General features: G+C 74.0%; 202 protein-coding genes and 11 pseudogenes (2 of these 213 only partly in view). 102 read left to right on the top strand and 111 right to left on the bottom strand.

The genetic code is table 11. The features are described 5' to 3' along the window. From KPF47_RS24890 to KPF47_RS24820, 15 genes and pseudogenes are all read left to right on the top strand, one after another. Nucleotides 1–7554: the 3' portion of a non-ribosomal peptide synthetase gene (locus KPF47_RS24890; RefSeq protein WP_224391204.1), read on the top strand. 3657 nt of this gene lie to the left of the window's left edge; the window shows 7554 of its 11211 coding nt (coding positions 3658–11211); its start codon lies beyond the left edge, outside the window; it ends in the stop codon at nt 7552–7554. After that, entirely contained in the window at nt 7551–8753 is a 1203-nt protein-coding gene (locus KPF47_RS24885; protein WP_224391203.1) for a condensation domain-containing protein, read from the top strand. The genes KPF47_RS24890 and KPF47_RS24885 overlap by 4 nt, the downstream gene beginning before the upstream one ends. Next, nucleotides 8651–10312, top strand: a pseudogene (locus tag KPF47_RS41100) (amino acid adenylation domain-containing protein); the annotation flags it as partial. The gene KPF47_RS24885 and the pseudogene KPF47_RS41100, both read left to right, overlap by 103 nt. Further along, nucleotides 10251–17246 (top strand): non-ribosomal peptide synthetase, encoded by a 6996-nt coding sequence (locus KPF47_RS24875; protein ID WP_308015480.1) that lies wholly within the window; start codon nt 10251–10253, stop codon nt 17244–17246. The pseudogene KPF47_RS41100 and the gene KPF47_RS24875, both read left to right, overlap by 62 nt. Further along, the gene (locus tag KPF47_RS24870) at nt 17240–18637 is read left to right on the top strand and encodes a condensation domain-containing protein (RefSeq protein WP_308015479.1); all 1398 of its coding nucleotides are present in this window, start codon (nt 17240–17242) and stop codon (nt 18635–18637) included. Before KPF47_RS24875 ends, KPF47_RS24870 begins: the two co-directional genes overlap by 7 nt. Before the next feature lies 1 nt (nt 18638). Continuing rightward, a pseudogene (locus KPF47_RS24865) lies at nt 18639–22247 on the top strand (amino acid adenylation domain-containing protein); the annotation flags it as partial. Nucleotides 22248–22629: 382 nt separating this feature from the next. Beyond that, complete coding sequence (locus KPF47_RS24860; RefSeq protein ID WP_224391318.1) at nt 22630–22851, top strand: MbtH family protein; 222 nt, start codon at nt 22630–22632, stop codon at nt 22849–22851. Then, a complete protein-coding gene (locus tag KPF47_RS24855) occupies nt 22848–23633 on the top strand; it encodes a thioesterase II family protein (protein WP_224391317.1) in 786 nt (261 codons plus the stop codon). Before KPF47_RS24860 ends, KPF47_RS24855 begins: the two co-directional genes overlap by 4 nt. Before the next feature lie 49 nt (nt 23634–23682). Next, nucleotides 23683–24891 (top strand): SAM-dependent methyltransferase, encoded by a 1209-nt coding sequence (locus KPF47_RS24850; RefSeq protein WP_224391202.1) that lies wholly within the window; start codon nt 23683–23685, stop codon nt 24889–24891. Beyond that, entirely contained in the window at nt 24888–26333 is a 1446-nt protein-coding gene (locus tag KPF47_RS24845; RefSeq protein WP_224391201.1) for an acyl-CoA carboxylase subunit beta, read from the top strand. The genes KPF47_RS24850 and KPF47_RS24845 overlap by 4 nt, the downstream gene beginning before the upstream one ends. A gap of 18 nt (nt 26334–26351) precedes the next feature. Then, nucleotides 26352–26603 carry an acetyl-CoA carboxylase biotin carboxyl carrier protein subunit gene (locus KPF47_RS24840; RefSeq protein ID WP_224391200.1) on the top strand — a complete coding sequence of 84 codons (252 nt, stop codon included), beginning with the start codon at nt 26352–26354 and terminating at the stop codon, nt 26601–26603. A 117-nt stretch (nt 26604–26720) separates the two neighbouring features. Beyond that, a complete protein-coding gene (locus KPF47_RS24835; RefSeq protein WP_224391199.1) occupies nt 26721–27392 on the top strand; it encodes a hypothetical protein in 672 nt (223 codons plus the stop codon). A gap of 46 nt (nt 27393–27438) precedes the next feature. Next, on the top strand, nt 27439–28281 hold the full coding sequence (fabI, locus tag KPF47_RS24830; protein WP_224391198.1) for an enoyl-ACP reductase FabI: 843 nt from the start codon (nt 27439–27441) through the stop codon (nt 28279–28281). Then, entirely contained in the window at nt 28278–28781 is a 504-nt protein-coding gene (locus tag KPF47_RS24825; RefSeq protein WP_224391197.1) for a hypothetical protein, read from the top strand. The genes fabI and KPF47_RS24825 overlap by 4 nt, the downstream gene beginning before the upstream one ends. Nucleotides 28782–28881: 100 nt before the next feature. Next, nucleotides 28882–29580, top strand: coding sequence for a response regulator transcription factor (locus KPF47_RS24820; RefSeq protein ID WP_224391196.1), 699 nt, complete (start codon nt 28882–28884; stop codon nt 29578–29580). 51 nt (nt 29581–29631) lie between these two features. Here KPF47_RS24820 and KPF47_RS24815 read toward each other — a convergent pair whose 3' ends face one another. Then, a complete protein-coding gene (locus tag KPF47_RS24815; protein WP_374108864.1) occupies nt 29632–29946 on the bottom strand; it encodes a transposase in 315 nt (104 codons plus the stop codon). Between the two features lie 99 nt (nt 29947–30045). On the opposite strand from KPF47_RS24815, the gene KPF47_RS24810 reads away from it, so the two are divergent. Together KPF47_RS24810 and KPF47_RS24805 are read left to right on the top strand one after the other, a co-directional pair. Further along, nucleotides 30046–30888, top strand: coding sequence for an IS5 family transposase (locus tag KPF47_RS24810; RefSeq protein ID WP_224386276.1), 843 nt, complete (start codon nt 30046–30048; stop codon nt 30886–30888). A gap of 140 nt (nt 30889–31028) precedes the next feature. After that, nucleotides 31029–31871, top strand: coding sequence for an IS5 family transposase (locus KPF47_RS24805; RefSeq protein ID WP_224386276.1), 843 nt, complete (start codon nt 31029–31031; stop codon nt 31869–31871). Between the two features lie 171 nt (nt 31872–32042). On the opposite strand, the gene KPF47_RS24795 is transcribed toward KPF47_RS24805, so the two are convergent. From KPF47_RS24795 to KPF47_RS40435, 3 genes are read right to left on the bottom strand one after another with little or no spacing between them, the layout of a single operon-like run. Continuing rightward, nucleotides 32043–32495 (bottom strand): IS5 family transposase, encoded by a 453-nt coding sequence (locus tag KPF47_RS24795; RefSeq protein WP_374108889.1) that lies wholly within the window; start codon nt 32493–32495, stop codon nt 32043–32045. Nucleotides 32496–32542: 47 nt separating this feature from the next. Continuing rightward, the gene (locus KPF47_RS24790; RefSeq protein ID WP_224391195.1) at nt 32543–33034 is read right to left on the bottom strand and encodes a hypothetical protein; all 492 of its coding nucleotides are present in this window, start codon (nt 33032–33034) and stop codon (nt 32543–32545) included. Further along, nucleotides 33031–33216: a MerR family transcriptional regulator gene (locus KPF47_RS40435; RefSeq protein ID WP_224391194.1), complete on the bottom strand. Its 186-nt coding sequence runs from the start codon at nt 33214–33216 to the stop codon at nt 33031–33033. Before KPF47_RS40435 ends, KPF47_RS24790 begins: the two co-directional genes overlap by 4 nt. Nucleotides 33217–33432: 216 nt before the next feature. On the opposite strand from KPF47_RS40435, the gene KPF47_RS24780 reads away from it, so the two are divergent. The 3 genes from KPF47_RS24780 to KPF47_RS24770 are packed head-to-tail and all read left to right on the top strand — an operon-like array spanning nt 33433 to nt 36764. Continuing rightward, the gene (locus KPF47_RS24780) at nt 33433–34986 is read left to right on the top strand and encodes an alpha/beta hydrolase (RefSeq protein ID WP_224391193.1); all 1554 of its coding nucleotides are present in this window, start codon (nt 33433–33435) and stop codon (nt 34984–34986) included. Beyond that, entirely contained in the window at nt 34967–35758 is a 792-nt protein-coding gene (locus KPF47_RS24775; protein WP_224391192.1) for a DUF1345 domain-containing protein, read from the top strand. Before KPF47_RS24780 ends, KPF47_RS24775 begins: the two co-directional genes overlap by 20 nt. A 22-nt stretch (nt 35759–35780) precedes the next feature. Next, nucleotides 35781–36764, top strand: coding sequence for a chlorophyllase (locus tag KPF47_RS24770; RefSeq protein WP_224391191.1), 984 nt, complete (start codon nt 35781–35783; stop codon nt 36762–36764). Nucleotides 36765–37099: 335 nt separating this feature from the next. Here the strand turns inward: KPF47_RS24770 and KPF47_RS24765 are convergent, their stop codons facing one another. Both KPF47_RS24765 and KPF47_RS41095 read right to left on the bottom strand, forming a co-directional pair. Beyond that, nucleotides 37100–37417, bottom strand: a complete 318-nt coding sequence (locus tag KPF47_RS24765) for a hypothetical protein (protein WP_224391190.1) — start codon at nt 37415–37417, stop codon at nt 37100–37102. A 41-nt stretch (nt 37418–37458) separates the two neighbouring features. Then, nucleotides 37459–37965: pseudogene (locus KPF47_RS41095) on the bottom strand (LLM class flavin-dependent oxidoreductase); the annotation flags it as partial. A gap of 148 nt (nt 37966–38113) precedes the next feature. On the opposite strand from KPF47_RS41095, the gene KPF47_RS24755 reads away from it, so the two are divergent. Then, complete coding sequence (locus KPF47_RS24755; RefSeq protein WP_224391189.1) at nt 38114–38683, top strand: TetR/AcrR family transcriptional regulator; 570 nt, start codon at nt 38114–38116, stop codon at nt 38681–38683. Between the two features lie 265 nt (nt 38684–38948). Then, nucleotides 38949–40085 (top strand): LLM class flavin-dependent oxidoreductase, encoded by a 1137-nt coding sequence (locus KPF47_RS24750; RefSeq protein WP_224391188.1) that lies wholly within the window; start codon nt 38949–38951, stop codon nt 40083–40085. Between the two features lie 45 nt (nt 40086–40130). Here the strand turns inward: KPF47_RS24750 and KPF47_RS24745 are convergent, their stop codons facing one another. The 5 genes from KPF47_RS24745 to KPF47_RS24725 form a co-directional block, all read right to left on the bottom strand. Beyond that, nucleotides 40131–41501, bottom strand: coding sequence for a YdiU family protein (locus KPF47_RS24745; protein ID WP_224391187.1), 1371 nt, complete (start codon nt 41499–41501; stop codon nt 40131–40133). A gap of 275 nt (nt 41502–41776) precedes the next feature. Next, nucleotides 41777–42166 carry a helix-turn-helix domain-containing protein gene (locus KPF47_RS24740; RefSeq protein ID WP_224391186.1) on the bottom strand — a complete coding sequence of 130 codons (390 nt, stop codon included), beginning with the start codon at nt 42164–42166 and terminating at the stop codon, nt 41777–41779. A 56-nt stretch (nt 42167–42222) separates the two neighbouring features. After that, nucleotides 42223–43740: an MFS transporter gene (locus KPF47_RS24735; protein ID WP_224391185.1), complete on the bottom strand. Its 1518-nt coding sequence runs from the start codon at nt 43738–43740 to the stop codon at nt 42223–42225. A 196-nt stretch (nt 43741–43936) separates the two neighbouring features. Beyond that, nucleotides 43937–44659, bottom strand: a complete 723-nt coding sequence (locus KPF47_RS24730; RefSeq protein WP_224391184.1) for a TetR/AcrR family transcriptional regulator — start codon at nt 44657–44659, stop codon at nt 43937–43939. Beyond that, a complete protein-coding gene (locus tag KPF47_RS24725) occupies nt 44656–46131 on the bottom strand; it encodes a carboxylesterase/lipase family protein (protein ID WP_224391183.1) in 1476 nt (491 codons plus the stop codon). The genes KPF47_RS24730 and KPF47_RS24725 overlap by 4 nt, the downstream gene beginning before the upstream one ends. Nucleotides 46132–46299: 168 nt before the next feature. Between KPF47_RS24725 and KPF47_RS24720 the strand changes: the two genes are divergently transcribed. After that, nucleotides 46300–47616 carry an MFS transporter gene (locus KPF47_RS24720; RefSeq protein ID WP_224391182.1) on the top strand — a complete coding sequence of 439 codons (1317 nt, stop codon included), beginning with the start codon at nt 46300–46302 and terminating at the stop codon, nt 47614–47616. A gap of 140 nt (nt 47617–47756) precedes the next feature. Here the strand turns inward: KPF47_RS24720 and KPF47_RS24715 are convergent, their stop codons facing one another. Next, nucleotides 47757–48377, bottom strand: coding sequence for a TetR/AcrR family transcriptional regulator (locus KPF47_RS24715; RefSeq protein WP_224391181.1), 621 nt, complete (start codon nt 48375–48377; stop codon nt 47757–47759). Between the two features lie 122 nt (nt 48378–48499). Between KPF47_RS24715 and KPF47_RS24710 the strand changes: the two genes are divergently transcribed. Beyond that, nucleotides 48500–49639 (top strand): acyl-CoA dehydrogenase family protein, encoded by a 1140-nt coding sequence (locus KPF47_RS24710; RefSeq protein ID WP_224391180.1) that lies wholly within the window; start codon nt 48500–48502, stop codon nt 49637–49639. Between the two features lie 213 nt (nt 49640–49852). Then, nucleotides 49853–51787, top strand: a complete 1935-nt coding sequence (locus KPF47_RS24705) for an AMP-binding protein (protein WP_224391179.1) — start codon at nt 49853–49855, stop codon at nt 51785–51787. A gap of 57 nt (nt 51788–51844) precedes the next feature. On the opposite strand, the gene KPF47_RS24700 is transcribed toward KPF47_RS24705, so the two are convergent. The 9 genes from KPF47_RS24700 to KPF47_RS24660 are packed head-to-tail and all read right to left on the bottom strand — an operon-like array spanning nt 51845 to nt 60650. After that, entirely contained in the window at nt 51845–53035 is a 1191-nt protein-coding gene (locus KPF47_RS24700; RefSeq protein ID WP_224391178.1) for a CaiB/BaiF CoA-transferase family protein, read from the bottom strand. A gap of 29 nt (nt 53036–53064) precedes the next feature. After that, entirely contained in the window at nt 53065–53319 is a 255-nt protein-coding gene (locus KPF47_RS24695; protein ID WP_224391177.1) for a hypothetical protein, read from the bottom strand. Beyond that, nucleotides 53231–54061, bottom strand: coding sequence for a TRAP transporter substrate-binding protein (locus KPF47_RS24690; protein WP_224391176.1), 831 nt, complete (start codon nt 54059–54061; stop codon nt 53231–53233). The genes KPF47_RS24695 and KPF47_RS24690 overlap by 89 nt, the downstream gene beginning before the upstream one ends. An 11-nt stretch (nt 54062–54072) precedes the next feature. Beyond that, the gene (locus KPF47_RS24685) at nt 54073–55362 is read right to left on the bottom strand and encodes a TRAP transporter large permease (protein ID WP_224391175.1); all 1290 of its coding nucleotides are present in this window, start codon (nt 55360–55362) and stop codon (nt 54073–54075) included. 1 nt (nt 55363) lies between these two features. Continuing rightward, nucleotides 55364–55945 carry a TRAP transporter small permease gene (locus KPF47_RS24680; protein ID WP_224391174.1) on the bottom strand — a complete coding sequence of 194 codons (582 nt, stop codon included), beginning with the start codon at nt 55943–55945 and terminating at the stop codon, nt 55364–55366. A 45-nt stretch (nt 55946–55990) separates the two neighbouring features. Beyond that, entirely contained in the window at nt 55991–57313 is a 1323-nt protein-coding gene (locus KPF47_RS24675; RefSeq protein ID WP_224391173.1) for an MFS transporter, read from the bottom strand. A gap of 7 nt (nt 57314–57320) precedes the next feature. Further along, nucleotides 57321–58295, bottom strand: coding sequence for a MaoC family dehydratase N-terminal domain-containing protein (locus tag KPF47_RS24670; protein ID WP_224391172.1), 975 nt, complete (start codon nt 58293–58295; stop codon nt 57321–57323). A 59-nt stretch (nt 58296–58354) separates the two neighbouring features. Then, nucleotides 58355–59392: a hypothetical protein gene (locus tag KPF47_RS24665; RefSeq protein ID WP_224391171.1), complete on the bottom strand. Its 1038-nt coding sequence runs from the start codon at nt 59390–59392 to the stop codon at nt 58355–58357. A gap of 40 nt (nt 59393–59432) precedes the next feature. After that, a complete protein-coding gene (locus KPF47_RS24660) occupies nt 59433–60650 on the bottom strand; it encodes a CaiB/BaiF CoA-transferase family protein (protein ID WP_224391170.1) in 1218 nt (405 codons plus the stop codon). Between the two features lie 207 nt (nt 60651–60857). Between KPF47_RS24660 and KPF47_RS24655 the strand changes: the two genes are divergently transcribed. The 6 genes from KPF47_RS24655 (at nt 60858) to KPF47_RS39120 (ending at nt 67734) form a co-directional block, all read left to right on the top strand. Further along, complete coding sequence (locus KPF47_RS24655; protein WP_224391169.1) at nt 60858–62240, top strand: MFS transporter; 1383 nt, start codon at nt 60858–60860, stop codon at nt 62238–62240. 39 nt (nt 62241–62279) lie between these two features. Beyond that, the gene (locus KPF47_RS24650) at nt 62280–63974 is read left to right on the top strand and encodes a thiamine pyrophosphate-binding protein (RefSeq protein ID WP_224391168.1); all 1695 of its coding nucleotides are present in this window, start codon (nt 62280–62282) and stop codon (nt 63972–63974) included. A gap of 72 nt (nt 63975–64046) precedes the next feature. Then, nucleotides 64047–65249 carry a CaiB/BaiF CoA-transferase family protein gene (locus KPF47_RS24645; protein WP_224391167.1) on the top strand — a complete coding sequence of 401 codons (1203 nt, stop codon included), beginning with the start codon at nt 64047–64049 and terminating at the stop codon, nt 65247–65249. Continuing rightward, entirely contained in the window at nt 65246–66718 is a 1473-nt protein-coding gene (locus tag KPF47_RS24640; RefSeq protein ID WP_224391166.1) for an FGGY-family carbohydrate kinase, read from the top strand. Before KPF47_RS24645 ends, KPF47_RS24640 begins: the two co-directional genes overlap by 4 nt. A 94-nt stretch (nt 66719–66812) precedes the next feature. After that, a complete protein-coding gene (locus tag KPF47_RS40430; protein ID WP_224391165.1) occupies nt 66813–67526 on the top strand; it encodes a GntR family transcriptional regulator in 714 nt (237 codons plus the stop codon). Nucleotides 67527–67611: 85 nt separating this feature from the next. Next, nucleotides 67612–67734 carry a hypothetical protein gene (locus KPF47_RS39120; protein ID WP_255660369.1) on the top strand — a complete coding sequence of 41 codons (123 nt, stop codon included), beginning with the start codon at nt 67612–67614 and terminating at the stop codon, nt 67732–67734. A gap of 149 nt (nt 67735–67883) precedes the next feature. Here the strand turns inward: KPF47_RS39120 and KPF47_RS24630 are convergent, their stop codons facing one another. Then, on the bottom strand, nt 67884–68714 hold the full coding sequence (locus KPF47_RS24630) for an alpha/beta fold hydrolase (protein ID WP_224391164.1): 831 nt from the start codon (nt 68712–68714) through the stop codon (nt 67884–67886). A 90-nt stretch (nt 68715–68804) separates the two neighbouring features. Here KPF47_RS24630 and KPF47_RS24625 point away from each other — a divergent pair, with 90 nt between their 5' ends. Further along, nucleotides 68805–69419 carry a DJ-1/PfpI family protein gene (locus tag KPF47_RS24625; RefSeq protein WP_224391163.1) on the top strand — a complete coding sequence of 205 codons (615 nt, stop codon included), beginning with the start codon at nt 68805–68807 and terminating at the stop codon, nt 69417–69419. Between the two features lie 41 nt (nt 69420–69460). Here KPF47_RS24625 and KPF47_RS24620 read toward each other — a convergent pair whose 3' ends face one another. Together KPF47_RS24620 and KPF47_RS24615 are read right to left on the bottom strand one after the other, a co-directional pair. Then, a complete protein-coding gene (locus tag KPF47_RS24620; protein WP_224391162.1) occupies nt 69461–70636 on the bottom strand; it encodes an FAD-dependent oxidoreductase in 1176 nt (391 codons plus the stop codon). Then, nucleotides 70633–71895, bottom strand: coding sequence for a multidrug effflux MFS transporter (locus KPF47_RS24615; RefSeq protein ID WP_224391161.1), 1263 nt, complete (start codon nt 71893–71895; stop codon nt 70633–70635). The genes KPF47_RS24620 and KPF47_RS24615 overlap by 4 nt, the downstream gene beginning before the upstream one ends. A 287-nt stretch (nt 71896–72182) precedes the next feature. On the opposite strand from KPF47_RS24615, the gene KPF47_RS24610 reads away from it, so the two are divergent. The 9 genes and pseudogenes from KPF47_RS24610 to KPF47_RS24570 form a co-directional block, all read left to right on the top strand. Further along, entirely contained in the window at nt 72183–72971 is a 789-nt protein-coding gene (locus KPF47_RS24610; protein WP_224391160.1) for an SDR family NAD(P)-dependent oxidoreductase, read from the top strand. Between the two features lie 45 nt (nt 72972–73016). Then, nucleotides 73017–73775 (top strand): alpha/beta fold hydrolase, encoded by a 759-nt coding sequence (locus KPF47_RS24605; RefSeq protein ID WP_224391159.1) that lies wholly within the window; start codon nt 73017–73019, stop codon nt 73773–73775. A 196-nt stretch (nt 73776–73971) separates the two neighbouring features. Beyond that, nucleotides 73972–74721 (top strand): DUF2306 domain-containing protein, encoded by a 750-nt coding sequence (locus KPF47_RS24600; protein WP_224391158.1) that lies wholly within the window; start codon nt 73972–73974, stop codon nt 74719–74721. A gap of 60 nt (nt 74722–74781) precedes the next feature. Next, nucleotides 74782–76344 carry an alpha/beta hydrolase gene (locus KPF47_RS24595; protein WP_224391157.1) on the top strand — a complete coding sequence of 521 codons (1563 nt, stop codon included), beginning with the start codon at nt 74782–74784 and terminating at the stop codon, nt 76342–76344. A gap of 58 nt (nt 76345–76402) precedes the next feature. Further along, complete coding sequence (locus KPF47_RS40425; protein ID WP_224391156.1) at nt 76403–77350, top strand: zinc-binding dehydrogenase; 948 nt, start codon at nt 76403–76405, stop codon at nt 77348–77350. A gap of 10 nt (nt 77351–77360) precedes the next feature. Continuing rightward, nucleotides 77361–77981 carry a TetR-like C-terminal domain-containing protein gene (locus KPF47_RS24585; protein ID WP_224391155.1) on the top strand — a complete coding sequence of 207 codons (621 nt, stop codon included), beginning with the start codon at nt 77361–77363 and terminating at the stop codon, nt 77979–77981. 223 nt (nt 77982–78204) lie between these two features. Then, nucleotides 78205–79452, top strand: a complete 1248-nt coding sequence (locus KPF47_RS24580; RefSeq protein WP_224391154.1) for an acyl-CoA dehydrogenase family protein — start codon at nt 78205–78207, stop codon at nt 79450–79452. 150 nt (nt 79453–79602) lie between these two features. After that, complete coding sequence (locus KPF47_RS24575; RefSeq protein ID WP_224391153.1) at nt 79603–80031, top strand: nuclear transport factor 2 family protein; 429 nt, start codon at nt 79603–79605, stop codon at nt 80029–80031. 31 nt (nt 80032–80062) lie between these two features. Continuing rightward, nucleotides 80063–80869: pseudogene (locus tag KPF47_RS24570) on the top strand (mycofactocin-coupled SDR family oxidoreductase); the annotation flags it as partial. A gap of 46 nt (nt 80870–80915) precedes the next feature. On the opposite strand, the gene KPF47_RS24565 reads toward KPF47_RS24570, so the two are convergent. From KPF47_RS24565 to KPF47_RS24530, 9 genes and pseudogenes are all read right to left on the bottom strand, one after another. Beyond that, entirely contained in the window at nt 80916–81491 is a 576-nt protein-coding gene (locus KPF47_RS24565; protein WP_224391152.1) for a TetR/AcrR family transcriptional regulator, read from the bottom strand. A gap of 4 nt (nt 81492–81495) precedes the next feature. Next, nucleotides 81496–82629 carry a CaiB/BaiF CoA-transferase family protein gene (locus KPF47_RS24560; protein WP_224391151.1) on the bottom strand — a complete coding sequence of 378 codons (1134 nt, stop codon included), beginning with the start codon at nt 82627–82629 and terminating at the stop codon, nt 81496–81498. Further along, entirely contained in the window at nt 82626–83105 is a 480-nt protein-coding gene (locus KPF47_RS24555; RefSeq protein ID WP_224391316.1) for an SDR family NAD(P)-dependent oxidoreductase, read from the bottom strand. Before KPF47_RS24555 ends, KPF47_RS24560 begins: the two co-directional genes overlap by 4 nt. Before the next feature lie 7 nt (nt 83106–83112). Then, nucleotides 83113–83352, bottom strand: a pseudogene (locus KPF47_RS41090) (IS110 family transposase); the annotation flags it as partial. Nucleotides 83353–83388: 36 nt separating this feature from the next. Then, nucleotides 83389–83592: pseudogene (locus KPF47_RS41085) on the bottom strand (IS3 family transposase); the annotation flags it as partial. A gap of 19 nt (nt 83593–83611) precedes the next feature. Further along, nucleotides 83612–84286 (bottom strand): annotated as a pseudogene (locus KPF47_RS41080) (IS3 family transposase); the annotation flags it as partial. 2 nt (nt 84287–84288) lie between these two features. After that, nucleotides 84289–84579, bottom strand: coding sequence for a transposase (locus KPF47_RS24540; protein WP_178374588.1), 291 nt, complete (start codon nt 84577–84579; stop codon nt 84289–84291). A 49-nt stretch (nt 84580–84628) separates the two neighbouring features. Further along, a pseudogene (locus tag KPF47_RS24535) lies at nt 84629–85615 on the bottom strand (IS110 family transposase); the annotation flags it as partial. An 89-nt stretch (nt 85616–85704) separates the two neighbouring features. Further along, entirely contained in the window at nt 85705–86151 is a 447-nt protein-coding gene (locus tag KPF47_RS24530; protein ID WP_224391149.1) for an SDR family NAD(P)-dependent oxidoreductase, read from the bottom strand. 73 nt (nt 86152–86224) lie between these two features. On the opposite strand from KPF47_RS24530, the gene KPF47_RS24525 reads away from it, so the two are divergent. Beyond that, nucleotides 86225–87289: an IS630 family transposase gene (locus KPF47_RS24525; RefSeq protein WP_255658826.1), complete on the top strand. Its 1065-nt coding sequence runs from the start codon at nt 86225–86227 to the stop codon at nt 87287–87289. Nucleotides 87290–87367: 78 nt separating this feature from the next. On the opposite strand, the gene KPF47_RS24520 is transcribed toward KPF47_RS24525, so the two are convergent. Further along, the gene (locus tag KPF47_RS24520) at nt 87368–87724 is read right to left on the bottom strand and encodes a transposase (protein WP_374108895.1); all 357 of its coding nucleotides are present in this window, start codon (nt 87722–87724) and stop codon (nt 87368–87370) included. Nucleotides 87725–87823: 99 nt separating this feature from the next. Between KPF47_RS24520 and KPF47_RS24515 the strand changes: the two genes are divergently transcribed. After that, nucleotides 87824–88666 carry an IS5 family transposase gene (locus tag KPF47_RS24515; RefSeq protein WP_224386276.1) on the top strand — a complete coding sequence of 281 codons (843 nt, stop codon included), beginning with the start codon at nt 87824–87826 and terminating at the stop codon, nt 88664–88666. 171 nt (nt 88667–88837) lie between these two features. Here KPF47_RS24515 and KPF47_RS24505 read toward each other — a convergent pair whose 3' ends face one another. Genes KPF47_RS24505 through KPF47_RS24495 form a run of 3 tightly spaced genes read right to left on the bottom strand, consistent with a single transcriptional unit; the run spans nt 88838 to nt 91207 of the window. After that, nucleotides 88838–89290, bottom strand: a complete 453-nt coding sequence (locus KPF47_RS24505; RefSeq protein ID WP_374108888.1) for an IS5 family transposase — start codon at nt 89288–89290, stop codon at nt 88838–88840. 47 nt (nt 89291–89337) lie between these two features. Next, the gene (locus tag KPF47_RS24500) at nt 89338–90153 is read right to left on the bottom strand and encodes an enoyl-CoA hydratase/isomerase family protein (RefSeq protein ID WP_224391148.1); all 816 of its coding nucleotides are present in this window, start codon (nt 90151–90153) and stop codon (nt 89338–89340) included. 4 nt (nt 90154–90157) lie between these two features. Next, nucleotides 90158–91207: a thiolase family protein gene (locus tag KPF47_RS24495; protein ID WP_308015477.1), complete on the bottom strand. Its 1050-nt coding sequence runs from the start codon at nt 91205–91207 to the stop codon at nt 90158–90160. Between the two features lie 303 nt (nt 91208–91510). Here KPF47_RS24495 and KPF47_RS24490 point away from each other — a divergent pair, with 303 nt between their 5' ends. The 6 genes from KPF47_RS24490 (at nt 91511) to KPF47_RS24465 (ending at nt 96910) form a co-directional block, all read left to right on the top strand. Further along, nucleotides 91511–93061: an AMP-binding protein gene (locus KPF47_RS24490; RefSeq protein WP_224391146.1), complete on the top strand. Its 1551-nt coding sequence runs from the start codon at nt 91511–91513 to the stop codon at nt 93059–93061. A 14-nt stretch (nt 93062–93075) separates the two neighbouring features. Then, nucleotides 93076–93516 (top strand): acyl-CoA dehydrogenase family protein, encoded by a 441-nt coding sequence (locus KPF47_RS24485; protein ID WP_224391145.1) that lies wholly within the window; start codon nt 93076–93078, stop codon nt 93514–93516. Between the two features lie 192 nt (nt 93517–93708). Continuing rightward, complete coding sequence (locus KPF47_RS24480) at nt 93709–94227, top strand: acyl-CoA dehydrogenase family protein (RefSeq protein WP_224391144.1); 519 nt, start codon at nt 93709–93711, stop codon at nt 94225–94227. Between the two features lie 14 nt (nt 94228–94241). After that, nucleotides 94242–95096: a helix-turn-helix transcriptional regulator gene (locus tag KPF47_RS24475; protein ID WP_224391143.1), complete on the top strand. Its 855-nt coding sequence runs from the start codon at nt 94242–94244 to the stop codon at nt 95094–95096. Between the two features lie 13 nt (nt 95097–95109). After that, nucleotides 95110–96099 carry an NADPH:quinone reductase gene (locus tag KPF47_RS24470; RefSeq protein WP_224391142.1) on the top strand — a complete coding sequence of 330 codons (990 nt, stop codon included), beginning with the start codon at nt 95110–95112 and terminating at the stop codon, nt 96097–96099. Nucleotides 96100–96253: 154 nt separating this feature from the next. Next, nucleotides 96254–96910: an NADPH-dependent F420 reductase gene (locus KPF47_RS24465; RefSeq protein WP_224391141.1), complete on the top strand. Its 657-nt coding sequence runs from the start codon at nt 96254–96256 to the stop codon at nt 96908–96910. A gap of 87 nt (nt 96911–96997) precedes the next feature. Here KPF47_RS24465 and KPF47_RS24460 read toward each other — a convergent pair whose 3' ends face one another. The 6 genes and pseudogenes from KPF47_RS24460 to KPF47_RS24435 form a co-directional block, all read right to left on the bottom strand. Further along, a complete protein-coding gene (locus KPF47_RS24460) occupies nt 96998–97384 on the bottom strand; it encodes a VOC family protein (RefSeq protein WP_224391140.1) in 387 nt (128 codons plus the stop codon). A gap of 137 nt (nt 97385–97521) precedes the next feature. Continuing rightward, nucleotides 97522–98844: an extracellular solute-binding protein gene (locus tag KPF47_RS24455; RefSeq protein WP_224391139.1), complete on the bottom strand. Its 1323-nt coding sequence runs from the start codon at nt 98842–98844 to the stop codon at nt 97522–97524. Beyond that, the gene (locus KPF47_RS24450) at nt 98841–99611 is read right to left on the bottom strand and encodes a carbohydrate ABC transporter permease (protein WP_224391138.1); all 771 of its coding nucleotides are present in this window, start codon (nt 99609–99611) and stop codon (nt 98841–98843) included. Before KPF47_RS24450 ends, KPF47_RS24455 begins: the two co-directional genes overlap by 4 nt. Then, on the bottom strand, nt 99584–100540 hold the full coding sequence (locus KPF47_RS24445; RefSeq protein ID WP_224391137.1) for a carbohydrate ABC transporter permease: 957 nt from the start codon (nt 100538–100540) through the stop codon (nt 99584–99586). Before KPF47_RS24445 ends, KPF47_RS24450 begins: the two co-directional genes overlap by 28 nt. Then, a pseudogene (locus KPF47_RS24440) lies at nt 100537–101930 on the bottom strand (glutamate decarboxylase). The gene KPF47_RS24445 and the pseudogene KPF47_RS24440 overlap by 4 nt, the downstream one beginning before the upstream one ends. A 139-nt stretch (nt 101931–102069) precedes the next feature. Further along, complete coding sequence (locus tag KPF47_RS24435) at nt 102070–103293, bottom strand: IS701 family transposase (RefSeq protein WP_374108783.1); 1224 nt, start codon at nt 103291–103293, stop codon at nt 102070–102072. A gap of 105 nt (nt 103294–103398) precedes the next feature. On the opposite strand from KPF47_RS24435, the gene KPF47_RS24430 reads away from it, so the two are divergent. Next, complete coding sequence (locus KPF47_RS24430) at nt 103399–103851, top strand: IS5 family transposase (RefSeq protein ID WP_374108888.1); 453 nt, start codon at nt 103399–103401, stop codon at nt 103849–103851. A gap of 171 nt (nt 103852–104022) precedes the next feature. Here KPF47_RS24430 and KPF47_RS24420 read toward each other — a convergent pair whose 3' ends face one another. Further along, complete coding sequence (locus KPF47_RS24420; protein ID WP_224386276.1) at nt 104023–104865, bottom strand: IS5 family transposase; 843 nt, start codon at nt 104863–104865, stop codon at nt 104023–104025. A 99-nt stretch (nt 104866–104964) separates the two neighbouring features. Between KPF47_RS24420 and KPF47_RS24415 the strand changes: the two genes are divergently transcribed. Further along, the gene (locus tag KPF47_RS24415; RefSeq protein ID WP_374108894.1) at nt 104965–105279 is read left to right on the top strand and encodes a transposase; all 315 of its coding nucleotides are present in this window, start codon (nt 104965–104967) and stop codon (nt 105277–105279) included. A gap of 48 nt (nt 105280–105327) precedes the next feature. On the opposite strand, the gene KPF47_RS24410 is transcribed toward KPF47_RS24415, so the two are convergent. Both KPF47_RS24410 and KPF47_RS24405 read right to left on the bottom strand, forming a co-directional pair. After that, a complete protein-coding gene (locus KPF47_RS24410) occupies nt 105328–106713 on the bottom strand; it encodes an acyl-CoA synthetase (protein ID WP_224391136.1) in 1386 nt (461 codons plus the stop codon). A gap of 26 nt (nt 106714–106739) precedes the next feature. Next, the gene (locus KPF47_RS24405) at nt 106740–108023 is read right to left on the bottom strand and encodes an SLC13 family permease (protein ID WP_224391135.1); all 1284 of its coding nucleotides are present in this window, start codon (nt 108021–108023) and stop codon (nt 106740–106742) included. Between the two features lie 117 nt (nt 108024–108140). Between KPF47_RS24405 and KPF47_RS24400 the strand changes: the two genes are divergently transcribed. Next, the gene (locus KPF47_RS24400) at nt 108141–108890 is read left to right on the top strand and encodes an IclR family transcriptional regulator (protein ID WP_224391134.1); all 750 of its coding nucleotides are present in this window, start codon (nt 108141–108143) and stop codon (nt 108888–108890) included. A gap of 134 nt (nt 108891–109024) precedes the next feature. Here the strand turns inward: KPF47_RS24400 and KPF47_RS24395 are convergent, their stop codons facing one another. Then, nucleotides 109025–111832 (bottom strand): aconitate hydratase, encoded by a 2808-nt coding sequence (locus KPF47_RS24395; RefSeq protein ID WP_224391133.1) that lies wholly within the window; start codon nt 111830–111832, stop codon nt 109025–109027. Nucleotides 111833–112160: 328 nt separating this feature from the next. On the opposite strand from KPF47_RS24395, the gene KPF47_RS40420 reads away from it, so the two are divergent. Continuing rightward, complete coding sequence (locus tag KPF47_RS40420) at nt 112161–113528, top strand: NlpC/P60 family protein (protein WP_224391132.1); 1368 nt, start codon at nt 112161–112163, stop codon at nt 113526–113528. On the opposite strand, the gene KPF47_RS24385 is transcribed toward KPF47_RS40420, so the two are convergent. Continuing rightward, entirely contained in the window at nt 113512–114420 is a 909-nt protein-coding gene (locus KPF47_RS24385) for a LysR family transcriptional regulator (RefSeq protein WP_224391131.1), read from the bottom strand. The genes KPF47_RS40420 and KPF47_RS24385 overlap by 17 nt on opposite strands. Nucleotides 114421–114492: 72 nt before the next feature. Between KPF47_RS24385 and KPF47_RS24380 the strand changes: the two genes are divergently transcribed. Continuing rightward, entirely contained in the window at nt 114493–115389 is an 897-nt protein-coding gene (locus KPF47_RS24380; protein WP_224391130.1) for an EamA family transporter, read from the top strand. 174 nt (nt 115390–115563) lie between these two features. Here the strand turns inward: KPF47_RS24380 and KPF47_RS24375 are convergent, their stop codons facing one another. Then, the gene (locus KPF47_RS24375) at nt 115564–116088 is read right to left on the bottom strand and encodes a hypothetical protein (RefSeq protein WP_224391129.1); all 525 of its coding nucleotides are present in this window, start codon (nt 116086–116088) and stop codon (nt 115564–115566) included. A 705-nt stretch (nt 116089–116793) separates the two neighbouring features. Here KPF47_RS24375 and KPF47_RS24370 point away from each other — a divergent pair. Beyond that, entirely contained in the window at nt 116794–118365 is a 1572-nt protein-coding gene (locus tag KPF47_RS24370) for an HNH endonuclease signature motif containing protein (protein ID WP_224391128.1), read from the top strand. Between the two features lie 47 nt (nt 118366–118412). Here the strand turns inward: KPF47_RS24370 and KPF47_RS24365 are convergent, their stop codons facing one another. Beyond that, nucleotides 118413–118811 carry a VOC family protein gene (locus KPF47_RS24365; protein ID WP_224391127.1) on the bottom strand — a complete coding sequence of 133 codons (399 nt, stop codon included), beginning with the start codon at nt 118809–118811 and terminating at the stop codon, nt 118413–118415. Nucleotides 118812–119126: 315 nt separating this feature from the next. On the opposite strand from KPF47_RS24365, the gene KPF47_RS24360 reads away from it, so the two are divergent. After that, nucleotides 119127–120677 carry an ATP-binding cassette domain-containing protein gene (locus tag KPF47_RS24360; protein ID WP_224391126.1) on the top strand — a complete coding sequence of 517 codons (1551 nt, stop codon included), beginning with the start codon at nt 119127–119129 and terminating at the stop codon, nt 120675–120677. A 6-nt stretch (nt 120678–120683) separates the two neighbouring features. Here the strand turns inward: KPF47_RS24360 and KPF47_RS24355 are convergent, their stop codons facing one another. Next, the gene (locus KPF47_RS24355) at nt 120684–121337 is read right to left on the bottom strand and encodes a TetR/AcrR family transcriptional regulator (protein WP_224391125.1); all 654 of its coding nucleotides are present in this window, start codon (nt 121335–121337) and stop codon (nt 120684–120686) included. 107 nt (nt 121338–121444) lie between these two features. On the opposite strand from KPF47_RS24355, the gene KPF47_RS24350 reads away from it, so the two are divergent. Beyond that, nucleotides 121445–122197, top strand: coding sequence for a sulfite exporter TauE/SafE family protein (locus KPF47_RS24350; RefSeq protein WP_224391124.1), 753 nt, complete (start codon nt 121445–121447; stop codon nt 122195–122197). A gap of 40 nt (nt 122198–122237) precedes the next feature. After that, the gene (locus KPF47_RS24345; RefSeq protein WP_224391123.1) at nt 122238–122477 is read left to right on the top strand and encodes a hypothetical protein; all 240 of its coding nucleotides are present in this window, start codon (nt 122238–122240) and stop codon (nt 122475–122477) included. Nucleotides 122478–122530: 53 nt separating this feature from the next. Here the strand turns inward: KPF47_RS24345 and KPF47_RS24340 are convergent, their stop codons facing one another. The 5 genes from KPF47_RS24340 to KPF47_RS24320 form a co-directional block, all read right to left on the bottom strand. Beyond that, on the bottom strand, nt 122531–123907 hold the full coding sequence (locus KPF47_RS24340) for an MFS transporter (RefSeq protein WP_224391122.1): 1377 nt from the start codon (nt 123905–123907) through the stop codon (nt 122531–122533). Between the two features lie 138 nt (nt 123908–124045). Then, nucleotides 124046–124813 (bottom strand): SDR family NAD(P)-dependent oxidoreductase, encoded by a 768-nt coding sequence (locus KPF47_RS24335; RefSeq protein ID WP_224391121.1) that lies wholly within the window; start codon nt 124811–124813, stop codon nt 124046–124048. After that, nucleotides 124810–125784, bottom strand: coding sequence for a 3-hydroxyacyl-CoA dehydrogenase family protein (locus tag KPF47_RS24330; RefSeq protein WP_224391120.1), 975 nt, complete (start codon nt 125782–125784; stop codon nt 124810–124812). The genes KPF47_RS24335 and KPF47_RS24330 overlap by 4 nt, the downstream gene beginning before the upstream one ends. 42 nt (nt 125785–125826) lie before the next feature. After that, the gene (locus KPF47_RS24325; protein ID WP_224391119.1) at nt 125827–126609 is read right to left on the bottom strand and encodes an SDR family oxidoreductase; all 783 of its coding nucleotides are present in this window, start codon (nt 126607–126609) and stop codon (nt 125827–125829) included. Then, nucleotides 126606–127796, bottom strand: coding sequence for a phytanoyl-CoA dioxygenase family protein (locus tag KPF47_RS24320; protein WP_224391118.1), 1191 nt, complete (start codon nt 127794–127796; stop codon nt 126606–126608). Before KPF47_RS24320 ends, KPF47_RS24325 begins: the two co-directional genes overlap by 4 nt. A 272-nt stretch (nt 127797–128068) precedes the next feature. Between KPF47_RS24320 and KPF47_RS24315 the strand changes: the two genes are divergently transcribed. Continuing rightward, nucleotides 128069–128926, top strand: coding sequence for an IS5 family transposase (locus tag KPF47_RS24315; RefSeq protein ID WP_224391117.1), 858 nt, complete (start codon nt 128069–128071; stop codon nt 128924–128926). A 92-nt stretch (nt 128927–129018) separates the two neighbouring features. Continuing rightward, the gene (locus KPF47_RS24310) at nt 129019–129864 is read left to right on the top strand and encodes an IS5 family transposase (RefSeq protein WP_224389824.1); all 846 of its coding nucleotides are present in this window, start codon (nt 129019–129021) and stop codon (nt 129862–129864) included. 31 nt (nt 129865–129895) lie between these two features. On the opposite strand, the gene KPF47_RS24305 is transcribed toward KPF47_RS24310, so the two are convergent. Further along, nucleotides 129896–130489 (bottom strand): plasmid pRiA4b ORF-3 family protein, encoded by a 594-nt coding sequence (locus tag KPF47_RS24305; protein ID WP_224386178.1) that lies wholly within the window; start codon nt 130487–130489, stop codon nt 129896–129898. A 120-nt stretch (nt 130490–130609) separates the two neighbouring features. Between KPF47_RS24305 and KPF47_RS24300 the strand changes: the two genes are divergently transcribed. Then, nucleotides 130610–131620: a LacI family DNA-binding transcriptional regulator gene (locus tag KPF47_RS24300; protein ID WP_224391116.1), complete on the top strand. Its 1011-nt coding sequence runs from the start codon at nt 130610–130612 to the stop codon at nt 131618–131620. A gap of 43 nt (nt 131621–131663) precedes the next feature. On the opposite strand, the gene KPF47_RS24295 is transcribed toward KPF47_RS24300, so the two are convergent. The 4 genes from KPF47_RS24295 to KPF47_RS24280 all read right to left on the bottom strand — a co-directional run bounded on the left by KPF47_RS24295 (nt 131664) and on the right by KPF47_RS24280 (nt 135618). After that, nucleotides 131664–132671, bottom strand: a complete 1008-nt coding sequence (locus tag KPF47_RS24295; RefSeq protein WP_224391315.1) for a Gfo/Idh/MocA family protein — start codon at nt 132669–132671, stop codon at nt 131664–131666. Further along, entirely contained in the window at nt 132671–133486 is an 816-nt protein-coding gene (locus KPF47_RS24290) for an ATP-binding cassette domain-containing protein (RefSeq protein WP_224391115.1), read from the bottom strand. The genes KPF47_RS24295 and KPF47_RS24290 overlap by 1 nt, the downstream gene beginning before the upstream one ends. Nucleotides 133487–133493: 7 nt before the next feature. After that, a complete protein-coding gene (locus KPF47_RS24285) occupies nt 133494–134576 on the bottom strand; it encodes an ABC transporter permease (protein WP_224391114.1) in 1083 nt (360 codons plus the stop codon). A gap of 67 nt (nt 134577–134643) precedes the next feature. Next, the gene (locus tag KPF47_RS24280) at nt 134644–135618 is read right to left on the bottom strand and encodes a substrate-binding domain-containing protein (RefSeq protein ID WP_224391113.1); all 975 of its coding nucleotides are present in this window, start codon (nt 135616–135618) and stop codon (nt 134644–134646) included. A gap of 183 nt (nt 135619–135801) precedes the next feature. Here KPF47_RS24280 and KPF47_RS24275 point away from each other — a divergent pair, with 183 nt between their 5' ends. Next, nucleotides 135802–136563: a GntR family transcriptional regulator gene (locus KPF47_RS24275; protein ID WP_224391112.1), complete on the top strand. Its 762-nt coding sequence runs from the start codon at nt 135802–135804 to the stop codon at nt 136561–136563. A 7-nt stretch (nt 136564–136570) separates the two neighbouring features. Here the strand turns inward: KPF47_RS24275 and KPF47_RS24270 are convergent, their stop codons facing one another. Continuing rightward, nucleotides 136571–137554, bottom strand: coding sequence for a LacI family DNA-binding transcriptional regulator (locus KPF47_RS24270; protein WP_224391111.1), 984 nt, complete (start codon nt 137552–137554; stop codon nt 136571–136573). 201 nt (nt 137555–137755) lie between these two features. Between KPF47_RS24270 and KPF47_RS24265 the strand changes: the two genes are divergently transcribed. Genes KPF47_RS24265 through KPF47_RS24255 form a run of 3 tightly spaced genes read left to right on the top strand, consistent with a single transcriptional unit; the run spans nt 137756 to nt 140606 of the window. Then, nucleotides 137756–138682 (top strand): sugar phosphate isomerase/epimerase, encoded by a 927-nt coding sequence (locus KPF47_RS24265; protein ID WP_224391110.1) that lies wholly within the window; start codon nt 137756–137758, stop codon nt 138680–138682. 44 nt (nt 138683–138726) lie between these two features. Further along, nucleotides 138727–139722, top strand: coding sequence for a Gfo/Idh/MocA family protein (locus KPF47_RS24260; protein ID WP_224391109.1), 996 nt, complete (start codon nt 138727–138729; stop codon nt 139720–139722). Next, nucleotides 139719–140606: a sugar phosphate isomerase/epimerase gene (locus KPF47_RS24255; protein ID WP_224391108.1), complete on the top strand. Its 888-nt coding sequence runs from the start codon at nt 139719–139721 to the stop codon at nt 140604–140606. Before KPF47_RS24260 ends, KPF47_RS24255 begins: the two co-directional genes overlap by 4 nt. Nucleotides 140607–140609: 3 nt before the next feature. Here KPF47_RS24255 and KPF47_RS24250 read toward each other — a convergent pair whose 3' ends face one another. Next, nucleotides 140610–141092: an Lrp/AsnC family transcriptional regulator gene (locus KPF47_RS24250; protein WP_224391107.1), complete on the bottom strand. Its 483-nt coding sequence runs from the start codon at nt 141090–141092 to the stop codon at nt 140610–140612. Between the two features lie 81 nt (nt 141093–141173). Between KPF47_RS24250 and KPF47_RS24245 the strand changes: the two genes are divergently transcribed. The 3 genes from KPF47_RS24245 (at nt 141174) to KPF47_RS39100 (ending at nt 142657) form a co-directional block, all read left to right on the top strand. Continuing rightward, nucleotides 141174–141794, top strand: a complete 621-nt coding sequence (locus tag KPF47_RS24245) for a LysE family translocator (protein WP_224391106.1) — start codon at nt 141174–141176, stop codon at nt 141792–141794. A gap of 30 nt (nt 141795–141824) precedes the next feature. Further along, the gene (locus KPF47_RS24240) at nt 141825–142388 is read left to right on the top strand and encodes a hypothetical protein (RefSeq protein WP_224391105.1); all 564 of its coding nucleotides are present in this window, start codon (nt 141825–141827) and stop codon (nt 142386–142388) included. A gap of 140 nt (nt 142389–142528) precedes the next feature. After that, nucleotides 142529–142657 carry a hypothetical protein gene (locus KPF47_RS39100; RefSeq protein WP_255660358.1) on the top strand — a complete coding sequence of 43 codons (129 nt, stop codon included), beginning with the start codon at nt 142529–142531 and terminating at the stop codon, nt 142655–142657. Between the two features lie 13 nt (nt 142658–142670). On the opposite strand, the gene KPF47_RS24235 is transcribed toward KPF47_RS39100, so the two are convergent. From KPF47_RS24235 to KPF47_RS24220, 4 genes are read right to left on the bottom strand one after another with little or no spacing between them, the layout of a single operon-like run. Beyond that, nucleotides 142671–143471 (bottom strand): glycosyltransferase family 2 protein, encoded by an 801-nt coding sequence (locus KPF47_RS24235; RefSeq protein WP_224391104.1) that lies wholly within the window; start codon nt 143469–143471, stop codon nt 142671–142673. Further along, nucleotides 143468–144526, bottom strand: coding sequence for a glycosyltransferase (locus KPF47_RS24230; RefSeq protein WP_224391103.1), 1059 nt, complete (start codon nt 144524–144526; stop codon nt 143468–143470). The genes KPF47_RS24235 and KPF47_RS24230 overlap by 4 nt, the downstream gene beginning before the upstream one ends. Continuing rightward, the gene (locus tag KPF47_RS24225) at nt 144523–145584 is read right to left on the bottom strand and encodes a glycosyltransferase (protein ID WP_224391102.1); all 1062 of its coding nucleotides are present in this window, start codon (nt 145582–145584) and stop codon (nt 144523–144525) included. Before KPF47_RS24225 ends, KPF47_RS24230 begins: the two co-directional genes overlap by 4 nt. After that, entirely contained in the window at nt 145581–146642 is a 1062-nt protein-coding gene (locus KPF47_RS24220; protein WP_224391101.1) for a WcbI family polysaccharide biosynthesis putative acetyltransferase, read from the bottom strand. Before KPF47_RS24220 ends, KPF47_RS24225 begins: the two co-directional genes overlap by 4 nt. 75 nt (nt 146643–146717) lie before the next feature. On the opposite strand from KPF47_RS24220, the gene KPF47_RS24215 reads away from it, so the two are divergent. The 4 genes from KPF47_RS24215 to KPF47_RS24200 are packed head-to-tail and all read left to right on the top strand — an operon-like array spanning nt 146718 to nt 150986. Continuing rightward, nucleotides 146718–147737 (top strand): glycosyltransferase, encoded by a 1020-nt coding sequence (locus KPF47_RS24215; protein ID WP_224391100.1) that lies wholly within the window; start codon nt 146718–146720, stop codon nt 147735–147737. Next, nucleotides 147734–148693, top strand: a complete 960-nt coding sequence (locus KPF47_RS24210) for a hypothetical protein (protein ID WP_224391099.1) — start codon at nt 147734–147736, stop codon at nt 148691–148693. The genes KPF47_RS24215 and KPF47_RS24210 overlap by 4 nt, the downstream gene beginning before the upstream one ends. Beyond that, entirely contained in the window at nt 148690–149943 is a 1254-nt protein-coding gene (locus tag KPF47_RS24205) for a glycosyltransferase family 2 protein (RefSeq protein WP_224391098.1), read from the top strand. Before KPF47_RS24210 ends, KPF47_RS24205 begins: the two co-directional genes overlap by 4 nt. A 59-nt stretch (nt 149944–150002) precedes the next feature. Continuing rightward, nucleotides 150003–150986 (top strand): hypothetical protein, encoded by a 984-nt coding sequence (locus tag KPF47_RS24200; protein WP_224391097.1) that lies wholly within the window; start codon nt 150003–150005, stop codon nt 150984–150986. A gap of 216 nt (nt 150987–151202) precedes the next feature. Here the strand turns inward: KPF47_RS24200 and KPF47_RS24195 are convergent, their stop codons facing one another. The 5 genes from KPF47_RS24195 to KPF47_RS24175 all read right to left on the bottom strand — a co-directional run bounded on the left by KPF47_RS24195 (nt 151203) and on the right by KPF47_RS24175 (nt 157463). Next, nucleotides 151203–152522, bottom strand: coding sequence for an ABC transporter permease (locus tag KPF47_RS24195; protein ID WP_224391096.1), 1320 nt, complete (start codon nt 152520–152522; stop codon nt 151203–151205). Nucleotides 152523–152976: 454 nt separating this feature from the next. Next, entirely contained in the window at nt 152977–154713 is a 1737-nt protein-coding gene (locus KPF47_RS24190) for a DUF222 domain-containing protein (RefSeq protein ID WP_224391095.1), read from the bottom strand. 315 nt (nt 154714–155028) lie between these two features. Continuing rightward, nucleotides 155029–155994 (bottom strand): heme-dependent oxidative N-demethylase subunit alpha family protein, encoded by a 966-nt coding sequence (locus KPF47_RS24185; protein ID WP_224391094.1) that lies wholly within the window; start codon nt 155992–155994, stop codon nt 155029–155031. After that, entirely contained in the window at nt 155991–156515 is a 525-nt protein-coding gene (locus KPF47_RS40415) for a flavin reductase family protein (protein ID WP_224391093.1), read from the bottom strand. The genes KPF47_RS24185 and KPF47_RS40415 overlap by 4 nt, the downstream gene beginning before the upstream one ends. 411 nt (nt 156516–156926) lie before the next feature. Beyond that, a complete protein-coding gene (locus KPF47_RS24175; RefSeq protein ID WP_224391092.1) occupies nt 156927–157463 on the bottom strand; it encodes a dimethylamine monooxygenase subunit DmmA family protein in 537 nt (178 codons plus the stop codon). Nucleotides 157464–157620: 157 nt separating this feature from the next. Between KPF47_RS24175 and KPF47_RS24170 the strand changes: the two genes are divergently transcribed. The 3 genes from KPF47_RS24170 to KPF47_RS24160 all read left to right on the top strand — a co-directional run bounded on the left by KPF47_RS24170 (nt 157621) and on the right by KPF47_RS24160 (nt 160677). After that, entirely contained in the window at nt 157621–158508 is an 888-nt protein-coding gene (locus tag KPF47_RS24170) for a hypothetical protein (protein WP_224391091.1), read from the top strand. A 54-nt stretch (nt 158509–158562) separates the two neighbouring features. Further along, a complete protein-coding gene (locus KPF47_RS24165; RefSeq protein WP_224391090.1) occupies nt 158563–159225 on the top strand; it encodes an SDR family NAD(P)-dependent oxidoreductase in 663 nt (220 codons plus the stop codon). Nucleotides 159226–159336: 111 nt separating this feature from the next. Continuing rightward, entirely contained in the window at nt 159337–160677 is a 1341-nt protein-coding gene (locus KPF47_RS24160) for an AI-2E family transporter (protein WP_305080467.1), read from the top strand. On the opposite strand, the gene KPF47_RS24155 is transcribed toward KPF47_RS24160, so the two are convergent. Both KPF47_RS24155 and KPF47_RS24150 read right to left on the bottom strand, forming a co-directional pair. Beyond that, complete coding sequence (locus KPF47_RS24155) at nt 160662–163205, bottom strand: HAD-IC family P-type ATPase (protein ID WP_224391089.1); 2544 nt, start codon at nt 163203–163205, stop codon at nt 160662–160664. The two genes, KPF47_RS24160 and KPF47_RS24155, sit on opposite strands and share 16 nt — an antisense overlap. Nucleotides 163206–163286: 81 nt before the next feature. Continuing rightward, nucleotides 163287–164459: an acyl-CoA dehydrogenase family protein gene (locus KPF47_RS24150; protein WP_224391088.1), complete on the bottom strand. Its 1173-nt coding sequence runs from the start codon at nt 164457–164459 to the stop codon at nt 163287–163289. A 126-nt stretch (nt 164460–164585) separates the two neighbouring features. Between KPF47_RS24150 and msrA the strand changes: the two genes are divergently transcribed. After that, nucleotides 164586–165098 carry a peptide-methionine (S)-S-oxide reductase MsrA gene (gene msrA / locus KPF47_RS24145; RefSeq protein ID WP_224391087.1) on the top strand — a complete coding sequence of 171 codons (513 nt, stop codon included), beginning with the start codon at nt 164586–164588 and terminating at the stop codon, nt 165096–165098. Between the two features lie 300 nt (nt 165099–165398). Next, nucleotides 165399–165965, top strand: coding sequence for a hypothetical protein (locus tag KPF47_RS24140; RefSeq protein WP_224391086.1), 567 nt, complete (start codon nt 165399–165401; stop codon nt 165963–165965). A 15-nt stretch (nt 165966–165980) separates the two neighbouring features. On the opposite strand, the gene KPF47_RS24135 is transcribed toward KPF47_RS24140, so the two are convergent. Beyond that, nucleotides 165981–166415, bottom strand: coding sequence for a pyridoxamine 5'-phosphate oxidase family protein (locus KPF47_RS24135; RefSeq protein WP_224391085.1), 435 nt, complete (start codon nt 166413–166415; stop codon nt 165981–165983). A 268-nt stretch (nt 166416–166683) separates the two neighbouring features. Between KPF47_RS24135 and KPF47_RS24130 the strand changes: the two genes are divergently transcribed. Next, a complete protein-coding gene (locus tag KPF47_RS24130) occupies nt 166684–167643 on the top strand; it encodes a LysR family transcriptional regulator (protein WP_224391084.1) in 960 nt (319 codons plus the stop codon). Between the two features lie 71 nt (nt 167644–167714). Here KPF47_RS24130 and KPF47_RS24125 read toward each other — a convergent pair whose 3' ends face one another. Next, on the bottom strand, nt 167715–168779 hold the full coding sequence (locus KPF47_RS24125) for an IS630 family transposase (RefSeq protein WP_255658826.1): 1065 nt from the start codon (nt 168777–168779) through the stop codon (nt 167715–167717). A gap of 74 nt (nt 168780–168853) precedes the next feature. On the opposite strand from KPF47_RS24125, the gene KPF47_RS24120 reads away from it, so the two are divergent. Genes KPF47_RS24120 through KPF47_RS24080 form a run of 9 tightly spaced genes read left to right on the top strand, consistent with a single transcriptional unit; the run spans nt 168854 to nt 177437 of the window. Next, the gene (locus KPF47_RS24120; protein ID WP_224391083.1) at nt 168854–170161 is read left to right on the top strand and encodes an FAD-dependent oxidoreductase; all 1308 of its coding nucleotides are present in this window, start codon (nt 168854–168856) and stop codon (nt 170159–170161) included. A gap of 55 nt (nt 170162–170216) precedes the next feature. Further along, nucleotides 170217–171497: an aconitase X catalytic domain-containing protein gene (locus KPF47_RS24115; RefSeq protein ID WP_224391082.1), complete on the top strand. Its 1281-nt coding sequence runs from the start codon at nt 170217–170219 to the stop codon at nt 171495–171497. Next, nucleotides 171494–171931, top strand: a complete 438-nt coding sequence (locus tag KPF47_RS24110) for an aconitase X swivel domain-containing protein (RefSeq protein WP_224391081.1) — start codon at nt 171494–171496, stop codon at nt 171929–171931. The genes KPF47_RS24115 and KPF47_RS24110 overlap by 4 nt, the downstream gene beginning before the upstream one ends. Continuing rightward, a complete protein-coding gene (locus tag KPF47_RS24105; RefSeq protein ID WP_224391080.1) occupies nt 171928–172368 on the top strand; it encodes a Rieske (2Fe-2S) protein in 441 nt (146 codons plus the stop codon). Before KPF47_RS24110 ends, KPF47_RS24105 begins: the two co-directional genes overlap by 4 nt. Then, nucleotides 172365–173501, top strand: coding sequence for an amidohydrolase family protein (locus KPF47_RS24100; protein WP_224391079.1), 1137 nt, complete (start codon nt 172365–172367; stop codon nt 173499–173501). Before KPF47_RS24105 ends, KPF47_RS24100 begins: the two co-directional genes overlap by 4 nt. Then, complete coding sequence (locus KPF47_RS24095) at nt 173498–174637, top strand: amidohydrolase family protein (RefSeq protein WP_224391078.1); 1140 nt, start codon at nt 173498–173500, stop codon at nt 174635–174637. The genes KPF47_RS24100 and KPF47_RS24095 overlap by 4 nt, the downstream gene beginning before the upstream one ends. Beyond that, nucleotides 174634–175665, top strand: a complete 1032-nt coding sequence (locus KPF47_RS24090; protein WP_224391077.1) for an ABC transporter substrate-binding protein — start codon at nt 174634–174636, stop codon at nt 175663–175665. Before KPF47_RS24095 ends, KPF47_RS24090 begins: the two co-directional genes overlap by 4 nt. Nucleotides 175666–175712: 47 nt before the next feature. After that, the gene (locus tag KPF47_RS24085; protein WP_224391076.1) at nt 175713–176579 is read left to right on the top strand and encodes an ABC transporter ATP-binding protein; all 867 of its coding nucleotides are present in this window, start codon (nt 175713–175715) and stop codon (nt 176577–176579) included. Between the two features lie 3 nt (nt 176580–176582). Then, nucleotides 176583–177437, top strand: coding sequence for an ABC transporter permease (locus KPF47_RS24080; RefSeq protein WP_224391075.1), 855 nt, complete (start codon nt 176583–176585; stop codon nt 177435–177437). 60 nt (nt 177438–177497) lie between these two features. Here the strand turns inward: KPF47_RS24080 and KPF47_RS24075 are convergent, their stop codons facing one another. The 18 genes and pseudogenes from KPF47_RS24075 to KPF47_RS23995 form a co-directional block, all read right to left on the bottom strand. After that, a complete protein-coding gene (locus tag KPF47_RS24075; protein ID WP_224391074.1) occupies nt 177498–178124 on the bottom strand; it encodes a TetR/AcrR family transcriptional regulator in 627 nt (208 codons plus the stop codon). Next, nucleotides 178117–179502: an MFS transporter gene (locus tag KPF47_RS24070; protein WP_374108887.1), complete on the bottom strand. Its 1386-nt coding sequence runs from the start codon at nt 179500–179502 to the stop codon at nt 178117–178119. Before KPF47_RS24070 ends, KPF47_RS24075 begins: the two co-directional genes overlap by 8 nt. Nucleotides 179503–179550: 48 nt before the next feature. Then, nucleotides 179551–180081, bottom strand: a complete 531-nt coding sequence (locus tag KPF47_RS41075; protein WP_374108886.1) for an MFS transporter — start codon at nt 180079–180081, stop codon at nt 179551–179553. A gap of 179 nt (nt 180082–180260) precedes the next feature. Next, nucleotides 180261–181208 carry an acyl-CoA desaturase gene (locus tag KPF47_RS24065; RefSeq protein WP_374108885.1) on the bottom strand — a complete coding sequence of 316 codons (948 nt, stop codon included), beginning with the start codon at nt 181206–181208 and terminating at the stop codon, nt 180261–180263. Between the two features lie 141 nt (nt 181209–181349). Further along, entirely contained in the window at nt 181350–182342 is a 993-nt protein-coding gene (locus KPF47_RS24060; protein ID WP_224391073.1) for a sugar kinase, read from the bottom strand. Between the two features lie 4 nt (nt 182343–182346). Beyond that, the gene (locus KPF47_RS24055) at nt 182347–183252 is read right to left on the bottom strand and encodes a mandelate racemase/muconate lactonizing enzyme family protein (protein WP_224391072.1); all 906 of its coding nucleotides are present in this window, start codon (nt 183250–183252) and stop codon (nt 182347–182349) included. Nucleotides 183253–183337: 85 nt separating this feature from the next. Next, nucleotides 183338–183535 (bottom strand): annotated as a pseudogene (locus tag KPF47_RS41070) (mandelate racemase/muconate lactonizing enzyme family protein); the annotation flags it as partial. 155 nt (nt 183536–183690) lie between these two features. Continuing rightward, complete coding sequence (locus KPF47_RS24045; protein ID WP_224391071.1) at nt 183691–184518, bottom strand: RraA family protein; 828 nt, start codon at nt 184516–184518, stop codon at nt 183691–183693. Nucleotides 184519–184573: 55 nt separating this feature from the next. After that, the gene (locus KPF47_RS24040) at nt 184574–185623 is read right to left on the bottom strand and encodes an oligopeptide/dipeptide ABC transporter ATP-binding protein (RefSeq protein WP_224391070.1); all 1050 of its coding nucleotides are present in this window, start codon (nt 185621–185623) and stop codon (nt 184574–184576) included. Then, the gene (locus KPF47_RS24035) at nt 185620–187647 is read right to left on the bottom strand and encodes a dipeptide/oligopeptide/nickel ABC transporter permease/ATP-binding protein (RefSeq protein ID WP_224391069.1); all 2028 of its coding nucleotides are present in this window, start codon (nt 187645–187647) and stop codon (nt 185620–185622) included. The genes KPF47_RS24040 and KPF47_RS24035 overlap by 4 nt, the downstream gene beginning before the upstream one ends. After that, on the bottom strand, nt 187644–188582 hold the full coding sequence (locus KPF47_RS24030) for an ABC transporter permease (protein WP_224391068.1): 939 nt from the start codon (nt 188580–188582) through the stop codon (nt 187644–187646). The genes KPF47_RS24035 and KPF47_RS24030 overlap by 4 nt, the downstream gene beginning before the upstream one ends. Beyond that, entirely contained in the window at nt 188579–190126 is a 1548-nt protein-coding gene (locus KPF47_RS24025; RefSeq protein ID WP_224391067.1) for an ABC transporter substrate-binding protein, read from the bottom strand. Before KPF47_RS24025 ends, KPF47_RS24030 begins: the two co-directional genes overlap by 4 nt. 66 nt (nt 190127–190192) lie before the next feature. Further along, entirely contained in the window at nt 190193–191047 is an 855-nt protein-coding gene (locus tag KPF47_RS24020; RefSeq protein WP_224391066.1) for a D-isomer specific 2-hydroxyacid dehydrogenase family protein, read from the bottom strand. A gap of 151 nt (nt 191048–191198) precedes the next feature. Further along, the gene (locus KPF47_RS24015; protein WP_224391065.1) at nt 191199–191999 is read right to left on the bottom strand and encodes an IclR family transcriptional regulator; all 801 of its coding nucleotides are present in this window, start codon (nt 191997–191999) and stop codon (nt 191199–191201) included. 163 nt (nt 192000–192162) lie between these two features. Beyond that, a complete protein-coding gene (locus KPF47_RS24010; RefSeq protein WP_224391064.1) occupies nt 192163–193245 on the bottom strand; it encodes an LLM class flavin-dependent oxidoreductase in 1083 nt (360 codons plus the stop codon). Then, the gene (locus KPF47_RS24005) at nt 193246–193887 is read right to left on the bottom strand and encodes an isochorismatase family protein (RefSeq protein WP_224391063.1); all 642 of its coding nucleotides are present in this window, start codon (nt 193885–193887) and stop codon (nt 193246–193248) included. Beyond that, nucleotides 193884–194540 (bottom strand): GntR family transcriptional regulator, encoded by a 657-nt coding sequence (locus tag KPF47_RS24000; protein WP_224391062.1) that lies wholly within the window; start codon nt 194538–194540, stop codon nt 193884–193886. Before KPF47_RS24000 ends, KPF47_RS24005 begins: the two co-directional genes overlap by 4 nt. A gap of 389 nt (nt 194541–194929) precedes the next feature. Further along, entirely contained in the window at nt 194930–196162 is a 1233-nt protein-coding gene (locus KPF47_RS23995) for an IS110 family transposase (protein WP_224389991.1), read from the bottom strand. 224 nt (nt 196163–196386) lie between these two features. Between KPF47_RS23995 and KPF47_RS23990 the strand changes: the two genes are divergently transcribed. The 4 genes from KPF47_RS23990 (at nt 196387) to KPF47_RS23975 (ending at nt 198673) form a co-directional block, all read left to right on the top strand. Then, the gene (locus KPF47_RS23990) at nt 196387–197070 is read left to right on the top strand and encodes an oxaloacetate decarboxylase (protein ID WP_224391061.1); all 684 of its coding nucleotides are present in this window, start codon (nt 196387–196389) and stop codon (nt 197068–197070) included. A gap of 185 nt (nt 197071–197255) precedes the next feature. Further along, complete coding sequence (locus tag KPF47_RS23985) at nt 197256–197456, top strand: hypothetical protein (RefSeq protein ID WP_224391060.1); 201 nt, start codon at nt 197256–197258, stop codon at nt 197454–197456. Further along, a complete protein-coding gene (locus KPF47_RS23980) occupies nt 197453–197890 on the top strand; it encodes a hypothetical protein (protein ID WP_224391059.1) in 438 nt (145 codons plus the stop codon). Before KPF47_RS23985 ends, KPF47_RS23980 begins: the two co-directional genes overlap by 4 nt. A gap of 339 nt (nt 197891–198229) precedes the next feature. Continuing rightward, nucleotides 198230–198673, top strand: coding sequence for a sodium-independent anion transporter (locus KPF47_RS23975; protein ID WP_224391058.1), 444 nt, complete (start codon nt 198230–198232; stop codon nt 198671–198673). A 3-nt stretch (nt 198674–198676) separates the two neighbouring features. Here the strand turns inward: KPF47_RS23975 and alc are convergent, their stop codons facing one another. The 6 genes from alc to KPF47_RS23945 all read right to left on the bottom strand — a co-directional run bounded on the left by alc (nt 198677) and on the right by KPF47_RS23945 (nt 204785). Next, nucleotides 198677–199669, bottom strand: coding sequence for an allantoicase (alc, locus tag KPF47_RS23970; RefSeq protein ID WP_224391057.1), 993 nt, complete (start codon nt 199667–199669; stop codon nt 198677–198679). Next, nucleotides 199666–200847, bottom strand: coding sequence for a glycerate kinase (locus KPF47_RS23965; RefSeq protein WP_224391056.1), 1182 nt, complete (start codon nt 200845–200847; stop codon nt 199666–199668). The genes alc and KPF47_RS23965 overlap by 4 nt, the downstream gene beginning before the upstream one ends. Continuing rightward, nucleotides 200844–202634, bottom strand: a complete 1791-nt coding sequence (gcl, locus tag KPF47_RS23960) for a glyoxylate carboligase (RefSeq protein ID WP_224391055.1) — start codon at nt 202632–202634, stop codon at nt 200844–200846. Before gcl ends, KPF47_RS23965 begins: the two co-directional genes overlap by 4 nt. After that, on the bottom strand, nt 202631–203527 hold the full coding sequence (locus KPF47_RS23955; RefSeq protein WP_224391054.1) for an NAD(P)-dependent oxidoreductase: 897 nt from the start codon (nt 203525–203527) through the stop codon (nt 202631–202633). Before KPF47_RS23955 ends, gcl begins: the two co-directional genes overlap by 4 nt. After that, complete coding sequence (locus KPF47_RS23950; RefSeq protein WP_224391053.1) at nt 203524–204312, bottom strand: hydroxypyruvate isomerase family protein; 789 nt, start codon at nt 204310–204312, stop codon at nt 203524–203526. Before KPF47_RS23950 ends, KPF47_RS23955 begins: the two co-directional genes overlap by 4 nt. A gap of 80 nt (nt 204313–204392) precedes the next feature. After that, nucleotides 204393–204785 (bottom strand): amidase, encoded by a 393-nt coding sequence (locus KPF47_RS23945; protein ID WP_224391052.1) that lies wholly within the window; start codon nt 204783–204785, stop codon nt 204393–204395. 225 nt (nt 204786–205010) lie between these two features. Here KPF47_RS23945 and KPF47_RS23940 point away from each other — a divergent pair, with 225 nt between their 5' ends. The 5 genes and pseudogenes from KPF47_RS23940 to KPF47_RS23920 all read left to right on the top strand — a co-directional run bounded on the left by KPF47_RS23940 (nt 205011) and on the right by KPF47_RS23920 (nt 210737). After that, complete coding sequence (locus KPF47_RS23940; RefSeq protein ID WP_224391051.1) at nt 205011–206549, top strand: NCS1 family nucleobase:cation symporter-1; 1539 nt, start codon at nt 205011–205013, stop codon at nt 206547–206549. Beyond that, nucleotides 206549–207284: pseudogene (locus KPF47_RS23935) on the top strand (aspartate/glutamate racemase family protein). The gene KPF47_RS23940 and the pseudogene KPF47_RS23935 overlap by 1 nt, the downstream one beginning before the upstream one ends. Continuing rightward, the gene (gene allB, locus KPF47_RS23930; RefSeq protein ID WP_224391050.1) at nt 207281–208690 is read left to right on the top strand and encodes an allantoinase AllB; all 1410 of its coding nucleotides are present in this window, start codon (nt 207281–207283) and stop codon (nt 208688–208690) included. The pseudogene KPF47_RS23935 and the gene allB overlap by 4 nt, the downstream one beginning before the upstream one ends. 9 nt (nt 208691–208699) lie before the next feature. Continuing rightward, entirely contained in the window at nt 208700–209533 is an 834-nt protein-coding gene (locus KPF47_RS23925; protein ID WP_224391049.1) for an IclR family transcriptional regulator, read from the top strand. 325 nt (nt 209534–209858) lie between these two features. After that, nucleotides 209859–210737: a type IV toxin-antitoxin system AbiEi family antitoxin domain-containing protein gene (locus KPF47_RS23920; RefSeq protein WP_224391048.1), complete on the top strand. Its 879-nt coding sequence runs from the start codon at nt 209859–209861 to the stop codon at nt 210735–210737. Between the two features lie 45 nt (nt 210738–210782). On the opposite strand, the gene KPF47_RS23915 is transcribed toward KPF47_RS23920, so the two are convergent. Then, nucleotides 210783–212312: a nucleobase:cation symporter-2 family protein gene (locus KPF47_RS23915; RefSeq protein ID WP_224391047.1), complete on the bottom strand. Its 1530-nt coding sequence runs from the start codon at nt 212310–212312 to the stop codon at nt 210783–210785. A gap of 349 nt (nt 212313–212661) precedes the next feature. Between KPF47_RS23915 and KPF47_RS23910 the strand changes: the two genes are divergently transcribed. Beyond that, on the top strand, nt 212662–213909 hold the full coding sequence (locus KPF47_RS23910; protein ID WP_224386790.1) for an IS110 family transposase: 1248 nt from the start codon (nt 212662–212664) through the stop codon (nt 213907–213909). Between the two features lie 37 nt (nt 213910–213946). Here the strand turns inward: KPF47_RS23910 and pucL are convergent, their stop codons facing one another. Genes pucL through uraD form a run of 3 tightly spaced genes read right to left on the bottom strand, consistent with a single transcriptional unit; the run spans nt 213947 to nt 215670 of the window. Then, nucleotides 213947–214861, bottom strand: coding sequence for a factor-independent urate hydroxylase (gene pucL, locus KPF47_RS23905; protein ID WP_224391046.1), 915 nt, complete (start codon nt 214859–214861; stop codon nt 213947–213949). Nucleotides 214862–214864: 3 nt separating this feature from the next. Continuing rightward, nucleotides 214865–215167 carry a hydroxyisourate hydrolase gene (locus KPF47_RS23900; RefSeq protein ID WP_224391045.1) on the bottom strand — a complete coding sequence of 101 codons (303 nt, stop codon included), beginning with the start codon at nt 215165–215167 and terminating at the stop codon, nt 214865–214867. Continuing rightward, nucleotides 215164–215670 carry a 2-oxo-4-hydroxy-4-carboxy-5-ureidoimidazoline decarboxylase gene (gene uraD / locus KPF47_RS23895; RefSeq protein WP_224391044.1) on the bottom strand — a complete coding sequence of 169 codons (507 nt, stop codon included), beginning with the start codon at nt 215668–215670 and terminating at the stop codon, nt 215164–215166. The genes KPF47_RS23900 and uraD overlap by 4 nt, the downstream gene beginning before the upstream one ends. Before the next feature lie 368 nt (nt 215671–216038). On the opposite strand from uraD, the gene KPF47_RS23890 reads away from it, so the two are divergent. Next, nucleotides 216039–217676, top strand: a complete 1638-nt coding sequence (locus KPF47_RS23890) for a cytosine permease (protein WP_224391043.1) — start codon at nt 216039–216041, stop codon at nt 217674–217676. Between the two features lie 60 nt (nt 217677–217736). On the opposite strand, the gene KPF47_RS23885 is transcribed toward KPF47_RS23890, so the two are convergent. The 6 genes from KPF47_RS23885 to KPF47_RS23860 are packed head-to-tail and all read right to left on the bottom strand — an operon-like array spanning nt 217737 to nt 222433. Further along, on the bottom strand, nt 217737–218492 hold the full coding sequence (locus KPF47_RS23885) for an urease accessory protein UreD (RefSeq protein WP_224391042.1): 756 nt from the start codon (nt 218490–218492) through the stop codon (nt 217737–217739). Nucleotide 218493: 1 nt separating this feature from the next. Next, complete coding sequence (ureG, locus tag KPF47_RS23880; RefSeq protein WP_224391041.1) at nt 218494–219222, bottom strand: urease accessory protein UreG; 729 nt, start codon at nt 219220–219222, stop codon at nt 218494–218496. Next, a complete protein-coding gene (locus KPF47_RS23875; RefSeq protein ID WP_224391040.1) occupies nt 219212–220096 on the bottom strand; it encodes an urease accessory protein UreF in 885 nt (294 codons plus the stop codon). Before KPF47_RS23875 ends, ureG begins: the two co-directional genes overlap by 11 nt. Next, nucleotides 220096–221811 (bottom strand): urease subunit alpha, encoded by a 1716-nt coding sequence (locus tag KPF47_RS23870; RefSeq protein WP_224391039.1) that lies wholly within the window; start codon nt 221809–221811, stop codon nt 220096–220098. The genes KPF47_RS23875 and KPF47_RS23870 overlap by 1 nt, the downstream gene beginning before the upstream one ends. Then, nucleotides 221808–222134 carry an urease subunit beta gene (locus KPF47_RS23865; RefSeq protein WP_224391038.1) on the bottom strand — a complete coding sequence of 109 codons (327 nt, stop codon included), beginning with the start codon at nt 222132–222134 and terminating at the stop codon, nt 221808–221810. The genes KPF47_RS23870 and KPF47_RS23865 overlap by 4 nt, the downstream gene beginning before the upstream one ends. Then, a complete protein-coding gene (locus KPF47_RS23860) occupies nt 222131–222433 on the bottom strand; it encodes an urease subunit gamma (RefSeq protein ID WP_224391037.1) in 303 nt (100 codons plus the stop codon). The genes KPF47_RS23865 and KPF47_RS23860 overlap by 4 nt, the downstream gene beginning before the upstream one ends. 235 nt (nt 222434–222668) lie before the next feature. On the opposite strand from KPF47_RS23860, the gene KPF47_RS23855 reads away from it, so the two are divergent. Then, nucleotides 222669–224582, top strand: a complete 1914-nt coding sequence (locus KPF47_RS23855) for a solute carrier family 23 protein (protein WP_224391036.1) — start codon at nt 222669–222671, stop codon at nt 224580–224582. Nucleotides 224583–224612: 30 nt separating this feature from the next. Here the strand turns inward: KPF47_RS23855 and KPF47_RS23850 are convergent, their stop codons facing one another. Next, nucleotides 224613–226166, bottom strand: coding sequence for a PucR family transcriptional regulator ligand-binding domain-containing protein (locus tag KPF47_RS23850; RefSeq protein WP_224391035.1), 1554 nt, complete (start codon nt 226164–226166; stop codon nt 224613–224615). A 92-nt stretch (nt 226167–226258) separates the two neighbouring features. Here KPF47_RS23850 and KPF47_RS23845 point away from each other — a divergent pair, with 92 nt between their 5' ends. The 3 genes in view from KPF47_RS23845 to KPF47_RS23835 are tightly spaced (at most 4 nt apart) and all read left to right on the top strand, a layout consistent with a single transcriptional unit that may run on beyond the window. Continuing rightward, nucleotides 226259–227623 carry an 8-oxoguanine deaminase gene (locus KPF47_RS23845; RefSeq protein WP_224391034.1) on the top strand — a complete coding sequence of 455 codons (1365 nt, stop codon included), beginning with the start codon at nt 226259–226261 and terminating at the stop codon, nt 227621–227623. Nucleotides 227624–227627: 4 nt separating this feature from the next. After that, complete coding sequence (locus KPF47_RS23840; RefSeq protein WP_224391033.1) at nt 227628–228434, top strand: FAD binding domain-containing protein; 807 nt, start codon at nt 227628–227630, stop codon at nt 228432–228434. Then, nucleotides 228431–230686, top strand: the 5' portion of a protein-coding gene (locus tag KPF47_RS23835; RefSeq protein WP_224391032.1) for a molybdopterin-dependent oxidoreductase. It continues 54 nt past the right edge of the window; only the first 2256 of its 2310 coding nucleotides appear in the window; it begins with the start codon at nt 228431–228433; its stop codon lies off the right edge, out of view. The genes KPF47_RS23840 and KPF47_RS23835 overlap by 4 nt, the downstream gene beginning before the upstream one ends.

Here is a 230686-nt window from a genome sequence, read left to right as displayed (position 1 = left end):
GCCGACGGCTGGTCGCTGGCACCGCTGCTGCGCGACCTCGCGGACGCCTACCGGGCCCGCCGCGACGGCCACCCGCCGGCCTGGCCCGGTCCGGCCGTCCAGTACGCCGACCTGGTCGCCGCGGGCCGCGCGCGGCTCGGTGCCCCGGACGACGCCGGGTCCCCGATGGCCGCCCAGCTCGAGTTCTGGCGCAAGGCGCTCCACGACGCGCCGGAGGTGATCGACCTCCCCGCGGACCGGCCCCGCCCGGCCGTGGCGTCGCACCGCGGCTCCCGGGTGCCCTGGTCGCTGCCGACGACCACCGCCGAGGGCATCGCCCGACTGGCCGCCGCACACGGCGCGACCCCGTTCATGGTCCTGCACGCCGCGCTCGCGGCGCTGCTGACCCGGATGGGCGCAGGCACCGACGTCCCGCTCGGCACGATCACCGCGGGCCGCGTCGAGGACGGCGCCGACGACGTCGTCGGGTTCCTCACCAACACCCTGGTGCTGCGGGCCGACACCGGTGGGGACCCGGCGTTCAGCACCCTCCTGCAGCGGGTCCGCGAGGACGACCTGGACGCCTTTGACCACCAGGACCTGCCGTTCGACTCGCTCGTCGAGGTCCTCAACCCGGCACGCACCCTGACCCACCACCCGCTGTTCGGCGTCCTGCTGGTCCTGCAGAACACCCCCGAGCCGGACCTGCGGCTGCCGGGCCTGGACACCGGGCTGGTACCCGTCGACTCCCCGGTGGCGAAGTTCGACCTCTGGTTCGACCTGCGAGAGGGACGCGACGACGCGGGCAGGCCGACCCTGGACGGCGCCATCGAGTTCGCCCACGACCTGTTCGACGAGCAGACCGTCGCCGCACTCGGGCGCAGGCTGGGTGCGGTGCTCGCGGCCGTCGTCGCGGACCCGGGTACCCCGGTGTCGGCGCTCCCGGTCGTCGAGGCCGCCGAGCACGCGCTGCTGGAGCGCATCAACGACACCGCCCGCCCGCGCCCGCGCGGCCTCCCGGTGGACCGGATCCGCACCCAGGCGCGGCTGCGGCCGGACGCGCCCGCGCTGGTGCACGGCGACACCGTCGTGACCTACGCCGAGCTCGCCGACCGGGCCCGCGTGCTCGGCGCGGCGCTGCGCGGGCACGGCGCCGGGCCGGAGCGGGTCGTCGCCGTGTCGATGCGCCCCGGCGTCGACCAGGTCGTCGCGCTGTGCGCGGTCTGGGAGGCGGGCGCGGGCTACCTCCCGCTGCACCCCGACCTGCCCGCCGAACGGGCCCGGTTCCTGCTGCGCGACTCCCGGGCCACCGCTCTGGTCACCGACGAGGCGTCCTCGACGGTGCGCGCCGCGGCGCTCGGCGCGGGACTCGCCCCGCTCGAGCTCGACGACCTCCTCGACCACGACGAGCCGGTGGGGGAGACGGACGTGGCCTCCGGCGACCCGGACCCGGCCGGCCTGGCCTACGTCCTGCACACCTCCGGCTCGACCGGACGCCCCAAGGGCGTCGCGGTGTCCTACGCCGCCGTGGACGACCTGCTGGCCTGGGCGGGCGACCACTTCGGGCCGGAGCTCGAACGGGTCCTGTTCGCGACCCCGCTCGGGTTCGACGTGTCGGTGTTCGAGCTGTTCGCCCCGCTCGCGGCGGGCGGCACGGTGGAGATCGTCGACGACCTCGCGGTGCTCGGAACCCGCGGCGGCTTCCGCGGGAGCCTGGTCAGTGCCGTGCCCTCGGTGCTGTCGGACCTGCTGGACACCGCGCCGGCCGGTGTCGCGCTCGACGTGTCCACGGTCGTCACCGCGGGCGAGGCGCAGCCGCCCGCCCTGGTCCGGCGGCTGCACGCGCTGGCACCCGGCGCCCAGATCGTCAACCTCTACGGGCCGACCGAGGCGACCGTCTACTGCCTCGGGCACCGCACCGCGCCGGGCGCCGACCCGGGCGCCGCGGTGCCCATCGGCACCCCGCTGGACAACACCGCGGTCCGGGTGCTCGACGACCGCCTGCGCCCGGTCCCGCCCGGCGTCCCCGGCGAGCTCTACATCGCCGGACGCGGGCTGGCCCGCGGGTACGTGGGCCGTCCGGGGCTCACCGCGACCCGGTTCGTCGCCGACCCGTTCGGCGGCCCGGGCGAGCGGCTGTACCGCTCGGGCGACCTGGTGCGGGTGACGGCGGGCGGAGACCTGGTGTACCTGGGCCGCCGCGACGACCAGATCAAGATCCGCGGCGTGCGGATCGAGCTCGGCGAGGTCGAGTCCGCGCTGGCCGGGCACCCCGGGGTCGCGGGGGCGGCCGCGTCGGTGTGGCCCGGCTCCGACGGGCAGCCGCGGCTGGTCGGGTACGTCGTGCCCCGGTCCGGCACCGTGCCGCCCACCGCCGCCGACGTCCGCCGCGAGCTCGCCGGGCGGGTCCCGGCGCACCTGGTCCCGGCCGGCGTCGTCGTGCTGGACGCGTTGCCGCGCACCACCACCGGCAAGATCGACCGCGGGGCGCTTCCCGCGCCCACGACGGACGACGCGAGCCCGGTGGGCGCCCCGACCGACCCGCTGGAGGCCGAGGTCGCCGAGGCGATGGCGGAGCTGCTCGGCCGGCCCGTCGGCCGGGACGGTGACTTCTTCGACCTCGGAGGGCACTCGCTGCTGGCCACCCGGCTGCTCGGCAGGCTGCGCGCCCGCACCGGCGCCGACGTCGGGCTGCGGGCGCTGTTCGAGGCGCCGACCCCGGCCGGGATCGCGGCCGCACTCACCGCGGTGCGACCCGGCGGCGGCGCCCCGGTCCCGCTGACCGCCCGTACCGACGACGGCCCGGTGCCGCTGTCGGCGGGGCAGCGGCGGCTCTGGACACTCGACCGGCTCGGTGTGCCCGACGGCGCCTACACCGTGCCGATCGGGATCCGGCTGCGCGGCCGGCTCGACGTCGACGCGCTCGGCGCGGCGCTCGGCGACGTCGTCGCCCGCCACGAGCCGCTGCGCACCCGCTACGCCGACGGGACGCCGTTCCCGCGGCAGGTCGTGGTCGGGGCCGCGGAGGCGGCGCGGGCGGTCGCCGCCGGCACGGTCGTCGAGCCGGTCGCGGCGCAGGACCTCGGCACCCGGCTGGCCGAGGCCGCCGCCCCGCACTTCGACCTCGCCGCGGGTCTCCCGCTGGTCCCGCGCCTGTTGCGGACCGGCCCCGACGAGCACGTCCTGGTGCTCGCGGTGCACCACATCGCCGCCGACGGGGAGTCCCTCGCACCGTTGCTGCGTGACCTGGAGCAGGCGTACCGCTCCCGGGTCGCGGACCCGGACGCGCCCGGCCCGCGGCTGGCCGAGCCCGCCGTGCGCTACACCGACTACACGCTCTGGCAGGCCGACCTGCCGCTGGACGCCGAGCTCGCGCACTGGCGGGACCGGCTGCAGGGGTTGCCCGGGACCTGCACGCTGCCGCAGGCCCGGCCCCGCCCGCACGTCCCCGGCCACGTCGCCGACCGGGTCGACATCGCGCTGGACGCCGACCGGCACGCCGCCCTGCTCGCGCTGGCCCGGCGACACCGCACGACGCTGTTCACGGTCGCCGCCGCCGGCGTCTCCGGTCTGCTGACCAGGCTCGGGGTGGGCACCGACATCGCGATCGGCACGGTCGTCGCCGGGCGCACCGACCCCGCGCTCGACGACCTCGTGGGGTTCTTCGTCAACACCCTGGTGCTGCGGACCGACACCGCGGGCGACCCGACCCTCGACGAGCTCGTCGGACGGTCCCACGAGGTCGTGGTCGACGCGCTGAGCCACCAGCAGGTGCCCTTCGAGCGGCTGGTCGACGAGCTCGCGCCGCAGCGGTCGATGGCCCGGCACCCGCTGTTCCAGGTGATGCTGGTGGTCCAGAACGTCACCGAGCCGGAGCTGGCACTGCCGGGGATCGACGCCGAGGCCGTCGACCTGGGTGTCGGCGCGGCGAAGTTCGACCTCACCATCGAGCTGCACGAACGCCACGACGCGACCGGGGCCCCGGCGGGCATCGACGGCGTGGTCACCCTGTCGCGCGACCTGTTCGACACCGACACCGTGGCCGACGTGCTGGACCACCTGGGACGGCTGCTCGACGCGATGGCCGCCGACGGCGGCTCCCGGCTGTCGGCGGTCGAGCTGCTCTCGGACCGGGAGCGGGCGCTCTCCCTGGCCCCGGCCGCCGTCGGGACCGTCCCGGCGCCGGACACCCTGGTCGACCGGTTCGAGGCCGCCGCGGCCGCCCGGCCGGACGCGGTCGCCGTCACCGACGGCGACCGGGCGCTGAGCTACCGCGAGCTCGACCGGCGCGCCGACGCGCTCGCCGAGCACCTGCGCACCCGGCACGGGGTGGGCCCGGAACACCTGGTGGCGCTGCTCGGCCCGCGCTCCGCGGATCTGGTCGTCGGCCTGCTCGGCGTGCTGAAGGCGGGCGCGGCCTACCTGCCCGTGGATCCGGACCTGCCCCGCGAGCGGATCGCCGTCCTGCTCGGCGACGCGGCCCCGTCGGTCCTGGTCGCGACCGCACCGCCGGGCGACGAGCTGCCGCCCGGCGTGCCGGTGGTCCGGCTCGACACCCTGCCCGACGCACCTCCCGACGCACCGGCCGGCCGGGCGGCCCCGTCCCGGGCCCGTCCCGGGAACGCCGCCTACGTCATCTACACCTCCGGGTCCACCGGGCGGCCCAAGGGCGTCGTCGTCACCCACGCCAACGTCACCCGGCTGTTCGACCGGGCCCGTGACGAGTTCGGCTTCGGGCCCGACGACGTCTGGACGCTGTTCCACTCCTACGCCTTCGACTTCTCGGTGTGGGAGCTGTGGGGGCCGTTGCTGCACGGCGGCCGACTGGTCGTGGTGCCCTACGACGTCAGCCGGTCCCCCGACCGGTTCCTGCGCCTGCTCGCCGACGAACGCGTCACCGTGCTCAACCAGACCCCGTCCGCGTTCGACCAGCTGACCGCCGCCGACGCCGCCGACCCCGCGACGGGGGACCGGCTCGGCCTCCGGGAGGTGATCTTCGGTGGGGAGGCGCTGGATCCGGCCCGGCTGGCCCCGTGGTTCCGCAGGCACGGCGACACCGCGCCCCGCCTGACGAACATGTACGGGATCACCGAGACCACCGTGCACGTCACCCTCCGGCCGCTGGGCGGCCCGGACGCGGCTCCCGGAACGGCCAGCGTGATCGGCACGCCGATCGGTGACCTGCGCGCCGTGGTGCTCGACGACCGGCTCCGGCCGCTGCCGCCCGAGGTCCCGGGCGAGCTCTACGTCAGTGGTCCCGGACTGGCCCGCGGCTACCTGGGCAGGCCGGGACTGTCCGCGACCCGGTTCGTCGCCGACCCGTACGGCGACGGCGGGCGGCTCTACCGCACCGGCGACGTCGCGCGCCGCCGTCGCGACGGCGCGCTGGAGTTCGTCGGCCGGGCCGACCAGCAGGTCAAGGTGCGCGGGTTCCGGATCGAGCCGGGCGAGGTCGAGGCCGCCCTGACCGGCCTCGACGGGGTCTCGGCCGCCGTGGTCGACGCCCGCGGGCTCGCCTCCGGGGAACGCGGCCTGGTCGCGTGGGTGCTCCCCGACCAGGGCCGGCCCGGGGTCCGCCCGGACCCGGCGGCGCTGCGCGCGGAGCTGGCGACCGTGCTGCCGGGGCACATGGTGCCCGCCGTGATCGAGGTCTGGGCCGCGTTCCCGCTGACCCCGAACGGCAAGCTGGACCGCGCCGCGCTCCCCACCCCGGCGGTACGGGCCGGGGACGACGCGACCGGCTCCGCCGCACCGACCGAGCGCGCGGTCGCGACGGCCGTCGCGCAGGTGCTCGGGCTGGGCGCCGTCGGCCTCGACGACGGCTTCTTCGACCTCGGCGGGGACAGCATCGGCGCGATCCGCCTGGTCTCCCGGCTCCGGGAGACCGGCCTGGTCCTGACCCCACGCGAGGTCTTCGAGCTGCGCACCGTGCGGGCGTTGGCCGCGGCCGCCCGCACACCCGGACCGGGGACGGCCGCGCCGACCCTCGACCCGTACGGCGACCTCCCGGCCACCCCGATGATGCGGTGGCTCGGTGACGCGGCCGCCACCCGCGGCTTCCACCAGAGCCGGCTGCTCGTCGCCCCGGCCGGGCTGACGCCCGACGACCTGCGTGCCGCCCTCGCGCGGCTGGCCGATCGGCACCCGGCGCTGCGGCTGCGCCGCACCGGCGACGGCGCCGTCATCGACGCCGACGCCGCTCCGCCGGTGGTGCACCACGTCCTCGCACCGGGCACGGGAGAGCTCGCCGACACGGTGCGGGCCGAGGCCGCCGCGGCGCGCGACCGGCTCGACCCGGACGCCGGGCGGGTGTTCGAGGCCGTGCACGTCGACCGCGGCGCGGACCGGTCCGGCCGGATCGTGCTGGTCGGCCACCACCTGGTCGTCGACGAGGTCTCGTGGCAGATCCTGGTCCCCGACCTGGTCACCGCGTGCCGGGTGGGTGACGGCGGGGGACCGGATGCCGCGCCCGCCGCGCCCCCCGTGTCCTACCGGCACTGGGCGCACGCACTCGCCGCCGCCGCGCAGGAGCCGTACTGGCTCGACCAGAGCGCCCACTGGCAGCAGGTGCTCGACCCCACGGGGTGCAGCGGCAGCGCACTCGACCGGGCGCTGCTCGATCCCGGCCGGGACACCCTGGCCACCGCCAGGACGCACACCGCCGAGCTGCCGCCGGAGGTCACGGCACCGCTGCTGGCCGAGGTGCCCTCGGCGTTCCGGGCCCGGGTGGACGAGGTGCTGCTCGCCGGGCTGGCCATGGCCGTACGCGGCCGCCGTCCCGGATCGGCGGGACCGGTCGTGGTGGACGTCGAGAGCCACGGCCGCGGGGCGAGCGCGCTCGGACTGGACCTCACCGGCACCGTCGGCTGGTTCACCACGCTCCACCCGGTACGGCTGGACCCGCCCGACACCGACATCGCCGAGGTCGAGGCGGGCGGGGCAGCGGGGTCCCGGCTGGTCAAGGGCGTCAAGGAGCAGCTGCGGTCGGTACCGGACGGCGGCCTGGGCCACGGCCTGCTGCGGTGGCTGCGCCAGGACCCGGAGCTGCGGCGGCGCGCGGCGCCCGCGGTGGCGCTGAACTACCTCGGCCGGGCCGGCACCGGCGACCACACCGACACCGACACCGGGGACGGGACGTGCCCCGGCTGGGCGGTCCTGCCCGAGCCGGACGTCGCCGTCGCGGCCCCGGACCTCCCGCTGGCGCACCCACTGGAGATCAACGCCTTCACCGAGGACGGTGCCGCGGGGCCGCGGTTCCGGGTGCACGCGACGGCAGCCGGCCGGCTGCTGGAGGACGAGGAGGTCCAGGCACTGCTCGCCGGCTGGCTGGCCGCGCTGCGCGGCCTGGTCCGGCACGTGACCGACACCGGTGCCGGCGGCCTGACGCCGTCGGACCTGTCCCTCGTCGAGCTGGACCAGGCCACCATCGAGCTCCTCGAGGCCGAGGGCGACGACACCGCCGGCGACCCGGACGGCCTCGGTGATCTCGACGGCTTCGGCGACCTCGGTGCACCCGACGACCCCGGCGACCGCGACGAGCAGGCGCCGACCCCCACCCGGAGGACCCACTCGTGAGCCAGTCCACCACCAGTGCCCGCGCCGGAGGCGGCGTCGAGGACGTCCTGCCGCTGACCCCGCTGCAGGAGGGGTTGCTGTTCCACGCCCTCTACGAGGGCGAGGGCCCGGACGTCTACACCGTCCAGCTGGTCGTGGAGATGACCGGCCCGGTCGACGCGGCGGCGCTGCGCCGGGCCGGGCAGGCGCTGCTCGACCGGCACGCCGCCCTGCGCGTCGGGTTCCGCCACCACGGGCTGGACCGCCCGCTCGCGGTCGTCCGCCGCGACGTGCGGCTGCCGTTCCGCGAGATCGAGCTCGACGGGCCCGACGCGGAACGTCGCTGCACCGACCTCATGGCGGCCCAGCGTCGCGCCCGCTTCGCCATGCACCGGGCCCCGCTGGTGCGGATGCTGCTCGTCCGCACGCCCGGTGGCCGGTCCCGGCTCGTCCTGACCGTGCACCACATCCTGCTCGACGGCTGGTCCTACCCGGTGCTGCTGGAGGAGCTGTTCACCCTCTACGAGGCGGGGCCCGGTGCGCTCGGACCGCCGGTCCCGTTCCGCGAGCACCTCGCGTGGCTCGCCCGCCAGGACACCGATGCCGCGCTGGCCGCCTACGACGCCGTCCTGCACGAGAACCCCGGACCGACGCTGCTCTCCCGGCTCGGCCGCCGCGTCCCGGGAGCGGTCCCGGCCCCGGCGACCGAGACCGTCGAGCTGACCGACGAGGAGACCGCGCGTCTCGACGCCGTGGTCCGCAGGCACGGGTGGACGACGAACACCGCGCTGCGTGCCTGCTGGGCGCTGGTGCTCGGGGTGGCCCTGGGTCGGCGCGACGTCACCTTCGGCGCCACCACCTCCGGCCGTCCGGCCGAGATCCCCGGCGTCGAGCGGATGGTGGGCCTGTTCATCAACACCCTGCCGGTCCGCGTGCGCTGGAGCTGGGGCGAGCCGTTCCACGACCTCGTCGACCGGGTCCAGGCCGAGCAGACCGGCCTGCTGACCCACCAGCACGTCGCGCTGTCCGACGTCCTGGAGCGGGCGGGTACGGGGGAGCTGTTCGACACGAGCACCTGTTCGAGAACTACCCGGTGGACGCCGACTCCGCGCCGCCGATGTCGGACGGGGTCCGGATCGTCGACGTCACGGCCACCGACTCCACGCACTACACGGTCGGCCTGGCCGGCCTGCCCGGCGAGCGCCTCGCCTACCGGCTGACCTATCGCAGCGACGTCCTCGACGGCGCGCTGGTGGCCCGCCTGGCCGGGATGCTGCGCCGCACCCTCGACCGGCTGGCCACCGACCCGGCGGCCCCGCTGGCGCAGATCGACCCGGCGGGCACCGAGGACCGGCCGCGCGAGGTCGTCGACGGCGGGCCCGCCGGGCCGCCCGGCACGGTGACGGCGCTGCTCGCCCGGCAGGCGGCACGCGCCCCACAGGCGCCTGCGGTCCGCCACAGCGACGTCGAGCTCGACGCCGCGACCCTGCACGCGGCCGCGGACGCGCTGGCCGCCCGCCTGGTCGCCGCCGGAGCGGGTCCCGAGGCGCGGGTCGCGGTCGCGCTGCCCCGTGGAGCCACCGCGGTCGTCGCGGTGCTCGCCGTGCTCCGGGCCGGCGCCGCGTTCGTCCCGGTCGACCCGGACGGCCCCGCGCAGCGGGCCGCGACGATCCTCGCCGCGACCGCGCCGGTGCTCACCCTCACCGACGGCGGGTACGAGCCGGGCCCGGCCGCGGGCACCGTGCTCGACGTCTCCGGCGCCGTCGTGCCCGGCGACGCGCCCCCGGCACCCGGCGCGTTCCCCGAGGCGGATCCCGAGCACGCCGCCTACGTGCTGTTCACCTCGGGCTCGACCGGCACCCCGAAGGGCGTCGTCGTGCCGCACCGGGCGCTGGCGCACTACCTGCGCTGGGCCGCGGGTGCCCTGCCCGGTCTCGCGACCGGGGCCCTGCTGCACGGACCGCTGACCGTGGACGGCACCCTGCCCTCGCTGCTCGGCCCGCTCGTGGCCGGTGGCTGTGTGGTCGTGGGCGAGCTGGCCGACGGCGCTGCGGTGCCCGGCGGCCTGCTCAAGATCACCCCGAGCCATCTGCCCCTGCTCGAGGCCCTCGGCCCCGACCGCGACCTCGGAGCGGAGCTGCTGGTCGGCGGCGAGGCGCTGGACGGGTCCGCACTGGCGGACTGGCGGACCGGTCGCCCGCCGGTCCGGGTCGTCGCCGAGTACGGGCCGACCGAGGCCACCGTCGCGGCGACCGCGCTGGAGGTGCCCGGCCCGGACGCCGACGACGGTGCCCCGGTCGGCACCGTCGCGCTGGGCCGGCCGCTCCCCGGGGTCGAGGTCCGGCTGCTCGACCCGGCGCTGCGGGAGGTGCCGCGCGGCATCGTCGGGGAGGTGTACCTGGCCGGGCCGGGACTGGCCCGCGGCTACCACGACCGGCCGGGGCTCACCGCGTCCCGGTTCGTCGCCGACCCGCACGGCGCCCCGGGCCGGCGGCTCTACCGCACCGGCGACCTCGCCCGCTTCGACGAGGGCTGGGCGCTGCGGTTCGTCGGGCGGGCCGACGACCAGGTCAAGATCCGCGGGCACCGGGTCGAGCCGGCCGAGGTCGAGGCCGCGCTGGCCGCGCACCCGCAGGTCGCCGGGGCCGCGGTGCAGGTCCGCGGCACCGGCGCGGACGCCGTCCTGGTCGGCTACGTCGTCGGGCACGGCCCGGCGGGTGGGGCACCCGGGCCCGACCCCGACGCGGTGCTCACCGACCTGGCGGCCGTGCTGCCCCCGCCGATGCGACCCGCGGCGCTGGTCGTGCTCCCCGAGTTGCCCCGCACCGCGGGCGGGAAGATCGACCGCAGGGCACTGCCCGAGCCCCCCCGCGCTCGTCACCCGGTCGGGACGCCGTCCCACCGGCTACGCCGAGCGGGTCATCGCCGGGCTGTTCGCCGATCTCCTCGGTATCGAGGGCCGTGTCGATGGCCGTGTCGAGGACGGTGCCGAGGGTGGTACCGACGGCGGCACCGGTGTCGGCGCCGACGACGACTTCTTCGCGCTCGGCGGACACTCCCTGCTCGCCACCCGACTGGTGTCCCGGATCCGGACCGCGCTGGACGCGGAGCTCCCGGTCCGGGCGGTGTTCGACGCACCGACGGTCGCCGGGCTGGCCCGTGCCGTCGGCGGCGCCGCACCCGGGCGGTACCCGGTGCGTCCCCGCCCACGGCCGCGCCGGGTACCGCTGTCGCTGGCCCAGAAGCGGCTCTGGTTCCTCGAGCAGCTCGGCGAGGACCCGGATGCCTACCTCCTGCCGCTGGCGCTGCGCCTGCGGGCCACGACCCCGGGCACCGCCCCGGACCGCGACACGCTCGCGGCCGCCTGGGCGGACGTCCTGGAGCGCCACGAGGCGCTGCGGACCCGGTTCCCCGCCGAGGACGGCGAGCCCCACCAGGAGGTCCTGGACCCGGACGCCGCGCGCGCCGCGCTGGACGCCGCCCTGGAGGAGGTCGACACCGACGCCGGCGCGCTGCCCGGGACCCTGGCGCGGCTCGCCCGCCGCCCGATCCCGCTCGATCGCGGCCTGCCGCTGCGCCTGACCCTGGTCCGGGTACCGGACGAGGACCCGGTGCTGCTCGTCGTGCTGCACCACATCGTCGCCGACGGCTGGTCCTGGGAACCGCTGCTCGCCGACCTGGGCCGGGCATGGACCCACCACCGCGGCCCGGACCGCGCCGGGCCGGTGTTCGAGAGCCCGCTGCCGGTCCAGTACGCCGACCACGCGCTCTGGCAGCACGAGGTCCTCGGCGGGCAGGGCCACCTCGACGAGCAGACCGCGTTCTGGCTCGCCGAGCTGGCCGACCTCCCCGCCGCGGTGGACCTGCCCACCGACCGCACCCGGGGCAGCCACCCCGGAGCCGGCTCCGTCCGGGTGCCCCTGGAACTGGACGCGGCCACCCACGCCCGGCTCGACGAGGTCGCCCGGACGCACCGGGTCAGTGTCTTCATGGTGCTGCAGGCGTCGCTGGCGGCGCTGCTGACCCGGCACGGCGCGGGCACCGACATCCCGCTCGGGACGGTGACCTCCGGCCGCACCGACCAGGCCGTCGACGACCTCGTCGGCTTCTTCGTCAACACGCTGGTGCTGCGCACCGACACCGGTTCCGACCCGACGTTCGCCGAGCTGCTGTCCCGGGTCCGGCGCACCGACCTCGCCGCGTTCGCCCACCAGGACCTGCCCTTCGAGCGACTGGTCGAGCTGCTGAACCCGCCGCGCGCGCTCGGGCGGCATCCGCTGTTCCAGGTGCTGCTCGCGCTGTCCGACGACACCGGCCCGCAGACGGCGGACTGGGGTGGCCTGCAGGTGCGTGAGGAGCCGGTGGAGCTCACCGCGACCAAGTTCGACCTGCTCGCCGACCTCACCGAGACCCGCGACGACCGCGGCACGCCCACCGGTCTGCGCGGCGTGCTGCACTGCGCGGGCGAGGTGTTCAGCCCGGCCGCCGGGCAGGCGCTCGCCCGGAGGTGGACGGCACTGCTCACCCGGCTCCTCGCCGAGCCGGACGCCCGGATCAGCACGCCGGACCTGCTCACCGACCAGGAGCGGCACCGGCTGCTCGTCGAGGTCAACGCCACCGGCGCGGCCCGGCCGCCGCTCGCGCTGACCGATCTGCTCGCCGAGCGGGTCCGCCGGGACCCGGCGGGGCCGGCGGTCGTCGCGGGGGAGCGGACGCTGTCCGCGGCCGGGCTCGACGCCGCGTCGGCCCGGCTGGCCTCGGCCCTGCAGGCCAGGGGAGTCGGTCCCGAGACCGTGGTCGGACTCGCGCTGGCGCGCGGCCCCGAGCTGATCGTCGCGATCTGGGCGGTGCTGCGCGCGGGCGGCGCCTACCTGCCACTGGACCCGGTCCTGCCCGCCGAGCGCCTCGGCGTCCTGCTCGACGACGCCCGCCCGGCACTGGTCCTCGCCGACGGCACGGGCGCGGCCGTGCTCCCGGCGTCGGCGGCGGTCCCCGTCCTCGACACGGGCACCGTCCTCGACACGGACGGCCCGGGCACCGCCCTTCCCGCCCGGCACCCCGACCAGCTCGCCTACGTCATCTACACCTCCGGGTCCACCGGCCGGCCCAAGGGTGTCGCCGTCAGCGACCGGTCCGTGGTCGACCTGGTCCTGTGGGCGCGCGACCACTTCACCGACGACGAGCGCTCGGCGGTGCTGGCCGCGACCTCGGTCGGGTTCGACGTGTCGGTGTTCGAGCTGTTCGCACCGCTGCTCACCGGCGGCCGGATCGATCTCGTCGACGGGCTCACCGCGCTGTCCGGCGCCGCGCCCCGCCCGGTGTCGATGATCTGCGGGGTGCCGTCGGTGACCGCCGACGTCGTGGACGCGGGCACCCACCTCGCCGCCCGGACCGTCGTCCTGGCCGGGGAGGGTCTGCCGTCGGCGACGTTCGACCGGATCCGGGCCGGGACGACCGCCCGCGAGGTGATCAACCTCTACGGTCCGACCGAGGCGACCGTCTACTGCATCGGCTGGCGCACGACCGCGCAGGCCGGTGAGCTCCCCGGGCCCGCGGCCCCGACGGGGACGCCGCTGGACAACACCGCGGTGTACGTCCTCGACGCGACGCTGTCCCCGGTCCCGCCCGGGGTCATCGGGGAGCTCTACGTCGCCGGGGCCGGGCTCGCCCGGGGCTACCGGGGCGCCACGGGACTCACCGCGTCCCGGTTCGTCGGCGACCCCTTCGGGCCCGCCGGGTCGCGGATGTACCGCACCGGTGACCTGGCCCGTTGGGACACCGAGGGCCTGCTGCACCACGCGGGCCGGGCCGACGACCAGGTGAAGGTCCGCGGCGTGCGGATCGAACCCGCCGAGATCGCCGCCGCGCTGACCACCCACCCCGCGGTGGGCCGGGCCGTCGTCGTGGCCCGCGACGACCGGCGCGGCGACGTCGAGCTCGTCGGGTACCTGGTCCCCGAGGTCGGGACCCCGGTCGGGGAGGTGGACACCGCCGCGGTGCGCGGGCACGTCGCCGCGCTGCTGCCCGCTGCGATGGTCCCCGCCCGGCTCGTCGCGCTGGAGCGCTTCCCGCTGGGCGCCACCGGGAAGCTCGACCTCCGCGCGCTGCCCGAACCCGCGGAGCAGGCCACCGCCGCCGGGCGGGCACCGGCGGGCCCGGTCGAGGAGCGCGTCTGCGCGGTGTTCGCCGAGGTCCTCGGCGGCGGCGAGCCGGGGCCCGACGACGACTTCTTCGCACTCGGTGGGCACTCGCTGCTGGTGATGAAGCTGGTCGGGCGGCTGCGAGACGCCTTCGGCGTGGAGGTGCCGATGCGGACGGTGTTCGCCGCGCCGACCGCGGCCGGGGTCGCCGCCGCCGTCACCGCCGCCCCCGCCGCCCGGCCCGCGATCCGGCCCGGCAGCGGTGGGGACGCGCTCTCCGCGGCCCAGCGACGGCTGTGGTTCCTGGAACAGCTCGACCGGCGCGGCACCGCGCCCGGCACGTACCACGTCCCGATCGCGCTGCGGCTCGACGGCCCGCTGGACACCGCGGCCCTGCGCGCGGCGCTGGCCGACGTGCTGGAGCGGCACCCGGTGCTGCGCACCCGCTACCCGGACTCCGGTGGTACGCCGCGTGCCGTCCTCGTCGACGCCGCCGCGGCCGCCGCGGGGCTCGGGGACCTGCACCCGTACCCGCTGGCCGCCGACCGGGCCGCCGACGAGATCGCCGCCGCCTCCGGCGCCCGGTTCGACCTGGCCACCGGGTCCCCGCTGCGGGTCCGCTGCTGGTCGACCGGCCCCGGGGCGCACCTGTTGCTGATCGTGGTGCACCACATCGCCCTCGACGGCTGGTCGCTGACCCCGCTGCTGGCCGATCTGGGCCGGGCCTACCGGGCCCGGGCCGGTGGCGGCGCGCCGCGCTGGGCCTCGCTGCCGGTCAGCTACGCCGACCACGTGACCTGGACCGCGGAGGTACTGGGCGCCGAGACCGACCCGGACAGCGTCGTCGCCGGGCACCTCGGCTACTGGCGGGACCGCCTCGCCGGGCTTCCCGACGTGCTGGACCTGCCCTGCGACCGGCCCCGCCCGGACCGGGCCGGCCACGCCTCGGACACCGTCCGGTTCGCGATCCCGGCCGAGCTGCACCGTGCCGCCCTCGATGTGTCCCGGGCGCACGGGGCCAGCCTGTTCATGCTCCTGCACGCCACGCTGGCCACGCTGCTGACCCGGCTCGGAGCGGGTACCGACGTGGCGCTGGGCACCGCGGTCGCCGGTCGCGGCGACCCCGCGCTCGACGACGTCGTCGGGCTGTTCGTCAACACCGTCGTCCTGCGTACCGACACCGGGGGCGACCCGGCGTTCGGCGACCTGCTGGAACGGGTCCGCGACGACGACCTGGCCGCGTTCGCCCACCAGGAGATGCCGTTCGACCGGCTCGTCGAGGTGCTGGCCCCGGAGCGCTCGTTGGCCCGGCACCCGCTGTTCACGGTGATGCTGGTCCTGCAGAACACCGCGGTCCCCGACCTCGACCTCGGCCCCGGTCTCACGGTCGCCGAGGCGGACACCGCCGCCGGGCCCGCCAAGTTCGACCTGTCCGTCGAGCTGGCCGAGACCCACGACGACGGCGGTGCGCCCGCCGGACTGGGCGGCAGCGTGGTGTTCGCCGCCGACCTGTTCGACCACGGCACCGTGGAGCGCCTGTGCGCCCGGTGGACGGCGCTGCTGGCCGCGGCCTGCCGGGACCCCCGGCGCACGCTCGGCGAGCTCGAGATCCTGCTGCCCGGCGAGCGCGAGACGATCGCGCGGGCCGCGGCGGGCGCTCCCGCGCCGCAGCCGCCCGGCACCGTCACCGACCGGCTGGCCCGGGTGGCGGCCGCGTCCCCGTCCGCCGTCGCGATCCGCGACGACGACCGCGAGGTCACCTACCGCGAGCTCGTGGAGCGGGCCGGGCGCTGGTCGGCCGCGCTGGCCGCCGCCGGTGTCGGCCCCGAGACCCCGGTCGCGCTGCTCATGTCGCGCTCGGTGGAGCTGGCCACCGCGATGGTCGCGGTCCTCGGCGCGGGTGGCGCCTACGTCCCGCTGCACGAGGCGTACCCGACCGAGCGGTCGAACCTGCTGCTCGAGCGCACCGGCGCCACGGTCCTGATCACCGACCGGGAGCTCCCGCCCGGGTTGCACCGCCCGGCATCGGTCCTCGACCCGTCCGCCCTGGACACCGCGCCCGACGGCGGCGCACGCCGGGACGCCGTCACCCCGGACCGGCTGGCCTGCCTGATGTTCACCTCCGGGTCGACCGGCGAGCCGAAGGGCGTCGCCGTCACCCACGCGAACCTGACCGGCCTGGCCGACGACCGTCTCTACGACGCGCCCTGCCACCGCAGCGTGCTGTGGCACTCCTCGCCCGGCTTCGACGCGGCCAGCTACGAGCTGTGGGTGCCGCTGCTGCGCGGCGGGACCGTCGTCGTCGGCCCGGCGCACGGCCTCGACCTGACGGCCCTGCGCCGCGCCGTGACCGGGCAGGGGGTGCGGGCGCTGTGGCTGACCGCGGGCCTGTTCCGCGTCGTCGCGCACGAGGACCCGGCCGCGCTCGCCGGCCTGGACGAGCTGTGGGTCGGCGGCGACGTGGTGCCCGCCGACGCGGTGGACCGGGTCCGCAGGGCCTGTCCCGGCCTGCGTGTGGTCGACGGCTACGGCCCCACCGAGACGACGGTGTTCGCCTCCCGGGAGCCGATCGACCCGGGCGCGACGGTCGGCCGGACGGTGCCGATCGGGTCGCCGATGGACGGCACCACCGTGCACCTGCTCGACGCCACGCTGCGCCCGGTGCCGCTCGGCGCCCCGGGGGAGATCTACCTCGGCGGTGTCGGCACCGCACGCGGCTACCTGGGCCGGCCGGAGCTGACCGCGGAACGGTTCGTCGCCGACCCGCTGGGCCCGCCGGGGGCGCGGCTCTACCGCACCGGGGACCTCGGCCGCAGGCTCGCCGACGGGCGGGTGGACTTCCTCGGGCGGGTCGACGACCAGGTGAAGCTGCGCGGCTTCCGGGTGGAACCGGGCGAGATCGAGTCCGTCGTCGCGGGCCACCCCGCGGTGGACTCCGCGGTGGTCCTGCTCCGGCGTCCGGCGGTCGGTGCCGCCCGGCTGGTCTGCTACCTGGTCCCCGCCGTCGGGACGACACCGGACCCGGACGCGGTGCGGGCCGCGGCGCAGCGGCAGCTGCCCGACTACATGGTCCCGTCCGAGTTCGTGCCGGTGCCCGCCTGGCCGCTCACCCCGAACGGGAAGGTCGACCGGGCCGCCCTCGCGTCGCTCCCGTCGGCGGTGGGCGACCCGGCGGCGGCCGGGGGCACCGGTGTCGCGGAGCCGCCCGCCGCAGGCGTCGAACAGCAGCTCACCGAGGTCGTGGCCGCGGTGCTCGGGCTCGAACCGGGCGCGGTGGGTCCCGACACCGGGTTCTTCGCGCTCGGCGGGGACAGCATCACCTCCATCCAGCTGGTGGCCAGGGCCCGTGCGGCGGGCTGGGAGCTGAGCCCCCGCGAGGTGTTCGAGCAGCAGAGCGTCCGTGCGCTCGCCACCGTCGCCCGTCCGGTCCCGGGCGCCGACGGCCCCGACCCGGTGGGCGACGGCCCGGCGGGGCCCGGCACACCCGCCCCCGTCCTGCCGCTCCCGCCGATCGCGGCCTGGCTGCTCGAGAGCGGGGGCCGGTCACCGGGTTCCACCAGAGCCGGGTGCTGACGACCCCGCCCGAGCTCACCCGTGAGCACCTGCTCGCGGCCGTCGCCGCGCTGCTGGCCCGGCACGACGCGCTGCGCCTGCGGCTGGAGCGCCCGGGCACCGGGCCGGTACTGCGGGTCCGCCCGCAGGTACCGGCCGAGGAGGTCGTGACCCACGTCCGGGTCGACGACGCCGCGGCCGCGGTCGCCGGTGTGCACGAGGGGGCCCGCTCCGAGCTGGACCCGGACGAGGGGGCGATGCTGCGCGTCGTCTGGTGCGACGCCGGACCGGAGCGCCCGGGCCGGCTCGTGCTGGCCGCGCACCACCTCGCGGTCGACGCGGTGTCGTGGCCGATCCTGGTCGCCGATCTCGTCGCCGCCCACCGTGGGGCCCGCGGCGGGCTCGCCGCGCTGCCCACGCCGCGGACCGGGTACGCCCGGTGGGCGGCGACGCTGGCCGCCGCCGGCGGGGACCCCCGCTGGACGGACCAGCGCGGGTACTGGGCCCGGCTCCTGGAGCACCCCGCCCCGCAGCTGTCGACGGTGCGTCCGGATCCGCGCCGCGACGTGCTCGCCACCGCCCGGACCCGCTCGTTCATCCTGCCCGCCGAGGACACCACGACCCTGGTCCGGGACGCCGCGGGCGCCTACAGCGCCACGGTGCCGGACGTGCTCTGCAGCGCGCTCGCGCTGGCGCTGCGGGAGTGGCTGCGTCGCCGCGGCCGCCCGCTCGACGGCCCGGTCCTGCTCGACCTGGAGGGCCACGGCAGGCACGACGACCTGGTCGGCGGGCTGGACCTCACCGAGACCGTCGGCTGGTTCACCGTGCTGTACCCGGTCGCGATCGACGGGCCCGACGCCCACTGGCCGGACCTCCTCGGGGGCGGAGCCGTGGTCGGTCGGGCGCTGCGCGAGGCGAAGGAGTCGTTGCACGCGGTCCCCGACCACGGGGCCGGGTTCGGGCTGCTGCGCCACGGCCCGCGGCCGGACCCCGGGCTGGTCGCCGCGGACACGCCGCGGCTGGCGCTGAACTACCTCGGCCGGGTCGGCGGGCCGGACCCCGCCCTGCCGGTGGACCGGGTGCCCGCCTGGTCCACCGCCCCGGACGCACCCGGATTCCCCGCCGGGGACCCCGGGCTGCCCTTCGCCCACCCGATCGAGGTGCTGGCCGCGGTCCAGGACGGGCCCGGCGGACCCGTCCTCGCGGTGGACCTGACCTGGCCGTCGGCACTGCTCGACGACGCCGTGGTCGAGGAGCTGGCGACGCTGTGGACCGAGGCGCTGCGGGCGCACGCCACGCACCTGCGCGCCGCCGAGGGCGGGCTGACGCCGTCCGACCTGCGTTCGGTGGCGCTGTCCCAGGACGAGATCGACGCCGTGACCGCCCGGCTGCGTGCCGTGGGAGGGATCTGACATGACCCGACCGATCGCCGACATCCACCGGCTCACCGAGCTGCAGGCCGGGATGCTGTTCCACGCGGCGCAGAACCCCGAGGGCGCCGACCCGTACCTGGTCCAGATCGTCCTGGAGCTCGACGGGCCGGTCGACCCGCACCGCTGGCGGCGCGCGGTGACCGCGCTCGTCGCGCGGCACGGGGTGCTGCGGACCCTGTTCCTGCACGAGGGCCTCGACGAGCCGGTCGCCGCGGTCCGCTCGCACGCCGCTCCGGAGTGGACGGTGCACGACCTGACGGGCGGGCCCGCCGACCGGGCGCGCGACGGCTCCCGCGAGCTCGCGGCCGGCGAGCTCGGCCACCGGTTCCGGCTCGACCGGGACCTCCCGCTGCGGGCGGCGCTGCACCTGCTGCCCGGCCCGGCCGCCCGGCTGGTGCTGACCCTGCACCACATCGTCGTCGACGGGTGGTCGGTGCCCGTGCTGCTGGAGGACCTGGTCGCGTTGCACGCCGCCGACGGCGGCCCGTCCGGGCTGGGTCCGACCCCGGACTTCGCCCGCTACGTCGAATGGCTCGGCGCCCAGGACCGCGAGGCGTCACTGGCGGTGTGGGCGGACGAGCTGGCCGGCGCCGACCCGGTTCTGCTCGGTGGCGGTGCGGGTGTGCCCGCCGCCCGGCCGGACCGTACCGAGCTGGAGTTCGACGGGGTCACCACCGCGGGCTGGCGGGACCTGGCCGCGCGCAGCGCCACCACCCCGGCCACGGTGCTGCAGCTGGCCTGGGGGCTGGCGCTGGCCAGGGCCACCGGCGGTGACGAGGCGCTGTTCGGCACGACCGTGTCCGGGCGCCCCGGTGCCCTGGACCGGGTCGAGCGGGCCGTCGGGCCGTTCATCAGTACGCTGCCCACCCGGGTCGCGACCGGTCCGGCGCTGCGGGTGGGGGACGCGCTGGTCGGGCTCCACCGCAGGCAGACCGCGCTGCTGGACCACCAGCACGTCGGGCTCGGCTCGCTCCAGCGGACCCTCGGCCGCGGCGCCCTGTTCGACACCACCCTGGTGATCGAGAACCTGCCCGGCACCCCGGGCGGGGACGCCGACGCCGGGGCCGACGCCGGAGCGGGTGTCCGCGTCGTCGACGTCGAGGCCCGCGACTCCACCCACTACCCGCTGACCGTGGTGGCGCTGCCCGGCGCCCGGCTGCGGATCCGCCTCGACCACCACCCGGACCTGCTCGACCCGGCGACCGCGGCCCGGCTGGTGACCCTGCTGGGCGGCGCCGTGCGGGCCCTGGCCGCCGCGGACCCGGACACCCGGATCGGGCAGCTGGCCCTGCTCGACGGCGCGACCCGCGATCGGGCCAGGGCGCTGGGGCGCGGTGAGCCGGTCCGGGTCCCGGCCGCCACACTGCCCGACCTGCTCGCCGCCGCCGCGCTGGCCCATCCCGGCGAGGTCGCGGTGCGCTCCGCCGACGGCCGGACCCTCACCTACGACGCGCTGCACGGCCACGCCCGCCGGGTCGCCCGCACGCTGCTGGCCGCGGGCACCGGCCCCGACGACCTCGTCGGGCTGGCGCTGCCCCGCGGGCCGGAGCTGATGGTCGCCCTGGTCGCGGTGCAGCTGGCGGGCGCCGCCTACCTGCCGCTCGACCCTGACGTCCCGCAGGGCCGGCGGGACGCGCTGGTGGAGGACGCGCGGCCCGTCGGTGTGCTCGTCGCACCGGACGACCGCGCCGGGGCGGCGGACGTCCACGGTGTCCCGGCGTTCGTCGTCGACCTCGCCGACCCGCCCGACCCGCGGCCGGTCACCGCCGTCGAACGCGGCGGCGGGCCGCGCGGCGCCGACCTCGCCTACGTCCTGTACACCTCCGGCTCCACCGGCACGCCGAAGGGCGTCGGGGTCAGCCACGACGCCATGGTCAACCGGCTCGCCTGGATGCAGCACGCCTACCCGATCGCCCCGGGCCGGCGGGTCCTGCAGAAGACACCCACGACGTTCGACGTGTCGGTGTGGGAGCTCGTCTGGCCGCTGCTGCAGGGCGCGACGGTGGTCACCGCGGCGCCCGGGGAGCACCGGGACGCCGCCGCGCTGGCCGACCGGATCGTGCACGAGCGGATCGACACCGTGCACTTCGTGCCCACCATGCTGGAGGCATTCCTCGCCGCGCTCACCCCGGAGCGCGCCGCCGGCGTGGCCGGGGTGCTGGACCGGATCGTGTGCAGCGGCGAAGGACTGCCCCCGGCGCTGCGCGACCGCACCCTGGCGGCCCTGCCCGGCGTCGCGCTGCACAACCTCTACGGCCCCACCGAGGCCGCCGTCGACGTGACCGCGGTCGACCTGCCCCGGCCCGCGCCGGGGACCGACGTCCCCATCGGGGGGCCGGTCTGGAACACCGGTCTGCGGGTACTGGACCCGGCGCTGGCCGAGGTCGAGGTGGGCACCGTCGGCGAGCTGTACCTCACCGGGGTCCAGCTGGCCCGCGGCTACCGGGGCAGGCCCGGGCTCACCGCGGGGCGCTTCGTGGCCGATCCGTACGGCACCCCGGGCACCCGGATGTACCGCACCGGGGACCTGGCCTGGTGGGGTCCCGACGGCCTGCTCCGGCACGCGGGCCGCACCGACGACCAGGTCAAGATCCGCGGGCAGCGGGTGGAGCCGGGGGAGACCGAGGCCGCACTGGCCCGCTGCGCCGGGATCGCGGCCGCCGCGGTCCTCGTCGTCACCGACCCCACCGGCGCCCCGGCGCTGGCCGGCTACGTGGTGGGCGAGCCGGGCGCCCCGGACCCGGACCCGGACGCGCTGCGCGCGGCACTCGCCACCCGGCTGCCCGACGCCCAGGTCCCGGCCTCGGTGATCGTCGTCGGGGCGCTGCCGGTCGGTGTGCACGGCAAGCTCGACCGGGCCGCGCTGCCCGCCCCGCAGCAGGTGTCCGGCACCGGACGCGGGGCGCGGACCACCACCGAGGCGGTGATCTGCTCGGTGTTCGCGGGGGTGCTCGGTGCGGCCAGGGTCGGCGCCGACGACGACTTCTTCGCCCTCGGCGGGCACTCCCTGCTCGTACTGCGCGTCGCCGCCGAGCTCACCGCGGCGCTCGGGGTCAGCGTCGACGTGCCCGCGGTGCTCGCCGCGCCGACCCCCGCGGCGCTGGCGGCCCGCCTCGGCGCGGGCACGCACGCCGTCGACCGCGCCGGTGCCCCGGTGAGCCCGCTGGACCCGCGGCTGGTGCTGCGGCCGGGCGGCACGGCGACGCCGCTGTTCTGCGTGCACCCGGGCGCCGGCCTGAGCTGGTGCTACCTGGGGCTGCTGCGCGGCCTCGACCCGGCGATCCCGGTGTGGGGTCTGCAGGCGCCCGAGCTCAGCGCCCCGGAGACGGCCGTCCCCGCCGGCCCGGGCGCGCTCACCACGCGGGCCGCGGACTTCGTCCGGCGGATCCGCGCCGTGCGGCCGCACGGGCCGTACCGGCTGCTGGGCTGGTCGGTCGGCGGCCGGATCGCCCACGAGATGGCGGTGCAGCTGCAGGCCGACGGTGAGGAGGTCGAGCTGCTCGCCGTGCTCGACGCCTACCCGCACACCACGCTGGCGGACGCGGGCGGGTCGTCGGTGCTCGCCGACGCGGGGCTCGCACCGGGCGCGGACCGGAGCACCGCGGTGCAGCTGGTGCGGGCCGAGCTCGGCGACCCCGAGTGGCTCGACGACACCACCGCCCACCGGGTCCTGGACACCTACGTCGCCACGACCGGTGCACTGGTCGACGCCACCCCGGGCGTGCACACCGGACCGATGCTGTTGTTCACCGCCGAGCACCCGCCCGGCGGGGGTACCGGCCCGAGCAGTGGGCGCCCTACGTCACCGGCGAGCTCCGCTGCGTCGCGACCGGGCGCCGGCACGACGAGCTCTCCGCACCCGAGGTACTGGCCCAGGTGGCCACCACGATCAACCGGGTGCTCGCCGAGCGCCCGGCCGCCGGGTCCGGACCCGGCACCACCACACCCACCACTCCGAGGGGGATCCGAGGATGACCAACCCGTTCGACGACGAGAGCGGCACCTTCTTCGTCCTGGTCAACGACGAGAACCAGCACTCGCTCTGGCCCGTGTTCGCCGCGGTGCCGGACGGCTGGCGGATCGTCCACGGCGGACCGGACGGCGCCACGCGTGCGGACTGCCTCGACCACATCGAGCGCAACTGGACCGACCTGCGCCCGCTGAGCCTGATCCGCGCCATGGGCGAGAGGTGACGGCGGCGTCCGCGGGCTCCTGGCTGCGTCCACCGGAGGCCGGGACGGACACCGGCCGGCTGCCGAACCTGGTCTGCCTGCCCTGGGCGGGAGGCTCGGCAGCCTCGTTCCGCCGGTGGCCCGGCGGGCTCGCCGGGCACGCGGTCGTGCACCGCGTGCAGTACCCGGGACGGGAGTCCCGGTTCGGTGAGCCCCCGCTCACCGACCCGGCCGCGATGGCCGAGGAGATCGCCGCGGCCTGCGCGCCGTTGACCGCCGCACCGACGGTGTTGTTCGGGCACAGCATGGGCGCGGCGCTGGCCTTCGAGGCCGCCCTGCGGCTGGAGGAGCGCGGGTGCCCGCCCGCACTGGTCGTCGTGTCGGGGCACCCGGCCCCGGGGCGCTACCGCTCGCGGGGCGTCGCCGCGTCCGACGACGCCGCGCTGCTCGACGAGCTCGACCGGCTCGCGGGCGGTCCGAGCATCCTGCGCACCGTCCCGGAGCTGCGGGAACTGCTGCTACCGGTGGTCCGGGCCGACTTCGCACTGATCGAGTCCTACGCCGGCGCGTCGCCGCCGCGCACCGCCGTCCCGCTGGCGGTGTTCCACGGCGCCGACGATCCCGACGTCGACGCGGACGGGGCCGCGGCCTGGGCGGGATTCACCGCCGGGGGGCGGCTCGCCGAGCTCCGCACCTTCCCGGGCGCCCACTTCTACCTCGACGACGACGAGGCGGGGGTCTGGTCGGCGCTGACCGGTCTCCTGCGCCGCCACCACCGCACCGCACCCCACCCGATCGCCTGAGCCGTCGGTACCGGTGTCCCGCCGACCGCACGGCCCCGCAGGAGGAACGATGACCGGAACCACCGAGCCCCACCCGACCCGCACCGACCCCCGCACCCCGGCCGGACCCGGCCTCGTCCGCCTCGATCTCCCCGGCACCCCGGTCGACGTCCGCGTCGCCGAGGCCGCCGAGGACCCGATCGGCGTCGTCATCGCCTCGCTCGGCGAGTACCCGGTCTACGACGACGCGGCGTACGAGCTCATGGGCCGCGCCGAGGTCCGCAACGGGGCCTACCGCGCGGCCATCGCGGCGGCCGTCCCGGGCCGGACCGTCGTCGACATCGGCACCGGCCGGGAGGCGCTGTGGGCCGTCGAGGCGGCCCGCGCGGGAGCCCGGCACGTGTACGCGATCGAGGAGATGGCGGCGAACGCCGCCGCGGCGCGCGAGACGATCGCCGCGGCGGGCCTGGCCGACCGGATCACGGTGCTGGAGGGGTCCACGTCCTCGGTCGTCCTGCCCGAGCGTGTCGAGATCTGCATCTCCGAGATCATCGGGTGCATCGGCGGCTCGGAGGGTGCCGCCGCGGTGCTCAACAGCGCCCGGGAGCGCTACCTGGTCCCGGACGCCCGCTTCGTGCCGCACCGGTGCGCCACCACGATCGGCGGCGTCGACCTGTCCGGCATCGCCCCGGACGGCATCACCGCCTACGAGCGCGACCACGTCCGCTACCTGGAATCGATCTTCCAGGTGATGGGCGGCCCGTTCGACGTCCGCACCTGCGTGTCCGGCCTGCGGTGCGTCCCCTACCTCACCGACCAGATCCAGGTCGAGGACCTGGACCTGCACCGGGCCCGGGCGGCGACCTACGGCCGGGACTCCGGCACCCTCACCGTCCGCCACGACGGGACGCTGCACGGCCTCGCGCTCGGGGTGCGCCTCTGGGTCGCCGAGGACGCCCCACCGATCGACTCGACCGCGGCGTCCACCAGCTGGTTCCCGGTCTGGGTGCCGGCCACGGACGGCCCGGTCGCCGTGCGCGGCGGCGACCGCGTCGAGGTCGACTTCGCCTGGGCCCCCAGCCCGGACGGGCTCCACCCCGACTACCGGCTGCAGGGCCGGGTGCTCGCCGCCGACGGCACGCCGCGCGCCGTCATCGACTGGGACTCGCCCTACCACGGCGGTGGGTTCCGGGCCGACGCCTTCCACCGCACCCTGTTCCCCGAGCCCGCCGACGCCGGCGGGGACCGGGAGCCGGACGTGCGGGGGGCCGTCCGATGAGCCAGGCCGTCCGGGCCCGTCCCGATCGGGAGCCCGCCGCCGACCCGGCCGATCCGCGTGACCCGGTCGCCCGGCTCGCGCTGCTGGCCGATCCCGGCACGCGGCCGCGCCGGGTGCACGACTGCGACGGGGCGGCGTGGGCCCACCTGCAGGTGCGGGGCGCAGCCTGCGTGGTGTTCGCACTGGACCCCCGGGTCGCGGCCGGGGCGCTCGGCACCGAGGTCTGCGCCGCCGTCGTCGCGGCCTACGACGCCGCCGTCGCGCACCGGGTCCCCGTCGTCGGGATCTGGCACTCCTCGGGCGCCCGGCTGCAGGACGGCGCGCAGAGCCTGCACGCCGTCGCACAGATCTTCGCCGCGATGACGGCGGCGTCCGGGGTGGTCCCGCAGATCTCGCTCGTGGTGGGGCCCGCCGCCGGCGTCGCGGCCTACGGGCCCGCGCTCACCGACGTCGTGGTCGCGACCCCGCAGGCACGGATGTTCGTCACCGGGCCGGACGTCGTCCGCGCCGTGACCGGTGAGGAGATCACCCCTGCCGAGCTCGGGGGCGCGGACGTCCACGCCGCCCGCAGCGGCGTCGTGCACCACTGCGACGACGAGGCCGGGGCGATCGAGGCGGTCCGTGACCTGGTCGCGCTGCTCCGCCCGGCCCGGGCGCCGCGGGACACGGCCGTGCCCACCGGCGTCCGCACCGGGGGCGAGCACCCGCTGTCGGACCTGCTCCCGGCGAGCCCGCGCCGGGCCTACGACATGCGCGGGCTGCTGGCGCGGCTGCTCGACCCCGGCCCGGTCGAGCTGCACCGGGACTGGGCGCCGAACATCGTCACCACCCTCGGCCGGCTGGGCGGGCACCGGGTGGGGGTCGTCGCGAACAACCCGCTGCGCAAGGGCGGCTGCCTGGACGCGCTGGCCGCGGAGAAGGCCGCCCGCTTCGTGCGGATGTGCGACGGCTTCGGGATCCCGCTGCTGGTGCTGGTCGACGTCCCCGGGTACCTGCCGGGCGTCGAGCAGGAGTGGGACGGCGTCGTGCGCCGCTGCGCGAAGCTGCTGCACGCCTTCGCCGAGGCGACGGTCCCGTCGGTGACGGTGGTCCTGCGCAAGGCGTTCGGCGGCGCCTACATCGCGATGAACTGCCGTGGCCTGGGTGCCGACCGGGTGCTCGCCTGGCCGGACGCCGAGATCGCGGTGATGGGCGCGCCCGCTGCGGTCCGCATCCTGCACCGTCGCGAACTGCGTGACCACGCCGACCCCGAGCGGCGGGCCCGCGAGCTGGAGTCCGACCACGTGGCCGCCACCGGCGGGCTGGCGGAGGCGCTGCGGCTCGGCCTGGTCGACGAGATCGTCGAACCGGACCGGACCCGGGCCGCGGTGATCGAGGCGCTGCGCGCGACCCGGGGCGCCCACCCGCCGCGCCGCGGCAGGCACTCGAACATCCCGCTGTGACCCCGGACGGAGAACCGCATGACCGAGAACGCCCTGACCGCCGAGATCCCCGCGGTCGTGCTGGAGCTCCACTGCACGCCGGGTCGTGCCGTCGCCGCGGGGGAGACCGTCGCGCTGCTGGAGTCGATGAAGATGGAGATCCCGGTGCTCGCCCCGCACGAGGGGGTCGTCACCGGGGTCCATGTCGGATGCGGCGACTTCGTGCGGACCGGCACGGCGCTGGTGACGATGGACGTCTCCCGCGCCGGGGCCGGGCGGCCGCCCCGATGAGCGCACCGGGTCGGGGCTGCTCCTCCGAAAGACAGACGACACGGCCCGGGCCGTTCTGCACGCTGGGACGTGGTGGCGGCGACACCGACCCGGTCGCGCGCCGAACGAGGAGGGCTCATGATCCGGCGACCGTCCGCACGAACCGGGAGCCGCGCGGCCCGGGTGGCCGTCGCGGGAGTCGCGGTGCTGGTGCTGAGCGGGTGCGGTCCGCTGCAGGAGGGGCTGGACGCCCTGCCGACCGGTTCGGCCGCCGGATCGGGCGACTCCGCGTCCGGCGAGCCGCCGGGTGCGGAGTCCGGTGCGATGCAGCGCTGGACCGGGGACCTGTGCGAGGCGGTGGGCGAGGTGTCGGCCGTCGCCACCCGGCAGCGGACCTTCGACCCGGCCCGGATACCGGAGCTGCGGCAGGTGCTGGCCGACCAGGTGCGGGAGGTCGAGGGCGCCGTCGCCGGGCTGGGGGAGGACGTCCGGCGGCTCGGACCGCCGCCGGTCGAGGACGGTGCCCGGGTGCTCGACGAGGTCACCGGGATCGTCGAGGACCGACGGGAGTCGCTGGCCAAGTCGGCCGACTTCGTGGCCGAGTCGGACCGGTCCGGGACGATCGGCTACGTCCAGGTCGCGCGGGCCGCCCAGTCCGGCTTCACCGCGGGCCCGATGCTGGCCAGGGCGATCTCGCGGGTGCCGGAGATCGAGGCGTCGTTCGCCGCGGCGCCGCGGTGCCGTGCGATCGACAGCCGCTCCGACGAGGACGCGGGCGGCGGGAGCGCCGAGCCGACCGGCTCGGGCTGACACCCACGGTCGTGTCCGTGGCACACACGAGGAGAGGACGATCAGCGTGACGGCGAACGGGCCGGGCCTGCTGGCCGGGCGGACGATCCTGGTCACCGGGGTCATCACCGAGGCTTCCATCGCATTCCACACCGCACGCGTCGCCCAGGAACAGGGGGCGCGGGTACTGCTCGCCGGGTACGGCCGGATGTCGCTGGTGACCCGGATCGCCCGCAGGCTGCCCGACCCGCCGCCGGTGCTGGAGCTCGACGTGACCGACCGGGCCCAGCTCGACAGCCTGGCCGCGCGCGTCGCGGAGCACACCGATCGGCTGGACGGGGTCGTGCACTCCGTGGCGTACGCGCCGCCCGGGGCGCTGGGCGGCCGCTTCCTGCAGACCACCTGGGAGGAGGCCGCGACCGCGGTCCACGTGTCGGCCTACTCCCTGCAGTCACTGGTGACGGCGCTGCGGCCGCTGCTCTCCGCGGACGCGTCGGTGGTCGGGATGGACTTCGACGCCGCGCAGGCCTGGTACGGCTACGACTGGATGGGCGTCGCGAAGGCCGCCCTCGAGTCGTGCGCCCGCTATCTGGCCTGCTACCTCGGCCCCGACGGGGTCCGGGTGAACCTGGTCGCCGCGGGCCCGCTCGCCACCCTCGCCGCGCGGGAGGTCGGCGGCGAGGACGGGGTGGACGAGTGGGCCCGGCGGGCCCCGCTGGGCTGGGACCGCAACTCCGCGACCCCCGTCGCCCGGGCCGCCGTGGTCCTGCTGTCGCCGTGGCTGGGGGCGACGACCGGAGAGATCCTGCACGTCGACGGCGTCGCGCACGCGGTCGCCGACCGCGCACCCTCCGCGCCCGCCGCCGACCCGGTGCCGGCGGCGGGCGCCGACGTCGCCGCAGCGCCATGACCGGCGGTGCCGCGCCGGCGGGCCCGGCCACCACCGTGGGCCCGGCCGGTGTCGGCGACGACCCGACGGCCCCGGCGCCGGCGGTGCTCACCCCGGCGGCACTCGTGGCCGGGGTCGGGCAGCGGCTCGGCACCAGCGCCGGGCTGACCGTGACCGCCGAGCGGGTCGCCGTCTACCGCGCGGCCAGCGGCGACGAGGACCATCGGGAGACCGGCCTCGTACCGGGTTTCCTGCTGCTGGCGCTGGTCGTACCGCTCTCCGAGACGGTCTTCGACGTCGCGGGTCCCGGCATGGCCGTCAACCACGCGGTCACCGGCGTGCGGTTCCCCGACCTGGTGGCCGTGGGGGAACAGGTCCGGCTGACGGTCGACCTGCTCGCCGCACGGCACCGGCCCCGCGACTGGTTCCAGATCACACTGGGGCTGCGCCTGCACGGCCGGTCCGGCAGGCTCGGGTGCCGGGCCGAGCAGCAGATCCTGTATCCGGGCGTGCCCCGGTGAGCGGGCACCACCCCGCTCCGTCGACGGCCGCGCCCCGTACCGCCGCGTGGCCGGTCGGCGGCGCGGGAGGGCGGCGCCACCCACAGGACGAGGAGGACTCGTGACGGTTCGAGTACTGGTGGTCGACGACATGTCCGCGGTCCGCGTCGGCATCCGGATGATCCTGGACCCGGCCGCGGGGATCGAGGTCGTCGGGGAGGCCGCCGACGGGGCGATGGCGGTGGAGATGGCCCGCCGGCTGGACGTCGACGTGGCGCTGATGGACGTCCGGATGCCGGGCACCGACGGGCTCACCGCCACCCGCATGATCGTCGGCGAGGGACTGTGCGAGGTGCTCATGCTGACCACGTTCGGAATCGACGAGTACGTCATGGCGGCGCTGCGCGCCGGGGCCGCAGGGTTCCTGCTCAAGACGACGCCCGCCGACCGGCTGGTCGAGGCCGTGCACTCGGTGGCCCGCGGGGACGGCGTGCTGTCCCCGGAGGTGACCCGGGAGCTCCTGCGCACGTTCTCCGACTCCTCGGCGATGGTCGGCGCACCCGCCGGGGTCGCGGACCTGACCGGTCGCGAGTGCGAGGTCCTGGCCTGCCTCGGACGCGGGCTCTCCAACGCCGACATCGCGTGCGACCTGTACATCACCGAGACCACGGTGAAGAGCCACGTCTCCCGGGTCATGGCCAAGATCGGTGTCCGCTCGCGGCTCCAGGCGGCGGTCATCGCCCGGCAGATCGCCCCCACCTGCCCGGCCGTGTCCGAGGCCGCGGACCGCGCGGAGCCGGTGCCCGTCCCGCAGGAGTGACCGGGGGGCGGGGCCGCACGCGGGGCGGGGCCGCACGGACAGGCCCCGGGACTAGGGCGTGTCTCCTAAAGTGCGCAACCAGGTGACGATGGCCTTCAGTGCAACTCCGCCGCGGTAGGTCAGGGCGAGTTTGTCGTAGCGGGTCGCGAGGCCGCGCCACTGCTTGACCTCGCAGAACCCGCGTTCGACGACGTTGCGGCCGCGGTAGTCGACCCGGTCGAACGCCGGTGGTCGGCCGCCGCGTGTGCCGCGTCGTTTCCGGTGTCCCTGCTGGTCAGCCGGCTCCGGGATGACCGCGACGATCCGTCGTCCGCGCAGGTGGGCGCGGATGGCGCGTGAGGAGTAGGCCTTAGAGGTCGCGCGGATTGGTCACAGCTTGGCCGCGGTCGAGTGTCTGGGGGCGAGGGCGGGTACGGGCCTGCCGATCATGAAGTTATCTACGCTTCGTGATCGTCTGGAGGCCGCGTGCCCACCCTGCCATCATGGCTGACCGAGCCGTTGTGGGACCAGTTCACCGCGCTGCTGCCTCATCGAGACGAGTTCGATCCCACCCATCCGCTGGGCTGCCATCGCCGCCGGATCGCGGATCGGATCGTGTTCGACAAGCTCCTGCAGGTACTGCGGTTCGGCTGCTCGTATGAGGGCATCGCTGACAGCACCTGCTCGGCGACCACCATCCGCGATCGTCGTGACGAGTGGATCAGGCTCGGGGTCTTCGCCCAGCTGCGTCGGATCGTCCTGGACGCCTACGACCGCATCGTCGGTCTGCTGCTGCACGACATCGCCGTCGATGGCGCCATCACCAAGGCCCCCGGCGGCGGCGAGGTCGCCGGTCCGTCGCCGGTGGACCGGCGCAAACAGGGTATGAAACGTTCGGTGCTCGTCGAGGGATACGGCATCCCGCTGGGCCGAGTCCTGGCCGGAGCCAACCGGCACGACTCCCCGCTACTGGGCCCCACCCTCGACCGCCTCGATGCTCTCGGCCCGCTGCCCGACGACATCACCGTGCACCTCGACGCCGGCTATGACTCCGGCAAGACCCGCGACACGCTGGCCGAACGAGGCCTGCACGGCGAGATCGCGCACAAGGGTGAGAAAGCGCCGATCCAGGCCACCCGCCGCTGGCACGTCGAGCGGACCAACGCTTGGCACAACAGCTTCAACCGGCTGCAGCGCTGCTACGAACGACGAGAAATCGTCGTCGACGCGTTCTTCGACCTCGCCGACACGATCGTCACACTCCGTAGCTTGATTCGGCAGGCCTGGACCACACACCGCTGGAACGCCCGACCTGCACGACGTCCATGATCACCAACCAATCCGCGCGACCTCTTAGAGGTCGCGCGGATTGGTCACAGCTTGGCCGCGGTCGAGTGTCTGGGGGCGAGGGCGGGTACGGGCCTGCCGATCATGAAGTTATCTACGCTTCGTGATCGTCTGGAGGCCGCGTGCCCACCCTGCCATCATGGCTGACCGAGCCGTTGTGGGACCAGTTCACCGCGCTGCTGCCTCATCGAGACGAGTTCGATCCCACCCATCCGCTGGGCTGCCATCGCCGCCGGATCGCGGATCGGATCGTGTTCGACAAGCTCCTGCAGGTACTGCGGTTCGGCTGCTCGTATGAGGGCATCGCTGACAGCACCTGCTCGGCGACCACCATCCGCGATCGTCGTGACGAGTGGATCAGGCTCGGGGTCTTCGCCCAGCTGCGTCGGATCGTCCTGGACGCCTACGACCGCATCGTCGGTCTGCTGCTGCACGACATCGCCGTCGATGGCGCCATCACCAAGGCCCCCGGCGGCGGCGAGGTCGCCGGTCCGTCGCCGGTGGACCGGCGCAAACAGGGTATGAAACGTTCGGTGCTCGTCGAGGGATACGGCATCCCGCTGGGCCGAGTCCTGGCCGGAGCCAACCGGCACGACTCCCCGCTACTGGGCCCCACCCTCGACCGCCTCGATGCTCTCGGCCCGCTGCCCGACGACATCACCGTGCACCTCGACGCCGGCTATGACTCCGGCAAGACCCGCGACACGCTGGCCGAACGAGGCCTGCACGGCGAGATCGCGCACAAGGGTGAGAAAGCGCCGATCCAGGCCACCCGCCGCTGGCACGTCGAGCGGACCAACGCTTGGCACAACAGCTTCAACCGGCTGCAGCGCTGCTACGAACGACGAGAAATCGTCGTCGACGCGTTCTTCGACCTCGCCGACACGATCGTCACACTCCGTAGCTTGATTCGGCAGGCCTGGACCACACACCGCTGGAACGCCCGACCTGCACGACGTCCATGATCACCAACCAATCCGCGCGACCTCTTATCTGCGCGGACCCGCTCGGGTCGGGTCCGCGGTCGGCCCGGACCGACCCGTCCGACGCTCAGATGTGACATCAGGTGCGCGAACATCGGGGCGTCACCGGCCTGGCCAGGGCCGACCAGTACGACCAGCGGGCGGCCGTGTCCGTCAACGAGCTGGTGGATCTTCGTGCCGAGCCCTCCGCGGGAGCGGCCCAAGGCGTGATCGGGCGGCTCGATCAGCAGATTCTTGTAGTTCGATCCGGCCCCCTGTGTCTCGCTGCAGGGTCGCGGCGTGTTGGTGAGCGCGGATGATCGTCGAGTCGACCGACACGGCCCAGTCCACGAGACCGGCGGAGTCGGCATCGGCGAGCAGAGCTGCGAGAACGTGGTCCCAGGTGCCGTCACCGCAGTAGCGGCGGTGGCGTTTCCATAGGGTCTGCCACGGCCCGAACTCGACCGGGACATCACGCCAGGCCCGCCCGCAGCGGAACCGGTAGATGATCCCCTCGATCACTCTGCGGTGATCGGCGAACGGGCGCCCTGGCATCCCGTCCGACGAGGGCAGTAACGGCTCGAGTCGGTCCCACTGGGCATCGGTCAGGACGGCACGGCGCGACACCTACTGATCATCGCGCAGGCCCGACCAGCCGGGTTAGGAGACGCGCCCTAGGACCGGAACCGGCCGAGGCGCCGCTGCGCCCTGCCGAGGACGTCGAGCTGCGCGGCGTTGTACAGGTTGCCGACGGCCTCGTCGACGGTCCGCCGCGCGTGACCGGATCGCGGCAGCGCGTCGTCGCTGAGCCGGATCTGCGCGGCGCGCCCTCCGGCCAGCACCCCGAGATGGTCGGCCACCCCTGCCGCGACGCTCTCGCGCCGGGCCCCGTCCGCGTCGGGGGGCAGGGCGTCGAAGGCCTGGACGGCGGGGCCGGCCCGGTAGGGCGGGAGGAGGTCCAGGTAGGCCTGCAGCGGCTCCGGGGCGAGCACGCGGCTGAGGACCACGACGAGGGCCCGCTCCACCGGCGGCAGCCCCTCGACCCGACGGGCGATCGACAGCGGCACATCGGTCGGGGCGGCCTGGTCGAGCATCGCCACCAGCTCCGAGCGGGTCTGCTGCAGTCGCTCGACGTCACGCGTGACCTCGGCGATCAGGGCACTCACCACCTCGGTGGGCAGCCGGTCAGTCTCCGGATCCGGATCAGCCGGACGAGATGGTCCACCCCGTAGTACTGGTAGCCGTTCGACCGGCGTTCGGGCTCCGGCAGCAGACCGAGTTCGTGGTAGTGCCGGACCGCGCGACGGCTGGTGCCCGCGAGCTCGGCCAGCCGGCTGGGACTCCACACGACGACCTGTCCCTCCTCGGGATGCGTCTCCGGACGGTGCCGGACGGTTCCCACCGGCCACCGGGGGGTGCCCCCGTCCGGCGCGATGCCGTCGTGGGGAGGCACGCCGTCGGATGCGGCGACCACGGTGCGGACACGTGTGTCTTGAGGTGGACGCAACGGCCAGGTGTCTCCTGACTCCGTCACCGTAGCTCAGCCGGATGGAGTACTCCCGTCGTGTCCCGCCTCCCGCGTCTCCGCTCGTTGCTCGCACTCGCCGCCCTGGTGGGTCTCGCCGCGGGCTGTGTCGCCGCACCGGCGACGGGTGCGGACCGGGCCCGGGGCACGCCCCCGGAGCTGAGCCCCTTCTACGGTCAGGAGCTCGCGTTCGGCCCGTGCGCGGACTACGCGATCACCGACAAGGACCGGGCCCTGTTCCCCCACGACGGGCTCGAGTGCGCGCGCCTGCGGGTCCCGCTGGACTACGAGGATCCCGGAGGCCGCACGGCCGAGCTCGGGGTGCTGCGCGTCCCCGCCCGCGGGGAACCGATCGGCTCGCTCGTGGTCAACCCGGGCGGACCGGCATCGCCGGGGATGGCGCACGCCGCGCTGCTCACGACGTTGCCCGGGTACGCGCGGATCGGTGAGCGGTTCGATCTGGTCGGGTTCGACATGCGGGGCACCGGGGCGTCCACCCCCACGGTGGACTGCTTCACCGACGACGAGCGCCGTCAGGACCGGCTCGTCGCGAGCTTCTTCTTCGGCGGGGAGACCTGGAGCGAGGCCGAGACCGCCCGGGTGGCGCGCCGCTGCGCCGACGGCTCCGGCGGGGCCGAGGTCATCGGTCATCTGGGCAGCCGGGACACCGCCCGGGACATGGACGTGCTGCGCGCAGCGCTCGGCGACGACCGGCTGAACTTCCTGGGCGCCAGCTACGGCACCCGGCTCGGTGCCGTCTACGGCGAGATGTTCCCCGAGCGGGTGCGCACCATGGTGCTCGACGGCGGCATCGACCCGAACCTGCGCATCCAGGAGCGGATGGTCCAGCAGTTCGCCGGGTTCCAGCGCTCGTTCGACGCCATGGCCGCCGACTGCGCCACCCGCCGGGGATGTCCGCTCGGGGACGACCCGGCTCGGGCGACGACCCGGTTCCACGAGCTGGTCCGGCCGTTGGTCGACGACCCGGTCTCGGTCGGACCGGAGCGGCGGCTGACCTACCGGGGTGCGGTCGAGGCGGTGCTCTTCAGCCTCTACCAGCAGGAGGCGTGGCCGACGATCACCGATGGGCTGACGGCGCTGTCGGAGGGCCGCGGCGGCCCACTGCTCGCCGCCCGCGACGCCGCCCACGACATCCAGGCCGACGGCAGCTACTCCACCTTCCTGGAGGGGGCCTTCGCCACCCACTGCAACGACCGCGAACGCCAGAGCCCGGAGCAGGAGACCGCGATGCGCGGGCGGATGCTGGCGGCCGCTCCGTTCATGGACGACGGTCGCGGGACCCCGGCCCGCGACGTCTGCGAGGCGTGGCCGTCCGCACCGACCCTGGGCGCCCCCTACGCCACCGACATCCCGGGACTGCCGCGCACGCTCGTCGTGTCGGTCACCGGCGATCCCGCGGCGCCGCACGAGGGCGGGATCGCCCTCGCCGGGACGTTGCGGGCCGCCCTGCTGACCGTGCAGGGCGAGCGGCACGGCGCGGTGCTCGTGGCCGCCAACCCCTGCATCGACGACGCGGTGGCCGACTACCTGATCGATGCGGAGGCACCGGCCGATGCCCGTTGCACCCTCTGACCCCGCGCGCCGGGGCGGCGTTCCGTCACCGGGGCGGGCCGGTGCCCGGTCCGGGGACGACCTCCCGGGCAGCCGCCGCCCGCGGCTGAGCTCCGACACCGCCCGCTACCTCCTCACCAGCATCGTCACCGCCGTCCTGGCCGCCTGCTACGGCGTCGTCGCCGCCGTCGAACCGGCCGGTGTCGGGTCGCTCCGGTTCGTCGTCGTGGTCTACTTCGGCACCTGGTGTGTCCACTCGCTGCTCTACGCGGGCCTCACCTGGGCGGTCCTGCGTCGCGCGGACGGCGCCGAGCTGCGGGAGTGGCTGCGGGAGGACCCGCGGGGACGCCGGCGTCGACGCCGCACCGAGTGGCTCGCCGGCAGCGCGGGACCGCACGCAGCCGTGTGGTTCTGCGCGGCGGCGATCGGTGCGGTCGTCGCCGCCTCCGTCCTGCCGCAGCTGCGTGACGACCCGCTCGTCGTGGTGCTGGCGGTCCTGGTCGTGGCCTCGACGTGGCTGCTGATCACCATCGTCTACGCCGTGCACTACGCCCGCGAGAACGCCCACCGCGGCGGGCTGGAGTTCCGCGGCGTCCTCGACGAGGGCCCGCCGCAGCTGGCCGACTACCTGTACCTCTCGGTGCAGATCGGTACCGCCTACAACGGCGCGGAGGTGACCGTGACCAGCCGCGCGATGCGCCGGACCGCGGGTGTGCACACCGTCGTCGCGTTCGTCTTCAACACCGTGCTCATCGCGCTGCTCGTGTCCCTGCTCGTCGCCGTCGCCCCCTGACCCCCAGTACCGAGAGGTTCTGATGAGCAACCCCGACCCGGTCGTGCACAGCGGGCGGATTCCCGTCGCGGCACCGACGGCGATCCTGTCCTACGGTCCCGTCAGGATCGACCTCCCGCATCGCGTGCGACCGCTCGAGCTCACCGTGTCCGCCCCGGTCACCGGCACCGGTCTGCCGGTGATCGTGTTCTCGCACGGCCACGGTGCGTCGGCGTTCCTGTCCTCGCGCCACGGCTACCGCCCGCTGGTCGACTTCTGGGCGGCGCACGGGTTCGTGGTGGTCCAGCCCACCCACCTGGACGCGGGAATGCTCGGTCTGCGCGACGCCGACGATCCGGACGCGCCGCTGTACTGGCGGTCCCGCACCCGGGACGTCACGGACATCCTCGACCACCTCCCCACCGTGGAGGCCGACGTCCCGGGCCTGGTGGGTCGGATCGACCGGTCCCGGATCGTCGCTGCCGGCCACTCGCTGGGCGGTCACACCACCTGCCTCCTCCTGGGCATGCGCGTCCGCGACCCCGTCGACGGGGCCGAGGTCGACCTGCGGGATCCACGGGTCCGGGCCGGGGTCGTCATGGCCGCCCCCGGCATCGGCGACGACCTGGCGGACTGGGCCGCGACCCACTACCCGGTCCTGCGCCACGCGGACTTCTCGAGGATGCACGCCCCGGCGCTGGTCGTGGCCGGTACCCGCGATCTCGACCCGCACTTCTCCGAACGCCTCGGTTACCGGTCGGACGCCTACACCCACAGCCCGGGTCCGAAGACGCTGCTCAGCGTGACCGACGGGGAGCACATGCTGAGCGGGGTGTCGGGCTTCGACGTCGCCGAGACCACCGACGAGGACCCCGAGCGGGTTGCCGCGGTGCGGGCCCTGGCCTGGGCGTACCTGCGCAGCACGCTGTACCCGGGCGATCCCGCCTGGGACACCGCCGCCCGCGCCCTGCGCAGCCTGACGCCGTCGCTCGCCCGCATCGAGTCGAGACCGCGGACGGCGTCGTGACGCACGACGCCGTCGTGACCGGAACCGGGAGCGGGACTCGACCGGGAGGGCGGCGGTGTCGGTGACCCGACCGTGGAGTGCCGCCCGTGTGCGGTGGTGTCGCCCTCCGTCGCGCAGCGCCATCCGAGGTCCTCGCGTCGCGAACAGTCGGTGGGGTACTGCGGGTTGCCGATCCGGACGCCGCGCCGGGTCGGTGGCGCGGCACGGATGTCGGGGGCGGCTGGGCGCACCGTGCGCCGTGCCCGGTCGGTTGCACGGACCCGACGGCACCGGTGGCCGGGTCGGTGTGCCAGCGGCGGCGCGGTGGTCGGCACGGCCGTGCCTGAGCCGGGCGGTCAGTGTTCCGGGTCGGCGAGCAGCGGGCCCAGCTGTTCGAGCCGGCCGACACCGGCCTCGAAGTCGTCCACGACCGGATCGAGCCGGACGTGGTCGGCACCCGCGTCCTGGTGTGCGCGGACCCGCTGGGCGACGTCGGCCGGGGTGCCGAACGCGACCACGGCCTCGACCACCGCGTCGGCCCCGTCCCGGACGTCCTGCTCGTCGAACCCGAGACGGCGCAGGTTCGCGCCGTACGGGGAGCCCTCTGCGCCGGCCGCCATGGCGACGAACGCCCGGGCCTGCGGCCGTGCGGACTCCCGGTCGGCCCCGAGCACGACCGGCAGCCCGACGGCGAGCAGCCGAGCCGGTGCCGAGCCCGTGCGGTGAACTCCGGTGGCTGGACCGCGGGCAGGGCACCGTCGGCGGCCTCGGCGGCGACGTCCAGCATCCGGGGGCCGTTCGCGGCGAGGACGGTCGGGTAGGAGACGTCCAGCGGCGGGCAGATCGGCTCGGCGACCGTCAGCCGCTCCAGGTAGCGGCGCGCGGTGTCCGCCGGGCTGCGGAACGCGGCGCCCACGGCATCGGCCTGGAACGGGTACCCGATCCCGAACCCGGCCACGAACCGGCCCGGGAACGCCTGGGCCAGGTACGACGCGGCGCCGTGCGCGGTCTGTGGCGGGCGCGCCCACATGTTCAGCACGCCTCCGGCGACGGTCAGCCGCTCGGTCGCGGCCAGGAGGATCGCGATCTGGACGAACGCGTCCTTGCCGCCGACACCCTCGTTCACCCAGATCGACGGGAACCCGGCCCGCTCGAGCCGGGCCGCGGCGGCCCGCTGCGCGTCCAGGGTCGGCTGTGCGGTGAACGGGATGTTGGGGAGCATCGCGCCCCACGGTCCGAGGGACCGTCTCGCCGCCGCGACGGTCGTGCCGTCGGTCATCGTGTCCTCCTCAGGATTGAAACGGCGGAGGCCGCCGTTTCGCTGCGGCTACGATATGGCGGACCCCGCCGTTTCTGCAAGGGAGGACGTCGTGACCGGAGGCAGGCGCGCCGACGCGCGGCGCAACCACGACCGGATCCTCGCCGTGGCCCGGGACGAGGTCGCCGCGCACGGTGCCGCGGCCTCGCTCGAGCAGATCGCCCGGGTGGCCGGCGTCGGCTCGGCCACCGTGCGCCGGCACTTCCCGACCCGCGGCGCCCTGCTCGAGGCGGTGTCGCACGAGCGCGTCGAGGCGCTCGCGGCCTATGCCCGTGAGGCGCTCGACGCGCCGGACCCGACCGTCGCGCTGCTCGCGTGGACCGACGAGCTGGTCGCCTACTGCGTGGTCGCGCGGGGTCTCGCTCCCGCGCTGTCGGGTGCGGACCTCGTACACGGGAACTCGTGCGCGGCCTCGCTCGGCGAGGCCCTCGACCCCCTCCTCGCCCGGGCGGTCCGGGCGGGCGGCGTGACCGCCGACCTGACCGCGCCGGACCTGATCACCGTCGTGGTCGGGATCGTCCTGGCCGTCGAGCACCGACCCGACCCGCGGGCGGAGGCGACCAGGCTCGTCGGGCTGGCGTTCCGGGGGGTGCGGGCGCAGCCGACCGGGGTCGAGGATTGACGGGGGCCGGACCCCGGTACGTAGAGTCGTCCCACGGACCTGCGGGCCTTCCACCCCCGGCCGGTACCCGGCCCGATGACGCCGCCGCGACCCGCCGTCCGCGGCACGGGTGCGCACGCCGGGAGCGATGGGGGAGCGGTGAGGATCGGTTTCGTGGGGTCCCGCAGGAGGCACATCGACCTGCTCCGGGTGGCCGGGGCGAGCTGTCCGGGCCGGGTACGTCCCCGGTCCCGACCCGCTCACCGGTGCCCTCCCGGAGGTCCGCATGTCCCCGCGCCCGCCGCTGTCCGTCCTCGACCTCTCACCGGTGCCGGCCGACGGGGGAGCCGGTGAGGGGCTGCGTCACTCGATCGACCTGGCCCGGGTGGCCGAACGGGCCGGCTACCACCGGTACTGGGTGGCCGAGCACCATCTGAACCCCGGCGTCGCGTCCTCCTCGACGCCGGTGCTGGTCGCCCTCATCGCCGCGGCCACCGAGCGGATCCGGGTCGGGTCCGGGGCGGTCCAGCTGCCGAACACCCCGCCGCTCTCGGTCGCCGAGCAGTTCGGGGCCGTCGGCGCGGTGCACCCCGGGCGGATCGACGTCGGGCTGGGGCGGTTCGACCTGCACAAGTTGCTGACGCTGATCCGGCAGGGCCGGGCGACCCCCGGTGCGGCGCCGCCGCCGGCCCCGCCCGCGAGGGTCGTGGACGGGCTGCTGGTCCCGCCGCCCGCCCGGTTCGTCGGCGACCTGTCGCTGTTCGGGACCTTCGGTGAGCTCCTCGGCTTCAGCGCCGACGACCCCACGCCGGACTACGGGGCCCAGGTGCGGGAGATCCTGTCCTACTTCGCGGGGACCGCGACCCGCGCGGACGGCCGTCCGTTCGCGGTCACCCCCGCTGCGGGCGCCGACGTGCAGGTGCTGGTCCTGGGCGCGAGCGCAGGGACGAGTGCGCAGGTGGCGGGGGAGCTGGGGCTGCCGTTCGCCGCGAACTACCACACCTCGCCGAACGCGACGCTCGACGCGGTGGCGGCCTACCGCGCCGCGTTCCGGCCCGGCCGGATCGCGGCGCCGCACGTGCTCGTCTCCGCCGACGTCGTCGTCGCGGACGACGACGAGCACGCCCGCGAGCTCGCTGCGCCGTACGGGCAGTGGGTGCTCGACATCCGCAGCGGGCGCGGCGCGCAGCCCTACGTCACCCCGCAGGAGGCGCTGGCCCGCGCGTGGACCGAGGAGGAACGGGCGGCGGTGCGGGACCGGGTGGACACCCAGTTCGTCGGGTCACCCGCGACGGTGACCGAGCGCCTGGAGACCCTCGCCCGGGTCACCGGCGCGGACGAGCTGGTCGTCACCACGATCACCACCGACCACGCCGACCGGGTCCGCAGCTACGAGCTGCTCGCGACGGCGTGGACCGCCTGACGGGCGGCGACGGGGGAGTGCGGCGCGCCCCGATCGGCCGCTGGATCAGGTCCCGCAGTAGGTGACGTGGGGGCCCGTGCCGGGCACGGTGAGGTCGGCCAGTCCGGGGCGTTCGACGAACGGGTCGCGGACGGCCGCGAGCAGGCGGTGGAACGGGGCGGGATCGCCCTGCTCGGCCGCCTGCAGCGCGGCGTCGGTGACGTGGTTGCGCGGGATGTAGAGCGGGTTGACCCGGTCCATCGCTGCGGCGACACCGGCGCGGTCGGCCGGGAGCAGGGTCTCGCGGCGGTCGGCCCACGCGTCGAAGGCCGCCCGGTCGAGGAACAGGTCCCGTGCGGTGCCCGCCGCGAGGGCACGGAAGAAGGTCGTGAGGTCGACGCGCTGGGCGTACAGCAGGTCCATCAGGTCCTCGCCCAGCCGAGTGTCCGGGGTGGACAGTCCCAGCTTGGCCGCCATGCCCTCGGCCCGGTACCGCTCGTAGGCGGGCGTGAACTCGTCCAGCAGGTCCTCGACGACGTCGAGCGGGCGCAGGCTCTCGGCGAGGCGCGCGAGGTTCCAGTGCAGGATCCCCGGCTGCGCGCCGTAGGCGTAGCGCCCCGTCGTGTCGAGCGAGCTGAACACGGCTGCCGGGTCGGCGACGTCGACGAAGGCACAGGGACCGTAGTCGATGGTCTCCCCGGAGATCGTCGTGTTGTCGGTGCTCATCACGCCGTGCACGAACCCGACGAGCATCCACCGGGCCACGAGCGCTGCCTGCGCGTCGACCACGGCGCGGAACAGCTCCCGGTAGGGGCGCTCGGCCGAGGCGGCCGAGGGCACGTGCCGGGCGATCGCGTGGTCGGCGAGAGCGCGCAGGGCGCCCGGCTCGGAGGCCGCGGCGTACTGGAAGGTGCCGACCCGCAGGTGGCTCGCCGCGACCCGGGCGAGCACCGCGCCCGGGAGCGGCCGGTCGCGTTCGATCGTCTCGCCGGTCGCGACGACGGCGAGCGCGCGCGTCGTCGGGATGCCGAGAGCATGCATGGCCTCACCGAACAGGTACTCACGCAGCATCGGTCCGACGGCGGCGCGGCCGTCGAGCCCACGGGAGAACGGGGTGGGGCCGACCCCCTTGAGGTGCAGGTCCCGGCCGTCGGGCAGCTCACCGGCCAGCAGGGCCCTCCCGTCGCCCAGCCGGGGCTTGTAGACGCCCCACTGGTGGCCGGCGTAGACCAGGGCGCGGGTGTCCACGCCGTCGCCCACCAGCGTCGACACCGCGACCGGACCGACCCCGAGATCGTCGTTGCGCACGAGTACCCGGGGATCCGGGAACCGCACCGCGGGCCACCGGACCGACAGCGCCGGGACGTCCCGGGCGTAGGTGTGCACGAGCTGCGACCGCTCGCCGGGGCGAGCACGGACCGCGTCGTGGGTGCCCACCGCTCAGCCCGCCGCACCGGGGCGGACGCGCCCCGGTTCGCGGATCAGGCGGTAGCGCTCGCGGCGCGCGACCAGGGCGGCTTGCGGAGCGGGCATCGGACCTCCCCCACGTCGACCGTCTCAGCATCTCTCCGTCGGGTCCGTCGGGTCCGTCGGGCGAGGTGAGTCGCGGCACACCGGGTCGCCACGAACCCGGCAGGGTCCTGCCGTAGGCCGGGTGCCGGTTCCCTCCCGGGCAGGCGCGCCGTCGGACCGGCCACGCCGCCGGCCGTCCGTCAGGCGGTCCGGTCCTGCCCACGGTCGAAGGACCGGCGCGCGTCCTCGATCGCGGCGTGGTGACGCCCGGCCCATCCGGTGAGCGCCCGCAACGCGTCGCACAGCTCCTCGGCGATCGGGCTGAGGGTGTACTCGACCTTCACCGGAACGGTCGGGTGCACGGTACGGACCAGTAGCCCGTCGCGTTCCAGGCCCCGCAGGGTGCGGGTGAGCATCCGGCGGCTGATCCCGCCCAGCTTCCGCTCGAGCTCGGTGAACCGGACAGGGCCTCGGGCCGCAGCGAGCAGGACGCCGATGCTCCACTTGCCGCTGACCTGCTCGACGACCTCGCTCAACGCGCACGCCGCCGTGTCCCGCCACGGGTCCTCGGCGCCGGCTGGGGAAGACATGACCGGGACGGACCTCCAGGGCGGGCGACACGCGTCGCGGTCGACGATATCCCCGGTCATGTCCGCGGGCGACGGGCCGCGGACCCGCCGCCGCGCGGTGGTCCGGCGTTCCCGGTGGCGTCGTGGGCCTGCCCGGCCCCGGGTGACCGCCGGGCCGCGTCCGACATCCCCGGTGTCCGGGCGGGGCCCCGGAGGATCACCGCGGCGAGCCCGGCACCCACGAGGGTGACGGCGGCGGCGCTCCAGGCAGCCGCGCGCAGCCCGGACACGACGGTCGCGGGGTCGGGTGCCGGACCGCGGCCGGTGGTGGCGACCGCCACCAGCGCGGCGAGGCCGACCGCGGAACCGATGTACTGCGAGGTGGACGCCAGCGCCGCGGCGACGCCCTGCTGCGCGGCCGGCACCCCGGTGGACACGGCGACGAACAGCGGGGGGAACGACAGACCGGCGAACGTGCCCCACACCAGCACGGCGGGCAGGGTCGCCCAGTAGGTCGCGCCGACCGACATGCCCAGGGCCATCGCGACCATGGACAGGGCGACCCCGGTCATGCCGACGACGAGGGTGCCCCGGATGCCCAGCCGGCCGAGGACGAACGGGACCAGCACGACCGACGCGGCGACACTGCACAGGCTCAACGGCAGGAACGCCAGTCCGGCGGCGAGCGGTGAGTAGCCCAGCACGTCCTGCAGGTAGGTCGTGAACAGGTAGTAGAGCGTGCCGACCGTGCCCATGAACACGAACACGACGACCACCGCCGCCAGCACGTTCCGGTCGGTGATGATCCGCCGGGGGACCAGCGGGTCCCGGGTGCGGGCCTCGACCAGCACGAAGGCTCCCAGCAGTACCAGCCCCACCAGGAGCGCACCCCCACCGGGAGCGCTCGTCCAGCCGCTTCCGGGGCCGGAGACCAGACCGGACACGACCGACGCGGCGCCCGCGGTGACGAGCAGCGCCCCGGGCAGGTCGAAGCCGCGGGTCCCGCTCGGGACCGGGTCCCCGGCCAGCAGGACCGGCGCCGCCGCCAGCGCGACCGCCATCAGTGGCACGTTCACCAGGAACACAGCCTCCCACCCCACGGCGCTGGTGAGGACACCGCCGCCCAGCGCTCCGACCGCTGCGCCGGAGGCGCCCGCAGCGCCCCACACCGACATCGCCCGGTTGCGCGGTGCCCCCTCGGCGAAATGGGTGGTGATCAGCTTCAGCGTGGAGGGGGTCAGGAGGGCCGCCCCCAGCCCCTGTGCGGCGCGCGCGGCGACCAGCATGGCGGGCCCGGTGGCCAGACCGGCGACCAGGGACGATCCGCCGAACAGCACCGTCCCGGTCAGGAAGACGCGTCGTGCACCCAGCCGGTCCGCGGCCCGGCCCCCGAGGAGCAGGCAACCGCCGAACACGACGGTGTACGCGCTGACCACGGTCTGCAGGGACCGCTCGGAGAACCCGAGCCGACGACCGATCTCGGGAAGCGCCACGAAGACGATGTCGAAGTCGATGGCGGTCATGAACTGGGCGAGGCTGAGCAGGGCCAGTACGGCGGCCGGAGGGGCGGGGGAGAGGCGTCGCGTACGAGACAAGGGATCGTCCTGGTGCACCGTCGGAGTCGGACCGCGGCGGAGCCGCTGCGAACGATCGTCGGCGCCGTGGCGGACGCACGGTAGAAGGCACATCGGTGTGCCCCGGGAACACCGGTGTGACCGTCCAGGCAGATGCCCGTGGACCGGGACCCGATGTGATTCGGCGGACACCTCGGGGCCCGGCCCGCGACGGAGCTCAGCCGACGGCGGAGCCGCCCTCCGGCGGCTGCGGCCGGTCCGGGGAGTCGAGGGTCACCAGGTCCTGCAGGAGCCGTCGCGCGGTCGGGGTGTTGGGCACGACCGCCAGCAACGAGGTGCTCACGGCGTCGTCGGTCGCCGCGGCCAGCGCCCGCTGGGCCCAGCGGGTCCCGGAGCGCAGGTCGGCCATCGCGTCGGTGGTGCCCCCGCTGCGGAGCCAGTCACCCAGGGCCGAGCGGCGCATGCCGTCGATGAGCGCGGCGATCGCCATCGGCTCGAACGTGCGGCTGCCGCTTGGCAGGTGCAGCCGCAGGTGCCGGCGGCTGTGCACCAGGTACCGCTCGTGTTCCAGGATCTCGCGCTCGGCCAGCCGGGGCACCACCCGGGTGAGCCGGTAGCGGCGGAGCACCAGGTCCGGATCGGACAGGAAGCCGGCCAGGGTGTACTCGGTCGCCTCGACGACGTCGCGGACCGGATCGACGCCCCGACCCGGCGCGGCGAGGAACACCCGCGCCCGCTCCCGGCGCTCGGCGTGGTCGGCGAACGGGATCTCGTCCTTGCTCTCGAAGTGCCGGAACACGGTCCGCCGGGACACCCCGGCCGCGGCGGCGATCGCGTCGACGGTCACCTGCTCGTAGCCGTGCTCCAGGAACAGGCCGAGCGCCGTCCGCGCGATGTGCGTGGTGGTGTCGACCGGTTCCGGCTGCGGGGTGCCGGTCATCGCCGTCCGTCCCAGGCGGTGCGGCGTGCCGGGTCGGCGTCGGTGACGACCCGGTCCGCCCCGGCGAAGTCCCGCTCGTGGCGGTGCTCCGGCCCGTAGCCGGGCCAGCCCGGATCACCGGTGCGGATGAAGCCGACCCAGGCGTCGTGCATCTGCCGGGCGAGCTCGCGCGGCCGTTCGTCACCGAGCAGGCCGTGCCAGTCGGGATGGTCGAGGGCGTCGAAGACGAACGGGAGCTCCACCGCGTGCGCCGCGCCCAGACGTCCGCCCAGGGCCGGTGAGTGCCAGCCGAACCGGTAGAGGTGGGCGCGCCCGTGCGCCTGGGCGAGGCGCAGCGCGGGGATCCGGTAGACGGCGTCGGTGAGCACGTCGCAGAGACGGTCGAGATCGCTGCCGGTGCGCGGGTAGGCGCGCAGTCCGCCGCCGAGCCGGTAACGACGGGCGATCAGCCGGGTCGCCAGCCGGGTGGACAGGCCGTTCTCGGCGACGCCGGTCAGGAACAGCCGGGCCTCCTGCAGGTTGTGGCCGATCAGCAGGTCGACCGGGGCGGTGGCCCCGGCCCGGGCGGCGTCGACCGGGCGCCGGGGCAGCACCTCGCCGTCGACGACCGGTTCGAACGGCATCAGGTTGGCGACGACCTCGGCCCAGCCCCGGCGGAACGGCCGTCGCAGGACCTCGGCGGCGAGCCTGCCCTGGGCGGCGACGACCCGGGCCGGCTCGACCGCGGCGACCGCCTCCCGGGTGGCGGGCACACCGAGCAGTGCGGCGAGCCGCACGCCCACCCGGCGCGCACTGTCCGGGCCGAGTGTGTGGTGCCCGGCCCCGGACTGCAGGATCGCCCGGCCGAACAGCCCGCGCGCGGCGGGCATGGCGAGCAGCGCGGCGATGCTCATCGCCCCGGCCGACTCGCCCATCACCGTGACGTTGCCGGGGTCGCCGCCGAACAGCGCGATGTGGTCGCGGACCCAGCGCAGCGCGGCGACCTGGTCCAGCAGCCCGAGGTTCGGGGTGCCCTCGCCGAACCACAGGAAGCCGTCGGCGCCCAGCCGGTAGTTGATCCCGACGTAGACGATCCCGTCCCGCGAGAAGCTCGCGCCGGTGTAGCCGCCCACGGCGGTGGAGCCGGTCACGAAGGCCCCGCCGTGGACGAACACCACCACCGGCGCGGCGCTCGCCCGCTCCGGCGCCCACACGTCGAGGTGCAGGTGGTCCTCGCCGGGGTCGACCGGGTTCGGCAGGAGCGCACCGATCTCCCCCTGGCCGGCCGCCTGCGGTGCGGTCGGCCCGGGCCGGGTCGCATCGCGCACGCCGGTCCAGGGTGACGGCGGCTCGGGCGGACGGAACCGCAGCGCACCGGTCGGTGGGGCGGCGTAGGGCAACGCCCGGTAGACGACGCCGTCGTGGTGCCGGGCCCCTCGCACGGCCCCCTGGGGCAGCTCGACGACGGGTGCGGCCTCGTCCTGCTCCAGCATGCCGCCAGTGTGACACGTCGACACCTTTTGATGACACCGAGTGCCAGTGCTTCTGCCAGCACAATCGGGCGAACTCGCCCTTGTCAGAGGAACGGGCACCGGTCAGACGGACACCCAGTGTCACGTCACTGCCGACACGGTGACACTGAATGTCAGGGGGATCCATCGATGCCGACCGGACTCGCCACACTGCACGCCGTCGCCACCCGGAAGGCGATGTACCGGCTGCTGCCGATCATGGGTATCGCGTACTTCATGTCCTATGTGAACAGGACGAACGTCGCGCTGGCCAAGACCCAGCTCGAGGCCGACGTCGGGATCAGCGCCGCGGCCTACGGGCTCGGGGCCGGGATCTTCTTCCTCAGCTACGCGCTGCTGGAGATCCCGAGCAACATGGTCCTGCACCGGATCGGCGCCCGCGCCTGGATCACCCGGATCGCCGTGACCTGGGGCCTGGTCTCGGCCTCGATGATGTTCGTGCAGGGTGAGCTGTCGTTCTACGTCCTGCGGTTCCTGCTAGGCGCCGCCGAGGCGGGCCTGTATCCGGCGCTGATGTACATGGTGACGCTGTGGTTCGCCCCGCAGCACCGGGTCACGGTGGTCGGGCTCATCTACACCGCTCCCGCCCTGGCGATCATCCTCGGCTCGCCGGCCGGCGGAGCGCTGATGCTGCTCGACGGCGCCGCCGGCCTGCACGGCTGGCAGTGGATGTTCCTGACCGAGGGTCTGGTGACGGTGCTGATCGGTGCGGTCGTCTGGTTCACCCTGCCCAGCCGCCCGCAGGACGCCCGCTGGCTCAGCCGGGCGGAGGCGGACGAGCTCAGCGCCCGGGCCGGCGCGGGCGACGGGCCCTCGCCCGCCCGGCTGCGCGGCAACCTCGGGTACGCCTTCGGACGACCGGTGATCCTGGTGCTGTCCGGGCTCTACTTCCTCAACCAGCTCATCGGCTCCGCGGTGGGGTTCAACGTGCCGTCGCTGATCCAGGCGCTCGGGGTCGACGACCCGCTGCAGATCGGTGTGATCACCGGCGGCCTCGGCGTCGGCGCGCTCGCCGGTGTCCTGTTCTTCCCGTGGCTGCACCGCCGGTACGTGCACGACGACACCGGTCTGATCGTGGTCTGCGCGGTGCTGGCGACGGTGACGCTGACCGGTTACCTGGCGGTGGCGGACCCGGTGTGGCAGATCGTGCTGCTCTACGCGACGAACTTCTTCGTGATCGGCACGCTGCCGCTGTTCTGGTCGGTCGCGATGTCACGGATGTCGGGTCTGATGGCGGCAGTGGGCCTGGCCTTCGTGAACATGATCGGCCTGACCGGCTCGTTCGTCGGGCCGTCGGTGTTCGGTCTGCTCGAGGGGCCGGGCGGGGACTCGGCGGCGTCGTTCCTGTTCGTGCTGGGCGCCTGTGTCGCCGGCATCGCGGTCGCGGTGGCGCTGGCGGTGATGGTGCGTCGCGAGCGGGTCGGCGGGGTGACGCCCGGGCCGTAGTCGTGGCCGGGGGCCGGAACCGGGGTGCCGACCGGCGCCCGACGCGGTGCCGGGGGAGCGGAACCCGGGAGGTGTCCGCGGGGACCGGGGGACCGGTCCGGCACCGGGCCTGCTCGCAGCGGCGGAGCAGTTCCGGTCGGTCACGGGCGGCGTGCTGCGGCGCCGCGGTAGAGCGACTCGGTCAGCGACGCCGCGATGCCCGCGCCCAGCTCCTCGGGGGTCGATCCGCCGTCGGCCCGGTACCACTTGTAGGTCCAGTTGACCGCACCCAGGCACATGTTGACGTAGATCTTGGGCGTCATCCCGTCCAGCAGCGCGCCGGGGTGGCGGTCCAGGTGCTGCTGCAGGGCGTCGGTGAACAGGTTCTCGAACGCCCGGCGACGGTCGAGGACCTCCCCTGCCAGGTGGGCGGGGAGCTCGTGCTCCTCCTCGAAGCACACCTTCAGCAGTGCCTGGTGCCGGCAGGTGTAGGCGACCCGCGAGGCGATCAGGTCCCGGATCGCGTCGAGCGGGGTCGCCGCCGCGGCCACCGTGCGCCGTGCCATGACCAGGCTCTCGTCCAGCACGTCGGAGTAGAGCCGGACGAGCAGCTCCTCCTTGCTGCGGAAGTAGTGGTAGAGGGTCGGCTTCGACAGCCCGACGGCGGCCGCGATCTCGTTCATCGAGGTGGCCCGGAACCCCTGCCGGGAGAAGATCTCCGCCGACTGCGACAGCACCCGGATGCGGCGGGCGTCCGCCTTGCTCAAGGTCGTGTCCGTCATCGGCCCCTCCACCTGCGCCTCGTGCGACCGACGTCCACGGTAGCCGGAGCCGGGGTTGACAGCGGGGCGGCATGCTCGCAGTATTCGCCCGACCGGTCGGTCGAATAAGTGAGGCAGCGCACATGTCGTGGGAGCTCAGCGAGGAGCACGTCGCCTTCCGTGCGACGTGTCGCGACATCACCGATCGCGAGATCCGCCCCCTCGTCGACGAGGTCGAGGAGTCCGGGGTCTTCCCGGCCGAGCTGTGGAAGCGGCTCGGTGACACCGGCCTGCTCGGCTTGACCACGCCGGAGGACCTGGGCGGCTCCGGGGCGGGGTCGCTGGCCGTCGCGGTGCTGGCCGAGGAGCTGGCTCGGGCGAGCGGCGGGATCGCGGTGACCGCCCTGGTCAGCGCCTACATGGCCGCGCCGCACCTGGTCCGGCACGGCACCGCGGAGCAACGGGCCCGATGGGTCCCACCGCTGGTCGCGGGCGAGGCGGTGGCGGCGATCGCGGTGACCGAGCCCGGCACCGGGTCCGACGTCGCCGGGCTCACCAGCACCGCCCGCCGTACCGACGACGGCTGGGTCCTCGACGGGCGGAAGATGTTCATCACCAACGCCGGGCCGGCCGACGTCCTGGTCGTGGCCGCCCGCACCGGGGGCCCGCGTCACTCCGGGATCACGCTGTTCGCGGTCGAGCAGGGCACGCCGGGCCTGTCCACCGGGCGGCCGCTGCGCAAGATGGGGTGGCACTCGTCGGACACCCGTGAGGTGGTCCTGGACGGTGTCGTCGTCGCGGGCGACGCGGTGGTGGGCACGGAGAACCGCGGCTTCCACCAGATCATGGAGGGCTTCCAGCTGGAACGGATCGCGCTGGCCGCGATGGGGCTGGGGCACGCCGCGGAGTGCCTCGACCTGGTCCGGGCGCACGTCCGTGGACGCGAGGCGTTCGGTGCGCCGCTGACCCACCTGCAGACGATCCGGCACCGGATCGCGGCGATGGAGATCGAGCTCGACGCCGCCCGGCTGCTGACGCACCGGGCCGCGGCCCGGCTCGACGCCGGGCACCCCGACGCGGCCACGTCGGTGGCGCGGGCCAAGTACCTCGCCGCGCGCGCGGCCGCCCACGTCGTCGACGACGCCGTCCAGCTGTTCGGCGGGTCCGGGTTCGTCGAGGAGAGTCCGGTGGCCCGGCACTACCGGGACGCGCGGATCCTGCGGATCGGGGGCGGCACCGACGAGGTGCAGCTGGAGATCCTCAGCAAGGCACTGGCGTCATGACCGTCACGGCGCCCCGGTACCGCACCCGTCGCCCGCCGACGTGGCGCCCCGGGAGCGTGTCGTGACCGCCCGCGACCCGGCCCAGCGGGGGGAGGACCGGGCCGGGCGTTACGAGAGGCCGGGGCGGGGCGCGGCCCGCCGGACCCGGTCCCCCGGCCGACGACATCCCGTCGCCGGCCCCGCGTAGACCCCCACTCTGCCGAGAGGACACCGATGTCCGAGAGTGCCGACCCCCTCGCCCAGCTGATCGCCACGCCGCTGCGTCCGCTCCCGCCCCGGTGGACGGTGCCGGACCGGGTGACGGCGCTGGACCACGCCCGCTCGTTCACCACCCCGGACGAGTACTGGGCCTGGGTCGCCGGCCGGCAGCGATGGATGCGCCCCTGGACGACGGTGCGCACGGGCGAGCTGCCCGAGTTCCGCTACTTCGAGGGCGGACTGATCAACGTCGCGGACAACTGCGTCGACCGGTGGGCGGAGGACCCCGCGACCCGGGACCGGCCGGCCGTGATCTGGGAGGGGGAACCCGGTGACACCCGGACCCTGACCTACGCCGAGCTGGCCGACGAGACCACCCGGCTGGCGGCCGGGCTGGCCGGGCTGGGGGTCCGCCGGGGTGATGTCGTCGGCATCTACATGCCGAACCTGGTCGAGGCGTTCACGACCATCCAGGCCTGCAACCGGATCGGCGCGATCTACACGGTGCTGTTCGCCGGGTTCGGCGAGGAGGCGGTGGCGTCCCGGCTGCGGGCCGCGCGGGCGGTGGCCGTCGTGGTGGCCGACGCGAGCTACCGCCGGGGCAGACGGGTGCCGCTGCTGGAGACGCTGCGTGCGGCCCGTGGGCGCGCCCCGTCCGTGCGGGCCACCGTGGTCGTCGACCGGACCGGGGACGCGACATCGCTGGGCGCGGCGGAGCACCGCTACTCCGCCGTCGTCGAGGCGGGTTCCGCCGGCACCCCCGCCGTGCCGCTCGATCCCAACGACCCGTCCTTCCTGATCTTCACCAGCGGCACCGAGTCCACACCGAAGGGTGTGGTGCACAGCGTCGGCGGGTTCCTGCTGGGCACCTGGGCCAACGCGCACTGGCAGGCGGGCTACCAGCCGGGTGACGTCTACTGGGTCGCCGCCGACGTCGGATGGCTCACCTTCCCGATCCAGGCGGTGGTCGGCGGCCTGGCCTGCGGCATGACGATCGCCTGTTTCGAGGGTGCGCTGGACACCCCCACCGAGGCCCGGTTCTACGAGGTCTGCGAGCGGCACCGGGTGACCAAGGTGCTCGCCGCACCGACCCTGGCCCGGATGCTGCGCAAGTTCGGTGACGAGCTCGCCGCCGCGCACCCGCTCGACCTGGCACTGATCACGATGCAGGGCGAGCCGCTGGACGCCGACACCTTCGACTGGACGACGACCACCTTCGACGTCCCGGTGGTCAACGCCTACGGGCAGACCGAGACCGGCTCCACCTGGACCTACCCCGTCCACGGTGTGGAGACGCTCAAGGCGGGCTCGGTGGGGACGGCCGTGCCCGGACACGAATGGGAGGTGGTCGACGACGACGGGGTGCCGGTCCCGGCCGGGGTGAAGGGGAACCTGGTGCTGACCGCGCCGTTCCCGACCCTGGCCCGCACGGTCTGGGACGACCACGATCGCTACCTGCAGACCTACTTCTCCCGGTTCCCCGGCCGCTATGCCACCCACGACGAGGCCGTGCTCGACCACGACGGCCACCTCTGGGTGCTCGGCCGGGCCGACGACGTGATCAACGTGGCGGCCCACCGCATCTCGACCATGGAGATCGAGGCCGTCGTCACCGGCCATCCCGGCGTCGTGGAGGCGGCCGTGATCGGCGTGCCGCACGAGACCAAGGGGACGGTGCCGGTTGTGTTCGTGACGCTCGGACAGCACGCCGACGGCCCGGCGGGCGCCGACGTACCGACCGAGGTCGGCCGCCGGGTGGCGGCCGAGCTGGGCGGCTACGCCCGTCCGGAGCACGTCTACGTCACCCGCGCCATGCCGAAGACCCGGACCGGGAAGATCATGCGACGGCTGCTCCGCGATCTCGTCGTGCACGGCGGGCCGACCGGCGACACGAGCGCGATGGAGGACGCCACCTCGCTCGACGCCGCCGCCGCGGCCATCCGGCGGTGAGCCCCGCACACCTGCCCGGGGCGCGTGGGGCACGACCAGGGTGGACGCCTCGTCCGGTCAGATCGCGCCGCTCGCGCGGAGCGTCGCGATGCGCTCCTCGTCCAGCCCGAGCAGCTCGGCGAGCACCTGACCGGTGTGCTCGCCGACGGCCGGCACACCCCGGCGCAGGCTCGCCGGGGCCTCGCCGAGCTTGACCGGCATCCCGAGCTGGGTGATCGACCCGAGCGTCGAGTGCGCGCCCTCGACGAGCATCCCCCGTGCGGCCAGCTGGGGGAGTGCCGCCGCCTCGTCCACGGTCAGCACCGGCCCGAACCGGATCCGCTGCTCGTCCAGTGCCGCGGAGACGTCCTCGGTGGACAGCTCCCGGGTCCACGCGGTGACCTCGGCCTCGACCGCCTCGATGTCGGCCATCCGTCCGGCCACGTCGCGCCACGCCCCGTCGGCCAGCGACGGCCGGCCCATCGCCGCGCACAGCCGCGGGAACAGCGGGTCGGTCCCGGCGTGCAGGTAGATCCAGCCGTCCCGGGTGGGGAAGGTGTTCGCCGGGCCGCTGAGCGGGTCCCGGGACCCGGTGCGCTCGGCGGGCGCGACCCCGTTCGCTGCGGCCACCGACGTCGTGCCGAGGCAGGAGAACAGCGCGTCGAGCGAGGCGACGTCGACCACCTGGCCGCGCCCGGTGCTCGTGCGGTGGTGCAGCGCGGTGACCGCGCCGAGCGCCCCGTAGACCCCGGTCAGGTGGTCGGCGACGAACGTCCCGGCCGGAAGCGGCGGGTCCTCCGCGCGCCCGGTGCGGCTCATCAGTCCGGACATGGCCTGCGCGATGGCGTCGAACAGTGCCCGCCCGGCCATCGGGCCGTCCTGCCCGAACCCGGACAGCGACACGACGACCAGGCGCGGGTTGAGCTCGGCCAGCCGCTCGTGCGAGAGCCCCATCGCCGCCATCGTCCCGGGCCGGTAGTTCTCGACCAGCACGTCGCAGCGCGCGACCAGGTCGGCGAGCAGCGCGACGCCGTCCGGGTTGCGGGTGTCGACGGTCATCGCCCGCTTGTTGCGGTTGTAGGTCGCGACGTAGAGGCTCTCGCCGTCGAGGAACGGGCCCAGTCCGCGGGCGTCCTCGCCGCCTGGCCGCTCCACTTTGATCACGTCGGCGCCCAGGTCGCCGAGGATCTGCGCACACAGCGGTCCGGCGATGAAGCGGGACAGGTCCAGCACGCGGATCCCGTCGAGCGCTCCGGAAGGTTCTGGCACGAAGGTGTCCTCTCTCGGTACGAAGGGGGTCAGGGTCGGCCGGCGGCGTCGAGGATCTCGACGATGCGCTGTCCGTCCGGGCCGAAGCGCTGGGCGAACTCGGCCGAGGTGGGCGCGACGCGCTCGGCCCAGGCGTCCCGGTCGGTGATCTCGATGATCTCGACGCCCTCGTCCTCGAGCGCCGCGAGTGCATCGTCATTGGCCTGTTCCAGGGCGGCGCGCTGCTCGGCCGAGACCTCGTCGACGGCGGCCTGGACCAGCGGGGTCCAGCGCCTCCCAGGCATCGGAGCCGTAGACGATCGACAGCGGGTGGTAGACGTGCTCGTCGAGCGTCAGGTACGGCGCGACGGAGCCGTAGCCGCCGCTGCTCAGGTCGTCCGGCGATCCCTCGAGCGCGTCGATGGTGCCGGTCTGCAGGCCGGTGAAGGCGTCGCCGAGCGGCATGGACACCCCGCGCGCCCCGAGTCCGTTGGCCATCCGGACGTAGAGGTCGCTGCCCGGGACCCGCAGCTGCTTGCCCTGCACGTCGCCGAGCGAGCGGATCGGGCTGGTCGCGATGAGCGTGCGCGGTCCGTTGTAGAACGTCCCGAGCAGGGTGAATCCCTTGTCGGCGTACATCCGCTCCAGCAGCGGGGTCGCCTCGTCGAAGGCACCGGCCAGCGCGTCCAGGCCGTCGAAGGCGTACCACCGTTCGAACAGCGCGGTCTCCGGGACGAACAGCGCGATCCCGGCGGTCCCGGTGTGCGCCATCTCCAGCGAGCCCTCGCGGACGCCCTCGATGTGGGTCTGCTCGCTGCCCAGCGATCCACTGTGGAACACGTCCATCCGGACGGCGCCGTCGCTGCGCTCCTCGACGAGCTCGGCCATCCGGTCGACGGCCTTCCCGAAGGTCGTGGACGCCGGGTAGATGTTGCCGTAGCGGATCACCACAGGGTCGGTGTCACCGCCTGCCGGGGAGCCGCAGGCGGTGAGCACCAGGCAGATCGCGGCCAGCAGTGCTGCCGGGACGGCGCGTGCGCGTGTCATGGTCGACTCCCTCATCCGCCGACGAGCGACGGGATCGCGGTGGCCAGCCCGGGGAACGCGATCAGCACCGCCAGGCTCAGCAGCAGGGCTCCCCAGAACGGCACGAGCGGCCGGACCATCGCGGTGAGCGGGACCCGGGCGATACCGCCGGCGATGATCAGATACCCGCCGACCGGCGGGGTGACCGCGCCGATCGTGGCGGTCAGCACCACGACGACGCAGAGGTGCAGCGGGTCGAGACCGAGCTCGCCGCCGATCACCGCGACCGGCGCCGCGAACATGATCAGCAGCGGCGTGACGTCGATGAACATCCCGAACAGCAGCAGCGCGAGCACGATCAGCATGAGGACGACCATCGGATGCGTCGAGATGCCCGAGACGGCGCCGAGCAGGGAGTCCTGGAACCGCAACCGGGTCAGCACGTTCGCGAACAGCCCCGATGTAGCGATGATGAACAGGATCGCCGCGCTGGTCCGGGTGGCCCTCGTGACGACCCCGGCGAGCTCGCCCCACCCGCGCAGCCGGCCGAACGCCACCAGACCGAGCACCAGGGCGACGAGCACGGCGACCACGCCGACCTCGGTGGCGGTGGCGAACCCGGTGAGGATCGCGGCCACGATGATCGCCGGGACGAGCGCGGCCGCGAGTCCACCGAGGGCCGCGCCGCCGAGTGCGGCGAGGCTGAACGGCTCGGGATCCTGCTGGTAGCCGCGCCGCCGCGAGGTCAGGTAGGCGACCACCATCATGATCATGCCCATCATCAGCCCGGGCAGGATGCCGGCCAGGAACAGGTTGCCGACGGAGGTGTTGGTCAACGAGCCGTAGACCACGAACAGCACCGACGGCGGGATGATCGGGCCCACCGTCGCGGTGGCCGCGGTGATCGCCGCGGAGTAGGCCCGGCCGTAGCCCTTCTTCTCCATCTCCGGGATCAGCACGCTGCCCAGTGCCGCGGTGTCCGCGGCCCCGGAGCCGGACACCCCGGCCATCATGATCGAGCCGACCGTGTTGACCTGAGCCAGGCTGCCCCTGACGTGCCCGACCAGCGCGAGCGCCAGCCGGATGATCCGCTGGGTCACCCCGGAGGCGTTCATCATCTCGCCGGCGAGGATGAAGAACGGGACGGCCATCAGCGCGTAGCTGTTCATCCCGCCGAAGATCTGGTGCGGGACGAGCGTCAGCGGCACCGCCAGGTCGGCCAGCAGGATCACCGCCAGCGCGGACAGGCCGATGGCCACCGCGACCGGCATGCCGAGGACCAGGGACCCGATGAGGAGCCCGAACAGCAGGAGCATCTCCATCTCAGACCTCCACGGGGTCGTCGGTGGCCACCGGGCCGCGCGGTGCGCGGCCGAGCAGCGCCTCGGTGAACCGGACGACGGTCTCGAACAGCATCAGCACCGCCGACACCACGAGGACCAGGTACGGCACGGCCATCGACAGCCCCAGCTGCGGGCTGTGGCCGGCCTGCTGGAGCAGCACCATCTCGGTGCCGAACCAGGCCAGCACTGCGAACAGGACGGCCGAGAGCACCTGGTTCACCGCGGTCAGTCTCTGGAAGCCGCGGTCGCCCAGCCGGTCGGTGAGCACGGTGACGGCCATCTGCGTGTTCTGCCGCAGCCCCTGCGGCAGTACCAGCAGCACGGCGGCCACCAGGCAGAACGTCGTCAGCTCGGACGCCCACGACATCGAGGGCAGGAGCGGGAGCTTGCGGGCGGCCACCGACAGCGCGGTGACCAGTACCCCGGTCGTGACCAGGGTGACGGCGGCGCCGATCGTGATCCTGTCCAGGACCGGGGTCACCCGGTGGTAGCGGTCGAGCAGGAGGTGGACCGGCCCGGCACGGCCGGGTGGGGCGGAGGTGGCGACGTCGTCGTCGGTCACGGGAACTCCCTGGGTCGGGGTGCGAGCGGGATGGGGGTGGGTGGCTCAGACCGCGCCGCGGTAGGTCTCGCGGGTGCAGGCGACCGTCGCGATGGTGACCACCGCCGACGCCGCGACGTAGACCGCGACCGGCCACAGCGCACCACCGGACCAGATGGTCAGCGCGGCGGCGACCGTCGGGGCGAGCCCGCTGGTGACGACCGAGGCGAGCTGCTGGCCGACCGAGATGCCGGTGTAGCGCACTCTGGTGCTGAACAGCTCGGAGAACAGCGCCGGCTGCACCGCGTAGGTGGAGCCGATGGCGAACACGTAGCCGACGATCATCGCCAGCCACAGCAGCACCATCGAGCCGCTCTCCAGCAACCAGGTGAAGGGGAACGCGAACACCAGGGTGAACACGGCGCCGAACAGGTACACCGGCCGCCGACCCACCCGGTCGGAGAGCAGCCCGAACAGCGGGTACGCGATCGCGATGCAGGCCGCCGCGACCGTCGTCGCCAGCAGGATCGGGGTGCGGGGCAGGTCCAGGTTCCCGGTCGCGTAGGACAGCGCGAAGGTCAGGATGATGTAGGAGAACACGCCCTCGGAGCTGCGCAGGCCGATCGTGGTCAGGACGCTGCGCCACTGCGTGCGGAACACCTCGACGATCGGCAGCGCCACCTGCTTCTGCGCGCGCTTGAGCTTCTCGAACGACGGCGACTCGCTGACCGCCAGCCGGATGTAGAGGCCGACCGCGAGCATCACCGCGCTGAGCAGGAACGGGATCCGCCAGCCCCAGGACAGGAACTGCTCCTCGGGCAGCAGCGTGAACAACGCGAAGATCCCGGTCGCGGCGATCAGCCCGAGCGCGTTGCCGATCTGCGGGAAGGTGCCCCAGAAACCGCGCTGCCTCGGCGGCGCGTGTTCGACGACCATGAGCACGGCGCCGCCCCACTCACCGCCGACGCCGAACCCCTGCACCAGCCGCAGGAACACCAGTAGCACCGGGGCCCAGATCCCGATGGTCTGGTAGGTCGGCAGCAGGCCGATGGCGAAGGTCGCGACGCCCATCACCAGCAGCGTCAGCACCAGCATCGACTTGCGACCGATCCGGTCGCCGTAGTGTCCGATGACCACCGCCCCGAGCGGGCGGGCCAGGAACCCCACGCCGAGCGTCGCGAACGCGGCGAGCGTCCCGATGGCCGGGTCCAGGCCCGGGAAGAAGATCCGGTTGAACACGATCGCCGACGCCGTACCGAAGATGAAGTAGTCGTACCACTCGACCATGGTCCCGACGAGGCTGGCAGCGGCGACCCGGCGGATCGTGCCCGGTCCGGCCCTCTCCCCGGTGTCGGCCGGCGGCCCGGCCGGCTCGGTGGTCCCGGACATCGTGGTCTCAGCCCTCCACGACGGGGGCGTGCGCCCAGCCGACGGCGGTCTTCACACCGGCCTCGTTCTCCACCCAGACCTCGCTCTCAAGGTGCCGGGCGCCGTCGTGGTCGACCGGGCCGAGCACCGCGCCGCGCGCGGTGACCAGGTCGTCGACGTAGAACGGGTGGATGAACTTGACCGAGAGGTGCCCGCCGGTGACGAACGACGGACCGTGGAACGCGGTGCACATCCGGCTCAGGTAGCCGATCTGCTGCATGGCCTGTGCGACGGTCCGGTCCATCCCGACCTTCCGCGCACCGGCGGCGTCGGTGTGGATGTTGGAGAAGCCGCGGCCGCCCCAGGAGAAGACGTACATCTGCTCCTGGGAGATCCGGGTGGCGGCCGGGGCGAGCGGGGTGCGCGCGTCCAGGGCGAACGACGCCCGCCCGGCCGGCTCGAGGTCGAGCGTCTCGCCGGTCACCGGCCGCGCCGGGGCGGGGGCGCGCGAGCCACCGACGACGTCGGCCGCCCGGGTGTGCATGATCTCGGTCCCGCGCCGGGTGACCAGGAGGCGGCCGTCCGCACCCCGCGCCTCGGCCTCCATCACCACGTAGCCCTGGCCGCGACGTTCGTAGGTCTCGACGTACCGGCCCCCGATGGTCACCTTCTCACCGATCCGGATGGGGGAGTGGAACGCGATGTCCTCGTGGGTGTGCAGACCCTCGGCGGTGTTGCCGTCGTAGTTGGCGTAGAAGAGGAACAGCAGCTCGTTGCAGAGCAGCGCCGGGTGTGCTGCCGGTGCGCCGTCGTGGGTGAGTGCGGCGGCCGTCGGATCGTCCTGGGCGAAGACGTAGTTGCGCACCAGCCGGTCGTCGACGGTGATCTCGAACGGCCCGAACTGCTCGCCGATCTCGATGTTCTCGTACAGGGCCGCCTTGGTGCCGGTCCACCACGGGGTCGTGGTGCCGCCGACGGTCGCGGGCTGCTCGGTGGTCGTCATGGGTCCTCCTGTGGGTCGTGGGGCGTGGGTGCTGGTCGTGTCCGGGCCGCGACCACCACTCACCGGTGGGCGGGGGTGGCGGGAAGCTCGGGTTCCGCTCCGGTGGCGCCGGCGGGGACGCCGGCGCTCGTCCAGCCGACGGTGGACAGCCGGCCGTCGGCGCGACGGACCCAGACCTCGGCGGCGATGTCGGCACCGCCGTCACCGGTGGGGGTGACGCCGGTGACGACGCCGCCGACCTCCAGCGGTTCGAAGACCTCCACCGGGGCGACGAACTTGACCCGGAGCCAGCCACCGGTGAGGAAGGACGCACCGAAGAACCGGGTCAGCATCGCGGTGACCAGGCCGCACTGCTGCTGGCCCTGGACGATCGGGATGCGCAGGCCGCCGTCGCGGGCGACGGCGAGGTCGGAGTGCACGTTGCGGACGTACTCCCCGCACCGCGAGAACACCGAGGCCTGCTCCTGGGTGATCGTGAACGCCATCGCGGGCAGCGCCGCGCCGGGTACGACGGAGTCGGTACCGATGTGCGCGACCGGCAGCGTCGGGTCCGCGGTCCCCCCGACCCGGCCGGAGCCGCCGTCGCCGGTCGAGCCGCGGCCCGCGACGTCGCCGGGACGGGTGCGCAGGATCTCGACGCCGCGGTGGCGCAGGATGCTCCGGCCGTCCGGGCCGGTGGCCCCGGCCTCCATCACGACGTAGTCCTGGCCGCGGCGGGTGTAGCTCTGGGTGTAGGTGCCGGAGAGGGTCACCTCGTCGCCCAGGAGCGCGGGGCTGTCGAACCAGAGCTGTTCCTCGGTGTGCAGCCCGACCGTCCGGCTCGCCGCGTAGCGGGTCGTGAACAGCTGGACGAGGTCGTTCGAGAGCAGCCCGGCGTGCGCGACCCGGCCGCCGAACGGGCTGTCGTGCAGGTGCCAGGGGTGGTGGTCGTCCTGGGTGAAGGCGTAACGCTTGATCTTGTGGTCGTCGACGACCAGCGTCACCGGGCCGAGCGCCTCGGGTATCTCGAGGTTCTCGAAGACCGGCTCCTTCAGCCCGGCCTCGGGGTCGATGCCGTCCGCGACCACGCGCGGGTCGGTCAGGTCGCGCCAGATCATGGCGGTGCTCCTCGTTCTCGGTTCGGGGCGGGGGGATCGGTCAGATGGCGCCGGCGTCGGCGAGCGCGCGCATCCGCTCGCCGTCGAAACCCAGCAGACGGCCGTAGACCGCGGCGTTGTCCTCGCCGGCGGTCGGGGGCGCCTTGCGGGCGCGCGCAGGCGTCGCGCCCAGCTTGATCGGCATCCCCGGCAGCGTCAGCGTGCCCAGCTCCGGGTGCTCGACCTCGATCATCATCTCGCGGGCCCTGACCTGTGCCGAGTCGGTCGCCTCGGCGATCGTGGCGACCGGTGACGACGGGATCCCGGCCGCGGCCAGCCGGTCGCAGACCGTCGACGTGGGGTCCCGGCGGGTCCAGCCGCGCACGATGTCCTCGAGGGCGTCGACGTGTGCCAGCCGGTCGGCCTGGCCACGGAACCGGGGGTCCTCGGCGAGCTCGGGGTCGCCCATCGCGGCGGCGAGGCGCGGGAACAGCGCGTCCGTGCCGGCGTGCAGGTAGACGTACCCGTCGGCGGTGGGGAAGGTGTTGGCGGGCACCGTGATCTGGTCCCGGTTCCCGGTGCGCCCACCGGTCTCGCCCAGCATCGCCCAGGCGCTGGGCAGCGTGCCCATGCACGCGAACAGCGCGTCCATGCAGGCGATGTCGACGTGCTGGCCGAGCCCGGTGCGCCCGCGCGCGGCCAGTGCCGTCAACGCCCCGATCACCCCGTGGAAGCCCGCGGTGTGGTCGGCGAGGAAGGCACCGGCCATCGTCGGCCCGCCGTCGGCCTCGCCGGTCATACTCATGAGCCCGGACCCGGCCTGGGCGATCGCGTCGAACAGCGCGCGGTCCCGGTTCGGGTCGGTCTGCCCGTACCCGGAGATGGACACGAGCACGGTCCGCGGGTTGATCTCGTGGATCCGCTCCCACCCGATGCCCATCCTTGCGAGGGTGCCCGGCCGGAAGTTCTCGACCACCACGTCGCTGCACGCGACGAGCTGCTCGAGGATCCCGGGCGCCTCGGGGTGCCGGGTGTCGAGGGTGATCCCGTGCTTGTTCCGGTTGAACATCATCGGGTAGAGGCTGTGTCCCTGGTGGAACGGCCGGTGCCGCCGGCCGTCCTCGCCACCGGGACGTTCGACCTTGACGACCTCGGCGCCCATGTCACCGAGGATCTGGCAGCACAACGGGCCGGCGATGAAGCGGGACAGGTCCAGTACCCGCAGGCCGTCGAGCGCACCGGACTGCTCCGATGCGGGGGACTGGTGGTCCGGTGCCATGGCGACCTCCTCGTCGCAAAAAGCTAGACGTCTACTCAAATCGATTGAGACATGCCGGAAGGCGTCCGTCAAGAGGGGGCTCGGATCGGACCGTCGGCGCACACCTTGACGACAGGGGGGCGGTGTGTTGTGCTCGATGAGTCTAGCGATCTAGACAACGTCGCCGCGGTATCGGCGAGCCCGCCCCCTCACGACAACGGAGTCATCGTGAGCACAACCCCCGCGCCCGCGCGGCCCCCGCAGACCGACGCCGAGCGCACCGCACTCGCCCGCCGTGCCGCCGTCGCCAGCCTCGTCGGGACGGCGATCGAGTGGTACGACTACTTCATCTTCGGCACCGCGTCGGTGCTCGTCTTCGGCGCGTTGTTCTTCCCCAGCGAGGACCCGCTGGCCGGCACCCTGGCGGCGTTCGCGGTCTTCGGTGTCGGGTTCTTCGCCCGCCCGCTGGGCGGCATCGTCTTCGGCCACATCGGTGACCGGCTCGGTCGCAAGGGCGCCCTGGTCACCACGTTGATGATGATGGGGATCGCGACGTTCCTCATGGGCCTGCTCCCCACGACGGCCCAGGTCGGGGTGCTCGCCCCGATCCTGCTGGTGCTCCTGCGCATCGTGCAGGGCTTCGGCGTCGGTGGTGAATGGGGCGGCGCGGCGCTGGTCGCGGTGGAGTACGCCCCCGAGGGCCGGCGCGGTGCCTACGGCAGCGCCCCGCAGATCGGCAACGCGATCGGTCTGGTGGCCGCGACCGGTGTGTTCGGCCTGGTCGCGATGCTGCCCGACGAGCAGCTGTTCAGCTGGGGCTGGCGGATCCCGTTCCTGATCAGCATCGTGCTGGTCGCCGTCGGCCTGTTCATCCGGATGCGGCTGACCGAGACCCCCGCCTTCGTCGCGGCGCAGGAGGCCGCCGCGACCGCGAAGGCCGAGGGTGCGGCCCCGGTGGAGGAGCAGATCCCGCTCCGGCGCCTGCTGCGCCTCGAGCGCCGCCCCCTGCTGATCGCGATGGGGCTGCGGCTCGGGGAGGGCGTCTTCGGCTACGTGCTGCTCACGTTCGTCCTGACCTACGCGGCCAACTACACCGATCTGGACCGTTCCGACGTGCTCTGGGCGAGCTGCATCGCCGCAGGCGTCGCCATCGTCACCTACTACCTCATGGGACGGCTGTCCGACCGGATCGGCCGTCGCCCGGTCTACCTGCTCGGCGCCGGGGTCGCGGCGGTGATGACGTGGCCGATCTTCCTGATCCTGGACACGAACTCGTTCCCCCTGGTCGTGCTCATGATGGTGGTGGCCTACTCGATCGGCATCGGCGCGCTCTACGGGGTGCAGCCCGCGATGTTCTCCGAGCTGTTCAGCACCCGGACCCGCTACACCGGGATCTCGATGGCCGCGCAGCTGCCGAGCATGGTCGTCGGCCTCTGGCCCTACGTGGCCACCTCACTGCTGATCTCGACCGGCGGTGATCCCTGGCCGGTCGTGCTGATCACCATCGCGATGCTCGGTGTCGGGGCCTGGTGCGCGGTCCTGTCCCGGGAGACCCACCGCGACGACATCGTCGACCCCGCCACCGCCGACCGGCCCGCCGGTACCTCCTGAACCCTGCAACCCGCTCTCGTGCTACGGAAGGACATCCCCATGTCGGAGAAGATGACCGGCGGCCAGTTGGTCGTGAAGATGCTCGAGTCGCTGGGGGTCCGGCACGTCTTCGGCGTGGTCGGTGGCCAGACCCTGGCCATCACCGACGCGATCATCGACACCCCCGGCATCGAGATGGTCCACACCCGGCACGAGAACGCGGCCGCGGTGATGGCCGACGCCTACGGGCGTCTCACGGGGACCCCGGCCGTCGCGATCGCGACCACGGGACCCGGGGCGACCAACCTGCTGACCGGTGTCGGCGGCGCGTTCCGCGACTCCAGTCTGGCGATCATCATCACCTGCAACAACCACGGCGAGAACATCCACAAGGACGACGCGCAGAACGCCGACCACGTCAAGATCTTCGAGCCCTTCACCAAGTACAGCCGGCTCGTCGCGCACGCCTCGTCGATCAAGCAGGCGATGGAGGAGTCCTACGTGGTGGCCATGACCGGCAACCCCGGTCCGGTGCACCTGGACTTCGCCCGCGACACCATCGAGAACGTGGTCGACGCCCCGCCCGCGGTGCCCGCCCGGCACCCCTCACGCGACTGGGTCGGCACCCGCCCGGTGCCGGCTCCGGCAGCGATCACCGAGGTCGCCGAGCGGGTCCTGGCCGCCGAGCGCCCGGTGATCTGGGTCGGCAACGGCGGCAACCGGGCCAAGGGCGCCGAGGACGTGCTGGCGCTGGCCGACGCACTGAGCATCCCGGTGATCACCACGTTCAACGGCATGGGCGCCGTCCCGACCGACCACCCGCTGGTGTTCGGGGCACTGTCGCGGATGGGCACCGCGCTGACGAGCCGGGTGCTGGCCGAGTCCGACCTGGTGCTGGCGTTGGGCAACAGCCTCAACGCCGTCTCCACGAAGCGGTGGAAGACCCCGTTGCCGCCGGTCGTCCAGGTCGACGTGGACCCGTCGATGATCGGGCGCTACTACTCCGAGACGACCACCGGGGTCGTGGGCGACCTCGGCGCCTTCTGCACCTCGCTGGTCGAGGCCACCGCGGCCGGCGCGTCGGCGGCGCGGGAGTCGCGGGCCGGATGGGTGTCCGAGCTGCAGGAGGCCGAGAAGGACTGGTGGAGGCTCTCGGAGTCCCGCGAGCCGCAGACCCCGGGGACGGTGTCCCCGGCGGTGGTCGTGCGCGCGCTGCGCGAGGTCACCCCGTCCGAGGCCGTGCTGATCCCGGACGCCGGCAACCCCGGCGTGTGGTCGTTCCTCTGGGAGATGCCGACGCCCTACCGCTACATCAAGCCGGTCGGCTTCGGGAACATGGGCTTCGCACTGCCCGCGGCGATCGCGTCGGTCGCCGACGACCCGGAGCGCCCGGTGCTCGCACTGATCGGCGACGGCTCGCTGGGCATGAGCCTGGGCGAGATCGAGACGCTCGCACGCACCGGCGGCCCGGTCTGCGTCGTCGTGCTCAACGACTCCAGCTACGGCAACATCCGCCAGGAGCAGGAGCTGCACTTCGACGGACGCACCATCGGCGTCGACTTCCACCAGGTCGACTTCGCCGCGGTGGCCGAGGGGATGGGCGTGCCCGGCAGGCGGGCGACGACCGTCGACGAGCTGGTGGACGCGGTGAAGTCGGCGTTCGCCAGCGGACGCCCGGCCGTGGTCGACGTCGTCCTCGACCGGGCCGCGAACGCCTGGACCTACGACGCGTTCCTGCCCCACCGGGCAGGCTGAGCAGCGAGACCCCGCACGAGTCGCCGCCGCCCCGCCGTGGGGCGGCGGCGACCGGCCAGGAGGGAACAGACAGTGGAGTCCGCCCCGCACACCCCCGGTCCGCTCGAGGGCACCCGCGTGCTCGACCTGTCCCGGTTCATCGCCGGACCGAGCTGCGCGCAGATCCTCGCCGACTTCGGCGCCGAGGTCGTGAAGATCGAGCGCCCCGACGGAGAGGACGCCCGCCACCACGAGCCCTACTACGAGGGCGAGAGCGTCTACACGATGCTCTACAACCGCAACAAGTACGGCGCCACGCTCGACACCCGTCACCCCGACGCGCTCGGTGTCCTCGAGCAGCTCATCCGCTGGGCCGACGTCGTCGTGGAGAACTACCGGCCGGGCACCATCGAGAAGATGGGCATCGGGTACGAGCGGATGGCCGAGCTCAAGCCGGACATCATCCTCACCTCGATCTCCGGTTTCGGGCAGACCGGCCCGCTGTCCCGCCGGGCGTTGTTCGACGCGATCGCCCAGGCGTCGTCGGGGCTGATGGACACCACCGGGGACGCGGACGGCCCACCGACCCTGACCGGCACCTACATCGCCGACTACGTCACCGGGTTCCAGGCCGCGCTCGGCACGTTCGCCGCGCTCATGCACCGCGAACGGACCGGAGAGGGACAGCGGGTGGACGTCGCGAGCCTGGACTCGATGTTCGCCACGCTCGGCACCCGGCTGATCAGCTACCTCATGCTCGGCACGGAGATGCCGCGCAGCGGGTCGCGCGACCTGCTGACCGCCCCGGTGAACGTCTACGCCTGCGCCGACGCGCAGATGTACATCCAGGCCGGGACGAACTCGCTGTGGCCGCGGCTCTGCCGCGCCATCGGACGCGACGAGCTCGCCGTCGACGAGCGTTACCGCACGGTGCCCGGCCGGATGCAGCACAGCGCCGACCTGGAGGCGGTCGTCGCCGACTGGGCCCGCGACCGCGGCTCCGAGGAGATCGGCGCGCTGCTGGAGGAAGCAGGCATCCCGTTCGCGAAGGTGGCGACGGTGCCCGAGGTGGCGGACTCCGAGCAGATCGCCGCGCGGGGCATGGTCGTCACCTCCGAGCACCCGAAGCTCGGCACCATCCGGATGCCCGGCAACCCGATCAAGATGGAGAAGTCCCCGCCCACCGTGCGCAAGGCACCGCCGGCCGTCGGCGAGGACAACGAGCACGTCTACCGCACGATCCTCGGGATGGACGACGCCCGGCTGCAGGAGCTGCGCTCGTCCGGAGCGGTATGAGCGGGGGGCGGGTCGTCGCCGTCGACGTCGGGACCTCCGCGGTGCGGGCCGCGGTCGTCGCCGGCGACGGCACCGTCGAGAGCAGCGTCCGGGTCCCGCGCTCCGGCGGCGTCGGTGGGGAGCACTTCGACGCCGAGCAGCTCTGGTCCGATGTGGTCGCGGCGCTGGGCGGGGCGCGCTCGGCCGCACCCGGAGCGGTGGGCGCCCTGGGCATCGCGGGACACATCGGCACGGTCGCGGTCGACCGCGACCTCCGGCCGGTGGGGCCGGCCACCGGGTGGTCCGACTCCCGTGGCGCGGACCTCGTCGCCGGGCTACCCGGTCCGGTCCTCCGCCGGATCCGGGAGACCAGCGGCAGGCCGGTACCCGGGGCCGGTGGGCTGGCGCACGCACTGGACCTGCTCGCCCGCCGGCCGGAGCTGGCGGGACGGGTGCAGGCTCTGCTCTCCCCGAAGGACTTCCTCCTTGCCCGGTGCGTCGGCTCGCTGGTCACCGACGCCGTCCACGCCGCCTACACGCTGCTGTTCGACGTACGGGACCGGGCCTGGGACCTCGATCTGGTCACCGAGCTCGGCCTGCCGGCGCACTGGTGGCCCTCGGTCGCCGCGCCGGCCGACCCGGTCGGTGGGCTCCGGGCGGACGTGGCCGCCGCGACCGGACTCCCGGCCGGTCTGCCGGTCGTGGCCGGCGGGCCGGACGGGTCGGTCGGCATCGGGCTGCTGCTCGGCGGGCGCACCGATCTGATCGCCGACGTCGCCGGGACCACCGACGTGCTGGGTCGGTTGCGCACCGACCCGGAGGCCGGCGGTGCCGGGGTCCTGCTCAACCCGGCGCTGGGCCCGGGCCGCTGGGTCACCGGTGGTCCGACCGGGGTCACCGGGGGAGCGGTGGCACGCTGGCGCGAACTCGTCGGCACGGTGGACGAGGACGTGGTCGACGCCGTCGAGCCCGGCGCCGACGGGCTGACCGTGATTCCGACGTTGTCGGGCGACCGGTTCCCGCGCTGGCGGCCCGCGGCGCGTGGCGCCGTGCTCGGCCAGGGGCCCGACCACGGCCCGGCTCACCTGGTCCGCGCCGCGCGCGAGGGAGCGGCGTTCACCGTGCGGGAGGGCGTCGACCTGCTCGACACCGGAACGGCACCCGGATCGACGGCGGTCGTGCTCGCCGGCGGCGCGGCCCGCTCCGCGGCCGCCGCCCGACTGCGAGCCGACGTGCTCGGGCGGACCGTCCTGGTGTGCGACGACCCGGACGTCACCCTGCTCGGTGCGGCGGCCCTGGCCCGGGCCGGAACGGGGAGCGACCTCGACGAGGCCCTCGACGGGCTGCGCCCGCGCCTGCACCGCATCGATCCCGACCCCGTCCGGGCTGCTCGGTACGGCTCGCTCTACGCGAGCTGGATCGAGGCACGTGAGCGCATCGCGCCCGCACCCCGGCCGGAGCCGGCGGTCACTCCCGGTGGGGGGCGGTGAGGCATGGCCCGGTGCGTGGACGGCCGGCCTGCGGTGGGGGAACCGCTACGCTCGGCCTTCGACGTGATCACGGCGACGGACGGATGAGGGGCACGTGAGCCGAATCCCGCGCTACCAGGTCATCTACGAGGATCTGTCGTCCCAGATCGCCTCCGGTGCGCTGGCGCCCGAGGCGCAGCTCCCCAGCGAGGCCGATCTCGCCGAGCGCTACGGCGTGAGCAGGATGACCGTTCGCCAGGCGGTCCGCCAGCTGCAGGACGAACACCTGCTCGTGCGGCGGAGGGGCGCCGGCACCTTCGTGACCCGACCGAGCGCCCAGCGTCGTCGGCTCAACCGGCTGGGCTCGTTCGCCGACGAGATGGGAGCCGAGGAGCATCGCGTCCGTACCGAGCTGCGGGCTCGGGAGACCACGGCGGTGCCCGAGGAGGCACGTGAGCCGCTCGGTCTCGCGGCGGGGCGCGAGACGATCCGGATCGAGCGGCTGCGCCTCATCGACGACCGCCCGGCCGCACTGCAGATCAGCTGGCTCCCGTACGCGCTGGTACCGCTGTTGGCGCGGGTCGACCTCGCCGGCGGGTCGCTGTACCGGACCATCCGCGACCACTACGGACTCCGGTTGAGCTGGGCCGACATGGAGGTGTCGGCGTCGGCGGCCACCGCCGGGCAGGCGGACGTGCTGGGCGTCCGGCGCGGTGCCCCGTTGATCGCGTCGGTGCGGATCACCCACGACCCGTCGTCGACGGCGGTGGAGTACGCCCGGAGCTGGACTCGTCCGGAGTTCCCGCTGTCGATCCGCCTGGAGGCGTGAGAGTCCGCGACACCGTGGCGTCCACCGGGTCGTCCACGGCTTCGTCGAGGCACGCCAGGGGCCGGGTCGTAGCCTGGCCACCCTGGTGACCACGGGATCGGGCGGTCTCTCCGCGACCGGGCAGGAGCTCGCGGACGCGGTGGCCGAGCTGGTCGCCGCGAGGGTGGCGGACGGTCCCTGCGCGACGACGTCGATGCGGGTGCGGTGAAGACGGCGCAGCACGGCATCGGTGCCGCGCACGCGCGTCCCGGATGGCGCGTCGAGGCCGACGGCGTCGTCACCCTGCTGGTCGACGGTCTCCGTCGGGACCCGGCGCGGCCCTGCGCACGGAGCTCCGGGCGGGCACGAAGCGCCGGCTCACCGCCACGTCTCGGCGACGGCCTCCGCCACCTGCCGTGGCCGGGACAGGAACGGGGAGTGCGAACAGGCCAGCTCGACGGTGCGCGTGGCCGACACCGACACCCGGTCGATGTCGGACACGATCTTCCGCTGGAGGGCGGGCCGCACCAGCCGGTCGTCCGTGCAGACCAGGTAGGTGTGCGGCACGGACCCGAAGCGCTCCCGGGTGACCGAGATCGGTTCGGCGGCGATCCCGACCGGGGCGTCGGTGCCCAGCAGGCTGATCGCCGCCCGCGCTGTCGCGTCCGGTACGTCGGCGTAGAGCGCCGCACGCAGGGACTCGTGCGAGCCCGGGTCACCCGGGTCGATGCGCGAGGCGCCGATCGCGAACGGGTCCGCCCGCAGCAGCGAGGTGCCGAGCTCGCCCGCGTTGAGCTCGCTCGCCACGTCGGCCCCCGCCGGCAGACCGGCGACCGGGGCGAACGCCGCGACGTAGACCAGGTGCGACACCAGCGACGGCGCCATCTCCGCGGCCAGGGTGGCCACGACCCCGCCCATGCTGTGCGCGACGACGACGCTCGGGCCGTCGGCACCCAGCATCCGCAGCTGCCCGACCAGCGCCTCGGCCGCGCTCGTCGCCGTCACGTCCGCCACCCCGGACCGCTCGGCCGCGAACGCGGACGCCTCGAACGGACGCGCCCACCGTGCGGCGGGGGAGACCGCACCGAGGCCCTGGCCCTCCAGGTCCACGGCCACGGCCGGGATCCGCAGCCGGGCGAGCTCGGGTACGACGAGGTTCCAGCTCCAGGTGCCGTGCCAGAATCCCGGGACCAGGACGGTGTACTTCATGGCGATCATTCTCCGGGACGGTCGGGCTGCGGTCGCGTCCGATGTCCCGGGTACGCCGCACCCGCCCGAGACGAGGAGAACGGTGACGCGATGGCACGGTGGACTGTGGGGATCGTCCTGTTCGACGGCTTCGAGCTGCTCGACGTGGTCGGACCGATGGAGTTGCTGAGCAGGCTCCCCGACGAGTTCGAGATCCTGCTGCTCGGGCCGGAGGCGGGCCCGGTGTCCAGCGGGCAGGGTTCGCAGATGGTGGCCGGCCACGGCTACGAGCACGCGCCGACGCCGGGCATCGTCCTCGTCCCCGGGGGCCCCGGGACCCGGAGCCTGGTCGAGGACCAGCGCTTCCTGCAGTGGCTCCGGACCTGGAGCGCCGGGGCGGACCTCGTGACGTCGGTGTGCACCGGGTCGGCGCTGCTCGCCGCGGCCGGGCTGCTCGACGGGTACCGGGCCACGTCGAACAAGCGGGCCTTCACCTGGGTGTCGTCGCTGCGCGACCAGGTCGAGTGGATGCCGCGGGCACGCTGGGTGCAGGACGGCGCGCGCTGGACATCCTCGGGGGTGGCCGCCGGGATGGACATGACGGCGGCCCTGATCGGCGAGCTCCTCGGGCCCGCGGAGGCCGAGCGGGTCGCGTGGGAGATCGAGCTCGAGGTCCGGCAGGACCCCACCTGGGACCCGTTCGCCGTCACCGGCGGCCGGGACTGACCCGCGGCGACCCGCGCGGGTGATCCGAGGACGACCTCCGCTCATCGGGTTCGGGAACTCCTCGTACCGCCCGGACAGGAGGACGGCCGGACGCCCCCGTGGACCACGCGCCGCAGGAGGAGCCGTTCCTGGAACGCCTGTGACGTCCGGGAGTGGCGGAGCGCGCGCCCGGTGGTGGTGAAGACGGTCATCACGGTCCCGATCTCGTGCAGGACGGTTCCCCACCGCCGGTCCCGCGCGGTGTAGCGCCGCCTCCTCCGCCCGCGGACGGTGGCGAGCACGTTGTGCACGAGGAGCTGGGCCCCCCTGTTCCGCGCCGTGGTGCGCAGGGGATCGCTCGCGGCGACGTCGCCCACGGCCCAGATCCCGTCGTGGCCGGGTACCCGCAGCTCCGGGTCGACCCGCACGAAACCGGCGTCGTCGACCATCGACGCCGGCAGCCACTCGGTGTTCGGGCGGGCCCGGCCCACCGCGTACAGGACGAGATCGGCCTGCACCGCCGCCTGTCCGGTGCGGAAGCGGAGCGGACCCGGGGCGAGCCGGCCGGTCTGCCCGGGTGGGAGCTCGGCGCGATGCCCGGGGTGCAGGCCCACTCCGAGTCGTCGCAGTTCTCCCCGACAGTGGTCCCAGACCCTCCCGTGATGGTGGACGAGGGCCCGCTCGCCAGGGAAGTACAGGTCCACCCGCTTCCCGGGGAACGCCTGCGCGAGCTGGGCGGCACTCTCCACGGCGGTCTGTCCGCCGCCGACGACGGCCAGCGAGGGGGCCGCGGCCACGGCGGCGCGGGCGAGTCCGAAGGCGAGGTCGATCTCGGCATCGTCCTGTATCGACGGCGTCCGTCCGAGCCCGTCGCGGACACCGGTGCAGACGACGAGGATGTCGTACCCGTGACGCGTCGTGCTGCCGTCGGCGCGGAGCACCTCGACCTCCCGGGCCCGGGTGTCGACCGCCTCCAGCCGGCCGTGGATCGTGCGGACGTCGTCGAGCCGGCGGAACCGGTGGAAGGCGATGCGGTGGTTCTCCTCCCACCGCGCCGGGCGGGCGAGCCTGACCCCGAGGTGGCGCCCGCTGAGGTATCCGGGCTTCGGACCGACTCCGACGACGTCGAGGAGTCGGCGATGCCGGGCGAGTGCGGCGACGACCTGGATCCCGGTGTCGCCGAGTCCGGCCACGACCACCCGCCGCCGCACGGGCGGGCGTGCCTCCTGGTGCGTCACCGCGGGCCCGCACCGGTGCTCGCATCGGTCGTGGTCCGGGTGGCGGTCCCCTCGCGGAGATCCGGCAGGGTCCACGGCCGCACCACGAGGACCAGTGCCAGCCCGGCCAGCGCGACCGACGCGAACATCGCCGTGCCCATCGCCGTCGCGTCGTTGCCGAGCAGGCCGACCACCGGCGAGGTGGCCGCGCCCAGGCCGAACTGCAGCGCCCCGAGCAGGGCCGCTGCGGTCCCGGCGCCGTCGCCGTGGCGGGCCAGTGCCAGCGCCGGGGCGTTGGGCATCGCGAACCCACCGGCGAGCAGCATCGTCCACACCCCGGCCAGGATCGCGGGCAGGCCGCCGATGCCGGTGGCCGTCACCACCAGCAGGGCGAGCCCGGCGACCACGGCCGCCGCGATGCCGCCGCCCAGTACCTGCCGGGGCTCGAAACGCCGCAGGAGCACCGGGTTCAGCTGGCTGCCGACGACCAGCCAGACCCCTCCGGCACCGAAGAGGAGACCGAACGTCGCCTGGTCGATGCCGAACTGCTCCTGGAAGACGTACGGGCCCCCGGAGACGTAGCTGAAGAGCGCGCCCATCGCGAAACCGGCGACGAGGACCAGGCCGACGAACGTCCGGTCACGCAGGAGCATGCCGTACGCGCGCAGGGTCGGGCCGAGCCGCGCGGAGCGCCGCCGCGACGGGGGCAGGGTCTCGGGGAGGCCGTAGGTGACCACGGCCAGCATGAGCAGGCCGTACGCCGCCAGGAACAGGAAGACCCCGCGCCACGACACCCAGGTGAGCAGCACGGAGCCGAGGGTCGGTGCGAGCACCGGGGCCGCGCCCATGACGAGCATCAGCCGCGAGACCATGCCGACCGCCGCCCGTCCGGTGAACAGGTCGCGCACGATGGCCAGCCCGACCACCGTCCCGGCCGCCGCGCCCGCGCCCTGCAGGACGCGCAGGACGGCGAGCACCTCGATCGTGGGCGCGACGGTGACCAGGGCGGACGCGACCACGTGCAGCGCCACCCCGGCGAGGAGCAACGGGCGGCGGCCGTAGGCGTCGGACAGCGGGCCGATCAGGAGCTGACCGAGCGCGAGTCCGGCCAGGGTGCCGGTCAGCGTGAGCTGGACCGTGGCACCGGTCGCGGCCAGGTCCCGGCCGACCGCCGGGAGCGCCGGTAGGTAGGTGTCGATGGTGAGTGGTCCGAGGGCGATCAGCGCCCCCAGGACGACGGCGAGCCGTACCCGGCTCGGTGTGACGGCGGTGGTGGCCATCGTTCCCTCTCGTGTGATCGCGCGACGAGCGCAGGTGTGGGCGGGGTCGCGCCGGTGCGGGGCCGTGCGGACGGACGACGGACCCGGCACCGCCGGGACGGTCTGCGCGGGCGGCCTCGGGGGAACGCCCGGCACCGCCGTCGAGCGGACCCGTGTGCGACGACGGCCGGTCGCCCGGGGACCTCGTCACGCCCTGGACCGTACACCCGTGTCGTAACTATTGACAGAACCGCGACAGTGTTGTTCTAGTTAAGCCCGTCAGTGAGGCAGCCGAGAAGGAGTTGGTCATGGATCTTCAGCTGAGCGGTAAGCGCGTCCTGGTCACCGGGGCGAGCAGGGGGATGGGCCTCGAGATCGTGCGGGCGTTCCTCGCCGAGGGCGCGTCGGTGACGGCGACCGCGCGCCGGACCTCGCCCGAGCTCGAGGCGACCGGCGCGGGCTTCGTCGCCGCGGACCTGGCCGATGCGGCGGGCCCGGCACGGATGGTGGCGCAGGTGCTCGACCGGGACCCCCGGCTGGACGTGTTGGTGAACAACGCCGGTGGTGGGGCGATGCCTCCCGGGGGGTTCACCGACATCTTCGACGGGAGCGAGGCAGACTGGGACCGGACCTTCGCGCTGAACTTCGAGGCGGCGCTGCGGGTGACCCGGGCCGCGCTCCCGGCCCTGGAGCGGGCCTCGGGCTCGGTGGTCAACATCAGTTCCGACAGCGCGCGGCGGGTCGGGGGTGAGCCCCTGCCCTACCGGGTGGCGAAGGCCGCGCTCAACGCGTTCTCGCGGGGGCTGGCCGAGAAGGCCGCGGACTCCGGGGTGCGGGTGAACGTGGTGTCACCCTCGGCCACACGCACCCCGCTGGTGACCGGGGCGGGCACCTACGCGGCCCACGTCGCCGCCGAGCTGGGGATCGAGCACGAGACCCTGGTGGCGGCGATGCCGAAGCAGAACGGGATGCTCACCCCGGACCTCATCGAGCCCGCCGAGATCGCCAGGGTCGTCCTCGTGCTCGCCTCGCCCGTCGTCCCGAGTGTCATCGGTGCCAACTGGGCCGTGGACGCCGGCGCGCTGAAGGCCGTGTGAGAGCCGTCGGCGCGACGCTCCCGGCTCCGGGCCCGGGGGCATGACATGACCACCACGGTCTTCGTGCACGGTGTGCCGGAGACGTCCGCCATCTGGACCCCCGTGCTCGCCGAGCTCGCCGAGCTCGGTCACCACGACGTCGTCCGGCTCAGTCCTCCTGGTTTCGGCGCCGAGGTCCCGACCGGGTTCGAGGCCACCGTGGACGGCTACCGCGACTGGCTCGCCCGGGAGCTGGCCCGCTTCGACGGCCCGGTCGATCTCGTCGGCCACGACTTCGGCGGTGGGCACACGACCACCGTGGCCATGGACCACCCGGAACTGCTGCGCAGCTGGGTCACCGACGTCCTCGGCGTGTTCGAGCCGGACTACGTCTGGCATCCCCAGGCCCAGATCTGGCAGACACCCGGGGACGGCGAGCACGCCGTCGCACAGCTCGTCGGCGCGCCCGTGGCCGAACGGGCCGCGGCACTGGTCGGTCTCGGGATCCCCGAGCCCATCGCCGGTGAGGTCGCGGCGGGGCAGGACGAGCGGATGGGTGAGGCGATCCTGTCGCTCTACCGGTCCGCCGTCCAGCCCGCCCTCGTCCACCGGGGCAGGAATCTCCCGGCCGCGGCGCCGCACGGCCTGGCCGTGATCGCGACTCACGACCAGGCGGTCGGCAGCGTCGAGCAGCGGCGCCGCGCGGCCGCCCGGGCCGGTGCCCGGACGGTGGTCCTCGACGGGCTGGGCCACTGGTGGATGCTCCAGGACCCGGTCCGCGCCGCCCGCGCGCTCGACGAGTTCTGGTCGTCCCTCCCGGCATGAGACCGGGATCCGTCCGAGGCTCCGTCCGGGGACCGTGGCCGGCACCCGCGGAGCGACGGCGGTCGCCGTGCGCCCGCCACGCGGTCGAGCGGTCCGGCCCCGCCGGTGCGGGCGGCCGACCCGTCCCGCTCACCGTGCCCGCTCTCCGACACCGCCTGCCGGGCCGTCGCGCCCGGCCCCACCCGAGAGGCATGCCGTGACCGCTACCGCCCACCCGCCCGCCTCGCCGCCGGACACCGCCGTGCCCGTCCGTCCGGGACGGCGTCGCTGGTCGTGGACCGTCCTCGCCCTGATCGCGCTGGCAGTGGCCGGCTTCTTCGGGGGCCAGTACGCCGAAGGGCTCGCCGCCGTCGCGGCCCGGACCCCGGACAACGTCAGCGCCGCTTCACACTTCGGCACGCTGCCGGCGCCCATCCGGATCCTGTTCCTCATCCATGTCGGCACCGCCGCCGTCGCTCTCGGCATCGGAGCGCTCCAGTTCTCCTCGGCTCTGCGCAGGCGCAGTCCGCGGGCCCATCGCGTCGTCGGCCGGGTGTACCTGCTCGCGGTCGGGGCGGCGGCCCTCACGGGCCTGCCCACATCGCTCTGGAACTCGCTGGGCATCCGGGGGGTCGTCGGATACGCCCTGCTGGACGTCGCATGGGGCCTGACGGCGTGGCTGGCCTACCGGGCGGCCCGCCGCCGCCGGTTCCGCGAACATCAGGCCTGGGCCATCCGCACCTTCGCCCTGTCCTACGCCGCGGTGACCCTGCGCGCCGGACTCCCGGTGCTGATCGCCCTCCAGCTGCCGTTCGACCCCGGGGGCCTCGTTCCCCGAGCTGTTCGACAACGCCATGCACACGATCGCGCCCTGGCTGGGGTGGCTGATCAACCTCGTCGTCGCCGAATGGATCATCGCCCGGCGCGGGCTCCCCGGCGTCCGCTGGTCCACCTTCCAGCAGGGTGATCCCGGCGCGGCAGCCGTCCGCCCGGCAACCCTGCCGTAGCCGATCCCCCGGGAGACCACGTGACCCGCAACTTCACGACGCTGCCCGCACTCGGGGTGGTGTCGCTGGTGCTCGTCGCCGCCTGCGGCGCGCCGGACGCATCGCGGACGCCGCAGCGGGCGACCGACGGAGTGCCGTCGGCGCTCGCCACCTTCTACGACCAGCGGATCGTGTTCGAACCGTGCGCGTCGTACGCGATGTCGCTCGCGGACGAGAAGCTCTACTCCGACGACCGAACCGACTGCGCACGGGTCCAGGTCCCCCTGGACTACGGCGACCCTGGGGGTTCTCGCGGAGAGGTCGCGCTGCTCCGGGTGAAGGCGCGCGGTGACAGGATCGGATCGTTGCTCGTCAACCCGGGTGGGCCGGGCGGCTCCGGGATGAGCCTCGCGGCGGCGCTCGGACCGGTCTGGCGCGACAGCCCGGTCGGTGAGCGGTTCGACGTGGTCGGTTTCGATCCGCGTGGCGTGGGGGCGTCGACGCCGCGTGTCGCGTGCTACACCGACGCCGAGGCCGACCGGAACGTGCCTCCGACGCCGTACCAGTTCGACGTCGCCGACGAGGGGGCGGCTCGCGAGGTGGCCCGCCGTTGCACGGAGGGCAGCGGCGGAGCGGAAGCGCTGACCAGCGTGGGTAGCAGCAACGTCGTCAAGGACATGGACGTCCTGCGCGCGGTGCTGGGGGACGAACAGCTCTCCTACCTGGGATACAGCTACGGCAGTGAGCTGGGTGCGATGTACGCCCAGGAGTTCGGCGACAACCTGTGGGCACTGGTGATCGACGGTGCCGTCCACCCCGGCAGGACCGAGGCGGAGTTCCGGCTGTCCCAGTTCGCCGCGTGGAGGGCGACGTTCGACGAGTTCGCCGCGACCTGCATGGCCGAGGCGGACTGTCCGCTGGGCACCTATCCGGCCCGCGCCGTCGAGGAGTTCCAGCGGCTCACGCGCCCGTTGCAGGCGCGGCCTGCGCCGACCGCCGACCGCCGGGGCCTGACCTACTCCGATGCCATGTGGGGAACGATCATGTCCCTCTTCCAGCCCGTTCAGCGAGCGCAGCTCGTCGAAGGGCTGACGGAGCTCGCCGCCGGGCGTGGTGACGCGATGCTGGCCCTCCGCGACGCCGCCGCGGGGCGGGGAGCCGACGGCCGCTACGGCGGATCGGCCTCCATGGACGCCAACCTCGCCATCCGCTGCATGGACAACCCGCGACGCACCCCGGAGGACGAGGTCGAGCTGGGCACCCGGGCTCGTGCGGCCGCTCCGTTCCTCGACCCCGGCCGACCGTTGACACAGGCGCACTACGAGTGCGAGGGCTGGCCGGCGCCGCCGAGCCGGCCGTCGCCGTGGCTGGAGGGCCCGCTCGAGCTGTCCTCCACCCTGACCGTGTCGGTCACCCGTGACCCCGGAACCCCGCACGAGGGAGGGATCGTCATGGCCCGGCAGCTGGGCGGGAGCCTGCTGACCGTCGAGGGCGCCCAGCACGGGGTGGCGCTCTACGGAGGCAGTCCCTGTGTCGATGCGGTGGTGTCGGACTTCCTCATCGATCCACGGACGCCGGTCGCGGAGACCCACTGCAGCCTCTGATCCGGCACGGGTGGAGTAACGTTCCGATCCGTATCGGAACGTATGAGGGAGGTACACGGTGCGAGCAGTGGTGGTGCGGGGCTGCGGGAATCCCGCTTCGGTCGCGGTGGTGGACGGGGCCGAGGCCGAGCCGGGCCCGGGGGAGGTGGTGGTCCGCGCGGAGGCAATGGGGGTCGGCTATGTCGACGTGATGGCGTCACGGGGTCTCTACGCCTACTTCCCCGGTCCGGGTTCGTCGCCCGGCCTCGAGGTCGCGGGCGTGGTCGAGTCGACAGGACCCGGTGTTCCGCCGGGCCTCGTGGGGCAACGGGTCCTGGGGCTGCCGGCCTTCGGCGGGCTCGCGGAGGCCGTGGCCGTGAGTGCCGACCGTGTCCTCCCGCTCGACGACGGGATGGAGCCGGACGTCGCCGTGGCGCTCGGGGTCAACGCGCTCGTCGCCGAGATCGGGCTCGGCCGTGCGGGTATCGGGCCCGACGGCCGGGTCCTGGTGCGGGGTGCAGGTGGCGGCATCGGTGCTCTCGCCACCCAGATCGCCGCGGCACACGGTGCCCATGTCACCGCAGTGACGTCCGGTCCGGATCGCGCCCGGGCGCTCCTGGCCTCGGGGGCGACGCGGACGGTCGGTCGCGACGAGGCGCCCGCCCTGGAACGCGACGTCGACATCGTCGTGGACACCGTCGGCGGGCCGGAGCTCGCCGACCACCTCCGCCTGCTGGCCCCGAACGGCCACTACCTGCTGTGCGGGGCGGCCGGCGGGGTACCGAGCGGCGCCGATCTCGAGGTGATCGTGGAGATGTTCCACAGCTCCCCGACGCTGCACGCGTTCAGTCTGAACTCGGTGGGTGCGGCAGACCTGCGGGCGTCGTGGGCGCGGGTGTCGGCGCTCGTCGGCACGGGAAAGGTGACCGGCATCGTCGCGGAGCGGTATCCGCTGGCAGCAGGCCCGGAAGCGCTGCGCGCCGTCGAGCGCGGCGGCGCCTTCGGCAAGGTGGTGCTGCACCCGTGAGGGCGGTCTGATGCCCCGTCCACGGGACGAACGTGTCAGCGCAGCGGTGCTGGCCGCGGTCCGGGACCTGATGGCCGAGAACAGCTACACGCGGCTCACCCTGCAGGGGGTCGCGGACCGGGCCGGGACGACCACGCCGGCCGTCCGTCGGCGGTGGCCCTCGTTGCGTCATCTCGTCGTGGACGCACTCGCCGAGGAGCGTGCAGGGGTGGTCGAGCCCGATACCGGATGCGTGGCGTGTGATCTGACCGCCCACGTCGAGGCGCTGGGGGCGGCACTCGGGGATGCGGACACGGGGCGGGTGCTGCCGGCGCTGGTGGCCGATCTCGCCGACGACCCGGAACTGAGGTCCCGCTTCCTCGAACGGTTCTGGCAGCCGCGGCGCGAGGCATGTCTGGTGAGCCTGCGCGCCGCGGTGGAGCGCGGAGAGGTTCGTCGCGACGTCGATCCGGAGCTCGTGATCGACGCCGTCGCAGGCCCTCTCGTGCTGCGGCATCTCTTCGGACACGCCCCCCTCGGCGGGGGACTGGCGCCGCAGCTCGTGGACCTGCTCCTCGCCGGGCTCGCGACGGGTGGGGGTGCCGGGCACCCGTCCGCCTGTCGAGCGGGTCACGGACGGGCGGCGCCATGACGGGGCACCGCCGACGGGAGCCGCTCCCGGTGTGCGAACCACGCGTCCGGGGCGGGGTCATGGAGAGCACAGTGCTTTGACTAACTGGTAAGTATTTGACAGGGTCGGCCACCGACCGTCGCGCCCTGCCGGGCGACCCCGTCGGTCACGGGGTCGACGAGGTGGGCGTCGCCGGCACCCACCGCTCGACACCGGCCCCGGGGCGACGAAGGAGACACCGACGATGGATTTCGGGCTCGACCCGCGCACCGCCGAGATCCGCCGGGAGCTGCTGGACTTCATGGACCGGCACGTCCGGCCCGCGGAGCAGGTCTTCGCCCGCCAGCTCGGTGAGCTGGCGGACCGCTGGGCGTGGGACTCGGTGCCGGTCCTGTCGGAGCTGCGGGCCGAGGCCCGGCGACGTGGACTGTGGAACCTGTTCCTCCCGGGGGAGCACGGCGGGGGTCTGACCACCCTCCAGTACGCGCCGCTGGCCGAGATCACCGGACGCGTCGGTCAGCTCGCCCCCGCCGCACTGAACTGTGCGGCGCCCGACACCGGGAACATGGAGGTGCTGGCCGAGTTCGGCACCGACGCGCAGCAGCGGCAGTGGCTCGACCCGCTGCTGGCGGGGGAGATCCGGTCGGCGTTCGCGATGACCGAGCCCGACGTGGCGTCGTCGGACGCGACCACCATCTCGACCCGGATCACGCGCGACGGTGACGAGTACGTCGTCGACGGACGCAAGTGGTGGATCACCGGCGCGATGAACCCGAACGCAGCGGTGTTCGTGGTGATGGGCATGACCGACCCGGCGGCGGCGCGGCACCGTCGGCACTCGATGCTCCTCGTCCCCCGGGACACCCCCGGGGTGCGGGTCGTCCGGGGGATGGAGGTCCTGGGATACGACGACCACGAGCACGGCGGGCACGCCGAGCTGACCTTCACCGACGTCCGGGTCCCGGTCGCGAACCTCGTGCAGGGCGAGGGCGACGGCTTCGGTGTCGCGCAGGCGCGGCTGGGGCCGGGGCGCATCCACCACTGCATGCGGGCCATCGGGGTCGCCGAACGGGCGATCGAGGCGATGTGTGCCCGAGCCGACGAGCGGATCGCCTTCGGCCGGCCGCTCGCCGAGCAGGGTGTGGTGCGCGACTGGATCGCCGAGGCCCGGGTGCGGGTCGAGCAGCTACGGCTGCTGGTCCTCAAGACCGCCTGGCTGATGGACACGGTGGGGAACCGGGGCGCCCACACCGAGATCCAGGCGATCAAGATCGCCACCCCGCGCACCGTCCAGTGGATCCTCGACAAGGCGATCCAGGTGCACGGAGCGGGTGGCCTCTCCCAGGACCTGCCACTGGCCGCGTCCTACGCCGCGATCCGGAGCCTGCGGTTCGCCGACGGCCCGGACGAGGTGCACAAGAACGCCCTGGCCCGCGACGAGCTGCGGCGCCAGGCGGTGGCGAGGACGTCGACCCCGTCCCCGGCGGGATGACGTCGCTCGCCAATAGTGTCCACATCGGACTCGGGAGGGAGGGCAGGACCGGACGGTGCCGCCGGACCGCCCCCCGGGTGGAGCGAGAACCGAGAGATCAGCCGGAGGTGCCGTGTGACGTGGCGCCCCCCGAGGAAGAGGAGCACAGACATGACCGACGAGCCGATCCGCACCTTCCTGGACGCCGTGCACAGCGGGGATCCGGAACGGATGCAGGCAGTCCTGGCCGCCGACGTGGTGCTGAACAGCCCGATCCTCGACGAGCCGATCGTGGGGTCCGGACCCGCCACCGCGGTGCTCGGACTGCTGAGCTCGATCATCGACGACCTCACGTTCGGCGAGGTGCTCACCGGTGAGATCCACGTCGCGGTGCATCTGACGGGGACGGTCGACGCGCACCCCATCGAGGCGGTCGACCGCCTGGAGTTCGACCCGGCGGGCCGGGTCCGCACGATGACCGTGCTCGCTCGTCCGCTCGCCGCCGTGGTCGCACTGCAGAACCGCCTCGCCCCCACCCTCGGGGCGCCGGCCCTGGCCCTGGTCCCGGAGGGTGCCGGTGGACCCGGGGCGTCGGTGTGACCGGACGGGAACGACCGGGAGGGGGGCGACGATGAGGCGCCTGGAGGGCAAGGTCGCGCTGGTGACGGGCGCGGCGCGCGGAGTGGGGCGCGGGACCGTCGTGCGCTTCGCGCAGGAGGGTGCCGCAGTCGTCGCCGTCGACTTCTGCGGGTCCTACGACCATGTCCGCTATCCACTGCCGACGGAGGCGGACCTGGACGGGACCGCCGCCCTGGTACGGGCGGCGGGTGGCCGCATCGAGACGGTCGTCGGGGACGTGCGCGACCAGGAGACGACGAACGGTGCCGTGGCCACGGCCCTCGAGAGGTTCGGCGGCCTGACGACGGTGTGCGCGAACGCGGGCATCGGCGGTGAGCGGGCCACGATGTGGGAGGCCGACGAGGAGGTCTTCCGCACGGTCCTGGACGTGAACCTCCTGGGAGTGTGGAAGACGGTCAGGGCGGCGGTGCCCGCACTGATCGAGGCCGGCGGCGGATCGGTCGTGATGACCAGCTCGCTGGCGGGCATCCGCGGGCCGAGCCGGATGTCGGCGTACGTCTCGGCCAAACACGGGGTCGTCGGGATGATGCGCGCCCTCGCCAACGAGGCCGCCGAGCACCACATCCGGTCCAACGCGATCCTTCCGGGCAACACGGACACGCCGCTGCTCAACAACAGCAGCACGTGGCAGCTGTTCCGACCCGACCTGGAGGACCCCTCGGCCGAGGACGTCGGCCCCGTGATGAGGAGCTTCTCGCTCCTGCCGACGCCGTGGGTCGAGGTGGAGGACATCGCCCACGCCGCGCTGTGGTTGGCGAGCGACGAGTCCCGCTTCGTCACCGGCGTCGCCCTCCCGGTCGACGCCGGGCCCGTCGCCGGAGCCGGGTACCGCCGTCGGACCGGAGCTACCGGCCGCGGAACAGCGCTCCGAGCAGCTTCTCGATCTGCTCACCGAGCTGCTCGGGCCGTACCGCACCGGACGGGTCGTACCAGCGGTAGAGGGTCGCCAGCATCGACATCACCAGGTTCGCCGCGATGGTGGTGTCGATGCCTCCCTCCCGCGGGAGGCACTCGTCGAGCAGCAGCCGGAAGTCCTGGGTCCGGTCGTGCGCCCAGGCCCGGAAGGAGGCGCGGCCCTGCTCGGACAGCTCGACCTCCTCGCTGAAGACGATGGCGTAGAAGGTGCGGTTGGCGGAGGCGGCCTCGATGTGCGCGGAGATCATCCCCCGCAGCCGGGTCTCCGGCGGCTCACCGCTCTCGAGGACGAGCTTGAGCCGCCTGCTCAGGTCGCCGGTGACCTCCTCGACCATCAGGTCGAGGAGGTGCTGCTTGCTCCGGGTGTACTTGTAGACCGTCGGCCGGGAGATGCCGGCGGCCTCGGCGATGTCGTCGATGGTGGCGTTGCGGTAGCCCTTGCGCCGGAAGGCCTCGCCGGCCGCCGCGACCAGGGCGGCGGTGTCGGTCGCGCGTTCCCGTGCCATGGGCTCAATACTGCCCGGTCAGTCTCCGGGCGCACACGGCGGCCACCGTCTCCGCGGGCACGCCGGCCTCGCGGAGGACCTCGGCGGTGTGTTCGCCGAGACCCGGCACCCCGCTGCGGGGTCCGTGCGGTGCACCGTCCACCACCAGCGGCTGGCGCAGGAAACGGTCGGCGCCCACCGTCTGCAGGAGCCCACGGATGTGCAGGTGCGGGTCCTCGACCAGGCCTGCCAGATCCTGGACCGCCCCGTAGGCGACCCCGGCCGCGGGGAGCACCCGCTCCCAGTGGGCGAGGGGCTCGGCCGCGATCCGTCCGCCCAGCGTCACCCGGATCTCCTCGGTACGGGCGTCGCGCTCCGGGCCCGGTAGCCCGGCCAGCGACTCCAGCCCCAGCGCGGTGCACAGCGCCCGCCAGAAATGGTCCTCGAACGCGATGGACAGCGAGATCCACCGACCGTCCGCGGTGGCGAACACGCCGTAGCCCGGGTCCCGGCCGAGCCGGTCCGGCGGGAGACCGTTCGCGGTGGGAACGAGCCGGGTGACCACGAACGAGACGAGCGCGTCGAACATCGCCACGTCGTAGTGCCCGCCGCGGCCGGTGTGCACGCGGCCCGCGAGCCCGGTCAGCGCGGAGATCGCGGCGAACAGCCCGGCGGCGACGTCGGCCAGGGCCACCGCGGGGACCGCGGGAGCCCGGGCGTCGAGCAGCCCCGCCATCGCCTGGAAGGACAGGTCGTGCGCGGGCCGGTCCCGGTACGGGCCGTCCTGGCCGAACCCGGAGACCGACACGACCACGAGCTCCGGGTGCTCCCGGGTGAGGGCGGCGGGGGAGATCCCGAGCCGGTCGAGGACCCCGGGCCGGAAACCCTCCACGAGCACGTCGGCCCGGCCGATCAGCGTCCGGCACGCGTCGAGGCCCGCCGCGGTCTTCAGGTCCAGGGCCACGGAGCGTTTGCCCCGGTTCAGGGCCCGGAAGTGCCCGGGGAAGGCGCGGGAGGGGTCCCCGCCCTCGGGCCGCTCGACCTGGACGACGTCCGCACCCAGGTCACCGAGGACCAGGGTGGCGAACGGGCCCGGGTACTGCTCGGCCAGGCTGACCACGCGGTAGCCCTCGAGCGGGCGTGACGTCGGCGCGGTCACGGGGTGATCGCGTATCCGCCGTTGACCGGGTAGGTCTGCCCGGTCACCCACGCCGCGGCGTCGGAGGCGAGGTAGAGCACGGCGTTGGCGGCGTCGCTCGGCTCGCCGAAACGACGGACCACGTAGCCGCGCAGCGCCTTCCTCGCGATCTCGGGATCGGCGATCGCGGACGCGACACCGGGGGTGTTGATCGTCGAGAGGGCCACGCAGTTCACGCCGATGCCGTGGCGCCCGACCGCCTTCGCGAGCCCGCGGCTGAAGCCGGCGGCCCCGGCCTTGGCGCCGCCGTAGACGGCGAGGTTCGGCTCGCCGGTGCGGCCCGCGTCGGAGATCACCGACACGATGCGGCCGTAGCCACGCTCGACCATCCCGGGCAGGACGGCCCGACAGGCGTGCAGGACCCCGTAGAAGTTCGTCGCGATCCAGGGCTCCCAGTCCTTCGGACCCGTCTCCCAGAACGGGGGGGGTGTCTCTATGGGTTCGTCAAGCGGCGGCGAGTTCTGGATCGGGGTTGTTGACCGTGGGCGGGTTGTAGGGGCGGCGGTCGCGGAGCATGGCGTAGATGACGTCGGTGCGGCGTCGGGCGAGGCAGATCAGGGCGGCGTTGTGTCGTTTGCCGGCGGCTCGTTTGCGGTCGTAGTAGGCGCGGCTGGCGGGGTCGGCCAGGGCGGCGAATGCGGACAGGAACAGCGCGGATTTCAGGGCGTGGTTGCCGCGCTGGGATCGGGTTGTGGTTCCCCCGAGATCGTGGAGGGTTCCCTATGCCGCGTCTCGAGTGAGGGCGGCGTTCTCGTAGACGATCGGTGCGAGCCCGGCGGCGGCGCTGTGTCGTCGCCGGTGGTTGTAGAAGCCGTAGCACCAGTCGATAACCACCGCCCGAGCCTTCGCAGTGGTGTCGAAGTCGTTGCGGGACAGCACTTCCCACTCCAGGCTGGAGAAGAACGCCTCCGCCGCGGCGTTGTCGAAACACGACCCGACCCATGGACTGGCGGATGTCCAGGCGGCGACACAACGTGGCGAACGCGCCGGCGGTGTAGGTCGAGCCGCGGTCGGTGTGAAAGATCACCCCTGCGATCCCGTCCGCGCCGCCGCGGGCCGCGACGGCCATCCGGATGGCCTCACACGCCAGCTCGGCGTTGGGGTGCAGCCCGGTGGCCGCGCCGAGCAACCTGCGCGAGTACAGGTCGATCACCGTGGCCAGATACAGCTTCCCGGCCGCGGTGGGGATCTCGGTCATGTCCCCGACCCAGCGGCGGTTCGGCTCGGCGGCGGTGAAGTCGCGGTTCAGCAGGTCCGGGAACTTCGGCGCCGCCTTGTCCTGGCGGGTCAGCCCGTTGCGCCTCCGGATGCGGCGGGCGACCAGGCTCTGTCGGCGCATCGAGTCCGCCACGGTCTTCTCCGACACCTTCCACCCCGCCTCACGTAGGTCCGCGTGCAACCGCGGCGAGCCGTGCAGACGCTCGGCGGCGTCGAACCCGGCCCTCACGGCGGCGTCGAGCGCGCGTCGGCGCTCCTCAGTCGCAGTCAGGCCGCCACCGGGACTGGTGGCGCGACTCAGCCACTTGTACAGCCAGGAGATCGACACGCCGAGCAGCGCGCAGGCCAGCGTGTGCGGCACCCGGTGGAAGGTCCTCTGGTCGGCGATGAAACGTGCCACGCTCACTTCGTCGCCTCCTTGACCCACAGGACCACGGATCGTTTGAGGACATCACGCTCCATCCGCAGCTCGGCGTTCTCCGCCCGCAGCCGCTTGAGCTCGGCGATGTCACCCCGGGAGAGGCCTTCGGTGTCCTCGCGGGCCTCCCGCGCTCGGGCCACCCAGTTGCCCAGTGTGCCCTCGTTGACCCCCAGGTCGCGGGCGATCTGGGCGATCGGCTTGCCGGTCTCCTCGACGATCCGGACCGCACCGTCACGGAACTCCCGGTCGTATCGCTTCCGTACCTCTGGCATCGCCACCCCTTATAGCTGATGCCTCCCCGATCATGGGGGAACCGCAGGTTTCGCCTTTGATCGAGGTGCCGGAGCGGCGGGTGACTGGGGCGAGGCCGGCGTAAGCGGCGAGGTGCCCGGCGGTGGGGAACCCGGAGCCGTCGCCGACGATGGTGAGGATCTTGATGGCGGTCCTGACCCCGAGTCCGGGCATCGAGGTCAGGACCGGTCCAAGAGGGTGGGCCTCCAGGCGGGCTTCGAGCTCGTCGGCGAGCTGGTCGCGTTCGGTGTGGACCTGGCGCAGCTGCCCGGCGACGCCGGTGATGACACGGGCGAACGCGGCCGTGCCGGGAACGGTCAGGCTCTGGGCGTCGAGCGAGGTCAGGATCTGGGCGGGAAGGGTGCGGGCCAGTCGAGGCGACCGGGCCCGCATCGTCTCGGCGATCCCGTCAGCGCCGAGCTCTCGCAGGGCTTGCGGGGTGGGCGCGGCCGCGAGCAGGTCGAGCACGCCACCGCGGTCCAGGCGTGGCCCGAGCAGGCGTTCCAGGGCGGGATGAACATGCAGCAGGGCGTCGCGCAGCCGGTTCGTCAGCCGGGTGCTCTGCCCAGCCAGGTCATCGTCGTAACCGGCGAGCACAGTGAGTTCGGCGAGGGTCTCGTCGTCGGTGCCGACCCGGCGCAGGGTGTGCGGCATCGTCCGGGCGGCCTCGGCGATCACGTGGGCGTCGCGGGCGTCGGTCTTGGCCTGCCCGGGATGCAGGTCGGCGATGCGGCGCATCGCCAGCCCGGGCAGGTAGGCCACCGTGATCCCCAGATCACGAGCGACGGCGATGGCCAGCGCTCCGATCGAGGCGGGCTGGTCGATGACCATCAGCACCGCGCCGTGCTCGGCCAGCCCGGACAGCACGGTGCGCAGCGCCGATTCGTCGTTGGGCAGGGCCTTGTCGTGCACCCGCTTCCCGTTGGTGTCGACCGCGCAGGCGTGGTGTTCGGACTTGCCCACGTCCGGGCCGCAGAACACCGCGAACCCGGTCGGGTGCTGGTCAGGATCGGGCAACCGCCGCTCCCTTCTCGTCGCGGCAGGCCGACCACGAGCACCCGCGCCGGCAGCCACGTTACGAGCAGACCACACGGGTCAGGTCTCTATCAGCGGTCGTTGGCGCCCTCCGGCCACGGCGACAACACCCCCCAGATCATCGGGCGACAGGGGCAGTCAGTCATACCGCGGCCGGCGGCCTGCAAGCCCTCAGCGGGCTTGATCAAGAAGGTAACGGGGGTGTGGTCGAGCGCGTTCTCGGCGGGGCCGGCGTTGCCGGCGTTGTTGACCAGCACGTCGATCGGGCCGAGCCGGCCGGCCCCGTCCGCCACGAGGGCCGTCACCTCGTCGAGGTCGGTGACGTCGCAGCGCAGGCCCACCGCCCGCCCGCCCTGCTCGGTGATCTCGGCGGCGACGGACTCCGCGCGGTCGCGGTGGTAGTCGTTGACGACCACCGCGCCTCCGTGGGCCGCGATGTGCAGGGCGACCTGCCGGCCGACCCCCTGTCCGGCGCCGGTCACCAGGGCGACACGGCCGGTCATGTCCAGGATGTTCATGGCAGTCTCCTAGTGTTGCGGTAACTAGGTTACTTTACTCACGGGCTGGTTTACGGGATCATGAGCTGTGCCGTTGACTGTGACCGTGGACGTTCCGGCCGCCGACCGCGAGGTGTTGGAGTCCTGGCTGCGTTCCTCGTCGGTTTCGGCGGGACTGGCCCGACGGGGCAGGATCGTGTTGCTGGCCGCGGACGGGGTGGCGGTCAAGGACATCGTCACACTGGTCGGGGCGTCGAAGGCGACGGTGATCGGGTGGAAGAAGCGTTACGCCGCTGAGGGGATCGCCGGGCTGGCCGACCGGCCCAAGGCGGGCCGGCCGCCGGTGATCGACGAGGTCGCGGTCGTGCTCGCCACGCTGGAACCGCCGCCTGAGCGGCTCGGAGTCACGCACTGGTCGTCACGGCTGCTCGGTGCCGAGCTCGGGATCTCCCACGTGTGGATCGGCAAGATTTGGCGGCGGTGGGGGCTGCAGCCGTGGAAGTCCGAGACGTTCAAGTTCTCCACCGATCCCGAGCTCGAAGCCAAGGTCCGCGACATCGTCGGGTTGTATCTGAACCCGCCGGACAAGGCCGTCGTGCTCTGCGTCGACGAGAAATCCCAGGTCCAGGCCCTGGACCGGACAGCGCCGATCCTGCCGATCATGCCCGGTATCCCGGAGAAACGGACGCATGACTACGTCCGTCACGGCACCACCACGCTGTTCGCGGCGTTAGAGGTCGCGACCGGGCGGGTCGAGCAGGCGTGCCTGCCGCGGCATCGCCATCAGGAGTTCCTGCGGTTCCTCAAGCAGGTCGCGAAGGCCTACCCGCGGCGCAAGCTGCACCTGGTGGTGGACAACTACGCGACCCACAAGCACCCCGCAGTGAAGGCCTGGCTGGCCCGCAACCCGCGGATCACCCTGCACTTCACCCCGACCTCGGGATCGTGGCTGAACATGGTCGAGGTCTTTTTCGGGGTCATCACCCGCCAGGCCATTCGCCGTGGCAGCTTCGGCAGCGTCAGAGAACTGATCGGCGCGATCGGCCGGTTCATCGACGGCTGGAACGAACGCTGCCACCCGTTCATCTGGACCAAACCCGCAGACCACCTACTCAACCACTGCCGACCCGGTCAAAGAACATCGTTTACGCGACACTAGGGCGTGTCTCCTAAGAGGTCGTTTCAGAACGACTTGTCGAGTTTCCATTGACCCCTCGACGACAGATCAAACGGCAGGTCAGATAGCCGCTTGTCGTCTACAACAGACACGTCGACCTCGTTCTGAAATGACCTCTAAAGTGCGCAACCAGGTGACGATGGCCTTCAGTGCAACTCCGCCGCGGTAGGTCAGGGCGAGTTTGTCGTAGCGGGTCGCGAGGCCGCGCCACTGCTTGACCTCGCAGAACCCGCGTTCGACGACGTTGCGGCCGCGGTAGTCGACCCGGTCGAACGCCGGTGGTCGGCCGCCGCGTGTGCCGCGTCGTTTCCGGTGTCCCTGCTGGTCAGCCGGCTCCGGGATGACCGCGACGATCCGTCGTCTGCGCAGGTGGGCGCGGATGGCGCGTGAGGAGTAGGCCTTAGAGGTCGCGCGGATTGGTCACAGCTTGGCCGCGGTCGAGTGTCTGGGGGCGAGGGCGGGTACGGGCCTGCCGATCATGAAGTTATCTACGCTTCGTGATCGTCTGGAGGCCGCGTGCCCACCCTGCCATCATGGCTGACCGAGCCGTTGTGGGACCAGTTCACCGCGCTGCTGCCTCATCGAGACGAGTTCGATCCCACCCATCCGCTGGGCTGCCATCGCCGCCGGATCGCGGATCGGATCGTGTTCGACAAGCTCCTGCAGGTACTGCGGTTCGGCTGCTCGTATGAGGGCATCGCTGACAGCACCTGCTCGGCGACCACCATCCGCGATCGTCGTGACGAGTGGATCAGGCTCGGGGTCTTCGCCCAGCTGCGTCGGATCGTCCTGGACGCCTACGACCGCATCGTCGGTCTGCTGCTGCACGACATCGCCGTCGATGGCGCCATCACCAAGGCCCCCGGCGGCGGCGAGGTCGCCGGTCCGTCGCCGGTGGACCGGCGCAAACAGGGTATGAAACGTTCGGTGCTCGTCGAGGGATACGGCATCCCGCTGGGCCGAGTCCTGGCCGGAGCCAACCGGCACGACTCCCCGCTACTGGGCCCCACCCTCGACCGCCTCGATGCTCTCGGCCCGCTGCCCGACGACATCACCGTGCACCTCGACGCCGGCTATGACTCCGGCAAGACCCGCGACACGCTGGCCGAACGAGGCCTGCACGGCGAGATCGCGCACAAGGGTGAGAAAGCGCCGATCCAGGCCACCCGCCGCTGGCACGTCGAGCGGACCAACGCTTGGCACAACAGCTTCAACCGGCTGCAGCGCTGCTACGAACGACGAGAAATCGTCGTCGACGCGTTCTTCGACCTCGCCGACACGATCGTCACACTCCGTAGCTTGATTCGGCAGGCCTGGACCACACACCGCTGGAACGCCCGACCTGCACGACGTCCATGATCACCAACCAATCCGCGCGACCTCTTATCTGCGCGGACCCGCTCGGGTCGGGTCCGCGGTCGGCCCGGACCGACCCGTCCGACGCTCAGATGTGACATCAGGTGCGCGAACATCGGGGCGTCACCGGCCTGGCCAGGGCCGACCAGTACGACCAGCGGGCGGCCGTGTCCGTCAACGAGCTGGTGGATCTTCGTGCCGAGCCCTCCGCGGGAGCGGCCCAAGGCGTGATCGGGCGGCTCGATCAGCAGATTCTTGTAGTTCGATCCGGCCCCCTGTGTCTCGCTGCAGGGTCGCGGCGTGTTGGTGAGCGCGGATGATCGTCGAGTCGACCGACACGGCCCAGTCCACGAGACCGGCGGAGTCGGCATCGGCGAGCAGAGCTGCGAGAACCTGGTCCCAGGTGCCGTCACCGCAGTAGCGGCGGTGGCGTTTCCATAGGGTCTGCCACGGCCCGAACTCGACCGGGACATCACGCCAGGCCAGCCCGCAGCGGAACCGGTAGATGATCCCCTCGATCACTCTGCGGTGATCGGCGAACGGGCGCCCTGGCATCCCGTCCGACGAGGGCAGTAACGGCTCGAGTCGGTCCCACTGGGCATCGGTCAGGACGGCACGGCGCGACACCTACTGATCATCGCGCAGGCCCGACCAGCCGGGTTAGGAGACGCGCCCTAGTGGCCGGGGAAATCGGGGGTGCGCTTCTCCGCGAAGGTGGTGATGCCCTCGCGCCAGTCCGCGGAGCGCTCGTGCAGGGCGGACGCCTCGAGCTCGCGCTGGACCGCGACGGGCAACGGGGTGTCGTGGGCGTCGTGGGCCAGCCGCTTCATGGCGGCCAGCCCCACGGGGCTGCGGCTCGCGATCCGGGCGGCCAGGCGGTCGACGGCCCCGACGAGCTCCTCGGGATCCACCACGTCGACCACGAGGTCGGTGCCGAGATAGCGTTCGGCGGGGTGCAGGTCACCGGTGAACATCAGGTGCTTGGCGGTCGCGAGCCCGAGCCGGCGGACCAGCCGGACCGACGCGCCGCCCCCCGGGATCTGCCCGTACACCGCGTGGCCGTCGCCGATCCGCGCGGTGCGGGAGGCGATCACCAGGTCGCAGACCAGGAGCAGCTCGAGGCCCCCGCCGACCGCGATCCCGTTCGCGGCGGCGACGACCGGCGTGGGGAAGGACTCGATGCGGTCGAGGACCGCCCGGACGCGGTGCAGGAAGGCGTTGCCCGCGCTCGCCGCCCCGGGGGGTGCGGGGGCATCCGCCAGCGAGCGCGCGTAGCGCAGGTCCGCGCCCGCGCAGAACGCCGTCCCCGTCGCCGAGAGCACCACGACGCGCACGCCGGGGTCCGCGGCGGCGGCGTCGAGGCCCGCCGTCAGCCCGTCGAGGACGTCCTGGTCGATGCCGTTGAACACCTCCGGCCGGTTGAGCCGGAGCCAGAGCGCGGGTCCGCGGCGTTCCCGCAGTACGGCGGCGTCGGTGAGGGTGGAGGTCATCGGTTCAGTCCTTACTGAGGATCGTGACGACGCACGCCGCGCCCTCGGGATGGGTGTAGCCCCCCGCGTTCTCGGCGAGCCCGACGCGCGCGCCCTGCACCTGCCGGTCCGCGGCCCGCCCGCGGAGCTGCGTGACGAGCTCGACGAGCTGGGCCGCGCCGGTCGCGCCGACCGGGTGCCCCCGTGAGACGAGCCCGCCGCTGGTGTTCACCGGCACCCGGCCACCGAGCCGGGTCGCCCCGGAGTGCAGGAGCTTCGGACCCTCGCCGGGCGGGCAGAGGCCGAGCTTCTCGGTGACGATCAGCTCGTTGGGCGACGCGGCGTCGTGGACCTCGACGACGTCGAGATCGTCGGGGCCGACGGCCGCCTCGGCGTAGGCGGCGTCGATGGTGCGTTGCTCCAGGCCCGGTTCGGCCCCGCCGGGGACCCCGGAGCGCAGCGCCGAGGCCCGGACCCGTACCGCGGCGGAGCGGTCGGCGACGAGGTCGGTCGCCCGCAGGACGAGCGCGGCGGCGCCGTCGGCGATGGGGGAGCACATCAGCATGGTGAGCGGCCCGGCGACGGTGCGGCTGGCGAGGATCTCGTCGACCGAGCGCGCGGTGCGGTACTGCGCCCGGGGGTTGCGCGCCCCGTGCCAGGAGTTCTTCGCCGCGACCTCGGCGAAGTCGGCGGCCGTCGCACCGGACCTGGCCGTGTAGTCCGCGCAGGTCCTGGCGTAGACCTCCATGAAGAACGAGTCGGCGGGGCCGTCCCGGCCGGTGAGCTCGTGGTGGAACTCCTCGATCCGGTCCACGTCCGCCGCGGTGGTGAGGGCGTCGAGCGCGGCGCGGGTGCCCTTGCCGCTCATCTTCTCGGTCCCGACGACGAGCACGGTGCCGTAGGCGCCCGAGCGGATCGCGCACAGCGCGACGTGGACCGCGGTGGAACTGCCGGCGCAGGCGTTCTCGACGTTGACGAGCGGCGTGCCGACGAGGCCGGTCCCGGAGGTCACGACCTGGCCGCGCGTCATCTCCTGCCCGGTGAGCAGGCCCGCGACGGCGTTGGCGTGCACCACCAGGTCCACGTCGGCGGTGCCGAGGCCCGGAGTCGGCCAGCGCCTCGTCGATCGCGGTGGTGCCCAGCTGGCGCAAGGAGGTGTCGGGGAACCTCCCGAACTCGGTGATCCCGACCCCGGTGATGCTGACATCTCGCACGGCGTGCCTTCCGTCCACGGTGACTGGCCGAACCGAGGCTTGCAGAATACTAACTAATAAGTGAATATTACCGCCGACACCGATCCGGAGCGCGCGCCCTCGGCGCAGCGCGGAGAGGGGAGAGCGACGTGGCTCCCGGTTCGACTTCCGAGGCGCCCCATCTGGTGGGCCCCTCCTACAGCGACGTGATCGTCGAGGCGCTGACCCGCTACCCGACCCGGGACGCCTTCGTCCTCGGCGGGCGCCGGACGACCTACGCCGAGCTCGCCGACATGGTCGGCCGTATTCAGCGAGTGCTGGCCGACCACGGGATCCGGCCCGGGCGCGGCGTCGGGGTGCTCAGCCCGAACGCACCCGAGGTCTTCGCGGTGCAGGCGGCGACCTTCCTGACCGGCGCCCGCTACTCGGGCCTGCACGCGCTGGGCTCGGTCGACGACCACGTCCTGCTCTGCGAGGACGCCGAGATCGAGGTCCTCGTCGTGCACCCGGCGTTCGCCGGGACCGCGGCCGAGATCGCCGCCCGGGCCGGGTCGGTGAAGCACGTCCTGGGCATCGGCCCCTCCGAGGCCGGCCCGGACCTGCTCGCGCTGTGCGCCGCGGCCGGCCCCGGTCGCCTGGTCGCCCCCGTCGTCGACGAGGACACGACCGCCTGGCTGCAGTACACCGGCGGGACGACGGGCCGGCCGAAGGGGGCGATGCTGTCGCACCGCGCGCTGGTCCAGGAGGTCCAGACCCTGACCGCGTCCTGGGGGCTCCCCGAGCGCCCGGTCTACCTCGCGTCCTCGCCCATCACCCACGCCGCGGTGCTTCCCGTGGTGCCGGTCCTCGCCCGCGGCGGCACCGTCGTGCTCCAGCAGGGATTCGACCCCGACGCCTGGCTGACCCTGGTCGAACGCGAACGCGTGAACTACGCGTTCCTCGTCCCCACGATGCTCTACACGATGCTGGACAAGGCCGACCCGGCCGCGCGGGACACCTCCTCGCTGGAGACGCTCTGCTACGGGGCGGCGCCGATGACGCCCTCCCGCCTGCTCGAGGCCCACGAGGTGTTCGGGCAGGTCATGATGCAGGTCTACGGCCAGACCGAGTGCATCGGGATGACCACGAGCCTGCGCAAGGACGAGCACGATCCCGTCGGTCGCCCGGATCTGCTCACCTCGTGCGGGCGCGCCGCACTCGGGGTGCGTGTCGAGATCCTCGACGAGGAGGGTGCCCCGGTGTCCGCCGGCGACGTCGGTGAGATCGGCGTCCGGTCCCGGGTGGTGATGAACGGGTACTGGAAGCGGGAGCAGGAGACCTCGGAGGCCCTGCGCGGCGGATGGCTCCGCACCGGGGACATGGCCGTGCGCGACGACGACGGCTTCCTGCACATCGTGGACCGCAAGAAGGACATGATCGTCACCGGCGGGTTCAACGTGTTCCCCCGCGAGGTCGAGGACGTGCTGACCGGTCACGCGGACGTCCGGCAGGCCGCGGTGATCGGGCTCCCGGACGACCGGTGGGGCGAGATGGTGACCGCGTTCGTCGTCGCGCGGCCCGGTGCCGGGGTCGACGCCGGCGAGCTCACCGCGCTGGTGCGCGGCCGCAAGGGCGCGCACCAGGCCCCCAAGCGCGTCGAGTTCGTCCCGGAGCTGCCGACCACGGCCGTCGGGAAGATCGACAAGAAGGCGTTGCGCGCCGCCCACTGGACCGGCCAGGGCCGGAACGTCCACTGATGTCTGGAGACCCCGTGACCCCGTTCGTCCTCGACCAGGACCATCTGCACTTCCGGGACTCGGTGCGTGACCTCGCCCGGCGGGAGTTCCTCGACACCTACCACGCACGTGCGGCGCGCACCGAGTTCCCGCACCAGGAGCTGAAGAGGCTGGCCGAGGCCGGGCTGACGAACCTGACCCTCGACGAGGAGTCGGGCGGTCAGGGTGCCGACCTGCTCGCCCTCGCGATCGCCTGCGAGGAGGTGGGCTACGCCGACCCGAACATGGCCTACATCCTGTTCAGCATGAACAGCCTGGTGTCGTTGCTGGCCGCGCAGGAGTCCGCGGCGATCCGGAGCTGGTCACCGAGGATCGCCGCGGGCGACGCGCTCGGATGCTGGGCGGTGACCGAGCCCGGTACCGGGTCCGACGCCGCGGCGCTCCGGACGAAGGCCGTGCGGGTCGACGGCGGGTAGCTGCTCACGGGCGAGAAGACCTCGGTCACCCAGGCGCCGCACGCCGACGTCGCAGTCGTCCTCGCCCAGACCGACCCCGCCCGCAAGGCCCGGGGGATCGGCTGCTTCCTCGTGGAGTGCGCCGACCCGACGGTCAGCTCGCAGAGCTTCGACGACCCCGGGTTCAAGCCCCTCGGGCGGGGATCGATCACGATGGACGACACGTTCGTCCCGGACGAGCGGGTCCTGGCCGCGCCCGGCCGCGGGTTCGGCCAGGTCATGGCCGAGTTCGACCTGAGCCGTACCCTGATCGCGCTGACCTGCGTCGGCTCGGCCCAGCGCGCACTCGACTCGGCCGCCTCCTACGCGACGCAGCGGACCTCGTTCGGGCGGCCGCTGGCCACGAACCAGGGCGTCTCGTTCCCGATCGCCGAGCACACCACCTACCTGGCCGCCGTCCGGGCGCTGGCCTACCAGACCATCGGCCTGCGGATGGCCGGACAACCGCACACCACCCAGGCCGCGATGCTGAAGTGGTGGGCACCGAGGGTGGCCTTCGCCGCCATCCAGGAGTCGGTCGTGCTCCACGGCCAGGTCGGCTGGTCCGACGAGATGCCGTTGCAGTCCCTGCTGCGCGACGTCTCCGGCTACCAGATCGGGGACGGGACACCGCAGATCCAGAAGATCATCATCGCCCGGGACGTCCTGGGCCGGGACGCCCTGGGGGCCTGAGGTGCGGAGGGGACATGACCGCAGCCGGCAGTGAGGTCGTCACCGTGGGAGCGCGGGAGCGGCGCAGCGCGGCCCGGCGCAAGGAGCTGTCGAGCTTCCTGCGGGCGGCCCGGGAACGCGTCAAGCCTGCGGAACACGGGCTGGCCGTCGGCGCCCGCCGACGCGCGCCGGGGCTCCTCCGGGAGGAGGTCGCCCAGCTCGCCGCCATCAGCTCCAGCTGGTACTCCTGGCTGGAGCAGGGCAGGCACATCCAGGTCTCCGGACAGGTGCTCGCCTCGGTCGCGGACGTCCTGCGGCTCAGCCCGGCGGAACGGGACCACGTCTTCGTCCTCGCCGGGCACACCCCGCCCGGGGCCGCCCAGGCCCGGGGGAGTGCCGACTCGGTCGCGGACCGGGCGCTGCGGCGCATGGTCCACCAGCTCCGGGACGCACCCGCGTACCTCGTCGACGCCCGCTGGGACATCGTGGAGTGGAACGAGGCGGCCACCGTCCTGTTCGGGCTGCCCCTGCACGAGGTGCCCCGGGCGGAGCGCAACGCGCTGCGGTTCGCGCTGCTCGGCACCCACGCCCCGCTCCGCTTCCTGGACCCGGTGGGCAGTGCACACGTCCACGTCGCCCGGTTCCGGGCCGACACCACCGCCCTGATCGGTGAGCCGGAGTTCGAGGAGCAGATCGAGTCGCTGCTGCGCGACAGCAGCCTGTTCCGCCGCCTCTGGCCGCTGCGGGAGGTGCACCGGCGGGGACCGGGCCCGCTCTCCTACCGGCACGACGCTCTCGGGCCCCTGCGGTTCGACTTCGTCCCCACGACGGCCGACCACGGATCCGGCCTACGTCTGCACTCCTTCCTGCCCGTCCGGGCCGACCTGTGAGGACACCTCGAGCATGAGAGCGACCTGGTACGACCGCACCGGCCCGGCGGAGGTCCTGATCCACGGCGAGCTCGACGACCCGGAGCCCGCGCCGGGCGAGGTCCGGGTGCGGGTGCACGCCTCGGGCGTGAACCCCGCCGACGTCAAGCGGCGCCGGGGGTGGGCCGGGCTGCGGATGGACTTCCCCCGGCAGGTGCCGCACGACGACGGTGCCGGCGTCGTCGACGCGGTCGGCCCGGGCGTCGACCCGGGACGCCTCGGCACGCGGGTGTGGCTCCACGACACCAGGGTGGGCAGAGCGGTCGGCACCGCCGCGGAGCTCGTCTGCGTGCCGGGACGCCACGCCGAGCCGCTGCCCGATGCCGTCGGCTTCGTCGAGGGCGCCAGCATCGGCGTCCCGGGCCGGACCGCACACCGCTGCCTGTTCCGCGACGGGCCCATCGCGGGTGCGACCGTCCTGGTCGCCGGGGCCGCGGGCGCCGTCGGCCACGCCGCCGTCCAGCAGGCGGTGGCCGCGGGCGCCACGGTGATCGGCACCGTCGGGCGGGAGGAGAACCGTGGGATCGCCGCGGCCGCGGGCTGTGCGCTGGTGCTGGACCGCCGCCGCGACGACCTCGTCGCCGCGGTCCTCGACGCGACCGACGGTCGCGGGGTGGACCGGATCGTCGAGGTCGACCTGGCCGCGAACATGGAGACCGACGCCCGGTGCGTCGCCGTCAACGGCGCGATCGCCGTCTACGGCACCGACTCCGGGCACAAGCCCGTGGTCCCGGTGTGGCGGCTGATGAACGCGAGCGTGTCCGTGCACTTCGAGCTGCTCTACAACCTGCCCCACGCCGCGCACCGCCGGGCCGCCGACGACCTGAACCGCTGGCTCGTCGAGGGATCGTTCGCCCCGCGCATCGGGCGGCGCTTCCCCGCCGACCAGGTCGCCGCCGCGCACGACGCGGTCGAGTCCGGACAGGGCGACGGGAACGTCGTCGTCGACGTCGTCCCCGGGTGAGCGGCCGGGCCGACGGGAGGGGAGCCGTCCGGGTCCGCGCCGGTGCGGACCCGGCCGCCGCACGTCCCCGTGCCCGGGATGACCGTTCGACGCCCCGTGAGGTCCCGACGCCCGACGGCGGAATCGTCGGAGGTGCCCGCGGGTTGCCCCGGACATGAGAATCGGCATCATCGGTGCAGGACAGATCGGTGGCACGCTCGCCCGGCGGCTCGCCGAGCTCGGACACGAGGTACGGGTCGCGAACTCCCGGGCGCCGGAGACCGTGCCCGACCACGTCACCGCGACGGGCGCGAAGGCCGTCCTGGCGGAGGACGCCGCGGCGGGCGCGGAGCTCGTGATCGTCTCGATCCCGCAGAAGAACACCCCGGACCTCGCCCCGGGCACGGTACCGACCGGGGTACCGGTGATCGAGACCAACAACTACTACCCGCAACAGCGGGACGGCCTGATCCAGGCCATCGAGGACGGCACGCCGGAGAGCGTCTGGGTCGCCGGGCAACTCGGCACCGACTCGGTCTACAAGGTCTTCAACGGCATCTGGTGGAAGCACCTGCTGGAGAAGGGGGTCCCCGCGGGGACCCCGGGCCGGATCGCGCTGCCGGTCGCGGGCGCACCCGGCGCGGACAAGCAGACCGTGTTCGCACTGGTCGACGAGCTCGGCTTCGACCCGGTCGACGGCGGCACACTGGCCGAGTCGTGGCGCCAGCAGCCCGGAACACCGGTCTACGGCAAGGACCACGACGCGGAGCGGGCGACGGCCGCGCTGGCGGGGGCGAGCCCGGAGCGCACCGAGGAGTGGCGCGCGGCCTGACGAGTGCACCCCGGTGCCCGACCCGGTCCCGGCCCGGTGCCGTCACGGCGCCGGGCCGGGCCCTGTCGGCGCCGGGCCGTGGCGACGTCACAGATAGGGCCGGGTGATCATCTCCAGGTAATGGCCGGCCGGGTCGAGGAAGTACACCCCACGACCGCCGTGCCCGTGGTTGATCTCCCCGGGGCGGGTGCGCTGCGGGTCGGCCCAGTGCTCCGCGCCGTCCGCGACGAGCCGGGCGTACGCGCGGTCGAACAGGGCGTCGTCGACGAGGAACGCGTAGTGCTGGGGCGCGATCGCGGGCCCCGCGTCGGGCGGCAGGTCGGCGAACTGGAGGAGGACACCGCCGTCGAGGGCGATGTTCGTGAACGGGCCCCAGGACGGGGCCTGCGCCGCCTCCAGGACGTGCCGGTAGAACGCGGCGGAGGCCTCCCGGTCCCGGGTGGCGATGATCGTGTGGTTGAACGTGCAGGTCATACAGGTCTCCTGAGGACAGGGGGACCACGCGAACGACCTACGGAAGGAGCTGCGCCCGCGGGCCCGTGCGGGACTGGCGAGGACTCCTTCCGGCGGGGCCCATCGGGGGCGCACCCGCGACGGTAGCAGCGCCGGGTTCAGCGCAGCGCCGCGTTGCCGATGTCCTGCGCTGCCCGCAGCCCCCGGCCCACCGGCACCTGTCCGGCGAACAGCTCGTCGAGCGACGGCTCCATCGCCGTGGTGGCGGCCCCGACCTTCGGTCCGACCGGGGCCGGGACGGTCGGCCCGTCCGCGACGAACTCCCGGGTGTCGACGCCCCGGCGCGCCCACTGGTCGAACCAGCCGCGCTGGGCCGCGGTCACCGCGGGGAGGCCCGCGCCGCTGTCACCGACCGGCGCGGCGCCCTCGGGCGAGCCCAGCCAGCGCAGCACCCGCAGGATCTCCGGTCGTCTCGGGCTGTCGGCGTTGCCGGCGGCGACGATGCTCGACACCACGCTGGCCCGGCCCTGCGGTCCCTCGACCATCGGCGCGATCCCCCAGTCGAACGTCGCGCCCTCGGCCACGTTGGCGAGGTTGTAGGTGCCGCTCTGGAACAGCGCCATCCGGCCCTGCAGGAACTGGTCGCGGCTGAAGTCCGGGTTCTGGTTCGTGTCGGCGGCCGAGGGGGCCACCCGCTCGTTGTTGATCATGTTCACCAGGTAGCCGAACGCCTGCTCGCCCGCGGGCGTCGCGAAGTCGAAGGTCTCGTCGGGGGCCTGGAGCCGTCCGCCCGCCGAGCCGAGGAAGTCGAGATAGATCGCCTGCAGGTCGCGGGCGGCGTTGAAGCCGTACCGGCGCACCGTGCCGGGGTCGAAGCCGGGCGTGCCCGCGCTGCGCCCGGCGGCGTCGACGGTCAGCCGCCTCGCCGCGGGGAGCAGGGTGTCGCGCGCGGCGTCGGTCGGGTCCCAGCGCAGCGCAGCCGGGTCGACCCCGGTGGCCCGGACCAGGTCCTTGTTGTAGAACAGGGCGATCCGCCCGTCGGTCAGTGCCGGGACGCCCCACAGGGTGCCGCCGCGGGTGTACTGCGCGGCCGCCGCGTCCACCCAGCCGGCGCGCTGGTCGGCGAGCGCGGCACCGACGTCGATCAGCTTCCCGGCGTCGGCGAACGCCCCGAAGTTCGACGAGTTGACCCAGAAGACGTCGGTCGCGGTGCCGGAGGCGACGTCCAGCGGCAGCGAGGTGAAGTAGTCCTCGAACGGCACCTGCACGAGCTGCACCCGGATGTCCGGGTTGGCCTGCGAGAACGCCGCGAACGAGCGCTCGTAGGCCGCCGCGACCTGGGTGTCCCACAGCCGCAGCGTCACCGTGGTGACCCCGTCCCCGCCGTCTCCGGTGGACTCGTCGAAACGGGACGCCGGTGAGCACGCCGTCAGCAGCAGCACCCCGACCAGCGCCAGGGTGGCCCCGACCCGGCGCCTCACCGGAACCCCGTGATCGTGATCGAGCGGACCACGCTGCGCTGGAACACCAGGAACAGCACGATCAGCGGGACGATCGCGACCGTCGTCGCGGCCATCACGACCGGCCAGTTGCCGTTGTACTGCGTCTGCAGGCCCGCGGTGGCGACCGTCATCACCTGCCAGGTCCGTCCGGAGGTGATCACCAGCGGCCAGAGGAAGTTGTTCCAGTGGGTCACCACCGTGATCACCGCCAGCGTCGTGAGGATGGGCCGGCTCACCGGTACGACGACGTGCCGGAGGATCCCGAGCGTCCCGGCGCCGTCGAGCCGGGCGGCGTCGATCAGGTCCTGCGGGATGGTCCGGAAGTGCTCGCGCAGCAGGAAGATCGCGAACGGCGACCCGAGGACGTAGGGCAGCACCAGCGCCCAGAACGTGTTCCGCAGCCCCACCCCGGTCATCATCAGGTACAGCGGGATCACCGTCACCGCCTGGGGCACCATCAGGGTCCCCAGGAACACCCAGAACAGTGCGTCGCGGCCCGGGAACTCCAGCCGGGCGAAGGCGTAGGCGGCGAGCACCGAGAACAGCAGCTGCCCCACCAGGACGACGACCACGACCTGCGCGGTCACCGCGATCGGGGTCACGAAGTCGTAGTCGCGGCCGAACAGGGTCACGATGTTCTCGGCGGTCGGTGGGGCCGGCGGCGACAGCACCGGCGTCGCCGCGAACTGCCGGGTCGTCTTCAGCGCCGTCGTCACGCTCAGCACGAACGGCGCCAGCGTCGCCACCGCGCCGACGAGCAGCGCGAGCAGCAGGCCGCGTCGACGAGCCTGCCCCGCCTCACGTGTCGAGCTCGTAGGTCGTGCGGCGGGCGAACCACCGCTGCTGGGCCACGGTCACGGCCACCAGGATCACGAACAACACCACCGCCATCACCGCGGCCTGCCCGACCGCACGGTTCTCGAACGCCTCGTAGTAGATCCGCCCGGCGACGACGTCGGTAACACCCCGTGGCCCCCCCGTTGGGGGTGAGGGCGTACACCGAGTCGAACACCTGGAAGCTGGAGATGACCCCGGTGACCAGCACGAAGAACAGGGTGGGCCGCAACAGCGGCAACCGGATCCGCCACAGCAGCTGCCAGGCCGACGCCCCGTCGAGCCGGGCCGCCTCGACGATCGTGTCCGGGATCGCGCGCAGCCCGGCGAGGAAGAACAGGGCGACGTAGCCGACCTGGGTCCACGCGGTCACCGCCGCGACCGACGGCAGCGCCAGCACCGGGTCGGCCAGCCACTCGATGCGCACCCCGAGCAGCGCGTTGAGCGCACCGTCGGTGGGGGACAGGATCCACCGCCACACCACGCCCAGGACCAGCGGCGCGCAGATCCACGGCAGTACGAAGACCACCCGGAACACCGTCGTGCCGGGCAGGCCGCGGTCCAGCAGCAGCGCCGCCGCCAGGCCGAGGACGGTCTGCACCGGGATCACGATGAGCACGAAGAACGCCGTCACCAGCAGCGAGCGGGCGAACCGGCCGTCGGTCGCGACGTCGACGACGTTGTCGAGCCCGGCGAAGCGCAGCGGCCCGACCAGGTCCCACCGGAACAGCGCCAGTCCCAGCACGATCAGCACCGGCGCCAGCAGGAACAGCACCACACCCACCAGGCTGGGTGCGAGCAGCAGGTAGGCCGTGCGGGTGTCCCGCCGGGTGCGGCTCACGTGCCGTGCGCGAAGCCCGCGGCCTCGCTGCCCCGGACGGGTCCGGTCTGGCGGCGCAGCCGCTCCAGCACCCGTGACAGGTCGTCGAGCAGCAGCGCTGCCAGGTCGTGGCTGAACCCGTTGCGCACCACGATCCGCAGCGCCGCCAGGTCCTCCCGATCCTTCGGGAAGGTGTACGCCGGGACCAGCCAGCCGGTCTCGCGCAGCCCCGCCGACACGTCGAACACCGAGAACGGCTCCCCGTCGGCGACGGTGAACGCGAACACCGGCAGCTGCGAGCCGTCGGTGAGCAGCCGGAACGCCCCCGTCGCCTCGATCCGCCGGGCGAGCCCGGTCGCGATCTCCCGGCAGGTGCCCTGCACGCGGGCGAAGCCCTCCCGGCCCAGGCGCAGGAAGGTGTAGTACTGGGCGATCACCTGGCCGCCGGGACGGGAGAAGTTCAGGGCGAACGTCGGCATGTCCCCGCCGAGGTAGTTCACCCGGAAGACCAGGTCCTCGGGCAGCGCGTCGGTGTCGCGCCACACCGCCCACCCGACGCCCGGATGCACCAGCCCGTACTTGTGCCCGGAGGTGTTGATCGAGGCCACCCGTGGCAGCCGGAAGTCCCACTCCAGCTCCGGGTCGCAGAACGGCGCGACCATCGCCCCCGACGCGCCGTCGACGTGGACGGGCACGTCCAGCCCGGTGCGTTCCTGCAGGTCGTCGAGTGCGGCGCACAGCTGCGCGACCGGTTCGTAGCTGCCGTCGAACGTGGACCCCAGGATCGCCACGACGCCGATGGTGTTCTCGTCGCAGAGGGCGACGGCCTCGTCCACGCCCAGGTGCAGCCGGTCACCCTCCATCGGACCAGCCGCGGCTCCACGTCCCAGTAGTTCGCGAACTTGTCCCAGCAGATCTGGACGTTCACGCCCATCACGATGTTCGGCCGGTCGACCGGCTTCCCCTCGGCGCGGCGGCGGTGCTGCCAGCGCCGCTTGAGGGCCAGGCCGCCGAGCATGCAGGCCTCCGACGACCCCGTCGTCGAGCAGCCGATCGCGCGGCCCGGGTCGGGGGCGTGCCACAGGTCGGCGAGCATCCGCACGCACCGCTGCTCCAGGTCGGCGGTCCGCGGGTACTCGTCCTTGTCGATCATGTTCTTGTCGAAGGACTCGGTCATCAGACGCTCGGCCTGCGGCTCGGCCCACGTGGTCACGAACGTGGCCAGGTTCAGCCGGGCGTTGCCGTCGAGCATCAGCTCGTCGTGGACCACCTGGTAGGCGATCTCGGGGTGCAGGCCGGAGTCGGGCATCCGGAACCGGGGGATGTCGACCGGCTCCGCCGCGAACACGGGGTTGACCGGGATCCCGCGGTCGCCACCGCGGTCCTCCGAGGGTGAGTGCGCACCGGGCATGATCTGCAAACTAGTACTCCAGCCGCACTTCGTTAGCTGAGCTGTCTTCGTCGTCGATAGTGGCTTTCGCGGGCTCGGTGTTGGTGGCGACGTCGCCAGGTCGACCAGGCCCAGCACGGCGCCTGGGTGGGAATGTGGATCAGAGGTGCCAGGAGACGTCGGATCTCGGCGAGGGTGAGCGGGATGAGCCCGTGATCAGGTCTTTTGGGGCGATCGCCGCGGTGACCGAGAGGTAGGCGTGGGCGAGAATAGCCAGGGTGACGTGGCGGTACCAGGCGTCGTAACGCCGCACTTGATAGTGGTCGAGCCCGACCTCGTTCTTCGCGGTCTGGAAGCACTCCTCGATCGCCCACCGCGTGCCGGCGACGCGGATGAGGTCGTCGTCGGTGGTGCCGGGCGGGCCGGCGCACAGGTAGTAGGCCAGATCGGGCTCCTCGCCGGCGGAGAGCTGTGTGTCGGTGAGGATCTGACGTCGGACCAGTAGCCATCGGCCCCATCCGGCCGGGGCGTTCTCGGGCGGATACAGCGAGGCCACGGCCCAGTCGTAGAAGCGTTCTCCCTTCACACCCGGACCGGCTGAGCGGCGCTTCCACGCCCGTCCGGGAGCGCGGGCGACCAGGTCGTCGGCCCGTCGTGAGCCGCTGATCTGACAGATGTCGGCGTCCAGGGACAACGGGACGGACTGGCTGCGCGGAACCGCGACGACGTAGCCGATCCGGCGCTGCTCGCACCAGGTGCGGAACTTGTAGTCCTGCCCGTATGCCTCGTCCGCGGTCACCCATCCTGCGGGAACCCCGGCATCGAGGGCACGGCCGAGCATTTCCTTGGCCAGCGTGGCCTTGGTGGCGAACTCGATCTCCTCAGGCACCGCCGCGGCTCGGCAGCGTTCCCGATCACCGGTCCAGGACTTGGGCAGGTAGAGCTCGCGGTCGATCAACGTCCGGCCCTTGCTCGTGGCATAGGCACAGAAGACTCCGAGCTGGCAGTTCTCCACCCGCCCGGCAGTGCCCGAGTACTGGCGCTGCACCCCCGCCGACTTCGTCCCCTTCTTCAGGAACCCGGTCTCATCGACGATCAGCACCCCACCGGACTCGCCGAGGTGCTCGACGACGTAATCCCGCAGGTCATCACGGACACCGTCGACATCCCAGGTCGCGGAGTTGAGCAGCCGCTGCATCCCATCCGGAGTCGTGTCACCGGCGACCTCGGCCAGCGTCCACCCGTTCTTCCCCGCCAACGGCGCCAACAACCCCCGCACATACGCCCGCGCCCGACGCCGCGGTTCCGTCCGGAAGAACCGGCCCGCCACCAGCCCGAACAGCCCATCCAGGCCACCGGCCCACGCCTCGAGATCCTCCTCCACCTGCACAAGATCGAAGCTTAGCGCACATCAACATCACAAACTGCGGCTGGAGTACTAGGGCGCGTCTCCTAACCCGGCTGGTCGGGCCTGCGCGATGATCAGTAGGTGTCGCGCCGTGCCGTCCTGACCGATGCCCAGTGGGACCGACTCGAGCCGTTACTGCCCTCGTCGGACGGGATGCCAGGGCGCCCGTTCGCCGATCACCGCAGAGTGATCGAGGGGATCATCTACCGGTTCCGCTGCGGGCTGGCCTGGCGTGATGTCCCGGTCGAGTTCGGGCCGTGGCAGACCCTATGGAAACGCCACCGCCGCTACTGCGGTGACGGCACCTGGGACCAGGTTCTCGCAGCTCTGCTCGCCGATGCCGACTCCGCCGGTCTCGTGGACTGGGCCGTGTCGGTCGACTCGACGATCATCCGCGCTCACCAACACGCCGCGACCCTGCAGCGAGACACAGGGGGCCGGATCGAACTACAAGAATCTGCTGATCGAGCCGCCCGATCACGCCTTGGGCCGCTCCCGCGGAGGGCTCGGCACGAAGATCCACCAGCTCGTTGACGGACACGGCCGCCCGCTGGTCGTACTGGTCGGCCCTGGCCAGGCCGGTGACGCCCCGATGTTCGCGCACCTGATGTCACATCTGAGCGTCGGACGGGTCGGTCCGGGCCGACCGCGGACCCGACCCGAGCGGGTCCGCGCAGATAAGAGGTCGCGCGGATTGGTTGGTGATCATGGACGTCGTGCAGGTCGGGCGTTCCAGCGGTGTGTGGTCCAGGCCTGCCGAATCAAGCTACGGAGTGTGACGATCGTGTCGGCGAGGTCGAAGAACGCGTCGACGACGATTTCTCGTCGTTCGTAGCAGCGCTGCAGCCGGTTGAAGCTGTTGTGCCAAGCGTTGGTCCGCTCGACGTGCCAGCGGCGGGTGGCCTGGATCGGCGCTTTCTCACCCTTGTGCGCGATCTCGCCGTGCAGGCCTCGTTCGGCCAGCGTGTCGCGGGTCTTGCCGGAGTCATAGCCGGCGTCGAGGTGCACGGTGATGTCGTCGGGCAGCGGGCCGAGAGCATCGAGGCGGTCGAGGGTGGGGCCCAGTAGCGGGGAGTCGTGCCGGTTGGCTCCGGCCAGGACTCGGCCCAGCGGGATGCCGTATCCCTCGACGAGCACCGAACGTTTCATACCCTGTTTGCGCCGGTCCACCGGCGACGGACCGGCGACCTCGCCGCCGCCGGGGGCCTTGGTGATGGCGCCATCGACGGCGATGTCGTGCAGCAGCAGACCGACGATGCGGTCGTAGGCGTCCAGGACGATCCGACGCAGCTGGGCGAAGACCCCGAGCCTGATCCACTCGTCACGACGATCGCGGATGGTGGTCGCCGAGCAGGTGCTGTCAGCGATGCCCTCATACGAGCAGCCGAACCGCAGTACCTGCAGGAGCTTGTCGAACACGATCCGATCCGCGATCCGGCGGCGATGGCAGCCCAGCGGATGGGTGGGATCGAACTCGTCTCGATGAGGCAGCAGCGCGGTGAACTGGTCCCACAACGGCTCGGTCAGCCATGATGGCAGGGTGGGCACGCGGCCTCCAGACGATCACGAAGCGTAGATAACTTCATGATCGGCAGGCCCGTACCCGCCCTCGCCCCCAGACACTCGACCGCGGCCAAGCTGTGACCAATCCGCGCGACCTCTAAGGCCTACTCCTCACGCGCCATCCGCGCCCACCTGCGCGGACGACGGATCGTCGCGGTCATCCCGGAGCCGGCTGACCAGCAGGGACACCGGAAACGACGCGGCACACGCGGCGGCCGACCACCGGCGTTCGACCGGGTCGACTACCGCGGCCGCAACGTCGTCGAACGCGGGTTCTGCGAGGTCAAGCAGTGGCGCGGCCTCGCGACCCGCTACGACGAACTCGCCCTGACCTACCGCGGCGGAGTTGCACTGAAGGCCATCGTCACCTGGTTGCGCACTTTAGGAGACACGCCCTAGGCCCGTCGGAGCGGGAGCGCCCGCGGACGCGCCCGATCCGGGGACGGGTCAGGCGCCCAGCAGCTTCTTCTGGACCTTGCCCATCGCGTTGCGGGGCAGCGCGTCGACGAACACGATCTCGCGGGGCCGCTTGTGCCAGGACAGCTGCTCGGCGACGTGGTCGATCAGCGCCTGCCCGTCGCGCCCGTCACCGACGACGTAGGCCACGATCCGCTGGCCGAGATCGGGGTCGGGGGCACCGACGACGGCGACCTCGGCGACACCCGGGTGGTCGAGCAGGACGGCCTCGATCTCGCCGGAGCCGATCCGGTAGCCGCCGGACTTGATCAGGTCGGTGGACTCGCGGCCGACGATGCGGTGGAACCCGCCCGGGTCGCGCACGGCGAGGTCACCGGTGCGGAACCAGCCGTCACCGGCCCAGCACTCGGCGTTCGCGTCGGGGCGCCCGCGGTAGCCGTCGAACAGCATGGGGCCGCGGACCTCGAGCCGGCCGACGGTCTCGCCGTCGTCGGGGACGGTCGCGGGGGCGTCGTCGGAGGCGGGCAGCAGCCGGGTCTCGGCGCCCGGGACGGGCAGTCCGACCCAGCCGGCGTGCCGCTCCCCGGACGCGTGCGCGGACAGGGTGATCATGGTCTCGGTCATGCCGTAGCGCTCGACCGGGGCCTGTCCGGTCAGGGCGGCGATCCGGTCGAACAGCGAGGCCGGAAGCGGGGCGCTGCCCGAGACGAGCAGCCGGGCCCGGCCCAGGGCGCGGGCGGCGTCGGGCTCGTCGACGATCCGGTTCCAGACCGTGGGGACGCCGAAGTACATCGAGGCGTCGACCGCGGCGTAGCGGGCGGGCTGCGGCTTCTCGGTGTGCACGACCCGCGAGCCGCGGCGCAGCGGGCCGAGCACCCCGAGGATCAGGCCGTGGACGTGGAACAACGGCAGGCCGTGGGCGACGGTGTCCTCGGGGGTCCAGTCCCACACCTCGAACAGGGCGTCGAGTCCGGCGGCGATCGCGGCCCCGGAGAGCTGGGCGCCCTTGGGCCGCCCGGTGGTGCCGGAGGTGTAGAGCAGCATCGCGGTGGCGGCCGGGTCGACCGCGCGCGGGGTGACCGGCCGGGCGCCGGGGACGACGAGCGGCAGGTCGACGCCCTCGGGCCGCGGCCCCGCCCAGGAGGTGGCGCCCGAGTCGGCCAGGACGTGCCCCCGCTCGGCGGGCCCGGAGTCCGGGGGGACCGGGACGACCGGCACCCCGGCCAGGATCGCGCCGGTGACCGCGACGACGGTGTCGGCGGTGGCGGTGGCGTGCACCGCGACCGGGCCGTCGTCGGGGATCCCGGCGGCGAAACGGCCTGCCCGGTCGACGAGCTCGGCACGGGACAGCACGTCGTCGCCGACGGTGACGGCACGCTCGAGGTCCTGGGTGCCGGTGAGCGAGGTGAGGAACAACGTCGGTCTCCTGGTGGTGACGGGGGTCAGACGGCCATGGCGGGCAGCACGAGGGCTCCCACCAGCGCGATCGGGCCGATGACGACCATGGACAGGCCCCAGCGGGTCAGCAGCGCGGTCATCCGGGGTCGTTCCTGCTCGTCGACGGTCGTGGCGACCAGCGTCGCACCGACCGTCGAGAAGGGTGACACGTCCACGATGGACGAGCAGACCCCGAGCGCGCAGATCAGTGCCCAGCCGGGGACACCGCCCTGTGCCACCAACGGGATCGCGAGCGGCACCAGGGCGGCGAGGATGCCGGTGGTCGAGGCGAACGCCGACACCAGCCCGCAGACCGCACAGATGACCAGGGCGGCGAGCAGCGGGACGGTGAGGCTCGCCGCGACGTCGCCCAGCAGGTCGACCGAGCCGATCTCCTGCAGCACCCCGACGTAGGTGATGATGCCGCCGACCAGCAGGACGGTGGACCAGTCGATCTCCTTCAGGGCGCCGCGGCCGCTGTCCGGGTCGATCAGGGTGAGCACCGCGCCGAACGCGAACGCCAGCACCCCGACGTCGGGTTCCCTGCCCAGCACCGCCAGCACGACGACGGCGGCGACCAGGCCGAGCATCGCGACGACGGTGATCCGGTGCGTCGCGTGCATCGGCTCGCGGGCCGGGGCCTGCCCGTCGTCCGGCGCCACCGGCCCGGACCCGCTGCCGGCGGTGACCGGGACGCGGTCGCGGGTGGAGAACATCAGGTACGACGCGGCCAGCAGCACCAGGTTCGCGACGATCGCGACCGCGAACAGGGTCAGCGGGTCGAGCGCGATCCCCGCCGCGGACGCCGTGCCCCAGGTGACGATCCCGAACAGCGACGTCGGCGCGAACCCGCCCGCGGACAGCCCGGTCCCGATCGCCAGCGCCATCAGCATCGGGTCGATCCCGCGCCGGTGGGCCACCGTCATGCCGATCGGCGCCATGACCAGGCCGCCCAGCGGCGAGCCCATCGCCGACACCACACCGGTGAGCACGAAGAAGGTCAGCGGCAGCGCCCCGGTCCGGTCGCCGACGACCACCAGCGCCCGGTCGACGAGCCGGCCGATGGTGCCGTTGGCCTTCGCGATCCCGAAGAAGAACGTGACCCCGACCAGCAGCACCAGGATGTCGACGGGGAACCCGGCGACGATGTCGTCGAGCGGCAGCCCCGCGACGAGCAGCCCCATGCCGGCGGCGGCCGCGAACATGACGATCCCGATGTGGGCCCGCCGTAGCTCGGCGACCACGAAGACCGCCGCGAACACCACCAACGCGATGACCTGCACCGCCATGCCCACCCCCATTGGTACGCGCTTGTCGTGCTGGTCCACCAGGTGGCACAGTGGTGCGACGAGTGGACCGCTCGACGGCGGACACTAGGTCGCCCGAACGAGGGAGGTCAACACCGCATGGCTCCGACGAACAGCGTCGTCTCCGCGGTCCACGTCCTGGAGGCGGTGGGCGAGCACCAGCCCGTCGGGCTCTCCGACCTCACCCGTGTCGTCGGGCTGCCGAAGTCCACGGTGCTGCGGATCCTGCGCACCCTGGCCGAGGTCGGCTGGTGCGTCCCCGACGACGCCGCACGCTGGCGTCTGAGCTACCGCGCGTTCGCCGTCGGCAACCAGGCCCGCGACGCCGGCGGCCTGCGCGAGGTGGCGATCCCGGTGCTGCACGAGCTGCAGCTGGGGACGGGGGAGACCGTGCACCTGGCCGTCCCCGACGGGCGCGAGCTGGTCCTGCTGGAACGGCTCGACACCCGGCACCGGCTGCGCGCGTTCCTGCCGCTGGGCCACCGCATCCCGTTGCACGCCTCGGCGACCGGGCAGGCCTACCTCGCGGCCTGCACGCCGGACGAGGTCGAGACCTACCTCGCCGGGCCGCTGGAGCGCTCGACCCGGCACACCGTCGTCGATCCCGCGCGGCTGCGCGACCGGATCGACGAGGTCCGGGAGCGGGGGTGGTCGGTCAATCCCGAGGGCCTGTCCGACGGCATCGCCGCCGTCGGCGCCCCGCTGCGGGGCCCCGGCGGGCGCCCGGTGGGGGCGCTGTCGGTGTCCGGCCCGACCGTGCGGATGACCGAGGAGGTCTTCGACGACCACGGCCGCGCCGCCGCGGACGCCGCCCGGCGCATCTCCCGCGACCTGGGGGCCCGGCCCTAGCAACGCCCTCCTGCACGGACGACCCTGCACGGATGACCCCGCACGGACGACCCCGCGGCGACGACCCCGCAGCGACGACGGAGCCCGCCCCCTCATCGAGGGGACGGGCTCCGGTGTGGTGGGTACTGCGCGCGTCAGCTCTTCAGCATGCCCCGCAGGACGTACTGCAGGATGCCGCCGTTGCGGTAGTAGTCCGCCTCACCGGGGGTGTCGATGCGGACCGTCGCGTCGAACTCGACGGTCTCCCCGGAGGACTTCGTGGCGGTCACGTGCACCGACTTCGGGGTCTTCCCGTCGTTCAGCGCGGTGATGCCCGCGATGTCGAAGGTCTCGGTGCCGTCGAGCCCGAGGCTCTTCGCCGACTCGCCCTCGGGGAACTGCAGCGGGACGACGCCCATGCCGATCAGGTTCGAGCGGTGGATCCGCTCGAAGGACTCGACGATGACGGCGCGCACGCCCAGCAGCGCGGTGCCCTTGGCCGCCCAGTCGCGGGAGGACCCGGAGCCGTACTCCTTGCCACCGAGGATGACCAGCGGGGTGCCGGCCGAGGCGTAGTTCTGCGCGGCGTCGTAGATGAACGCCTGCGGCGCGCCGTCCTGGGTGAAGTCGCGGGTGTAGCCGCCCGAGACGTCGTCCAGGAGCTGGTTGCGCAGCCGGATGTTCGCGAACGTGCCGCGGATCATCACCTCGTGGTTGCCGCGACGCGAGCCGAAGGAGTTGTAGTCCTTCTTCTCCACACCGTTCTCGTCGAGGTACTGCGCGGCCGGGGTGCCCGGCTTGATCGCACCGGCCGGCGAGATGTGGTCGGTGGTGACCGAGTCGCCCAGCAGCGCGAGCACGCGGGCACCGGAGATGTCGGTGACCGGGTCCGGCTCGCCCTTCATGCCCTCGAAGTACGGGGGCTTGCGGACGTAGGTGGACTTCTGGTCCCACTCGAAGGTCCGGCCCTCGGGGGTCGGCAGCGCGCGCCAGCGGTCGTCGCCGCGGAACACGTCGGAGTAGCTCTTGGTGAACATCTCCGAGGTGATCGAGGAGTCGACGACGGAGTTGACGTCCTCGGTCGAGGGCCAGATGTCGCGCAGGAAGACGTCGTTGCCCTCGGAGTCCTGGCCCAGGGGCTGGGCCTCGAAGTCGAAGTCCATCGTCCCGGCCAGCGCGTAGGCGATGACCAGCGGCGGGGAGGCCAGGTAGTTCATCTTGACGTCGGGGTTGATCCGGCCCTCGAAGTTCCGGTTCCCGGACAGGACCGAGACGACGGTGAGGTCGTTGTCGTTGACCGCGGCCGAGATCTCCTCCGGCAGCGGGCCGGAGTTGCCGATGCAGGTGGTGCAGCCGTAGCCGACCAGGTTGTAGCCGAGCTTGTCGAGGTAGGGCCAGAGACCGGCCTTCTCGTAGTAGTCGGTGACGACCTGGCTGCCCGGGGCCATCGAGGTCTTGACCCACGGCTTGACCGCGAGGCCCTTCTCGACGGCGTTGCGCGCCAGCAGCGCCGCGCCGAGCATGACGCTCGGGTTGGAGGTGTTGGTGCACGAGGTGATCGAGGCGATCACCACGGCGCCGTGGTCGAGCACGAACTCGCCGCGCGAGTCCGACCGCACGGTGACCGGCTTGGACGGCCTGCCCTCGCCGCCGTCCGCGGCGGAGATGACGACCGGGGCGGCGTCGGAGTCGGCGAAGGAGAGCGCCGGGGCGTCGCTGGCCGGGAAGGACTCGTTGGACGACTCGTCGACCCCGGCGAGCGGGCTCGGGGCCACGTCGTCGTCGGTGTAGTCGTGGACGGTCTTGCGGAACGCCGGCTTGGCGTCGGTCAGCTCGATGCGGTCCTGCGGTCGCTTCGGGCCGGCGATCGAGGGGACGACCGTGGAGAGGTCCAGCTCCATCGTCTCGGAGTAGACCGGCTCGTGGTCCGGGTCGTGCCAGAGACCCTGCTCCTTGGCGTAGGTCTCGACCAGCGCGATCTGCTCGGCCGAGCGACCGGTCAGCTTCAGGTAGCGAACGGTCTCCTCGTCGATCGGGAAGATCGCCGCGGTGGAGCCGAACTCCGGGCTCATGTTGCCGATCGTGGCCCGGTTGGCCAGCGGCACCGCGCCGACACCGGCGCCGTAGAACTCGACGAACTTCCCGACGACGCCCTGGCGGCGCAGCATCTCGGTGATGGTGAGGACCACGTCGGTGGCGGTCACGCCGGTCGGGATCTCCCCGGTCAGCTTGAAGCCGAGTACCTGGGGGATGAGCATCGAGACCGGCTGGCCCAGCATCGCGGCCTCGGCCTCGATGCCGCCCACGCCCCAGCCCAGCACGCCCAGGCCGTTGACCATCGTGGTGTGCGAGTCGGTGCCGACCAGGGTGTCGGGGTAGGCCTGCCCGTTGCGGGGCATGACCACCCGAGCCAGGTTCTCGATGTTGACCTGGTGCACGATGCCGGTGCCGGGCGGGACGACCTTGAACTCGTCGAAGGCGCCCTGGCCCCAGCGCAGGAACTGGTAGCGCTCCTTGTTGCGGCCGTACTCGAACTCGATGTTGCGCTCGAACGCGTCGGCGGTCCCGAAGAAGTCGATCATGACCGAGTGGTCGATGACCAGCTCCGCGGGTGCGAGCGGGTTGACCTTCGACGGGTCGCCGCCCATCTCGGTCACGGCCTCGCGCATGGTCGCCAGGTCGACGACGCAGGGGACGCCGGTGAAGTCCTGCATGATCACCCGGGCGGGGGTGAACTGGATCTCGGTGTCCGGGGCCGCCTGCGGGTCCCAGTTCGCCAGGGCGTTGATGTGGTCCGCCGTGACGTTCGCACCGTCCTCGGTGCGGAGCAGGTTCTCGAGCAGGACCTTCAGGCTGAACGGCAGGCGCTTCGAGCCCTCCACCGCGGAGAGCCGGAAGATCTCGTAACCGGTGCCCCCGACGTCGAGCTGTCCTCGGGCGCCGAAGCTGTCGGTGCTGGCCACTTGGTGGTCCTCCCGTGGTGGTGGGCGGTCGCTATGTCCGGTGCGGTGAGCCCGCCCCGCCTCGCGGGGGAGGAGGTGCTCACCTGCGTCGTGCCGGAGTCTCGCGCACCACCGTGTCGGCAGCAGCGCGACCCCTCGTGCTGCAAATAGTACGCCTGTCCTATAAGCCTGGCGAGCCGGGTGTGGCCGGGCTCGCGGCGCCGCAGGACCGAGGGGGTCCCCCGTGCGGTGGACGGGTCCGGTGTGTCGCACGGGGTTCGGGTGACACGAGTGGCACTGTTCCCCGTCGATCCCCGTCGATCCCGCCCGCTCCCCGGAAGGACCCCCCGTGACGCGCCAGCCGTCGGCGACCCTCGTCGTGGTGGCCGTGCTCGTCGCGGTCGCGCTGGCCTCGCCCGGGGTGGGCGTGGCCGCGACCGCCGTCGTGCCCGCCGCCGCGGTGCTCCCGGCCCAGCCGCCGCCCCCGCCGCCACCCAACCCCGGCGACGACGAGCTGGAGCGCAGTCGCCAGTCGGTGCAGGACCGGGCGGCCGAGGTCGGCAGGCTCACCGCCCGCCTCGCCGAGCTCGACGCGCAGGCCGAGCAGCTGCAGATGGAGGTCGCGGGGCGCAACGAGGAGGCTCTCGCCGCCCGCGACACCGCCGACGCCGCGGGTCGGGAGGCCGAGGCCGCCGCGGCCAGGGCCGCCGACGCCCGCGCCGCGACCGAGGCCGCCGGCCGCGCCGTCGACGACGCCCGCACCCGGATCGACGCCTTCGTGGGCGACGTCTACACCCACGGCCTGGACCTCGGCCCGCTCGGGCTGCTGTCGCGGGCGACCGACCCGCAGGACCTGATGGACCGGGCCCGGCTCACCGACGCGCTGAGCGAGGACCAGGCCGCCGTCCTGGAGCAGCTCCAGCAGGCCCGGGTGGCCCAGGCCAACGCCGACTCCCTGGCCCGCGCGGCGCAGGAGGAGGCCGACCGGCGCCGTGCCGACGCCGAGCAGGCGTCCGCGGCGGCCGACTCCGCCGTGGACGAGGCCGTCGCGGCGGCCGACGCCCAGCAGGTGCGGCTCGACGCCGTGCACACCGAACGCGCCGACGTGCAGTCCCGCCTCGACGCCGCGGAGAACGCCGACGCCGGGCTGCGGGCCCAGCGCCAGCGTTACGAGGCGTGGCGGGCCGAGCAGGCCCGGTTGCAGGCCGAGGCCGACCGGCGGGCCCGGGAGGAGGCCGCGTCGCGGGTCGCACAGGAGGCCGGGCCGTCGGAGGGGCCCGCGCCGCGGCGCACCGGGTCGGCGGCGATCGAGACCGTGATCGACCGGGCGATGGCCCAGCTCGGCACCATCTACGCCTGGGGCGGCGGCAACTCCCGCGGACCGACCCGCGGGATCCGCGACGGCGGCGTCGCCGACGCCCACGGCGACTTCCGCAAGGTCGGCTTCGACTGCTCCGGGCTGATGCAGTTCGCCTTCGCCGGGGTCGGTATCAGCCTGCCCCGCTACAGCGGGAACCAGGCGAACGCCGGTCGGCTGGTGCCGATCTCGGACATGCGGCGCGGGGACATGCTGTCCTGGGCCGACGGCGGCCGCACCCACCACATCGCCATCTACCTGGGCGACGGGAAGATGCTCGAGGCCCCCTACTCCGGTGCGAGCGTGCGGGTCACCCCGGTCCGCTACGGCGGCCTGAACAAGGTCACCCGGATGCTCTGACGGCCGCCGCCTCCGCGGTCAGCTCGTCGAGGACCAGTCGCACCGCGGGCCGGGTCACCGCGCCGCGGGTCACGGCCCGCACCAGGCGGGCGGCCCGCACCCCGGCGAGCGGGCGCAGCGCGAGCCGGGCGCCGCCGCGGTGGTCGGTGGAGTGCCGGGGGAGCAGCGCGACGCCGTGGCCGTGCGCGACGAGCTCCTCGGTGACCGAGAAGTCGTTGATCCGCTGCACCACCCGCGGTGCGGTGCCGGTCACCAGCGCGAGCGAGGTGAGCACGTCGTCGACCGGCCAGCCGACGGCGACCGAGATCCAGTCGGCGTCGACGAGATCGGACAGGTGCACCTCGGCGCGGTGGGCCAGCGGGTGGTCCGGGGGCAGGGCGACGTCGAGGGGCTCGCGCAGGAGCGGGTGCACGGTGAGCCGGCCCGTGCGCAGCGGGTCGAGCCGTTCGTCGTGGTGGGTGACGACGATGTCGGCGTCGGCCGCGGCGGCCGGTACCTCCTCGGGGCGCAGGTCGAGGTCGCGGCACGACAGCGCCAGCCCGGGGTGGGCGGACGCCCGGCGCAGCAGCCCGGGCATCAGCAGCCGGGCCGCCGACGGGAAGAACACCACGCGCACCGTGCCCAGCGGCTGCTCCCGCAGGCCCGCGGTGGTCTGTTCCAGCCGGCCCAGCGCGTCGAGCACCTCCTGTGCCCCGTCGACGACGGCCCGCCCGGCCGCGGTGAGCCGCAGCCCGCGCCCGTCCGGCGCGGTCAGTTCCAGGCCCGCCTCCCGGGAGAGCGCCTTGAGCTGCTGGGAGACCGCGGACGGGGTGAAGTTCAGCGCCGCGGCGACGGCGGTGACCGAGCCGCGGTCGGCGAGCTCGCGCAGGATCCGGAGCCGCCGTACATCCATGTAGCAAAGCTACAACATCACTTCAGTTGTTGTCGCTGGTCTGCACGGTCACCGCGCGGCAGCGTGGGCGCCGTGACCGCCAGGGACCGTCTGCTCGCCGTCGTCGTCGCCGTGTTGTGGGGCGCCAACTTCATCGCCATCCACGTCGGGCTCGAGCACTTCCGGCCGCTGTTCCTGGCCGGGCTGCGGATGCTCGTGCTCGCGGTCCCGACGGTGCTGCTCGTGCCGCGGCCACGGGTGCCGCTGCGCTGGCTCGTCGGCTACGGGCTCGGGTTCGGCACCGTGCAGTTCCTCTTCCTGTTCCTGGGGATGTACGCCGGGATGCCGACCGGCCTCGCGTCGCTGGTGCTGCAGGCCTCGGGGCCGTTCACGCTGGTGCTGGGGGCGCTGCTGCTGCGCGAGCGGGTGACGCCGCGGCAGTGGGCCGGCATCGGCGTCGCCGTCGTCGGGCTGGGGTGCATCGCGGTCGTCCGCGCGCAGTCCGCGGCGCTCCTGCCGGTCGTGCTGACGCTGCTGGGCGCGCTCGGCTGGGCGGCCGGGAACCTGTGCAGCCGGCTGGCCCAGCGCGACGGTGACGCGGTGAACCCGCTGCACCTGACGCTGTGGATGACCGTCGTCCCGCCGGTGCCGCTGCTGGCCGCCTCGGCGGTGGTGGAGGGGCCGGGCGCCTGGGGTGACGTCGTCACCACGGTGACCCCCGACGGGGTCGCCGGGCTGCTCGCGCTCGTGTATCTGTCGCTGGTCGCGACGGTGCTCGCCGCCGGGATCTGGACCGGTCTGCTGCGCCGCTACCCGGCCGGGCTCGTGGCGCCGCACTCGCTGCTCGTGCCGGTGGTCGGGATGAGCCTGGCGACGGTGCTGCTGGGGGAGCGGCCGTCGGTGACCGAGCTGGTCGCCGGGGCGGTGGTGGTCGGCGGGGTGCTGGTGGCCTCGGCGCCGGCGCGGCGTCGGGTGGAGGTGACGGTGTGAGGCTGCGCCACACGACGATCGTGGTCGAGAACCACGACGCCGCGGTCACGTCCTTCGTCGACGTGCTCGGCTGCGAGCTGGTCGAGGACCCGCCGCGGGTCGAGTCCTCCGGCACGGTAGCGGTGTTCCGCGACGTCGCCGGAGACCGCTGGGACCTGTTCTCCGGGGTGGGAGTCAGGCACGCCGGCGCCGTCGGTGGTTGCGGCGCCGGCGGCTCGGGGCGAGGAACGCCGCCGCGGTCCCGGCCAGGGCGACGATCCCGAGCGCGACGAGGGCGGTCACGAACGCGCCCGCCGGGACCGTGGTCGCCGGGGGCTCGGGAGGTGTCCCGGGGAGGGCCGCGACCTCGTGGGTGGCGGTGCCTATGTCGTCCTCGTACGGGCTCGTGGAGCCGAGCGGAGGGAACTCGTAGTGGGCACCGTTCGTGAACGACCGGTCGACCGTGGTCGCGGCGTTCGGCTGTGGGGACGAGGAGCCGACGACCTGGACCTCGCGGCCGTCGTCGGTGCGGACCTGTGCGATGCGGCCGTCGGTGGAGGTCGAGCTCACGGTGCCGGTGACGGCGTGCTCCGAGCGGAGTGGCTCGGAGATGCACGAGGCACCGGAGGTCGGGATCGTCGTCTCGCCCGGCCCACCCGGCACGCTCGTCGCGGCGAGGAGTGCCAGGGCGACGAGCAGCGGGACCGTGAGACGGGGCACGTGGCCATCCTCGCGCCCCCGGGGGCCGCGCGCCTCCGCCGTCCAGCCGAGTGGTCGGGTCCCGGGGCGATCGCGGCGACCTCCCGGGTGTGGACCCGGCTGACCACGGGGCGGTAGGTCTCGACGACGGAGCGGGTGGCGGGACGGGGTCGCGGCCGCGGCGTGATGGGCTCGGGCGGCGGGGTGTGAGGCCGAGCGTGATGGGGCTCGCGCCACCGGGGCGTCCACGTCGCGGGCCGGCGTGGAGCGAGGTCGCAGGGAAGGGGGCGACCACGCGGCGACCGCGGTCGCCGCCGTGTCGCACCGCTCCGCGCCGTGTCGCACCGCTCCGCGCCGTGTCGCACCGCTCCGCGCCGTGTCGCACCGCTCCGCGCCGTCTTGCACCGCTCCGCGCCGTCTTGCACCGCTCCGCGCCATGTCGCGCTGGCGGGCGAGTATCCGCGAGCGCCGGAAGCGGGTCCGGCGCGATCCCAGGGCGACGTGAGGTGTTCCGGTCGCGCCCGCTCACGAGTTCGGTCTGCCCTGGTGATGCCGGTGGCGGTGACCGCGTTCGCGGCCCCGGAGTCGTCGATCCGCGGTCGGAGGCGGGCCGGCGATCGCCCCGGCGCTCGGATGCGTCGGACGGCCGGACGGGAGCGCCGAACGACCTGGGAAAGACCAGTTCGGAAGGCTATTATCGAACGTATGATCGAGCAAGGGTTCGTGTTGAACCGTCAGGACAGCGCTGTCGGTGATGTCGACCCCGGTGACGACCCGGCCTGGCTCGAGCACCGGCGCCGCCGCGACGAGGTGGAGGAGGCGACCCGGTGCCCGCACGGTCTCGCACTCGATCTGTGCGGCCAGATGTGCGGCCCCGAGCCTCCGCCCGACCCGTCCGGCGGGATCGACGACGTGGCATGGGAGGCGCTGCGGTGTCTGGTCGCCGGGATCCGGCCCGACCGGATCACCGACCTGCAGCTGCTCGACGTCCTCGAGGGTGCCGAGCACTGGGTGCGCCGCGCGAGTGCCCTGCGGATGCGGTCGGTCGCCGAGATCGCGGAGCGCCACCCGGCCGGGAGCGCCGCGCCAGCGCCGGGCGCGGACTCGCGCGCGGTGCAACCCGTCTCCCGGTGGCTGCCGGATCAGGTCGCGATCGTGCTGCGGGTCCCGCGCGACCACGCCCGGTCGCTGATCGGGCAGGCACAGCGGTTCGCCCGGGTGCTGCCGGAGACCCTGGCCGAGTGGGAGTCGGGGCGGATCGACCAGGGGACGGCCGAGGCGATCGCGTCGTCGACCCTCGTGCTCGACGACGAGCGCGCCCGGCGGGTGCAGGCCGCGGTCCTCCCGGGCGCTCCGGGGGCACACCGCCGGCTGCTGCGGGACCGGCTGCGCCGTCACATCGCCCGGATCGACCCGGACGGCGCCCGGGAGCGCCACGAGCGGGCCCGGTCGGACCGGCGGATGTCGGTCTCCTCGGGCGACGACGGCATGGGCTCCCTGTGGCTGGGCGGCACCGCCGCCCAGGTGGAGGCGTCGTGGCAGTGCGTCGACCGGCTCGCGCGCTCCCTCGACGACCCGTGCGACGACCGCACCCTGGACCAGAAGCGCGTCGACCTGGCCCACCAGCTGCTGCAGGGCACGCTGACGCTCACCGACGTCGGCGCCGTCCGGGGCGCCCTCGGTGCGGACGGGGCGGGTACCGACGAGGACCGCCTGCTCGCCTCGGTCGCGCAGGTGCTCGTCGCGAAGCCGGACCCGGAGGAGGCGGTGGGGCGCCGTCCGCTGATCCAGGTCGTCGTCCCGCTCAGCACGCTGATGGGTGGTGCGGCACCGGCCGAGCTGGTCGGGCACGGCCCGATCCCCGCCGACCTCGCCCGGGCCCTCGCCGCCGGCGGCGTGTGGCAGCGGCTGGTGACCGACCCGCTGTCGGGCACACTGCTCGACGTGGGGCGGACCCGCTACCGCCCGCCGGTCGCGATGGCCGACCACGTCCGGACACGGGACGGCACCTGTCGCGGGCCCGCGTGCAGCCGGCGGGTCCGCGACCTCGACCACCACCGGCCCTGGGCGGCGGGGGACGGGCCGACCAGCGCGGACAACCTGTTCGGGCTGTGCCGGGCCGACCACGCGTTGAAGGACGCGCCGGGCTGGCAGGTGCTCGCCGGCAGCGACGGCTCGCTGACCTGGATCGCACCGTGCGGCCGTCGGGCGACGACGCAGCCGTTCGACCACCTGGTCCTCACCGATCCGCTGCCCCACGTGGCCGACCACGAGGACGAGGCCGTCGCGCCCTTCTGATCACTGTGCCGAACGGGCAGGGTGGGGTCGTGGAGTCCGAGCGCTGCTCAGGCCGACGGGGCGGCGAGCTGCCAGGACACCCCGAAGCGGTCCTCGACCCAGGCGAAGGGCCCGAAGCCGTAGTCGTCGAGCGGCATGAACTCCCGCCCACCGGTGGCGAGGGCCGCCAGCAGGCGCTCCTGCTCCGTGCCGGACCCGCAGTCCACCCACAGGGACACGGCGGGGGAGAAGTCCCACTGGTGCACCGGCGGGCTGTCGCTGCACCGCAGGCGCTGCCCGGCGACGACGAACTCGGCGAGCACCACCGCGGTCGGGTCGTCGGGGCGGTGGGTGACCGAGACGATCTCGCCGTCGTCGAACAGGGACGTCCAGAACTCCATCGCCTCGCTCGCGCTCGGGCCGCGCGGCGGCTGGAACGTCAGGAACGGCAGAGCACGGGCGGGCATCGGTCCTCCTGGGGGCGCGGATGCGGCGTGTCCGAAACCGGACGACGCGCACCCCTGTGCGTGGGTAGGCTGGAACCATGGCACGAGGCATCTGGTCGCAGAAGGTCCGCACCGCCCGCTGACGGCGGCGCCGCTCACCTCCTCCCGTCCCGCGAGGTCGTACCCGCGTCCGCCGTCCCGGTCCCCGCCGGGCGGCGCATCCCCGTGCTGCTCGGCTCCGATTTCGGATGCCGCGGAGCCTCTCGTGCACACCACCCCCGAACCCTCGTCCCTCCCGTCCGCCCCGACGCCGGCGGTGCCGGCGGTGCCGCCCATGTGCGTGCCGAGGACGTCACGGTCACCCGCGGGGCGCACCGCGTCCTCACCGGGGTGACCCTCACCGTCTCCGCCCGTTCGCGGCTCGCCGTGGTCGGCGAGAACGGACGCGGCAAGTCCACGCTGCTGCACGTGCTCGCAGGAGTGCTCGCACCGGACTCCGGCGTCGTGCACCGCACCGGCACCGTCGCGCTGGCCCGCCAGGAGGTGCCCGCCGGTGCCGGCGAGACCGTCGGCACCCTCACCGCGGACTCGCTCGCCGCGCCACGGACGGCGCTGCGCGAGCTCGACGCCGCGACCGCGTCGCTCACCGACGGCGAGCCCGGCGCCGACGACCGGTTCGCCGCCGCCCTGGACGCCGCGACCCGGCTGGACGCCTGGGACGCCGAACGCCGTGTCGACGTCGCCCTGGAGGCGCTCGGCGCCTGCACCGACCGTGACCGCCCACTGGCGACGCTGTCGGTGGGACAGCGCCACCGGGTGCGGTTGGCGTGCCTGCTCGGAGTCCGCCACGACCTCCTGCTCCTCGACGAGCCCACCAACCACCTCGATGCCGGCGGGCTCGGCTTCCTGACCCGCGCCCTGCGGGCGCACCCGGGCGGGCTCGCGGTCGTCAGCCACGACCGGGCCCTGCTGCGCGACGTCGCCGAGGAGTTCTACGACCTCGACCCCGCCCGCGACGGCAGACCCCGGCTCACCGCGGGCGGTTACGAGGGCTGGGTGGCCGCCCGCGACCGTGCCCGTGCGTCCTGGGAGGCCGAGTACGCCGAGCAGCAGGCCGAGCACCGACGCCTCGCCGACGCCGTCGCCTCCGCCAGGGACCGGCTGTCGACCGGCTGGCGCCCGGACAAGGGGACCGGCAAGCACGCCCGCCAGTCCCGGGCCCCGGGCGTGGTGCAGGCCCTGCACCGCCGGCGGGCCGAGCTCGACGCACACCGCGTCGACGTGCCGGTGCCGCCGTCGTCGCTGCGCCGCCCCGACCTCGACGTGCGACCGGGTGCGCCCCAGCTGCGCGCGCACGGGCTCGGTGTGCGGGGGCGGCTGACCGGCCCGGTGGACGTGGTCCTCGACGCGGGTGACCGGTTGCTCGTGACGGGCCCGAACGGGGCCGGGAAGTCGACCCTGCTCGCGGTGCTGGCCGGGGCGCTCGCGGCCGACTCCGGCTCGGTGCGCGCCGCGAACGGCGCCCGGGTCGTCCGGCTGGGCCAGGAGACCACGGTGCCCGATCCGCGACGCCCCGCCCGCGCCGCGCTGGAGGAGGGCGGCCGGGGCGGTACGCACGGCCTGCTCGACGCGACGGCGCTGCGGACGCCGGTGGGGCAGCTGTCGCAGGGGCAGCGCCGTCGGCTCGACCTCGCCGTCGCCCTCGCGGCGGGCCCGACGACGCTGCTGCTCGACGAGCCGACCAACCACCTGTCGGCGCGCCTGGTGGACGAGCTGACCGAGGTCGTGCGGCGGACCCCGGCGGCCGTCGTCGTCGCCACCCACGACCGGCAGCTCCTGCGCGATCTCGCCGACTGGCCGCGGCTCACGCTCGGCCCCGCCGGCTGAACGGGGTCAGAGCCCGCCCTCGACCGCGTCGAGGGTGTGGCGCAGCCCGACCTCGAACAGTGGCTCGCCGCCGCCGGGTCCGCGCGCCACCGCGCCCCCGAGCAGCCGGGACAGCACCGGCAGCCGGTCGGCCCGGCCGGAGCGGTGGACGTCGTCGAGGGTGGGCAGCCGGTCCCCGGCCAGTGCCGCCGACCCACGGACGTAGCCGTGCACCAGGTGCAGCACCTCCACGGCCGCGGACAGCGGGTGCCCGTCCCCGACGACGTGCGCCAGCAGCGCCTCGGCCCACGCACACTCGGCCGGTCCGGTCGCGCGGGGCCCCGCGAGCAGCCCGACCGCCCAGGGGTGCGCGGCCAGTACGTCACGCAGGGCGACCGCCCAGATCTCGCAGCCCAGCCGGAGCCCGCAGCCGGTGAGGTCCGGCGGCTCGCCCAGTGCGGCGTCGACCACCAGGTCCAGCAGCGCGTCCTTGCCGGGGACGTGGCGGTACAGCGACATCGGGGCCGACCCGAGCTCGCGCGCCAGCCGCGGCATCGACAGCGCACCCAGTCCGTCGGCGTCGGCCAGCCGCATCGCCACCGCCACGATCGTGCCGCGGTCCAGGGTGCGGCGCGCCGGCGACGGCGGTGCGGCCCAGCGGGGGTCGTCGACGGCGGTCACGGTGTCGATCATGCCACGCGCTGCGGAGAGCGCCCTACGCACGACGCGTAAGCCCTACGCGTCGCCGCACGCGACGGACGCCGCACAGCGGTTCGTAGGGTGGCCGGATGGAACCGTGGGAGGTCGGGGTCATCGCGCTGGCCGGGCTGTGGGCGGGGCTGATCAACACCGTCGTCGGCTCCGGCACGCTGGTGACCTTCCCGGTGCTGGTCGCGCTGGGCTTCCCGCCGGTCACCGCGACGACGTCGAACGCCATCGGCCTGATCACCGGCTCGGTCACCGGCGCCGTCGGCTACCGGAAGGAGTGGTCCGGGCACGGCCGCAGGCTCGCGAAGTACGGCGTCGCGTCGTTCCTGGGGGCCGTCGTCGGTGCGGGACTGCTGCTGTCGCTGCCGCCGGACGCGTTCGAGACGATCGTGCCGATCCTGGTCGGCACGTCGGTGCTGCTGGTCGCGGTGCAGCCGCTGCTGGCCCGGCGGCTGCGCGAACGGCCCCGCCCCGACCGCAGCGGGTCCCCGGTGCTCTACCTTCTGGTCTTCCTGGTGGGGGTCTACGGAGGCTACTTCACCGCGGCCCAGGGGATCATGCTGGTCGGGGTGATGGGGCTGCTCGTCGCCGACCCGCTGCAGCGGCTCAACGCCTTCAAGAACACCCTCGCCTCGGTCGTGAACATCGTGGCCGGTGCGATCTACACCGTCGTCGCGCCGGTCGACTGGACGGTTGTCGGGATCATCGCGGCCAGCTCGGTCGTCGGCGGCCTGCTCGGGGCGAGGGTGGGCCGTCGGCTCCCGCCCACCGTGCTGCGCACGGTCATCGTGGTGATCGGCGTCGCGGCGATCGTGTTCCTGCTCGTGGAGTGAGCGGGCCCGGACTGTCGGGGGTGCGTGCTCTCCTGGGGCCGTGGACGACGAGCGCGCCGCCGAGCTGGCCGTCGCGCTCGCCGCGCTGGCGGGCCGGGAGATCGGCGCGGACGAGGCGCGGGCCGTCGTCGTCCACACCCGTGCGCTCACCCCGGCGCGCGCCAACGCCGTCTGGGCCCGGCACCGGAGGGCACCGCGGACGGTGTCGCTGCGGGACTACCTGGCGATGACGCTGCGGTTCACCGCCCAGGACCCTCCCCCGTCCGGCGGTGACCGGTGAGCACGCGGACGCGGGTCCCCGGCGTCCGGGCCGCGGCGGGAGGACGGGTGCTCTCAGCGGGTGTCCGGCGGACCGTCGAGCAGCGCGTCGGCCCGGGTGCGGAACAGCGCCGTGCCCCACATCATCGCCGCGGCCAGGAAGGCCAGGATCCCCAGTGAGACCACGCCCCAGGTCCCGGCCTCGGTCGGGACGGCGGAGTTGATCGAGGTCCGCATGATCGGGGCGACGAACCCGCCCAGGTTGCCGATCGAGTTGATCAGACCGATCCCGGTGGCCGCCGCGGCGCCGGTGAGGAACGCGGTCGGGAACGACCAGCTGATCGGGCCGGCGCACAGGAACGCCGAGACCGCCACCGTGATCGCCACGATGCCCAGCAGCGCCTGTCCGTTCGCCCCCGCCCAGGCCGACGCGAGGATCGCGGTCCCGGTGAGCAGGAAGGCGACGGCACCCCAGTGGCGGCGTCGGGACACCGTGTCTGCATGGCGCCCGACGACGTAGCAGCACACCAGCCCGACGGCCCAGGGGATCGCGGTGACGAGCCCGACCTCCCAGCCGACGTCGCGCCCGATCAGGCCCGCGACCTGCTGGGGCAGGTAGAAGGTGGTCCCGTAGACCGCGACCTGCAGGCAGAAGTAGATGAGGGTGAAGTACCAGACCTTGCCGTCGAGCAGCGCCGGGACGATGCCGCGGGGGCCGTCGGCGGCGCGGACGGTGTCCTCGTGCGCCATGACCTCGCGCATCGCGGTCTTCTCCCGCTCGTCGAGCCAGGTCGCCTTCTGCGGCGAGTCGGTCAGCAGGAAGTAAGCGGCGACGCCGGCCAGGACGGCCATCACCCCCTCGACGAAGAACATCACCTGCCAGCCGTGCCACGGGGTGAGGGTGTCGCCGACGCTGATCAGCCCGCCGGACAGCGGCGCGCCGAGCATCTGGCTGAACGGCTGCGCCAGGTAGAAGATCGCGAACATCTGCACGCGCTTCTTGTTCGGGAACCACTGCGACAGGAACATGATCACGCCGGGGAACAGGCCGGCCTCGGTCACGCCGAGCAGGAACCGCAGGACCACGAACATCGTGTCGTTCGTGGTGAACGCGAACGCGCTGGCCACGACACCCCACGTCACCGCGATGCGGGCGAGCCAGAACCGGGCCCCGTAACGGTCGAGCAGCAGGTTGCTGGGGATCTCGAACAGGGCATAGCCGATGAAGAAGATGCCCGCGCCCAGCGCGAAGGCACCCGCGCTGATGCCGCGGTCGACCTGCAGGCCCTCCTCGGCGAAACCGACGTTGGTGCGGTCGAGGAAGGCGACGAAGTAGAGGACGACCAGCATCGGCATGAGCCGGGTGGTCGCCTTGCGGATGCCGGAGGCGAGGTGCGGGCTCTCCAGCAGTTCCTGCGGTGTGCGGGGCCGGTCGGCCGAGGTGTGTTCCACGATCTCCCCCTCGAGTTCGTGTACTGCGGGTCAGAGGATCAGCACGAGGCCGACGACGACGAGCACGACCCCGACGGCGAGGAACGCGATGCGCTGCCACGACCAGCCGGGAAACGGTTCACGGGCCACACGGGCCTCCTAGTGCATGTAGAGGCCGCCGTCGACGTTCAGGGTCTGGCCCGTCACGAAGCCGGAGTCCTCGGAGATGAGGAAGGCCGCGGCGGCGGCGACGTCGCGCGGGGTGCCGATGCGGGTCAGCACACCGTCGGCGGCCATGGCCGCCTTGCGCTCCTCGGACAGCGTGCCGCCCATGATGTCGGTGTCGATCGGGCCCGGCGCGATCACGTTCGCGGTGATCCCGTGCGGTCCCAGCTCGCGCGCGACCGACCGGACGAAGCCCTGGATGCCGGCCTTCGCCGCCGAGTACGGGGTCCGGGAGAAGGTGCCCCCGCCGCGCTGCGCGGAGACCGAGGAGATCCCCACGATCCGGCCGACGCCGTGCGACACCAGGGTCCGCGCGACCCGCTGGGTGACCCAGTGGGTGCCGTCCAGGTTCACCGACACGACCCGGCGCCACTCGTCGGCGTCGAGGTCCAGGTAGGGCACGGGCGAGGCGACCCCGGCGAACGCGACGAGCGCCACGACCTGCGGCAGCCGCGCCTCCAGGGCGTCCACCGCCGCGACGACGGCGTCGCGGTCGGCGACGTCGGCTCCGACCCCGACCGCGCGTACCCCGTACCGGTCGGCGATCCGTGCGGCGGTCGCGGCGGCGGCGTCGCCGTCGATGTCGACCAGCCCGACGTGCCAGCCGCGCTCGGCGAGGTACCCGGCGGTGTAGCGGCCGATCCCGCGCGGGGACCCGGCCCCGGTGAGGAGCACGGTGCGCTCGGTGGGAAAGGTGCTCACGACCGGTCCTCCCCGCCCAGCGGGGCCGGCCCGAGCTCGTCGAGCAGCTGCGCCATCCGGGCGTAGGCCCGGTTGCGGTAGGCGACGAGCTCGGGGACCCGGTCGGCGGGCACGTCGAGGAACCCGCCGCCGGACTTGGTGCCCAGCCTGCCGTTCTCGACGTGCTCGGCCAGGGCCCGCGGGGTCGCGAAGCGCTCCGGCCAGCGTCCCTGCAGGGAGGCGAAACAGAAGGCGTAGACGTCGAGACCCGCCATGTCGGCGATCGCGAACGGGCCGAAGAACGGGAGCCGGAAACCGAAGGTGGTGCGGACGATCGTGTCGACGTCCTCCGCGCTCGCGACGCCCTCGTCCACCAGCTGGGAGGCCTCGGAGAACAGGGCGTACTGCAGCCGGTTGAGCACGAAGCCGTCGGCGTCGGAGATCCGGGCGGGCTGCTTGCCGACGGCCCGCACGAGGTCCTCGACACCGGGCAGGATCGCCGGGTCGGTACCGGCGTGGGCGATGACCTCGACCCCGGGGATGAACGGTGCCGGGTTGGAGAAGTGCACGCCGAGGAAGCGCTCGGGCCGCTGCACCGCCTCGGCGATCCGGCCGATCAGGATGGTGGAGGTGTTCGAGCCGATGACCGCGTCCGGTGCCGCGGCGGCCGAGACCCGCCGCAGCACGTCGTGCTTGACCTCGATCCGCTCCGGCACGGCCTCCTCGACGAAGTCCGCGCCGTCGACGGCGTCCTCGTAGGACGCCGCGGCGCCGACCTGCTCGGCGACCGTGTCCGCGGCGTGGGCGGGGAACAGCCCGTCGGCGGCGAAGGCGTCGGCCTCCCGCACCAGCCGGTCCCGGTCGGCCGCCGCGGTGCCGGCGTCGACGTCGGCGAGCCGGACCCGGGCGCCGGCCAGGGCCAGGACCTGGGCGATCCCACCGCCCATGTAGCCGCTGCCGATCACCGCGACGGTGCGTCCGGAGAGTGTCATGACCGGTCCTCCGGGTGGTTCGTGGTCGGTCGGTCGTGGAGCTCAGTCGTGGGCGCCGACGACCTGCTGGTCCCAGTCCAGGACCGAGCCGGTGACCACGCCGGAGCGGTCCGAGAGCAGGAAGACGACGGCCTCGGCCGCGTCCTGGGCGGAGGCGAGGCGGCCCATCGGGAGCCGGGCGCCGGCGCGCTCGCGCCAGTCGTCGCCCGCGCCGTGGAAGCGGCGCTGGGTGGCGTCCTCGCCCTCGGTGTCGGTCCAGCCGATGGCCAGACCGTTGATCCGGATGCGGTCGAAGCGGTGCGCGTGCGCGGCGTTGCGGATCAGCCCGGCGAGACCGGCCTTGGCCGCGACGTAGGGCGCGAGCACGGGGGCCCCGCCGTGTGCGGCCTCGGACACGATCGCGACGACCGTGCCCGGCGCGCCGCGGTGCACCATGTCGGCGACGGCGGCCTGCATCAGGAAGAACGGGCCGCGCAGGTTGACCGCGACATGGGCGTCGAACAGGTCCGGCGTGGTGTCGAGCAGGGTGCCACGGTCGGTCAGACCGGCCGCGGTGACCAGGCAGTCGACCCGGCCGAACTCCGCGACGGCGGCGTCGACGGCGGCCCGGCAGGCGTGCGGGTCGGCGACGTCGCCGGGCACCGACAGTGCGGGTACGCCCTGCTCCGCGAGCTCGGCCACGAGCGTCGCGCCCGGCTCCGGGCGGCGGCCGGTGACCACGACGCCCGCGGCACCCTCGCGGGCCGCGGTCCGGGCGCAGGCGGCGCCGACCCCGGTCGTGCCGCCGGCGACGAGCACGACCCGGCCGTCGAGCAGCCCGCTCACGACGCCACCCCGCGGCGGCGCGCGACCTGGCCGGCCAGCACGTCGTCGAGCCGCTCCGGGGTCCAGCCCTCGCGGACCGCGCGCAGCAGGACCTCGGCGGGCGAGGGCGGGGCGAGCCCGTCGACCGGCGGGTCGGCGTCGAGGTCGGTGGGGAAGGCATAGCCCTCGGCGGCCGCGGCGACGGCGTTGGCGACCAGGTCGTCGGCGACCCCGGCGGACCGCATCGCGGTGAGCGCGCCGAACACGGCGCGGGCGACGACGCCGCGGTCGACGCTCTCCATCGCCCGGCCGAACGCCGAGGAGACCTGCAGGAGGTTCGCCGTGCGCCGGACGTCGGCGGAGCGGTTGTGCCCGGCGCCGTGCAGCAGCGCGGGGTTGAAGAACACGGCGTCGCCCCGGGACAGCGGCAGCTGCACGTGGTGCTCGGCGAAGTAGGCGCGGAAGTCCTCGCGGTCGGCGACGAGGTAGCCGTGCGGATAGGTCTGCGACCCGGGCAGGTACATCGTCGGTCCGGTCCCGACCGGCATGTCGGTGTGCGCGACGGCGCCCTGCAGGGTCAGCGCGGGGGACAGGCGGTGGACGTGCGCGGGGTAGCGGGCGGCTCCGGCGGCGTCCATGAAGCCGAGGTGGTAGTCGCGGTGCGGGCTCTGCGCGGCCCCGCCCGGGTTCACCACGTTGACCTGGGAGGTGACCTGGTAGCCGGGGCCGAGCCAGGCCTCGCAGACCAGTGCGGTCGCGGGGTTGGCGTAGTAGGCGGTGAACGCGGCGGGTGCGCGGACCGCCAGCTTCTCCAGGGCGTTCCAGATCCGGTCGTTGGCGCCCGCGGTCGCGAAGTGGTCCCCGACGGTCGCGCCGGACGCGCGCTGCTCGGCGACGATCGCCTCGAACTCGGCGGTGACGGGGTCGAGCTCGGTGGCGGCGAAGGCCCCGGACAGCACGACGACGCCCGGCCCGTCGGCCAGCGCCCCGGCGAGCTCGGCCTGCACGGCGCGACGACCGGCCGGGCCGGTGGCGGCCTCGGCGACGAGCGCGGCGGCGTCGTAGACGGGGACGCCCTGGTCGATGTGCCGGGCGCGGGGGAGCGCCGCCGGATCGGCCGGGCGCTCGACGTGGGCCCGGAGGTCCTGGACGCGGGCGTCGGCCGGGTCGAGCCAGGCGGCAGGGGTCGGGGTGACGGTGCGGGTCATACCGCTCTCCTCGGGCTCGGCGGTGAGCTACCGGTCAGCGCCTTAGAGGTCATTTCAGAACGAGGTCGACGTGTCTGTTGTAGACGACAAGCGGCTATCTGACCTGCCGTTTGATCTGTCGTCGAGGGGTCAATGGAAACTCGACAAGTCGTTCTGAAACGACCTCTTAGAGCGTCCGGCAGTAGAGGTGGCCGTGTGTCGGTGTTGGTAGAGACACGGACCTGCAAGTGATCATGGGATTGCTGATGTCCTGATGGTCGCCTGGAGGGTCCGTGCCTCTATTGCCAGAATCGCTGATTGACCCCCTCTGGGTCGAGTTCGCTGCCCTGATCGAGGCAGAGCGGCGCCCGGAGTTCGACCCGGCCCATCCGTGGGGATGTCACCGCCGCCGTATCCCCGACCGCCTGGTGTTCGAGCACGTGCTCGCGGCGTTGGTGCACGGCAGCGGCTACGAACGCATTGCCACCCCCGGCTGCTCGGACCGCACGATCCGCCGCCGTCTCGCCCAGTGGGCCGCCGCTGGCGTCGGGGAGCAGGTCCTTCGGGCCGCGCTGGCCGGCTATGACCAGATGATCGGTCTCGACCTCGACGATCTGTCTGCCGACGGAGCGATCACCAAGGCTCCCTGCGGTGGCGAGGGCGCCGGCTGTAACCCGGTCGACCGGGGCAAACAGGGCACCAAACGCTCCGTGGTCTGCGACGGTGCGGGGATCCCGCTGCACCTGATCAGCGCCCGCGCCAATGACCACGACTCGCCGTTGCTGAAACCGACCCTGATCGGGATCTACGACATGATCGGGCCGCTGCCCGAGCGACCGTGCCTGCACCTGGACCGGGGCTATGACTCAGGCAAGACCCGCGATCTGCTCGAACGACTCGGGTTCGACGCACAGATCGCCACCAAGGGCCGGCCCGCCCCGATCCAGGTCGGTAAGCGGTGGCCGGTCGAGCGCACCCATTCCTGGATGAACGGCTACGGCAAGCTGCGCCGGTTCACCGATCGCCGGAAGATCATCGTCGAGTTCTACCTCGACCTCGCCGCCGCGCTCACCGTGATCCGCCGGCTGATCAACCGTGCCCGCAGCCGCTACCGCTGGACAACCCGACCCACGACCCGTCGACTCCGATAACCATCAATCGCCGGACGCTCTTAAGAGGTCGTTTCAGAAGTCGGCGTGTCGGTCCTGTGTGGATCGGCGCTGGTAGCTGATCATGTCCGGTCGTGGCGCGGCGATCTTGTGTCGAGCGATTGGTGAGCGACGAGCTGTGGGCGCTGGTGGAGCCGCTGCTGCCCAAGCCGCGCAAGCACAAGCGGGGACGGACAGGCCGTCCGCGGGTGCCGGATCGGGCCGCTCTGGCCGGGATCGTGTTCGTGCTCAAGACCGGGATCAGCTGGAACGCGCTGCCCGCCGAGCTCGGCTGTGGGTCCGGAGTGACCTGCTGGCGGCGGCTACGGCAGTGGCAGCAGGCCGGGGTCTGGGCCCAGCTGCACCGGGTGATGCTCGACCGCCTCGCCCAGCAGGGCCTGCTGGACTGGTCGCGGGCGGCGGTGGACAGCGTGAGCGTGCGGGCCAAGCGCCGCGGCGAGGCCACCGGGCCCTCGCCGACCGATCGCGGGAAGGCGGGCAGCAAGTACCACGTGCTCTGCGACCGAGGCGGGCTCCCGCTGCATGCGCTGGTCACCGGGGCGAACGCCCACGACAGTCGGATGCTCGCCCCGCTGCTGGACACCAACCCCGGCGTCCGCGAACGGGCGGGACAGCCGGGGCGTCCGCGACGTCGGCCGGACAAGGTGCACGCCGACAAGGGCTACGACTATCCCCGCTGCCGCCGCTACCTGAGTGGGCGTGGGATCGGGGTGCGGATCGCCCGGCGCGGGATCGAGGACTCCACCCGGCTCGGGCGGGTCCGCTGGGTCGTCGAGTGCACCATGTCCTGGCTGCTGGACTTCCGCCGCCTCGCGCTGCGCTACGACCGCGCCGAATCCACGATCACCGCGCTGTTATCGCTGGCCTGCGCCCTGATCTGCCACCGCCGCCTCACCAAGCCGAAGCCGAAGCCGAAGTGATGGTCGACCCAGCCCTCGCTGAGGCACTCGCCTACGAGGTCGGGGCCAGCGGCCGCCAGGCCAGCCACTCCAAGGCCCGGTCGGCCTCGTCAGGGTCGAAGCGGTGCGGGTCGAACGGCCCGCCCGCCCACTCCAGGCGCTCGGCGCGGTCGGGATGGTCAGGGTCGGCGAGCACGGCCTGGAAGTCCTCATACCCCCCGATCCCGCCGACGTCCTCGGGCGGGCACGCCCCCTGCCCGGCGACGCATCGCGGATAGCACACTCCCGGCTCGACGGCCGCGACCGCCTCGACGGTGATCTCGTGGGCCCAGTTGTCACCGAAGTCGTAGACGTAACCGAACCGGTCACCAGCCTTGACCAGCCGAAACAGCTTCTCTTTCGTCTCGTCGGCGACATCCTGTCCGGGCCAGTCCGGGTCTGGGATCCCGTAGCGGCGCCCGACGATCTCGAACTCGTGCAGATGAGAGTTCGTCCAGCCCATCACTGACTGCACCACCTCGTGTAACACCGCCAAGTCGACCTCGCCCGGCACCTGCACCCGACGCCGGACCGCCGGCACCACCTCGGTCAGGACGATCTCCAACTCGAAAATCTTCGTCTTCTCAGACACACGAGGCGCGACCATCAGCCGATGCTGCCAGCCCCGCCGTCACCGGCAGAACCGGGCCCACCACTTCTGAAACGACGTCTAAAGCGCTTTAAAGCGCTTTAATGCCGGAACGAGTCTGCGGCGCGAGGGGAGGTCATGTCAAGACAAAGTCCAGGAGGGGGGCGTCCGCGGCTGGCCGACGTCGCCGCGCAGGTCGGGTTGTCCCCGGCGTCGGTGTCGCTGGTGCTCCGTGGTGCGCCGGGTCCCAGCCCGGCGACCCGTGCGCGGGTGCTGGCCGCGGCCGAGGCGCTCGGTTACCGGCCCGACCGCGCGGCGAGCATGCTGGCGAGCCGGCGCAGCGGCACCGTCGGCGTCGTGCTCGACATCCGCTCCACCTACCACGCCGAGCTGGTGGAGGAGCTGCTCGCCCTCGCCGGGCGGCACGGCCGCGATCTGCTGCTGGGCGCCCGTTCTCCGGTCCGCGACGAGCGCCGTGCGGTCGAGTCCCTCGTCGACTCCCGCTGCGAGGCGCTGGTGCTGCTCGGCAGCGACGCCCCGGCGGACCGGCTCGCCGAGCTCGGCGCGACGCTGCCGGTGGTGGCGGTCGGGCGGCGGCTGCCCGGTGCCGGGGTCGACGTCGTCCGGGTGCCCGATGACGACGGCGCCGCGGAGCAGACCCGGCACCTGCTCGGCCTGGGGCACCGCGACGTCGTGCACGTCGACGGTGGCGCGGGCTCGATCGCCGCCGAGCGCCGGGACGGCTACCGGGCGGCGATGCGCGCCGCCGGGCTGCCCGAGCGGGTGGTCGCCGGCGGACACGGCGAGGCCGACGGTGCCCGTGCCGCCCGCACCCTGCTGGCGGGGACGTCCCTGCCGACCGCGGTCGCGGTGTTCAACGACCGCTGCGCGGTCGGCCTGCTCGACACCCTGGCCAGGGCCGGGGTCGACGTGCCGGCCACGGTGTCGGTGGCCGGCTACGACGACAGCCCGCTGTCCCGGCTCGCACACGTGGACCTGACCACGATCAGCCAGGACGTCCCGGGCACCGCCGAGCACGTGCTCGACCTGCTGGCCGAGCAGCTCGACGGCGGCCGGGGCACCGCCCGCGAGGTCGTCCTCGCGCCGCGGTTGATCGCGCGCGGCAGCACCGCACGCCCCCGCAGCTGAGCACGGGTGCGTTCCGCGGAACGCGGTCGGCGGTTCCGCGCCCTCAGTGCACGGGTGCCGGCAGGCGCGGGCGCGGCGCCATCCCGGCGGCCGTGTAGACGGCGTCGATCAGCTCCGCGTTGGCGACGGCGTCGTCGAGGTCCAGCGGGAACGGCGTCCCCGCGCGCAGGTGCGCCCGCAGCGCCTCCAGCTGGTAGAGGTAGGTCGGACGGGTGCCGAGGTGCTCGGTGCGGGTCGTGCCGCCGACGGTGACCTCCACCCGGTCGTCGTGGGTGGGCAGCGCGAAGTTGCGGGCCAGGACCTCGCCGCCGTCGCCGATCACGCGGGCCGGCAGGGCGAACCCGTCGGCCTCCATGTCGCAGCGCGCCCGCCCGGTGGCCCCGGAGGGGAACACCAGGTCCGCGGCCAGGCGCGCGTCGACGCCGGGGGTGCGCTGCGTCGCCTCGGCGGCGGTCACCCGGGGCTCTCCGCCGAGCAGCGACCGGCCCAGTGTGCGCTGCACGTGCAGGGCGTAGCAGCCGATGTCCATCACCGCGCCGCCCGCGAGCGCGGCCGACCAGCGCGGGTCGTCGTCGTCGGGGGCGGGCATCTCGAAGGTCGTCTCGACCCGGCGCACGGTGCCGATCTCCCCGGACGCGGCGATCTCCACGAGCCGGCGCAGCACCGGGTGGTGCACGTGGTGGAAACCCTCGACGACGACCACCCCGGCCGCGCGTGCCGCGGCGGCGACCTCGCGGGCCTCCTCGGCGTTGGCGGCGAACGGCTTCTCGCTCAGCACGTGCTTGCCGGCTGCGATCGCGGCCAGGTTCCACGGGCCGTGCAGCGCGTTGGCGAGCGGGTTGTAGACGACCTCCACCCCCGGGTCGGCGAGGACCGCCGCGTAGTCGTCGTGCACCCGCTCGACGCGGTGCTCGGCGGCGAAGGCCTCGGCGCGACGCCGGTCCCGGGCGGCCACGGCGACCAGCCGGTCACCGGTGGCCGCGGCGGGGTCGACGAGCGCCTCGCGGGCGATCCGGGCGGCTCCCAGGATCCCGATGCGCAGTGGCTCCATCACCGCTTCAGCTCGTGGGCGAGCTCGGCGAGCTCCTGGCCGCCCGCCATCTCGGCGGTCAGCTCCTCGAGGGTGACCTCCGAGCGCGTGCGGTCGAGCACCCGGCGGCCGAGCTTCAGGATGATGAAGTGGTCGCCGACCATGTAGGCGTGGTGCGGGTTGTGGGTGATGAACACGACGCCCAGACCCGCCGCGCGGGCGGCGGCGGTGTAGCGGAGCACCACGCCGGACTGCTTGACACCCAGGGCGGCGGTCGGCTCGTCGAGGATCAGCACCCGGGCGCCGAAGTAGACCGCACGGGCGATCGCGACGCACTGACGCTGACCACCGGACAGCGTCCCGATCGGCTGGTTGATGTCCTTGACCTGGATGCCCATCTTGCGGAGCTCGGCGTCGGCGATCTCGCGCATCCCGGCGATGTCGAGCGGCGCGAGGGGGTAGCTGCCCCTGCGCAGCTCGGAGCCGAGGAAGAAGTTGCGCCACACCTCCATCAGCCCCACGACCGCGAGGTCCTGGTAGACCGTCGCGATGCCCAGGTCCAGCGACTGGCGGGGCGAGGAGAACGTGGTGTCACGTCCGTGCACGGTCAGGGTGCCCTCGGAATGCGGGTGCAGCCCGGACATGATCTTGATCAGGGTGGACTTCCCGGCGCCGTTGTCGCCGAGCACGCAGGTGACCTCACCGGCGTGCACGGTCAGGTCGATGCCCTCCAGCGCCCGGATCGCGCCGTAGGCCTTGCCCACCCCGCGCATCCGTACCAGGGGCTCGCCGGCGCGCAGGTCGGCGGCGGCGTTCTCGGCGATCGTGTCGGTCATGTCGGGCTCACTTCCGCGTCGTCGCGTAGTTCTTGATGTAGAGGTTCAGCACGACCGCGAGGAGCAGCATCGCGCCGAGGAAGGCGTAGAACCAGTTCGGGTCGAAGCCCGCGAACACGATGCCCTGGGTGGTCATGCCGAGGATGAGTGCGCCGATCGCGGCGCCGATCGCCGAGCCGAAGCCGCCGGTGAGCAGGCAGCCACCGACGACCGCGGCGACGATGTAGATGAGCTCGTTGCCGACGCCGAGGCCCGACTGCACGGAGCTGAAGTTGAACAGGATGTGCATGCCGAGGATCCACCCGACGAAGCCGACGCCCATGAACAGGCCGATCTTCACCTTCTTCACCGGTACGCCGACGGCGCGGGCGGACGGGGCGTTGCCGCCGACCGCGAAGATCCAGTTGCCGAGCCGGGTGCGGAAGAGGATCCAGGACGCGACCGCGGCCAGCCCCAGCCACCACAGCACGGTGACCTTGACGGTCATGAAGCCGAGCGGGATGTCGGAGGCGAACACCGCGTGAGCGGAGGCGAAACCGTCCAGCTCCGAGGCGTTGTCCGTGGCCACGGTGCCGGTCACGGCCTTGGTGACGCCGATGTTCGCACCACGCAGGACGAAGAACATCGACAGTGTGATCAGGAAGCTGGGGATGCCGGTGGTGACCACCAGCCAGCCGTTGACGAAGCCCACCAGCAGCGCGGCGACCAGGCTGAGGACCACGCCGACCCACATGTTCAACGACAGCTGGTAGGTGACCAGTGCCGCGGTCAGTGCCGAGGTGGTGACCCCGACCCCGGAGGACAGGTCGAACTCGCCGCCGATCATCAGCACGGCCACGCCGACGGCCACGATGCCGATGGTCGACGCGGCGTAGAGCACGGTCGCGAACGAGTCCGGCGTGCGGAACGGCGCGGCGATCGCGAAGAAGAACACGAAGATCACGACGGCGGCGATGATCGTCCCGAACTCGGGGCGGGTGAACAGCCGGGCCGGGATCGACCGGGACTGCGCGGCCGGGGCCGCCGGCTCGGGAACGGGCGGGGGCGGGGTGGACGCGCCGGCCTCGCCGGCGGCGGTGGGTGTGCTCATCAGAGGCTCCTGGTCGAGGCGGGCGACCGGGGGCGGCCGGTGCGGCGGCCGCTCCCGGAGGCGCCGGTCAGCGCTTGTTGGCCTGGGTGTAGGGCAGGATCTGGCCGATGTTGGAGGTGTCGACCAGGGACGGTCCGGTCAGCACCGGCTTGCCACCACCGAGGTCGTTGCCGTTGGACAGGTTCAGCCACAGCGACTCCACGGCCATGTAGCCCTGGACGTAGGGCTGCTGGTCGACCGAGAACAGGATCCTGCCGTCCTGGATGGCCTTGGCCGCGTCCTGGTTCAGGTCGAAGGTCGCGATCTTCGCGGTCGAGCCGGTGCCGTCCTGGGCCTGCATCGCGGCCAGCGCGATGGGGGCGCCGAGCGTCACGATGTCGGTGATCGACCTGTCCTCGGAGAGCTTCGCGTTCAGCGTCTGCTGCACCGAGGGCAGGTCGGCGCCGTTGACCTGGATGTTCTCGGTGTTGGGATAGGCCTTCTTGACACCCTCGCAGCGGGTCTCCAGGGCGACCGAGCCCTGGGCCTGGATCACGCAGAGGACCTTGCCGCCGGGGCTGGTCTGCGCGAGCTTCTGGCCGACGGTCTGCCCGGCCAGGCTCTCGTCGGAGCCGAAGTACATCTTCGCGCCGGCCGCCTTGTACTCGTCGATGCCCTGGTTGAAGGCGACGACGGGGATGCCCGCGTCGGCGGCCTTCTTGGCGACCGGGACGACCGCGTCGGCCGAGGAGAGGGTGACGGCGATGCCGTTCACCTTCGAGTCGATGGCGTTCTGGACCAGCGTGGCCTGCTCCGGTCCCTGTTCGTTGTTCGAGTACTTCAGGTCGATGCCGTGGGTGGCCGCGGCGTCCTCGGCCCCCGCCCGGATCTTGTCCCAGAACGTGTCGCCCGCCTGCTCGTGGGTGATCATCGCGATCGTGTAGCGCTGACCCTGGTCGGCCGCGGCATCGTTCTGCGCACCACCCTGGCTGCTGCAGGCCGTCAGTCCGAGGACCAGCGAGGCTGCGGCCAGTCCGGCGCCGATCTTCCGAATACTCCTCATCGAGCATCTCTCTCTCTCTCTGTGATCGCGACGCGGGTCGACCGGTCGCGGTGGGTGTGGCGGTCCCCTCCGGGCCCCGACGGCGGAGGGTGATGCAGACCACGCATAGATGTACGCTCACCGCACTGTCTCGTCAATGCTTTGTCAGGACAAAGTGAAGACTCGTCAGAAGTGGGGAGTGCGGTGTCCGACCCCGTCGGCGCCCCCGTGGACCGCGGGAGCCCGGTGCCGTTGTACTTCCAGGTCGCCACCAGGCTGCGCGCGATGGTGGAGTCGGGCCAGCTGCCCGCCGGCTCGCGCCTGCCCGGCGAGTCCGAGCTCGTCGGCCGCCTCGGCGCGACCAGGCCGACGCTGCGTCGCGCGGTGTCCTACCTGGTGGAGCAGGGGGTCCTGGCGCGCAAGCGCGGCGCCGGGACGCGTGTGCTGCCGCCTCCGCCGGCGCGGCCCGTCGATCTGACGGGCCTGCACGACGACCTGCTGCGTGCGGGCCGCGCGCCGCGGACGGTGCTGCGCGGGTGCACCACCGGGCCGGTCGACGACGGCGTGGCCCGTGCACTCGGGGTGCCGCCCGGCACCGTGGCGACCCGGATCGAGCGGCTGCGCCTGGCCGACGGCGAGCCGCTCGCGCTGATGACCAACGTGGTGCCGGTGTCGGTGCTGCCCCTGCGGACGGAGGATCTCGTGGCGCACGGGCTCTACGCACTGCTCCGGTCGGCCGGTCACGCTCCGCGTCGGGCCCGGCAGATCGTCGGGGCCCGCGCGGCGACCGCGCAGGAGGCGGCCGCGCTCGGCGAGGCGGCCGGTGCGCCGCTGCTGAGAACGGTCCGCACCGCCTGGGACGAGTCCGGACACGCCGTCGAGCACGGCGTTCACCTCCACCGGCCGGACCGCCACACCATCGAGATCGGCCTGCCGTCCGGTGCGGGGACGCCCGCACCCGGCTGAGCGCCGGTCAGTGCGCCGGGCCGGTGCTGCCCCGCACCACCAGGTGCGGGTCGAGCACCAGGTCCACCGGCTCGGTGGCCGGGTCGTCGAGCCGGGCGCGGACGGCGTCGACCGCGCCGCGCGCCAGTGCGGCCGCGTCCTGGCGGACCGTGGTGAGGTCGACGTGGGCGAGCCGGGACACCCGGTCGTCGTTGTAGCCGGCGACCGACATCCGGCCCGGCACGTCCACCCCGGACCGGCGCAGGGTGTCCAGCAGTCCGACCGCGCACCGGTCGTTCCCGGCGACGACGGCGGTCGGGAGCACCGGTCCGCCCGCACCGCCCGCCAGCAGCCGGTGCGCGGCCGCGATGCCGGCCTCCTCGTCGTAGGCGCCGGGCAGGACGTGCACCTGCCCGCCGAGCCCGGCCGCGGTCATCGCCGCGGTGTAGCCGTCGCGGCGGGCCGCGGCGTTCGCGCCCGGGCCGCCGTCGACGTGGGTGATCCGGCGGTGACCGGCCGCGATCAGGTGCTCGGTGAGGCCCCGCAGTCCTGCCTCGTCGTCGGTGCGGACGCTGTCCACTCCGCGCACCCCGCGCCCGACGACGACGAGCACGGTCCGCTGCGCCAGCGCGGTCAGCTCCGCCTCGGGGGCCTCCGGTCCGAGCAGGACCAGCGCCTCGCAGCGGTGGGCGAGGAGCTCGTCGACGGCGGTCTGCTCGTCGTGGCCGGGGGTGCGGGCGCTGAGCAGCACGCCGTAGCCGTGGTGGCCCGCTTCGGCGTAGACCCCCTCGATCAGCGACGCCTCGAAGGGCTCGCCGACCGTGGTGAGGACGCCGATGGTGCGGCTGCGCCCGCGGGCGAGCAGTCGCGCGGCGCTGTCGGGGGTGTAGCCCAGCTCGTCGGCGGCGGCGAGCACCCGGGCCCGGGTCGCGTCCGAGGCTCCGGGGCGGTCGCGGAACACGATCGACACCAGGGCACGCGAGACGCCCGCACGCTCGGCGACGTCGGACATCGTGGGACGCCGCCGTCGCGGTCCTGTGGCGACGGGGGGATCCAGCTCGGGCACGGGGCCTCCCGTTCGTGCCGCCGCGACACACCTTTGTCTTGACATAGTCGTTGCGGCCCCGGATAGTTGCCGGCCGAGCGTACTAGCGCGCTCTAGTTCCCCGTCGGTGGCGCTCACCGGCGTGTATCGAGGACCGGGAGAGACACCGTGGCCACCCCCTCCAGGATCACCGTCGGATCGGCACCGGACTCGTGGGGCGTGTGGTTCCCGTCCGACCCCGAGCAGACCACCGCGGACCGTTTCCTGCGCGAGGTGTCCGGCGCCGGGTACGACTGGATCGAGCTCGGCCCCTACGGCTTCCTGCCCACCGACCCGTCCGAGCTGGCCGACGCGCTGACCACCCACGGGCTGCGCGTCTCCGCCGGGACCGTGTTCGAGCACCTGCACCGGCCGGACTCCTGGGAGGACGTCTGGAAGCAGGTCACCGACGTCGCCGCGCTGACCTGCGCGGTCGGCGGCGAGCACATCATCGTCATCCCCGAGCCGTGGCGCGACCACAGGACCGGTGGCGTGCTGGAGAGCGCGGAGCTGACCGCCGAGCAGTGGCGCGCGCTCACCACCGGCATGGACGAGCTGGGCCGGCGCATCCTCGACGAGTACGGCCTGCACGTGCAGTTCCACAGCCACGCCGACTCCCACGTCGGGTACCAGCGCGACATCGAGCGGTTCCTCGCCGACACCGACCCCCGGTACGTGAACCTCTGCCTCGACACCGGGCACGTGTCCTACTACCGCGGCGACAACGTCGACCTGATCCGCCGTCACCCCGAGCGGATCGGCTACCTGCACCTCAAGCAGGTCGACCCGGCGGTGCTCGACCAGGTCGAGGCCGAGGACCTCACCTTCCCCGAGGCCGTGCGCCGCGGCGTCATGTGCGAGCCCCCGCGTGGCGTACCCGCGATGGAGCCGCTGCTCGACGCCGTCGCCGAGCTCGGTCGCGACATCCACGCGATCGTCGAGCAGGACATGTACCCCTGTCCGCCGGACGCCCCGCTGCCCATCGCCCGGCGCACCCACACCTACCTCGCCGGCTGCGGGAACCGCGCCGTCGAGATCGGCACCCCGCGGGTCTGAGCCGGCCGGCTCGACCCCGCCCGCACCGAGCAAGGAGGCTCACCATGTCCGAGCTGCGCGTCGCCGTGATCGGCGTCGGCACGATGGGCGCGTTCCACGTGGACTCGCTCGCCCACCGCGTCCGGGGTGCCCGGGTCACCGTCGTCGCCGATGCCGACGCCGACCGCGCCGGCGAGGTCGCCGCGGCGGTCGGCGCCCGGGTCGAGGCGGACCCGCTCGCCGCCGTCGCGGCGGACGACGTCGACGCGGTCGTTCTCGCCAGCCCCGGGTTCGCCCACGAGAAGCAGGTGCTCGCCTGCCTGGAGGCCGGAAGGCCGGTGCTCTGTGAGAAGCCGCTGACGATGGACGAGCCGAGCGCGCTCGCCGTCGTCCGCGCCGAGGCCGCGACCGGCCGCCGGCTGGTCCAGGTCGGGTTCATGCGCCGGTTCGACCGCGAGTACGCCGCGCTGCGGGAGCTGGTGGTCTCCGGTGAGATCGGCGAGGCGCTGATGCTGCACTGCGTGCACCGCAACCCGGCAGTGCCCGAGCACTTCACCTCGGTGTTCGCGATGGCCGACTCGGTGGTGCACGAGGTCGACTGCACCCGTTTCCTGCTGGGCGAGGAGATCACCGCGGTCACCGTGCTGACCCCCCGCGCGAGCTCGGCCTCGCCCGCGGGCAACGCCGACCCGATGCTGGTGCTGTTCGAGACCGCGTCCGGCCGGCTGGTCGACGTCGAGTCGTTCGTCCGCACCGGCGTCGCCTACGAGGTCCGCACCGAGCTCGTCGCCGAGCGTGGCCAGGCCACCATCGGGCTGGACCAGAACCTCGTCCTGCGTTCCGCGGGACGCTGGGGCGGGTCCATCGCGCCGGACTTCGTCGTCCGCTTCGGGCAGGCCTACGACTCCCAGATGCAGGCGTTCGTCGATGCCGCCGCGCAGGGCACGGTGACCGGCCCCGGGGCCTGGGACGGCTATGCCGCCGTCGCCGTCTGCGCCGCCGGTGTCGAGGCCGTCACCACCGGTCGCCGCGTCGAGGTGCGGCTGGGGGAGCGGCCGTGAAGCTCGCGCTCGACCCCCAGATGTTCTACGCGACCCACTCGGTGCTGGAGCTGCCCGACGTGGTCGCGCGGATGGGCTACTCCTGGATGGAGCTCTCGCCCAAGGACGACTTCGTCCCGTTCTTCCGGCACCCGCGGGCCGACGACGCCACCGTCGCGGCGCTGCGCAAGCGGGCCGACGACGCCGGGGTCGGGATCGCCTCGGTGCTGCCGGTGCTGCGCTGGTCCGGGCCCGGTGAGGACGAGCGGCAGGCCGCGGTCCGGGCCTGGAAACGGGCCATCCGGATGACCGTCGACCTCGGCGTGGACGTCATGAACTCGGAGTTCAACGGCCGCCCGGAGTCCCCGGAGCACGCGGAGAGCCAGTTCCTGCGCTCGTTCGAGGAGCTCGCCCCGCTCTTCGAGCGCGAGGGCGTGACGCTGGTGCTCGAGCCGCACCCGGACGACTTCGTCGAGGACGGCCACGCCGCGGTGAACCTGGTCCGCGGGCTCAACGCGGACTGGGTGAGGTTCCTGTACTGCACGCCGCACACCTTCCACCAGGGCAACGACCCGGCGGGCATCATCGGCTCGGCGGGGGACCGGCTCGCCCACGTCCATCTCGCCGACACCCTGGACCACACGGCGTCGAACGGGCTGCGCTACATCGTCAACCCGCCCGGCTCGACCGTCCGCGTGCACCAGCACGCCGAGATCGGTCGCGGCGAGGTCGACTTCGACGCGGTGTTCGCCGCGCTGGCCGGGTCCGGGTTCGACGGAGTGCTGTCCAGCTGCGTGTTCGGCTGGGAGGACGACGCCGCGCAGATCAGCGTGCGGCAGCGCGAGACGATCGCCGCGCTGGTCGAGAAGCACTTCGGTGCCGATCACCGCCCGGCCACCCGGTAGCGCTCACCCGGCCCGGCCGGGGGTGAGCCCGTGCTCCAGCGGCAGCCCCCGGTCGGCGACGACGTCCTTCATCACCAGCGTCGAGGACAGCCGCTGCACCCCCGGCAGGGTGGTGAGCCGCTCGTCGTAGAGCCGCTGGAAGGCGGGCAGATCCCGGGTGATGATGCGCAGCAGGTAGTCCGGGTCCCCGAACAGCCGCTGGGCGGCGACGACCTGCTCGATGGCGTCGACGGCCGACTCGAACGCCTGCACGGTGTCCCGCACGGCCTCGTGCATGGTCACGAACACCAGCGCGTCGAACCCCAGGCCGAGCCGCTGCGCGTCGAGATGGGCGCGGTAGCCCGCGATCGCCCCCGAGGTCTCCAGGGCCCGCAGCCTCCGGTGGCACGGGGACACCGACAGCCGTACCCGGGCGGCGAGCTCGGTGACCGAGAGTCGACCGTCGGCCTGCAGCTCGGCAAGAATCTTCCGATCGATGGCGTCCACGGGAGATAATCTTGCACGACGGGCACCCGGCTGCGGGAACATCGGGAACACCTGTCGGGGCGCCCTGCCTAGCGTCGGGGTATGCCGATCGGAAGCGTGCTGGGGTTCTCCGGCCTGTCCCTGCTGCTGGTGCTGACCCCGGGTGCCGACTGGGCGTACATGATCCGCGCGGGGGTGCGCGGGCGGACCGTGCTGCCGTCGCTGGCGGGGCTGCTCGCCGGTCACCTGGCGCTCGCCGTGCTGGTGGCGGCCGGGGTCGCCGCGGTCGTCGCACGGCGTCCGGAGGTGCTCACCGTGCTCACCGCCGTCGGTGCCGGCTACCTGCTGCTGCTCGGCACGGTGACGCTGCTCCGCCCGGCCGCCCCCGCCGCCCCGTCCGTGGACGCCGGCGGGTCCGGACTCGGTGACCTGGTCCGCGGGGCCGGCGTCAGCGGGCTCAACCCGAAGGCGTTGCTGCTGTTCCTGGCCCTGCTCCCGCAGTTCACCGACGCGGGGGCCCCGGTGCCGGTCGGCGGGCAGATCCTGCTGCTCGGGCTCGTCCACCTGCTGGCCTGCGCGCTGGTCTACACCGGTGTGGGTGTCGGCGCGCGGGTCGTCCTGGCTGCGCGCCCCGCGGCGGGACGCATCGTGTCGCGGGTCGCCGGCGGCGTGATGACGGCTCTCGGAGCCGGTCTGCTGGCGTCCCAGCTGATTACGGTGTAACTGTGTAATCATCCGAGCAGGAGGTGCGCGATGACAGGACGAGGACGCGGACGGGGCGGCTGGCAGCAGGCCGACCTCCCCCCGGCCGAGGACGCCGCGGCGTGGTTCACCGGCCGGCTGCCCGACGGGTGGTTCACCGGGGCGCCCGAGGTGACCGTCGACCGGGACGAGATCGTCGTGGTGGGGGAGCTGCCCCCGCTGGGCGGCGACCACCCCGACACCGACGCCGGGCGGGCGGACACCGCGGCCGCCGAGGCCGGGCGGATCGCGCGGTTCCGTGAGGAGACCCGGGACCGGCGGATCGACATCGCCCGCCAGGCCGAGAGCCGCTACCGGCGCAAGGTCGCCTGGGGCGCCCGGATCGGCGGGACCCGCGAGCTGTTCACGACGATCTCGGTGCCGGTGATGACCCGGCTGCGCCAGCCCGAGCGGGCGGTGCTCGACACCCTCGTCGACGCCGGCGTGGCCCGGTCCCGGTCCGACGCGCTGGCCTGGTCGGTGCGCCTGGTCGGCCGGCACGCCGACGAGTGGCTCAGCGAGCTGCGCGCGGCGATGGGCCGGGTGGAGGAGCTGCGCGCCCGGGGGCCGGAGTGACCCGGGGCTGAGACGGCCGGCCGCGCCGCTCACCCGGACGTCGCGGACGACGCCGCCGTCCGCCGCAGCGGTACGGCCGTCCGTCCGACGGACCGGACCGGTCGCGTGTGACCGGGGTGTCGCCGGGAAACAGCACGGGCATGTCGATCCTCGCGTTCGCACACCGGGCCCCGGCCCGCCGTGCGCGGCCGGGCCGGGTGTCGGACCTGTGCTACTCGTGCATGCGTCCGGTGCAGTTCTGCGCCTGCCCGCCCCGCGCCACCCGCTGAGACCCGGCCGGTCTCACCCGACCCGCAGCACGTCACGCCGCGGGTCGAACCGCACTGCGCCCGCCGCGTGCAGCTCCCGCAGCCACCCGGCCATCGGCCACCACCCCCAGCGGCGGTGGAACAGCCGGGCGTTGGCGACGATCTCGGCGACCCGGGCCGGATCGGTCCGGGCCGGCCGGTGGTGCTGGTGGTACGCGTGCGCGCCGCCCACCCACACCAGGTCCAGCCCGCAGGACAGCGCGAAGTCGGTGTCCTCGCCGCCGTACCCGGCGTAGTCCTCGCAGAACCCGCCGCCGGCCCGCCACGCCTCGGCGGTGACCGCGAAGGACAGCGACCAGAACAGCTCCCGGCGCGGCTCGGGGAGCAGCGCACCGTCGGCCGGGGACGGGCGTGCCGGGTGCGGGTCGGTGTGCCGGTGCAGGTCCCGCTCGGGCAGCACCCCCTCCGGCAGGTAGGTGACGGGTCCGGACAGCAGCGCGTCCGGACGGCGGGCGGCGGCACGCAGGTAGCCGTCGACGAGGCCGCCCCCGGGCAGGCAGTCGACGTCGAGGAAGACCAGCAGCGTCGCGCCGTCCTCGAGCGCGGCCGCCGCCCCCGCGTTGCGCGCCGCGGCGAGGGGCAGCGGGCCCGGCGCGGGCACCGTGAGGACCCGGGTCGGAGGCCCCGTGCCGCCGGTCGCGGGCCGCTCACCCATCCCGACCACGACGTGGTCGACCGGGGGTCCCGCGGCGAGCACCCGGCGCTGGCGGGCGAGATGGTCGGCGCGGCCGCGGACCACGGTCAGCACGGCGACCCGGGTGCCGGGCGGCCTCACGCGGCGATCCCGTCGAGGACCGCGGCGGCGCGTTCCGCCGCCCGACCGTCGGACCAGCGCGACCAGCCCGCGCCGCCACGGGCCAGCGCCTCGTCGAGCACCCCGGGCCACTCGGCCGGGGCCGGCCAGCGGTCGCGGACCGTGGCGAGCCCGGCCGCCCGCAGCACCGCGCCGGTGGCGGCCTGTTCGCCGTGGGGCCGCTCCGCCGGGAGGATCACGGCGGCCCGGCGCGCGGCGGCGATCTCGGCGACGACGTTCTGCCCGGCGTGCCCGACGACCACGTCGGCGTCCTGCAGGGCGGTCCACACCTCGCCCGTCCAGCCCGCGTGGGTGAGGTTGGGCGGGCTGTCGACCGGCGTGCCGGTGAGGCCGCCGGCGACCCGCCACGTCCACTCCGGGGTGGCGCCCGCCGCGGCGGCGAGCGCGCGGGGGTCGGCGCCGCCGTCGCCGCTGCCGGTCAGGACCAGCACCCGCCGCCGGCCGGGGGGAGCGCCGGCGGTGCGGCCGTCGTAGCGGGACAGCCCGCCCAGGTGCACGGTGCGGGCGGCCAGCTCCGGGCGCGCGGGCCGCGGCGGGTCGGCGGGCCACGGCGCGAGCAGGACCTCGGCCAGGTCGTAGGCGGTGCGGTGCGGGCGGTCCAGCCGTTCGCCGGGCTGCGCGACGACGGCGACCGGGATCCCGTGCAGCCGCGCGAGCAGGGCGATCTCCACCGACACGTCGGCGACGAGCAGCCGGGCCGGGCCCGCGGCGAGCAGCGCGGAGACCGCGGCCGTGCGGGTGCGCAGCCCGTCATGTCGGCGGGGGACCCAGTGCAGCGTCCCGCCCGCGGTCACGTCGACCGGCTCGGTGCCGTCGCCGCCCGGGCCGGTGCCACCGGTGTCGAGCGGCAGCTCGTGCCAGCTGCCGGGCCAGCCGGGGGGAGCGGGCCTGCTGCCCACCCCGACCACCGGGGTGCGGCAGTGCGCGGCGATCGCGGCGGCCCGGTGGGCGTGCCCGCTGCCGTGGTGGTGGACGTAGTAGACGATCGTGCCGCGCGTGGCGTCGCCGTCGGTCATGCCGCGGCCAGCGCCCGGTACAGCCGCTCGTAGCCGTCGATCATCACCTCGGCCGAGCAGGTCGCCTCGGCGTGCCGGCGGGCGTCGGTGCGGGAGAGCAGCGACGCCGCGCGGATCGCGTCGGCCAGCCCCTCGACGTCGCCGGGCTCGGCCAGCACGCCGCTGCGCGGGTCGACGATCTCGGGCAGCGCGCCCCGGGCGAACCCGGCGATCGGAGTGCCGCAGGCCAGGGCCTCGGCGACCACCAGACCGTAGGGCTCGTCCCAGCACGGGGACACCACCGCGACGGTCGCGTCCCCGACCAGGCGGGCCAGTGCCCGGTGGTCGAGGTGACCGACGTAGTCGACGCCGTCGCCGAGCAGCGGGGCGACGCAGGAGTCGAAGAACGCCCGGTCCGGGCACGGCCCCGCCAGCCGCAACCCGGTGCCGGCCAGCCGTGCCGCGCGGATGGCCTCCACCGGGCCCTTCTCCGGCACGACCCGGCCCGACCACACCGGGGTCCCACCGCCGGGCCCGTACTCCCAGGCCGCGGTGTCGACACCGTTGCGGACCACCGTCGCCCGGGCACCGGTGGGTGCCCATGCCCGGGCGGTGTGCGCGCTGACCGCGGCGAACCGCAGCCGCCGCGGGTCGCCGAGCCGCACGGCGGACTCCATCCACGGTGTCGGCGGCGTGTGCAGCGTCGTCAGGACCGGCGCGTCCAGGGTGTCGGCCAGCGCGAGGGGCAGGTAGTGCAGCGAGTTGTTGTGCACCACGTCGTAGCGGCCGCGCTCGCGCGAGAGCGCCAGCAGCAGCTCCAGGTAGGAGTGGTGCTCGGCCAGGAACCACTCCGGCGGCATCCCCACGTCGCTGCGGGCGGCCCGCGAGATCGGCGGCAGCACCGCCATCTCCCGCACCCGCAGACCGGGGTCCGAACCGGGCGCGCCGAACACGGTCACCTCGTGCCCGCGGCGACGCAGCCGGGACGCGAGCCCGGCGGTGTGCGCCTCGAGCCCCCCGGGGAACGGTTCACGGATCGGATAGCGGGCCGAGGCGATGAGCGCGATCCGGGCGGTCACAGGGGCAGGGCGGGTGAGGTCATGGGTCGATACGCTCCGAGGCTCGTGGGGCGGAACCGTGCGAGCTGGCGGCTGAACCCGGACGTCCACCGATCATGCGGTGCGCCGCGGAACCCCACAACTCGACCATGGTCGGGGGACCGGCCGCGGACCGGTCGCAGCCCGAGCAACTGCAGGGTCCGGGCGTGCCGGGCCAGTCCGGCGTCCACCCATCCGGGGTGGCTCGCGTACCAGGCGCGCTGCGCGGCGGCGATCTCCTGCTCACCGATCGCCCGGTCGCCGACGCACCAGTGCGGGCGCGGCGCCACGTCCAGACCCAGGGCGTCGACGACGTCCGCGCGCAGTGGTGCCCGGATCCCCCCGAGGAGGGTGCGTCCGGGGTCACACACGGCCCCCGCCATCCCGGCGGCGTCGAGGATCCGGCGGGCGAGCAGCATCAGCACGCCGTTGCCGGGGTGGTTGAGCGTGTGCGCCGCCGCCGCGCCGAAGCCCGCGATCGCGTCGGACACCCCGGTGTCGGTGTCGCGGGCCTCCCGCCGGGCGAGCTCGGCGACGCCGAGCCTGCCCACCTCGCGCAGTGCCTCCGGACCCGGCGGCGGCCCCGGCTCGCGGCCGGCGGCGGCCGCGAGGGCCCGCAGGTCGTGGTAGGGCACACCGGGCGGGACGGCGGCCGGGTCGGACGGGTGGCGCACGATCGCCGACCACGGGTGCAGCGCGGGGTGGCGGATCACCGGCCAGCGCACGACCACCGCCCCCGGCGCCAGCCCGTCGGCGATCTGCGCGGTGCCCAGCGGCAGCTCGCGGTAGCCGTCGCGGACCGGCTGGGACGCCAGCAGCCGGGTCCGGGGCAGCAGCCGGCGCAGGTGGGGCAGGTCGTCGGCGGTGAGCTCGTGCACCGGCGGGATGCGCACCGGGGTGACCGGCAGGTGCTCGGCGGTGGCGAGCAGCACCCGGATCGACTCGGCCTGGCAGTTGCCCCACACCAGCGCGAGCGGGCCCGGCGGTGGTGCCTCGAGGCCGTAGAGGACGCCGTAGTGACGGCGGCGCGGATCGGTCACCCGGTCATCGTGGCCCGCGTGGTTGATCCGCGCCCGGACGGGCATCCCGGTGCATCCGAGGAGAGGAGCCGTCGCGTGCGCGTGGCGTCCGTGCCCACCGCCCATCCCTACGTGGCATCGCTGCACCACCCCGAGGTGGTCCGGCTCCCGGACCCGCCGGTCCCGGGTGCGCCGCAGGGGGTGTGGTGGCCCTCACCCTGGCTCGACGCCGACCACCTGCGTGCCCATGCCGCGGACGTCGACCTGCTGCACGTGCACTTCGGCTTCGACGACCGCACCCCCGACCAGCTGCGCGCGCTCGTCGCGGCGCTGGCGGACACCGGGATCCCGCTGGTGCTGACCGTGCACGACCTGCGCAACCCGCACCACGCCGACCCGGCCCCGCACACCGCGGCCCTCGACGTGCTGGTGCCGGCCGCGGCGGGGCTGGTCACCCTGACCCGCGGGGCCGCCGCGCGGATCCGGGAGCGGTGGGGACGGGACGCGCTGGTGCTGGGACACCCCGCCGTCGTCGGGCCGGAGTGGCTGGGCAGGCCCCGGCCCCTCGTACGGCGGGCGACGGGTTCGTCGTCGGCCTGCACGCCAAGAGCCACCGCACCAACGCCGACCCGGTCGGGGTGGCCCGCGCGCTCGCCGCGACCGCCCCGCGCGGGGTCCGGATCCGGGTCGACGCGCACGACGACGACCGGGGTCGCGCGGTCGCGCACGCCCTGCGCGACGAGCCGCGTCTCGACCTGCGGGTGCACCCCCCCGTTCGACGACGACGCCTTCCACGGCTACCTGCAGGAGCTCGACCTGTCCGTGCTCCCCTACCGGTGGGGGACCCATTCCGGCTGGCTGGAGGCCTGCCACGACCTCGGCACGACCGCGCTGGTCCCCGACGTCGGGCACTTCCGCGAGCAGGCTCCCTGCCTGACCTACGCCCTGGCCGGCGACGGTCCCGACCGTGCCTCGCTCGCGGCGGCGGTCGCCCTGGCGCACCGGACCCGGCCGGTCTGGCGGGCCGACCCCGCCGACCGGCGCCGGCGCCGCGCCGAGGTCGCCGACGCCCACGCCCGCGAGTACCGGCGCGTCCTGGCCGGGGTGCCGGCATGACCGTCACCGTGCGGGTCGTCGCGCCCGGGGCGTCCGGGCACGGCGTGGTCCGGCACGCCGCGGCCGTCGCCGCCGCGGTCGCGGCCGACGGCATCGTCCCGGTCGGGTCCGGGAACGCCGACCTGACCCACGCCCAGTTCACCGACTCGCTGTGGGGCGCGGGGGTCGCCGCGGCCGCCGACGCGTTCGTCGAGCAGGCGCAGGTCCTGCCGCGGCCGCTGGTCGTGACCCTGCACGACCTGCCCGGTGCCGACCCCGACCCGGCCCGCGACGTGCGCCGGTCCGCCGGGTACCGGCGCGTGGTCGCCGTCGCCGACGCCGTCGTGGTGTCCGCGGGGCACGAGGCGGACAAGGCCCGCGCGCTCGGCGCGGCCGACCCGGTGACCGTGCCGCTGCCGTTGCCGGTGGTGGTGCCCGCGGGACAGGCGCCGGCCTGGGCCGGCCGGCCCACACTCGGAGTGCTCGGGTTCGTCTACCCCGGCAAGGGCCACGAGGCCGCGATCGACGCGGCGGCGGCCCACCCCGACCGGCCCGCGGTCGTCGCGGCGGGGGCGGTGTCCGACGGGCACGACGACCTCGCCCGGTCCCTCGCCGGGCACGCCCGCTCGCGCGGGGTGGAGTGGATCCCCACCGGGCACCTGGAACCGGCCGGGCTGGCCGCGGCGGCCGCGGCCGTCACCGTCCCGATGGTGCCGAGCCGCACCGTCAGTGCCAGCGGCTCGTTGCTGGCCTGGCTGGCGCACGGCCGGTACCCGGTGGTCGCGGGGGGTGCCTACGCCCGTGAGGTCGAGGCGGGTGCCCCGGGCGCGGTGGCCCGCTACGACGACGACGCCCGCCGCGACGCCCTCGTCGCGGACGCACTGGCCCGGCCCGCCGCGACCCGGGGCCCGGTACCGGACTGGCCGGACGCCGGTGCCGGGCACGCCGCGCTCTACCGGCGGGTGCTCGACCGGTGAGCGTGCCGGGGAACCGCTGGGACCTGCTGACGCCGCACACCGGGCCGCCGCCGACGGTGGGGGTGGTGGTGTGCCACTACCGCCAGCCCGCGCAGCTGGCCCGCACGATGGCCGCGCTGCACGCGCAGACGCGTCCGCCGGTGGCGGTGGTCGTCGCCGACGACGGCTCCCCGGAGCCACCCGATCCCGCCGGGCTCGCCGGCCCGGTCCCGGTGCGGGTGGTCACCCAGCAGGACCGCGGGTTCCGCGCCGCCGCCGCCCGCAACCGCGGCGCCGCACAGGTCGACGGCGAGGTCCTGGTGTTCCTCGACGCCGACACCGTCCCCGGGCCCGGGTTCCTCGCCGCGCTCACCGCGCGGATCGCGAGCTGCCCGGACGTGCTGGCCGTCGGGCGACGCCGGCACGCCGACCTGTCCGGGTGCGCCCCCGGACAGGACCCGGCCGCCGCACCGCCGCTGCCCGACCCGGCCTGGCTCGCCGACGGCTACCGCCGTACCCGGGACCTGCTCGAGGCCTCCGGCACCGACTGGCAGCTCGTCATCAGCGCCGTGCTGGCGCTGCACCGCAGCCTGTTCGACGATCTCGGCGGCTTCGACGAGCGCTACGTCGGGTACGGCGGCGAGGACTGGGACCTGGCCTACCGGGCCTGGAACAACGGTGCGCTGCTGGTCCACGAGCCGGACGCGGTGGCCTGGCACGACGGCCCCGACTGGGGTGGACGCCCGGAGGACCACGACGCCGTCGGCGGCGGCAAGGACGGCGAGCGCATCCGGATCGCCGCGCTCGTTCCCGACCCGGGCGTGCGCGGCGCGCCGCTGCCCGGCGCCGTGCCCGACGTGCTCGCCACCGTCGGGGACGACGCCCGCGGCTGGGAGCTGGTCACGATCGTCGACGCGGTGCTGAACCAGACCCATCGCGACGTCCGGGTGCAGCTGCCCGGCGGCGACCCGCGGCTCGAGGAGCTCTACCGCGGGGTCGCCGACACCGGTCCGTGGAGTGTCGACCGGCTCCGCCGCGCCCGGGCCCGGCTGCACGTCCGGGCACCGTTGCCGCCCGACGCGCTGGCCCGCGCGATGGACCTGCTCACCGGCCACGACCTCGGCCGCGTCGAGATCGCCGGGCCGGACGGCCGGACCCTCGCCGCGCTCGTCTCCACCCGGGCGGCGGGCCGCGCGCGGCGTCGGCGGGTCGACGACCGTGTGGCCCAGTACCGCGAGGGAGTCGCGACGTTGCGGGCCGGGACGCCGTGAGCCCGGTGCCGTAGACCTACCGAGGACCGGCCGGCCCGGATGGCCCTAACCTCGCCGCCATGACCGCACCTGCTGTCTCCCCGGTCCGCGGGGCCCGCCGCGCCATGATCGTCGCGGTGGTCGCCTCGTTGCTCGTCGCCTCGCTCTGCGGGATCGTCGCCCTGCTCGGTGGTGGCTTCGGTGACCTGCAGGCGCGGATCGTCGCCACCACCCTGGTCGTCGCCGCGTTCGGCACGTCCGCGCTCTGCCACCTCGCGGTCGTCACCCGCGCGGTGCGGGCGCTGGGGTTCGCCGGACTCGCGGCGAGCGTGGTCGCCGCGGCGTCGGCGCTGTGGCTGGTCTGGGCCGACGGCGAGCTGTTCGAGGGAGCCGGCGACGGCTCGGTGCTCAAGACCCTGCTGGTGGCGACGATCGTCGCGATCAGCCTGGCGCACGCGAACCTGCTCCTGCTGCTCGCCGGGCGTCGCGCGACCGTGGTCCGCGTGGGACTGGCGACGACACTGGGCGCGATCGCGGTCGTCGCGACGATGCTGGCACTGCCGGTGCTGACCGACGGCGCCGTCGGGGACAGCGAGTGGTACTGGCGCTGGTTCGGCGTCGCGGGGATCGTCGACGCCCTGGGCACCATCGCGCTGCCCGTGCTGGCCCTGGTGCTGCGGGGCCGCCGGCGGACCGGACCCACACCCTCCGCTGTGCCACCGACCGGCTCCGCCGTGCCACCGACCGGCTCCGCCGTGCCACCGACCGGCTCCGCGTCGGCCGACCAGGACCCCGCGGGGACCGCCGCCCCGGCCCGGGCCGCGTCGCCCTCCGAGCCCGCACCGGCTGGGGCCACGGCGCCCTCCGGCGTGCCCGGCGAGGTGCCCGGTGCCGGTGCCGGTGCCGGTACCGCAGCCGGTGGCGCCGACGCGGAGGCGACGCCGGTCCGCATCGTGCTCGACCTGCCGGCCGACCTCGTCGTGCACCTCGACGCGGCGGCCGGGGGAGAGGCCCGTGACACCACGGCCCTGCGCGTTCTGCGGAACGCCCTCACCGCGCGCTGAGCCCCGCCCGCATCGGCGTTCGGGCGTGACCGCGCCGCCGAACCGCCCACCCACGCGCTCCCGGAGTGGAACGTGCACGACGCGGACGCCGACGCCGATGCTGACGAGCCGCGAGCCCGGTGTCGGGCCCCGTCCGGTCGAGCCCCGCCCCGCTGGCACCGGGGGACGTCCGGCCCGGCCGGCCGCCGAGTCGGCCCCGGGGGGCGACCCGATGCGTCAGCTGCGCGTGTTGCCGTCGGTGGTGTCGTCCCCGTCGGCCCGGTCCAGCCGTGCCCGACGCTCCTGCTCGCGGCGGCTGTACGCGGCCTGGCGGACCGCGCCGTCGTCGGCGAACCCGGAGCCCAGCGCGCCCGCGACGGTGCCCATCGACGTCGACAACCAGGCGATCATGATCCAGTCGTCCGGGCCGGACTCGCGCATGAGCGTCGACGAGAGGTAGTCCGGCGGGATCACCAGGAAGGCCGCGACCAGCGCCAGCACGAACAGCAGCGCGAACATCGCCAGCACCCCGCAGGCGACCGTGATCACCGTCGACAGGTTCGACAGCAGCATCTCCTCGCGCAGCGACCGGTGCCGACGTGACTCCCACAGCCCGTTGTCGAGGATCAGCCACGCGGTCATCCCGACCAGGGCGATCAGCATGACGGTCACCTGCCGGGCGGTCCCGAGCGCGGTCGCCAGCTCCCAGATGTTGGAGTAGAAGATCCCGAACGCCGCTCCGGCCGCCGCCGCGGCGATCGCGGGGGACAGGCTCGGTACCAGCCGCCACGGCCGGTTGGCCCGGACCAGCCCGGCCAGCAGCCGGACCCGGCCGCGCAGTCCGGTCAGGGCCAGCCGGACGTCGACGTCGTCCTCCACCCCGCTGCTGCCGGCATCGGCATCGTCCCCGGCATCGACATCGGCGTCGACATCGACATCGGCGTCGTCCTCGGCGTCCCGGCCCGGGGCGCCGTGGTCCGTGCCTCCGTCGGCACGCCGCCGGGTCCGGTCCGGGTCGGCCGGGTCGTGCGGGCCGCCCCGGACCGGCTCGTCGTCGGTCCCCTGTCGCGGGTCCGGGTCGATCCGGGTCAGCGGCCGCGCATGACCGTCGTCCGGTGCCGTTCCACCCCGGGCACTCGATCGGTCGGCGTCGGGCGCCAGATGCGCGGCCACGAGCCGTACCACCGTGTCGCGGCACCGTCGGTACTGGTTGAGCGCACCGAGAGCGGGCAGGGACACCAGCCCCACCCGGTGCGCGGTCCCCCCGTCGGCGACGACCGGGTCCGCCCCGGAGCGGCGCGGCAGGTCGGTGAGCAGCACGACCACGTCGGCGCCGTCCCGCTCGCGTACCCGGTCGCCGATCTCGAGTGCGGGCAGGGCTCCGCGCTCGTCCAGGACGATGGGCTCGTCGGCGATGCGCACCTCCCAGCGGGTGTCGTCGCGCTTGCCGAGGGCGTCGGGCAGATCGCGGACCAGCCGGTGGGCGAGCTCGGTCGGCAGCCCGGGATCGGCGACGAGGTCGAGCACGGTGGTCGAGGTCGACGGTGCATCGGTCACGGCGCGCGAGGCTAGTGCCTCCCGTCCGTGGTCGGGCGGTGGACGGCCGACGGCGGGTCGGCCGACGAGGACCGGTCGGGCGGCGGGTCGGCCGCGGGGGACAGGTGGGTGGTGGGCCGGCCCACGGACGACGGCCGGAGGAAACAACCGCTCGGAAGACGGCGATGACGACGACGCGATCCCGCCGACCGCAGGCCGGGAGGAGGCCGGGCGGAGGCCGGTGTGACAACGGTGCCGACCCGGGTGGCGGTGACCGCCCGACAGCTGTCGGTGTGTCGGTGTCGTGGCGGTCGTGGCGGGTGCCGACCCTGCGGACGTCGCCGGTCTGCGGGGCGGTGGGTCGCCGCTGCGTTCCGCGGAACGTGTCCGTCGCCGCCTCCGTCGCCGTTGGGAGGGTCGTGTGCCCCCGGGCGGGGGCGACCCGCCGGGGCGGGATGGGCGCCGGTCGGCGGCGTCAGGCAGCGGCCGCCGGAACGGTCCCCGGCGGCAGCAGGGCGTCGAGGACGGGGCCGGGGTCGAGGCGGTCGCCGTACCAGTCGGGGGTCAGGGTCGTGCGATCGATGCGGAGCCGGGCCCGGGTGTTGATCTCCAGGAGCGTCTCCGCGCTGCCGTCGAGCGGGGCGCCGGTGGGGCGGACGACGGTGCCGTCGGGGCGGTGGAAGGTCCACGTCCCTCCGGGCGGGCGGCGGATCGCGTAGCCGTGGTCGTGCACCAGCCGGTGGTGGAAGCTGCAGAGCAGTACGAGGTTGTCGACGTCGGTGGGTCCACCGTGCAGCCAGTGTCGGACGTGGTGGGCGTGCAGGTGACGGGTGTGCGCGCATCCGGGGAACCGGCAGCCCGGTCTGCCCTCGGCGGCGCCCGCGGCACTCAGCGCGGCGATCTGGGCCGGTCCTGCGAGGCGCCGCGACCGCCCCAGGTACAGGCGGTTCGCCACACGGTCGGTGAGCAGGACACGGGCGCGCGCGTCGCAGGCCAGGCGCTCGGCGGTCGGGGCGGGGATCTCGGGGCCGCCGTCGAGGCGGGCGGTACCGGTGGCGGTGTCGACGACGACGGTGACCTGCGTGCGGGGACGGGACACGACCGGCCCGTCGGTGTCGTCGCCGCTCCGGCCGACCAGCTGCAGCAGGGCGTCGGCACGCCGAGCGGCGAGTGTGTCGACGACCGCTCCGGGGGCGTGCTCGGCGGCCTCGCGGGCGCGCTCGTGGGCACCGGTCCCCGGGTCGGGTTCGCGGGGTGGCTGCGCGGCCGAGGGCGCCACGGCGACGACCTGCGACTCGATCGCCGCGATCAGGGCTGCGCCGTCCCCGGGCGTGAGCCGGGCGCGCAGGACGAGTGACCCGTCGCTGTCGTGGTACCAGCTCACCCCACGCCGGGCCGCGGTGTCCGAGGGAGGGACGAGCCGGCGGCGGGCGGCGCGGACGACGGTCTCCACGTGGCTCGCGGTGCCCGTCAGCGCCAGGTCGAGGAGGACCTGGTCCGCCGAGGGAGGCTCCGCGGTCGGCGACGGGACGTCCGTGTCGGGAGTGGATACCCCGGCCGGGTCGCCGGCGGTCGGTCGACCGTCGGCGGTGGCGGTGGCGGTGGGGGCCTCGCCGGACCCACCGGCGGGGGTCGGACGCACCGGGAAGGCGGGTTCCTCGTCGGAGCCGTGCGCCCGGGGGCCCGCGGTCGTCGTCGGCTCCGTCGCGCGGCCATCTCGGAGTGCGGTGCGTGTGCCGTCGTCGCCGGTCGTGGTGCCCTCGCCGGAGCCGGAGCCGGAGCCGGAGCCGGAGCCGGAGAGCGGGGGCGAGGTGGGGCCGGTCGGTGGTGCGGCTGCGGTCCTGAGCCGGGTGATAACGGAGTCCTCGGCTCCGGCGAGGCGGGTGATGGCGCGGACCTTGGAGTACGAGATCCGGCCGGCGGCGAAGGCTTCGGCGATCCGGGGCAGCCGGACCAGTGCGTGCGCGACACGCAGGTGCTCGGTCGCGGTGCGCAGGCTCATCCCGGCCTGCCAGGTGAGCCAGTGGGCGCAGGAGCGGACACCGACACCGCACCAGCCGCCGCGGTCGTCGAACTCGGCGAGCAGGCGCAGGAAGCGGCACTCGGCCGCCGCGATGTGACCGGCGAGGCCGAGCAGCTCGGATTCCAGCTCGTCGAGGCTGAGCGGGGCGTCGGCGGCGGTGGCGCTGGGCGGGTCGATGATCGGGTCCACGGCTCACTCCTGGGTCGAACACATGTTCGTCCCAGTGTTGCCGAGGGGGCCGACAGTTCCGGCCGATCCGCGACGGTCCGAGGTGACGGGACCCGTTCCGCGGAACGCGCGGTCCGGCTCCGCAGCGGGCCGGTGGTGGCGCGGCCGGTGGTGGGTCGGCCGGTGGTGGGCCGGACCGTCCGGTCGATCCGCTGAGCCCTCGGTTCCGACCCACGGGCGGTCCGTCCGTCCGCCCGCTCGTCCGTGCGTGGGTCCGTCGCGTTCCGCGGAACGCGACGCACCGGTGCGCCCGGGGCTCCGGCGGCGAGGTGCGGGTCAGGGCTGCGCGCGCAGCCACCCTGCGGCGGTCGGGGCCAGCAGTCCCAGTTCCTTGTACTCCATGACCTCCGGCGGCAGGGTCTCCAGCACCGACGCGAGGCGGTGCCGCCAGGCGGGGACGCGGGCGACGGTGTCGAGGGGCAGCAGGCGGGTCCCGATCAGGAACAGCACCGCCCCGGTCAGGGGGAGCCGGACCAGGTGCTGCACCTCGGTGCGCAGGTGGATCTGCCGGCCGGGGTCGGTGAGCTCCGGCCGGTCCCGGGTGGGCTGCCACAGCGGGGCGGCGTCGAGCGACAGGTCGCGGCGGGCGTCGGGCTGCAGACCCCAGTTCAGACGGCGGTAGGCCTCGCCGGGGAGCAGACGGAGCAGGAACCGTTCGGCGCGCTCGAAGACCCCGCCGGGCCCGTTGCCCGGGACCGGACCGTGCGGCTCGCGGAAGCTCATACCGGCGTCGAAGCCGAGCGACCAGACCGAGGCGAACGCGACGGCACCGGAGTCGAGCCACAACGCGTCGTCGCGGGCGCCGAGCACGGCCAGGTCCTCGGCGACGAGTCGGGACACCCAGCGCAGCGGGTGCTCGGGCAGGGTGGCGTCGTCACCGAACACGAACTCCCGGTCGGTGCCGGTGGCCGTGTCGCGGAAGCGCCACCCGCCGTCGGTGCCGGGTGTCCGGGTCAGGGTGCAGGTGGCGGGCTGCTCGGCGGCCAGGCGCCCCAGCAGGTACAGGCAGGCGTCCCAGCAGGACGCCCGGGCGTGCGGCGCGGCCACGAACCGGGCGGGCTCGCGGTCCAGCACCGTCGCGCGCTCGTCGGCGACGGCGACGCGGTCGGGGCCGTCGTGCAGGATCCGCGCGCCCCACGAGCCCGCCTCGGTGCGCCGCTCGACCCCGGCCGGTTCGACGTTCGCGCTGATCCGGTAGGTCGGGTGCGGCAGCGGGAACGGGTAGTCGCCGACGCCGGTCACAGGTCCAGCCCCAGGGCCGTCCCGGCGGCACGGGACACGCACAGGGCCATCCGGTCGGCGCGCTCGTCGTCGGTCAGGACCGTGTCGCGATGCTCGACCTCCCCGTCGAGGACGGGTGTCACGCACTCGCCGCAGACCCCCCGCCTGCACATCGCCGGTGCGGCGACGCCGACGCGGTGCACGGCGTCGAGCAGTGTCTCGCGGGCGCCGACCTCGACCGAGCGCCCGCTGCGGTGCAGCACCGCGCGGAACCCGGCTCCGGGACCGGGCTCGGGGACGAAGGCCTCGGCATGGATGCGGGCGTCGATCCAGTGCGCGGCCCGGGCGATCCGGGCCACGGCCGTGATCAGGCCCGCCGGTCCGCAGGTGTGCACGTGGCTCCCGAACGGCGCCGTGGTCAGCAGCCGCCCCAGCGCGGCGTGCGCGTCGGCCCGGCCGGTGACCTCCACGAGCCGGTCCCCGCAGAGCGCGCGCAGGTCGTCGCGGTGGGGCGCGGGTCCCGGCCGGTGCACGGTGAGCACCCGTGAACGGGTTCCCCCAGAACGCGTGCCAGCGGGCGTGCGACAGCACCGCGGTCACGCCGATCCCCCCGGCGACGAGCAGGTGGTGGCGCGCGGTGTCGACCGGCGGGAACGCGTTGCGCGGCGTCGTCGCCACGACCGTGTCACCCGGGGTCAGGCCGTGCACCCACGCCGACCCGCCGCGCGGGTCCGGGCCCCGCGCGACGGAGATGTGCCAGCGCTCGGGTGCCGGGGACGGCGCAGTCAGCGAGTAGGAGTTCCAGCGGCCGGGTGCCCACTCGACCCCGATGTGGCCACCGGGCGGGGCCGCGGGCAGCGGTGGCGCGCCCGGCGCCGCGGTGAGCTCCAGCGACCGCACACCGGGGGCGGCGTCGGTGGTCGCGACGACCCGCAGGTCCAGCGCGGAGGGGATCACGGTGCCTGCTGCGTGGTGGGGGCACCGAGGAACGCCGCGAGGCGCCGCGAGTGGTGCCCGGCGAGGTGCAGCACGAGCCCGCAGCCGGGACAGACGACGGCGTCGCCGATGTCGGCGTGGACGACGGAGCGGTGGTGGCAGTGACCGCAGTGGACGGTCCGGTCCCGGACGGCGTCGCCGGCGTCGGTCGGGACCAGGACGATCTCCTCGTCGAGGGCTCCGCCCCGCAGCGCCGCGGCGCGCACGGCCTGGACCGCGGTCTCGGGACCGGTGACGAGCAGCCGGGTGCCGGTGACCAGCGTCGGGAGCACCCGTTCCAGCAGCGCCGCGGGGTCCCCACCCACCGGCACCCGGACCAGGCGGTCCCCCGGACGCAGGTCCGGGTCCGGCGCGGTCCCGGTGACGACGACCAGGTGCGGTGCACCGGTGCGCACGACCGGGCCGGGGTAGCGCGGCACGGTCGTCGCCTCCGGGCCGACGGGCGCGGACGGTGCGGCGTCGCCGGGACGCGGCGGACGGGCGGGATCGGACATGACGGAGGTGAGGGTACGAGCGTCCGGTGAACGGCGGATGGCGCCCAGCGCGTGCGCCGGTCACCAGTTCTGGTGACACTGTCCGGATCCGGTGACGATCCCGTCGCCGGACGCGATGGAATCCATGACGCGTCCGGACGCCGGAGAGGGGGATGCGATGGACGGCACGCCGTACCGCCCGCGCCACACCCTGCGCGAGACCCCGCCCACGATCGCCGTCCCGGCACAGCGGGGCGCCCCGGCCGCGGAGACCGCGGCGCCGCCGGACCACGGCGGCCACCGCCTGCCCGCGCCGCGCCGGGACACGCCCGCCCCGCCGGTCGTCGTGCCGCGGCCGCGGCCGATCCCACCGGCACCGCAGCACCCGGTCCCGGGCCGGGCGACCGTTCCCGCGCCCCGCCACGCCACCACCCCCGCCCACCGGGCGCCGTCCGGCCCGGTGCCGGTCCCGGTGCGCCCCTGGTTCGCCCCGGCCCCGGTCGTGGTCGAGCCCGCCGGGGAACCGGACGCCGAGGGGCGGCGTCCCGGCTTCCCGAGCACGCTGCTGCCGCGCCGCCGTCGTCCGCTGGCGGTCGGCGCGGGTCTGGCCGCGGGGATCGCCGGGATGCTCGTCGTCTTCGCGGTGGTCGTCGGCGCCGCCGGTGCGGCGGGCCGCGGGATCGACGACGCCGCCACCGCGACGGCCGCCGTCGGGGACTGGCGGGCCGCGGGTGGCCAGGTGCACGTCACCGCGATCACCGGGGCGCTGCGCGACATCGCCCACGCCGGGTCGCAGGGCGGCACCCTCGCACTGGTGGAGGCCTGTCGCGACCTGCGCGACGAGGTCGCCTCCGCCCGGGCCTACCCGCCGATCCCCGACGCCGTCGCCCAGGTGTACTGGCGGGACGGCCTCACCGCAGGCGCCGACGCCGCCCGGCACTGCATCGCGGGTGCGTCCCTGGGCGACCCGGGTCTGCTCGGCGACGCCGCCCGGGAGCTGGGCGGGATGAGCACGCAGCTGGGCGCGGTCGCCGACCGGCTCACCCTGCTGACCGGCGGCGGTTGAGCCGCGGACGCCACGGACCGTGCGCCGGTGGCGGACGGCGCGCATGATCGCGGCATGACCACCATCGTGATCGTCGGTGCCGGACCGGGGCTCGGCGCGGCGGCGGCCCGGCGGTTCGGGCGCGAGGGCTTCGACGTGGCCCTGGTCGGGCGTCGTCGCGCCCGCGTCGAGGCGCTCGCCGCCGAGCTCGCCGACGACGGCGTCGCCACGCACCCGTTCACCGCCGACGCCCGCGACCCCGCCGGCCTCGCCGCGACGCTCGAGCAGGTCGCGGAGACCGTCGGACCGGTCGAGGTGCTCCAGTACAGCCCGGCGCCGCAGAAGGACTTCCTGCGCCCGCTGCTGGAGACCACGCCGGCCGACCTCGTCGGCCCGGTCGAGATGTCGGTGTACGGCCCGGTCGCCGCCGTGCACCAGGTGCTGCCCGGGATGCGCGCACTGGGCCGCGGGACGGTGCTGTTCGTCAACGGCGGCAGCGGGGCCCGCCCGTCGTCGCGGGTGGCGGGCACCTCGATCGCGTTCGCCGGGCTCGGCGCCTTCGCCGCGATGCTGCACGACGAGGTCGCCGGCGAGGCCGTGCACGTGGCCCAGCTGATCGTCCCCGGCGCGATCGAGCCCGGACATCCCCGCAAGGACCCCGCGGTGCTCGCGGAGACCCTCTGGCGGCTGCACCACGAGCGGCCCGCGGGGTTCCGCCACCTCGCCGACGACCTCTGAGCGCCGTCCGGTCGGCCCCCAGGGGTGTGGCGTCGCCGTTGCGGCGGGCACCGCGGGCCCTGCGCCGCTAGGGTTCCCGCCGCAGATCAACCGGTACGAACGGAGTGGGTCATGGATTCGGGGTCGCAACCGGCGGCGCGTGCGCAGGACCGTGGGGCGCGCCGGGACCCGGCGGCGAGCCGCGGCACCGTGATCGGCAACGGTCTGACCTGGCTGGCGGCGTGGAGCCTGCGGGTCGCACTGATCACCGTGGGCCTGGTGATCCTCGGCTACGTCATCGGCATGCTCTGGGTCATCGCGTGGCCGGTGGTGCTCGCGATCCTGCTGGCCACCGTCCTGCGCCCGCCCGCGGCGCTGCTCATCCGGTGGCGGGTGCCGCCCGCCGCGGCCTCGGCGATCGTGCTGCTGGTCGGCATCGCCGCGGTGACCGGGTTGTTCGTCGGCATCGCGCCGTCGATCGCCGGGCAGACCCAGCAGATCACCTCCGGGGTGATCGCGGCGCTCGGCCAGATCCAGCAGTGGATCTCCGGGCCGCCGCTGAACCTCGGCGACGGCCAGATCGGCGACATCGTCACCCAGGTCACCCAGCAGCTGCAGCAGAGCGCGACCGCCATCGCCGGGGGAGTGCTGACCGGGGTGTCCACCGTGGCCTCCGGGCTGATCTCGCTGGTGCTGGCCCTGGTGCTGACGTTCTTCTTCGTCAAGGACGGGCCCCGGTTCCTGCCGTGGCTGACCTCGATCAGCGGGCGCAGCGCCGGCGGGCACATCGCCGAGGTGCTGCGCCGGATGTGGGACGTCCTCGGCGGCTTCATCCGGGTCCAGGCCCTGGTGAGCCTCATCGACGCCGTGTTCATCGGCATCGGCCTGGTGCTGCTGGGGATCCCGCTGGCGCTGCCCCTGGCCGTGCTGACCTTCGTCGGCGGGTTCATCCCGATCGTCGGCGCGGTCGTCGCGGGCTCGCTCGCGGTGCTCATCGCCCTGGTCACGCAGGGCTTCGGCACCGCAGTGGCGGTGGCCGTGCTGGTCGTGGCGGTGCAGCAGATCGAGGGCAACGTCCTGCAGCCCTTCCTACAGGGCCAGAGCCTGAAGCTGCACGGCGCGGTCGTGCTCCTGGCGGTCACCGCGGGCGGGTCGCTCGCCGGGATCGCCGGTGCGTTCCTCGCGGTGCCGGTCGCGGCCGTCGTCGCGGTCCTGCTGCGCTACCTCGGCGAGCAGATCGACCTGCGGGACCGGCGCTTCTCCGGTGTGGACGTCGCCGCCGCGGGGCCTCCGACCTCCGCCACCGTTACCGAGACCGCCACCGGCACCGAGACCGGCACCGGCGGGACCGGGACCGAGACCGCCGGTGGGACCGAGACCGGCGCCGAGACCGGGACCGGGACCGGGACCGGGACGGTGGGTGGCGGCGCCGTACCCGTCCCACCGGACTCCGCCCGTCAGGACGGCGGCTGACCGGCCCGCCCGGGCAGCCGGTCGGTCCCCAGCATCCGGTCCATCACCCGGAACCGGAGCACCAGCCACATCAGGGCGAACCAGCAGACCAGCGCCGGCAGCACCACCAGGAACACCGGGCGCGCCGCGCCGGTCAGCCCGAAGTACGACGACAGCGCCGGGGTCCCGATGACGCCCGCGAAGACCACGGTCAGGCCGAGCACCAGCCAGGCCGGGCGACGATCGGGAACCGTCGCGGTCCACGCGGCGAAGAAGCGGTGCGGCGGTAGCAGGAACAGGATCAGCACGAACGACGCCAGCCCCACGAACGTCGACAATCCGGTCTGCGCGCCGAGCGTCGCGGCCGCACCGGCGAAGTCGGCGTCGGTGCCGTAGGTCAGCCCGGTGTAGCTCTGGAACTGCGCGATCACCTGCGCCGGGGTCCGGCCGCTGGTGAAGCCCTGCAGGATGCCCTGGTAGAGCACCGTGTAGACGACCGTCCCCGCGCCCGCGGTCACCACCGACGCCGGGACCACGAAGCGGGCGAGGTTGCCCAGGAGGTCCGGGTCCGGCTCGGACGGCGTCGCCCACAGCGTCAGGAACAGCGTGGGCACGCCGACGGTCAGCAGCGTCAGCCCGACCTGGGTGGGGGAGTAGGGGAACCCGAGCCCGAGCATGGTCACGGCCATGATCACCAGGCCCTGGGTGGCGACCCGGGTGAGGAACACGTACATCGACACGGCGATGCCGTCGATGATCCGGCGGCCCTCGGCGCGGGCCGGCAGCAGTGCGGCGAACGAGTCGTCGACGAGCACGATGTCGGCGACGTCGCGGGTCACCGCCGAGCCGCTGCGCATCGCGACGCCGACGTGGGCCCGCTTCAGGGCGCGTGCGTCGTTCACGCCGTCACCGAGCATCGCGACGTGCGCACCGCCCCGGCGCAGGCTCGCGACGACCCGCTCCTTCTGCTCCGGGGTGACCCGCCCGAACACCGTGGTCCGGGCGACGAGTGCGTCGAGCGCGGCCCGGTCCCCGGCGGAGTCGTCGAGCTCCTCGATCTCGGACCCGGCGACCGCCTCCCCCACGTCGAGCCCGGCCTTCGCCGCGAGCGCGGCGACGGTGCGCGGGTCGTCGCCCGAGAGCACCTTCACCGCGACCCCGTCGGCGGCGAACCGCTCCAGGGCGTCGGCGACGCCGGGGCGCAGCTCGTCGGACAGCACCACCAGGGCCACCGGGACCAGAGCCGGGAGGAGGGGACGGCCGTCGTCGTCGCGCAGCCCGGCGCCCGCCCGCGTGGCCCGGGCCAGCAGCAGCACCCGCAGCCCGGCGGCGGCGCGCGCCTCCACCCGGTCGGCGACGGCGTCCGGGGCGCCCAGGTGCGGCGCGAGCGCGTCCGGGGCGCCGAGCACGACCGCCTCGCCGCAGGTGGTGACCTGCTCGGACCAGCGCAGCGACGAGGTGAACGCGACCTCGTCGCGCAGCTCCCACGGTGTGCCGGGCAGCGACGCGGCCAGCGCGGCGGAGGTGAGGTTCGGATCGGACACCGTCGCCGCGAACCGCGCGAGCACCGGCACCGGATCCGTCCCGTCGAGCCGGTCGAGCCCGTCCAGGCGCAGCGCTCCGGTGGTCAGGGTGCCGGTCTTGTCGGTGCAGACGACGTCGACGTGGGTGACCGCCTCCACCGCGTTGACCTGCTGTACCAGCGCGCCGCGCCCGGCGAGCCGGGCGGCACCCCGGGTGTAGGCGACGGCGATGAGGAAGAACAGGCCGTAGGGGACCAGCCCGGACAGCACCGCGGTGATCTGAACGACGCGGAGCAGCGAGAACCCCTCCAGGAACGCCTGGGCCAGGATCGCGCCGCTCATCAGGACGACCAGCACCATCGTCAGTCGCACGACGAAGTCGATGCGCCGCTGCAGCGGTGTCGCCTCGGTGGTGTCCGCGCGGGCCTGCAGCGTGAGCCGGCCGGCGTAGCTGTCGGCACCGACGGCGGTCGCACGCTGGCGGGCGGTACCGGCGACGCAGTGGCTGCCCGAGCGCAGCACGTCCCCGGGCGTCGCGACGACCGGGTCGGACTCGCCGGTGAGCAGCGACTCGTCGACCTCGGCCCGCCCGGTGAGCACCGGCCCGTCGACGACGACCTGTTCGCCCGCGCGCACCACCAGCACGTCCCCGACGACGACCGCGACCGCGGGGACCCGCTGCTCCACCCCGTCCCGCACGACGGCGACCTCGGCGGCGTCGAGCAGCTGCAGCCGGTCCAGCTTCCACCTGGCCCGCATCTCCTGCACCGCGCCGACGACGGCGTTGACCAGTCCGAGCCCGACGCTGGTCAGGGCGTCGCCGTAGCGACCCAGCACGAGCAGGACCAGGCCGATCGCGAAGAGGATCGTGTTGTAGGAGGAGAAGACGTTGGTGCGCAGGATCCGGCCGTAGCCGCGCGTCCCCGCGGTCACCGGAGCGTTCGTCCGGCCCGCCCGGCGCGCCGCGGCGACCTGCGACGCGCTCAGCCCGTCATCGGGTCCCGCCTCCACGATGCCGGCCGCCACGCCGTCCCCCTCCGCCGTCGATCCGCTCTGCGAGGATCATGGCAGCCCGACATGTGCGCGGACTGTGCGTGCGTCGGCGGCTCACCAGCGCTGCAGGCCCCCGCGCTTGACGAGCTGGGCGGCGATCACGTTGCGCTGGATCTCGTTGGTGCCCTCGCCGACGATCATCAGGGGGGCGTCGCGGAAGTAGCGCTCGACGTCGAACTCGGTGGAGTAGCCGTAGCCGCCGTGGATGCGCACCGCGTCCAGGGCGACCTCCATCGCGGTCTCGGAGGCGAACAGCTTCGCCATTCCCGCCTCCATGTCGCAGCGTTGCCCGGACTCGTACTTCTGCGCGGCGTGCAGGATCAGCGTGCGCGCCGCGGTGATCTTCGTGGCCATGTCGGCGAGGTGGTTGCCGACCGACTGGTGCTGCCAGATCGGCTTGCCGAAGGACTCCCGGTCCTGGGCGTAGGCCAGGGAGTCCGCCAGTGCCGCGTCGGCGACGCCGAGTGCGCGCGCGGCGACCTGGATCCGGCCGGTCTCCAGTCCCGTCATCATCTGCGCGAAGCCACGTCCCGGCTCCCCGCCGAGCACCGCGTCGGCCGGGACGGCCATGTCGGTGAAGACCAGCTCGCAGGACTCGACGCCCTTGTAGCCCAGCTTGGGCAGGTCCCGGGACACGGTCAGGCCGGGGCCGTGCTCGACGAGGAGCACCGAGATGCCGCGGTGGCGCGGTTCGGCCGCCGGGTCGGTCTTGCACAGCAGCGCGATCAGCCCGGACCGCCGCGAGTTCGTGATCCAGGTCTTGGCCCCGTTGACCACCCAGCCCTCGTCGGTGCGCCGGGCGTGGGTGGTCATCGCCTGCAGGTCCGAGCCGCCGCCGGGCTCGGTCAGCGCCATCGTCGCGCGCAGCTCGCCGGTGGCCATCCGGGGCAGGTACCGGTCCTGCTGCTCGCGGGTACCGAAGGCGACCAGGAGCTTGGCGACGACGGTGTGTCCCCCCATCGCGCCGGCCAGGCTCATCCAGCCGCGGGCCAGCTCGGCGGTGACCAGGGCGTAGCAGGGCATCGACACCGGGGCCTCGCCCCACGGCTCGGGGACCGCGAGCCCGAAGATGCCGAGCTGCTTCATCTGCTCGATCAGCGCCTCGGGATAGGTGTTGCCGTGCTCCAGCTCGCGCACCACCGGCCGCACGTCGCGGTCGACGAAGTCGCGCACCGTGTCCACGACGGCTCGTTCCTCGGTGGTCAGTTCACCCGTGCCCGCTCCCATGTGTGTGAGCATCGATCATCCGGCGGACCGACGCGAGACCTGGCCGACCCGTCGTGCGCGACGGAACATCGGTGGGAGCCGCGTCGTTGTACCGGTCGAGACCCGACACAGGGAGGTTCCAACCTGATGACCGAAACCGCGATCCTCGCCGGCGGGTGCTTCTGGGGTGTCCAGGAGCTGCTCCGCGAGCGCCCGGGCGTCGTGTCCACCCGGGTCGGCTACTCGGGCGACCCGAACACGCCGAACGCGACCTACCGGCGCCACGGCGACCACGCCGAGGCCGTCGAGATCGTCTTCGACCCGGAGCGCATCTCCTACCGCGAGATCCTGGAGTTCTTCTTCCAGATCCACGACCCGTCGACGAAGGACCGCCAGGGCAACGACATCGGCCGCAGCTACCGCTCCGCGATCTTCCACACGAGCGAGGAGCAGCGGGCGGTCGCCCTGGACACCATCGCCGACGTCGACGCGTCCGGGCTCTGGCCGGGCCGGGCCAGCACCGACGTCGAGCCCGCCGGTGACTTCTGGGAGGCCGAGCCGGAGCACCAGGACTACCTCCAGAAGTACCCCTACGGCTACACCTGCCACTTCCCGCGCCCGAACTGGGTGCTGCCGCGGCGGACCGCCAGCACGAGCTGACGCCCACCCGCTCCCACCACCCGGACGGCCCGCGACCCCGCGTCGCGGGCCGTCCGGCGTCTGCGCCCCCGGGCGGCGAGCGGGCTCCGCTGCACGGCCGGCGGCCGGGCAGCGCCACCGGTGCTGGCTCGTGCGGTCCCCGACCGTCCGAGTACGGCAGGTGACCGCACGCCGTCCCGGGAGCGTGATCTGCGTCGCGCCGGGATGTCACGGGGCGATAACGGGGGTAGTCCTCGGTGATCGGGTCCTCACCCGCGGTGGTGGGGACGACGATCTCGGCGACCGACCCCTGGAGGAACGATGCGCGCAGGCGACCCGACGGGACCCGCCGACCGGCTCCGCCGCCGCGCGTGCCGCCGGGAGGACCTGCTGGCGGTGCTGCTCGGGCTGCTCGCCGCGACCGGGCTGCTCGTGGCGTGGCTCGCCGGTGCCGCGGCCCACGGCTCGGTGCTCGAACGCGGCGCGGTCGAGGCCCACCAGCGGGTGCCCGTCGCGGCGACGGTGGCCTCCCGGGTGAGCGCGGTCGGCGACCTGCAGACCGGCCAGCAGGCACTCACCCTGAGCTGGACCGGCCCGGACGGGCTGCCGCACACCGGCGGCAGCACGCTCCCGGGCATGTACGACGTCGGCGACCGGGTGCAGGCCTGGGTCGGGCCCGACGGCCGGCTGGCGCCGCCGCCGTCGACACCCGCCGACGCGGTGACGGTCGCCGTCGCGGCCGGGTTCGTCACCGCCGTGGTGTGGGCGGCGGGGGTACTGGCCGCCGGGCGGCTGGTCTTCGCCTGGAACGGGCGGGCGTTCGCCCGCGCCTGGGAGCAGGACTGGGCCGCCGTCGAGCCCGGGTGGTCGGGGCGCCGTACCCCCTGAGCCGGGGCCGCGGGCTCAGAACGTCAGCCGCCGCACCCGCTCCGGGTGGATCACCAGCCGTACCTGGTCCTCGGCCAGGATCGCCGCGAGGTCCGCGGCGCGCGTGGGGTCCTCGAGGTCCCAGTAGCGCTCGGCGAGACGTTGCGCCAGCGCGTGCGCCCCGTCGGGCTCCACCGTCGTGCCGCCCTCGACCGCGATCCAGCGCTCCCGTTCCCCGACCGGTGCCGCGACGACGATCGAGGCCCGCGGGTCCGTGCGCCGGCGCCGGATGTGCAGCGACTCCGGCCCGGTGAAGATCTCGACGGTGCCCTCGTCGGTCGCCTCGAACCAGACCGGCCGGGGCTGCGGCGGCACCGGGCCGCCGGCGACGCTGAGGAAGCCGTGCAGCGGGCGGGCGAGGAACGCGCGGTCGTCGGCGGTGAGGGCGGTCCGGCTGTCGGTGGTGGTCATGGGGCCAGGACACCACAGCGGCGTGGACGACGACATGGGTCGGGCGCCGGAGAACCTGTCCGTACGTCCGGGCCCGGTGGGGTCGACGGCGGGGGAGGCCGGCGCCGCATCCCGGCCGCCCGGGTGGGTGCCCCCTGCTGGCGGCGCGGCTAGCGTGCGTCGCCGTGACCTCCGTCGCCGTCCTGCACCGCGCCCGGCTCCGCACCGCCGGCGGGACCGCCCCCGGGCGGAGGGTGCGCGGGTCCGCCGCCACCGTGGGCGGCCCGTCGTGACGACCCCGCCGAACCCCCCGTCGGTCCGGCTGGCCAACCTCGACCTCAACCTGCTCGTCTCGTTGCGCGAGCTGCTGCGCGAGCGCAACGTCACCCGGGCTGCCGCCCGCATCGGCATCTCCCAGCCCGCCGCCAGCGCCGCGCTGTCGCGGCTGCGCCGGCACTTTGACGACGACCTGCTGTCCCGGCACCCCGGCGGCTACGTCCTCACCCCGCTCGCCGCGCAGCTCGTGGACCAGGTGGAGGGCGTGCGCTCGGCCGCGGAGCGGCTGTTCGGAACCGGCCACGGCTTCGACCCGTCGACGGCGCGGCGCGGCTTCACGCTGCTCGTCGCCGACTACACCGTGGCGGTGCTCGGGCCCGCGCTGTCCGCGGCGGCCGCCCGGCGCGCCCCCGGGGTCGAGCTGAGGCTGCGGCTGGTCCGCGAGTCCTTCTCCGCCGACATCGGCGAGACCATCCGGCTCATCGACGGCCTCATCGCTCCGCCCGCCGCCCGCTTCGAACGCCCCGAGCTGCGCTCCACCGCCCTGTTCGACGACCGGTGGGTGTGCGTCGTGGACGCCACGAACCCGGTCGCCGCCGGGCCCGAACCGACCCTCGGCCTCGACGAGCTCGCGGCGATGCCGTGGGTGGTGCCGTTCGCCCCGGACCGCGGCATGTCCGCCGCCGCGCCGATGACCCGCCAGCTGGCGCGCCTCGGCGTCGAACCCGACATCCGGGTGCGGGTGGAGAGCTACCTGTCGGTCCCCTACCTCGTCGCCGGGACCGACCGGGTCGCCCTGCTGCAGGAGCGGCTCGCCCGCCAGGTCGCGGACCGGCTGGGACTGGCCGTGCTGCCCTGCCCCGGGGACCCGGGACCGATCCACGAGCGACTCTGGTGGCACACCGACCTCGAGCCGGACCCGGCCCACCGGTGGCTCCGCGAGCTCATCGTGGAGCTGTCGTCCACCCTGTAGAGCTGCAACTATTCGTGCGGTCGATGGTCCGGCAGCCGAACGTTCTATTTCCGGCCCGGCCCGGCCCGTTCCTAGTGTCGCGTAAACGATGTTCTTTGACCGGGTCGGCAGTGGTTGAGTAGGTGGTCTGCGGGTTTGGTCCAGATGAACGGGTGGCAGCGTTCGTTCCAGCCGTCGATGAACCGGCCGATCGCGCCGATCAGTTCTCTGACGCTGCCGAAGCTGCCACGGCGAATGGCCTGGCGGGTGATGACCCCGAAAAAGACCTCGACCATGTTCAGCCACGATCCCGAGGTCGGGGTGAAGTGCAGGGTGATCCGCGGGTTGCGGGCCAGCCAGGCCTTCACTGCGGGGTGCTTGTGGGTCGCGTAGTTGTCCACCACCAGGTGCAGCTTGCGCCGCGGGTAGGCCTTCGCGACCTGCTTGAGGAACCGCAGGAACTCCTGATGGCGATGCCGCGGCAGGCACGCCTGCTCGACCCGCCCGGTCGCGACCTCTAACGCCGCGAACAGCGTGGTGGTGCCGTGACGGACGTAGTCATGCGTCCGTTTCTCCGGGATACCGGGCATGATCGGCAGGATCGGCGCTGTCCGGTCCAGGGCCTGGACCTGGGATTTCTCGTCGACGCAGAGCACGACGGCCTTGTCCGGCGGGTTCAGATACAACCCGACGATGTCGCGGACCTTGGCTTCGAGCTCGGGATCGGTGGAGAACTTGAACGTCTCGGACTTCCACGGCTGCAGCCCCCACCGCCGCCAAATCTTGCCGATCCACACGTGGGAGATCCCGAGCTCGGCACCGAGCAGCCGTGACGACCAGTGCGTGACTCCGAGCCGCTCAGGCGGCGGTTCCAGCGTGGCGAGCACGACCGCGACCTCGTCGATCACCGGCGGCCGGCCCGCCTTGGGCCGGTCGGCCAGCCCGGCGATCCCCTCAGCGGCGTAACGCTTCTTCCACCCGATCACCGTCGCCTTCGACGCCCCGACCAGTGTGACGATGTCCTTGACCGCCACCCCGTCCGCGGCCAGCAACACGATCCTGCCCCGTCGGGCCAGTCCCGCCGAAACCGACGAGGAACGCAGCCAGGACTCCAGCACCTCGCGGTCGGCGGCCGGAACGTCCACGGTCACAGTCAACGGCACAGCTCATGATCCCGTAAACCAGCCCGTGAGTAAAGTAACCTAGTTACCGCAACACTAGTGTGTGAGCCATGCCTCACCCGCTGACGCCCCTGCCGATCCACACCGTGATCCGGGACGCCCCGCTGCAGGCCGGTGACCCGGCCGAGCACGCGGTGACCGCCGACGTCTGCGTCGTCGGCTCCGGCATCGCCGGCCTCTCCGCCGCCGTCGAGTCCGCCCGCCTCGGCCGCGACGTCGTCCTCGTCGACGCCGCCCCCGTCCTCGGCGGACAGATGGTCAACTCGCTGATCGGCCTGTTCTGCGGTGTCTACGGCAACGGCCCCGAGTTCCGGCAGCTGACCCACGGCCTGTTCGACTCCCTGTTCCCCGACCTCGAGGCGAGCGGCGACCTGTTCCGCCGCACCGGCCACACCCTCACCGTCGGCTACGACGAGGTGCGCCTGGGCCGCTGGGTCGAGGACACCGTCCGCGCCCACGGCATCCGGGTGCTCACCAACGCCACGCTCACCGGCGTCCGGCGCGCCGACGCCCGCGTCCTCGGTGCCCGTTTCGCCACCCGCTACGGCGCCGTCGACGTGACCGCGGCCGGGTTCGTCGACGCGAGCGGGGACGCCGCGCTCGCCTGGGCCGCCGGCCTCGAGTGCCGGCTGCCGGACCGGGAGATCTACGGCAGCCAGCAGCTCGTCGTCGAGCACCTCGACGCCAGCGCCGCCCCGGAGCCCGCGGAGCTCGCCGAGCGGGTCGCGGCCAAGGCCGGTGACTACGGCCTGCTCCGCCGCGACGGCCTCGCCTTCTACTTCCCCGGCCGGGACACCGCGGTGCTCAACATGACCCACATCGAGGCCCCGCTGGACCCGATCGCCGCCGCCGAGGCCCAGCTGGAGGGCAAGGCGCAGGCCGACCGCGTCGTCGAGTTCCTGCGCGCCGAGTTCCCCGAGGTGTTCGGCAAGGCCGCCGTACGCTCCTACGGGCTGCCCGGTCGGCGTCAGACCCGCTGGCTCGCCGCCGTCCACCAGCTCACCGTCGACGAGGTCCGGTCCGGCACCCGCCCCGACGACGCCGTCGCCCGCACCGCGTGGCCGATCGAGCTGCACGACAGCCCCGACGGCTACGTCTGGGAGACCTTCGACGCCGACCACCTGCACTACGTGCCGCTGCGCTCGATGCTGCCGCCCGCCGTCGGCAACCTGCTCGCCGCGGGCCGCTGCATCGACGGCGACGCCGCCGCCCTGTCCAGCGTGCGCGTCATGGGGCCGTGCGCGGCGATGGGCCACGCCGCCGCGCACGCCCTCGACCTGGCCGGACCCGCCGGGAGCCTGCACGACGTGCGCGCCGACGCCCTGACCGACCGGATCCGCGAGAACGTCGACGACTGACCCGCCACACCGCCACCACCACGAGGAGACAGGCAACGATGCCCGGAGGCGCCCCGTGATACTCACCGACGACGACCGCAGGATGCTCGACGGGGCCGAGGGGCCCGCCGTCGCCGCCGCGATGGACCTGCTCATCCGCTACGCCGAGGCACTGGACGCCGAGCGGTTCTGCACCGTCCGCAACGTGGCCGGGACCGCCACCCAGCCCTCCCCGCTCAAGGCCCGCCTGGTCGCCGAGGGCGGGTGGGACCGGGCGTTCTCGGTGATCAACCTCGACAGCGACGAGACCCACCCGATCCCGCCGATGGCGGTGCCCGCCTGCCAGCTCCAGCAGGGCTTCGGCGCCGACGCGACCGATGTCGCGCCCTACCCGGCGGACTTCGTCGAGCTGCAGGCCGACGCCGAGACCTTCTACGGCCGCCGCGGCGTCTCCATCCTGGCCACCTGCACGCCGTACCAGGTCGGGAACCTCCCGGTCCGCGGCGAGCACTGCGCCTGGATGGAGTCCTCCGCGGTCGTCTACGCCAACTCGGTGCTCGGGGCCCGCACCAACTGCGAGGGCACCGCGTCGACCGGCGCGGCGAGCCTCACCGGCCGTGTGCCCTGCTGGGGCAACCACCACGACGCCCACCGCCGCGGTACCCACCTCGTGCGCGTCGACACGCCGGTCGCGGGGTTCCTCGACTGGGGGCTGCTCGGCTACTTCACCGGTGACGTCGTGCAGGAGGCCCGCCCGGTCGTCACCGGTGACCTCGCCCTGCCCGACCTCACCGACCTCAAGCACTTCGGCGCCGCCGCGGCCTCCTCCGGAGGGGTCGAGATGTACCACGTCCCCGGGGTCACCCCGGAGGCACCGACGGTCGAGGCCGCGTTCGGCGGGGCGGCCCCGGCCGAGGCCGTCGTCTACGGCGCGGCCGAGCGGGCCGCCACCTACGCCCGGCTCAACGACCAGGGCACCAGCACGGACGTCGACTTCGTCCTGCTCGGCTGCCCGCACGCCTCGCTCGACCAGATCCGCGACGTCGCCCGGCTCCTCGACGGTCGCAGGCTGCACGACGGCACCTCGCTGTGGATCATGGCGCCGCGGGCGCTGGCCGCGGTCGCCGAGCGCAGCGGGTACACCGCCGTCATCGAGGCCGCCGGAGCCCGGGTGCTCACCGACTCGTGCCCGGCCATGTCCCGCCTCGCCCCGCCGGGCACGCGGGTGTTCGCCACCGACTCGGCCAAGCAGGCCCACTACCTGCCCGCCATCCTCGGGATCGAGGCGTGGTTCGGTACCACCGAGGACTGCGTGCACGCCGCGGTCACCGGGCGCTGGTCGGGTGAGCTGCGATGACCGCCACCGTCGGCACCGTCCTGCGCGGCCGCACCGTGGTCCCCGGTGTGGTCACCGGAGAGGCGCTGGTCTCGCCGGAGACGATCTCCGGGTGGGGTGGCATCGACCCGGCGAGCGGGACGATCGTCGAGGCCCGGCACCCGCTCCAGGGTGTCTGCTTCACCGGGCGGATCCTGGTGTTCCCCGGGGCCAAGGGGTCCTCGGGCTGGTCGGCGTTCTTCCAGAGCACCCGGCTGCTCGGGACCGCCCCGCTCGGGATGGTCTTCACCGTCACCACGACCAAGGCCGCGCTCGGCGCCGTCGTCACCCGGGTCCCCGCGCTGGCCGACCTGGACGAGGACCCGGTACAAGTGCTGCGCACCGGCGACCACATCCGGCTCGACGCCACCGTGGGCACCGTCGAGCTCCTCCGGCGGGCGGGGGACGGGTCATGAGGCTCGCCGTGCTGCCCGCCGACGAGCTCGCCCCCGGCGAGCACCGGGTGGTGCGGGTCGGCACCCGTTCCATCGGGGTCTTCCGGGTCGGCGACGACTACTACGCCCTCGCCGACCACTGCCCGCACCAGGGCGGGCCGCTGTGCCGCGGCTCGGTCGCCGGTGCCCCGGTCGCGTCCGGCCCGGCCGACGTCCGGCTCGACGACGACCACGTGCTCGTCGCCTGCCCCTGGCACGGCTGGGAGTACGACGTGCGCACCGGCCGCTCCTACCAGCCCGGCGACGCCCCCGCCCGCAGCCTCCCGGCGTCGGTCGAGCCGGGGCCGCCGGGCATGACCCCCGGCCCGTACACCGCCGAGACCTTCGAGGTGACCGTCGAGGACCGCTGGGTGGTCGTCGACACCGGCCGTCGCACCGCCACCGAGGAGACGTCATGACCACCACCGACTCCGCCACGGCCACCACCCGGGCTCCGGGCCGGCGCCGTGCCCGCACCCCGATCGTCGACGCCGACATCCACCCGGTCGTCACCGCGGACCGGCTCGCGGCCGCGCTGCCCGAGACCTGGCGGCGCCGCTACCTGCGGTTCGGCCTGCGCGGTGCCCCGCCGCCCGCGGTCTACCCCCGGGTCCGGCACGGCGGCATGCGCCGCGACGCCCACCCCGACGCCGGCCCGCCGGGCAGCGTGGTCCGGCCTCCCGGCAGTGACCTCGACCTGATGCGCAGCCAGCTGCTGGACCCCTACGACGTCGTCGCCGGGGTGCTCATCCCGATGCAGGGGCACACCGCGGGCGCCGAGGAGCCCGCGTTCGCCGCCGCACTGTGCCGTGCGTACAACGACGTGCTCGTCACCGACTGGCTCGACCCCGAGCCGCGGCTGCGGGCCAGCATCTGCATCCCGCACGAGTCGCCCGCCGAGGCCGTCGCCGAGATCGAGCGCCGCGCCGCGGACCCGCGGTTCGTGCAGGTGCTGTTCCCCAGCGGTACCCACCTGCCCTGGTCGGACCCCAAGTACCGGCCGATCCTCGCCGCGGCCGCCGCGCACGGGCTGCCGGTCGCGGTGCACCTCGGCGGCACCGAGGGCCACCGCGGCGACGGGTGGCCGTCGTTCTACCTGGAGCAGCACGCCTGGTACGGCAACGCCGTCGCCGTTGCGCTGACCGGGCTCGTCGCGGGCGGCGCCCTGGAGGCGGTGCCGGGCCTGCAGGTCGTGCTGGTCGAGGGCGGGGTGTCCTGGCTGCCGTCGCTGCTCTGGGGGCTCGACGACGCCTGGGAGCTGTGCCGCGACGACGTCCCGTGGCTGACCTGCCCGCCGTCGGAGGTCGTGCGCGAACGGCTCTGGTTCACCACCCAGCCGATCGACGAGCCGCCGGTGCCCGAGCACCTGGCGACGACGTGGGAGCAGACCGGGATGACCGACCGGATCCTGTTCTCCTCCGACTACCCGCACTGGGACTTCGACGACCCGATCACCGCGCTGCGGGTGCTGCCCGCGGCCCTGCGCCGGCCGATGGCGGCCGCCAACGCCGCCCGCCTCTACGGCCTGACCCTGCCCGGGAGCGAGGGATGAGCGCCGAGCCGGTCGAGGAGTTCTTCGACGCCGACACCCACGTCGCACCGGCCTCGTTCGCCGACCTCTCGCCGCTGCTGAGCCCCTACTGGCGCGACTACGCCCGGGTCGCCGCGCTGCGCGTGGACCCCGTCCAGGCCGGTGCCTACCCGCCCGCGATGGTCGAGGGCTCCGCCCCGCACGACGTGGCGACCCTGCGCGCCGCCGTCCTCGACCCTCCGGCCCCCGGCGGGGGACGGGTCGCCACGGCGGTCCTGACGTGCACCACCGCGTTCGACGTCAGCCGCAACCACGCCTTCGAGGCCGCCCTGTGCCGGGCGGTGAACACCTGGACGGCACAGGAGTTCCTCGACCACGAGCCCCGCGCCCGCGGGTCGATCGCGGTCCCGCTCGGCGACCCGGCGGCGGCCGTCGCCGAGATCGAGCACTGGGCGGACGACGCGCGCTTCGTGCAGGTGCTGCTGCCGGTGCGCGGGCACGACCTGCGCTGGGGCCACCCGGTGTTCCGGCCGGTCCTGGCGGCCGCCGCCGCGGCCGGGCTGGTCGTCACGATGCACGCCTGGGGCCGGGTCGGCAGCGCTCCGACCACGACCGGGTTCACCCACACCTACCTGCAGGACTACCTGTCCCACGGGCAGGTCGCGCAGTCCCAGCTGGTGTCGCTGGTCGCCGAGGGTGCCCTCGGTGCGCTGCCCGGGCTGCGGGTGACCGTCGCCGAGTGCGGGTCCTCCTGGCTGCCGCCGTTGCTGTGGCGGCTGGACAAGGAGTGGCGCGGGATCCGGCGGGAGGTGCCGTGGGTGGACCGGATGCCCTCGCAGTACGTCCGCGAGCAGGTCCGTCTCACCACCGCGCCGATCCACCTGCCGCGCGACCCCGGCGAGCTGCACGCCGCGCTGGACGTGCTCGGTGCCGCCGATCTCCTGCTCTACGCCGGCGACCACCCGCACCGTCACGGCCGGGGGGTCGACCGGTTGCTCGACGCCCTCGACCCCGCCGCCCGCGCCGCGATCCGCCACGGCAACGCCACCGCGTGGTACCGCGGCAGCGACACCGCGGGGTACCGCAGCAGCGACACCGTCGCCCCACCGGCGCCGTCCCCCGCGTCGGCCCAGCACGCACCGGAGGTCCCCCGATGACCCGCACGACGACCCGGCGTCTCGCCGCGGTCCTGCTCGCCGCCTGCCTCGTCCTCGCCGGCTGCGGCTCGGGCGCCGGCGAGGACGGCCGCGACCGGATCACCTTCCTCAACATCCTGCCGATGGAGTCGCTGGGCTACGCCGCGGAGATGATCGCCGACACCAAGGGCTACTTCGCCGCCCACGGTCTCGACGTGACCTTCGAGGCCACGCAGGGCTCCGCCTCGGCCATCCAGACCCTGCTCGCCGGTTCCGCGGAGATCTCCCGGATCGGGGACATCGAGACGATGGTCGCCGCGGGGGAGCGTGGCGCTCCGCTCGTCGCGATCGGCGGGGTCGTGCACAACGGTCCGCTGCGGCTCGTCTCCTCGCAGCGCGCGCCGGTCACCGACGCCGCACAGCTGCGCGGCAAGCTGGTGGGGACACCGTCGGAGGGCGGCACCAGCTCCATCACCCTGGACCTGGTCGCCGGTTCGGCCGGGATCGCCCCCGACGAGCTGCGTCGCCAGGTCGTCGGGCTCAGCCCCGGTGTGTTCGACCTGGTGGACACCGGTCGGGTCGACGCGTTCATCGTCTCGCTCGACACCGCCATGCTGCTCCAGGCGACCCGCCCCGAGGCCGTCGTCTACGACCCGAACGAGGCCATCTCCGCCGGGTCGCAGGTCTACGCCACCTCGAAGGCCACCGCTGCCGATCCGGCCGAGCAGGACAAGCTGCGCCGCTACCTCGCGGCGATCGCGGACGCGACGGCGTTCATCACCGCCGACGAGGCGGGCGGGTTCGCCGAGACCATGCAGCTCATCGGCTCGAAGTACCAGGTCTCGGCCCTGGAACGGCCCGAGGTCGCGCGGGCCGCGCTCGCCGCCTACGTCGACGGTTACGCCGCGGGCCAGGGCCCGACCGGGATCTCCCCGCAGCGCTGGCAGGCCACCTACGACGAGGTGTCCTCGGTCGGGCAGGTCCCCGCGGCCCTGGACCCGGCGCAGTGGCTCGACGCCGGCCTCAACGGCACCCAGGGCGCCCCATGAGCACCCCGACGACACGACGGTCCCCGGCGACGGAGCAGGAGACGGACATGACCCAGCAGACGGCGACCCAGCAGCAGACGGCGGCCCGGCGGACGACCACCCGGTCCGCGACGCCTGCGGCCCCGACCGGTGGCGCGGTCGGCCTGCGGGTGTCGGGTGTGGACAAGGTCTATCCGACCCGTCGGGGGGAGGTGCACGCGCTGTCCGGGATCGACCTGGACGTCGCCCGCGGCGAGTTCGTCTCCCTGGTCGGGCGCTCGGGCTGCGGCAAGACGACCCTGCTGCGGATCCTGTCCGGGCTGCTGGCCCCGTCCGCGGGGCTGGTGGAGGCGGGCGGGCGTCCCGCCTGGTCCGCGGGCCGCCGCGACGACGCCGTGTTCGCCGAGTTCGGCCTGGTCTTCCAGGAGGCGAACCTGTTCCCGTGGTTCACGATCACCGACAACGTCGCGTTGCCGCTCAAGCTCCGCGGGGTCCCGCGCGCCGAGCGGCGTGCCCGGGCCGTCGAGCTGTGCGCCACCGTCGGCCTCGGCGGGTTCGAGGACTCCTACCCGCGCGAGCTGTCCGGCGGGATGCGCCAGCGGGCGGCGATCGCGCGGGCACTGGCCTGTGACCCGTCGGTGCTGCTGATGGACGAGCCCTTCGGCGCGCTGGACGCGCTGACCCGCGACCGGATGAACCTGGAGCTGCAGCAGATCCACGCGGTCTCCGGCGCGACGGTGGTGTTCGTGACCCACTCGATCCCCGAGGCGGTGTTCCTCGCCGACCGGGTCGTGCTGCTCACGCCGCGGCCGGGGCGGATCCGGTCGGTCACCCCCGTCGACCTGCCCCGGCCGCGGTCCGCGGCGACCGAGACGACACCCGAGTTCGGCGCGCTGGTCGCCGGGCTGCGCATCGAGCTGGACCGGGAGGACTGACCGATGACCACGACCGAACGGCCCGCGCCCGCGACCGACCCCGCCACCCCCGTGACCGACCCCGGTGGACCGGAGAAGGAGTCGCCCTGGCTGCGGCGGCTGCCGTGGATCTCCGGACCCGTGCTCCTGCTGCTGCTCGTGGCGGGCTGGCAGTTCACCGTCTCGGTGGTCGGTGTCTCGGAGTTCATCCTGCCGGCCCCGGCCGCCGTCCTCGGCGCGCTGGGGGAGCTGCTGGCCGACCCGGCGATCTGGGGGCACATCGGCGTGACACTGCTGGAGGTCCTGGTCGGGTTCGGCTGCGCCCTCGTCGCCGGCATCGTGGTCGGCGCGCTGCTGGGGCGGATCGAGTGGCTCCGCCGCGCGGTGCAGCCGGCCCTGGTCGCGCTGCAGGTCGTGCCGAAGGTGGCGTTCGTGCCGATCTTCGTCATCTGGTTCGGCTTCGGGCCCACCTCGAAGATCATCATGGCGGGGCTGCTCGCGTTCTTCCCGATCATGCTCAACGTGATGCTGGGGGTGCGCTCGGTCGAGCGCGGGCACCGCGACGTGATGACCGGGCTGGGCGCCTCACGGTGGGCGACGTTCCGGAACCTGGAGCTGCCCGCGACCCTGCCCTACGTGTTCGCCGGGGCCGAGGTCGCGATCGTCTTCTCGGTGATCGGCGCGATCGTCGGCGAGTACCTCGGTGGCAGCGCCGGGCTCGGGTACCTGGTGGTGTCGAGCCTCAACGCCCTCGACGCCCCACGGCTGTTCGCGGTGATCGTGCTGCTCGCGGTGCTGGGGTCACTGCTCTACGTGATGGTCACCACCGCGAAACGCCTGATCATCCCCTGGCACGAGTCCGTGAGCACCGGGGTCTGACCGGCGAGCCGCGGACCGCGGCGGGCGGGGTCGCGGTCGGTGTCGGTGTCGTGGTCGGGGTCAGGCCGGGGCGTCGGCCAGGGCGCGCACCCCGGCGTCGAACACGGCCATGACCTCGTCCACCAGCTGGGGCAGCGACGGCGACCGCGGGTCCACCCCGTGGTCGCCGAGCCAGTGCTGGACCGCGACGCGCAGCCCGGTCACCGCGGCGGCCGCGGCGAGGGTCGGGTAGAGGTCGCGTGCCGGGTCGGAACCGGTCCGGGCCACGACGGCCCCGGCCAGCGCCCGCTCCTGGGCGGCGAACGCGGCCAGCTGGTGCGCGACGATCGTCGGGTGCCCGCTCAGCGCCCGCAGCGCCCGCACCCGGTCGAGGTACCCGGGATCGGTCACCACGGCGTGCAGGGCGTGCCGCAGGGACTCGGTCACCGGCTCGTCGTCCGGGCGCGCGGCGAACGCGGTGACCAGGGTGTCCGCCGACGACGCGTTGCCCGCGACGACCGCCTCCTCCTTCGAGGTGAAGTAGTTGAAGAAGGTGCGGGGCGCGACGTCGGCGGCGTCGGCGATCTGCTCCACGGTCACCGCGTCCGGGCCACGGGTGCTGCACAGCCGCAGCGCGGCGGCGGCCAGCGCGGCCCGGGTGGCGGCCTTCTTGCGCTCACGACGCCCGGGGGTGCCCTGCTCAGCCACGGTCGGCCCCCGTCCGCTCGCGCTCGGGTGCCTCGATGACCGAGACGAACTCGGGCCTGCCCTGCCCGTCGGGGCCGGCGGCGCCCGCCGACGCCGTCCCGGCCGGGAGGTCGACGTCGAGCCGCAGCCCGTCCTCCCCGACGGCGACCCGCCGGGCGGCGGGACGGCCCTCCCAGCGGTACACCGTGGACACGATGCCGGTGGCCACGCAGATGCGGTAGTGCCCGTCGGCGTCGGCGCGGGTACGACCGAGCTCGTCGCCGGTGCCGTCGAGGACGGTGAGCACGGCACCGCCCGCCGGGGCGCCGTCGGCCCGCACGAACCCGTGCAGCACCGGCCCGGTGGGGCCGCTCGGCGGGGCCGGGACGGTCGCCGCGGCACCGGTGCCGGGGTCGGCGGGCTTCTCGATGTCGAGGGTGTCGCGCAGCGGCACCTCGCGCAGCGCCAGGATCGCGGCCAGTGCGAGCAGCGCCAGCGGCGCGGCCACCAGGAAGATCATCGAGGTGGCGTGCCCGTAGGGCTCCATCACGATCGACCGGACCGGCTCGGGCAGGTCGGCCAGGTGCGGCACCTGACCGCCGCCGACCGCCGCGCCACCGTCGACACCGGCCTCGGCCAGCCCGGCCGCGGTCCGGGAGCCGACCACGGAGGCGAGCAGCGCACCCAGCCCCGCGACGCCCGCCGACCCGCCGAGCGAGCGGAAGAACGTCACGGTGGAGCTGGCGGCGCCCATGTGCCGCAACGCCACGGTGTTCTGCACCGCCAGCACCAGGTTCTGCTGCGTCGTGCCGACGCCGATGCCGACCAGCGCCATCGCGATCGCGACCAGCCAGTACGGGGCGGTCGAGGAGATGACCGCGGCACCGAGGGTCAGACCCGCGGTCAACGAGACCGCGCCGCCGACGAGGTAGCGCTTCCAGACGCCGGTACGGGTGATGAGCTGGCCGGCGATGTTCGACGCGCCGAACATGCCGACGATCATCGGGAGGGTGAGCAGTCCCGCCTCGGTGGCGCTGGCACCCCGGGCGAGCTGGAAGTACTGGGACAGGAAGATCGTGGAGCCGAACATCGCGACGCCGACGAACAGGCTCGCCACGGTGGCGAGCACGACGGTGCGGTCGCGGAACAGGAACGGCGGCACGACCGGGTCCTTCGCCCGTCGCTCGACGACGATCGCGCCCACCAGCAGCACCAGGCCGGCGCCGATGAGCCCGAACGAGGTCGGCGAGGCCCAGCCGAACTGCTTGCCGGCCAGCGAGGTCCACAGCAGCAGCGCCGACACCGCGGCGGCGATGAGGGTGGCGCCCAGGTAGTCGATACGGGGGCGCTCGCCGTCGGCCCGCACGGGGGTGGGGACGTTCAGGGTGCGCTGCAGCACCAGCAGCGAGAGCGCGGCCAGCGGGACGCCGACGAAGAAGCACCAGCGTCAGCCCAGCGGCGAGTCGACGATGATCCCGCCGAGCAGCGGCCCGCCGACGACGGCGATCGACATGATCCCGGAGAGGTAGCCCATGTACCGGCCCCGCTCGCGCGGGGTGATGATCGCGGCGATGACCACCTGGGTCAGCGCCTGCAGACCGCCCATGCCGAGGCCCTGCAGCACCCGGAAGCCGATCAGCTGCCCGGTGGAGACCGCCAGCCCGCACAGCAGCGAGCCGACCAGGAAGATCCCGATCGCGGCCTGGACCAGGAGCTTCTTGGAGTAGAGGTCGGCGAGCTTGCCCCAGATCGGGGTGGATGCGGTCATCGCGAGCAGTGACGCCGAGACCACCCAGGTGTACTCGGCCTGCGTGCCGCCGAGGTCGCCCAGGATCCGGGGGAGCGCGTTGGACACGATGGTGCTGGACAGCACGCCGACGAACAGCGCCATCAGCAGGCCGGTGAGCGGGAGCAGTACGTCGCGGCGGTGGGCCGCGGCCTCCTCGGGGGTGCGCGCAGGGCGGGTAGTTGACGTCACCCAACGAGTTTGGCGCAAAGATGCACAGAGTGCAAACTTGCCGAACGTGCGTCGGCGCACAGTCTGCACCGGAGCGGGCCCCGCGCGCCGGTGACCGGTGTGGTGTCCGGCTCCGGGGCGCGGGGCCACGTCGTGCCCGCCGTCGCGGCACCGCGCCGGGGGCGACGCCCGGGGTCGGGTCAGGCGGCGGCGGGCTCGTCCGGCCGGGCCGCCAGCCTGGCCAGGCGCTTCTCGGTGGGCCAGCGGACGTTCCACGCCCAGCCGAGCCGCTCGAACAGCCGGATCGTCCCGGCCGAGATGTCGATCTCACCGCGGCCGACGCCGTGCCGGGCCGAGGTGGGGTCGGCGTGGTGCAGGTTGTGCCAGGACTCGCCCATGCTCGGGACGGCGAGCAGCCAGACGTTGGTGGAGCGGTCCCGGGCCCGGTAGGGGCGCTCACCGACGAGGTGGCAGATCGAGTTGGTCGACCACGCGACGTGGTGCGACACCGCGACCCGGACCAGGCCGGCCCAGAAGAACGCGGTGAACGCGCCCCACCACGACCAGGTCACCAGGCCGCCGATCACGCCGGGCCCGAACACCGACAGGATCGTCAGGAGGGTGAAGCCGCGGTGCACCCGGTCGATGTCGGGGTCGGCGAGCAGGTCCGGTGCGAAGCGGCGCTGGTCGGTCAGCGACCGGTCGAAGATCCAGCCCATGTGGGCGTGCCAGAACCCGCGGACCAGCGCGGCGGGGGAGGTGCCGTAGCGCCACGGCGAGTGCGGGTCGCCCTCGGCGTCGGCGTAGGCGTGGTGGCGCCGGTGGTCGGCCACCCAGTGCCGGACCGGCCCCTGCACGGCCAGACTGCCCGCCACGGCCAGCGCGATCCGCAGGGGGCGGTTGGCGGTGAACGAGCCGTGGGTGAAGTAGCGGTGGAAACCGACGGTCACGCCCAGCATCGACACGATGTACAGGCCGAGGGCGAGCCCGGCGTCGAGCCAGGTCAGGCCCCAGCCCCAGGCCAGCGGGACCGCGGCGACGAGCGCGATCGCCGGGACGATCGCGAACGCGTAGACGAACAGGTGCGGAACGGGATGCCGGAGCCGGTCGGAGAAGTCCGAGCGCGGCGCGGGCCGGGTGTCGGTCACACCTCCCGATGGTTCCGGCTCGCACCAGAACGGACAGTGGGGACAACCCCCCGGACGGATGTCCCGCCCCGGGCCGTCCCACGACCCGTCCGCCGCGCGGGGGCGACCGACGGGGCCGGGCGGCGGAGCCCACGCCCCGTCTCACCGGGTGACCGAGGTCCGCGACCCCGGCGCCCGGGCGAGCTCCGCACGGGTGGGCAGACCCTCCCAGTCGCCGGGCACCTCGCACACGGCGCCACCGCAGGCGTTGCCCAGGGCGATCTGCTCGGGCAGCGCGGCCCCCTCGATCCGCGCTGCCAACAGACCCGCGGCGAACGCGTCCCCGGCCCCGACCGGGTCGACGACCGTCACCGGGCGGGTCGGGACGTACGACGGTCCGTCCTTCCCGTCGGCGAGGGCACCGAGCGCACCCAGCTTGACCACGACCGTCGCCGGACCGAGGGTGCGGAGCCCGGCTGCGAGCTCCGCACCGCGTTCCACGGTCTCCGCTCCCGCCGCGCGCCCCAGCAGCATCGCGGCCTCGTCCGCCCCGCCGAGCACCACGTCGACGTCGGTCAGCAGGCCTCCGAGCACCTCCCTGGCCTGCTCGTCGGTCCAGAGCGACCGGCGGTGGTTGACATCGAGCACGACCTCGACGCCCGCATCCCGTGCGACGGCGATCGCGCGGGTCAGCACGGCGCGCGGTCCCGGGCCCAGGGCGGCGGTGATGCCCGTCACGAGCAGCGTCGCGGCACCGGCGATACGGCCGGTCACGTGGTCGAGGTCCTCCGGTCGCCATCGGGCCGCGGCACTGGAAGAACGGTAGTAGCGGACCCGGCTCGGGCGACCGCCCCGCACCTCCTTGAGCATCAGGCCGGTGGGCGCGTGCGGGTCGCGGTCGGCCACGACCCGCACCCCCTCGGCACGGATCTCGCGTAGTACGGCCGTGCCGAGGTCGTCGTCCCCGACCCGCCCGATCCACGTCACGTCGCACCCCAGCCGGGCCAGGCCGATCGCCGCGTTCGACTCGGCCCCACCGATACCGATCCGCATCGACGAGCCGGCCGCCATCCGGCCGTCGGGGGTCAGCAGGGCCATCGTCTCGCCGAGGGTGACGACCCCGCCCCGGTCCCCGCCCGGTACGGGCCCCGTCACGCCCTCAGCCCCACTGACGGTCGTAGCTCGACTCGTCGTCCCAGGCGCTCGTCTCCGCGAAGAACGCGGGATCCCGGGGGTCCAACGCCGCGGTGAAGGCCTCCTCGTCGATGTCCCCGAAGCCGAGCCCGGGCGCCTCGGGGACCGCGATGTGCCCGTCCTGGATGATCGGGTCGGGGAGCCCGGTGACGAGCCGGCTCCACGCGGGAACGTCGGCGGCGTGGTGCTCCAGGGCGTAGAAGGTCTCCGACGCCGCGCCGATGGCGACGCACGCCATGGTGGCGATCGGCGTGGCGGCGAGGTGGAGAGCGGTCGGGACACCGTAGGTCTGGGCGAGGTCGGCGATCCGCTTGGTCTCCAGGATGCCGCCGGCGCTGGCCGGGTCGGGATGCGCGACGCGGATGGCCTGGCGGTCGAGCAGGGGTTTGAAGTTCTCCGCGAGGTAGATGTCCTCACCGGTACAGGTCGGGACCGCGATGGCGTCGGTGATCTGGCGCCACTGCTCGGTGAACTGCCAGGGGATGAGGTCCTCGAGCCACTCCAGCCCGAACGGCTCGAGGGCGCGCCCCAGCCGGATAGCCGACTCGACGTCCATGTAGCCGAAGTGGTCGGCCGCGACCGGCATCTCGTAGCCGATCATCTCGCGTACCCGCGCCACATAGTCGACCAGGTGCTCGACCCCCTTCTGCGTGATGTGGACCCCGGTGAAGGGATGCATCGTGTAGGGGCGGATCTTGGGCTTGCGGGTGCGCTCGTGCTCGCTCGCGACGACGGCTCCGGGGACGTCCCACAGCAGCGACAGGCCGACGTCCATCTTGAGCATCCGGAAGCCCCGGTCCATGCGCTCGAGCAGGACCTTGCCCATCTCCTCCGGGTCCGTGCGGGCGGGGGTGTCGGCGTAGACGAGCACCCGGTCGCGGTACTTCCCCCCCGGCCAGCAGGTAGGCGGGGACGTCGTAGGCCTTGCCGGCCAGGTCCATGAGTGCCATCTCGACGCCGGAGACCCCGCCTCCCTGACGGCCGTGCCCGCCGAACTGACGGATCTTGCGGAAGACCTTCTCGACGTTGCACGGGTTCTCGCCGACCAGGCGGGACTTGAGCATGAGCGCGAAGGTCGCGCTCGCCTGGTCCCGTACCTCGCCCCAGCCGGTGATGCCCTGGTTGGTGTCCAGGCGGATGATCGTGTGGCGCATCGGAACGCCGTCCAGCTTGGCGATGCGCATGTCCGTGATGCGCAGGTCGCTGGAACGCGTCCGGGTGTTGATCCGGTCCTCGAGTCCGACCTCGGTCATGGGGGCCCTCCCGTGTGCTCGCCGTGTCGCGGTTGGTGTGGCGGATGCCGGTGCGGTCATCGGTGGTCCAGCCGCCAGGCCTCGAAGTCGGCCTGGATCTCGGCGTCCCAGGTCCCGATGTCGATCTGGGCGCTGGTGTAGACGCGTTCGGCGAGGCGGGACTTGCCGAACGCGTCGCGCAGGCGGGTGTCCTCGCTGTGCCGGGCCACCGGTTCGGCGAGGTGGGGCGGTACGAAGATGACCCCGGTCGGGGTGCCGATGACGATGTCGCCGGGCAGCACCGTGACACCACCGACCCGGACCGGCACGTTCAGCCCGGCCATCGTCACGTCGGCGATGCCGGTCGGGTGCGCCCCCCGGTGGAAGACGTTCGTCGACTCCAGCTCGGCGATGCCCGTCTCGTCGCGGATGCCACCGTCGATCACGGCGCCGCCGCCGCCGGCCCTGCTGGCCAGCGCGGTGGCCAGGTTGTCGCCGATGAACGTGCCCTGTTCGATCTTCCCGAACATGTCCACGACCATGACGTCACCCGGGACCAGGGCCTCGATGGCCCACCAGTTCTGCTTGACCACACCGTCCGCCGCCCAGCCACGGGCGCGTGCGTAGTGCAGGACCACGGCATCGAAGTCGGGCCGGTGCGGTACGTACTGCGCGGTGACGGCGCGCCCGATCAGGTGCTGACCCGGTCGGGTCTGGCACCAGTCGCCGACGAACTGGCGCAGGTAGCCGGCTTGCTTCATCGGCTTCCAGGCCTGCTCGGTCGAGATGCCGCGGAGGCGGTCGATCACGGAGTCGCTGACGAGCGGTCGTCCGTTGCCGTCGCGGTCGCCCGTCCACTCCGGGGTCAGTGCCTCGAGACCGCCGCGGTCCAGCTGGATCTGCATCGTTGTCCTCATCATCTGTCGTGCCGGGTGGAGCCGTGTCATCGGTCCGGGGTGGCTACCGGCCCCGGGGGAGGAGACGGCCGTCCGCTGCGCCTTCCGTGAGCTCGCCGACCCGGGGGTGGCCGGAGGCCGGGTCGTAGATGTGGCAGGCGACCTGTCGGGTCCCGACCGGGACCGGTGTGGGCGCGTGGGTGCGGCAGACGTCGTGGACCTCGACGCACCGTGCCGCGAACACACACCCCGTACCGGTATCCGCCACCGGTGGGGGATCGCCGAGGGTCCGGTCGCGGGCCGCGAGGCGCCGCTCCCGTCGCTCCCGCTGCCCACGCGGATCGGGGACCGGGATCGCGTCGAGCAGGGTGCGTGTGTAGGGGTGACAGGGCCGGTCGACGACCTCGGCGGTGTGGCCGCGCTCCATGACCTCGCCCTTGTAGAGCACCACGATCCGCTGGGAGATGTTGCGCACCACGGCGATGTCGTGGGAGACGAACAGGTAGGCCACGCCGAGCTCGTGCTGCAGGCGACGCAGCAGCGAGAGGATCGAGGCCTGGGTGGAGACGTCCAGCGCGCTGACCGACTCGTCGCACACGATGAGCCGTGCGTCGATCGACAGCGCCCGGGCGATCGCGATGCGCTGTCGCTGTCCGCCGGAGAACGCCCCGGGATAGCGGCCGGCGGCGTCACGGGGGAGTGACACCCGCTCGAGCAGGTCGCCGACGGCCGTCGCCGCCTCGCTGCGCGACACGCGCCGCACCACTCGGAGCGGCTCCTGGAGCAGCTCCCCGACCGTGAGCGACGGGTTGAGCGAACTGAGCGGGTCCTGGAACACCACCTGCAGGTCCCGGGCGAGCCGTGCCCGTCGCCGTCCCCGGAGACCGGCGATCTCCCGCCCGTCGAAGCGGATCGAGCCCGCCGTCGGTGTGGTGAGGCCGAGTACCGCGCGACCGATCGTGGACTTGCCGGAGCCGGACTCACCGACCAGCCCCACGGTCTCGCCCGCCCGGACGTCGAGATGCACCCCGTGCACGGCCCGGAGCGTCCCCCGGCGTGCGACGCGGTACTCGACGGTGAGATCGCGGACGTCCAGCAGGGGCTCGGCGGTCACGACGAGCTCACCTCCATCCGGGTGGGGCCCGGCTCGGTCGGCAACGGCGGCCGGGGTGCCACGCCGCCCCGGTCGGTGAGCAGCTCGTCCGCGCGTACACAGCGGTGCAGGTGCTGTACGCCGGCGGGCCCGAGGGGTATCGGCCCGGCGCGGCACCGGTCGACGGCGAACGTGCAGCGACCGGCGAACCGGCAGTGGCCGGGCCAATGGCCGGGCGGCGGGACGACGCCGGGGATGCCGATGGGGTCGTGGTCGCCGTCCAGCAGCGGCGTCGCGGCCAGCAGCGCCCCGGTGTAGGGGTGGCGCGGCCCGTCGAACAGATCCTCGACGGGGCCCTGTTCGACGATCTCGCCGGCGTACATCACGACGGTGCGGGTGCAGATGTCGGCGACGACCCCGAGATCGTGGGTGATGAACAGCAACGCCATCCCGAGCTCTGTCTGCAGCCGCCGGAGCAGTTCCAGGATCTCGGCCTGAACGGTCACGTCGAGGGCGGTGGTCGGTTCGTCGGCGACGAGCAGCCGCGGTTCGCCCGCCAGCGCGACGGCGATGGACACCCGCTGGGCCATCCCGCCCGAGAGCTGGTGCGGATACGACGTCAGGACCGTCGCGATCCGCGGGATGCCGACCAGCTCGAGCAGCTCGGCAGCGCGGACCCGGGCCCCGGCACGGTCGAAACCGTGCCCGCGCAGGACCTCGCCGAGCAGGCTGCCGACGGTGAACACCGGGTCCAGCGCCACCATCGGTTCCTGCGAGATCAGCGCCACGTCCCGCCCCCGGAGGGCGGTGAACGAGCCGTCGTGGGTGGCGACCCGGCGTCCGTCGATCTCGATCCGCCCGCTGACCACCCCCGGTGCGGGCACCAGACCGAGCATGCTCAGCCCGGTCATGGTCTTGCCACACCCGGACTCGCCCACCAGGCCGACGGCCTCGCCTGCGGCGATGTCCAGATCGAGGCCCGAGACGACGTCGACGAAGCCACCCTCGCGCGGGAAGGACACCCGCAGGTCGCGGACACGCAGCACCCCGCCGCGTCCCGCCTCGTCCGCCGGGTCCTCCGGCACCTCGCGTCGGGCCAGGTCGTGCGCGGCACGCCGGTGCCGCCGGGTGCGCTGCGCGGCGTCACCCCGTCCGTGCCGGGACGCGTACATCTCGTCCCGCAGATGGTCCCCGAGCAGGTTCAGGGCGAGGACCGTCAGCACGATCATCAGTCCGGAGGGGACGAGCAGCCACGGCTGCAGGCTGATCGCACCTGCCGCCTCGGAGATCATGCCGCCCCAGCTCGGGTACGGCGGGGGAGCGCCCAGGCCCAGGAAGCCGAGCCCGGCCTGGACGACGGCGGCCGTGCCCAGCGCGGCCGAGCCCTGGATGACCACGGGGCCGACGGTGTTGGGCAGGATGTGGCGACCGAGGATGCGTGCGTTCGACAGCCCGGACACCCGCGCCGCGTCGACGTAGAGTTCCTCGCGCACCGACCTCGTCAGTGAGCGGACCAGCCGGACGAAGGTGGCCGACATGAGCACACCGAGCACGGTCATCGCGGCCCAGATGTCGTTGCCCAGCACGGTGGCCACGGCCAGCAGCACCAGGATGGTGGGCAGCGTGATGAGGATGTCCTGGAGCCAGCTCACGACGGTGTCGACCGGACCGCCGACGTAGCCGGCCAGCAACCCCAGCGTGGTGCCCAGCGGGACCGCGATGGCGACCGCGAGCGCGGCGCTGAGCAGGGTCTCCCACCCGCCGAACAGCAGCCGGTCCAGCACGTCGCGGCCCAGCTGGTCGGTCCCCAGCGGGTGCTCCGCACTGGGACCCGCGAGGGCGTTGGCCAGATCCTGCTCCAACGGCTCACCGAGTGCGAGGAGCCTCGCCACGCTGCTCGCGACGAAGACGAGCGCGATCCAGGCCAGGCAGGCGAGGATGCCGGGGCGACGCAGCAGCCAGGAGATCCTGGTCCCTCGGCGCGCGGGTGCCCCACCGTCGGGCCGTCCACCGGGGGCCGCAGTGGCGGCGACGTCGCTGCTCATAGCCTCACCTTGGGATTCACCGCGGCGTTGAGGAGGTCCACCGCCAGGTTGATCAGGACGACCGCGGCGGCGGTCAGGACGAGGATCCCGAGCACGACCGGTACGTCCCCGCGAGCCAGAGCGGTCAGGGTGTGCTGCCCCAGGCCCGGTACCGCGAAGACCTGCTCCACGATGATCGAGCCGCCGGACAGGGCGACGAACTGGATGCCGAACGTGGTCAGCACCGGGGTGGCCGCGTTCTTCAGCGCATGCCGGTAGACCACGGACCGTTCGCTCACGCCGGCGGCACGGAGTGTCCGGACGTAGTCCCGATCCAGGTTCTCCACCATCGCCGAGCGCGTCTGCCGGGCGATCACCGAGATGGACACGGTGGCGACCGCCACGACCGGCAGGACCAGATGGCTGAGCCACCGGCCCGGCGAGTCGGCCAGGTCGACGTACCCGGTCGCCGGCAGCCAGCCCAGCGACAGACCGAAGAGCAGGACCAGCAGGAGCGCCAGCCAGAAGTTCGGGACCGCCATGGCCACGACCGTGGCCCCGACCAGACCTCGGTCGACGAACCCGCCACGGGTCGCGGCCACCACCCCGATCGGCACCCCGACGGCCAGCGCCACCACCAGCGACAGCACGATCATGGACAGGGCCACCGGTGCCGTCTGCACGATCCCGGTGAGGACGGACTGGCCGTTGTGCCAGGAGACCCCGAGGTCCCCGCTGAGGACGGCGGCCACCCACTCGCCGTAGCGCTCCGGGAGCGGTCGGTCCAGACCGAGCTCGGTCCGGATCGCCGCGATCGCCTCCGGTGACGCCTCGTCGCCCGCCCGACGCTCCGCGATGTCGTTCGGGAGGGCGTTGAGCAGTACGAACACCAGGGACGCGATACCGAACAGCATGGGGACGGAGTAGAGGAGCCGGCGCACGGCGTACCGGATCATGTGGTCTCCGCGCGGCGCAGACCGTTCAGGAGGTACGGACCCCCGTGACCGGGCAGCACGTGCACGCCCTCGAGCACCTCGGGGTCGTAGTAGGTCATCGAGTCCACGTAGCCGACCTGGATGCTGTAGGCGCCCTCGACCGCGACCCGGGCGATGTCGCGCATCAGCTGGTCCTGCCGCTCGCCCTGGGCGAGGAGCATCGCGTCGTACAGCGTGCGGATCTCCGCGACCTCGTAGCCGCGCTGGTTGGACGCCTTCACCGGGCCCAGGTAGAGAAGGTCGGGGGTGGCGTAGCCGTCGGAGAGCCCACGGGCGGCGGCCGCCGCGGTGTACGCGCCGATGTCGGTGTTCGCCGTCTCCCCGGGTGGGCGTACGACGAGGTTCATGGTGATCCCGACCTGGGACAGGTAACCCGCCACGGCCTCGGCCATCGGCTGGTCCTTGGCCAGGGTGACCGCCTCGAAGGCGAAGCCCCCGCTCTGGCCCGCCTCCGCGAGCAGGCGCCGCGCCTCGTCCGGGTCGTAGGGCCAGTAGTCCAGCAGCGACTCGTCGTAGCCCGGGCCCGTACCCGGGGTGAAGGTCAGGACACTCGGTGTCCCGCGGCCCTGGAACGTGGTGTCGATGATCGCCTGCCGGTCGACCGCCAGCTGCATCGCCCGGCGCACCCGTACGTCGGCCAGCTGCGGGTGGTCGTCGCCCGCGAGGTCGAAGATCTGGATGCCGTTGGCGTTGTGCGGCTGCGAGTGGATCTCCAGGTCGGTGTTCTCGGCGGCAGCCACGTTCGACGCGTCGCCGTAGCCGACGTCGGCCTGACCGGAGACCAGCGCGTTGTACATGGCGTTGGCGTCGGTGTAGACGCGCAGCTCGAGGGTCTCGAACTCGAAGGCTGCGGCGTCCCAGTAGTCCGGGTTCTTGCGGTAGGTGTAGACGCTGTCCGGGGTGGTCCGGCTCTGGTCCAGCGTGTAGGGACCGGCACCTACCGGATTGATCTCCAGGTCGCCGGCCTCGATCGCTAGCGGGCTCGGCACCGATCCCGCGTGTCCGACGAGGGAGTTGAGCAGTGTCGGGTCCGGGGTGTCCAGGTCGAGTCTGACGGTGTACGGGTCCTCGACCACGACCTCGTCGACCGCGTCGAGCCTGCCGTACGGGGCGTTGGGCGCCTCCCTGAAGTAGTCGAAGTAGGTCTTGACCGCCGCTGCGTCGAAGACCTCGCCGTCGGTGAAGGTCATGCCCTCCCGGAGCCGCAGCACCAGGGTGGTGGGGTCGACCCACTCCCAGGACTCGGCCATACCGGGTGCCAGCTCCTGGTCCTCTCCCCGTTCCAGCAGCGAACCGTAGAGCGCGTCGATGTGAGCGCTGCCCTGGGCGCCGGCGATGGCGTAGACCGGGTCGAAGGTCTCGGTGGCGAACGAGTAGCCGATCGAGAGGGTGTCGGTCGGTCCACCGCCGCCACCGCACGCGGCGACCGTGAGGGCCGTCGTCAGGACGATCGCGATCCGGCGGGCACCCGTGCGGCGCCGTGCGGAACGGTCGGGACTGTTCACGATGTGTCTCCGCTTCGTCGCGGGGAATGAGGGAGTTCGCAGCGCGGAACCGGACGGTCCGCGTCGTCAGTAGCCGGCCTCCGGGTCGATGACGCCGGTGAGCCGCTCACCCCGCAGCATGCGGGCGACGTTGTCCCGGAGGCGTTCCGCCAGGAGCGGCCGGATCATGTCCGGGGTGTCGGCGGTGTGCGGGGTGACGAGACAGTCCGAGCGGCCCCACAGCGGGTGGCCGTCGGGCAGCGGTTCGGGATCGGTGACGTCCAGCCCGGCCCCCGCGATCCAGCGGGAGTCGAGTGCCCGGACGAGGGCGGTGGTGTCGACGACCGGGCCCCGCGCGACATTGACCAGCACGGCATGCCGCGGCATCGCGCGCAGGGCCGCCTCGTCGATCAGGTGGCGGGTCCGGGGGGTCAGTGCGCACGCGACGACGACGGCGTCCGCGTCGGGGAGGAGTCGGTGCAGCCGGTCGGTGGGGTGCTCGTGCTCGTGCTCCGGGCTGCGCCGGACGGTCGTGACCCGGGCGCGGAAGGGCTCGACGAGCCGGGCGAACTCCCGGCCGATGCCCCCTGATCCCCCCACCAGGACCACGTGCGCGTCGTACAGGGTCACCGCGGTCGGAGAACCCCAGGAGGTGGCCCGCACCCGCTGCGGGAGTGATCTCAGGAGGGTGAGTGCGTGTTCGGCGACGGGCTCGGAGTAGGCGCCCTTCGCGCTGGTCCAGATGCGGCCGTCCGCGACGACGCCGTCGGCCGTCCACCTGTCGACGCCGGCTCCCGACAGCTGCACCCACTCGATCCCCGGGCAGGATTCCAGCAGACGACGGAGTTCGACGGGGTCCTTGCCGACCCACTGCAGGCCCCGGGCCCGCGCGGGATCGGGTTCGAAACGACCGCCACCGTCCTCGATCGCACGCACCAGCATCTCGTGCACCGTGGGAGCCACTGCCACCGGAACCGGCATCGACGCGCTCTCCTCACCGGGCGCGAAGGAGACACCCGTCGGATGGTCACCCTCATCGGTGACCGAGCACGACCGTACAAAGGTTATCTCACTGAACGCAACAGCTTCTTGCTCAGTGATTCTCCCCGGCCAGGTCCCGGGAGGTCGCCGCAGCGGCCTCGATCACGGCTGCTGCCACGGCGTCGCCCTGGGGCAGCAGCCGGAAGCTGGGTCCCGAGATGCACGCGGCGGCGACGGGTTCCCCGTCGGCGGAGAAGACCGCACTGGCATAGCGGATGACGTCGTCGGCCCGGTCGTAGCCCGCCCAGCCGCGGTCGCGGGCCTCGTCGAGCTCGACGAGGGTGGCGCGCACGTACTCGTCGGAGAGCACCTGTCCCTCGCCCTCCGCGGAGCTGTGCAGGACCGCAACCCGTGTCTCGTGCGGCAGGTGCGCCAGGATCGCCCGTCCCGCCGCCGTCTCGTGCACGGGTCGCTGGCGGCCGGTCAGGTGCGACCGCACCAGCTGGGACGATCCGATGTAGTCGATGAACGTCATGAGGCCGCCGTCGAGGACGGCGAGATGGATCTCCTCGTCGAAGCGTTCGTGCATCACTTCCAGATGCCGGCGGGCGACCACCCGCAGATCCTCGACCTCGGAGTACCCCGCGCCGAGCTCGCTCAGTTTGGCGGTCAGCCGGTAGCGACGGTACCCGTCCTGACGGACGTACCCGGCCTCGCGCAGCTGCGCGAGCAGACGCGAGGCGGTCGACTTGTCCAGTCCGGTCTCGGCGGAGATCGCCGTGACACCGACACCCCTGCGGTTGGCCGACCGGGCCACGGCCTCGAGTACGAGCAGACCGCGCTGCAGGACGGTGGAGGGTGGGTCGGGACGCTCATGCGCTTCCTGGGCTCCCGGCTCCGTCGCTGTGTCCACGTTCGTGCCCACCAGCCCTTCCCACTCCGGCGTCCCGTGACCCGTGCGGGGCTCGCGGACGATCGGACGGGCCTGTCGGTCGCGACCCGCCGCGCGCGTGCATCGTGACACTGATCGTGCCCCGTCATCGCGGCGAGTCGGTGAGGAGCGTGGGCGCGCCGCCTCAGCGGCCCACGACCGGCTGCGCCGCCTCCTTCAGCAGGGGCTTCACCCGCTCGCCGAACTTGGTGACGCCGTCGACGAAGTCGGGCCAGGTGAGCAGGGCGCCGTCGATCCCGGTGGTCGCGGCGATCTCGTCGAGCTGGGCGGCGACCCGCTCGTAGGAGCCCTTCACCACCGGCAGCGACAGGAACGCCATGTTCCCCTCCGACGCCGGGCGTTCCAGCGAGGCCAGCAGCTGGGCGGAGGTGCCGTCCGGGTTGGTGTCCAGCGACGCCCCGGTGGTCATGTAGCTGATCGCCTCGAGGTCGGCGTTCTCGACGATGTGCGCGCACAGCCGGTCGGCCTCGTCGTCGGTCTCCTCGGCGATGATGCAGTACAGCGCGTAGGTGCCGACGTCGCGGCCCCGCTCGTCGCCCAGCCGGCGTACCCCCGCGGCGATGTCGCCGACCTTCGAGCGCTCGGCCATGATGAAGTTGCGGTCGCCGTGCTCGGCGGTGAACGCCTGGCCGGCCGGTGACTGGCCGGCGCAGACGATGGTCGGGGTGTGCAGCGGCTTGAGGCGCATGTCGGCGTCGTCGAAGGAGAAGAACTCGCCGTCGAAGGTCGCGGTGCCCTCGCTCCACAACGCACGCAGTGCCCGGACGTACTCGGCGGCGTAGGCGTAGCGGCGCGCGAAGTACTCGTCGCCGGGCCACAGCCCCATCTGCGTGTACTCGGGCTTGTTCCAGCCGGTCACGATGTTGAGCCCGCAGCGGCCACCGGAGATCTCGTCGATCGTCGCCACCATCCGGGCGGCCATGATCGGGTGGGTGGCCAGGGTGGTCACCGAGGGGTAGAGACCGATCCGCTCGGTCACCGCGGCGAGCCCGCCGAACAGGGTGAACGACTCCAGGCACTCGCCCCAGAAGTCGCTCGGCCCGCCCGACCCGCGGTGCTTCATCATCGAGAGGACGAAGTCGAGCCCCTGGCGCTCCGCCTCCTGGGTGATCGCCACGTTGTGGGCGAAGCTCGGCCGGTACTGCGGGCTGCCGGTGGACAGGATGTAGCCGTTGGTCGCGTTCGGGATGAAGACGCCGTAGTGCACTCAGACCTCCGGGGTGGACAGCTGTGCGACGGTGCTGGGCAGGTCGGCGACGTCGGCGTACTTGGCGTCGAGGTCGGCGAGGTTGTGGGCGTGCACGTCCGGATCGCGGTCGGCGCAGGCGTCGGCGACGACGACCGGTCGGAACCCGGCCGCGAGGGCGTCGGTGGCGGTGGCCCGCACACAGCCCGAGGTCGACACCCCGGCGACGACGACGGTGTCGACCCCGCAGGCCCGCAGCGTCGCCGCGAGCGAGGTGCCGGCGAAGGCCGACGCGTGCTGCTTGACCAGCACCGTCTCGCCCGGCGCCGGGTCGAGGACGAGCCGTCCCCAGCCGCCGGGCGCGCCCTCGGCGAAACAGGACAGGGCGGGGACCTTCGCGGCGAAGAACCCGGCGTCGGCGAGGTCGGCCGCGTAGCGCACGACCGTCCAGACGACGGGATGGCCGCCGGCCCGGGCCGCCGCGACCACGGCGCTGCAGCCGCGCCGGACGCGGTCCGCCGTGGCGGGGTCACCGAGGAAGAAGGGCCCGTCCGGCTCGGTGTAGGCGGCCACCACGTCGACCACGACGACCGCCGGAGCCGTGCCCCAGCCGACCCGCCCGGAGAATGGTGCTCCGTGCGGGTCCGCCCCCGGCGCGGTCACCGGCGGTCCCCGGTCATGACGGCGCGGGCGTTCGCCAGGTGGCTGACCATCACGGCGGAGGCCCAGTGACCGTCCCCGGCGCGCAACGCGGCGACGATCTCCACGTGGTGGGCGAGGCTGCGGGCCAGCGACGCCGCGTCGTAGGTGTGGAAGGTGCGCAGCACGACCGGTGCGTGCACCACACCGGCCAGTGCGGAGGCGAGCGCGGGGGTGTCGGCGATCTCGACCAGGCGGGCGTGGAAGCGGCGGTTCAGCGCGACCAGGGCGTCGAGGTCCTGGCCGGGACCCGGGCCACCGACGGCCGCCATGCGGGTGGCGAGGTCGTCGAGCTCGTCGAGGTCCGCGGCGCTCGCCCGGGCGGCGGCCAGCGCGACCGCCCGCGGTTCGAGCGCGGTGCGGACGGCGAAGGCGTCGTCGAGGTCGGCCTCGGAGAACCGGGCGACCCGGGCCCCACGGTGCGGGTGCAGCTCGACCAGTCCCTCGGCGGCGAGCCGGGTCAGCGCCTCGCGGACCGGGGTGCGGGACACCCCGAGGCGCTCGGCGAGCTCGACCTCGCCGAGGTGGGTGCCCCCGGCGAGCGCGCCGGTGAGGATCTGTTCGCGCAGCGCGGCCTGGGCGCGCTCGGAGGCGCGGCGGGGAGCCGTGTCGGCCATCGTCACCTCCGGCAGCAGCGGGACACTGTGTATGCAAACTACGAGTGCGCCGGGTCACGCACAAGCCTTCGACCTGTTGTTACGTGGCGATGACAGGCAGACTCGGAGATGGATGTACACAACGGCCGGGTGCGCCCGGCCGGTTTCGACGAAGGGACCTCGCCGTGGCGGACCTGCTCAGCCGACCCGGGAACCGGCGTGCGCGGCTGCGTGCTCTGCTCGACGGCGGCACTCCGGTGCTCGCCCCCGGCGCCTACGACGCGCTGTCCGCGCGCCTGGTCGAACAGGCCGGGTTCGACGTGGTCTACATGACCGGGTTCGGCACGACGGCCGGGCTGCTCGGCCGGCCCGACGTCGGTCTCCTCGGGGGGGGTGTCTCTATGGGTTCGTCAAGCGGCGGCGAGTTCTGGATCGGGGTTGTTGACCGTGGGCGGGTTGTAGGGGCGGCGGTCGCGGAGCATGGCGTAGATGACGTCGGTGCGGCGTCGGGCGAGGCAGATCAGGGCGGCGTTGTGTCGTTTGCCGGCGGCTCGTTTGCGGTCGTAGTAGGCGCGGCTGGCGGGGTCGGCCAGGGCGGCGAATGCGGACAGGAACAGCGCGGATTTCAGGGCGTGGTTGCCGCGCTGGGATCGGGTTTCGCCTTTGATCGAGGTGCCGGAGCGGCGGGTGACTGGGGCGAGGCCGGCGTAAGCGGCGAGGTGCCCGGCGGTGGGGAACCCGGAGCCGTCGCCGACGATGGTGAGGATCTTGATGGCGGTCCTGACCCCGAGTCCGGGCATCGAGGTCAGGACCGGTCCAAGAGGGTGGGCCTCCAGGCGGGCTTCGAGCTCGTCGGCGAGCTGGTCGCGTTCGGTGTGGACCTGGCGCAGCTGCCCGGCGACGCCGGTGATGACACGGGCGAACGCGGCCGTGCCGGGAACGGTCAGGCTCTGGGCGTCGAGCGAGGTCAGGATCTGGGCGGGAAGGGTGCGGGCCAGTCGAGGCGACCGGGCCCGCATCGTCTCGGCGATCCCGTCAGCGCCGAGCTCTCGCAGGGCTTGCGGGGTGGGCGCGGCCGCGAGCAGGTCGAGCACGCCACCGCGGTCCAGGCGTGGCCCGAGCAGGCGTTCCAGGGCGGGATGAACATGCAGCAGGGCGTCGCGCAGCCGGTTCGTCAGCCGGGTGCTCTGCCCAGCCAGGTCATCGTCGTAACCGGCGAGCACAGTGAGTTCGGCGAGGGTCTCGTCGTCGGTGCCGACCCGGCGCAGGGTGTGCGGCATCGTCCGGGCGGCCTCGGCGATCACGTGGGCGTCGCGGGCGTCGGTCTTGGCCTGCCCGGGATGCAGGTCGGCGATGCGGCGCATCGCCAGCCCGGGCAGGTAGGCCACCGTGATCCCCAGATCACGAGCGACGGCGATGGCCAGCGCTCCGATCGAGGCGGGCTGGTCGATGACCATCAGCACCGCGCCGTGCTCGGCCAGCCCGGACAGCACGGTGCGCAGCGCCGATTCGTCGTTGGGCAGGGCCTTGTCGTGCACCCGCTTCCCGTTGGTGTCGACCGCGCAGGCGTGGTGTTCGGACTTGCCCACGTCCGGGCCGCAGAACACCGCGAACCCGGTCGGGTGCTGGTCAGGATCGGGCAACCGCCGCTCCCTTCTCGTCGCGGCAGGCCGACCACGAGCACCCGCGCCGGCAGCCACGTTACGAGCAGACCACACGGGTCAGGTCTCTATCAGCGGTCGTTGGCGCCCTCCGGCCACGGCGACAACACCCCCCAGATCATCGGGCGACAGGGGCAGTCAGTCATACCGCGGCCGGCGGCCTGCAAGCCCTCAGCGGGCTTGATCAAGAAGGTAACGGGGCGGAGATGGCCGCACACGCCGGCAGGCTCGCCGACGCGGTCGACCTGCCGCTCATCGCCGACGCCGACACCGGCTACGGCAACCCGCTCAACGTCATCCGGACCGTCCGCGACTACGAGCGGGCCGGTGTCGCCGCCCTGCACCTGGAGGACCAGGTCATGCCCAAGCGGTGCGGGCACCTCGCGGGCAAGCAGGTCGTCCCCGCCGCGGAGATGGCCGCGAAGGTGCGGGCCGCGGTCGACGCCCGCACCGACCCGGACCTGCTGGTGATCGCGCGCACCGACGCCGCCGCCGTCGACGGGCTGGACTCCGCGATCGACCGCGCCCGGCGCTTCGCCGACGCCGGCGCCGACCTGCTGTTCGTGGAGGCGCCGACCTCCGAGCGCGACATCGAGACCGTCGCGACCTCGCTGGCGGGGCACCGGCTGGTCTTCAACTGGGCCGAGGGTGGGCGCACCCCGCCGCTGTCGCGCGACCGGCTCGCCGAGCTCGGCTTCGCGCTGGTGCTGTTCCCGGTGGGGACCCTGCTCGCGGCGACGGCCGGGATGCGGGAACTGCTGGCGCGGCTGCGCGCCGAGGGCACCCCCGCGTCGCTGCTCGACCGGCTGGGTGGTCTCGACGCGTTCGCCGAGCTGGCCGGGATCGAGGAGGTCCGGGAGCTGGAGCAGCGCTACCGCGCCGACGGGTAGCGACCGGATCCCCTCCGCGGGCCGCGGGCACTCCCTGTACGGAGGTGGAGGTCGCTACACGGTCACGAGTGGCGGGTCGATATGTCGTGCACCACACTCGGCGGTGGATGACCTTGCCGGCCCGCGGACGTCGACCGGAACGGGGCGGGCGGGCAGGGTCCCGGAATCGCCCCAGGCGGTGGATCGTGCAGCAGAACACTCCCCGGCTCCGCATCTGCGAACGGTGCTGGTCGTCGGTCGCGGACGGCTCGGTCTGCCGGATCTTCCGGCACTCCGACCCCGCGGCCCCGCTGGAGAGGCCCACCTTCTCCTACCGGCACCTCGACGGAGACCCGGCGTGCAGCGGTGCCCAGCTCTCCGAGCCGGAGCCGGGGTGGGCCGCGTGAGCGCGCCGCCCGCCCCGGGCCGCGCGTGGCGCCCGATCCGCACGCCGGTGCCGCCCCGCGGACCCGTGCCGCCGGTGCCGCCCGTGCCGGTGTCCTCGACGGACCCGGAGCGGCTGCGGGAGAACCTCGCGCCGGTGCTGGCCGGCCTGCGGTGGCCCGCCCACCGCTGGCAGGTGCTGGCCGAGGCCGAGGCGTGGGGGGTGAGCGGGGTGGTCCGCCAGGAGCTCCTGCCGCTCCCCGACGGCCGGTATCCCTCGTTCGAGGCCGTCGTCGAGGTGCTCCTGGCCGCGAGTCGTGGCCGGCTGCGCCCGGCCCCGCCCCGGCCGGCCCTCGGCGCCGGTCGGCCGCATCCCGCCGAGCGGGCCGGTGTGCCACCACGCCTGCCCCGTGCCGTCGGCGGGCCCGCGACGGGACCGGGGCACCGCCCGGCCTGATCGTCGTCGGGGCCGTGTCGGCCGGGGTCGGCGGTCCCGAATCCGCCGGCCCCGGCCGGGGCGGCCACCCGTCCGCTCCCCAGCGACGGGCGGTGGGTCCTCGGGGTGCGCGGCCCGCGGTGGGCGGACGGGCACCGGCGGGGAGGCCGGTGGCTCGCGCCGGTGATGTATATCACGTCAGGGGGGCGGGTCGGTCCGATTCACCCGAGACGGGTGACCGTATCGATCCAGCCGATCACCCGATCGATCCAGCCGTCCGTCCGGGTGTAGCCCGCCCGACACCGGGAAGCTCCCGGGTGCCGGACCCGTGTGGGCCCGGTGGCGGGCGAGGAGGCGGACGTGACGGCGCAGACGGCGATCGGGCTGGCGGTCGAGACGGCGGGCCCGGGGGTGCGGCTGATCCGGGTGTCCGGGCGGCTGGACCGTGCCGGTGTCGAGGCACTGGCCCGGATCCTCGACGCCCAGGCCCGGTGCGGGCGCATCCCGGGGCACGTCGTGGTGGACCTCGCCGGGGTCAACGCGTTCGACGGTCCCGCCACCGAGAACCTGGGGTCGGTGGTGGCCCGCTCGCGCGCCGACGGCGTGCGGCTGCACCTGGCCGGCTGCGGCGGCCGGGCGGAGCTGCTGCCGCTGCGCGCCCGGGAGGTGCTGCAGCGCTGCAGCGCCTTCCCCTCCGCCGAGGTCGCCGTCCGGACGCTGACCGCGGCACGACCCGGCGCCGGGACGGTGCCCGGGCCCCGCCGCACCGGCGACGGCCGCGTCGCCGACCGGCCGGCCCGGTGACGGTCAGCCCGCCGCGTCGAGAGCGCGCCGTACCGTGGCCGCGCCGTCGTCGTCGAGCTCGCCCCAGCACCGCAGGCGGGACAGCCCGCCGTCGGGGAACACGTCCAGGCGCAGGTGGGTGGCCGGTGCGGCACCGGGGAGCAGGAACCGGTGCCGGGTGTCGGGCTGCACCCGCTCGCGTTCCCGCAGCACCGTCCACGACCCGCCGCTCCGCTCGTCCCGGGTGCTGATCGACACCCAGCCGGGGGCGTTCCCGACGAACCAGGTGGTGTCGACCTCCACGTGCCGCGGCACGCCGCCCGCGGCGAGCGCGAACTCGACCCAGTCGTTGCCGCCGTCGCGGCGCCGCGCGTTCTCCCAGCCCTCGCCCATGTGCCGGGCCTTCCCGGGCAGCACCAGGTTGCCGGGGGAGGAGTAGAACTCGTCCGAGCAGCCGGTGACGTACCCGCCGTTCTCGGCGGCCAGCAGGTCGACCGTGCCCTCGAGGAATCGCGGGTCGGGCAGCACCCGGCCGAGCACCCGGAACCGGGCGATCCCGCCGTCGGGGTGCATGACCAGCCGGACGTGGCTGACCCGGCGCCCCGAGGCGACCGGGTAGACGTTCGCGGTGTCCCCGGCGCAGGCCGAGCGCCCCACGAGCTCGAACCAGTCGGCCTTCAGCAGGTCCTCGGGCGACGGGTAGCCCTCGACGTCGGCCGCCTCGACCGCGATCTCCGGCGGGTAGTTGCCCCGGAAGAAGGCGGTGTCGACGACGACGTGGTCGACGGTGCCGGGCGCCCCGAGCCGGACCAGTGCCCAGTCGTGGCCGGGCTCGCGGCGCCGGCGGGTCTCCCAGCCGTCGTAGACCTTGCCCTTGAGACCGAACTCGTCGGGGTCGAACCGCGGCGGCGCGGCGGTGATCAGGTTCTCGCGCTGGGCGAAGAACTCGTCGTTGGCGGCGACGACGGAGCCGCCGAGCGCGCGGGAGGCCAGGTCGATGAGCGAGGGGTCGGTCACGGGCTGCTCCTGATCGTGCGACGGGTGGGGAACGGGTGGTCGGTGGCGACCCGGGCGCCGACCCGGCGCAGCAGCGCCACGGCGTCGGTGATCGCCGCGCGCTGGTCGCGGGCCAGGTCGGTCAGAGCGTAGGTGGCGGTGAACCCGGCGGAGCGGGCCGCGTCCGGGTCGAGCACCACCTGCCCGGCGACGGCCACGACCGGCACCCCGGCCGCGCCGGCGGCCGCGGCGACCCCGGCCGGGGCCTTGCCGTGCAGGGTCTGGGCGTCGAGCCTGCCCTCGCCGGTGACGACCAGCGTCGCCCCGGCCAGCGCGTCGTGGAAGCCGGTGAGCTCCAGGACGGTGCCGACGCCCGGCGCGGTGCGTGCTCCGCAGGCGGCGGTCAGGGCGAGCCCGGCACCGCCCGCGGCACCCGCGCCGGCCGCCGCGGCGAGCCGGTCCGGGTCGGTCCCGGTGGCGGCGGCGAGCACCCGCACCCAGCGGGCGAGTGCGGTGTCCAGGGCTCTCACCAGGGCGGGGTCGGCGCCCTTCTGCGGTCCGTAGACCGCGGCGGCCCCGTGCGGGCCGAGCAGCGGGTTGTCGACGTCGGCGGCGACCCGCACCCGCACCGCGGGGTCGGTCAGCCGCGGGTGCAGCCCGGACAGGTCCAGCCGGTCGGCGCGGGCCAGGGCGAGGCCACCGCGGCCCACCTCGGCACCGGCCGCGTCCAGGACGCGGGCGCCGAGGCCGCGCAGCAGCCCGGCACCGCCGTCGGTGGTCGCGCTACCGCCCAGCCCGACGACGACGTCGGTGCAGCCGGCGTCGAGCGCCGCGGCCAGCACGGTGCCCAGCCCCTCGGTGCCCGCACCACCGGGGTCGCGCACCCCACCGGGCTGCGCGGCCGGACCGGACGTCGACGCCAGCTCGACCAGCGCACGCGTGCCGGTCCGGGCCCAGACGGCCGTGAGCGGGGTCCCGGTGGGGCCGGTCGCGGTGGTCCTGACCGGCTCCCAGCCCGCGGCGAGTGCCGCGGCGACGGTGCCCTCACCGCCGTCGGCGACCGGACAGCACCGGACCGCGCGGCCCGGTTCGGCGTCGGCGATGCCGGCGGCCAGTGCCGCGGCGACGGCGGCCGCGTCCACCGAGCCCTTGAACTTGTCCGGGGCCAGCAGGACCGTGCCCCGGTCGGGTCGGCTCACGGCAGGTGGGCGAGCGCGGTCGGGGCGTCGGCGGGGGTCTGCGCGAGGTCCTCGAACTCGGTGACGGCGTCGATCTCGGTGCCCATCGCGATGTTGGTGACCCGCTCCAGCACGACCTCGACGACGATCGGCACCTTGTGCTCGCGGGCCAGCTGCGACGCCCGGCGCAGGGTGGTCGCGAGCTCGTCCGGGTCGGTGACCCGCAGCCCCACGCACCCGAGCCCCTCCGCGACCCGGACGTGGTCGACGCCGTAGCCCTTCGGCAGACCGGTCGTCTCCTCGTCGGCGTGCATGTTGTCGAAGGCCAGCGACACCTCGTAGTCCATGTCGAACGCGCGCTGCGCCTGCCGGATCAGCCCGAGGTAGGAGTTGTTGACGACCACGTGCACGTAGCCGAGCCCGAACTGGGCGCCGACCGCGAGCTCCTCGAGCATGAACTGGAAGTCGTAGTCCCCCGACAGGGCCACGACCGGCGTCGACGGCTCGGCGACGACGGCACCCAGCGCGGCCGGGATGGTCCAGCCCAGCGGCCCGGCCTGGCCGCAGTTCACCCAGTGCCGGGGCCGGTAGACGTGCAGGAACTGGCCGGCGGCGATCTGGGACAGCCCGATCGTGGTCACGTAGCGGGTCTCCGGGCCGAACACCCGGTTCATCTCCTGGTAGACCCGCTGCGGCTTGATCGGGACATGGGGGAAGTCGGTGCGGCGCAGCAGCGTCGCCCTGCGCTCCCGGCAGGACCGCGCCCACGCCGAGCGGTCCGGCAGGTCACCGGCGTCACGACGGCGGCGGGCCTGCACCAGCAGCGCCCGCAGCGCGGCGCCGGCGTCGGAGACCACGCCGTAGTCGGGGGCGAAGACCCGCCCGATCTGGGTCGGCTCGATGTCGACGTGGACGAAGCGGCGCCCGCGCCGGTAGGTGTCGAGCCCGCCGGTGTGCCGGTTGGCCCACCGGTTCCCGATCCCGAGCACGGTGTCGGACTCCAGGAAGGTGGCGTTGCCGTACCGGTGCGCGGTCTGCAGCCCGACCATCCCGGCGGCGAGCGGGTGGTCGTCGGGGATCGTGCCCCAGCCCATCAGGGTCGGGACCACCGGGATACCGAGGATCTCGGCCAGCTCGACGAGCTCGGCCGCGGCGTCGGCGTTGACGATCCCGCCGCCGGCGACGATGAGCGGTCGCTCGGCCTCGGCGAGCAGGTCGAGCACCCGGGTGGCCTGCGGCGCGGTCATGGCGGGCCGGTGCACCGGCAGCGGGGCGTAGGTGTCCGGGTCGAAGTCGATGACGGTCTGCTGCACGTCGACCGGCAGGTCGAGCAGCACCGGGCCGGGCCGGCCGGACCGCATCAGGTGGAACGCCTGGGCGAAGGCACCCGGGACCTGCGCGGCCTCGCGCACCGTCATCGCCATCTTGGTGACCGGCGCGGCGATCGCCGCGATGTCGACGGCCTGGAAGTCCTCCTTGTGCAGCCGCGCGACCGGGGCCTGCCCGGTGATCGCCAGGATCGGGATCGAGTCCGCCGACGCCGAGTACAGGCCGGTGACCATGTCGGTGCCCGCGGGACCGGACGTGCCGATGCAGACGCCGATGTTGCCGGGCCCGGAGCGGGTGAAGCCCTCGGCCATGTGCGAGGCACCCTCGACGTGGCGGGCCAGGACGTGGCCGACCGTGCCGCGGGCGCGCAGCGCGGCGTAGAACGGGTTGATCGCCGCGCCGGGGACGCCGAAGGCCTGGGTGGCACCCTCGGCCTCGAGGATGCGGACGGCGGCCTCGGCCGCGGTCATGCGGGTCATGACGGGTCCCCGTTCAGCCGGCGGACGGTGCGGTGCAGGGCGGAGTGGTCGAGGCCGCCGTCGCCTGCGGCGCGGGTCGCGGCGACGAGCTGGGCCACGAGCGCGGCGACCGGGGCGACCACCCCGGCCTCACGGGCGGAGTCGGCGACGATGCCCATGTCCTTGTGGTGCAGGTCGATCCGGAACCCGGGGGAGTGGTCCCCGGACAGCATCCTCGGCGCCTTCTGGTCGAGGACCTTCGAGCCCGCGAGCCCGCCGCCGAGCACCTCCACGGCGGCGTCGAGGTCGGCGCCGTGTGCCCGCAGGAACTCGACCGCCTCGGCGAGCAGGGCGATGTTCCCGGCGACGATCAGCTGGTTCGCGGCCTTCACCGTCTGCCCGGCCCCGGACGGGCCGACGTGCACGACCGTGGCGCCGACGACCTCGAGCAGCGGGCGGGCGGCGGCCACGGCGTCGGCCTCACCACCGACCATGATCGACAGGGTGGCGTTCTCCGCACCGGCCTGACCACCGGAGACCGGTGCGTCGAGCATCCGCAGGCCGCGCTCGGTGGCGCGGGCGGCGAGGTCGCGGGCCACGTCGGGCCGGATCGTGGAGAAGTCGACCACCAGGGTGCCGGGCTGCGCGGTGTCGAACACGCCCCCCTCACGGGTGCAGACGTCGACGACGTCGGGCGAGTCCGGCAGCATCAGCGCGACCACGTCGGCCTTCGCGACCGCCTCGGCGACGGTCGACGCCGCGCGGCCGCCGTCCGCGGCGAGGGCCTGCGCCTTGGCCGGGCTGCGGTTGTGGCCGACGACATCGTGCCCGGCGTCCACCAGGTGGCGGGCCATCGGGCCGCCCATGATGCCGAGGCCGACGAACGCGACGGTGGGGGTGTCGGTGCCGCTCATGCGGACGCTCCTTCCCGGCTCAGCCAGCCGAAGGGGTCGGCGGTGACGGGCTTGTACTCGAGGCTGACCGGACCGTCGTAGCCGGCAGCGACGACCCGGGCGAGCAGGTCGGTGATCGGCAGGTCCCCGGTGCCGGGCTCGCCGCGCCCGGGGGCGTCGGCGATCTGGACGTGCCCGATCCGGTCGGCGTGGCGGTCGATCGCGGCGGCGGGGTCGTCGCCGTTCACGGCGAGGTGGTAGACGTCGAGGAGCAGCCGCAGGTGCGGCGACCCGACCCGGTCGAGCACGGCGACGGCGTCGTCGGCGGTCCGCAGCGGGTAGGCGTCGACCCCGCTGACCGGCTCGAGCAGCGCGACGGCGCCGATCCGGGCGGCGGCCTCGGCGGCCAGCGTCAGGTTGCGGGTCGCGGTCTCGTCCTGGACCCGCGGGTCCAGGTCGTCGCGGCGGTTGCCGTAGAGGGCGTTGAACCCGAGCGTGCCGAGCCGTTCGCCGATCCCGACGGCGACGGCGACGTTGTCGGCGAACTCGCCCGAGCGGGCGGGGTCGGAGAGGATGCCGCGCTCCCCGGCGGGCATGTCGCCCGCGGCGAAGTTGAGCCCGGTCAGCGTGACCCCGGCGTCGGCGACGGCACGGACGAAGGCGTCGACCTCGCGGTCGCCGGGCACGGAGCCGGTGAACGGCCACCAGAACTCGACGGCGTCGAACCCGGCGGCCGCGGCGGCCGCGGGTCGCGCCAGCAGCGGCAGGTCACCGAGGACGATCGAGCAGTTGACGGTGTAGCGCACTTCAGGGGCCTCCTCGTCGAGGACGGTGCGGTGCTCTCGGAATGCGGTGCTCTCGCGGTGCGGTGCCCGGAGCGCGGTGCTCAGGTGGGCTCGGGCAGGCCCCGGTAGGCCCGCCAGCCGCCGTGGGCGGTGATGTCGGTGAGCTCGTCGTGCTGGCGCTCCCGTACGCCGGGCCGCAGCCCGACGGCGAGCACGTCGCGGCCGTCCTCGAGCTCGATGACGGTGAGCTCGAGCTCCGGCGGCTCGTCGGGCAGGAAGTCGGTGCGGATCGCCGAGAGCGGGACGTCGTAGATCTCGCCGGCGAGCGGGACGCCGCCGGAGGGGTCCTCGGTCAGGGCCGGGAACTGGTCGCGGACCGAGTACATGCGGTAGTGCGGAGCGGTCCGGACGGCACCCAGGAACGGGTGGGCGGACACGTTGTGGTGGAGCCGGCCGCCGCGCATCGCGTCACCGGAACAGAACAGGGCAGTCACCCGGACCTCCGATCATTCCGCAATGCGGAAAAGTGATTCCGTTGTGCGATGTGAATCGGACCACGGCGCCGGAGGGCTGTCAAGCATCGCGGTCGTCGGCGACCCCTTGACGCTTGCGTGACCGGCGCCATAGCGTGATTCCGCAACGTAAGAGATTCGTTTCACATCGCGGAAATCAGCGCGTCACATTCGATGCGCCACGACGTGGGAACCGAGGTGGCCCCGATGACGGGACCCGGAACGAGCGACCGATCCGCCCCCGCCCCGACCGGTGAGCGGGTGGCCGCCGTGCCCGTCGCCGGGGAACCGGTGGGGGAACCGAGCCCCCGGCTCTACAACCGCGACCTCGCTCCCACCACCGTCGAGGGCCGGTCGTGGAAGGCCTACAACATCTTCACCCTGTGGGCCGTGGACGTGCACAGCCTGGGCAACTACGGCTTCGCGCTCGGCCTGTTCGCGCTCGGCCTGGGGGCGTGGCAGATCCTGGTCTCGCTCGGCATCGGTGCGCTGGTGCTGTTCGTGCTGCTCACCGTCGCCGGGTACATGGGCTACCGCACGGGACTGCCGTTCCCGGTCATGAGCCGGATCTCCTTCGGCGTCCGCGGCGCGCAGCTCCCCGCGCTGGTCCGGGGCGCGGTCGCGATCGCCTGGTTCGGCATCCAGACCTACCTCGCCACCCAGGTCCTCGTCGTGATGGTCCTCGCCGTGGCCCCCGGTGCGGGCGGGCTGGAACAGGTGTCGTTCCTCGGTCTGTCGGTGCTGGGCTGGATCTGCTTCCTCGTGCTGTGGGTCGTGCAGGTGGCGATCCTGCTGCGCGGCATGGACGGCATCCGCCGCTACGAGGCCGTCGCCGGGCCGATCGTGCTGGTGACGCTCGCCGCGCTCGCCGGATGGGTGCTCTGGCAGACCGGCGGTGACATCGCGCTGTCGGTGCCCGACCCGCTGACCGGCGGCGCGATGTGGGTGCAGATCCTGGCCGGGGCGTCGTTGTGGACGGCGATCTACGGCACGTTCGTCCTGAACTTCTGCGACTTCACCCGCGGCGCGGTGTCCACCGGCGCGGGCCGGCGCGGCAGCTTCTGGGGGATCCTGCCCAACACGCTGTTCTTCGGCGTGGTCGTGGTGGTGCTGGCCGGGGGCCAGCTGCGGATCGGCGGCCAGGTGATCGCCAGCCCGGCCGACGTCGTCAACACCATCCCGAACACGCCGCTGCTGCTGCTCGCCTCGGCGGCGCTGCTGATCCTGACGATCGCGGTCAACCTGATGGCGAACTTCGTGGCCCCCTGCTACGCCCTGTCCAACCTGGTCCCGCGGGTGCTGGACTTCCGCCGCGCCGGTGTGGTGAGCGCGCTGATCGGACTGGTCATCCTGCCCTGGAACCTGTACGACTCGCCGATCGTGATCACCTACTTCCTGGGTGTCCTCGGCGCCCTGCTCGGCCCGCTGTTCGGGATCGTGATGGCCGACTACTGGCTGGTGCGCCGCGGGAGGATCGACGTGCCCGCGCTCTACACGGACGCGAGCACCGGCGCCTACCACTACCGCGGCGGGGTCAACCGGCGCGCGGTCGCGGTGTTCGTGCCGTCGGCGCTGGTCGCGGTCGCCGTCGGGTTCGTCCCCGCCCTGGAGCCGGTCGCCCCGTTCAGCTGGTTCCTCGGTGCCGGGCTCGCCGCGCTGCTGACCGTGCTCGTGGCCCCGCGCGGACGGATCTACCACGCGGTGTCCGGGGAGTCCCTGGCCGTGGCACCCACCGGGGGGCACTAGTGCGCATCGTCGTCGTCAACGTGAACACCACCGGGTCGGTGACCGAGGCCATCGCCGCCTCCGCGCGGTCGGTCGCCGCCCCCGGCACCGAGATCGTCGGGCTCACACCGCGGTTCGGCGCCGAGTCGGTCGAGGGCAACCTGGAGAGCTACCTGGCCGCGGTCGGGGTCGCCGACGCCGTCGCGCGGTACGCCGCCTCCGGCGAACCGTTCGACGCGGTGATCCAGGCCGGCTACGGCGAGCACGGCCGGGAGGGACTGCAGGAGATGCTCGACGTGCCCGTCGTCGACATCACCGAGGCCGCCGCGGCGACCGCGATGTACCTCGGCCACCGCTACGCGGTCGTGACCACACTGGACCGCACCGTCCCGCTCATCGAGGACCGTCTGCTGGTCGCCGGGCTGGAACGGCGGTGCGCCTCGGTGCGTGCCTCCGGCCTCGCGGTGCTGGAGCTGGAGCAGGACCCCGCCCGCGCGGTCGCCGCGATCGTCGAGCAGGCCCGGCTGGCCGTCGAGCACGACCACGCCGAGGTGATCTGCCTGGGCTGCGGCGGCATGGCGGGCCTGGAGGAGAAGGTGCGGGGGGGAAACCGGCGTGCCGGTCGTCGACGGGGTGCAGGCCGCGGTGACCGTCGCCGAGTCGCTGGTGCGCCTGCGCCTGAGCACCTCGAAGGCCCGCACCTACGCGGCCCCCCGGACCAAGAAGATCACCGGATTCCCCCTGGAGTTGCCATGACCAGCTACGACCTGGTGGTCCGCGGACAGCGGATCATGACCACCGCCGGCGAGCAGCCCCGCGAGATCGGCGTGACCGGCGGGCGGATCGTCGCGATCGAGCCGCTGGGCAACGGCCTCGACGGCGCCCGGGTGATCGATCTCGCCGACGACGAGGTGCTGCTGCCCGGCCTCGTCGACACCCACGTCCACGTCAACGAGCCCGGCCGCACCGAGTGGGAGGGCTTCGCCTCGGCGACCCGGGCCGCCGTGGCCGGCGGGGTCACCACCATCGTCGACATGCCGCTGAACTCGATCCCGCCGACGGTCGACGTCGCCGCGCTGGAGGTCAAGCGCAAGGTCGCCGAGCACCAGGCGTTCGTCGACGTCGGGTTCTGGGGTGGCGCGGTGCCGGGCAACCTGGGGGACCTGCGCGGCCTGCACGACGAGGGGGTCTTCGGCTTCAAGTGCTTCCTGCTGCACTCCGGCGTCGACGAGTTCCCGCCGCTCGACGCCGACGAGATGGAGCGCGACATGGCCGAGCTGGCCACGTTCGACGCCGTCATGATCGTGCACGCGGAGGACTCCCGGGCCATCGAGAAGGCCCCCACCCCGCACGGCGCGCGCTACGAGACCTTCCTGCGCTCGCGCCCGCGCGGGGCGGAGAACCTGGCGATCGCCGAGGTCATCGAGCGCGCCCGCTGGACCGGGGCGCGTGCGCACGTGCTGCACGTGTCCTCCTCCGACGCGCTGCCGATGATCGCCACCGCGCGCCGCGACGGCGTCCGGATCACCGCCGAGACCTGCCCGCACTACCTGACGCTGTTCGCCGAGGAGATCCCCGACGGCGCCACCACCCACAAGTGCTGCCCGCCGATCCGCGAGGCGTCCAACCGGGAGCTGCTCTGGGAGGGGCTCCTCGACGGGACGATCGACTGCATCGTCAGCGACCACTCGCCGTCGACGGTCGAGCTGAAGCTGCTCGACTCCGGTGACTTCGGGCTCGCCTGGGGCGGGGTGTCGTCGTTGCAGCTGGGCCTGTCGCTGGTGTGGAGCGAGGCACGCCGGCGGGGCATCGGGCTCGCGCAGGTGGTGCAGTGGATGGCGTCGAAGCCGGCCGACCTGGTCGGGCTGCGCTCCAAGGGCCGGATCGCGCTGGGCTACGACGCCGACCTCGCGGTCTTCGCCCCCGACGCCGCCTACGTCGTCGACCCGGACCGGCTGCACCACAAGAACAAGGTGAGCGCCTATGCCGGCCGGTCGCTGTCCGGCGTGGTCCGGCGCACCGTCCTGGGCGGGCGCGACGTCGACGTCGCCGGTGAGCCGCACGGCCGGCTGCTGCGCCGCGGGTCGGTGGAGCGGGTGACCGGCGCGCCGGGCGCCGTGGAGGCCCCCGACGTCCCCGCCGCACCGTCCGAGCAGGGCTAGACTTCCGTCATGCGGAAGAACGATCCCGACAGCCGTGTCGGTGCCGCCGCGGACGCCGCCGTGGACGGTGCCGCGGCCGCGCCGGCACGCTCGGGGGCCGTGCAGTCCGTGGAGCGGGCCGTGGACCTGCTGGAGGCGATGGCCGACGCGGGCGGGACGGTCAGCCTGTCCCACCTCGCGGCCACCTCCGGGCTCCCGCTGCCGACCATCCACCGGCTCGTCCGGACCCTCGCCGGGCGCGGCTACGTCCGCCAGCAGTCCTCCCGGGAGTACGCCCTGGGCCCCCGCCTGGTGCGCCTGGGCGACACCGCCGGTCGTCTGGTGGGCATGTGGGCCCGGCCCCGGCTCGCGGCGCTGGTCGACGACCTGGGGGAGAGCGCGAACCTGGCGCTGCTGGAGGGCAACCAGGTCGTCTACGTCGCCCAGGAGCCCGGCCGGCACTCGATGCGGATGTTCACCGAGGTGGGGCGACGGGTGTCGCCGCACTGCACCGCCGTCGGCAAGGCCCTGCTGTCGAGGATGCCGGTCGAGCGGGCGCGCGAGATCCTGCGGCACACCGAGTTCGTCCGACACACCGACAACACCATCACCTCGCCCGAGGAGTACGCCGCCGAGCTCGACAAGGTCCGGGCCGCCGGGTACGCCGTCGACGAGGGGGAGCAGGAACTCGGGGTGCGCTGCGTCGCCGTCGCCCTGGACAGCCCGCTGCCCGCGGCGGTGTCCATCTCCGGTCCGACGACCCGGATGACCGACGCCCTGCTCGACTCCGCCGTGCCGAAGCTGCAGTCCGTGGCCGATGCGCTGGTGGCGGAGCTGGCCCGGCAGGACGCGGCCGGGGCCTGAGATCGTCCCCGTGTGAGGAGAGGCCGGGCCGCCGGCCCCGGATACCGGCGGCGACGCGCCGTGATCGCGACCGATGAGTAGGCCGGTGCCGGATCCGGCACCCGATCCCTCGCCGGTGGCGATCATCGCTGGGAGCGGGGCCCGGCTGGTCCGTGGTGATCGCGGCCGGTGAGGGATTCGGTGCTGCATCCGGCACGTGATGCCTCGCCGGTGACGACCACCGACCGCTCGGTGGACGTCACGTCCCCGGGCCCCACCGTTCGCGGGCGCGAACCGGGTCCGGCGTTCGCACCCGGGAACCGGGCCGGCGCATGATCCTGTCCCGATGACCGATCTGGAACGGCTGCTGGTCCGGCAGGGCGGCCTGGTCACCCGGACCCAGGCGATCGCCTACGGCGTTCCGGCCCGCACCGTCGCGCGACGGGTGTCCTCCGGTGCCTGGCGGGCGCGGCACCCCGGGGTCTACCTGGTCGCCGGTCACCGGGTCACCGACGAGACCCGGGTCCGGGCGGCGTGGCTCTGGGGCGGCGCCCGCTGCGTCGTGACCGGGCCCGCGGCCGCGTACTGGCTGGGGCTGCGTCCCGGTGCCCCGGCCGAGGTGCTGCTCGCCGTCCCGCCGACGGTGCAGCGGGCCCGGCGGCCGGGAGTGCGTCTGCGTCGCCGCAGCCTGGGCCCGGCCGACCGGGTCGTCCACCGGGGGATCGTCGTGACCGCGACGCCGCTGACCGTGCTGGAGACCGCCGCCGTGCTGCCGGGCGACGCCGGGACCACGTTCCTCGACCGGGCGCTGCAGCGGTGGGTGTCCTACGACGAGCTGCACGCGGCGTACTGCCGGGTGGCCGGCACCCCTGGCGTCGCGGCGGCCGTGCGGCTGCTCGTCGCGGCGGGGGACCGGGCCGACTCGGCCCTGGAACGACGGTTGCTGCGGCTGCTGCGCGACGCCCGGCTCCCCGGGCTCGTGCGGGCGATGCCGTTCGGGCCCTGGACGATCGACCTCGCGTTCCCCGCGGCGCGGGTGGCGGTGGAGGTCGACGGCTGGGCCTGGCACAGCGACCCGGAGCGGTTCAGGGCCGACCGTCGCAAGCAGAACGCACTGGTCGCAGCCGGGTGGACGGTGCTGCGGTTCACCTGGTCCGACGTGCACGACCGGCCGGGCGGGACCGTCGCCCGCATCCGCCGGGCCGTGCATGATCGCGCCGCCTGAGGGGTCCGGTGCCGGATCCGGCGCCGGACCCCTCGGAGGAGGCGATCACTCGTCGCGGACCCGGGTCCCCGGCTCGGTGGTGACCGGCTCGTAGGAGTCCGGGCCCAGCACCTGCCCGGAGGACAGGATCCGGATCTCCCCGGTCTGGACGAGCACCGGCGGTCCCGCGGCGACGATCGACGGCGCCGGCGCCCTCCCGGACCCCAGCACGTTGAAGAACAGGTTCAGCAGCACCGCGACGATCGCCGCCGAGCTGATGCCGGAGTGGAAGATCGTCGAGAACCAGTCCGGGAAGCGCGACCAGAAGTCCGGCGACACCACCGGCACCAGGCCGAACGCCACCGCCGCCGCGACGACCACCATGTTGTTGGTGTTGCGGTACTCCACCGACGCCAGCGTCCGGATGCCGCTCGCGGCGACCGTGCCGAACAGCACGATGCCGGCCCCGCCGAGCACCGGCTGCGGGATCGCCGAGAACACCGCCGCGGCCATCGGTGAGAGGCCCAGCAGCAGCAGGAGCACGCCGCCCGCGGCGACGGCGAACCGGCTCCGGACGCCGGTGAGGGCGACCAGGCCGACGTTCTGTGCGAACGCCGTCGCCGGGAAGGAGTTGAACACCGGGGCCAGGACGGAGGCGGCCATGTCGGCGCGCAGGCCGTCGCCCACCCGCCGGGAGTCCACCTCGGTCCCGACGACCTCACCGACGGCGAGGATGTCGGCGGTCGTCTCCACCATGATCACCAGGACCACGATGACCATGGACACGATCGCCCCGATCTCGAACAGCGGTCCACCGAACGCGAACGGCGTCGGGAGGGCGACCACCCCCGCCGCGCCGACCTCGGAGAAGCTGCTGAGCCCCAGCACGAGGGCGACGACGGTGCCGACCAGGAGCCCGAGCAGCACCGACAGCCGGGAGACCGCCCGGATCCTGCTGGCGACGACCACGACCAGGAAGGTGAACCCGGCCAGCGCGATGTCGGGCAGCGCGCCGAACGCAGGGTTGGGCACCGTCGCGCCGTCGACGGTGGTCGTCTCCTGGCCGGTGATCCAGCCGGTCGCCACCGGCATCAGCGACAGCCCGATCACGGTGATGATCGAGCCGGTCACCACCGGCGGGAACAGCCGCACCACCCGGGCGAAGAACGGGGTGATGAGCAGCCCGACCAGCGCGGCGACGAGGACGGCGCCGAACACGGTGCGCAGGCCGTCGGTGCCGTCGTCGCCGACGATCGCGATCATCGTCGACACCGAGGCGAACGAGGTGCCCTGCACCAGCGGCAGCTGCGAGCCGAAGAACGGCAGCCCGAGCGTCTGCAGGATCGTGGCGAGCCCGCTCACGAACAGCCCGCAGGCCACGAGGACGGCGCTCTGCAGCGGGTCGAGCCCGGCCGCGCCGCCGATGATGATCGGGACGGCGATCACGCCGCCGAACATCGCGAGGATGTGCTGCACGCCGTACCCGACCGTCGCGCCGACGCCGAGGCGTTCGTCCTCGGGCCGGGGGCCGCCCGCGCGGCGGACGGCCGGCGCCGGCCCGTCGGTTCCGGGGCCGGTACTGTCGTGGCTGCTCATGAGACGTCCCTAAGAGGTCGTTTCAGAACGACTTGTCGAGTTTCCATTGACCCCTCGACGACAGATCAAACGGCAGGTCAGATAGCCGCTTGTCGTCTACAACAGACACGTCGACCTCGTTCTGAAATGACCTCTAAGGTCGCAGGTGTTCGGGGTTGATGCCCCGGATGCCCGGGACGACGGGGTGTGGCTGATGAGCTGTTGCCGCTTCGGTGGCTCGGAAGGAATGGCCGCCCCGTCGTTCTGGACAGGCCTGGCCACTGATTCGGATCTGATGCGAACCGTCGCTGATTAGGGACCTGATGGCGGGTTGTCCACGGGCGTGAACTGCAACAACAGGAGTTTGTTCGTGGCGCGACGAGCAGTGGTCTGGATCGGGATCGACGTCGGGAAAAGGACCCACCACGCCTGCGCTGTCGATGCCGAGGGCAAGGTTGTGTTCTCCCGCAAGGTCGGCAACGACCAGGCCGCGATCGAAGCTCTGCTCGATCGGGCGTCCGCCGCGGCCGAGGACGTGCGGTGGGCGATCGATCTGACCAACAGCTATGCCGCGCTGTTGCAGGTCGTCCTCACCGCAGCCGACCAGCGGGTGGTCTACGTTCCCGGGCGGGTCGTCAACCGGATGAGCGGCGTGTTCCGTGGGGAGGCCAAGACCGACGCCCGCGACGCAAAGGTCATCGCCGACACCGCCCGCATGTCCGGCGCCGACCTCACCGTGGTTACCGCCACTGACGAGACCACTGCTGAGCTGCGTCGGCTCGTGGCCCACCGCGAGGACCTGATGGCTGACTGGGTACGCGGGGTCAACCGGCTGCGTGACCTGCTCGGGTCGATCTTTCCCGGTCTCGAGGCGGCCTTCGACTACTCCACCCGCAGCGCTCTGGTGCTGGTCACCGGGTTCCAGACACCGCAGGCGCTCCGAGACGCGGACACAGCCGGAGTGATCGAGTATCTGCACGCCCACCGGGCATGGGCACCAGGCATCCCCACGATGGCGGCCACCGCGGTCGCCGCAGCCCACGCCCAGACCGTGACCCTGCCCAGCGAGACGCGGACCGCGGTCCTTGTCGCCGGCCTGGCCCGGCGGCTGTTGGAGCTCGACCGGGAGATCAAAGACACCGACAAGCTGATCACCACCGTGTTCCGCACCCACCCGGACGCGGCGATCATCGAGTCGCTGCCCGGACTCGGCCCCATTCTGGGCGCGGAATTCCTCACCGCCACCAACGGCGGTGTCAGCAGCAGTATCGGCGCTGATGTCGGCTCCGAGCTGGGTGGCTTCGCCAGCTCGGGACGGCTGGCCTCCTACGCCGGCCTCGTCCCAGTGCCCCAGGACTCCGGCCGGATCAGCGGGAACCTGCGCCGCCCACGACGCTACAACCGCCGCCTGCGGCGAGTGTTCTACATGGCCGCGCTGTCCAGCCTCAAGGTCAACGGCCCGTCCCGGGCCTTTTACCAGCGCAAACGCAGCGAAAGAATGCTGCACACCCAAGCTCTGCTCGCCCTGGCCCGACGCCTGGTCGACGTCCTGTGGGCCCTGCTGCGTGACCGGAGAATGTTCACCATCACCGCACCACAACCCGCTACCGCGGCTTGACACCATCATTCGGATTCCTTCGTGTGGACGGGTGGGGTCAGACGAAGGACGGCACGTCGGTCCAGGCCTCCGGCGCCGGGGTCACGCCGTCCCGCACGACGGTGCCCTCGATCAGGCCGTAGGGGCGGTCGGCGGCGTGGAAGACCTCGCCCGGGTTCTTGAGTCCGAACGGCGACAGGTCGGACAGGAAGTGGTGCTTGTTCGGCATCGCGAACCGGACCTCGGCGACGCCGTCGCACGCCTCGACCGCGGCGCGGCCCATCTCGAACAGCGACTGCTGCAGGGCCAGCGAGTGCGTGGTGGCGAACGCCGACAGCATCGCGGCGCCGATCGCGTCGTAGGCGGCGTTGTAGTCCAGCCCGGCCGCGACGGCCTCGGGCAGGTACCGCCAGCGCGCGGTGACCGAGGTGGCCAGGATGCGGTCGTCGGTCTCGACCAGGGTGGTGTAGCGGTCGCGCGGGAAGCCGTGGAACTCGCTGCCGGTGGACTTGAGGACGGTGAGGTCCTTGAGCCCGGCGGTGACGTGGGTGGCCCCGCCGGTCTTCTGCACCGTCGCGAGCCGGGTGGCCCGGCCCGAGCGGACGAAGGAGTGGTCGTGCCCGGCGCCGTCGACGGCGATCCGCTCCCACTCGTACAGCTCGGCCTGCCACAGCCCACCGGTGATCCACTCGAACTCCCCGGTGAAGTGGTCACCGAGCAGCATCAGGAACTCCTCGGGCGAGGTGATCCCGTGCTCGGACGCGAATGCGTACACCACGTTCTTCTGGGTGTCGGTGGCGACGACCTTCGCGTTGTCGCCGGTCAGGTAGCTGCTCTCCAGGGCGGCACCGCGCAGCTGGCTGGTCACGTTCAGGTCGTGGATCTCGTGGCGCGCGGTGTCGCGGACGACCCGCACCACGCGGACCTCCGCCTTGCCGTACTTGTTGTCGCCGAGGTGCACCGAGACGGACATGGATCAGCTCCCGAGGTAGGTGGAGTAGGAGTAGGGCGACAGCAGCAGCGGGACGTGGTGGTGGCGGTCGGTGCGCTCCGGGCGGAACGCGATCGACACCTCCGGGAAGAACGGGCTCGGGGTGCTGAACGTGATGCGGTGCAGCACGCCCGCGGTCAGAGCGGCCGTGTCCGGCGCGCGCCAGCGGCCGTCGGCGTCGGTGGTGCCCTCGGCCAGCACGGTGTCACCGGCGTGCAGGACGACCGGGACACCCGCGGCGGGGCGACCCGCGGCGGCGTCGAGGACGTGGGTGGAGAAGCTGCTCACGACAGCACCTGCCGCAGTCGCAGTCCGGTGATCTCGGCGAGCTGCCTGGCGGCCTCGGCGCGCTCGGTCGCCGGGTCGTTGCGCAGCCGCCGTTCCAGCTCGGCGAGGACCTCCGCCGCGTCCCGGCCCGCGGCCCGGATCAGGAACACGTGCCCGAACCGGTGCTCGTAGGCGGCGTTGCCGGCGGCGAGCCGGGCCGTGGTGTCGGCTCCGGTGTCCACCCCGGACTGCTCGGAGCGGGAGAACGCGGCGCCCTCGGCGTGCGCGGTCCCGGGCCGCTCGCCGATGCGGGGGTGCCCGGCCAGGACGGCGTCGATCTCGGCGCCGTCCAGCTCGAGGACCGCCTTCTCCGCCGCGGCGACCGCGTCGTCGACCCCGGCGTAGGGGCGACCCGCCAGCAGCCGGTCGGCCCAGGCCGTCGAGGTGGCGCAGGCGCGCAGCGACGGTCGCAGCACGTCCGGCGGCGCGGTGTTGAGGTGGTCGAGGGTCAGGGCGTCCGGCATGGGGCCTGCTTCCGTACTCGTTCCGCGATTTCCACGATGCGAAATCGTGGTTCCGAAGTGTTATCAGTGTTGGTTTCGCGGCGGTGAGGTGTCAAGGGTCACCCGCCGGCGGCCCTCGGGCGGGCGCGGTCGCGGTGCGTGTCGGCGGCCCACGCTGCGCGGTGCGCCGACCTCGCGCGCCCGGTGCGGCCGGTTCGTCATCCAGTCGTACCGCGACGCAGCACGGGCGTCATCCGGTGCCCCGGCTCGTCCGGTTCGCCGGGTTCTGTGGTCACGCAGTCGTCACGAGCGGGCAACGCCGTGCGGTCGTTGCGCCACGGACCATTCCCGGTCGGTGGTCCTCCGACCCGGCCACCGTGGGGGCATCGATGACGCAGGAGATGGACCGGACCGCGGCCGCGCAGGCCGGCGCCGCGCGCGAGACGCTGGAGGACTACACGCTGCGGTTCGCGCCGCGCAGCTACCGCCGCTGGTCGCCGGGCGTCGTCGGCGTGACGGCCCTCGGTGGCATCGCCTACCTCGCCGACTTCGCGATCGGTGCGAACATCGGCATCGCCTACGGCACGGTGAACGCCCTGTGGGGCATCGCCGTGTTCGCGCTGGTGATCATCGCGACCGGACTGCCGCTGGCGTACTACGCGGCCCGCTACAACCTCGACCTGGACCTGATCACCCGTGGCAGCGGCTTCGGCTACTACGGCTCGATCCTGACCAACGTCATCTTCGCGACGTTCACCTTCATCTTCTTCGCCCTCGAGGGCTCGATCATGGCCCAGGGCCTGGAGCTGGGGCTGGGTCTGCCGCTGTGGGCGGGCTACGCCGTGTCCACGGTGATCATCTTCCCGCTGGTGGTGTACGGGATGTCGCTGCTGTCCACGCTGCAGGTGTGGACGACGCCGCTTTGGCTGGTCCTCATGGTGCTGCCGTTCGGCTACCTGCTCGTCGCGCACCCGGACTCGGTGTCGACGTTCCTGGCCTACCAGGGCGAGGACGGCACGGGGACCCCGAGCCTCGGCTCGGTCATGCTCGCCGCCGGGGTGTGCCTGTCACTGATCGCCCAGATCGCCGAGCAGATCGACTACCTGCGGTTCATGCCGCCCAGGACCCCGGAGAACGCCCGCCGCTGGTGGACCGCGACCCTGCTCGCCGGGCCGGGCTGGGTGCTGTTCGGGGCGGCCAAGCAGGTCGTCGGGCTCTTCCTCGCGGTGTACCTCATCGCCAACGTGGCCGACGGCGCGACGGTGGCCAACGAGCCGGTGCACCAGTTCCTGGTGATCTACCAGGAGCTGATGCCCGCGTGGCTGGCGATCACCCTCGCCGTGGTGCTCGTCGTCATCAGCCAGATCAAGATCAACGTCACGAACGCCTACTCGGGCTCGCTGGCCTGGACGAACTCCTTCACCCGGATCACCGGGACCTACCCCGGCCGCCTCGTGTTCCTCGGCGTCAACCTGGTGATCGCGCTCGTGCTGATGGAGGCGAACATGTTCGACTTCCTCAACGCGATCCTCGGGTTCTACGCCAACATGGGCATCGCGTGGATCGTCGTGGTCGCCACCGACATCGTGGTGAACAAGTACCTGCTGGGCATCTCGCCGAGGATCCCGGAGTTCCGCCGCGGCATGCTGTACGCGGTCAACCCGGTCGGGTTCGGCTCGGTGCTCGTCGCGGGCGGGCTGTCGATCGCGGCGTTCTTCGGGCTGCTGGGCGAGGCGATCGCGCCGTTCTCGCCGCTGGTCGCGATCGTGCTCGGGGTGGTGCTGCCGCCGGTGATCGCGCTGGCCACCCGGGGCCGCTGGTACCTGCGCCGCACGGACGACGGGATCGACCTGCCGATGCTCGACGAGCACGGCAACCCCTCGGCGGTCACGCTGCCGTGCCACGTGTGCGGGCAGGACCTGGAGCGACCGGACATGGCGGCCTGCCCCGCGCACGACGCCTACGTGTGCTCGCTGTGCCTGAGCACCGACCGGACGGGCGAGCACCTGCTCCCGGCCGGGAGGTGAGCGCGACCGGTGCGGGGGCCGGCGTGGAGGTCCGGCGCCCGCCCCCGCACCGTGGTGGGGTCACCCGGCGGCGGCGACCGCCTCGGCGAGGCGGCGGGCGGCGGTGACGGCATCGTGCGCGACGGCCGTCGCCAGTGCTCCGCGCCCGGGCAGCGGGGACAGGCTCCAGCCGTCCCCGCAGCTCGCGGGGACCTGCTCGTGGGCGGGCCCGACCAGGACCTCGGTGCCCAGGACCCGGTGCCCGGCGAGGTGGGCGGGGGAGTCGTCGAGCAGCGGGTCACCGATCTCCTGGGTCTGCACCAGCAACGGTCCGCCGTCCCGCTCGGTGACCCGGACCGTGCCCCGGCAGCGACCCGGCCGCTCCCCGGTGCGGCCGGCGACCAGCACGTCGCGGGCGCGCAGCGCGGCGGTCGGGGCGAGCACCACGTCGAGCACGGCTTCGTGGTGGGCACGCCCGGTCACCACCGTCGGTTCCGGCAGGTAGGTCAGCGAGCCGCCGTCGTCGACGGTGCAGCGCAGCACGGTCCGGCTCGGTCGGGTCGTGCCGTCGGTGCGGCGTGCCCCCGGCAGCGCGACGGCCGCGGCGACCCCGGTCAGGATCAGGTGCGCCCCCGCCCCGACCGTGACGGTGAGGGTGACGTCGTCGCCGGCCAACGGGGTGGAGGCCGACCCGACCAGGTGCACGACGGCCTCGGACCGGGAGGCGCCGGTGACGCCGCGGCGGGGGACCAGGGCCAGCGGGGACTGCGCGCGCAGCGTGGTGACGACCGACCGGCCCTCCCGCGCGACGACGACGAGCTCCGCGCAGGCCCGCACCTCAGGTGCTCGCCCGGACCGCGGCGACCTGGTCGAGCACCCAGGCGCCGACGTCCGCGGCGCCGGGGTCCTCGACCAGCGACTGCGCGATCACCGGCAGCTCCCCGCGGATGCGCGCGGCGTCGCCGGTCATCACCGCGAGGTCGGCACCCACCAGCGGCGCGAGGTCGGTCTTGTTGATCACGAGTAGGTCGGCGGTGGTCACGCCGGGACCGCCCTTGCGCGGCACCTTGTCCCCGCCCGCGACGTCGACGACGAAGATCTGCCGGTCCACCAGGCCGCGGCTGAACACCGCGGTGAGGTTGTCCCCGCCGGACTCCACGAGCACCAGGTCCAGGTCCTCGAAGCGCTCCTCCAGCAGCTCGACGGCGTCGAGGTTGGCGGTGATGTCGTCGCGGATCGCGGTGTGCGGGCAGCAGCCGGTCTGCACGGCCTCGACCCGCTCCGGCGGCAGCACGGCGTTGCGGCGCAGGAAGTCCGCGTCCTCGGTGGTGTAGATGTCGTTGGTGACCACGGCCAGGCGCACCCGCTCGCCGAGGCTGCGGGCCAGCGCCGCGACCAGCGCGGTCTTGCCCGAGCCGACCGGCCCGCCGATCCCGATCCGCACCGCGCGCCCGCCGGCCGGGGCCGGGTCGTGGTGGTCGTGGTCGGTGACGGTCGGGTCGAAGCTGATCACGTGACTGTGGCCGTGCCCGGTCTGCCCGGTCGACGTGCCCTGTTCAGGAGGCAAAGAGACGCACCCTCTCGCGGTGGTGGTGGACGTGGGACTCGGCCATGAGGTCGAGGACCGGCGCGCCGGGCGCCGGGAGGTCGGCGGGATCGCCCGCCGCGAGGGCCGCGGCTTCGTCGACGACGACGGCGAGGTCGTCGTCCAGGGCGACGAGCGCGGCGTTGACGGCGAACGGGTCCAGCCCGAGCAGCCGCACCGCCGCGGACGCGGGCCCGGAGACGGCGAGGTAGCCGACGCAGCGCGCCGCGGCGGCCGGGGACTCCCCGGCGACGCCGACGACGACCCCGACGAGCAGCGGGTGGTGCGGGCGGCGGTCGACCGCGACCAGCGTGTCGAGCGCCGGCGACGGCCACGCCGCCCGCGCCGCGCGCAGGGCGGCCCTGCCCTGCACCCGCGACGCCTCGCGCTGGGCCAGCGACGGCGTCCGGGCGTCGAGCGCCGCGTCGAGCGCCCCCAGCGCCGCACCGAGCGGTCCCGCCCGACCCCCGTCCCGACCCTCCTCCCGGCCCCCCGCCCGACCCGCACGAGCGGGCCGTTCGTACGAAAGGTTCGTACGAACGGCCCGTTCGTGGGCACCGGGTGTGGGGGGAGGGGCGCCGGGTGTGGAGGGAGGAGCACCGGGGGTGGGAGGTGCGACCGCGGCGCGGTGGGCGACGGCGGCGCGGTGGGCGGCGGCGGCGCGGTGGGCGGCGGCGGCGCCGGCGCAGGCGGCGACCCGGCCCGCGGTGCGCAGCCGTCCGCGCAGGAACGCGTGCAGTGACGCCACGTCGGTGACGAGCCCTCGCTCGGCGGCCTCCTCCAGCCCGCCGGAGTGCACGTGCCCCCCACCGGGGAACCGGGCGTCGGCGAGCACCAGCGATGCGAGACCCGCCATCAGAACAGGAAGTACCGCTGCGCCATCGGCAGCTCGCTCACCGGCGCGGGCTCGACGACGGCGCCGTCGATCGTCACCTCGAACGAGTCCGGGTCGACGCGCACGTCGGGGGTGGCGTCGTTGCGCAGCATCCCGGCCTTGCGCACCGAGCGGGTGTCGGCCACCGGCACCGCGGGGGTCGCCAGCCCGAGCCGGTCGGGGACGCCGGCCTCCAGCGCCGAGGGCGCCATGAAGGTGAGCGAGCCGAGTGCGGCGGGGGTGTGGGCGTAGCCGAACATCGGGCGGCCGTAGACCGGGCCGGGGGTGGGGATGGAGGCGTTCGCGTCGCCCATCTGCGCCCAGACCGCGAACCCGCCCTTGAGGACGACCTCGGGGCGCACCCCGAAGAACTTCGGCTCCCACAGCACCAGGTCGGCGAGCTTGCCGACCTCGACCGACCCGACGTGCTCGGCCGCACCGTGCGCGAGCGCCGGGTTGATCGTGTACTTCGCGACGTAGCGCTGCGCGCGGGCGTTGTCCGAGCGCGACGAGTCACCGGGCAGCGGGCCGCGGGCGGCCTTCATGACGTGCGCGGTCTGCCAGGTCCGGATGACGACCTCGCCGATCCGGCCCATCGCCTGCGAGTCGCTCGACATCATCGAGATCGCGCCGAGGTCGTGCAGCACGTCCTCGGCGGCGATCGTCGTCGGGCGGATCCGGGACTCGGCGAACGCCAGGTCCTCGGGCACCGACGGGTTCAGGTGGTGGCACACCATGAGCATGTCGAGGTGCTCGTCGAGGGTGTTGACGGTGTGCGGGCGGGTCGGGTTCGTCGACGAGGGCAGCACGTGTGAGGTGCCCACGACCTCGATGATGTCCGGGGCGTGCCCGCCGCCGGCGCCCTCGGTGTGGAACGCGTTGATCGAGCGCCCGGCGATGGCCTCCAGTGTGGACTGCAGGAACCCGGCCTCGTTCAGGGTGTCGGTGTGGATCGCGGCCTGCACGCCGGTCTCCTCGCACACCCGCAGGCAGGCGTCGATCGCTGCCGGGGTGGTGCCCCAGTCCTCGTGCAGCTTGAACCCGCCCGCCCCGGCGCGCAGCTGCTCGTGCAGCGCGCCGGCGGAGGTGGTGTTGCCCTTGCCCATCAGCAGCAGGTTCACCGGCTGGTGGTCCATGGCCTGCAGCATCCGGCCGATGTTCCACGGGCCGGGGGTGACGGTGGTGGCCTTGGACCCGTCGACGGGGCCGGTGCCGCCGCCGAACAGCGTCGTGACCCCGGACGCGAGCGCGGTCTCGACCAGCTGCGGGCAGATGAAGTGCACGTGCGCGTCGATCGCGCCGGCGGTGAGGATGCGGCCGTTGCCGGCCAGGACCTCGGTACCGGGGCCGATCACGAGGGCGGGGTCGACGCCGTCCATGGTGTCGGGGTTGCCTGCCTTGCCGATGCCGACGATCCGGCCCTCCTTGACGCCCACGTCGGCCTTGACCACGCCCCAGTGGTCCAGCACGACGGCGCCGGTGATCACCAGGTCCGGGCAGTCCGCGGCGAGGACGGCGGCCTGCCCCATCGACTCGCGGATCACCTTGCCACCGCCGAACAGCACCTCGTCGCCGGACGCCGGGCCGCGCGAGCGGTCCTCGGTGACCTCGATCAGCAGGTTCGTGTCGGCGAGCCGGATGCGGTCGCCGACGGTCGGACCGTAGAGGTCGGCGTAGCGCGCGCGGTCGATGCTCACTGCTCGTAGCTCCGCTCGTCGAGGGCGCCGGCCCGCTCGGGACGCAGGCCGGGGACACGCCGCGTGCCGGCGATCGGTACCAGCGTCACCTCCCGCTCGACGCCCGGCTCGAACCGCACCGAGGTCCCGGCGGGCACGTCGAGGCGGTGCCCCCAGGCGGCGTCGCGGTCGAACTCCAGGCCGGGGTTGGCGGCGGCGAAGTGGTAGTGCGAGCCGACCTGCACCGGCCGGTCCGCGGCGTTGACGACGACCAGCACGACCCGCTGCCGCCCCGGGTGCAGCTCGACCGGCTCCTCGCCGACGAGGATCTCGCCCGGCGTCATGCGATCGGCCCGTGCACGGTGACGAGCTTGGTGCCGTCCGGGAAGGTGGCCTCGACCTGTACCGAGTCGAGCATCTCCGGGACACCGTCGAGGACGTCGTCGCGGGTCAGCACCTCGCGCCCGCTCGACATCAGCTCGGCGACGGTGCGGCCGTCGCGGGCGCCCTCCAGGACGTGCTCGGTGATCAGCGCGACCGCCTCCGGGTAGTTCATCCGCAGGCCGCGGTCGCGACGACGGCGGGCGACGTCCGCGGCGACGTGGACGAGCAGCTTGTCGCGCTCGGTGGGACTGAGGTGCATGACCGGCATTCTTCCCGGACCCCTGTGACGGCGATGTTGCCGGGACGTTCCGAACGACCGCTCCCCGCGTCCGTGGTGTCCGGGTCGACTGTCGGAACCTACGAAAGGCCCGCCGCCGGTGCGCCCGGGTTCGTGGAGGCGGGCGGTGCCGAGGGGTCGGGCGCCGGGCGCATGGTGATGCAGGTCGCAATCCGGCCCGTCCGCTCGTCACCCCTCCGGCCCCCTCGAGGTCCCGATGCGCCTGCGCCGCCCCGCCACCGATCCCGCCGCCGTCCATCCCGTCGACCGGGTGCCACCGCCCGGACGACTCGCCGTCTACGGCATGCAGCACGTCCTGGCGTTCTACGCCGGCGCCGTGGTGGTGCCGATCCTGCTCGCGAACGCGATCGGGCTCGACGAGCGCCAGCTCATCCACCTGATCAACGCCGACCTGTTCACCTGCGGCATCGCCTCGATCCTGCAGTCGGTCGGGATCGGCCGGATCGGGGTGCGGCTGCCGCTGCTGCAGGGCGTCACGTTCACCGCGGTCTCCCCGATGATCGCGATCGGGCTCGCCGCCGGGGGCGGGACGCAGGGGCTGACCACGATCTACGGCGCCGTCATCGTCGCCGGGCTCGTCACCTTCCTCGCCGCCCCGTACGTCGCGCGGCTGCTGCGGTTCTTCCCGCCGGTCGTCACCGGAACGGTGATCACGGTGATCGGGCTGGCGCTGCTGCCGGTCGCGGCGACCGACGCCGTCGGCGGGGCGAACGCCCCCGACCCGGGCAACCCGCTCTACCTCGGGCTCGCGCTCGGGACGCTGGCGGTGATCGTGCTCGTCCAGCGGCTGTTCCGCGGCTTCCTCGCCACCGTCGCGGTGCTCGCCGGGCTGGTGGTCGGGACGCTGGCGGCGGTGCCGTTCGGGCTGGTCGACCTGTCCGCGGTGGGGGAGTCGGACTGGGTCGGGGTCACCACCCCGTTCCACTTCGGCTGGCCGCAGTTCTCGCTCGCCGCGATCCTGTCGATGATCGTGGTCATGATGATCACCGCGGTCGAGACGACCGGTGACGTGATCGCCACCGGGGAGATCGTGGACAGGAAGGTCGGCCCGGACGACGTCGCCCGCGCCCTGCGTGCCGACGGCGCCGCCACCACCCTGGGCGGTGTCCTCAACTCCTTCCCCTACACCTGCTTCGCCGAGAACGTCGGCCTCGTCCGGCTCACCCGGGTCTCCAGCCGCTGGGTGGTCGCCGCCGCGGGCGGTTTCATGATCCTCATCGGGCTGGTGCCGAAGGCCGGGGCGCTGGTCGCCGCGGTGCCGCACCCGGTGCTCGGTGGCGCGGCACTGGCGATGTTCGCGACCGTCGCCGTCGTCGGGATCCAGACGCTGTCGCGGGTCGACTTCCGCGACCACCGCAACGTCGTCGTGGTCGGGTCGGGGCTGGGCGTCGCGTTGTTCGTGACCGTGCAGCCCGACGTCGCCCGGGCCCTGCCGGAGTGGGCGGGCATCGTCCTCGGGTCCGGGATCACCGCGGGCAGCGTCGTCGCGATCGGGCTGAACCTGCTGTTCTTCCACACCGGCCGCCGGACCGCGCCCGCGGCCACCACGCCGGACACGGTGCCGTTCGACCAGCTCGCCGCCGCCGGTCCCGAGGAGTTCGCCGCGACGCTGGGGCGGCTGTTCGAGGGCCCGACGCCGGTACCCTCCCGGGTGCACGCCCGCGGCCCGTTCCCGGACGCCACCGGGCTGCGCGCCGCGGTGCAGGACGAGCTGTTCGCCGCGCCGGCGCCGGAGCAGCGGGCGCTGATGGGCCACTACCCCGACCTCGGCGGGCTGGTCGGCGCGGGCGGCTCCGGCGCCCCGGCCCCGCGCCGACGCGACGACGCAGGCCCCGGCGGGGGCACCGCCGCGGCCGCGCTGCGCGACCGGGCCGGGCTGGCCCTGTTCGACCACGACGACCGCACCGAGCTCGCCGCCGTGGCGGGCGCCTACCGGGAGCGGTTCGGGTTCCCGCTGATCGTCTGCCTGCGCGACGCGGGCGACACCCGCACCCTGCTCGCCACCGCGCGGCGCAGGCTGGAGCACCCGCCCGCCCAGGAGCACGCCACGGCCCTGGTCGAGATCGCGAAGGTCGCCGGACGCCGGTTCGACGACCTCGTGTCCGGCTGAGCCCGGCCGGCGCGACCGCCGGCGCCCGGCTCAGCGCGAGCGCAGCGCCAGGTAGAGATCGACGCGGTCGGCGAACGACGACGGGTCGCGCCCGGTCAGCTCGGCCACCCGGCCGATCCGGTAGCGGACGGTGTTGACGTGCAGGTGCAGCCGGGCCGCGGTCCGGTTCCACGACCCGGACTCGTCGAGGAACGCCTCCAGGGTCTCCACCAGCCCGGTGCCCGACCGCGCGTCGTGGTCGAGCACCGGGCCGAGGACCTGCGCGGCGAACCCGCGCCGCACCTCGTCCGGGACCCCGGCGAGCAGCGCCACGTGCGAGGTGATCTCCCCGGCCCGCACCGCCGTGACCGGGCCGGGCCGGGCCGCCGCCAGCCCGGCGGCGTGCCCGGCCTCGGCGAGCGCCCCGGCCAGCGCGTCCGCGGCGGTCGGCCGGGACACCCCGGCCGACAGCCGTCCGCCGGCCAGTCCCGGCCCGAGCCGGTGCAGCGCGGCCAGCACCTGCTCCACCGGGTCCGCGGTGCCCGGGGTGGCGGGTACCGCGACGACGGCGACCGCGGCACCGCCCTGCACCCCGACCGCGGCCGGGCCGGCCCCGACCAGGGCGTCGAGCAGCACGGTGTGGGCGGTGTCGGCCGGGTCCGCGACGCCCGAGGCGTGCAGCACGACCACGACGAGGACCCCGTCCGGCTCGACCCCGGCCTGGCGCAGCCGCACCCGGGTCTCCGGGCGGTCCCCGGTGTCGGCCGCGACCCTGGCCAGCGCGTCGTCGGCGATCGGGCGGGCCACCGCCGCACCCTCCCGCCGCCGGGCCCGGTCCAGCGCGGCGATCGCGGCCAGCTCCCCGACGGCGTCGACCACGTCGGTGCCCGCCTGCGCCACCCCGGGCGGCTGCGCCGCCGCGACCAGCCAGCCGGTGGCCCGCGCGGTCCCCGGGGCCGCGGGCACCACCAGGTGTCCCGTGCCCGCCGCACCGGCCGGGACGGTCACCGGCAGCCGGCCCTCGGTCAGGAACCCGGCCACGACGGCGTCGCGCTCGGGGTCGGGCAGGTCCGGCCCGGCGAGCAGGCCACCCGAGGCGGTCAGCACCCGGCAGACCAGACCCGTCCCCGCCGACACCGAACCGGTCAGGTCGGCGAGGTCCGCGCCGCCGGCGAACGCGGCGAGCAGCCGCCGGTGCCGGCCCAGGGTGTGGGCGAGACGGTCCCCGCGGGCCGCGGACAGCGCCCCGACCACCGCCTCGGTGACCGCGCCGAACGACACGTCCACCGGCACCGCGACCAGCACGAGGTCGTGGTGGCGACAGGCGTCGACGACGTCGGCCGGGATGTCCCCGAACACCGCCTCACCCGCCACCAGTGCGGCCGCGCCGGACCGGGCGACGGCCGCGACGAACCGATCCGAGTCCGCGGGCGTCCGCCGCCACACCAGCCCGGACACCACCAGCTCGCCACCGCCCAGGTAGCGCGACGGGTCGGGCAGGTCGGTCGGGTAGACCCAGCGCACGGACCGCTCCAGCTCGGCGGCGGAACCGTGCAGGACCCGCAGCCGCAGCTCCGGACGCGCGACGAGCTCCGAGAGCAGCATGGGAGGAACCTACAACTCGGTGCGGCGCGCGGGACCCCGATTCGTCACGGCGGTGCCTTCTCCCGGTGACCGTCGCACGGTGCACTGGGACCATGCAGCAGCCCAGCGCCGGCCGGACCGCCATCGAGGGTGCCCACGTCGTCACCGTCACCGGGGAGGAGTACCCGGGTGGCCACGTCGTGGTGGAGGGGGAGCGGATCGCCGGGGTCGGGCCGGGCCCCGCGCCGGCGGGGTCCTACGACCGCTGGGTCGACGCCCGCGGCTGCCTGCTCACCCCGGGCCTGGTCAACACCCACCACCACCTCTACCAGTGGGTGACCCGCGGGCTCGCCGTCGACCACACGCTGTTCGAGTGGCTGACCACGCTGTACCCGGTGTGGGCCGGGATCGACGAGCACGCCGTGCACACCGGCGCCACCGGCGCGCTGTCCGCGCTCGCGCTGTCGGGCTGCACCACCACGACCGACCACCACTACGTCTTCCCCCGCGAGGGGGGCGACGTGCTGGGCGCCGAGATCCGCGCCGCCGCGGAGGTGGGGCTGCGGTTCCACCCGACCCGCGGGTCGATGGACCTCGGGCGCAGCGCCGGCGGGCTGCCGCCGGACCACGTCGTCTCCGACCGGGACGAGATCCTCGCCGCGTCCGCCGAGGCGGTCGCCCGCTGGCACGACCCGTCGCCGGGGTCGATGCTGCGGATCGCGCTGGCCCCGTGCTCGCCGTTCTCGGTGACCCCGGAGCTGATGCGCGAGTCCGCGACGCTGGCCCGTGAGCTCGGCGTCCGGCTGCACACCCACCTCGCCGAGACCGACGACGAGGAGGCCTACTGCCGGGAGCACTTCGGCGCCACGCCCACCGAGTACGTCGCGGACCTGGGCTGGACCGGGCCCGACGTGTGGTTCGCCCACACGGTGCACCTCGACGACGGGGCGGTGAAGACGATCGGCTCCACCGGCACCGGCGTCGCACACTGCCCCACCTCCAACGGCAGGCTCGGTGCGGGCATCGCCCGGGTCCGCGACCTGGTCGACGCGGGCGCCCGGGTCGGGATCGGCGTCGACGGCGCCGCCTCCAACGAGGGCACCCACCTGCTGGAGGACGTCAAGCACGCGGTCCTGTTCGCCCGCGCCGCGGGCGGCCCCCGCGCGCTGTCCGTGCGCGACGCCCTGGAGCTGGGCACCCTCGGCGGTGCCCGGGTGCTGGGCCGCGAGGACGAGATCGGCTCGATCGAGCCCGGCAAGCTCGCCGACCTCGCCCTGTGGCGCCTCGACGGCTTCCGCCACCGCGACGTCGCCGACCCGGTCGCCGCCCTGGTCCTGGGCACCCCGCCGCCGCTGGAGCTGCTGCTCGTGCACGGGCGCACGGTCGTGGAACGGGACACCCTCCGGACCGTCGACACGGACGCCGTCGCCGCCGCGTGCGCCGCCGTGCACCGTGACCTCGTCGCGAAGGCCGGGTGAGCGGATGGACCTGCACACCGTCACCGGGTTCCGGCGGGCCCGCGAGCGCGCCGACCTGGCGCTGGCGCCGGGGGAGCGGATCCTCGCCGGCGGGACGTGGCTGTTCTCCGAGCCGCAGCCCGGCGTCACCGGCCTGGTCGACCTCACGACGATGGGCTGGGAGCCGCTGTCCGAGCTGGCCGACGGCGGACTCTCGGTGGCCGCGACCTGTCCGATCGCCGACCTCACCGCGCACGGTGAGCGGACCGGGGTCCCGCTGTTCGCCCAGTGCGCGCACGCCCTGCTCGCGTCCTGGAAGATCTGGCACACCGCGACCGTCGGCGGGAACGTCTGCCGTGCCTTCGCCGCCGCCGGGATGGTCGCCCTCGCCGCCACCCTCGACGGCGTCGCCCTCGTCTGGCCGCCCGGCGGCGGGGAGTACCGCGTGCCGGTCGCGACGCTGGTGACCGGCGACGGCACCACCACGCTGGGGCCCGGCGAGGTCCTGCGCGTGATCGAGCTGCCGGGCGCCGCACTGCGCGCCCGCACCGCCTTCCGCAGGATCGCCCTCGCCGAGCTCGGCCGCTCCGGCGCGGTGCTGACCGGGCGGGTCGACACCGCACACGACGGTGGCGCCGCGACGTTCGTGATCACCGCCGCGACCACTGCCCCCACCGTCCTGCGCTATCCCGCCGGGGTCCCCGACGCGGCCCGGCTGCGCGCCGACGTCGACGCCGTCGACGGCTGGTACACCGACCCGCTCGGCTCCGCGGACTGGCGCCACGGGGTCAGCGCCGTCCTGCTGGAGCAGGTCCGGGAGGAGCTGTCGTGAAGCTGCACGTCAACGACGCCGAGCTGGAGGCCGAACCCGCGCCGGGCCAGTGCACCCGCACGTTCCTGCGCGAGCACGGGCACCTCGAGGTCAAGAAGGGCTGCGACGCCGGGGACTGCGGCGCCTGCACCGTCCTGCTCGACGACCGGCCCGTGCACTCCTGCCTGATCCCCGCCGCGCGCCTCGACGGCGCACGGGTCACGACCGTCGCCGGGCTGGCCGGGCCGGACGGTGAGCTGCACCCGGTCCAGCAGGCGTTCGTCGAGCGGTTCGGGTTCCAGTGCGGGTTCTGCACCGCGGGCCAGATCGTCACCGCCGCCGCGCTCACCGCGCACGACCTCGCCGACCTGCCGCGCCGGATGAAGGGCAACCTGTGCCGCTGCACCGGGTACCGCAGCATCCGCGAGGCCATCGAGACCGCCCTCGCCCCGGCCGCCCCCGACGCCGCCCCGGCGCCGGCCCGGGCGGTGGGTGCCGTCGGGTGCTCGGCGCGGCCCGAGGCGGCCGAGCGGATCGTCACCGGGGCCGAGCCGTTCACCTTCGACGTCGCCCTCACCGGCGCCCTGCACCTGCGGATCCTGGGGTCCCCGCACGCGCACGCCCGCATCCGGTCGATCGACACCACCGCGGCCCGGGCGGCCCCGGGCGTCGCGCTGGTGCTGACCCACCACGACGTCCCGGACCTGCGCTACTCCACCGCCCGGCACGAGCACCGCACCGACGACCCGGACGACACCCGGATGCTCGACGAGGTCGTCCGCCACGTCGGGCAGCGGGTCGCGGCCGTCGTCGCGCGGACACCGGCACAGGCCGAGGCCGCCTGCGCCCTGATCGCCGTCGACTACGAGGTGCTGCCCGCCGTACTGGATCCGGAGGCGGCCCGGCTGCCCGGCGCGCCGCTGGTGCACCCGGACCGGACCCCGGCCGACCGCGTCGACGACGCGTCCCGCAACGTCGTGCTCGCCCTGCACGGCGGACACGGCGGCGACGTCGACACCGCGCTCGCCGGGTCGGCGCACACCGTCACCGGTACCTGGCGCACCAGCCGCGTCTCCCACGCCCAGCTCGAGTGCCACGGGGCGATCGGCTCGCTCGACGACGACGGGCGCCTCGTGGTGCGGGCCGGCACCCAGGTCCCGTTCCTCACCCGGGGCGAGCTCGCCCGCGTGCTGGGCCTGGACCCCGACCGGGTCCGGGTGCACACCGCGCGGGTCGGCGGCGGGTTCGGTGGCAAGCAGGAGATGTTCGCCGAGGACCTCGTCGGGCTCGCGGTGCTGCGGACCGGGCGCACCGTCGTGCACGAGTTCACCCGGACCGAGGAGTTCACCCGTACCGCGCTGCGCCACCCGATGCGGGTCGCGGTCACCCTCGGCGCCGACGACGACGGCCTGCTCACCGCGATGAAGCTCGACGTCCTGTCCGACACCGGCGCCTACGGCAACCACTCCCGCGGGGTGCTGTTCCACTCCGTCGCCGAGTCGGTCAGCGTCTACCGCTGCCCCGTCAAGCACCTCGACGCCGAGGTCGTCTACACGAACAACGTCCCCAGCGGCGCGTTCCGCGGCTACGGCCTGGGCCAGGTGATGTTCGCCGTCGAGTCCGCGATGGACGAGCTGGCGGTCGTCACCGGCCTCGACCCGTTCGACCTGCGGCGGCGCAACATGGTCCGCGCCGGGGACCCGCTGCACGTCGCCCACCACGGCGAGCCCGAACACGACCTGCACTGGACCAGCTACGGCATGGACCAGTGCCTCGACCTCGTGCAGGACGCCCTGGCCGACGGGACCGGCGACCCCGTCCCGGACGGCCCCACCTGGCGCGTCGGCGAGGGCACCGCCCTGGGCATGATGACCACGATGGCCCCGTTCGGGCACGCCGCCACCACCACGGTGACCCTGCTGCCGGGTGGGCGCTACCGGCTCGGCGCCGGCACCGTCGAGTTCGGCAACGGCACCACGACCACCCACCGCCAGGTCGTCGCGACCGTGCTCGGCACCACCCCGGACCGGGTCGACGCCCACCACGGCGACACCGACGCCTGCGGCTACGACACCGGCGCGTTCGCGTCCGCGGGCACCACCGTCGCCGGCAAGGCGCTGCACGCCGCGGCCACCGCGCTGCGGGAACGGATCCTCGCCGTCACCGGCGGCGGTGAGCTGCACGCCGACGGCGTCACGGCAGCGGGCGGCGAGTGGTCGTTCGACGACGTCCTGGCGGGCGCGGCGTCCCCCGGGGGGGTGTCTCTATGGGTT

The organism is Pseudonocardia sp. ICBG1293 (assembly GCF_020131355.1).
Taxonomy (GTDB): Bacteria; Actinomycetota; Actinomycetes; order Mycobacteriales; family Pseudonocardiaceae; genus Pseudonocardia.
Note: the sequence above shows the minus strand (reverse complement) of the source record. Positions and strands in the feature narration are given on the sequence as shown.

Coding starts and splice junctions, on each gene's coding strand:
- KPF47_RS23845 (WP_224391034.1), top strand. CDS start 226,259: ATGCAGCAGCCCAGCGCCGGCCGGACCGCCATCGAGGGTGCCCACGTC.
- KPF47_RS23925 (WP_224391049.1), top strand. CDS start 208,700: ATGCGGAAGAACGATCCCGACAGCCGTGTCGGTGCCGCCGCGGACGCC.
- KPF47_RS24475 (WP_224391143.1), top strand. CDS start 94,242: ATGACCGCAGCCGGCAGTGAGGTCGTCACCGTGGGAGCGCGGGAGCGG.
- KPF47_RS24030 (WP_224391068.1), bottom strand. CDS start 188,582: ATGATCCGGTACGCCGTGCGCCGGCTCCTCTACTCCGTCCCCATGCTG.
- KPF47_RS24770 (WP_224391191.1), top strand. CDS start 35,781: ATGAGCAACCCCGACCCGGTCGTGCACAGCGGGCGGATTCCCGTCGCG.
- KPF47_RS24670 (WP_224391172.1), bottom strand. CDS start 58,295: ATGACGACCACCGAGCAGCCCGCGACCGTCGGCGGCACCACGACCCCG.
- KPF47_RS24135 (WP_224391085.1), bottom strand. CDS start 166,415: ATGACCACCACCGACAGCCGGACCGCCCTCACCGCCGACGACCGCGCG.
- KPF47_RS24605 (WP_224391159.1), top strand. CDS start 73,017: ATGACCACCACGGTCTTCGTGCACGGTGTGCCGGAGACGTCCGCCATC.
- KPF47_RS24285 (WP_224391114.1), bottom strand. CDS start 134,576: ATGAGCACACCCACCGCCGCCGGCGAGGCCGGCGCGTCCACCCCGCCC.
- KPF47_RS24705 (WP_224391179.1), top strand. CDS start 49,853: ATGTCCGAGAGTGCCGACCCCCTCGCCCAGCTGATCGCCACGCCGCTG.
- KPF47_RS24160 (WP_305080467.1), top strand. CDS start 159,337: ATGGATTCGGGGTCGCAACCGGCGGCGCGTGCGCAGGACCGTGGGGCG.
- KPF47_RS24730 (WP_224391184.1), bottom strand. CDS start 44,659: ATGACCGGCACCCCGCAGCCGGAACCGGTCGACACCACCACGCACATC.
- KPF47_RS24460 (WP_224391140.1), bottom strand. CDS start 97,384: ATGACCTGCACGTTCAACCACACGATCATCGCCACCCGGGACCGGGAG.
- KPF47_RS24750 (WP_224391188.1), top strand. CDS start 38,949: ATGTCCCCGCGCCCGCCGCTGTCCGTCCTCGACCTCTCACCGGTGCCG.
- KPF47_RS24365 (WP_224391127.1), bottom strand. CDS start 118,811: ATGCCCGCCCGTGCTCTGCCGTTCCTGACGTTCCAGCCGCCGCGCGGC.
- KPF47_RS24625 (WP_224391163.1), top strand. CDS start 68,805: ATGGCACGGTGGACTGTGGGGATCGTCCTGTTCGACGGCTTCGAGCTG.
- KPF47_RS24845 (WP_224391201.1), top strand. CDS start 24,888: ATGAGCCAGGCCGTCCGGGCCCGTCCCGATCGGGAGCCCGCCGCCGAC.
- KPF47_RS24465 (WP_224391141.1), top strand. CDS start 96,254: ATGAGAATCGGCATCATCGGTGCAGGACAGATCGGTGGCACGCTCGCC.
- KPF47_RS24840 (WP_224391200.1), top strand. CDS start 26,352: ATGACCGAGAACGCCCTGACCGCCGAGATCCCCGCGGTCGTGCTGGAG.
- KPF47_RS24270 (WP_224391111.1), bottom strand. CDS start 137,554: ATGTCCGACGTCGCCGAGCGTGCGGGCGTCTCGCGTGCCCTGGTGTCG.
- KPF47_RS24260 (WP_224391109.1), top strand. CDS start 138,727: ATGTCCGAGCTGCGCGTCGCCGTGATCGGCGTCGGCACGATGGGCGCG.
- KPF47_RS24045 (WP_224391071.1), bottom strand. CDS start 184,518: ATGCAGATCCAGCTGGACCGCGGCGGTCTCGAGGCACTGACCCCGGAG.
- KPF47_RS24835 (WP_224391199.1), top strand. CDS start 26,721: ATGATCCGGCGACCGTCCGCACGAACCGGGAGCCGCGCGGCCCGGGTG.
- KPF47_RS24675 (WP_224391173.1), bottom strand. CDS start 57,313: ATGTCCGGGACCACCGAGCCGGCCGGGCCGCCGGCCGACACCGGGGAG.
- KPF47_RS24000 (WP_224391062.1), bottom strand. CDS start 194,540: ATGGCCGACACGGCTCCCCGCCGCGCCTCCGAGCGCGCCCAGGCCGCG.
- KPF47_RS24095 (WP_224391078.1), top strand. CDS start 173,498: ATGAGCGCCGAGCCGGTCGAGGAGTTCTTCGACGCCGACACCCACGTC.
- KPF47_RS24020 (WP_224391066.1), bottom strand. CDS start 191,047: ATGCTGGTGCGTGCGATCGAGGACGGTGGCGGTCGTTTCGAACCCGAT.
- gcl (WP_224391055.1), bottom strand. CDS start 202,634: ATGACCCGCATGACCGCGGCCGAGGCCGCCGTCCGCATCCTCGAGGCC.
- KPF47_RS24480 (WP_224391144.1), top strand. CDS start 93,709: ATGGACGACACGTTCGTCCCGGACGAGCGGGTCCTGGCCGCGCCCGGC.
- KPF47_RS24725 (WP_224391183.1), bottom strand. CDS start 46,131: ATGCTGGAGCAGGACGAGGCCGCACCCGTCGTCGAGCTGCCCCAGGGG.
- KPF47_RS24660 (WP_224391170.1), bottom strand. CDS start 60,650: ATGGCACCGGACCACCAGTCCCCCGCATCGGAGCAGTCCGGTGCGCTC.
- KPF47_RS24085 (WP_224391076.1), top strand. CDS start 175,713: ATGACCCAGCAGACGGCGACCCAGCAGCAGACGGCGGCCCGGCGGACG.
- KPF47_RS24640 (WP_224391166.1), top strand. CDS start 65,246: ATGAGCGGGGGGCGGGTCGTCGCCGTCGACGTCGGGACCTCCGCGGTG.
- KPF47_RS24290 (WP_224391115.1), bottom strand. CDS start 133,486: ATGACCGACACGATCGCCGAGAACGCCGCCGCCGACCTGCGCGCCGGC.
- KPF47_RS24585 (WP_224391155.1), top strand. CDS start 77,361: ATGCCCCGTCCACGGGACGAACGTGTCAGCGCAGCGGTGCTGGCCGCG.
- KPF47_RS24385 (WP_224391131.1), bottom strand. CDS start 114,420: ATGGATGTACGGCGGCTCCGGATCCTGCGCGAGCTCGCCGACCGCGGC.
- KPF47_RS23890 (WP_224391043.1), top strand. CDS start 216,039: ATGACGCAGGAGATGGACCGGACCGCGGCCGCGCAGGCCGGCGCCGCG.
- KPF47_RS23855 (WP_224391036.1), top strand. CDS start 222,669: ATGCGCCTGCGCCGCCCCGCCACCGATCCCGCCGCCGTCCATCCCGTC.
- KPF47_RS24240 (WP_224391105.1), top strand. CDS start 141,825: ATGACAGGACGAGGACGCGGACGGGGCGGCTGGCAGCAGGCCGACCTC.
- KPF47_RS24170 (WP_224391091.1), top strand. CDS start 157,621: ATGGACGGCACGCCGTACCGCCCGCGCCACACCCTGCGCGAGACCCCG.
- KPF47_RS23955 (WP_224391054.1), bottom strand. CDS start 203,527: ATGAGCGGCACCGACACCCCCACCGTCGCGTTCGTCGGCCTCGGCATC.
- KPF47_RS24710 (WP_224391180.1), top strand. CDS start 48,500: ATGTCGTGGGAGCTCAGCGAGGAGCACGTCGCCTTCCGTGCGACGTGT.
- KPF47_RS23875 (WP_224391040.1), bottom strand. CDS start 220,096: ATGGCGGGTCTCGCATCGCTGGTGCTCGCCGACGCCCGGTTCCCCGGT.
- KPF47_RS24080 (WP_224391075.1), top strand. CDS start 176,583: ATGACCACGACCGAACGGCCCGCGCCCGCGACCGACCCCGCCACCCCC.
- KPF47_RS24330 (WP_224391120.1), bottom strand. CDS start 125,784: ATGACACTCTCCGGACGCACCGTCGCGGTGATCGGCAGCGGCTACATG.
- KPF47_RS23860 (WP_224391037.1), bottom strand. CDS start 222,433: ATGCACCTCAGTCCCACCGAGCGCGACAAGCTGCTCGTCCACGTCGCC.
- KPF47_RS24110 (WP_224391081.1), top strand. CDS start 171,494: ATGACCGCCACCGTCGGCACCGTCCTGCGCGGCCGCACCGTGGTCCCC.
- KPF47_RS24035 (WP_224391069.1), bottom strand. CDS start 187,647: ATGAGCAGCGACGTCGCCGCCACTGCGGCCCCCGGTGGACGGCCCGAC.
- KPF47_RS24230 (WP_224391103.1), bottom strand. CDS start 144,526: ATGACCGACGGCGACGCCACGCGCGGCACGATCGTCTACTACGTCCAC.
- KPF47_RS24630 (WP_224391164.1), bottom strand. CDS start 68,714: ATGAAGTACACCGTCCTGGTCCCGGGATTCTGGCACGGCACCTGGAGC.
- KPF47_RS24825 (WP_224391197.1), top strand. CDS start 28,278: ATGACCGGCGGTGCCGCGCCGGCGGGCCCGGCCACCACCGTGGGCCCG.
- KPF47_RS24685 (WP_224391175.1), bottom strand. CDS start 55,362: ATGGAGATGCTCCTGCTGTTCGGGCTCCTCATCGGGTCCCTGGTCCTC.
- KPF47_RS24530 (WP_224391149.1), bottom strand. CDS start 86,151: ATGAACATCCTGGACATGACCGGCCGTGTCGCCCTGGTGACCGGCGCC.
- KPF47_RS24575 (WP_224391153.1), top strand. CDS start 79,603: ATGACCGACGAGCCGATCCGCACCTTCCTGGACGCCGTGCACAGCGGG.
- KPF47_RS24615 (WP_224391161.1), bottom strand. CDS start 71,895: ATGGCCACCACCGCCGTCACACCGAGCCGGGTACGGCTCGCCGTCGTC.
- KPF47_RS23850 (WP_224391035.1), bottom strand. CDS start 226,166: ATGCTGCTCTCGGAGCTCGTCGCGCGTCCGGAGCTGCGGCTGCGGGTC.
- KPF47_RS24320 (WP_224391118.1), bottom strand. CDS start 127,796: ATGACCCGCACCGTCACCCCGACCCCTGCCGCCTGGCTCGACCCGGCC.
- KPF47_RS24650 (WP_224391168.1), top strand. CDS start 62,280: ATGTCGGAGAAGATGACCGGCGGCCAGTTGGTCGTGAAGATGCTCGAG.
- KPF47_RS24500 (WP_224391148.1), bottom strand. CDS start 90,153: ATGACCTCCACCCTCACCGACGCCGCCGTACTGCGGGAACGCCGCGGA.
- allB (WP_224391050.1), top strand. CDS start 207,281: ATGACCAGCTACGACCTGGTGGTCCGCGGACAGCGGATCATGACCACC.
- KPF47_RS24690 (WP_224391176.1), bottom strand. CDS start 54,061: ATGACACGCGCACGCGCCGTCCCGGCAGCACTGCTGGCCGCGATCTGC.
- msrA (WP_224391087.1), top strand. CDS start 164,586: ATGACCGAAACCGCGATCCTCGCCGGCGGGTGCTTCTGGGGTGTCCAG.
- KPF47_RS24175 (WP_224391092.1), bottom strand. CDS start 157,463: ATGTCCGATCCCGCCCGTCCGCCGCGTCCCGGCGACGCCGCACCGTCC.
- KPF47_RS23940 (WP_224391051.1), top strand. CDS start 205,011: ATGACGGGACCCGGAACGAGCGACCGATCCGCCCCCGCCCCGACCGGT.
- KPF47_RS23840 (WP_224391033.1), top strand. CDS start 227,628: ATGGACCTGCACACCGTCACCGGGTTCCGGCGGGCCCGCGAGCGCGCC.
- KPF47_RS24280 (WP_224391113.1), bottom strand. CDS start 135,618: ATGAGGAGTATTCGGAAGATCGGCGCCGGACTGGCCGCAGCCTCGCTG.
- KPF47_RS24540 (WP_178374588.1), bottom strand. CDS start 84,579: ATGCCAGAGGTACGGAAGCGATACGACCGGGAGTTCCGTGACGGTGCG.
- KPF47_RS24580 (WP_224391154.1), top strand. CDS start 78,205: ATGGATTTCGGGCTCGACCCGCGCACCGCCGAGATCCGCCGGGAGCTG.
- KPF47_RS24565 (WP_224391152.1), bottom strand. CDS start 81,491: ATGGCACGGGAACGCGCGACCGACACCGCCGCCCTGGTCGCGGCGGCC.
- KPF47_RS24610 (WP_224391160.1), top strand. CDS start 72,183: ATGGATCTTCAGCTGAGCGGTAAGCGCGTCCTGGTCACCGGGGCGAGC.
- KPF47_RS23865 (WP_224391038.1), bottom strand. CDS start 222,134: ATGACGCCGGGCGAGATCCTCGTCGGCGAGGAGCCGGTCGAGCTGCAC.
- KPF47_RS24100 (WP_224391079.1), top strand. CDS start 172,365: ATGACCACCACCGACTCCGCCACGGCCACCACCCGGGCTCCGGGCCGG.
- KPF47_RS24200 (WP_224391097.1), top strand. CDS start 150,003: ATGACCGCACCTGCTGTCTCCCCGGTCCGCGGGGCCCGCCGCGCCATG.
- KPF47_RS24850 (WP_224391202.1), top strand. CDS start 23,683: ATGACCGGAACCACCGAGCCCCACCCGACCCGCACCGACCCCCGCACC.
- KPF47_RS24105 (WP_224391080.1), top strand. CDS start 171,928: ATGAGGCTCGCCGTGCTGCCCGCCGACGAGCTCGCCCCCGGCGAGCAC.
- KPF47_RS24165 (WP_224391090.1), top strand. CDS start 158,563: ATGACCACCATCGTGATCGTCGGTGCCGGACCGGGGCTCGGCGCGGCG.
- KPF47_RS24775 (WP_224391192.1), top strand. CDS start 34,967: ATGCCCGTTGCACCCTCTGACCCCGCGCGCCGGGGCGGCGTTCCGTCA.
- KPF47_RS24405 (WP_224391135.1), bottom strand. CDS start 108,023: ATGGCGGTGCAGGTCATCGCGTTGGTGGTGTTCGCGGCGGTCTTCGTG.
- KPF47_RS24715 (WP_224391181.1), bottom strand. CDS start 48,377: ATGACGGACACGACCTTGAGCAAGGCGGACGCCCGCCGCATCCGGGTG.
- KPF47_RS24140 (WP_224391086.1), top strand. CDS start 165,399: ATGCGCGCAGGCGACCCGACGGGACCCGCCGACCGGCTCCGCCGCCGC.
- KPF47_RS24090 (WP_224391077.1), top strand. CDS start 174,634: ATGACCCGCACGACGACCCGGCGTCTCGCCGCGGTCCTGCTCGCCGCC.
- KPF47_RS24740 (WP_224391186.1), bottom strand. CDS start 42,166: ATGTCTTCCCCAGCCGGCGCCGAGGACCCGTGGCGGGACACGGCGGCG.
- KPF47_RS24695 (WP_224391177.1), bottom strand. CDS start 53,319: ATGCCTGGGAGGCGCTGGACCCCGCTGGTCCAGGCCGCCGTCGACGAG.
- KPF47_RS24150 (WP_224391088.1), bottom strand. CDS start 164,459: ATGGGAGCGGGCACGGGTGAACTGACCACCGAGGAACGAGCCGTCGTG.
- KPF47_RS39100 (WP_255660358.1), top strand. CDS start 142,529: ATGTCGATCCTCGCGTTCGCACACCGGGCCCCGGCCCGCCGTGCGCGG.
- KPF47_RS23990 (WP_224391061.1), top strand. CDS start 196,387: ATGGCCGCACACGCCGGCAGGCTCGCCGACGCGGTCGACCTGCCGCTC.
- KPF47_RS24470 (WP_224391142.1), top strand. CDS start 95,110: ATGAGAGCGACCTGGTACGACCGCACCGGCCCGGCGGAGGTCCTGATC.
- KPF47_RS24245 (WP_224391106.1), top strand. CDS start 141,174: ATGCCGATCGGAAGCGTGCTGGGGTTCTCCGGCCTGTCCCTGCTGCTG.
- KPF47_RS23915 (WP_224391047.1), bottom strand. CDS start 212,312: ATGAGCAGCCACGACAGTACCGGCCCCGGAACCGACGGGCCGGCGCCG.
- KPF47_RS24300 (WP_224391116.1), top strand. CDS start 130,610: ATGTCAAGACAAAGTCCAGGAGGGGGGCGTCCGCGGCTGGCCGACGTC.
- KPF47_RS24350 (WP_224391124.1), top strand. CDS start 121,445: ATGGAACCGTGGGAGGTCGGGGTCATCGCGCTGGCCGGGCTGTGGGCG.
- KPF47_RS24120 (WP_224391083.1), top strand. CDS start 168,854: ATGCCTCACCCGCTGACGCCCCTGCCGATCCACACCGTGATCCGGGAC.
- KPF47_RS24860 (WP_224391318.1), top strand. CDS start 22,630: ATGACCAACCCGTTCGACGACGAGAGCGGCACCTTCTTCGTCCTGGTC.
- KPF47_RS24305 (WP_224386178.1), bottom strand. CDS start 130,489: ATGGTCGCGCCTCGTGTGTCTGAGAAGACGAAGATTTTCGAGTTGGAG.
- KPF47_RS24720 (WP_224391182.1), top strand. CDS start 46,300: ATGCCGACCGGACTCGCCACACTGCACGCCGTCGCCACCCGGAAGGCG.
- uraD (WP_224391044.1), bottom strand. CDS start 215,670: ATGCCGGACGCCCTGACCCTCGACCACCTCAACACCGCGCCGCCGGAC.
- KPF47_RS24665 (WP_224391171.1), bottom strand. CDS start 59,392: ATGATCTGGCGCGACCTGACCGACCCGCGCGTGGTCGCGGACGGCATC.
- KPF47_RS24295 (WP_224391315.1), bottom strand. CDS start 132,671: ATGGAGCCACTGCGCATCGGGATCCTGGGAGCCGCCCGGATCGCCCGC.
- KPF47_RS24400 (WP_224391134.1), top strand. CDS start 108,141: ATGGCTCCGACGAACAGCGTCGTCTCCGCGGTCCACGTCCTGGAGGCG.
- KPF47_RS23920 (WP_224391048.1), top strand. CDS start 209,859: ATGACCGATCTGGAACGGCTGCTGGTCCGGCAGGGCGGCCTGGTCACC.
- pucL (WP_224391046.1), bottom strand. CDS start 214,861: ATGTCCGTCTCGGTGCACCTCGGCGACAACAAGTACGGCAAGGCGGAG.
- KPF47_RS24210 (WP_224391099.1), top strand. CDS start 147,734: ATGACCGTCACCGTGCGGGTCGTCGCGCCCGGGGCGTCCGGGCACGGC.